Here is a 203,477-nt window from a genome sequence, read left to right as displayed (position 1 = left end):
CAAAGAATTATCCTGGCGGCGATAGTGCGGTGGAACCACCTGAACCATACCGAACTCAGAAGTGAAACGCTGTAATGCCGATGGTAGTGTGGGGCATCCCCATGTGAGAGTAGGGCACCGCCAGGTTACCAAATACTTATCTAAGTTAAATTAAATAAAAACAGAAGAACCCCGTGTCGAAAGATATGGGGTTTTTGTTTTTGGGATTTACTAATTATTTAAAGAAATAATAGTCTAATTTTAGTTTTAATATAACTACTATCTTCATATACGATTTTTTATAAGTTTGTTAAACTAATAAAAATTTATATTTTTCTAATTTAATGAATTATCAAGATCGCATTTCTAATATTTTCTCTGTTAATGGCGAATTAAGTCAAAGTATCAAAGGTTTTAGACCTCGAACTGAGCAGATTGAAATGGCACATGCTGTTGGCGAGTCAATCCAAAATAAATCTTCCCTTGTCATTGAAGCTGGAACGGGTACAGGAAAGACCTTCGCATATCTGGCTCCTGCTCTAGTATTTGGTAAAAAAACAATTATTTCTACAGGATCTAAAAATCTTCAAGATCAGCTTTTTAATCGAGATCTTCCTGCTATTAAAAAAGCCCTTAATTTCACGGGAAAAATTGCGTTGCTAAAAGGTCGAGCAAACTATCTTTGTTTAGAGCGTTTAGATCAAGTTATTGCTCAAGGTGTGCTTGGAGATAAATCCGTTTTATCCGAATTAACTAAAGTATGCAAATGGAATAATAGTACTAAGACAGGTGATTTTACAGAATGTATTGAGCTTGCAGAAGATAGCCCTATTATTCCTCAATTGACGAGTACAGCGGAAGGCTGTTTAGGCACCGATTGTCCTAATTATTCAGAATGTTATGTAGCAAGTGCGCGTAAAAAAGCATTAAATGCTGATTTGGTTGTAGTTAATCATCACTTATTTTTTGCAGATATGGCCGTGAAAGAAAGTGGTTTTGGAGAACTCATTCCGAATGCAGAAGTGATTATTTTTGACGAAGCTCATCAGTTACCAGATATTGCAAGTCAATATTTTGGTCAATCTTTAACATCACGCCAGCTTTTTGATTTGTGTAAGGATATTAATATTGTTTATCGCACAGAACTTAAAGATATGCAGCAGCTTGGCACAACATCTGATACCTTACTGAAAGTGGTACAAGATTTTCGTTTATTACTGGGTAATGGGAGTAATGTTCGAGGAAATTGGCGTGAGCTTTACACGCAAAGTGCGGTGAAAAAATCCTTTGAATTATTACAGGAGAAAATAGATTTTTTAGCTGAGGTCATTAAATTAGCACTTGGTCGTTCCCAAACTTTAGATAGTATTTTTGAGCGTGTTGAGTCCATTAAAATCCAACTTAAACGTTTATCTGAAACAAATATTGTGGGTTATTGTTATTGGTATGAAGGAAATGGTCGCCAGTTTGGTTTGCATATTACGCCATTGACAGTAGCCGATAAATTTGGTGCTCAGCTCGAAGCTAAAGAAGCGGCTTGGATATTCACATCGGCGACATTAGAAGTGGGGGGAACTTTTAATCATTTCTGCCAACGTTTAGGTATTGAAAATGCGACACAAAAAATTTTATATAGTCCCTTTAATTATCCTGAACAATCTTTGCTTTGTGTGCCTCGATATTTGCCGAATACTAATCAAGTGAATACATTAAATTCACTAGGTGAAATGTTATTACCCGTGATTGAAGCAAACAAAGGGCGTTGTTTTGTTCTTTGCACTTCTTATTCAATGATGCGTGGTTTAGCTGAATATTTCCGTGAAAAAAGTCATCTTTCGATTTTATTACAAGGCGAAACCTCAAAAGGCAAATTACTCGAACAATTTATAAAAGAAACGCATAGTGTTTTGGTGGCAACTTCTAGCTTTTGGGAAGGTGTAGATGTACGCGGCGATGCACTTTCTTTAGTCATCATTGATAAGCTTCCCTTTACTGCGCCAGATGAGCCTTTGTTAAAAGCACGTATTGAGGATTGCCGTTTACAAGGTGGAGATCCATTCAATGACATTCAAATTCCTGAAGCGGTGATTACGTTGAAACAAGGCGTTGGGCGTTTAATTCGCGATGTTACAGATCGTGGTGTTGTGATTATTTGTGATAATCGATTAGTGATGCGCAATTATGGCGAAACTTTTTTGAAAAGTTTACCTAACTCAAGTCGTACCCGTGATCTCAACAAAGTGATACAATTCTTACAAAATAAATAAACGAGAATAATAATGCAAAATTTAACTTTATTGGCGTTAGATACTTCAACTGAAGCTTGTTCTGCCGCCTTATTTCATCGTGGTGAGAAAACACATATTAATGAACTTGCTCAACGCACTCACACCAAACGAATTTTACCCATGATTGATGAAATTTTGGCAAATTCGGGTTTACGTTTAAATCAAGTTGATGCCCTTGCCTTTGGGCGTGGTCCGGGGAGTTTTACTGGCGTTCGTGTTGGTGCTGGGATTGCACAAGGTTTAGCATTTGGTGCGGATTTGCCTGTCATTCCTATTTCAAATTTAACCGCAATGGCACAGGCTGCATTTGAATTACATCAAGCAGAAAATGTCGTTGCCGCGATTGATGCGAGAATGAACGAAGTTTATTTTTCTCAATTAGTGAGAGAAAAAGTGCGGTCTGATTTTGGAGAGTTTTTTCAATGGCGAGGAATCATAACTGAACAAGTTTGTTCCCCAGAACAAGCGGTTAATCAGCTTCGAGATCATAGTGCATTTAGAGCCGGAACGGGTTGGGCAGCGTATTCTCAATTTACTGAAAAAAATCTAACAAGCTCAGATATTGTGTTACCTAATGCCTTATATATGCTGGAGCTCGCACGAGTAGAATACTTGCAAAAACGCACAATTTCAGCTTTAGAGATTGAACCGATTTATTTGCGAAACGAGGTTACTTGGAAAAAATTACCAGGACGTGAATAAGTTTAAATAACAGGAGGATAGAAAATGAAAGGCAAAATCACCTTATTTTTTACCGCACTTTGCTTGGGATTGACAGGCTGTATGGCACCGCCGAAAGGATTAGAAGAAGAGCGGTTCTCTATTAATTCCTATCGCGATATTTCACCTCAAGATTTAACCTGTCATTGTAAAACTGTTCGACTTGGCGGGAAAATTGTTCAGGCGACTGTTTTACCAAATCAAACAAAAATTGAAGTGTTAAGTTTGCCGGTGTCATCAATTTCAGGTAAACCATTCGTTGAATTTCAATCGGATGGCCGCTTCATCGTGTATTTCAACGGCTTTGTGGACCCTGAAAATTTAAAAGAGCGTTATATTACTGTAGGTGGGCAATTAATTGGAACAGAGAAAGGCAAGATCGAACAAGCTGATTATACTTATCCTGTTATTCAAGCTAATAAATACCGTATTTGGGCACTCAGTACTACTTATGAGTATCCAACAGATGATTGGGATGAAGACGATGATTGGGGATTTTTTAGATGGAGACATCGCCCTTGGTATGTTCAGCCTGAAATTCGCTATTATTTGAATTAAATGATAAAATCTTAAAGATTTTCCAACAAATTAGGATTAAAAATGGAAAAAATTTGGTTTCAAAATTATCCAGAAGGTTCTGAAAAATTTCTGGATACCTCAAAATATGAATCTATTTTGGATATGTTCGACAAAGCTGTGCGCGAACATCCAGATCGCCCCGCTTACATTAATATGGGGCAAGTACTTACTTTCCGTAAATTAGAAGAGCGCAGCCGTGCATTTGCCGCGTATTTGCAAAATGAATTTAAACTTCAACGTGGTGATCGTGTGGCATTAATGATGCCAAATTTATTGCAATATCCTATCGCACTTTTTGGTATTTTGCGTGCGGGCTTAATTGCAGTAAATGTGAATCCTCTTTATACACCGAGAGAATTAGAGCACCAGTTGCAAGATAGTGGTGCGGTAGCGATTGTCGTGGTATCAAATTTTGCTTCTACCTTGGAAAAAGTCGTTTTCAATACCAATGTCAAACACGTTATTCTTACCCGAATGGGCGATCAACTTTCATTTGGTAAACGTACTTTAGTCAATTTTGTTGTGAAATATGTGAAAAAACTGGTGCCGAAATATAAATTACCGCACGCAGTAACATTCCGTGAGGTATTGAGTATTGGTAAATATCGCCAATATGTTCGCCCAGAAACAGAGCGTGAAGATTTAGCCTTTTTACAATATACCGGTGGCACAACAGGTGTAGCGAAAGGTGCAATGCTGACGCACGGAAATATTATAACCAATGTCTTCCAAGCAAAATGGATTGCAGAACCATTTATTGGTGATCATTCTCGCACTCGTTCTGCCATTTTAGCCTTGCCTCTTTACCACGTATTTGCCTTAACCGTAAACTGCTTATTATTTTTAGAGTTAGGTGTAACGGCGATCTTAATCACCAATCCGAGAGATATTGAGGGATTTGTGAAAGAGTTGAAAAAATACCGTTTTGAGGCGATTACTGGTGTGAATACCTTATTTAATGCTCTATTAAATAATGAAAATTTCAAAGAAGTTGATTTTTCAGCTTTAAAACTTTCTGTAGGTGGCGGTATGGCTATTCAACAGTCTGTAGCAACACGTTGGCACGAATTGACGGGCTGTAATATCATTGAAGGTTATGGAATGACGGAATGTTCGCCATTGATCGCAGCTTGTCCAATTAATGTTGTGAAACATAATGGAACTATTGGTGTGCCAGTGCCAAATACGGATATAAAAATCATTAAAGATGATGGTTCAGATGCAAAAATTGGCGAACCTGGTGAATTATGGGTGAAAGGCGACCAAGTCATGCGAGGTTATTGGCAACGACCAGAAGCAACCAGTGAAGTGTTAAAAGACGGTTGGATGGCAACTGGCGATATTGTCATTATGGATGAATCATATAGCTTACGCATTGTAGATCGTAAAAAAGATATGATTTTGGTTTCTGGCTTTAATGTCTATCCAAATGAAATTGAAGATGTCGTTATGCTGAACTACAAAGTAGCAGAGGCTGTGGCAATTGGTGTTCCTCACGCAGTTTCTGGCGAAACGATAAAAATCTTTGTCGTGAAAAAAGATGATAGTTTAACTCGTGATGAACTTCGCAACCATTGTCGCCAATATCTCACAGGCTACAAAGTGCCAAAAGAAATTGAGTTCCGAGACGAACTGCCAAAAACCAATGTAGGTAAGATTTTACGTCGGGTTTTACGCGATGAAGAAATCGCAAAACGTGCAAAACATTAATATCAAAATGGGATAGCAATATCCCATTTTTGTTTTTTTAAATAAAAAATCACTATGATAAAAGAATGTCAAAATCCACCGCACTTTACGGTTATTACGGATAATACTGCGCTATTAGAAGTTTGTAATTTAGCCCAACAGAAAAGTGCGGTCGCCTTAGATACCGAATTTATGCGAGTTTCTACTTATTTCCCAAAGTTGGGATTAATCCAACTTTATGATGGTGAGCGCGTCTCTTTAATTGATCCTTTAGCGATTACGGATTTTTCGCCTTTTATTGCACTATTAGCCAATCCTAAGGTATTAAAAATCTTACATTCTTGTAGTGAAGATTTATTAGTTTTCTTACAAGAATTTGATCAGCTTCCACGCCCAATGATTGATACGCAAATTATGGCGCGCTTTCTTGGGCTTGGCACATCTGCAGGCTTGGCAAAATTAGCACAACAATACTTAAATGTAGAAATCGATAAAGCTGCAACTCGCACCAATTGGATCAAACGCCCCCTTTCTGATATTCAACTTCAATATGCCGCAGGAGATGTTTGGTATTTGTTGCCGCTTTATCATATTCTTGAAAAAGAGTTAGCTAAAACACCTTGGGAACAAGCAGTAAGAGATGATTGCGAACTTGCTCTTTCTAAAACGCATAAATTACAAGAGCGAGATTCAGAAAAAGCGTATTTAGATATTCCAAATGCTTGGAAATTAAATCCATTAGAATTGTCTCGTTTAAGAATTTTGGCACAATGGCGACAAAACGTGGCAATAGAGCGTGATTTAGCACTTTCTTATATTGTGAAATCAGATAATCTTTGGAAAGTGGCAAAGAATAATCCATGTAATACATCTGAAATGTTGGAAATGGGATTAACTGAAAATGAAGTACGCGTGCGTGGTAAAAAGATTTTACAATTACTTGCTCAAGCTAGACGTGTTTCTTCTAATGACTATCCTAAACCTATTGAACGTATTTCTGAAGATCCTCGTTATAAAAAAACAATTCGATTGTTACAAGAAAAAGTGAATAGCTTAACACCGGAAGGTTTAACCCCTGAAATCGTTGCGAGCAAACGCACTTTGGATGAATTAATTAAATGGGTTTGGAAATATGATTGTTCTCAAGACAAACTCCCCGAGCTGCTGATTGGATGGCGTAAACCTATTGCTGAAAAGTTAGTTGATGTACTTAAGTAGATATAAAAAAGCGTTGAGCAAATAGCTCAACGCTTTTTGTTTTTACTCGTAGAGTTTTTTCACTTGTTCAGGTGTCATCACTCGTTGGTATTTACTAAATTCTTTTGCCATATAGTAAGCACCAAAATTTGTTAAGTGATCTTGATCCCCATACAAGTATTTTCCTTCTGCCATAACACTATCTTTTGGTAAATACTGTTGAGCATCTACCCAATAAACATTAGGAATATCTTTAACTAAATCGTGAATGATTTTGTTACTCGCATCAATATCGCCCATACGATGAATTGGCGTTAAATATTTTTCAAGTCCATAATTTTCTAATAAATAACCACGCAGCGGAGAACGACTTACTGAGCTATTATTAGCAAAAACATATACGGGCTTTTGTATCGCTAGTTGTTTCACTGTTTCTTTAAAACGCGCTTTAAAATCTGGTTCAATGAAAGTTTCGGGTCTAAAGCGAGGTACTGGCTGTCCGCCCATTTTCAAATCATAAAATGCTGAAATAAATATTGCTTTATATTGAGAATCTTTCTGCCATACAGATTGGCAATTAGGATCTAATTGATATTGATCATTCACAATAAAGCTACACTCAAATTTATCTTTGAAAATATCTGCTTTCCATCCTTCTTTATTTCCCACGTAGTTTAGAAAAGCTTCTAAATGTGAAGAATGAGAATCGCCTAGAATAATAACCTTAGCAGGATAATGATTTTCATTAGAAATAGGAGATTCTTGTTCAATATGTTCTTGTTCAACTCGCATTATTTGTCTTTTATAAAGATTAAATCCTAAGAGTAAAAGAGAAGGAATAAAATAAATATAAAGAAAACTTTGTTTAAAGTTTAGTTTTGATTTTCTAATTGGCTGTTCGATTAAATAATAGCTTAGAACTGAAAAAATTATTGTTAATACTGTTACTATAACAATAGATTGATTATTAATTTGTTTTTCGCCCGTTATATAATAAGCCAGCGCAATAAAAATCCAATGATATAAATAAAGGGAATAAGAAATTTTTCCAATAAACACTATCGCTTTATTAGATAAACATAATTTAATGATGTTATTTTGTGATGTAGTATGAATAATTAATGCTGTAAAAATACAAGGGAGAATTAAAGTAACACCTGGAATAAATGCAATATCATTATTCATTAAAAACAAGCAGGAAAATAATAGTAATGTACTTAATATTGCAATAACATTGCTTGCTTGCTTGCTTGCTTGCTTGCTGAAAGATTATGATAAATTGCCAACAAAGATCCTACAAGTAATTCTGGAAATCTTAGGTTAGAGAGATAATAAATATTAGGCTGATGCAATACTTCTTTGTAAAAATTAGCTGGAATAAAAGAGGTGGCAAGTAAAATAAAAAACAAGATTAGCGTTATAATAAATAATACTTTAATTTCTCTAAACTTTTTATAAGCTAAAATTAGGATAAGTGGAAAAATAAGATAGTATTGTTCTTCTACAGCTAGTGACCAAATATGTAACACAGGATTTTCATTTGCGCTTAAATCAAAATAACCTTGTGTTAAACCTAAATAGAAATTAGATAAGAAAGCTGTAGCTAATTCAATGGTTTTTCTTAATTGATTAAAATCATTATAAATGAAAATAGCAGACGCAATGAGAGACACTAATGCCATCACTGTAATAAAAGCAGGATAAATTCGTTTAATACGTCGAGTATAAAATTGTTTAAACGAAAAAGAATTCTGTTGAATTTCTGTGATAATAATACCCGTAATCAGAAAGCCAGAAATAACAAAGAAAATATCAACCCCTAGAAAACCACCAGACAACCAGTTTTCATTAAGGTGATAAATAATGACTGAAATAACAGCAATTGCACGTAGTCCGTCAATTTCTGGACGATATTTAATAGATGACATAATATTCCTTTAATAAAATATAAACCGCACTTTGTTCTATGCGTCAAAAGTGCGGTTATTTTTTGCGTGTTTTTATACGTTGAATCGGAAGTGCATTATATCGCCATCTTGTACGATGTAATCTTTACCTTCTAAACGCCATTTACCCGCTTCTTTTGCACCATTTTCACCGTTGAATTGGATAAAGTCTTCATAAGCGATAACTTCTGCTCGTATAAAGCCTTTTTCAAAGTCGGTGTGGATTACTGCTGCTGCTTTTGGTGCGGTTGCGCCGACTGAAACTGTCCAAGCTCGTACTTCTTTTACGCCAGCAGTGAAATAAGTTTGAAGATTTAAAAGTGCGTAGCCCGCACGAATTACTCGGTTCAATCCCGGTTCTTCAATGCCTAAATCTTGTAAAAACTCGACTTTTTCTTCATCATCAAGTTCTGCAATTTCAGATTCAATCGCCGCACATACTGGAACAACCACTGCACCTTCTTTTGCAGCAATTTCATGAACGCGATCTAAGTATGGATTATTTTCAAAACCATCTTCATTTACGTTTGCGATATACATTGTTGGTTTTAAAGTTAAGAAGTTGTAACTCTTGATTGCTTGCAATTCTTCTTTGTCTAATCCAACTGAGCGAATCATTCCTGCATTTTCAAGCACTGGGAGGATTTTTTCCATAACGGAAAGTTCAAATTTAGCCTCTTTGTCGCCACCTTTAGCACGTTTTTGTAAACGTTGGATCGCTCGTTCACAGCTGTCTAAGTCTGCTAAGGCTAATTCAGTGTTGATAGTTTCAATATCATCAAGTGGGTCAATTTTCCCTGCAACGTGTACAATATCGTCATTTTCAAAGCAACGCACTACGTGACCAATTGCGTCTGTTTCGCGGATGTTTGCTAAGAATTTATTACCCAAGCCCTCGCCTTTGCTAGCACCTGCAACTAAGCCTGCTATGTCCACGAATTCCATTGTGGTAGGTAATACGCGTTCAGGTTTAACGATTTCTGCCAATGCGTCTAAACGCGGATCTGGCATTGGTACGACACCGGTATTTGGTTCAATGGTGCAGAATGGATAGTTTGCGGCTTCAATACCAGCTTTAGTGAGCGCGTTAAAAAGAGTAGATTTGCCGACATTTGGCAATCCCACAATACCACATTTGAATCCCATAATTTTTCCTTATTTTGAGTAAAACGGTTGTAAAACTAACCGCACTTTTAAATTTTGAAACTGTTTAAACGGTTGGTCGCTTTGACCATTCCATCTTTGAAAATCATTTCTACACAATCAGTCGCCTCATCTAGCACTTTTTCAAGTGCATCACGATCTGCCGGTGATGGTTTATTTAAGACATAACCTGCCACTAAATCACGATGGCCAGGATGCCCAATGCCAATACGTAAACGGTAGAAATTATTGTTATTGCCTAATTGAGCCACAATATCTTTTAAGCCGTTATGCCCACCATGTCCACCGCCTTGTTTGAGTTTCGCTGTGCCAGCGGGCAAATCTAGTTCATCGTGAATAACCAAAATTTCTTCGGGTTTAATACGGTAAAAACTTGCTAATGCCCCAACTGCTTTACCGCTTAAATTCATAAAAGTTGTTGGCACTAAAAGTCGCACTTCTTTTCCATTCACTAAAGTGCGGGCAGTTTTTCCGAAGAATTTATTTTCAGGATTTAACAAAACCTTAAAACGGCGCGCCAAGCGTTCAACAAGCCATTCGCCAGCATTGTGGCGTGTATCGGTATATTTATCGCCAGGATTGCCTAAACCAACAATGAGTTTTATTTCTGACATTTTTATTTGATGATGTAAAAAATAGTGGCGTATTGTAGCGAAAAAGCCTTAAATTCTCAATCTATAAGGCGGAAACAAAGGGGTAATTTATTGCGCGTGATTTATCATTAAAAGTCACCGCACTTTTCCGTTATAATGGCTAAAATTTTTTAATGAAGAAGTAAAAATGAATCAGATTAACATTGAAATCGCTTATGCTTTGCCGGAACGTTATTATTTGAAATCTTTTCAAGTTGATGAAGGAATCACCGTGCAAACGGCGATTACGCAATCAGGGATTTTAAGCCAATTTCCAGAGATTGATTTGAGCACAAATAAAATTGGGATTTTCAGTCGTCCAATAAAATTGACTGATGTATTAAAAGAGGGCGATCGTATTGAAATTTATCGCCCATTACTTGCTGATCCGAAAGAAATTCGCCGTAAACGTGCAGCAGAACAAGCTGCAGCCAAAGACAAAGAAAAAGGAGCTTAAAAATGACCGCACTTTCATCTGCTGATTTTTGTTTACCTGAACATATCACGCCAGAAATTTTTCTACGCGATTATTGGCAGAAAAAGCCACTTGTGATTCGTAACGGTTTGCCTGAAATTGTTGGGCAGTTTGAGCCACAAGATATTATTGAACTTGCACAAAATGAAGATGTTACTGCTCGTTTAGTGAAGACATTTTCTGATGATAATTGGAAAGTTTTTTTTAGCCCTTTAAGCGAAAAGGATTTCCAAAAGTTACCAGAAAAATGGTCGGTGTTAGTTCAAAATTTGGAGCAATGGTCGCCTGAATTAGGACAACTTTGGAACAAATTTGGCTTTATTCCTCAGTGGCAACGTGACGATATTATGGTGTCTTACGCACCGAAAGGTGGCTCTGTTGGTAAGCATTATGATGAGTATGATGTATTCTTGGTGCAAGGATATGGTCATCGTCGTTGGCAAGTGGGTAAATGGTGCGATTCAAGTACTGAATTTAAACCCAATCAGCCAATCCGAATTTTTGATGATATGGGCGAATTGGTGATTGATGAAGTGATGAATCCGGGCGACATCCTCTATATTCCAGCCCGTATGGCACATTATGGTGTGGCTGAAGATGATTGTTTAACCTTTTCTTTTGGCTTGCGTTATCCAAATTTAAGCAATTTGATTGATGGGATAAGCAAAGGTTTTTGTCATCAAGATCCTGATTTAAATTTAAGCGAATTTGATTTACCGCTACGTTTAAGCCAATCTGTACAACGTACAGGTAAACTTGCGGATGAAAATATTCAAGCAATGAAGCAGCTTTTATTAGATAAATTGGCTCATTCAGAAGCTTTTGATGCATTGTTTAAGCAAGCCGTAGCAAGTGCGGTGAGTTCTCGTCGTTACGAGTTATTAGTCTCTGATGAAATGTGCGATCTTGATGAAGTGCGGTCAATTTTAGAAGAAGATGGCGCATTCCTTTCTCAAGACAACAATTGTAAATTGCTTTACACCGAAAATCCGTTGCGAATTTATGCGAATGGCGAATGGTTAGATGAACTTAATATAATTGAGAGCGAAGTATTAAAACGCTTATCTGATGGTGAAAGTTTGGATTGGGCATTTCTATCTAATTTAGTAAATGAAACCGAAGATCCTGAAACCTCAATGGATTTACTGTTGGATTCCATTTGTAATTGGGTCGATGATGGTTGGGCGTTAATTGAATAATATGTCAGACAATATTTATTCCGTATCTCAACTCAACTCTGCTGCGCGCCAGATGCTCGAAGGGAATTTTTCACAAATTTGGCTAACGGGGGAAATTTCCAATTTTACGCAACCCGTGTCTGGGCATTGGTATTTAACGCTGAAAGATGAAAATGCACAGGTGCGTTGTGCAATGTTTCGCATGAAGAATTTACGCGTTGCTTTTCGTCCGCAAAATGGAATGCAGGTGCTTGTGCGTGCCAATGTGAGTTTATATGAGCCTCGTGGCGATTATCAACTTATTATTGATTCTATGCACCCTGCAGGCGAGGGTTTGTTGCAACAACAATTTGAAGCATTAAAAATGAAGTTGGCTGCGGAGGGATTGTTTGCTCAAAATCTTAAGAAAAATCTACCGCACTTTAGTAAGGCGGTAGGGATTATTACCTCTTCTACAGGTGCGGCATTGCAGGATATTTTGCATATTTTGGCACGCCGTGATCCAAGTTTAAAAGTTGTTATTTATCCCACTGCGGTTCAAGGCAAAGAGGCGACCGCAGAAATTGTGCAAATGATTGAACTTGCTAATGTGCGACAAGAAGTGGATGTATTAATTGTTGGGCGTGGTGGTGGTTCATTAGAAGATCTTTGGTGTTTTAATGAAGAAGACGTGGCGAGAGCAATTTTTCGTTCAACCTTACCCATTATCAGTGCGGTAGGTCACGAAACAGATGTGACGATTGCCGATTTTGTTGCAGATCTTCGTGCGCCGACCCCTTCTGCTGCGGCTGAGTTAGTTAGTCGTAATCAAGATGAATTATTACAACAACTTCGCCATCAACAGCAACGTTTAGATATGGCATTTGATCGTTTATTTACGCGAAAAAGCCAGCGTTTGAAACAGCTAATTTTACGATTGCAAAATCAACATCCACAGAATCAGTTACGCGCTCAACAAGCGAAAAATGAACAGCTTACGCATCGCTTGCAACTCGCTATGTTGCGTCAGTTTGAAAATACACAACAAAAATTCACCGCACTTTCTTCTCGTTTGAAACAAAATCCATTGCCATATCGAGTGCAACGTCACCAACAACGCTTAGAGCAGTTACAAGTGCGGTTAAATTTTTGCGTAAATCGCCAAGTGACGGAACGTCAAAATAAACTGGCAACGTTATGCGGAAAACTGGATGGCTTAAGCCCGTTGAAAGTCTTGGCAAGAGGTTATTCCATTGCGGAAAACCCGCAAGGTAAAGCCATTGTTAGCGTGAAAGATGTCAATCAAGGGGACTTCATTACAACTCAAGTGGCTGATGGAAAAATTGTGAGTAAGGTTTTGTAAGATGCTTATTTTGTAAAAATGGAGTAAAACATTATCTTACATACTTCTGAAAAAGAATACCGTGATTATTGATAAATTATCACGGTATTTTATTTTGTGACTCACTTCAAACTTTCAACAAAAAGTGGAAACCTTCTATTTTTTTTGTAGCCTTTTAAGCGTATGATTTTGCGCGCAGTTTTGGAGAAAATAGATGTCAGAAATTCAACACTTTAGCCAACAAGATATAGAAATATTGGGTGAGCAAACTTTGTATGAAGGTTTTTTCACACTCAAACGAATTCAATTTAAACATAAGCTTTTTGCAGGTGGTGAAAGCGGTGTGGTAACGCGTGAATTACTTATTAAAGGTGCTGCCTCTGCCGTTATCGCTTATGATCAAAAAGAAGATTCTGTGATTTTAGTTGAGCAAGTTCGTATTGGCGCGGCTTATCATCCTGAATCTAATCGTTCGCCTTGGTTACTCGAATTAATTGCAGGCATGGTGGAAAAAGGTGAAAAGCCGGAAGAGGTTGCTTTGCGTGAGAGTGAAGAAGAAGCGGGAATTCAAGTTAGAAATTTAACGCATTGCTTAAGTGTGTGGGATAGCCCAGGTGGAACGGTGGAGAGAATTCATTTATTTGCCGGTGAGGTTGATAGTTCAAAAGCAAAAGGTATTCACGGTTTGGCTGAAGAAAATGAAGACATTCGAGTACACGTAGTAAAACGTGAACAGGCGTATCAATGGATGTGCGAGGGGAAAATTGACAATGGCATTGCAGTGATCGGGCTGCAGTGGCTTCAATTAAATTATGCTCAGTTACAACAAAGTTGGAAATGTAGTTAGGGGGCATTAATGAAAAATACGTTTGTTTATCAGGCGGAAAAGCCTGTTATTAAATTATTACAAATTACGGATCCCCATTTATTTAAAGATGAACGTGCGGAATTATTGGGGGTAAATACACAAGCAAGTTTTGCTCAAGTATTAAAGGAAATTCAGCAAGAAAATAACGAATTTGATGTGATTCTTGCTACAGGCGATCTGGTGCAGGATAGTAGTGATGAAGGTTACACTCGTTTTGTAGAAATGATGAAACCTTTCAATAAACCTGTGTTTTGGATTCCTGGAAATCACGATTTTCAGCCTAAAATGGCAGAATTTTTAAATCAGCCACCAATGAACGCGGCAAAACATCTTCTATTGGGCGAACATTGGCAAGCCTTATTGTTGGATAGTCAAGTTTATGGTGTACCACACGGACAACTAAGCCAGCATCAACTCGATTTATTAAAAGAAACCTTAGAAAAAAATCCTGAACGCTATACGTTGGTTGTATTACACCATCATTTATTACCAACTAATTCCGCATGGCTTGATCAACATAACCTTCGTAATTCTCACGAATTGGCAGAAGTGCTTGCGCCTTTCACCAATGTGAAAGCTATTTTATATGGGCATATTCATCAAGAAGTAAACAGTGAATGGAATGGTTATCAAGTGATGGCAACACCAGCGACTTGTATTCAATTTAAACCTGATTGCCAGTATTTTTCTCTTGATACGTTACAGCCCGGTTGGCGTGAAATTGATCTACATTCAGATGGTTCAATTCGTACGGAAGTAAAGCGCATTCAGCAAGCGGAATTTTTGCCGAATATGCAAGAAGAAGGGTATTAATCAAACTAAAGTGCGGTGAAAATTCACCGCACTTTTTTCCAGTTAGAAATGGTATGCATCAGTAAATGTGTACCATTTTTTTATGATTTTATTATGCAATCACAACTTGTTCTGCACCGTCTTCAGCGTGTTCAATATGCCCGATTAACCATGCATTCTCACCCGCTTGTTTTAAGATCGCTAATGCGGTCTCGACTTGCTCCTGAGGAAGTGCAATTATCATGCCTACACCACAATTGAAGGTTCGGTACATTTCATATGTGTCGATATTGCCTTTTTCTTGTAACCAATTAAACACGGAAGGCCATTCCCAGCTTTTTTCATCAATTACTGCTTTGGTGTTTTTAGGCAATACGCGCGGAATGTTTTCCCAGAAACCGCCGCCTGTTAAATGTGCAATCGCATGAACATCGGCTTGTTTAATAAGTGCTAACACGGATTTAACATAGATTTTTGTTGGCGCAAGTACATGTTCGCTTAATGGTTTATTATCAAGCAGCTCTGTTGCAGGATTAACGCCTGCAACATCAATCACTTTACGAACTAAAGAATAACCGTTTGAATGTGGGCCACTGGAACCTAACGCAATTAAGGCATCGCCATTTTTTACACGGCTACCATCAATAATTTCAGATTTTTCTACAACGCCTACACAGAACCCAGCTAAATCATAATCGCCTTCATGATACATTCCCGGCATTTCTGCTGTTTCACCACCCACTAATGCACAACCCGATTGCACACAACCATCAGCAATTCCTTTTACAACGTCAGCTGCTACATCAACATCTAGTTTTCCTGTTGCATAATAATCTAAGAAAAACAGTGGTTCAGCACCTTGAACGACTAAATCATTGACACACATAGCGACTAAATCAATGCCAATAGTGTCGTGTTTTTTTAAATCAATGGCTAAGCGTAATTTCGTGCCAACTCCATCAGTGCCAGATACTAAAACAGGTTCTTTATATTTGCTTGGTATCGCACATAAGGCGCCAAATCCACCTAATCCCCCGATCACTTCTGCACGAGTGGTACGTTTCACTTCTGGTTTAATTCGTTCAACTAATGCATTGCCAGCATTAATGTCAACTCCGGCATCTTTATAGCTTAATGATTGTTTGCTCACAGTGTTTTCCTATATCGATAAGTATTGAAAAATAAATTTCGATTTATTTTAACAGCTTAAGCAAACGTTTGCGATTTAAATTTAAGATAAAAAAACCGCACTTTAGAAAAAGTGCGGTCGAGTTTGACATTGTTTTTAACGATTCGCCAGTTCAAAAATCATCGCTTCTGCTTGGCAACTAAAAGTGAAAGAGGCATTTAATTGAACGCCGTTTTCAACTGCCACGATTTCGCTTTTAATTTCGCAAGGATCACTTTCTGTATCGCGCGCTTTCTTCGTTAATCGTTCAAGCGCTGCATTAGCATCTGCTTCTGTGCTATAAACTTGATGTACTTCTACGCTACAGTCAGAGCCATCAATAATCGTGCCTACATCAACACAGCTACAACTTAAGGATTCTTCTGCTTTGCATTTTACGGTCATTTTCTTTTCCTTATATGAATATTTTGGTGCATTTTATCATTTTTCTTTTTCTCCATAAATGACAAAAATTTAACAAAATAGTCCATTAAATGTAAAAAGTTCCCGCTAACTGGTCGGAGTTCTGGTGAGAATAAGGAAATGGGTTTGCGCTCAATGGCATCGAGTTTTAGAATCGGCAAGATTTTTATTTATAACAAAGGTTTCCAAATGAAAAAATTTAATCAATCTGTTTTAGCAACTGCAATGTTATTGGCTGCAGGTGGCACAAATGCGGCAGCGTTCCAATTGGCGGAAGTTTCTACTTCTGGGCTTGGCCGTGCGTATGCGGGTGAAGCGGCGATTGCAGATAATGCATCAGTAGTAGCAACTAACCCGGCTTTGATGAGTTTATTTAAAACTGCACAGTTTTCCACAGGTGGCGTTTATGTTGATTCTAGAATTAATATGAGTGGTGATGTGAAGCTTACTGGTGCAGCTGTGCCGAGTGGAAATCCTGTAAATGGTTCTGCCGCACAACGTCGAGTTGTTCCTGCCGCTTTTGTACCTAATTTGTATTTTACAGTACCTGTGAATGATAAATGGGCAATGGGTGCGGGGATGAATGTGAATTTTGGTTTAAAAAGTGAATATGGCGATCGATATGATGCTGGTTTGTTTGGTGGTACCACAGAACTCACCTCTATTAATTTAAATTTAAGCGGTGCTTATCGTGTGACTGAGGGGTTTAGCGTGGGACTAGGTGCAAATGCTATTTATGCAAAAGCAAAAGTTGATCGTCGTGCTGGTATTCTTAACAAGGTGCCGCTGTTGCAAGGATTGCAGCCTGATACTCAAGTTGTACAATTGCAAGATAAAGCTGCTTGGGGACTTGGCTGGAATGCAGGGGTGATGTATCAATTTAATGAGGGTAACAGAATTGGTTTAGCTTACCATTCTAAAGTTGATATTGATTTTACTGACCGTACAGCGACTAGTGCAGATGCAAGAAAAGTTGGTGAGAAGGGTGGCTTAACTCTTAAATTACCAGATTATGTAGAATTTTCTGGTTTCCATCAATTAACCGACAAATTTGCTGTGCATTATAGTTATAAATACACTCATTGGAGTCGTTTAACAAGATTACACGCTAGCTATGAAGATGGTAAGGAAGCTTTTGATAAAGAATTACAATATAGCAATAACTCTCGTATTGCATTAGGGGCAAGTTATAATCTTGATGAAAAATTGACCTTGCGTGCGGGTATTGCTTACGATCAATCTGCTTCTCGTCATCACCGTAGTGCTGCAATTCCAGATACCGATCGCACTTGGTATAGTTTAGGGGCAACTTATAAATTCACCCCGAATTTATCTATTGATCTCGCCTATGCTTACTTAAAAGGTAAGAAAGTTCACTTTAAAGAGGAAATAACACCTAAGGCGACGGCTGGATTGGTAACAGAAACCGCAAATTATACTTCTCAAGCACATGCAAATCTTTACGGCTTAAACTTAAATTATAGTTTCTAATCCGTTAAAAAATTTAGCATAATAAAGCACACTTCCACACGAGGTGTGCTTTTCTTTTTATAAAACAAGGCGAAAAATGACCGCACTTTATTACACTTATTATCCTTCACCAGTCGGCCGGCTTTTGATTTTATCTGATGGTGAAAGTATTACTCATATTGATTTTGAAAAAGAGCAATATGAGCCTAATCCAAAATGGCACAAGCAAGATGAATTGCCTGTTTTTCAAAAAGTGCGGTTGGCTTTTGAACGATATTTTAATGGGGAAGTTGAGCGGTTTGCAGATATTCCTTTAAAGCCAGAAGGCACAGCGTTTCAACAAGCCATTTGGCAAGCCTTGCGAGAAATTGATTATGGCGAGCTTTCAACTTATGGAGAGCTAGCGTTACGGATTAATAATCCTAAAGCTGTTCGTGCCGTGGGAGGCGCAGTAGGGAGTAACCCGATTAGCATTATTATTCCTTGTCACCGCATTTTAGGTAAAGCTCGTACTTTAACTGGTTTTGGTGGTGGCTTAGAGGCAAAACGTTTTTTATTACAGTTAGAGAAAATTCCCTATATTGATAAAGGCACTGAAAATACTAAGCCTCGCTTTTTTAAGAAATATCACGAATGATTCCACAAAACCTTGAACAATTGCTTTCCCAAGCACAATCAATTGCAGGCTTAACTTTTGGGGAGTTAGCTGATGAACTGCATATCCCTGTCCCACCAGATTTAAAACGTGATAAAGGCTGGGTAGGCATGTTATTAGAGCGTGCTTTAGGCGCAACGGCAGGAAGTAAAGCTGAACAGGATTTTTCTCATTTAGGTGTTGAACTTAAAACGTTACCGATTAATGCTGAGGGTTATCCTCTTGAAACGACCTTTGTGAGCCTTGCCCCATTGGTACAAAATTCAGGGGTTAAATGGGAAAATTCTCACGTTCGTCATAAACTTTCTTGTGTACTTTGGATGCCGATTGAAGGCAGCCGTCATATTCCATTACGTGAACGCCATATTGGCACGCCAATTTTATGGAAGCCAACCGCTGAGCAAGAACGTCAATTAAAACAAGATTGGGAAGAATTGATGGATTTAATTGTACTTGGCAAATTGGAGCAGATTACCGCTCGAATTGGTGAAGTTATGCAACTTCGCCCTAAGGGGGCAAATAGCCGTTCTGTGACAAAAGGCATAGGAAAAAATGGCGAAATTATAGATACCTTGCCTTTAGGTTTTTATCTAAGAAAAGAATTCACCGCTCAAATTTTGAAAGCGTTTTTAGATGTAAAGCCGCTTTAACTTGATTTTAAGACACGTCAAAAACACGGAAAAAACCGACCGCACTTTTTAGCTTGTTGCCATAAAAAATTAAGGGGATTCGATTTCGTTCCCAAGGTGGCACGCTTAATTCTTGCCAGATTTTTTTTATATCTTCTCTTGGGCGTTTTGGATGATGTCTAATTTTGCCCGAATAGCCAAAGCGAATAGAAATAGGCAAGTTCGTTTTTTCTAGCGTCACAGAGTAATCCTGCCAGTAGAAAATCAGGTTTTGTTCATTTTCTTGAACAGTGAGATTGCCTAAATCATCGGGTAAACTTAGCGTGTTTTGTTCTAATTTTAGGGAGCATTTGGTTAGATCAGAAAACGGCTTAGTTAAATATAAACAGTCCTGATAACGTCGAATGACTTTATTTACAAGCTGAAATTGAGGATTTGCCTCTTCTTTTGCAAAAACAACATCATTAATAAGTTGTGTAAGTTGGCGTTTACTTGGCATTTCAAGTTGGTTTTTGGCAAGCCACATACGCAAAAGTGCGGTCTGTTTTGCTGGTGAATATTCGCGAAATTGGAGCAGTTTAAATTGGCTTTTAATTTGACAATGTTCTGCAAAGAATTCGCTCAATAAATCATTAATTAACTGTTGCTGTTCAAAACAATGTTGAGCAGAACGTTGCACGGTTAAATCAAAATGAGCCCAGCGTTCACGTAATTCAGGCAAAATTTCATTGCGCAAGAAATTGCGATCAAATCGATTATCCTCATTACTTTCGTCTGTAATCCAGTTGAGATTTTCTTTTTGCGCATAATCTTCTAACTGTGGGCGAGTAAAGCCTAACAATGGGCGTAAAATTGGCATTCCGAATAATACACTTTGTTGTTGCATGGAGCCCAAGCCTTGTAGCCCACTGCCACGTTTTAACGCTAAGAAAAATGTTTCTGTTTGATCATTTAGATGATGTGCCGTAACCAGTATTTCTTGCGTTTGAAGATGTTTTTTTATGGCTTGATAGCGTGCTTCACGCGCCCCAGCCTCAATGCCATTGGTTTTATCTACTTTTACTCGCTCGATAATCAGCGGAATTTGAAATTGATCGCACAAGTTTTGGCAGTGTTTAGCCCAGCCGTCTGCATTGGGGCTTAAGCCGTGATAGATATGGATTGCTCGTACTGATAAAGGCGGTAAGTGCGGTTGTTTTTGACGAAGTTTTGCAAATAAAGAAAGAAGTACAGTGGAATCCAAACCACCACTCAAGGCAATAAGAAATGCTTGAGCGGTGGTTTGTTTGAGTTGTTTTTCAATGTCTGAAAGTAAGTCCATTAGGCAACTTTTTCAGCTTTATAATTGCTGCTTGGGTTGAGAATTTCAAAACGTGCGGCAATGGTTTGTAATTCGTAAGAACCCAATTCAAAGGTGGTTTTCATTACACCTGCTACTTCGTTATTCATGGCTTCAAAGGCTTCTACATCAGATTTTCCATTGAGTAAATTTGCTAAGAATGTACCCGCGATTAAATCGCCCACGCCCACTGGTTCAAAGTTGAATTGATAAAGCGGACGGCTTAAATGCCAAACACCTTCAGGGGTTGCCATAATAATTTCAAATGTATCAGGATCGTTAATTTTACCCGCACTACCTAAATGTTTAACAAGAACTTTTTTCACGCCTTTGGCAATCAACGCATTCACTGCTTTTAATACATCGTCAAAGGTATTAATTGGAAATTCGGTTAGCTGACGCAATTCGTGTAAGTTTGGCGTCATAATATCTGCCACTGGAATGGCTTTTTCAATAAGTGCTTCGCGAACACCATTGGCAACAACGCAGATTTTTTTCGGATGTGGCATCACTGGGTCACATAAATAAAGTGCATTTGGATTACGCAGTTTGATTTGTTCTAAGGCAAAAAGAATTTGATCAACTTGTTCCGCAGAACCTAAATAACCTGATAACAAAGCATCACATTCTTGTAGTTTTTCAATGTTATCAAGTCCAGTTATAATTTCTCGGATTTGTTCTTGTGGAATGACCATACCTGTCCATTTTCCATATTGCGTGTGATTAGAAAATTGAACGGTATTTAATGCCCATACATCGACGCCTAATAACTGCATTGGAAAAGTCGCGGATTTGTTACCCGCAAAACCATAGACCACGTGGGATTGAATCGAAAGTACGTTTTTCATTGTGTTTTCTCCTTTGTTGTATATTTAGATCAAAAAAGAGCGGCAAAAATCACCGCTCTTTTAGAATGTTAGTTAGCAATAACCGTAAGACATTAAACGTGCATAGCGTCTATTTAATAATTCTTCTTTGCTTAGCCCGTCGAGCTCTGCTAAATCTTCTTTTAAACGAAGTTTTAAGTTTTCAGCCATTTCTAGATAATTACGATGTGCGCCACCTAAAGGTTCTTGCACAATGCTATCGATGAGATTTAATTCTTTTAAACGGCTTGCGGTTAATCCCATTACTTCTGCTGCTGTTGATGCTTTTTCTGCACTTTTCCAAAGAATAGAAGCGCAGCCTTCAGGCGAGATCACAGAATAAGTGGAATACTGCAACATATTCACTTTATCGCCGACGCCAATAGCTAATGCACCGCCCGAACCGCCTTCACCGATAACGGTACAAATAACAGGAACGGTAAGTTGTGCCATTTCGCGTAAGTTACGGGCGATAGCTTCCGCTTGACCACGTTCTTCTGCGCCGATACCAGGATAAGCTCCTGGTGTGTCAATAAATGTGATAATTGGCAATTTAAAACGTTCAGCCATTTCCATTAAACGTAACGCTTTACGATAGCCTTCAGGTGCGGGCATACCAAAATTGCGTTGTACTTTTTCTTTTACGGAACGACCTTTTTGATGACCAATTACCATCACTGGACGACCATCTAAACGTGCAAGACCGCCAACGATCGCTTTATCATTAGCAAATGCGCGATCGCCTGCAAGTTCTTCAAATTCAGTAAAAATATGTTCGATATAATCTAATGTATAAGGGCGATTTGGATGACGCGCCATACGTGAAACTTGCCAAGCATCGAGGTTAGCAAAGGTTTTTTTAGTGAGTTCGTTACTTTTCTTTTGTAAGCGTTTGATTTCATCAGTTAAATCGACTTTATCATCCGATGCTGCACGTAATGCTTCAATTTTTGCTTCTAATTCTGCAATCGGCAATTCAAAATCTAAATATTCTTGGCTCATTTTCTTATCCTAAAAAGACCGTAAAAATTGACCGCACTTTATCAAGAATTAAAGTGTGGCGCAAATGGTTTTCACTGGTTGGGCAAGCTTATAATCGCTCTTTTTTGAAGAGTGATAAGATAAATAAAAACGCTGAACAAATGACAACAGAAGGCCCAGCAGCGGTATCATAAAAGGCTGATAATATTAGCCCAGCTATAATCGACAACATACTGACTACAATTGCCCAGCCCACCATAGATTCTGGCGTTCTCGCAAAGCGACGAGCAGTTGCTGCAGGGATTATTAATAAGGATGTGATTATTAATGCACCGACAAATTTCATGCTCAAGGCAATGGTCAATGCGGTTAATATCATCAAAATAAAACGCATTTTTTTGATATTAATGCCTTCAACTTGCGCGAGTTCTGGCGATACGGTGGTGGAAAGTAAGGATTGCCAAAAGTAAATTAATGTTGAAAGCACAATTATTACGCCAATCCCAATATAAATTAAATCGGTATAATTAATTGCGAGCAAATCCCCAAATAAGTAACTCATCAAATCTACCCGTACATTATGTAGTAATCCTACTGTCACAACCCCGAGAGATAAGCAGCTATGGGCGATAATGCCGAGCAAAGTATCAATGGAAAATTGCGTGTTGCTTTCTAACCACACCATTGCGATAGCAAGAATTAAGGTCAGCACGACAATCGCAATGTAAGGATTGACTTGTAAGAAAATACCTAATGCCACGCCGAGCAAGGCAGAATGAGAAAGTGTGTCACCAAAATAAGCCATTTTCCGCCACACCACAAATACGCCAAGTGGCGCGGTAATAAGTGAAAGCAAAATGCCTGTTAAAAGGGCAGGAAATAAAATCTCAAACATTATTTATCCTTATTTTGGCAATGCACTGCTGATGAATTACAACCGCACACATCGCCGTGCAAGGTGTGATGATGATTATGATGATGAGTATAAAAGCCGACATTTTGTGCGAGCTGATTTCCCCATAAACGCATAAATGTTGGATCATTTGACAGAACATCAGGCGTACCTGCACAGCAAATATGTTGGTTAATACACAATACTTCTTTGCTGTCCGCCATCACAATGTGTAAATCGTGTGATACCATCAATACAGCACAATTTAATTTTTGTTGGGTTTGATGAATTAGCTGATAAAGCTCTGCTTGCCCAGTAATATCTACGCCTTGAGTGGGTTCATCTAGCACAAGTAAATTCGGTTTATTTAAAATTGCACGCGCCAATAATACGCGTTGCATTTCGCCACCAGAAAGTTTTTGCATATTGCTTTTGCGTAAATGTGAAATCGAAAGTTGCTCAAGTGCGGTGGATATTTCTTGTGTTTTAACCCCTTTTTTTAGTGAAAGAAATCGCTCGACCGTAATGGGTAAACTATGGTCCAAATGGATTTTTTGTGGCACATAACCAATACGAACATTTTTACTATAAATGACTTCGCCAGAAGTGGGCGTTTGTAATTTTAATAAGGTTTTTAACAACGTAGATTTGCCACCACCATTTGGCCCCACAATGGTAATAATAGAATTGGGATAGATATTTAAATTAATATCTTGCAGAGCGGTTTTTTGTGCGAAAACCACATTGATATTTTTTAATTGAATGAGCGGTTGTGGGTTTTGCTCGTTGCGAATGGCTGTGATATTCATAAAATCGCCGTGTTTTCAACAATGGTTGGGGAAAATAACGCATTTTTATAGAATTCTCAAGATTTTCTACCCAATGTCGAATATTTAAGCATTTGAATAATGCTTTTTCCATAGGAATGAATTTTCTTTATAATCTGTAGTCTGAATGCTGAAAACTTTTTTATTTTAGGGATGTCAGTGCAACACGTAAAATTAGCTCGAGATAGACGAAAAAAACGCGCGTATATAAAAGTAGGCGTGTTTTTTGTTGCTATTCTGCTTATTTTGACAGGCATTTTACTTACAATAAAAGACAAATCTGAAGAAAATCCCGTTTTCTCCACCGCAGATAATATGGAATATCAAGCGTTAAATACATCGTCAAGTAAAACGCAACAAAATCCCACCACATTTCAATCTGAAGAAAACGCCACCTCTTATGATGATGAGCTACAAGCAAAAGATGACGAAGTTGATGAAATAAAACCACCTGCGGATGACTTCGATACTTTGCCTCAACACGCACAAGATGCGCTCAATGGCGTATTGGATGCTGCCGATCAAGCCATAAAAATTACCGATCAATTTAGCTATACGGTGACCGAAGGGGACACCTTAAAAGATGTTTTGGCTCTGTCTGGCTTGGATGATTTAACAGTACAACAGTTGCTGGCGCTAGATCCTGATTTAGCCCACTTAAAAGCAGGTCAGCAGTTTTATTGGGTTTTAGATAAAAGTGACAACTTAGAATATTTGAATTGGCTGGTATCTGAAAAAGAAGAACGGGTTTATGAACGTGTTGAAGATGGGCAATTTAAACGCCAAGTTATTGAAAAGAAAAGTATTTGGCGAAAAGAAGTATTAAAAGGCGAGATTCAAAATTCTTTAAATAGTAGTTTAAGAGAACAAGGTCTTAATACGCGTCAAATTAGCCAACTTAGTAACACCTTACAATGGCAAGTGAGTTTGAGAAAACTAAAAAAAGGCACTCAATTTGCCATTTTAGTTTCTCGTGAATATTTAGGCGATAAACTTACAGGTCAAGGTAATGTTGAGGCGTTACGTATTTCATCTGGTGGTAAAAATTATTATGCAGTGCAAGCGGCAAATGGTCGTTATTATAATCAGCAAGGAGAAACTTTAGGCAAAGGTTTTGCTCGTTATCCATTGCAGCGACAAGCACGCGTTTCCTCCCCTTTTAATCCAAATCGTCGCCATCCAGTAACAGGACGTGTTCGTCCCCATAAAGGCGTGGATTTCTCTGTTTCTCAAGGCACACCAGTTATTGCACCAGCAGATGGTACAGTTGAAAAGGTCGCTTATCAGGCTGGCGGTGCTGGGCGTTATGTTGTATTGCGTCACGGGCGTGAATATCAAACTGTTTATATGCACTTGAGCAAACCCTTAGTAAAAGCAGGGCAAACAGTTAAAAAAGGCGAACGTATTGCGCTTTCTGGTAACACGGGCATTTCTACGGGGCCGCATTTACATTATGAATTTCATATTAACGGTCGAGCAGTGAATCCTCTTACCGTAAAATTACCGGGTACTAGCAGCGGTATGAGTTCAGCTGAACGTAAACAATTCCTTGTTCGTGTTCGTGAAGCAGAAAAAATGTTAAAACCTTAGCTATATAAAGTGCGGTCAAAAATGGTCGCATTTTTACCTTATGTAAAATAATATTTACACTTTGTTGTAAAGAAATTATCATAGCCATATCTTAATTATTTCCATTCCCTGAATATGACAATTTCTAAATTTGATCCACAAAATCCTTTCGATTGTTTTGTTGTACAAAGTGAAGCGATGAAAAGTGCGGTAGAAAACGCGAAACGTTTTGCTATGTTTGATGTGCCTTTGTTAATTCAAGGCGAAACGGGGAGTGGAAAAGATTTGTTAGCGAAAGCCTGCCATTATCAGAGTTTACGTCGTGATAAAAAATTTATCGCAGTAAATTGTGCTGGGTTGCCTGATGAAGATGCGGAAAGTGAAATGTTTGGTAGAAAAGTTGGCGACAGTGAAACCATTGGTTTTTTTGAATACGCTAATAAAGGGACGGTTTTACTGGATGGTATAGCTGAACTTTCATTGAGTTTACAGGCAAAATTATTGCGTTTTTTAACGGATGGATCTTTCCGTCGAGTAGGCGAAGAAAAGGAACATTATGCAAATGTGCGCGTAATTTGCACATCACAAATTCCACTTCATTTGCTTGTTGAGCAAGGTAAAGTTCGTGCTGATTTATTTCATCGCTTAAATGTTCTTACTCTTAATGTGCCACCATTACGTGATCGCATGGCAGATATTGAGCCGCTGACACAAGGTTTTTTACAGGACATCAGCGAAGAATTAAAAATTGCAAAACCAACTTTCGATAAAGATTTTCTTCTTTATTTGCAGAAATATGATTGGAAAGGGAATGTTCGTGAACTTTATAACACTCTTTATCGTGCCTGCTCTCTGGTACAAGATAATCATTTAACTATCGAAAGTTTAAATCTTGCTCCGTCACAAAGTGCGGTGATTTCTTTGGATGAATTTGAAAATAAAACCTTAGATGAAATCATCGGTTCTTATGAGGCACAAGTTCTAAAATTATTTTATGCAGAATATCCAAGCACGAGAAAATTAGCTCAACGTTTAGGCGTTTCCCATACTGCGATTGCGAATAAATTGAAACAATATGGGATTGGAAAATAATTTTCTATAAATTAGGCATCCTGAGATTGTATTTTAATATCCGCTAATCTAGAAGATTGCTTACATAACTTTAACCACATAATTTTATCAATCTGTACGTCTAATAAGAATTCTCCCTGTTCCGAAATTTGTTCATGGCGTACACAATCAAGTTGATAAAAAGCATGGCGAAGTTTGCCTTCGTGAGGTTGTAAAATTAAAGAAAGAGAAAGTATCTCGTTTTTTAACCGCACTTTAATGGCTTCAAACAATAAATGAATACCCAGATCATCTTGCGCAGAGAGATAGACCGCAACAGGCTGGTTTTCATCATTGTATTCGATATGCGGCGTAACATTTTCCAACAAATCAATTTTGTTATATACCAATAGAACAGGCACTTGTCCTGCACCAATTTCTTCTAGCACATCATTGACTGCATCGATATTTTCTTGTTTTCGTGAATCAGCCGCATCAATCACATGAAGTAATAAGCTAGCTTCTACCGTTTCTTGTAAAGTCGATTTAAAGGCTGAAACAAGATCATGCGGAAGCTGTCGAACAAATCCTACTGTATCCGCTAAAATTGCCGTACCAACATCTTGAATCTGTAATTTTCGTAAAGTTGGATCTAAGGTTGCAAAAAGCTGATCTGCTGCATAAACCTCTGCATTGGTTAAACGATTAAATAAGGTTGATTTCCCTGCATTGGTATAGCCAACAAGTGAAATGGTCGGGATATCTGCCTTTTGGCGTGTTTGGCGATTTTGATTACGCTGTTTCTCCACTTTTGCCAATCGATTTTGTAATTGAGAAATGCGTACTTTAATCAATCGACGATCTGTTTCTAACTGGGTTTCACCCGGCCCACGTAATCCTACTGCCCCTTTTTGTTGATCTAATCCTGTTTTGCGACGAACTAATCGAGTGGATAAGTGTTTTAGTTGCGCAAGTTCAACCTGTAATTTTCCCTCATGAGAACGTGCTCGTTGGGCGAAAATATCTAAAATGACGCCAGTGCGATCGACCACTCGACAATGACACAAACTTTCTAAGTTACGTGTTTGTGCGGGGGTTAATTGATGGTTAAAAAGCACTACATCAGCATTATGTGATTGCACCGCATCTGCAATTTCTTGAGCTTTTCCCTCACCTACAAAATATTTAGCTTGAGGAGTGTTACGGCTTGTAGTGATAGTATCTAATACATCCACATTAGCAGAATCAGCGAGTAGCAAAAACTCTTGTAGATCATCAGTGTTTTTATCTTGCGCAAAGAAAACGTGAACCACGATGGCGGTATCACGCGTTTTTTCAGATTGTTGGGATGAAGAAAGTGCGGTTGAAATTTCCTGAGAATTTTCAACCGCACTTAATAAATATTGATTATCCATTGATGGAGCTGTGATTATTCTGCTTGTGTTTCCACGTTTTCAACGGCTTCAGGTGTTGCTACATGATGGCTGCTATTGTGATGAGAAACAGATCGCGCAGGCACAACGGTTGAAATTGCGTGTTTATATACCATTTGGTTCACAGTGTTTTTTAATAAAATCACGAATTGATCGAATGATTCAATTTGACCTTGAAGTTTGATTCCGTTTACAAGGTAGATTGATACAGGAATGCGTTCGCGACGAAGCGCATTTAAATAAGGATCTTGTAAAGATTGTCCTTTTGCCATTTTGCTATCCTTTGTTGTCGTTATTATGAAATTTTGGTGATAGAAACGAGTTGTCTCCGCGCGCAAGTGTAGCAATAAACACAAATGTTGTCTATTTGCTTTCCCGTAACTTTTGTAAAATTGCTTTCATTTTATGATCTAGTGGTGCATTGAAACGCAGTGTTTCGCCATTTTTAGGGTGCTCAAATCGAATTGAAAAGGCATGCAAGAACAAACGGTTCAATCCTAATTCGCTCATTTGTTTATCAAAATCTTTATCACCGTATTTATCATCTAATGCAATGGGATGTCCGGCATATTGTGTATGTACACGGATTTGATGGGTTCGCCCTGTGACTGGTGAAGCCTTCACGAGCGTAGCATTTGTATAGCGTTCTTCAATGCTAAATCGGGTTTCAGATGGTTTGCCTTGCTCGCTGACACGCACAATGCGCTCTCCGCTGGATAATTCATTTTTCAAAAGCGGTGCTTGAACAACTTTTACATGGGATTGCCATTGTCCACGTACTAACGCTAAATAATCTTTTTGAACGGTTTTTACGCGAAGTTGTTCATGCAAATTACGTAATGCTGAACGTTTTTTAGCAATTAATAAAATGCCTGATGTATCGCGATCCAAACGATGAACCAGTTCTAAAAACCGTGCTTCTGGACGCAATGCTCGCAAGGCTTCAATCACACCAAAATTTAAACCACTCCCGCCATGCACAGCGATTCCTGAAGGTTTATTTAAAACAATCAAACAATTATCTTCAAACAAAATTTGATTTTCAAGTGCGGCGACTTTATTGAGATTTTTTGAAATCGACGCATCGTTTTTTTCAGCCACACGCACTGGCGGAACGCGAACAATATCACCTGTTTGCAGTTTATATTCTGGCTTAATCCGGCCTTTATTTACCCGCACTTCACCTTTACGCACAATACGATAAATTAAACTTTTGGGTACGCCTTTGAGTTTTGCTAATAAATAATTATCGATACGTTGGCCGCTTTCATCTTCACTAATTGTCAACATTTTTACTGATGAATTAATGATTTTTTCGTTTTGTTCTGTCATCTTTTTTCCTTTTGAAAATTGGCGCGAATCATATCACAAAGGCTCTATTAACGTAACTCTATGAGCGTAATATTCACCTTGCTAATTAATCGTTTTCTATGGATAATAGAGCGTCTTTTTGCGTCTAAGAATTTGCGTAAAAAAGGATAAGTTTTGTTGGTGAAAACTCAATGCAGCAATCGGCATAAGACATTGATAATCAACATTTTTCTTGAAATGAATTAGCCGCTTGCAACGCGTGTGGAATATCGCGTTGTTTTATAAAGCAAACGTTTATGCTTAATAACGTTATCAATGCACCCAGCAACATACAGTCGTGAGATTGACTGGCGCGAGAAACACGAGGTCGATAACGAAGCAAAGTGCGGTTTATTTTGAGGTCTTTTAAAATATTTAATAAGAGAATTGACAATGAAAAGAATGTTAATTAATGCGACTCAAAAAGAAGAGTTGCGTGTAGCGCTTGTTGACGGACAGCGCTTATTTGACCTGGATATTGAAAGTCCAGGACATGAGCAAAAAAAAGCGAACATCTACAAAGGGAAAATTACTCGCGTTGAGCCAAGCTTAGAAGCGGCTTTTGTAGATTATGGTGCAGAACGTCATGGTTTTTTGCCATTAAAAGAAATTGCTCGTGAATATTTTCCCGATGATTATGTTTTCCAAGGTCGTCCGAATATTCGCGATATCTTGAGCGAAGGCCAAGAAGTTATCGTTCAAGTTAATAAAGAAGAACGCGGAAACAAAGGCGCAGCCTTAACCACTTTCGTTTCTCTTGCGGGTAGTTATTTGGTCATTATGCCAAATAATCCGCGTGCGGGTGGAATCTCTCGTCGTATCGAAGGGGATGAGCGTACTGAATTAAAAGAGGCATTAAGTTCATTAGATGTGCCTGAAGGCGTGGGGTTGATTGTTCGTACTGCTGGTGTGGGGAAATCTCCAGAAGAGTTGCAGTGGGACTTAAAAGTTTTACTTCACCATTGGGAAGCGATTAAACAAGCCTCTCAAAATCGTCCAGCACCTTTCTTGATTCATCAAGAAAGTGATGTAATTGTTCGTGCTATTCGTGATTATTTGCGCCGTGATATTGGTGAGATCCTTATTGATAGCCCGAAAGTGTTTGAAAAAGCAAAAGAGCATATCAAACTGGTTCGCCCTGATTTCATCAATCGCGTGAAACTTTATCAAGGCGAAGTGCCTCTTTTCAGCCACTATCAGATCGAATCTCAAATCGAGTCAGCATTCCAACGTGAAGTGCGTTTACCTTCTGGCGGTTCAATCGTTATTGATGTAACTGAAGCCTTAACTGCTATTGATATTAACTCCGCGCGTTCTACTCGTGGTGGCGATATTGAAGAAACGGCATTAAATACTAACCTTGAAGCGGCAGATGAAATTGCTCGCCAATTACGTTTGCGTGACTTAGGTGGTTTAGTTGTTATCGATTTCATTGATATGACGCCAGTTCGTCACCAACGTGAAGTAGAAAATCGTATTCGTGATGCCGTTCGTCAAGATCGTGCTCGTATTCAAATTAGCCGCATTTCTCGTTTCGGTTTGTTAGAAATGTCGCGTCAGCGTTTAAGTCCTTCATTAGGTGAGTCTTCACATCACATTTGTCCTCGTTGTCAAGGAACAGGTAAAGTGCGTGATAACGAATCTCTTTCCTTGTCTATCTTGCGTCTAATCGAGGAAGAAGCATTAAAAGAAAACACCAAGCAAGTGCATACGATTGTACCAGTACAAATTGCTTCTTATCTTCTTAACGAAAAACGTAAAGCAATAAGCAATATTGAAAAACGTCACAATGTAGATGTCATTGTTGCGCCAAATGAAGCAATGGAAACACCGCACTTTAGCGTTTTCCGCTTACGCGATGGCGAAGAAGTGAACGAATTGAGCTATAACTTAGCGAAAATTCACTGCGAGAAAGATGAAAGCACCGAGGAATCTCTTGTTTCTCGTAATGTGGAAACAACCGTTGTTGCTGAACAACCTGCAGTTGAAAGTGCGGCAGTGGCTCTTTCTATTTCTGAAGCGGCTCCGACACCAGTTGAGCGTAAATCGAATGAACCGTCTTTGTTGGCAAAAATTATTGCGAAAATTAAAGGTTTATTTGCTTCTGAATCCGAAGAAAATAAACCAAAAAATAACCGCACTTCGCGCAATTCTAATCGTAATCAACGTCGTCCACAGGATCGCCGTACTTCTCGTCGTCCACGTTCTGAAAATAACGAAAGGGAAAGAACCGAAGAGCAAGTTCGTAATATCCGCGAGCGTAATCAACGCCGTCCTCGCCGTAACTTAGTGGAAGAAAGTATCGCTGAAAGTGCGGTAAATTCTACACCGGTTTTTGAGGCTCAGGATGAAAAAACTGAGCAAGTGACTCAACGCCGTCAACGTCGTGATTTACGTAAACGCGTGCGCGTTGAAGATAGTGAGATGGCTGTTGAAAATAACGAAAACATTGTTGAACAAATGCCAGAAGTGGATGTCGTCGAAGTTCAGACCGTTCAAGATGATGAAAAACCAGTTCGTCAAAACCAAGAACGTTCTGAACGTCAAGATCGTCAACGTCGTACCCCACGTCATTTACGAGCAGCGAATAATCAACGTCGTCGCCGTAATCAAGAGCCAAAATCGCCAATGCCATTATTTGCTGCAGTGGCTTCACCTGAATTGGCAAGTGGAAAAGCTTGGGTGGACTATTCAACAGTGAACATTCCGAAAGAAAATAATTTCTTATCTGTGGATGAATTGCTCGAGCAAGAGAAAACTAAAAAAGGTTTTATCACGCCAGCAATGGGGATTGTGGTTGAAGAAAAATCTCTTGAAGTAAAACCAGCATTAGATTTTATTACTCAGCCAGCTAATGAATCTGTACAGAAAAAAGTACAAGAATCTTTAGATCGTTTAAATTCTCATAAACCTCAAGAAACCGTTGAGTCTATTGAAGCAACGATTGCTGTAAATGAGCCTGAAACTGTAAATAAACCAGCCTTTGTTCGTACTTATGAGTTTAATGGACGTTTAGGTACTATTTCTTCAGTTACTCATACAAAAGCAGAGATGACTTTGGCGAAAGCAAGTGATGAAATGCCAGAAGCTTTCCCAATTACTGAATGGCAAGATTCTCGCTATTATTTTTACGGTAAAGGGGCGGCAGGGCATCATTGTGCGATTAGCCATGTATATTCTGAGCCTACCCGAGCAAAATCAGAGTAATCTAAAATAAAAAATTAGAATTGGCGTGATTTTTATTATGTCAATTCTTTTTATTTTTGGGTTGCAGTAAAAATAATCACTTAATAAAAATGAGATGATTTCTGCTTGACGATTTTTCTCAAAAAACGTATTATGCGTGCGCATTAAATCACGGAGGAATGGTCGAGTGGTTGAAGGCACCGGTCTTGAAAACCGGCGAGGGTTTACGCCCTCCTAGGGTTCGAATCCCTATTCCTCCGCCATCAACTTTTAAAAGTTAACTAATTCGAGAGAATTAGTTTTTATTTCTCATCATCTATTTTCCGTATTTTCACGGTTTTCCATTTCTTCTTTAAACACCAAATATTCTTCTAAAAGATCGATTGCCTCTTGGCATTTTTGCTGGCGTTTTTTATAACCTTCCGCAAGTTGAGCATAACGTATTTTTTCATCATTATTTTTTTCTGCTTGCGCTAAATCTTTATGTTGTTGATAAAGCTTATTCAAGCGTTCTAATGCTTCATAGTATTTTTCCAACCGTTCTCTTGGCGGCAATTTATGAATGCTATGTTGAGATTTTTGAATGGTTTGTTTCGTTGTTGTTTGGGGTGCTGTTAGGTGAGTATTCTTGCGAGTTAAAGCTTCCGAAAGAACGGAACATTGGGCGAGTAAACGCTCGGCCAGAAAATTATAGTGATTAAGATTGTTAGATTCTAATGTCTTTATTCTATCTAGCGTTTGATTGATTTCCTTTAGATAAAAGGAAACATTTTGTCCATTTTCACTAAACAAAGTGCGGTCAAATTTGGCGAAGATTTTTTCTTCTCGTTTGGATAAATGAGCTTGATAAAGTTGTTGAACTTTTTGATCTAAGAGCTGGATAAGTTGTTGAATGGCCATAAAAAATCCCCCAATTCGGGGGATTATAATCGTTAAAGGTACATTGCTGCAATCCAGCCAAACGCTAATAATGGAATATTGTAGTGCAGGAAAGTGGGTACAACAGAGTCCCAAATGTGGTCGTGTTTACCATCCATATTTAAACCTGATGTTGGACCTAAGGTGGAGTCAGATGCAGGGGAACCGGCGTCTCCTAATGCAGCCGCAACACCAACGATTGAAACAGTGGCTAATGGTGAGAAACCAAAAGATAAACAAAGTGGCACGTAGATAGAAGCAATGATTGGTACAGTTGAGAATGATGAACCAATTCCCATTGTAATCAACAATCCGACCAGCAACATTAAGAATGCGGCCAAACCTTTACTTTGAATCGCACCATTACTTAAGCTTTGAACTAAATCTGTTACGCCCGTTGTGGCATTAATCACATTAGCAAAACCGGATGCTGCAATCATAACAAATCCAATCATAGCCATTAAACGTAAACCTTGTTGGAAGATATCATTACTTTCTTTCAGTTTGAAAATGCCACATAGTGCGAAAATAATTAAGCCAATTAAACCGCCAATGATAGTTGAACTTGTCACTAATTGTGTTGCGAAGGTCGCTACAATGGCGATTAAACTTGCAGTGATTTGTTTTGGTTTTATGTTTGCGATGTGCGCTTCAATTTCTTTTGTGGTTGGCTCTTGAATAGTTACATCATATTCTCTTGGTTTGCGATAAGTGATGAATATTGCGGTGAGCAACCCTAAAATCATACCAATTACGGGTAATAACATCGCGAGGGATACTTGAGCCACATTTGTTTGTAAACCTAGAGCAGCCCCAGCTTGATTGATATTTTTTACCAAAATACTTTCGATAAAGATTTTACCAAAGCCAACAGGAAGTAACATATAAGTTGCGGTTAAGCCGAATGTAAGTACGCAGGTTACAGCGCGACGGTCTATTTTTAGACGATTAAAAATAGAAAGTAACGGCGGCACGACGATTGGAATAAAAGCAATGTGTACAGGAAGTAAGTTCTGTGAAGAAATGGCGAATAATACCAATACACCAAAAATTAAATATTTAAACCAAGTTAAGTTGCTGGAACTTGGTGTTTTATTCATTTTAGTGATGATCTTATAGGCAATTAAATCGGTAATACCTGATTTAGAAATCGCAATCGCGAACGCACCAAGCATTGCATAGTTCATTGCGACTTCTGCGCCACCACCTAAACCTCCGGTGAAGGTTTCAATTGTTTTGCTTAAACCTAGACCACCACAGAGTCCTGCAGTGAGTGCGGCAATAACTAATGCAATAATCACGTTAATACGTAGCAAACTTAGTGCTAGTAAAACGATAATCGAAATAACAACGGGATTTGTTAACATTGTATTTTTCCTTATGAATTATTAAATGATGAATACTTTACTTTAAAATTTTTGATTGTCGAATAAATAATGATGATGTCGTTGCATTGATGACTCCTGTGTTGTGATAAAACAAAACCCCTCGAAAGTTGCCTTCCGAGGGGTAAGATTTTTATTATCCTGTCAGCTCGGAAGAAATCTTCCAAGCACACCAAAAACCTGAAAGATTATTCAGTTGAATGGTGATGATGGTGACGACGGATAATGTTCATTTTTTATCTCCAAATAAGAATTGCTTTTAAACTACTGGAAAAATAAAACGATTGCAACCACTTTTTTTAGTTTTTTAAAGTGCGGTCTGATTTCCTACTGTTTTTTCTGTTTCATCTATTTGAGAAATATGGGGAAAGCCACCTAAATCTTTTAAATGATTGACCATATAACAGAATAATTCCGCTGTACGTTCGGTGTCGTATAGCGCAGAGTGCGCTTGCTTCCCATCAAACGGGATTTTAGCAGCAAGACAGGCCTTAACGAGAACAGTCTGACCAAACATCAAGCCTGCTAAACTTGCCGTGTCAAACATGCCAAAAGGATGGAAGGGATTACGCTTTACACCGGTACGTTCAGCGGCAGCCATCACAAAACTTTGGTCAAAAGCAGCATTGTGCGCCACAATGATAGAACGTTGGCAATCTGCATCTTTTTGTCCTCTGCGCACCATTTGAAATAACCCCGTGATTGCATCGAGTTCAGACACTGCGCCACGTAATGGATTGTGAATATCAATGCCATTAAATTTCAAGGACTCTGGATTAATATTTGCTCCTTCAAAAGGCTCGATATGAAAATGGCATTTCTGATCAGGATGCAAATAACCGTTTTCATCCATTTTTAATGTGATGGCAGCCAGTTCGAGTAACGCATCTTTTTTTGCATCAAAACCTGCAGTTTCAACATCAATAATGACGGGGAAATAGCCACGAAAGCGATTTTTTAATTGGTTGTGATAAGGGATTTCTTGAGAATCGGACATAATCTATCTCTTAAAAATAAAATAACGTAGGAATCCCTACGTTATTAAAAATACAATAAAAATTGACCGCACTTTAGTTGCCTAAACCAGATTTAGTACTTTTGTTTTCGATAAATTCAATTTTATAACCATCCGGATCTTCAACAAAAGCAATGACGGTTGAGCCACCTTTAACTGGCCCTGCTTCGCGAGTAACGTTACCGCCGCTTGCACGAACGGCTTCACAAGTTGCATAAATATCATCCACGCCGATAGCGATATGTCCATATGCTGTGCCATGTTCATATTTATCTACGCCCCAGTTGTATGTTAATTCAATTTCTGCCGCACTTTCACCATCTTCGTAACCTAAAAAAGCCAGCGTATATTTGTATTCTGGGTTTTCACTGGTGCGTAATAAGCGCATACCTAAAACATCTTGATAGAATTTGATTGAACGATCTAAATCGCCCACGCGTAACATAGTGTGTAAAATTCGCATCGGTTTAATCCTTTTGTGATAAAAAGTGCGGGCATTATGCCACAAAAAAGTTGAATTAAATAAATTTGTTATGAATTATTTAACTGCAATCATTGAGCCAAAATTAAAGCATTGGAACCAAAGTTCTACTTGTGAAAATCCTACGTTGTTTAACCGCACTTTGTGTGTCTCGATAGAATCTGTACGCATTACATTTTCAAGTGCGGTGCGTTTCTGACTCACTTCAAGTTCGCTATAACCATTGGCTCGTTTGAATTGGTGGTGTAAGTCAATGAGTAAATGATCAATTTTAGTATCTTCAAAACGGAATTTTTCTGATAACACGAGCACGCCATTTGGATTTAAACCTTCATAGATTTTAGTAAGCAATGCAATGCGATCTTCAGGCGGTAAAAATTGCAAGGTGAAGTTCAGAATGACCATTGAGGCATTTTTAATTTCAACATGACGAATATCGTCACAGAGAATTTCTACAGGTACTTCACTATGATACGCCGCAATATGTTGGCGACAACGTTCAACCATAGGTTGAGAATTATCGATACCAATAATTTTTACGTTTGGTTGATGAATATTTCGACGAGCGGAAAGTGTGGCAGCCCCTCTTGAGCAACCAAGATCATAAACGTTACTATCAGCGGTGACGAAACGTTCTGCCAGCATTCCGATTGCAGTAATAATGTTGGAATAGCCAGGTACGGAGCGTTGAATCATATCTGGAAAGACTTCGGCAACGTTTTCATCAAAGGTAAAATCACCGAGTTTTTCAATGGGAGCGGAAAAAATAGTATCTTTCATGGTTTACATTGTGTGCGGGATGTGTGTTTTTCAACTTTCCACACCCTACAGATTAGAAAATATTTAAAAAGTGCGGTCATTTTAAGGAAAGTTTTCAAGGGGTCAAATAAATTTCCGTTTAAGATTTAAAAGACGCACCTTTTTCCGTATAATTCTGCAGTATTTTTCCATTTTTATAGAAAGTTAAGGAATTGAATATGATGCGTACACATTATTGCGGAGCATTAAACCGTAACAATATCGGACAAGATGTAACATTAAGCGGTTGGGTCCACCGCCGTCGTGATTTAGGTGGCTTGATTTTTATTGATATGCGCGATCGTGATGGCATTGTGCAAGTTTGTTTTGATCCGAAATATCAAGATGCATTGACAGCAGCTTCAGGCTTACGTAATGAATTTTGTATTCAAATTAAAGGTGAAGTGATCGCGCGTCCTGACAATCAAGTTAATAAAAATATGGCGACGGGTGAAGTGGAAGTGTTAGCGAAAGAATTACGCATCTACAACTCTTCTGACGTTTTACCATTAGACTTCAACCAAAATAACACCGAAGAACAACGTTTAAAATACCGTTATTTAGATTTACGTCGTCCAGAAATGGCACAACGTTTGAAAACCCGTGCAAAAATCACCAGTTTTGTACGTCGTTTTATGGATGACAATGGTTTCCTTGATATTGAAACCCCAATGCTTACCAAAGCAACGCCAGAAGGTGCGCGTGACTATTTAGTGCCAAGTCGTGTACATAAAGGCAAATTCTATGCGTTGCCGCAATCACCACAGCTTTTCAAACAGCTTCTAATGATGTCTGGTTTTGATCGTTATTATCAAATTGTGAAATGTTTCCGTGATGAAGACTTACGTGCAGATCGTCAGCCCGAATTTACCCAAATCGATGTGGAAACCTCTTTCTTAACTGCGCCAGAAGTACGTGAGATCATGGAACGCATGGTACACGGTTTATGGCAAAACATCATTGGTGTGGATTTAGGTAAATTCCCACAGATGACCTGGCAAGAAGCAATGACTCGTTTTGGTTCAGATAAACCAGATTTGCGTAACCCGCTTGAACTAGTCGATGTGGCAGATATCGTTAAAGATGTTGAATTTAAAGTATTTAATGAGCCTGCAAACAATCCAAACGGCCGTGTGGCAGTGATTCGTGTACCAAATGGTACTGAAATCACTCGTAAACAAATTGATGAATATACACAATTTGTTGGTATTTACGGTGCAAAAGGTTTGGCTTGGGCGAAAGTAAATGACATTAATGCTGGCCTTGAAGGCGTACAAAGCCCGATTGCGAAATTCTTAAATGAAGATGTGTGGAAAGCCTTAGCTGCACGCGTAAAAGCTCAAACTGGCGATATCTTATTCTTCGGTGCAGATAAATGGCAAACCACCACTGATGCAATGGGCGCATTACGTTTGAAATTAGGTCGTGATCTTGGCTTAACTCGTTTAGATGAATGGCAACCGCTTTGGGTAATTGATTTCCCTATGTTTGAACGTGATGATGAAGGTAATCTTGCTGCAATGCATCACCCATTCACTTCACCAAAAGATTTTACGCCAGAACAATTAGAAGCTAATCCAACCGATGTGGTAGCAAATGCTTACGATATGGTTATTAATGGCTATGAAGTGGGTGGTGGTTCCGTCCGTATTTTCGATCCAAAAATGCAACAAACGGTATTCCGCATTCTTGGTATCAATGAACAAGAACAACGCGAGAAATTCGGTTTCTTATTGGATGCATTAAAATTCGGTACACCGCCACATGCAGGTTTAGCATTTGGTTTAGACCGTTTAACCATGCTTTTAACAGGCACGGAAAACATTCGTGATGTAATTGCTTTCCCGAAAACTACGGCAGCAGCTTGTTTAATGACCGAAGCACCGAGTTTTGCAAATCCACAGGCGTTGGAAGAGTTGGCAATTTCTGTCGTTAAAGCAGAATAAGTTTGGAATATTAGGAATGAAGTGCGGTCAGATTTGGCCGCATTTTTGTGGAGAAAATGGAATGAAAAGACCAGCTGTTGTTACAGTAGTTAGTTATTATTTTTTGATCAATCTTTTTATGATCTTAACGAATATTTTATTGAATTATTTTTTAGGTTTTACGAATCTAGAATTAGAATCTTTAATTATGATGAACATAGGTGTTATAGTCTCGGCTATTCCAGCTTTATTAATGCTTAACGGTAAGAACAGTGGGCGGATTCTTTATATTTTTTTTGAAATATTTGCCATAGGTTATTCTGTTTATAATGCAAATGGATATCCACCAGCATTAATTGGAAGGGTTGCACCAATAATTTTATTCATTGTTTCTATTATTTTGTTATACCAACCTGCAGTAAATGAATATTTTAGTACTTCAAAAAGTGGTGAAGTTCAAAAATAATCAATCTGTTCTCGTTGTAATTTACACTAAAGATACAAACCGAGTTTTAATGCTCCAACGCCAGGATGATCCTGATTTTTGGCAGTCTGTTACGGGTACCATTGAACGTGGTGAAACACCAAAAAACACAGCAATTCGTGAGCTTTGGGAAGAAGTGCGGTTAGATATTTCGGAAAATTCCACCGCACTTTTTGATTGCAATGAGAGCATAGAATTTGAAATTTTTCCACATTTCCGATATAAATACGCACCGAATGTAACGCATTGCCGTGAACATTGGTTTTTATTGGCAATGGAGCAAGAATTCGAACCAGTATTAAGTGAGCATTTGGCATACCAATGGGTTTCCCCTGAAAAAGCAATCCAAATGACAAAATCTTCCAATAATGCGGAAGCAATTAGAAAATATATTCTTAAAGATAAATAGAAGGAAAACAACATGGCAGGCCATAGTAAGTGGGCTAATATTAAACACCGCAAAGCAGCACAAGATGCACAACGCGGTAAAATTTTTACTAAATTAATTCGTGAACTTGTTACTGCAGCTAAAATTGGTGGTGGTGATGTGAGTGCTAACCCGCGTTTACGTGCAGCAGTAGATAAAGCGCTTAGCAACAATATGACGCGTGATACTATCAATCGCGCTATTGATCGTGGTGTAGGCGGTGGCGATGATACCAATATGGAAACCAAAATCTATGAAGGTTATGGCCCAGGCGGTACAGCGGTTATGGTTGAATGTTTAAGTGATAATGCAAACCGCACCATTTCACAGGTTCGCCCAAGTTTTACCAAATGTGGCGGTAATTTAGGAACAGAAGGCTCTGTGGGTTACTTATTCAGCAAAAAAGGTTTAATCTTAATCGCAGAAGCAGATGAAGATGCGTTAACTGAAGCGGCTATAGAAGCGGGGGCTGACGATATTCAACCACAAGATGATGGTTCATTTGAAATCTATACTGCTTGGGAAGATTTAGGTTCAGTGCGTGATGGCATTGAAGCAGCTGGCTTTAAAGTACAAGAAGCTGAAGTAACGATGATTCCATCAACAACCGTTGATCTTGATATTGAAACTGCACCAAAATTACTTCGTTTAATTGATATGTTGGAAGATTGTGATGACGTACAAAATGTATATCACAATGGTGAAATCAGTGACGAAGTGGCATCTCAACTTTAATAATGCAATAAATGGGTAATTTAATTACCCATTTTTTATAGAAATTATGAGCATTATTTTAGGTATTGACCCCGGCTCTCGCGTAACTGGTTATGGTGTGATTCGTCAAACAGGAAGACATTTAGAATATCTTGGTAGTGGCGCAATTCGTACTCAAGTTGAAGATTTACCAACCCGTTTGAAACGCATTTATGCTGGCGTAACTGAAATCATCACTCAATTTCAACCTGATATGTTTGCGATTGAGCAAGTGTTTATGGCGAAGAATGCGGATTCGGCTTTGAAACTCGGGCAGGCTCGCGGTACGGCGATTGTTGCAGCTGTAAATCATGATTTACCAGTTTTTGAATATGCCGCACGTTTAGTCAAACAAACGGTTGTGGGCATTGGTTCGGCAGATAAAGTGCAAGTGCAAGAAATGGTGACTCGTATTTTGAAGTTATCAGATAAACCTCAAGCCGATGCCGCGGATGCGTTGGCTATCGCGATTACACATGCGCATTCTATTCAACATTCTTTACATATTGCCAATTCTGTGAAAATAACAGAAACGCAAGAAAAAATGACCGCACTTTTAAAGACCAGATATAGCCGAGGACGCTTTAGATTAAAAATTTAACTGGATGTTCGTCCAGTTTTATTTTATTCTATGCGTTAAGTTTTTTATCATTCGGAAGAATTATGATCGGTCGCTTACAAGGCATTCTTTTAGAAAAACAACCTCCAGAAATTTTACTCAATGTGCAAGGCGTAGGCTATGAATTGCTTTTGCCTATGATGAGTTTCTATGATTTACCAGAAATTGGACAAGAAACTACTTTATTCACCCATCTTGTTGTTCGGGAAGATGCTCACTTACTCTTTGGATTTGCCCAGAAAACAGACCGCACTTTATTTCGTGAATTAATTAAAACAAATGGGGTGGGGCCTAAATTAGCCTTAGCGATTTTATCCGCCATGTCGGTCGAACAATTTGCTTATGCGATAGAGAGAGAAGAGCTTTCTAAACTCACCAAAATTCCAGGAGTTGGCAAAAAAACAGCTGAACGTTTGTTAGTTGAGCTCAAAGGTAAATTTAAAGGCGTAAAACAAAGCGATTTCTTTGTAGAAAGTACTCATATTCCGTCAGTTCCATCTATTGAATCGCGTGTAGAAAATTCATCTGATGAAGCTATTTCAGCCTTGATTGCTTTAGGTTATAAACCTTCAGAAGCAGAAAAAATGGTGAAACGAGTTGCTAAGCCAGAATTAACCAGTGAACAAGTTATCCGCGAAGCGTTAAAAGCCGCACTGTAGGTTAGACATGATTGAAGCAGATAGAATTATTAGCGGGCAAGCTAAACTTGATGAAGATGTTATTGACCGCGCTATTCGTCCGAAATTATTAGCAGATTATGTTGGGCAGCCGCAAGTGCGCGAGCAAATGGATATTTTCATCAAGGCAGCCAAACTACGTCAAGATGCCTTGGATCATTTATTGATTTTTGGCCCTCCAGGTTTGGGAAAAACAACACTTGCTAATATTGTGGCAAATGAAATGGGCGTGAATATTCGTACGACATCAGGACCTGTATTGGAAAAAGCGGGAGATTTAGCCGCAATGCTAACCAATCTTGAACCGCATGATGTGTTATTTATTGATGAAATTCATCGACTTTCCCCTGCTATTGAAGAAGTTCTTTATCCAGCAATGGAAGACTATCAATTGGATATTATGATTGGTGAGGGGCCAGCCGCTCGTTCTATTAAATTAGATTTGCCACCTTTTACTTTGGTTGGCGCAACGACTAGAGCTGGCTCGTTGACTTCGCCATTGCGTGATCGTTTTGGTATTGTGCAACGTTTGGAATTTTATTCTGTAGAAGATTTAACATCTATCGTTGCAAGAAGTGCGGGGTGTTTAAATCTTGAATTAGAACAACAAGCCGCTTTCGAGGTGGCTCGTCGTTCACGAGGTACGCCTCGAATTGCAAACCGTTTATTACGACGCGTGCGTGATTATGCAGATGTGCGTAATGGGGGAGTAATTTCGGTAGATGTGGCAAAACAAGCGCTCTCTATGCTGGATGTAGATGATGCCGGTTTTGATTATTTAGATAGAAAATTATTGTCTGCAGTTATTGAACGTTTTGACGGCGGGCCAGTAGGACTGGATAATCTTGCTGCTGCAATCGGTGAAGAACGCGATACCATTGAAGATGTGTTAGAGCCTTATTTGATTCAACAGGGGTTTCTACAAAGAACGCCGCGTGGCCGTATCGCAACATCGCAAACTTATCGCCATTTCGGTCTGCAGAAATTATCAGACTAGATAAATTTAACCACTAAAAAAGCCTTATTGTACTCAATAAGGCTTTTTTAATTACTCACTATAACTTTTCAAGTTACTTAATTTTGCTAAACCCACTTCACAACTTTTTAACTGAGTCGCTAATTCCATTTGAAGAATTTGTTGTTTACTTTGGTTTAACTTATTTTTAATTTTTCCTACCTGTGTATGTGTGCCAGGTTGTTTTTCTGCTTGCGCAATCAAATTCTCTGTTTCTTTAAATAGTTGTTCACATTGTTGTGGCAGAATATTTGATGCTAAAGTAGAGGTTGATACAGTAGAGAAAAGTGCGGTTAAAATAAGGAATGTTTTTTTCATTTTAAGTCCTTGTTTCTCTTTATTATGAAATCTAAAAATTAAACTAGGCAGGAAAATAGCAAAATATACTTAGTATGTCTAGCTTTTGAAGTCATTTATTGTTGTAAATTGTGATAAGGATCACGTGTAACGTATATTTTTGTACAAAAAATAGCAAAATTGATTTATATCAATTAAATTATCTTTAATAAATAATAGGTATTTTATGTCTTATGTCAAAAATGTGATCTAGATATCGTTTTTACTGTTTTTTATCCTTGTATTTAGTAGTAGAATACCCGCCAATTTGGCTTATCTCTATAATAATTGGTGTTTTTTAACTATTTGAGAATGATTATGTAGATAAACCAATTTAAGCTTAGCTGATTGGAGTTGAGTGATTAGGGATTATTTAAGGCTTTGCCTTTTTAATCATCATTGGAACTAATGTTGTTTATACAGAGGAGTTGAGAATGTTGGACGTTGTTGACCTTTCTCGCTTGCAGTTTGCTTTAACTGCGTTGTATCACTTCATTTTCGTGCCGCTGACATTAGGTTTGTCATTCGTCCTTGTGATTATGGAAACCATTTATGTAGCGACAGGCAAAGAAGTTTATAAAGATATGACAAGATTCTGGGGTAAGTTATTTGGTATTAACTTCGCCCTTGGGGTGACCACAGGTATCATTATGGAATTCCAATTCGGTACTAACTGGTCTTATTATTCTCATTATGTAGGTGATATTTTTGGTGCGCCATTAGCGATTGAAGCGTTACTAGCCTTTTTCTTAGAATCAACTTTTGTGGGGTTATTCTTCTTTGGCTGGGATCGTTTAACTAAAGGTAAACACTTACTTGCTACATATTGTGTAGCTTTCGGTTCGAACTTATCTGCAATGTGGATTTTAGTTGCTAATGGTTGGATGCAGTCTCCAGCTGGCTCAGAATTTAATTTTGAGACAGTACGTATGGAAATGACCAGCTTCTTAGATCTTTGGTTAAATCCAGTTGCGCAAAGTAAATTCTTACACACATTAACAGCAGGTTATACAACCGGTGCAATGTTTGTATTAGGTATCAGCGCATTCTATTTATTAAAAGGTCGCGATATTGGTTTTGCTAAACGTTCATTCTCTGTCGCGGCAACATTTGGTTTTATTGCTGCATCAGCTGTATTAATTATGGGTGATGAATCAGGTTATGACATCGGTAAAGCACAACCTGTGAAATTGGCTGCAATGGAAGCTGAGTTTGATACTCATGCAGCTCCAGCACCATTCCATCCAGTCGCAATCCCTAATTCGACAGAAATGAAAAATGATTTTGCGATTGAAATTCCTTATCTTGGTGGTTTAATTGCTACTCGCTCTGTAGATAAAGAAATTACTGGCTTGAAAGATCTTCAATTATTAAATGAAAATCGTGTACGTAACGGTATTCATGCTTATGAATTGTTTACTCAATTAAAGGCTGAGAAAAAAGCAAATGGCCAAGTAAATGAAGAAACAAAAGCACAATTTAATGAAGTTAAAAAAGATCTTGGTTTCGGTTTATTGTTAAAACGCTACACAAATAATATTGTTGATGCGACTGAGGAACAAATTAAACAAGCTGCGCGTGATACTATTCCAAATGTAGGTCCTAACTTCTGGGCTTTCCGTGGTATGTTAGCGGCTGGTGGTTTAATTATCTTATTAGCTTTCGGTGCATTTGTTCAGAATTTACGTAACAAAGTGACTTCTTCTCGCTTATTACTTAAAGCATTGCTTTGGAGTATTCCATTGCCATTCTTAGCGATTGAATTTGGTTGGTTCTTAGCTGAATTTGGTCGTCAACCATGGGCAATTTATGAAGTTTTACCTGTTGGGGTATCGGCGTCTCAGTTAAGTACTGGCGATTTATGGTTCTCTATTGGTTTAATTTGTGCGCTTTATCTTGCGTTCATTATTGTTGAGATGTATTTGATGTTTAAATATGCGCGTTTGGGTCCTAGTGCGTTAAAAACCGGCAAATACTACTTTGAACAATCATCTAAATAAGCAGGAGATGAATTATGATTGATTATGAATTTCTACGTTTTATTTGGTGGGTGTTAGTCGTTGTATTATTGATCGGTTTCTCTGTAACTGATGGATTTGATATGGGCGTGACTGCACTTTTACCTGTAACAGGTAAAAAAGAAGTGGAACGCCGTATTATGATCAACTCTATTGCCCCACATTGGGATGGTAACCAAGTTTGGTTGTTAACTGCAGGCGGCGCAGTATTTGCGGCATGGCCAATTGTATATGCAGTTTCATTCTCAGGTTTCTACATCGCTTTAGTATTGGTTTTAGCTGCGTTATTCTTACGCCCATTGGGTTTTGAATATCGTGCAAAAATTGATAACCCGACTTGGCGTTCTGTTTGGGATTGGGGACTATTCGCAGGTGGTTTTGTTCCATCATTAGTATTTGGTGTGGCTTTTGGTAATTTATTACAAGGTGTTCCATTCCATTTCAACGAATTGACTCAAGTCACTTATACTGGTTCATTCTTTGAATTATTAAATCCATTTGCATTATTGTGTGGTGTTATTAGCTTATCAATGCTTGTAACTCACGGTGCGAACTGGTTACAAATGAAAACAACCGAAGAATTGTGTGATCGCGCTCGCTCAGTGAGCCAAATCGGTGCGATTGTCACTTTAATTGCGTTTGTATTAGCTGGAGCATGGTTATACTTTAAAGAGGGTTATGTAGTAACGAGTGTTGTGGATCACTACGCGCCATCTTCTCCAATGAATAAAGAAGTTGCTGTTGAAACTAGTGCGTGGTTTAGAAATTTCAATGAAATGCCAATTCTTTGGATTTTCCCTGCATTAGCAGTAGTCGCTGCATTATTAAATGCGGCATTTTCTAAAGCTAATCGTTGTGGTTTCGCATTCTTTTTCTCTGCATTAACAATGGCCGGTGTAATTATTACTGCTGCAGTATCTATGTTCCCATTTGTGATGCCTTCAAGCTCACACCCTGAACAGAGTTTGTTAATGTGGGATGCAACTTCAAGTGAATTAACATTAACATTAATGTTGATTTTTGCACTTATCTTTGTGGCTATTTCTTTGGTTTATACCATTTGGTCTTATTCAAAGATGTTTGGTCGCTTAGATGCAAATTTCATTGATGAAAATAAACACTCATTATACTAAGGAGATTAATATGTTATATGTAATTTGGGTAGTGGGTGTGTTATTAGCTATATTTGCCAGTGCAAAATTAACCATTGGCAAAGAAAAAGCAGGCAAATTTGACGAGTAATATGATTCATTCACTCTATCAATTAATTAATAAGGGTTCGTTTCGAACCCTTTCATTTATTTTAGCGCTAGGACTAACAGCCGTATTTTTCTTTAATATTGATAATTTTTCAACGTTGTTACGAAATGATTCTCCTTGGTGGATTTTGATGATCTTTTGGGGATTGATTACGGTTTGGATTCATGGAATCGGATTTGAAATTAAAAGTGTAATTTGGAAACTAATTTTCTTACCTTATATCGCTTATATCATTATATTTATTAGTGCTGTAGAGCATTTTTATTTACGAGGATGATTTTTTTCTTCGGCATATTGCTTATCTAAAAAACAGGTTCTAAAATATCCGACCTATTGCGGTGGGCAAAGCTTAATAATGTCAGAAAAAACCTTCTATCTTCCCGTTCGAGTATATTATGAAGATACTGATGCTGGTGGCGTTGTGTATCATGCTCGTTATTTGCATTTTTTTGAGCGGGCTAGAACAGAATATTTGCGAGCGTTAAATTTTACGCAGCAAACTTTATTACAAGAACAACAACTTGCGTTTGTTGTCAAATCGCTCGCTATTGATTATTGCGTTGCGGCAAAATTGGATGATTTACTCACGGTAGAAACAGATGTCATAGAGATAAAAGGCGCAACAATCCTTTTTGAGCAACGACTTATGCGTGATACGGTGATGTTATCAAAGGCTACAGTCAAGGTAGCCAGTGTTCATCTTGGCAATATGAAACCCGTGGCTCTTCCTAAAGAAGTAAAAGCTGCGTTTTACAACCTAAAATAAACTTTTCGGAGTATGCAATGACTGCAGAATTGAATTTTTTAGATCTTTTTCTAAAAGCAAGTATTGTTGTTCAACTTGTAATTGTGATTTTGATTTCATTCTCAATTATTTCTTGGGCAATTATTATTCAACGTAGCCGAGTTTTAACGGCTGCTTTAAAAGAAGCGAATACTTTTGAAGACCGTTTCTGGTCTGGTGAAGATTTGAATAAGCTATATGAAGGATTATCAAATCGTCGTGATATTTTAACGGGTAGTGAGCAAATTTTCTTTGTTGGTTTCAAAGAGTTTTCTCGCTTGAAACAAGTGAATCCAGATGCGCCTGAGGCGATTATTAAAGGAACTACGCGAGCAATGAATCTTACAATGAATCGTGAAGTTGAAAGTCTTGAAAGTCGCGTCCCATTTTTGGCTACAGTAGCTTCTGTTAGCCCTTATATTGGTTTATTCGGAACCGTTTGGGGTATCATGCACGCATTTATGGCATTAAGTGGTGCTAAACAAGCAACTTTACAAATGGTTGCTCCTGGTATCGCTGAGGCTTTGATTGCTACTGCAATCGGTTTGTTTGCTGCTATTCCGGCTGTAATGGCTTATAACCGTTTAAGTTTACGCGTGAATGCTATCGAACAGAATTACGGTAACTTTATTGATGAATTTACGACGATTTTACATCGCCAAGCTTTCGGCAAAGCACCACACTAAAATATAGAAAAAATACACCGCACTATTTCGTTAAGTGCGGTGAAAAATAAGAGAGATTTGAATTATGGCTCGTCGTCAGCGTAAAGATATTAAATCTGAAATTAATATTGTCCCGTTTTTGGATGTATTGTTAGTGCTTGTGTTGATCTTTATGGCAACAGCACCAATTATTAGCCAAAGCGTACAAGTGGAATTGCCGGATTCTGTGCAAAGTCAAAATGTATCTAATGAAGATAAAGTGCCGGTGATTCTTGAAGTTTCAGGGATTGGACAATATGCGATTTCTATTGGCGGAGAACGTCAAGAAGGGTTAACGGAAGAAATGGTGACACAGTTATCTCGACAAGAATTTGATAAAGATAATAACACACTATTTTTAGTGGGTGGAGCTAAGGAAGTTCCCTATGAAGAAGTGATTAAAGCACTTAATCTGCTCCACCTTGCTGGAATTAAATCTGTTGGTTTAATGACAAACCCAATTTAACTAAGTAGGTAACCGTGCAAAATAATCGACAAAAAAAAGGCGCAAATGCATTTGTTATTTCTATAGTGATGCACCTTGTTTTGTTTGGATTGTTGATTGTCAGCTCTTTCTACCATACAGTTGAAATTATGGGTGGTGGAGAAGGTGATGGTGATGCTATGGGGGCAGTAATGGTCGATACTGGCTCAGCAGCGCAAGAATGGGGTAGAATTCAACAACAGAAAAAAGGGCTAGCGGATAAACAGAAACGTCCAGAACCCGTTGTTGAAGAAAAACCGCTACAACCTAATCAAGAAGAGATTAAGCGTCAACAGGAAGTTCAACGACAAGAAGAGTTAAAACGTCAGCAAGAACAGCAACGTCAGCAAGAAATAAAAAAACAACAAGAGCAAGCTCGTCAAGAAGCGTTGGAAAAACAGAAACAAGCTGAAGAGGCAAAAGCTAAACAAGCGGCTGAAGCTGCAAAATTAAAAGCAGATGCAGAGGCTAAACGTTTAGCTGCAGCAGCAAAACAAGCTGAAGAAGAGGCGAAAGCTAAAGCGGCAGAACTTGCAGCACAAAAAGCAAAACAAGAAGCTGAAGCCAAGGCAAAAGCAGAGGCTAAAGCGAAAGCTGAAGCCGATGCAAAAGCTAAAGCCGCTGCTGACGCTAAGGCAAAAGCTGAAGCCGATGCAAAAGCTAAAGCCGCAGCTGATGCTAAAGCAAAAGCTGATGCAGAGGCGAAAGCTAAGGCTGCTGCAGATGCTAAAGCTAAAGCGGATGCAGCAAAACGAAAAGCGGACCAAGCCAGTTTAGATGATTTCTTAAATGGCGGAGATATTGGTGGCGGTAGTGCATCTAAAGGCGGAAATGCGAATAAAGGTGGAACTCAAGGTAGCGGTGCTGCGCTTGGTTCTGGCGATGGTGGCAAAGTAGGAGATCAATACGCTGGAGTGATTAAGAAAGAGATTCAACGTCGTTTCTTAAAAGATCCAAGTTTTGCAGGAAAAGTTTGTCGTATTAAAATTCAATTAAGTCGAGATGGAACAATCTTGGGATATCAAAAAATTTCAGGCCCTGATGATATTTGTACAGCAGCATTAAGTGCGGTTGCTAGAACGAAAAAAGTTCCAGCTGCGCCATCAGATGAAATTTATGAAAAATATAAATCGCCAATTATTGACTTTGATATTCGATAATTCTTTAGAAAAATTTATTGTTAAATTTTAAAGGTAACAAAATGAAATTATTAAAACGTTTAGTGAGCGTATTAGCGATTGTACTTGCTGTTGCAAGCAATGCATTCGCAGATGATGAAGTTCGCATTGTAATTGATGAAGGGGTTGATGGTGCACGTCCTATAGCTGTTGTGCCGTTTGCCGGATCTGCACCGGAAGATATTAGCAAAATTGTTGCTGATGATTTACGTAACAGTGGTAAATTTAATCCTATTGCTGAGTCTCAGATGCCCCAACGTCCAACTTCAGCAGCTGAAGTAAATCCTGAAGCTTGGTCTAATATTGGCATTGACGCAATTGTGGTCGGACAAGTTGTTCCATCTGGTAATGGTTATAGTATTACTTATCAATTAATTGATACCGTTGGTGCATCAGGTACGCCAGGGGCGGTATTAATGCAAAATAGCTATACAGTGACAAATAAATGGTTACGCTATGGTGCTCATACTGTTAGTGATGAAGTGTTTGAAAAATTAACTGCGATCCGTGGTGCCTTTAGAACTCGTATTGCTTATGTTGTGCAAAAAAATGGCGGTTCACAACCCTATGAAGTGCGTGTTGCAGACTACGATGGCTATAATCAATTTATCGTAAATCGTAGTTCTCAGCCTATTATGTCACCAGCTTGGTCTCCTGATGGTCAACGTTTAGCATATGTATCCTTTGAAAATAAAAAATCACAACTTGTTGTACAAGATTTAAATTCTGGTGCTCGTAAAGTGGTGGCTTCTTTCCCTGGACATAATGGTGCTCCTGCATTCTCTCCGGATGGTTCACGTTTAGCCTTTGCCTCTTCACAGGATGGATCATTAAATATTTATGTGATGAGCTCATACGGCGGAGCTCCAACTCAATTAACTCGTGGTGCAGGTAATAATACAGAACCATCTTGGTCTCCAGACGGTAGCTCAATTTTATTTACATCCGATAGAAGTGGTTCACCACAAGTTTATCGTATGAGTGCAAACGGTGGTGGTGCAACACCGGTTGGTGGTCGCGGTAGTGCACAAATTAGCGCTGATGGCAAAACCCTTGTGATGATTAATGGAAACAATAATGTTGTTAAACAAGATCTTACATCTGGTGCATCAGAAGTACTTAGTACATCTTTCTTAGGCGAAAGTCCAAGTCTTTCACCAAATGGAATTATGATTATTTATAGCTCTACACAAGGCTTAGGAAAGGTGCTACAATTAGTTTCTGCAGATGGTCGCTTCAAAGCGAGCCTTCCAGGAAGTAATGGCCAAGTGAAATTTCCTGCTTGGTCGCCATACTTAACTAAATAAAGAAAACTCATTGAGGAGAAATCTAATGAACAAATTTGTTAAATCATTATTAGTTGCAGGTTCTGTAGCTGCATTAGCTGCTTGTAGTTCATCTAACAACGATGCTGCAGGTAATGGTGCAGGCCAAACTTTTGGCGGATACTCTGTTGCTGATCTTCAACAACGTTATAACACCGTATATTTCGGTTTTGATAAATATGACATCACAGGTGAATACGTTCAAATCTTAGATGCTCACGCAGCATATTTAAATGCAACTCCAGCTGCTAAAGTATTAGTAGAAGGTAACACTGACGAACGCGGTACACCAGAATACAACATCGCGTTAGGTCAACGTCGTGCAGATGCAGTTAAAGGTTATTTAGCTGGTAAAGGTGTTGATGCTGGTAAATTAGGCACAGTATCTTACGGTGAAGAAAAACCTGCAGTATTAGGTCACGATGAAGCTGCATATTCTAAAAACCGTCGTGCAGTGTTAGCGTACTAATTCTTAGTATTTCTAATACTTGAAAAACAGGATCCATTTTTATTGGATCCTGTTTTGTTTTCATCGTTTGTAATTTAATCAATTAGCTTGAAAGAATGAATTTATTCTTTTGATTCTAAAACAAATGCGCTATCATTAATTCATCAACACAGTGGGTCGTTAGCTCAGCCGGTAGAGCAGCGGACTTTTAATCCGTTGGTCGAAGGTTCGAATCCTTCACGACCCACCACTCTCTGATTTAGTTGTCCAGTTGGGTTGTTAGCTCAGTTGGTAGAGCAGCGGACTCTTAATCCGTCGGTCGAGAGTTCGAGCCTCTCACAACCCACCATTCTTATTTTTATTATTCATCTCTAATATTTTAAATTTCTTTAATTTGCTTAAATTCTTGACTATTTTTAGCGGTTATTGTGGTAGAATATCCTTAAATTTTAGTCGGGCATCATTATGTTGGAAAATATTTGTATTGTTTTAATTGAGACTTCGCATAGCGGTAATATTGGTTCTGCTGCTAGAGCAATGAAAACAATGGGATTGACCCAGCTTTGTCTTGTTTCACCAAAATCTGTTGATGAACAATCTTATGCTCTTTCAGCTGGTGCAGAAGATATTGTAAAAAATGCTAGAGTTGTCGATAGTTTTGATGAAGCCGTCGATGATTGCTCTTTGGTGATTGGAACAAGTGCTCGTTTACGTCATTTACAAAGTACCTTGATCGAGCCTCGAGAATGCGCGGAGAAAGTTGTAGCGCATGAAGGCAAGATAGCTATTGTGTTTGGTCGTGAACGCATTGGATTAACGAATGAAGAGTTGTTGAAATGTCATTACCATTTGAATATCCCAGCTAATCCTGATTATTCTTCTTTAAATTTGGCAATGGCGGTACAGTTGGTAAGCTATGAATTGCGCATGGCATTTTTAGCTCAAGATAAGAAGGAAAATTCACTTTCTTTAATAGAACAAAACTATCCAACCGCAGAACAACTCGCTTATTTTTTTGAGTATACTGAGCGTGTATATCAGTCACTAGGATTCATTCAAAATCAAGGTGTTATACATAAATTAAAGCGTTTATATTATCGCGCTCAACTTGAAAAAAATGAATTAAATATTTTAAATGGCATGCTAAGTGCGGTCGAAAAACGAATTGATCTTGATTTAGATTAATTGACTGATTTAGTAGGATATGTAAATATTGCAACATCACTTTTTAGGAACACTTTATGAAACTTACATCGAAAGGTCGTTATGCAGTCACTGCGGTTTTAGATATCGCTTTAAATGCAGAAAAAGGTCCTGTGAGCCTTGCAGATATTTCTGAACGTCAACATATTTCGTTATCTTATTTAGAACAACTTTTTGCTAAATTACGTCGTGATGGATTAGTAAAAAGTGTTCGTGGACCTGGTGGAGGTTATCAGCTAGGTTTACCAAGTGATCAAATTTCAGTGGGAATGATTATTTCAGCGGTAAATGAAAATATTCATGTGACAAAATGTCTTGGTCGTGGAAATTGTCAAAATGGCGTAGAATGTTTAACTCATACATTGTGGGAAGATCTGAGTAATCGCATTGAAAGTTTTCTCAATGAAATTACTTTGGCTGAATTGGTGAGTAAACGTGAGTCAAAACGCCAAACTCATAGCGATTTTGAGAATTTAATTAATTGTTAATCAATAAAGGAAAGTAGTCCGTACAGTGCAAAATGCATTAAAAGTGCGGTCAAATTTAGAATGATTTAGGAGTGAAAAATGAAATTACCTATTTATTTAGACTATGCAGCAACTTGTCCTGTGGATGAGCGTGTTGCAAAAAAAATGATGGAATTTTTAACCATTGACGGTACATTCGGTAACCCAGCTTCTCGCTCGCATAAATTTGGTTGGCAAGCAGAAGAAGCGGTTGATGTGGCTCGTAATCAAATTGCGGATCTTATTGGTGCCGACTCTCGTGAAATTGTGTTTACTTCTGGTGCGACAGAATCAGATAACCTTGCAATTAAGGGTGTTGCGCATTTTTACCAAACTAAAGGCAAGCATATCATCACTTGCAAAACCGAGCATAAAGCCGTTTTAGATACTTGTCGTCAATTAGAGCGTGAAGGTTTTGAAGTGACTTATTTATCACCCGAGTCTGATGGTTTAATTGATTTAGAGAAATTTAAAGCCGCACTTCGTCCCGATACTATTTTAGTTTCAATTATGCATGCCAATAATGAAATTGGCGTGTTGCAAGATATTAAAGCTATTGGTGAGCTTTGTCGTGTAAATAAAACGATTTTCCATGTGGACGCAACTCAAAGTGTGGGCAAGGTTGCGATTAACTTGGAAGAGCTGCCAGTTGATTTATTATCTATGTCTAGCCATAAACTTTATGGACCTAAAGGTATTGGTGCGTTATACGTTCGTCGTAAACCACGTATTCGTTTAGAAGCGATTATTCATGGCGGTGGTCATGAGCGCGGAATGCGTTCAGGTACATTACCTGTCCACCAAATCGTGGGAATGGGCGAGGCTTATCGAATTGCAAAAGAAGAAATGGCAACAGAAATGCCACGTTTAAAAGCTCTTCGTGATCGTTTATATAATGGCTTAAAAGATATTGAAGAAACCTACGTAAATGGCTCAATGGAGCACCGTTTAGATAGTAATTTAAATATTAGCTTTAACTATGTTGAAGGTGAATCTTTAATGATGGCATTGCGTGATATTGCAGTATCTTCTGGTTCTGCTTGTACATCAGCTAGCTTAGAGCCGTCTTATGTATTACGTGCACTTGGTTTAAATGATGAATTGGCACACAGTTCAATTCGTTTCACACTGGGTCGTTACACCACTGAAGAAGAAATTGATTACACCATTAATTTAGTGAAAAGTGCGGTAGAAAAACTTCGTGCATTATCGCCATTATGGGATATGTTTAAAGAAGGCATCGACCTTAGTACAATTGAGTGGTCAGCTCACTAGGATTTAACTGCTATTATTAAATGGCGTTTCTCAAGGATTTAAAAAAGGAAAGTTAAAATGGCTTATAGCGAAAAAGTAATCGATCATTATGAAAATCCACGCAATGTGGGTTCTATGGATAAAAAAGATAGCAATGTTGGTACTGGCATGGTGGGGGCGCCAGCTTGTGGCGATGTAATGCAGTTACAAATTAAAGTAAATGATAACGGCATTATTGAAGATGCAAAATTCAAGACTTATGGTTGTGGTTCTGCTATTGCATCTAGCTCATTAATTACCGAATGGGTGAAAGGTAAATCTTTAGAAGAAGCAGGTGCTATCAAAAATAGCCAAATTGCAGAAGAGTTAGAATTGCCACCAGTGAAAGTACACTGTTCCATTTTAGCAGAAGATGCAATTAAAGCGGCAATTGCTGATTACAAATCCAAAAAAGGCGAATAATATGAAAAAGTGCGGTCGGTTTTGACCGCACTTTTAGTGGTTTTGGGGGATATATGAGTATTACATTAACAGAAAAAGCCGCTCAACGAGTGAAAGCTTTTTTGGATAATCGTGGCAAAGGTATTGGTTTGCGTTTAGGAGTGAAAACATCAGGCTGTTCTGGCTTAGCTTATGTGCTTGAGTTTGTTGATGTCTTAAATGAAGAAGATCAAGTTTTTGAACAACATGGTGTGAATATTATTGTCGATCCAAAAAGCTTAGTTTATCTCAATGGTATTGAGTTGGATTATGTGAAAGAAGGCTTAAATGAAGGCTTCAAATACAATAATCCAAATGTAAAAGAATCTTGTGGCTGTGGTGAAAGTTTCCATGTTTAAGGTAATAATCTGATGTTAAATCCTTTTCAAATTTTTGATTTACCTGTTGATTTTCAGTTAGATGAGAAGGCGCTAAATACACGTTATTTAGAATTACAAAAGGCTCTACATCCTGATAATTTTGTATCAAGTAGTGCGTTAGAACAACGCGTTGCGATGCAAAAATCCACCGAAGTGAATGATGCCTTAAAAACGTTAAAAGACCCAATTTTACGAGCAGAAGCTATCATTGCTCTTAATACGGGTGAACAGTTCGATCTTGAACAAAAAAGTACGCAAGATGTGGCGTTTTTAATGCAACAGTTACAGTGGCGAGAACAACTAGAAGAACTTGAAGATCAGAAAGATGAAGAAGCATTAAATGCTTTTGCAAAAGAAATTAAACAAGAAACTCAGTTATTATTGACCGCACTTTCTGAGAGTCTGACATCCCAACAATGGACGAAAGCATCTCAACAGTGTGATAAATTACGTTTTACCCGTAAACTTTCTGAAGAAATTGAACGTGTAGAAGAACGTCTTTTTGAACTGTAATAGATCTATATCTCAATATCCCTTGATATTATGCAAACTCTCGAACAACTAATATCTCCAGAAAATTCTGCTTGGCCTATACTTTCCCAATGGATTGAAAGTGCACGTAATCATTGTTATGTCATTAAAAAAGATCAATCAAGTGCAGAACGTGAACTTTTTACCATGCAAATGCCAACATCATCACCAATGGGGGCTGTGATTTATGAAACAGGTGGAATTTTAATTCATTATGGTTGGTTGCGTATTTTAGGTTCAGGAAGTTTTAAATTACCGCGTGGATTGATGGATTGGAATTTTAGTAAGTCTTTTAGTCAGTCTGGTGAAAAACCAAAATATTTATTGGTTGCAGATGATGTGATAGGCGGTTACTTTGCATTAAATGGTGGTTCGTTAGGCGATAACCTTGGCAAAATTTATTACTTTTCACCAAAAGATCTCACTTGGCATAATTTAAATTTTACTTATACAGAATTTTTAGCTTGGGCATTGAATGGTGATTTAGAAGCTTTTTATCAAGGTCTATTCTGGCAAAATTGGCAAGATGATGTGAAACAATTGGATGGTAATCAAATTTTTGTATTCTCGCCTGACTTAAGCGAAGAGAGAAAAATAGCGATTGATGAACGTCAAAAACACGAAGTCAATATTGAAACACATTACCAATCAAGCTTTGCAGAAAAAAATAAATTTGATTTGGCGTATTCCGTCGCATAACCAGTAGAAAAATAGCATATGGCATTATTACAAATTGCAGAACCAGGACAAGCTGCTGCACCGCATCAACATCGTTTAGCCGTTGGGATTGATTTGGGAACAACCAATTCTTTGGTTGCATCCGTGCGTAGTGGGCAAGCCGTGATTCTTAATGATGAACAAGAACGCAGCCTTGTGCCGTCAGTTGTTCATTATGGCGTCGCAGAAAAGAAAGTTGGTTTGGAAGCTTTTGAACAAGCCTCACTTGATCCAAAAAATACGGTGATTTCAGTAAAACGTCTAATTGGTCGTAGTCTTGCTGATGTTCAGTCTCGTTATTCTAGTTTGCCTTATGAATTTGTGGCGAGTGAAAATGGATTGCCTTTAATTGTTACGGCACAGGGGCCAAAAAGTCCAATTGAAGTATCTTCAGATATTTTATCGCGTTTAAATCATATTGCAGAACAACGCCTTGGTGGTGAGCTTTCTGGGGTTGTGATTACGGTTCCTGCTTATTTCGATGATGCTCAACGTCAAAGTACTAAGGATGCTGCGCGTTTAGCTGGGCTAAATGTATTACGTTTATTGAATGAGCCTACTGCAGCTGCAGTTGCTTATGGATTGGATAGCGGGCAGGAAGGGATTATTGCAGTTTATGATTTAGGTGGCGGTACATTTGATATTTCAATTTTACGTTTATCAAAAGGTGTCTTTGAAGTTCTAGCCACGGGTGGAGATACTGCGCTAGGTGGTGATGATTTTGACCATTTAATAGCTGATTGGGTCGTTGAACAAACCCAATTAAAACCACAAACCCCAAATCAACAGCGCGAACTGATAACCCTTGCTAGCCAAGCCAAAATTGCTTTAAGTACTGAGAAAAGTGCGGTGATTTCTTGGATGAATTTTTCAGTAGAAATTTCACGGGAACAATTTAATGCGTTGATTCATTCACTTGTAAAACGTTCATTGCTAACTTGTCGCCGAGCTTTGAAAGATGCCAACGTTGAATCTGAAGAAGTACAAGCGGTGGTTATGGTTGGTGGTTCAACTCGAGTGCCATACGTACGAGAACAGGTTGGCGAGTTTTTTGGTAAAACACCACTCACTTCCATTGATCCAGATAAAGTTGTAGCACTTGGTGCCGCAATTCAAGCGGATATTTTAGTCGGTAATAAAACTGACTCTGATATGTTGTTGCTCGATGTCGTGCCGCTTTCTTTAGGCATTGAGACGATGGGGGGATTAGTGGAAAAAATTATTCCTCGTAACACAACAATTCCTGTGGCTCGTGCACAAGAGTTTACTACTTTCAAAGATGGTCAAACAGCAATGACCGTTCATGTTGTACAAGGTGAACGTGAACTAGTTAATGATTGTCGCTCTTTAGGGCGTTTTACTCTACGAGGTATTCCGGCAATGGCTGCGGGGGCCGCTCATATTCGAGTGACTTATCAAGTTGATGCAGATGGTTTATTAAGTGTGACTGCAATGGAAAAATCGACAAAAGTGCAGGCATCAATCCAAATTAAACCTTCTTATGGTTTAACCGATGAAGAAGTGACCGCAATGATAAAATCTTCTTTTGATAATGCGCAAGAGGATTTGCAAGCTCGTGAATTAGCCGAGCAGCGAGTAGAAGCAGATCGAGTGATTGAAAGCGTAATTGTTGCGTTACAAGCAGATGGGGCTGAATTGCTGAGCACAGAAGAATTTCATCATATTGAAAGTGTGTTAAAACAATTAATGGATGTAAAACAAGGTTCAGATCGTGATGCCATCGCGCAAGGAATTAAAGCCTTGGATATTGCTACCCAAGAATTTGCAGCACGTCGAATGAATGTATCGATTAATAAAGCTTTGACTGGCAAAAATTTGTCAGATATTGAAAAACCGTAAAAGTGCGGTCAGATTATTAAATAATTTTGAGGAAAGTGTTATGCCAAAAGTGATTTTTTTACCTAATGAAGAATTTTGTCCCGAAGGTATGGTTGTTGATGCCGCGGCAGGTGATAACTTATTAGAAGTTGCCCACAATGCTGGAGTAGAAATCCATCATGCTTGTGATGGCTCCTGTGCTTGTACAACCTGCCATGTGATTATCCGTGAAGGGTTTGATTCTTTAAATGAAACGAGTGATCAAGAAGAAGATATGCTAGATAAGGCTTGGGGATTAGAAATGGATAGTCGTTTATCTTGCCAATGTGTAGTGGGAGACGAAGATCTTGTGGTAGAAGTTCCGAAATATAACATTAACCATGCCAATGAGGCGGCCCACTAATGAAATGGACTGATGCTCAATTAATTGCAGAAGAACTTTACGATCGTAATCCAGATTTAGATCCAAAAACCGTTCGTTTTACTGATTTACATAAATGGATTTGTGAACTTGAAGATTTTGATGACGATCCTAATAAGTCAAATGAAGCGATTCTTGAGGCTATTTTATTGAAATGGTTGGATGAATTTGAATAATCAGAAATTTGACTGAAAAAATACCCGCACTTTGATGCGGGTATTATTTTTTTAAAGATTGTTTAATTTCATTTTTGCCATTTGTTGTTCTAATTGGCTACCACTTTGTTGTGCTTGTTCAAAGCTGTTTTTAGCCTCAACTTTATCTCCTTTCGCGACTTGGATGTCGCCAGTTAAAATCGCTTTACGAGCATTAAAGCTTTCGCCTTTCACTTGGTTTAAGGTGGTTAAAGCATTGTCTAATTGACCCAATTGAAATTGCACTGCACTGAGACGTAATGCAATAATAGATGTTAATACTTCATCTTGAGATTGGGTTAATGCTTGATTTAAGTTTGCTTCTGCTGCTGCAAAGTCTTGTTTCTCTGTCGCTTTTTTCGCTTCATCTAATAAAGCAAAGACAGCGTATGCAGTTTTGCTGTTAGCTTGCACAAATTGTTCTATATTTGCTTTTTTAGCTTGTTCATCTTGTTGTGCAGAATAGATTAACGCATCATACTGTGCAGAAGCTTGAGCGATTTGTTCTGCTTGGTGCGCTTGCCAATAACGCCATCCAAACATACCACCCACACCTAAGATAAAAGCGACAATAATTGTTTTGCCATTTTCTTTCCACCAGTCTTTCAACTGGTTAATCTCTTGTTCTTCTTCAATGGAATAAGCCATGTTTTTCCCCTTTTAAATTAAAATTGAGTTTGAATATAGTCAATTACATTCACTAAATCTAAGGTTTGCTGATCTGCGCCACCTTGTAAGTGTTTAACAACGACTTGTTTATTTTGTACTTCGCTTTCGCCGATAACTAATGCCAATGTTGCACCAGATTTATCTGCACGTTTAAATTGTTTTTTGAAATTACCGCCAGAGCAGTGCAACATAGTATTTAAGTGCGGTAATTCTGAGCGTACTTTTTCCGCTAATTCAAAAGCGGCTAATATTGCGCCTTCACCTTGATAAACAACATAAATATCCACCGCACTTTTCACAGGAACATTTGGATTAACTTCTTGCACCAACAAGACTAAACGTTCTAATCCCATCGCAAATCCGATGCTCGGTGTTGCGTGTCCGCCAAGTTGTTCCACTAAACCGTCATAACGACCGCCACCACATACAGTACCTTGTGCGCCAAGAGCGGAAGTTACCCATTCAAATACAGTTTTGTTATAATAATCTAAGCCACGAACGAGTTTAGGATTAATTTCATATTGAATTCCCACTGCATCTAATAATGAACATAATTGTTCAAAATGCTCACGGCTTTCATCATCTAGATAATCAAGCAATTTTGGTGCGTTATCTAATACTTTTTGTAATTCTGGATTTTTTGTGTCCAAAATACGAAGTGGATTTTTTACCAAGCGATCTTTTTCTTCATCGCTCATTAAATCTTGATGGTTTTCTAAGAATCCAACCAAAGCTGAACGATAATTTGCGCGTGCTTCTAAAGAGCCAATTGAGTTAAGTTGAAGTGTAACATGTTGATCGATACCTAACGCTTTCCATAAACGATAGGTAAGCATGATTAATTCGGCATCGATTTCTGGATTCGCAATACCGAATACCTCAACACCTGCTTGATGGAATTGACGGTAACGACCTTTTTGTGGACGTTCATGACGGAACATTGGCCCCATATACCATAAGCGTTGTTCATTGTTATAGATCCACCCGTGTTCAATGGCGGCACGCACGCAACCTGCAGTGCCTTCAGGGCGTAAGGTTAATTGTTCATCGTTATCCCAAAATGTGTACATTTCTTTTGAAACAACATCGGTTACTTCGCCGATTGCACGAGCAAATAATGGCGTGCTTTCTACAACTGGCATACGCACTTCGGAATAACCGTAATTGTTTAATATCTGGCGTACTTGCGCTTCAATCCATTGCCATAATGGAGATTCAGTAGGGGAGCAATCGTTCATTCCGCGGATTGCTTGAATAGTTTTAGCCACGAGCTTTCCTTAAATAATTCTGTTTTTTGGATCTTGTTGTGCCACTTTTGCACGAATTTTTGCTTCTAATTGGTTAACAATATCTTCGTTATCGAAGCGTTCTTTTTGGCGTTCTCCATTAAGATAATAACCGCTTTTTTTGTTACCACCGGTTACCCCGAGATCAGATACGAGCGCTTCGCCTGGACCATTTACTACACAGCCGATAATTGATACATCCATTGGTGTAATAATATCTTCAAGGCGTTGCTCTAACGCATTTACTGTACCGATTACATCAAACTCTTGGCGAGAGCAGGTTGGGCACGCAATAAAATTAATGCCACGAGAGCGAATTCGTAAAGATTTAAGAATATCAAAACCTACTTTAATTTCCTCTACGGGATCAGCAGCTAATGATACACGTAATGTGTCGCCAATACCTTCGGCAAGTAACATACCTAAACCTATTGCAGATTTGACCGCACCTGCACGCGCGCCACCCGCCTCTGTAATCCCTAAATGCAATGGTTGCTTGATAGATTTAGCAAGTAAACGATAAGCTTCTACCGCTAAGAAGACATCGGAGGCTTTTACACTCACTTTAAATTGATCGAAGTTAAGACGATCTAGAATTTCTACATGACGTAATGCTGATTCTAATAATGCCTCTGGTGTTGGTTCGCCGTATTTTTCTTGCAGATCTTTTTCTAAAGAGCCTGCGTTTACGCCGATACGAATGGGAATATTTTTGTCACGAGCACAATCAACAACGGCGCGGATGCGATCTTCACGGCCAATATTGCCAGGATTGATACGTAAACAATCCACTCCATATTCTGCGACTTTTAGCGCGATACGATAGTCGAAATGAATATCTGCTACGAGAGGAACATTCACTTGCTGTTTAATTTGTTTAAATGCTTCTGCTGCATCCATTGTTGGAACAGATACGCGAACTATATCTGCACCAACACGTTCTAATGATTTAATTTGAGCAACTGTCGCTTCCACATCAGTGGTGCGAGTATTTGTCATTGATTGTACGGCAATTGGTGCATCACCACCAACTGGTACATTTCCCACATAAATTTTTGTCGATTCACGACGCTTAATGCTTGGTTGAAAAGCTGACATCTTTTTCCTTATTAAGGTTGTGAAAGTTTGAATTTTGCAATGCGGCCATCCACTTTTAGTGGATAATTTTCGCCTTTATAGGTGATCCGTACATTACTTGGTGCGCCAACAATTAATGAAAACTCATCGCCATTAAAAGTTAATACTTCACCTTTTTTGTACTCTTTTTGTGCTAATACTCGGCGATTTTTATCTTTTACGCTGAGCCAGCTCGTATTATTTAAGATTTCTACAATCAAGTCTCCTTTTACAGTCGGTGCTGCTGGAGAAATTGATGGATTTTCTACCGCACTTTGAGTGTCTGAAACTGATTTTTCATCGTTTTTTGTTTGTGGAGCGGCATTTTCTTGTGCTATTTCTGGTAACACATTATTTGTTATTTCTACTGGTTGTGAGACAGCTGCTGTTGTTTCTGGTGCAGTTTTATTACTTTCTTCTGTCGTCACAAGAGCGGTGGCCGGTTGATTATTTTCAGTAGAGGAAACATAGCTTTGTACTAAGTCATCACGTTCTTGGTTATTTTGCTGATAACTTTGCCACCACCAAAGTCCCGTCATGCCAAGGACTAAAATAAGTACAATGATAGATAAACGTCCGACCCAACGAGAGTGCGATGAATATTGATTGACTTCACGAGTTGAACGAGCATTTTTACTCAGATCGTTTTTATCATTTTCTGCAAATGTAATATTTTCCCATACAGAATCAGGTAAGCGTAAGAACTTGGCATAGCTACGCACATAACCTTTTACAAAGATTGCAGGGGTAGATTTTTGAATAAATTCGTTGTTTTCAAGTTGTTGTAATATGGAAGGACGTAGCGCAATTTCTTTGGCGACGTCTTCGAGAGAAAGATTCAAGTTTTCACGTGCTTGGCGAAAAATCTCACCTGGTGAAAGTTCTTGCTCAGTTGTTGGATTCATAAATTCAATCAAATAATATGCGATAAACAAAGGCTAAATTTTAAAGTCCAACGCTTGATTTGGCAATGCTTTATTTGAAGGTATTAAATTTTTCCGCTCGTTTACTATCAGTTTGTCGCAATTTTTGTAATGCTTGTTGATAAATATCCATTTTTTGAGAGGAATAAGCACAAAGAGCCATATTTTCAAATGTATCTGCTTGATGATAATAATTAGGTGAATTCAGCGCGAGTTGAAATTGCTGCTGAGCTTGTTCAAATTGCTTTTGACGACATAAAAATGTGCCAAAATTATTATGTAAGTCTCCCTGTTGATTATTGAGTTTTAAAGCTATTTCATATTCACGATGTGCGTTCTCGATTTCCCCTTGTTGTTGATAATAATGCGCAAGCGCTGAATGCACGAGATAGTAATCTTTATCGTGTTGAAGTGCTTTATCTAAGTTGATTTTGGCTAGTTGAGAATTACCTTGTTGAAGGTAACCGAGTGCGAGTTCTACGCGAGCTTTAGCTGCAGATTGTTGATTGAAATCTTGAATAGTTGATTGGGAAACGCAAGCAGAAAAAATGAAAGGGAAAATAACCGCACTGAGTTGTTTACTTATTGTTTGCATTTTTTCTCCTTTTAACTGGGGAGGAAGAAATATTTAATATGCTTTAATTTGTATGAAAACATAGGGCATGTGAACTTGATTTAATTCACATGCCTAGAATATTAATTAACTTCTGTCACCCCAATATTTTGTCCAAATTGGCGTTTCATTGCCGTACGTTTAGTACGATCGATAACATCTCCAGCTAACTGGCCGCAAGCCGCATCAATGTCATCTCCTCGAGTTTTACGAATGATCACGGTAAAGCCATATTCCATCAAGGTTTTTTGGAAACGATCGATGCGCGTATTCGAGCTTTTTGCATAAGGTGCTTCTGGGAACGGATTCCATGGAATTAAATTAATTTTACAAGGCGTATTTTTTAATACTTCTGCAAGTTGATGAGCATGTTCAACGCCATCATTTATATGATCGAGCATAACATATTCAATCGTCACTTTGCCGTGATTCGCATTTGATACACTCAAATAACGATTTACCGAGTCAATCAACATTTTGATATTATATTTTTTGTTGATTGGCACAATTTCATCACGCAATTCATCGTTTGGGGCATGTAATGAAATAGCCAAAGCTACATCAATCATTTTGCTCAAATTATCTAGTGCTGGCACGACGCCAGAAGTTGATAAAGTGACACGACGTTTTGATAAACCATAGGCAAAATCATCTAACATAATTTCCATTGCAGGAACAACGTTAGCGACATTTAATAAGGGTTCGCCCATTCCCATCATTACCACATTTGTAATTGGTCTAATGCCAGTCACCCCAAAGTTGCCAATAATTTTAGAGGCTCTCCAAACTTGGCCGATAATTTCTGAAACCGTTAAATTGCGATTAAATCCTTGTTGAGCCGTTGAACAGAATGTACAAGCTAAGGCACAGCCAACTTGGGAAGATACACAAAGCGTCGCGCGATCTGCTTCGGGGATATACACGGTTTCAACTTGCTGCTCGCCCACTTGCATTGCCCATTTTATCGTGCCATCGGCTGAACGCTGTTCAACGGCAACTTCTGGGGCTTTAATTTCTGCAACAGCCTTAAGTTTTTCACGTAATTTTTTATTAATGTTTGTCATATTGTCGAAGTTATCTTCGCCAAAATGATAAATCCATTTTACTAACTGATCTGCTCGGAATGGTTTTTCGCCGAGTTCTTTAAAAAATTCGCGCATTTGTTGGCGCGTTAAATCCATTAGATTAATTTTTTTAGCGGGTGCATCTGATTGCACAGACAATAATTCTGACATTTTAGCCTCGTTATTACACATTGTGGCGATAGCGTTGTACTGGTGTTTTTTTATTAAAAACTCACAACGAAAAATTCGCAATTAAAAAATGAACGGCGATTGTACAGATTTGTCATCGCATAATCTAGCGGAATTGAAAAACGATGGAAAATATCACCGCACTTTTTTGCGATCTAGATCGCAAATATTTCCAATTACAGTGTAAAAAGTGCGGTAAAATGTAAGCTTATTTTCTAAGGTGACCAATAATGTTTAAAAAAGCTTTATTTATTTTTTCTTTGTGTCCTTCTTTTGCGGTGGCACAGTCTTATGTTGTGTATGATTTTACGCATAATCGAGTGTTGGAAAGCCATGCGCCTGATAGCGTTCAGCCGATTGCTTCTGTAACAAAATTAATGACGGCGAATGTGTTTCTAGAAAATAATACAAATCCTAATTGCACCATTGCGATAACCAGTGACGATCGTGACTACATTAAAGGTACAAGCACCAAATTACCGATGAATGTTCCGATGGCTTGCAGAGAATTATTAAAGGCGATGCTTGTGCATTCTGATAACTATGCCGCCCATGCACTTTCTCGTGCTGCAGGAATGAGCAGAATACAATTTATTAATAAAATGAATGAAAAAGCTCGTCAATTAGGCATGTATTCTACTCGTTTTCATGATAGTTCAGGTTTATCGAGTAGCAATATCTCTAGTCCTATGGATTTAGTTAAACTTGCTAAACATTCTTTAAATAAACCTGAAATTAGACAACTATCCAATATCAGTGCTACGAATATTCAAGCAGGAAGACATAGCGTATTAATGAAAAATACAAATAAATTAGTGCGTGATGAAATTTTTGATGCGGTGGTAAATAAGACAGGCTATATTCGAGAATCTGGTTATAACCTTGTTTTCATCAATAAACACCCATGTAAAAGTTCCACCATCGGTGTAATTAGTCTCAATAATTCTTCTTCTGCATATCGTTCTAGCTTTACTAAAAACAAATTAGAAAAATACGGTTGTACTGCATTGAATGGAAGAACAATTCGTGATGTAGCGGGAGAAGCTCAATATGAAGATGGATATGATGAAGTGGGCTTTAATACGCTAATTCAGAAATTATCAAAATAATGTTCATAAACATAAAAAATGCGAGATAACAGTTTGTTTTATCTCGCGTTTTTTTAGTAGATTTAAATAGCAATAAGAAGAATGAATCTTGCGCTACTTCTCAGAAGTTTGAGCTTATTGATTAGCCTTATTTGCAGCTTCTTCAGCCTCTTTAGAAAGTTGGATTGAAAGTGCTGAAGCTGCTTTTGATTCTTCAGACAATTTCAGGGCTAACTCTGCAGCAGCATTAGATTCGTCCATTTTTTGTTTAGAAAGTTTTTCAGCCTCTTCACCGCCTTGACTTAACACAGTCTGTGCCTCTTGCTGTTTTTGCATTGCTACTTTTACGGCTTCATTGGCTTGAACGGATTTATCTTGAGCAACTTTAGCAGTGTCAATCGCTTTTTGGGATTTTTCTAGTGCGATCTGTTTGTAGTTTATCGATATTGGTTGTTGAGCAGGTTGCTCTACCGATATTTTAGTTTGTTCAGTTGTTTTAGTTTGCTCTGTCATTTTAGGCTTATCATCACAGGCAGTTAAGACTATTGCTGAACTTAATACTAACCAAAATGCTTTTTTCATGTATTATCCTCAAAAGATGAATTTATAATAGCCGTTGCATTCTAGACTTAATTTTAGAAAAAGTCATTCTAACGACAGAAAAATATTTGTACTTTTGTAGGAGCAAGCAAATTAACAATAAGCATAAAAGATTTTGAAAATTTAGTCTATCACGATGATATAACACTTAAAAACATAGGGAAAATCTATCTCACTTTTTGTTATGCTTTCAAAATCACAATAAATTTAATATTTGATAATTATTTTCATTTGAAAGACGTAATAAAAATAGTATTATTACTAATGATGAATGATTGTTGAGCAGTTGAGCGATTATTCAGGCATCCAACCTCTATTACTTTTTTATAAGGACATATTATGCGAAATTCATTAAAAATTATGACCGCACTTGCACTTGGTTTATTTGCAATGCAGGCTAATGCAAAATTCAAAGTCGTCACCACCTTTACCGTGATTCAAGATATCGCACAAAATGTGGCAGGTAATGCAGCTACAGTGGAATCTATTACCAAACCAGGTGCTGAAATTCATGAATATGAACCTACGCCAAAAGACATTGTAAAAGCGCAATCTGCTGATTTAATTTTATGGAATGGTTTAAATTTGGAACGTTGGTTTGAACGTTTCTTCCAAAATATTAAAGATAAACCAGCCGTGGTGGTGACTGAAGGTATTCAACCATTGTCTATTTATGAAGGTCCGTATAAAGATGCGCCTAACCCACATGCGTGGATGTCGCCATCTAATGCATTAATTTATATTGAAAATATTAAAAATGCATTGGTGAAATACGATCCACAAAATGCAGCTGTGTATGAAAAAAATGCCGCTGACTATGCTCAAAAAATTAAACAACTTGATGAGCCACTTCGTGCAAAATTAGCTCAAATTCCAGAAGAACAGCGCTGGCTTGTGACAAGCGAAGGTGCTTTCAGTTATTTGGCGAAAGATTACAACTTAAAAGAAGGTTATTTGTGGCCAATTAATGCTGAACAACAAGGCACACCACAGCAAGTGCGTAAAGTGATTGATTTAGTTCGTAAAAACAATATTCCTGTTGTGTTTAGTGAAAGTACAATTTCAGCAAAACCAGCACAACAAGTAGCGAAAGAAAGTGGTGCAAAATACGGCGGTGTGTTGTATGTTGATTCACTTTCTGCGAAAAAAGGCCCTGTGCCAACTTATATTGATTTGCTTAACGTCACTGTATCAACCATTGTTAAAGGATTCGGAAAATAATGGACTCTTTCTCGACATCAATTTGGGTTAATGATGTAACTGTTCGTTACAACAATGGACACACTGCTATTCACAATATGACGTTCTCATTAAACAGTGGAACTATTTGTGCATTAGTGGGTGTGAATGGCAGTGGTAAATCCACGTTATTTAAAAGCATAATGGGGCTTGTGAAGCCACAACAAGGTGAAATAAAACTTTGTGATTTACCAATTTCCCAAGCACTGAAACGTAATTTGGTTGCTTATGTTCCACAATCTGAAGAAGTGGACTGGCAATTTCCTGTGTCAGTGTATGATGTCGTGATGATGGGGCGTTATGGGTATATGAATTTCCTTCGTATCCCTAAAGCGATTGATAAACAAAAAGTTCAAGAGGCGATGCAGCGAGTAAACATTGAACATCTTGCGCATCGTCAAATTGGTGAGTTATCTGGCGGGCAGAAAAAACGCGTGTTTTTGGCCCGCGCTTTAGCACAACAAAGTCCAATTATTTTATTGGATGAACCTTTCACTGGCGTTGATGTGAAAACTGAAAATGCCATTATTGATCTTCTTCAACAGCTTCGAGAAGAAGGTCATCTGATTCTTGTCTCAACTCATAACTTAGGTTCTGTTCCTGATTTTTGTGATCAAGTGGTGATGATTAATCGTACGGTGATTGCAGCAGGGAAAACGGAAGATACCTTCAACCAACATAATTTGGAAATTGTGTTTGGTGGGGTATTACGCCATATTAAATTGTTGGGTGAAGATTTGCATAATGATGAAGATAAACGTGCTGTTACCGTCTTGACGGATGATGAAAAAGCCGTTGTATTCTATGGTGAAACTAAACAAGATCCACCGGCACCAACAATAAAGGATTGCCATTTTGAAGACTGTCCTTGTAAAAGTGCGGTAAAAAAAGAGAAGGATTAAGGCATGTTAGCATTATTACTAGAACCTTTCTCCTATGATTATATGCTCAAGGCGATGATCTTGAGCACGGCAGTTGGTGCCATTTGTGCTTTTTTGTCTTCATATTTAATGCTTAAAGGCTGGTCTTTGATTGGCGATGCACTTTCTCATTCTGTTGTGCCTGGTGTCGCGATAGCTTATGCCTTCTCTTTGCCTTATGCCCTTGGTGCATTTTTTGCCGGAATTTTAGCCGCACTTTCCATTCTTTGGATTAAATCCATTTCTAAACTGAAAGAAGATGCCGTTATCGGGTTTATTTTCAGTACTTTCTTTGCATTAGGTCTATTGATCATTTCTTTAAATCCAACAGCAGTAAATGTGCAAAGCATCATTTTAGGCAATATTTTAGGCATTGCTGACGAAGATATTTACCAAGTGGCAATTATCATCGGTGTTTGTTTAGTATTGCTTTTATTATTTTGGAAGGATTTACTGCTGATTTTTTTCGATGAAACTCAAGCAAGAACGGTAGGGCTTTCGCCATTATTTTATAAAATTTTATTTTTTACCTTATTAAGTGCTTGTGTGGTAGCTGCATTGCAAACTGTAGGGGCTATTTTAGTGATTGCGATGGTCATTACCCCAGGTGCGACAGCATATTTACTCACAGATAAATTCAAAACCTTGTCAATCATCGCTATTATTTTAGGGGCAGTGACAAGTTTTGTTGGTGTTTATATTAGCTATTATTTAGATGGTGCCACAGGCGGTGTGATTGTGACATTGCAAACATTATTATTCTTGGCTGCCTTCTTGTTTTCGCCAAAATATGGTTTGCTCACTCGTAATAAAAAGGCGGTAGAAAATGTTTGATTGGATTTTAGAACCGCTACAATTTGAGTTTATGCAAAATGCTTTGTTGACTGCATTTATTGTTTCAATTATTTGTGCGTTACTTTCTTGCTATTTAGTCTTGAAAGGTTGGTCATTAATGGGCGATGCGATTTCCCATGCAGTGTTGCCTGGTATTGTGCTTGCTTATTTGGCGGGAATCCCTTTAGCGATTGGCGCATTTTTTTCAGGCATTTTTTGCTCGCTTGGTGTGGGATATTTAAAAGAAAATAGTCGTATAAAAGAAGATACCGCAATGGGCATTGTATTTTCTGGAATGTTCGCCATTGGTCTTGTTATGTTCACCAAAATTCAAACAGAACAGCATTTAACGCATATTTTGTTTGGTAATGTATTGGGTGTAAGTCATCAAGAGCTTATTCAAAGTGCGGTTATTTCTGCGATAATTTTTTGTATGATTGTCTTTAAACGTAAAGACTTTTTGCTTTATTGTTTTGACCCAAGTCACGCTCGTGTTGCAGGTCTTTCTCCTAAAATTTTACATTATGGCTTATTAATGCTACTTGCTTTAACCATTGTAAGCACGATGCAAGTGGTAGGTGTTATTTTGGTGGTGGCAATGTTAATTGCACCGGGAATTACCGCACTTACGCTCACAAAATCTTTTGATAAAATGTTATGGATTGCTATTGTAAGTTCCATTACATCAAGCCTAATTGGCGTAATATTGAGCTATCATTTTGATGCGTCAACTGGAGCTTGTATTATTCTGCTGCAAGCTGTGTTTTTTGTTATGGCATTAACCTATAGCAAGATTAGAACAAGATAATTTCCCTTCTTTTAAAAACGGTACAATCTCATGGTTTGTGCCGTTTTTATTCAATGAAATATTCTTTTAACTTCCACAAAGTATTTATTTTATGTAAGTCATTCTTTATCTTATTTTCCTCATGATTTTCAAAATCTTCTTTAACTGAATTTTGTGGTATCTCTTATTGAATAGATATATGTGAGGATTTAACGTAGAGAAAAATCGAAATGAATAACTATAAAATAACATTGCATACTTTGTAATATCTATCGGCCTTAAATATTTTAAAAACTTTAGATTTCTTTATTCGATTTTAGAACAAACAAAAAGGCGAACCTTTCGATTCGCCTTCATAGTTTCTAATTATTTAATTAGAAGAATACACGCATACCTACGCCAATAGCTTTGTCTTTAACTTTACTATTTTGTTCGTAATTACCTTGTGCATCATACCCTTTAGTAACTTGGTATTTAGCTTCAACATAGGTCACAACTTGTTTATGAAGTTTATAATCAGCACCTAACAAGAAACCGTGTTGTTTAGTTTTTTCATTATCAACGTCTTTAATTTGCTCATACTTGTAGTTACCATATACACTGGTTAAATCAGTAACTTGATATTGGAAACCTGGAGATACGAAGAAACGTTTTTCTTTCTTAGGTTCGTTAATGAATTTAGTTTTAGCATAACCACCATCTACAGAAAGAGTAAGACCATCAAATTCATAACCAAGACTTGTAAGAACTGCATCTTTATGTTGAGTAGTATAGTTTTCAGTAGTGATTTGAGTTGTAGGTGCGGCACTTGCTGCTGAGCCAGGAACTACTTTAGTAATAGTTTCTGTGCCAGTTTTATAGTTTGTACGTCCAAGTCCTAATTTAGCGATAATTCCATCTTTTTCATAAGATGCACCAACTTGGAAACCATTTTGAAGTTTACCGCTTAATACTTCATTATTTGCATCGCGTTCATTTGCGAACAAGTAATCTGCGCCGATTACTAAACCTTCAATGCCTTTATAAGTATAACGAACAACTGAGTCACCTTCATCTGGAAGATAATCGCTTTTCTCAATGATTCCGTAAGTATAATCTTTAGCTGTGCTTAAAGAATCTGCGAACGTTGCTTGGCGACCGAATGTAACTTCACCACGTTCTTTGTGACCTAAACCAACAAACGCACGTTTAGTACCTAAAGCACCGAAACCATCGCCTTTAGCGCCATTGCCTTGTTTACCATCAAGACGAACTTGTAAATAGCCTAATGCGTAATAGCCGCTATCTAAAGTATGTTTTGCTTTAACTTCTAAACGAGAGCCAGCATTTTTTAAGCCTGAATGAGTGCGTTTGGTATCAGCTTCATTACCTTTCGCATTAGTTTTTTCTAAAATAAGGCGAAGAGAACCACCAATTTCAACTTTAGTTCCTTCGTTATCGTAAACTACTGCTGCGTTCGCTGCTGAAGCTGCGAATGCACCGATGATTAATGCTGCAAGTGTTTTTTTCATAATTTGTATTCCTTATGGTTGTTTACTACCTATAATTGAACTTTTACCTTATACGGTTGTCCAATCGCCTAAATAGACGTTGCGATCATGGCAAATTCTCTTTTTGATGTCAACTCTCCAAAATTTTAATTTTCTTGAAATCTGATCAAGATCACACTTTTTGTATATTTTTGTCTGTTTTTTGTTCTTTTTTTGAGGCGTGAGTATTGCCTATAAATATTTTTAGGTATTGGTGAATGTAATGGTATGTCAGTTTTCTATATTATTCTTCCATGTACCCAATATCTTCCTGTGTTGGGTTTTCTGCCCCTTTTTTAGCTAGTTCATCGCACATTTCATTTTCTCTGTGTCCGGCATGACCTTTCACCCATTGCCAATTAATTTTATGACGTTGGATGGATTCATCTAAGGCTATCCATAAATCTTGGTTTTTTACAGGCTTTCCAGAACTTGCTTTCCAATTATTTTTTTTCCAGTTAAAGATCCATTTTGTTATGCCATTTTTCATATACTGGCTATCACTATAAAGCGTGATCAAGCAAGGTTCTTTTAATGCATTTAATGCCTCAATGACAGCGCGTAATTCCATTCGATTATTGGTGGTTTTAAAATAGCCTTTGGAGAGCATTTTTTCATGCTGTTTATAACGCAATACGGCGCCAATTCCGCCCGCACCGGGATTACCTAGGCAAGATCCATCAGTAAAAATTTCAATCTGTTTTTGCATAACAAAAAGGTTGTTGTGTAGAATAATAAGTATTTTAATGGAAAGAGATAGGTTGAACAAATGATTAATCCCAATCGCCAAATTGTATTAGATACTGAAACTACAGGTATGAATCAGCTTGGCGCGCATTATGAAGGGCACTGTATTATTGAAATTGGTGCAGTTGAATTAATAAATCGTCGTTACACAGGTAATAATTTCCATATTTATATTAAACCAGATCGCCCCGTTGATCCTGATGCGATTAAAGTTCATGGTATTACTGATGAAATGTTAGCGGATAAACCTGAATTCAAAGAGGTTGCCCAAGATTTTTTGGATTATATTAATGGTGCGGAATTGCTTATTCACAATGCACCCTTTGACGTTGGATTTATGGATTATGAATTTCGTAAACTCAACCTTAATGTGAAAACTAACGATATTTGTTTGGTGACAGATACGCTACAAATGGCGCGCCAGATGTATCCTGGAAAACGTAATAATTTGGACGCACTTTGTGATCGTTTAGGTATTGATAATAGCAAACGTACTTTGCACGGTGCGTTACTGGATGCCGAGATCTTGGCGGATGTTTATTTGATGATGACGGGGGGACAAACAAATTTATTCGATGAAGAATCTGTTGAGCCTGAAGTTATTCATGTTGTGCAAGAAAAAGCGGCGGAAGAAATAAAAAGTGCGGTGGATTTTGCGCACAATTTAAAATTACTTCAACCTACTGATGATGAGCTACAAGCGCATTTAGAATTATTAAAGATGATTAATAAAAAAAGTGGAAATAATTGTCTTTGGGATAAACGCTTTGGTAATGATAATGTGCATTAATCGTTTGGAATTTAAGCAGGTAAGTAAAATTTCATAAAAAAAGATTGACGAGATTTATGTTCGTCATTATGATACGCACCACTTAGCGGAGTGGTAGTTCAGCTGGTTAGAATACCTGCCTGTCACGCAGGGGGTCGCGGGTTCGAGTCCCGTCCATTCCGCCAATTTAAAATTAATATCTTATCTCGGAGTGGTAGTTCAGCTGGTTAGAATACCTGCCTGTCACGCAGGGGGTCGCGGGTTCGAGTCCCGTCCATTCCGCCAATTAAGATAAATAAAGATAGCACCTAACGGTGCTTTTTTTGTATCTGAAATTTACTTCATCCTTGACAAAAATAAAGCAAACTTTTAAGATTTGAAGAACTAGGGAGCTGTCACTCCCTAGTATGTTGTCTTATTAGTAAGCGTGCTGGCTCACTAATAATAAAACGACAACAAGGATAATGAGTTTAATCATTTTCTTATCCTCTTCAAACGTTGCGAAAAAGCGCAACACTCGCTTTCAAGCTGGATCCTTGAAAGCGAGATTATTATAACGTTAAGTTATAGACAAATAAACAGTGTTTAGAAAGCCATGGGATTGTATCCGTGGCTTTTTCTTTTCTTTATGAAATCATTTTTTACCAATCCTTTAACTTCCGATATAATGGCCGCCATTTTTGACAAAATAAGAGATTTTTTATGGCAACTCCAGTTGTGGCCCTTGTAGGTCGCCCGAATGTGGGAAAATCCACATTATTTAATCGCCTTACTCGTACAAGAGATGCGTTAGTCGCTGATTTTCCTGGTTTAACTCGTGATCGAAAATACGGCCATGCTCATATTGCTGGTTATGAGTTTATTGTTATTGATACTGGCGGTATTGATGGAACCGAAGAGGGCGTAGAAGAAAAAATGGCAGAGCAATCTTTGCTTGCTATTGATGAAGCCGATATTGTTCTTTTCCTTGTGGATGCTAGAGCGGGTTTAACGGCAGCTGATATTGGTATTGCGAATTACTTACGTCAACGCCAAAACAAAACGACGATTGTGGTGGCAAATAAAACCGATGGTATCGATGCGGATTCTCATTGTGCTGAATTTTATCAATTAGGCTTAGGGGAAATTGAGCAAATTGCTGCCTCACAAGGCCGTGGTGTCACTCAGTTAATGGAACAAGTGCTTGCGCCTTTTGCGGAACAAATGGAAAACTCCGATGAAAATGACCGCACTTCTGAGGAAGAACAAGACGAATGGGAACAAGAATTCGATTTTGATTCAGAAGAAGATACAGCATTGCTTGATGAGGCGTTAGAGGAATCGGAAGAAGAGCAAGATAAAAATATTAAGATTGCCATTGTTGGTCGTCCAAACGTCGGTAAATCCACCTTAACCAATCGTATTTTAGGTGAAGACCGTGTGGTGGTTTACGATATGCCAGGCACGACACGTGATAGTATTTATATTCCAATGGAACGTGATGGGCAGCAATATACGTTGATTGATACAGCTGGTGTGCGTAAGCGTGGTAAAGTGCATTTGGCGGTTGAAAAATTCTCCGTGATTAAAACCTTACAAGCGATTCAAGATGCTAATGTTGTGTTATTGACTATTGACGCGAGAGAGAACATTTCTGATCAGGATTTATCTTTGCTCGGCTTTATTTTAAATGCAGGTCGTTCTTTAGTGATCGTTGTGAATAAATGGGATGGTTTAGATCAAGATGTGAAAGACCGGGTTAAATCTGAGCTTGATCGTCGTTTAGATTTTATTGATTTTGCTCGCGTGCATTTTATTTCAGCCTTGCACGGCAGTGGTGTGGGGAATCTTTTTGATTCGATTAAAGAAGCCTATGCTTGCGCGACTCAAAAAATGACGACTTCGCTTTTAACTCGTATTTTGCAAATGGCAACCGATGAGCATCAACCACCGATGATTGGCGGTCGTCGAATTAAATTAAAATATGCCCATCCAGGTGGTTACAACCCACCGATTATTGTGGTTCACGGTAACCAAATGGATAAACTACCAGATTCTTATAAACGTTATTTGTCTAATTATTATCGTAAGAGTTTGAAAATTATTGGATCACCGATTCGTCTTCTTTTCCAAGAAGGTTCGAACCCATTTGCGGGGCGTAAAAATAAACTTACCCCGAACCAATTACGTAAACGTAAACGTTTGATGAAGTTTATTAAGAAATCGAAAAAATAAAACTAAAGTGCGGTCAAAAATATCATGATTTTTCGACCGCACTTTTTTTAACACCCCTTGCTACCAAGTCTCTTTTTGCCTGACTTAATCTAATGCATTTCGTTTCGATTGACCGTAACGGAGATGAAGATAAACAAAAAGACCAATACCTAACATTGCAAATGCCGCACCGGAAAAACCGATGTTCGCCAGCCCAAGGTGTTGCATGACTTGATTGCCTAATAGCGCGCCCCCCCCGATACCAACATTATATAACCCTGAGTAAATCGCCATTGCCACATCCGTTGCGTCCGGTGCCAATTGTAGTACTCTCGCTTGCAAACCAAGCCCAATGCCCGAAATACCGATTCCCCACACAAATGCCAGTAAGTACATGGAAAAAATATTGTGACTGAATGGCAATAGCAAGATCAGGGAAACCATCAATATCACCATGGATGTTAATAAAAATTTAGTCGGTGAGAGGGGATAGAAGCGGCTGAAGATCAGGCTTCCGGTGATCCCGGAGAAACCAGAAATCAACAAAATGGCGGTGGCGACATCATTACTCATTTCACCAATACGAATGATGAACGGTTCGATGTAACTATAGGCGGTAAAATGTGCCGAAATGATAAATACCGTTAATGCATAAAGTCCCACCAATAATGGACGTTTAAATAAAGAGGGGAGGCTACTGAGCGAGCCTGCATTGCGACTGACCAAGTGTGGTAGGAATCGGTAAAGTAATAAGAGGATGCAAAAGGCAAGAAAGGCAATGATACCAAAGGCTTCGCGCCAACCGAAATATTGCCCGATCACACGCCCTAGCGGCAAGCCAAGCACCATTGCCAAAGCACTGCCCATCGCCAATAATCCAATAGCCTGTGCTTTTTTATCTTTCGGCGCAACGCGCACGGCAAGTGAAGCGGTAATGGACCAAAAGATCGCATGCGTAAAAGCAATACCGATGCGAGAAAGCAGTAATACCCAAAAGTCCCACGCCAACACGGAAAGCACATGGCTTGCTACAAAAACAATCAATAATTTAATGAGTAAACTGCGTCGCTCCAGTTTTGCTGTCATGAGCATAAAAGGCAACGACATGAGCGACACAATCCAAGCATAGAGCGTGATCATCAAGCCGGCTTGTTCCACCGGAATGTGAAAACTGTCGGCAATATCCGACAATAAAGCGACCGGCAAGAACTCTGTGGTATTAAAGACAAATCCAGCAAATGCCAGCAAAATGACGCGGAAAAATTTTAAGCGTCGAACGATTTCTAAAGTCGCCATTATTACTGTCCTAATTTACGTTTAATGAGATGTTTAATTTGATTGCGCAAGTCTTTGTCAAATCGCACTTCATATTGTGGTGAATAGCAATTATCAAAGAAACGAAGCGGTAGAACAAATTCCTGGTATTTTTCGTTATTTGCCCGAAGATTTAAATTCACATCGCATTGCATAGATTGTAAGTTTACTTGACCGTTTCCGTTCCCTAAAAGTGCGGTGGTTTTTAACGATATTTTTTCAATGTCCAGTTGATGCCCATTAAGTTTAAAAAGGCTGGTGGCGTGGTCATATTTTGTGTTTAAGTCGGCTTTCTCTTTCAGTTCCGAATCATTCCAATTGATCGGCAAATACCGTCCTGCCAAGTCTAGCAGATTCAAACCCAATAATTCGCCGTTTTGGGCATCGAAAAAGAATTCGCCGTTAATAATTTGAGAATGGGCAAATTGCACGGCAATTTCCACATCAGCGGAACCCGTCATGGTTTTGGGGAAAGCAAGCCAAGTTAATAGACGTTCGATAGGATAATTTTTAGCGGAAAAAGCGACTGCACTTTGTTCCGGCTCGCTCACATAATCCACGTGCGCGAGGCAAGGTGAATGCGCCGTACAATAAGAATCAATATCCGCAGTGAGATGTTTGGTGTATTGGGATAAATCCAATGTCGTTTTAACAAAGCCTACCTTTTCTTCATTTAAAACAACATGATCAAAATAGGCGACAAGCTTTCTCTCATCACTGCGCTGAACACCGCCCTTCATAAAATGAAAATTAAAAATGCGATTGTTGCCGTACAGTGGTTTTGCTAATTCCACCGCAATTTGACTATCGCCACTCAATGCAATGTTGTCGGTAGTAATATTATCCAAGGAAAAATCAGAAAAACGCATTTGAATAGTTGCCGCGTTTTGTGCATTTTCAGAGAGTTTGAGATTTTGAATGTCGATTTCCTGCAATTTGACATCACCGAACAACAGTGCCGATAAGGGGAACTTGCCTGTCAGTTTTTCAATACTGATTCGGTTATGCCGGACTTTATCGAAGGAAATATAAGGTTGCGGAAGAATACCTAGATTAAACGCGTGAAAGGTAGTTTCATATTGTGCCAACTTGGCGGTCACTGCACTTTCGAGTTTGTTAAGTTGAACATAAAAAAAAGCCAAGATCGCCAACAACACGACCAGCGTCATCAAGGCGATCTTCTTCATTTATTTATCCTCATCGATGCGACTGGCAACCGCGTTCTGTTGATTTTTGTATTTAGCGTCTTTACGGCTGTTATACGGACGTGCCGCCGCACCACTTAACACTTCAAAACTCAAGGCGCCAATCACCATATTCGGACGTAATGCTAATGGTAATTTTCCTGAATTATAAAACTCCAACACGATTTTTCCTTCCCAACCTGGATCAATACGGTGTGCAGTGACGTGCACCATTAAACCTAAGCGAGCTAAAGAAGAACGACCATCTAACCAACCGATAATATTGGCGGGTAATTTTACGGATTCAAGCGTGGTTGCTAACGCTAAAGTACCGGGATGTAAGAAAAATGCTTCCCCCTCTGGAATAATAATTTCATCGCTCATTACCGATTCAAGCTGGGCGGAGACTTCTTCTTTCGGGCCGCTTAGATCAATGAAAGGCGCGGAATGCTCACGAAATACGCGGAAAGAATTACCTAAGCGAACATCAATCGTCGCACCGTTGATTTTGTCATTATTTGGACGAGGAGTTAAAGAAATAATGCCATCATCGAGATAGCGTTCAATATCAGTATCGCAAAGGCGCATAAGATTTCCTATTTTTGATTCAATAAATGAAGGATTTGAGCTTTTAACATATTGATTGCAATACGGTTTTTACCACCGCGAGGAATGACAATATCCGCATATTGTTTAGAGGGCTCAATAAATTGTAAGAACATCGGGCGTACGGTTGCACGATATTGCTCAATAACCGATTGTAGGGAGCGACCACGTTCTTCCATATCACGTTGTAAACGGCGAATAAAACAAATGTCTAATGGCGTGTCCACGAACACGGAAATATCTGCAAGTTGACGAACACGTTCATCAGTAAGCAGTAAAATCCCTTCTAAAATCACAATACGTTTTGGTGTAAATTTTGTGGTTTCACCCGTACGAGTATGCTCAACATAGCTATAAACAGGCACATCAACCGCTTTTCCTGATTTTAAATCTTTTAAATGTTGAATGAGCAAATCGCGATCCATTGAGCTTGGATGGTCGTAATTTGTTTTTATACGTTCGCTCATTTCTAAATGGCTTTGATCTTTGTAGTAACTATCTTCGGCAATAATCCCAATTTCCTGGCAGCCTAATTCATTACAGAGTTCTTTGTGAACGGTAGAAGCGATAGAACTTTTGCCTGATGCGGATGCGCCAGTGATGGCGATGATGATACAAGAATCTGACATAATTGTGTTTTGATGTAAGGGAAATTTCGGCAATTATAAGTAAAAGTGCGGTGAATTTCACGTTTATTTTTTCACTTGACTTTTAAAAACTGTGAACTTCATCACGGTATTATTTCTATTTTTCAAGTAGGATTTAAGCATTCTATCCAATAAGGAGTATTTATTATGAAATTCAACAAAATTTCTCTTTCTGTTTCTGCCGCACTTTTAGCTGCTGGCTTGGCTATTTCTGGTTCTGCTAATGCTAAAGGTCGTTTAGTTGTGTACTGTAGTGCAACCAACATTTTGTGCGAAACCACCACGAAAGCGTTCGGCGAAAAATATGATGTGAAAACATCCTTTATTCGTAATGGTTCAGGCAGTACTTTTGCCAAAGTTGAAGCTGAAAAAAATAATCCTCAAGCAGATGTTTGGTTCGGCGGTACCTTTGACCCTCAAGCTCAAGCTGCAGAATTAGGGTTAATTGAGCCTTATAAATCTAAACACATTGATGAAATTGTGGAACGTTTCCGTGATCCAGCGAAAACGAAAGGTCACTATGTTTCCTCAATCTATATGGGGATCTTAGGTTTTGGTGTGAATACTGAACGTTTGGCAAAATTAGGCATTAAAGAAGTGCCAAAATGCTGGAAAGACCTAACCGATCCACGCTTAAAAGGCGAAGTTCAAATTGCAGACCCTCAAAGTGCGGGTACCGCTTACACAGCATTGGCAACTTTCGTCCAATTATGGGGTGAAAAAGAGGCGTTTGAATACTTAAAAGCCTTGCATCCTAACGTTTCTCAATATACTAAATCGGGTATCACGCCATCACGTAACTCTGCGCGCGGTGAAGCAACAATTGGGGTAGGTTTCTTACATGATTATGCATTAGAAAAACGCAATGGTGCACCATTAGAATTAGTTGTGCCGTGTGAAGGAACGGGTTATGAGTTAGGTGGCGTGAGTATCTTAAAAGGTGCGCGTAATATTGATAATGCAAAATTATTCGTCGATTGGGCTTTATCAAAAGAAGGCCAAGAATTAGCTTGGAAACAAGGGGATTCTTTACAAATCTTAACTAACACGACAGCAGAACAATCACCAACTGCATTTGATCCAAATAAACTTAAATTGATCAATTATGACTTTGAAAAATACGGTGCAACAGAACAACGTAAAGCCTTAATTGAAAAATGGGTACAAGAAGTTAAATTAGCGAAATAGCGCGGAATAAGTGCGGTAAAAAATACTGAAGTTTTTGACCGCACTTTTTGTATTTTTAATGTGATTTCGTTTTCCCTCTAAGAGATTGCAAAATTTTCATTCATAAGGGAGTTATAATCAGATGAAACTATCAAAAATTGCAGTAACCTTGTCTGGTGTGATGCTAAGTGGATTGGTGTTAAGTAATCCATCTTTTGCAAAAGGACGTCTAGTCATTTATTGCAGCGCGCAAAATACGATGTGCGAGCAAGAAGCGATGGCATTTGAGAAAAAATTTGATGTTAAAACAAGTTTTATTCGTGGTGGCACGGGAACCATTTTAGCGAAAATTGATGCTGAAAAAGATAATCCACAGGGCGATGTTTGGTATGGTGGAACGATGGATCCTCATTCTCAAGCAGGGGAAATGGGCTTGTTGGAGCCTTATAAATCATCCAATCTTCCTCAGATCGTAGAAAAATTCCGTGATCCAGCCAAAATGAAAGGGAATTATTCTTCGGCGATTTATTTAGGCGTGTTAGGTTTTGGGGTGAATCCAGAACGTTTGAAAAAATTGAATTTACCTATTCCAAAATGCTGGAAGGATTTAGCTAACCCAATTTACAAAAATGAAATTCAAGCCGCAGATCCACAAAGTTCTGGTACGGGTTACACTCAGCTAGCAACTTATATGCAACTTTGGGGAGAAGACGAGGCGTTTAAATTCTTAAAAGAGTTGAATAAAAATGTATCGCAATATACCAAATCTGGTAATACGGCAACACGTAATACAGCGCGTGGAGAAACGGCAATTGGCATTGGTTTCTTACATGAATATTCTTTAGAAAAAGCGAAAGGCGCGCCAGTAGAATTAGTTGTACCTTGTGAAGGTACTGGCTATGAAATTGGCGGTGTGAGTGTCATTAAAGGTGCTAGAAATTTAGATAATGCGAAACTTTTTGTTGATTGGGCATTATCCAAAGAGGCGCAAGAATTAACTTGGCAAAAAGGTGAGGCGTATTCCATTTTAACCAACACCACCGCACAACAATCGCCTTATGCGTTAGATTTTAAATCTATTAATTTAATTAACTATGATTTTGATAAATACGGTGCGACTGATTTACGTAAACGCTTAATCACAAAATGGGTTGATGAAGTAAAATTAGCCAAATAATGATGTCACTAACGAAGTGATATGTCGCATATCGCTTCGTTTTTTACCTTATGCGAGGTTGTATGAACGCAAAAAAACTTTCCATAATGCATTCTGCTTATTTTTGGATTATTTTATCCTTGTTGGCGTTTGCACTTCTGCCTTCTAATGCACTTGATTACGGTTTGTTTGAAAGTACTTCAGATGAATATTTAGATGCAATGGGCTGGGCTTCTTTCAATTTAACCTGGGCTTGGTTCCTGCCTGTTATTGTGTATGGTGCTTTACCGTTATTTAGATTGCCACAGCAAACCCAAGCAAAAACAGAGCTATTTTTGACCGCACTTTCTGTACTATTTATGTTTATCAGTGCGACAGTGTGTAAAATCAGCATGGGCTATTCTGTGATTGTGTTACTTGTGGGATATACCGCATTAGCAACACTTTCATTGGCAAAACTAAAAGTGATGCAAGGTGATAAATTTATCATCTCTTCTTTACTTTGCATTATTTTGCTTATTTTCTTTTTTATCGTTTATCCAACATTGGCGATTTTCGTTTCAATGTTTTATGACGGCGATACGTTTGCGCCACAACAAGTGATGCGTATTTTAACGCAGAGCTATATTGTTCGCGTAATTACGAATTCTCTTTTCTTATCGGGCTTTGTGGGCGTCGTTTCGACTGTATTTGGTTTAGCCTTTGCGCTTTATACTACGCGTATCGCTCGTAGAACGGCATTTATCGGAAAAATTTTCTCTATTTTGCCAATTGTTACGCCACCATTTGTTGTGGGATTAGGGGTAACTTTAATGCTTGGTCGCTCTGGTTATGTAACAGAATTTTTAAGTACGAATTTTGGTTTCACCAATCATAACTGGTTGTATGGTTTTAATGGGATTGCGATTGCTCAAATTCTCGCATTTGCTCCGATTTCTTTTATGATTTTAGACGGCGCATTGAAATCTGTACACCCGTCTATTGAAGAAGCCTCTTATACGTTACGAGCCAATCGCTATCAAACTTTTTATAACATTATTTTTCCATTGTTACGCCCCGCGTTGGCGAACTCGTTTTTAATTGTATTTATCCAATCACTTGCAGATTTCAGTAACCCATTGGTATTGGGTGGTAGCTTTGATGTGATTGCAACACAGATCTATTTCTATATTGCTGGTTCACAATTAGATTACGCATCAGCAAGTACATTAGGTTCAATATTATTAATTTTCTCTCTAGCGATTTTTATCATTCAATACATTTGGATTGGTAACCGCTCTTATGTCACTGTTTCAGGTAAATCTTATCGTGGTGATGTGCAAGATCTTCCAACTGGTTTGAAATATACCATCGTTGGTATGCTTGGATTCTGGGTAATCTTTAATATGGCGCTTTACGGAAGTATTTTCTACGGAAGCTTCACTGTAAACTGGGGCGTAGATTACACTTTAACCTTAAAAAACTATGCTATGTTATTCGGACAAGGACTGAGCGATGGAGCGTGGCCGTCACTAATCAATACCTTAATCTATGCAGGTATTGCCGCACCATTAACCGCATTCTTTGGATTATTGATTGCGTACATTGTGGTGCGTAAAGATTTCCAAGGTAAAAAATCCCTTGAGTTCTTAACTATGCTTTGTTTTGCCGTGCCGGGTACCGTGGCGGGGGTGTCTTACATTTTAGCCTTCAACAATGCACCACTTTATATTACGGGTACGGGCATTATCGTGATTATTTCAATGGTTATGCGTGACTTACCAATCGGTATGCGAGCAGCGATTGCTGGGTTAGGACAGCTTGATAAATCCCTTGATGAAGCATCGCTTTCTTTAAAAGGGAGTTCGTGGAAAACATTGTGCTTTATCGTATTGCCATTATTAAAACCTGCGTTGCTTTCTGCTTTAGTGACTAGTTTCGTTCGTGCAATGACGACGGTAAGTGCAATTATATTCTTAGTGACTGCAGATACTCGCGTTGCAACAGCTTATATCCTAAATCGCGTTGAAGATGGTGAATACGGTATTGCTATTGCATACGGTTCAATCTTAATTGTTGTCATGATGGCAATTATTTTGTTCTTCGACTGGATTGTAGGCGATACGCGTATCTCTCGTTCTAAAGCGAAAAAAATGAATTAACTCGTTAAGTTGTAGGTAAATATTATGAGTAATAATGATTTCTTAGTATTAAAAAATATCACCAAAGCATTTGGTAAAGCGGTCGTCATTGATAATTTAGATTTAACGATCAAACGTGGCACGATGGTAACATTGTTAGGGCCGTCAGGTTGTGGTAAAACCACCGTATTGCGTTTGGTTGCAGGGTTAGAAAATCCAACATCAGGCCAAATATTTATTGATGGCGAAGACGTAACAAAATCCTCTATTCAGAATCGAGATATTTGTATTGTCTTCCAATCTTACGCGCTTTTCCCGCATATGAGCATTGGCGATAACGTGGGCTACGGCTTAAAAATGCAAGGCATTGGCAAAGAAGAACGTGCTCAACGTGTAAAAGAGGCTTTAGAATTAGTGGATTTAGCGGGCTTTGAAGACCGTTTTGTAGATCAAATTTCTGGTGGGCAACAACAACGTGTCGCATTGGCTCGTGCTTTGGTATTGAAACCAAAAGTCCTATTGTTTGATGAACCATTAAGTAATTTGGATGCAAACTTACGTCGTTCTATGCGTGAAAAAATCCGTGAATTGCAACAACGTTTAGGCATTACCTCGCTTTATGTGACTCACGACCAAACAGAGGCTTTTGCGGTATCTGATGAAGTGATTGTGATGCATAAAGGTAAAATTATGCAAAAAGCGCCAGCGAAAGAACTTTATCTCCGACCAAATTCTTTGTTTTTAGCAAACTTTATGGGTGAATCCAGTATTTTCGATGGAAAATTAGAAAATGGCGTGGTGGATATTAATGGTTACTCTGTACCTTTAAAAGATGCCGCACAGTTTAATTTACCTGATGGTGAATGCTTAGTAGGTATTCGCCCAGAAGCAATTTATCTTGCCGCAGATGGCAGCGATGCTCAACGTTGTGAGATTAAAAGTGCGGTCTATATGGGCAACCATTGGGAAGTCGTCGCAAACTGGGCAGGAAAAGATTTATTGGTGAATTGTAAGCCAGAAGATTTTAATGCCGATTTAAAACAAGCTTATGTCAATTTATCTGATCACGGTATTTTCTTATTGAAGAAAGAGTAGTACAGCGCATAAAAAAAGTGCGGTGAAATTTCACCGCACTTTTGTGATTACAATTAAGGGGAAGGATTTTCCCCTTTTTTATTTCTGTTATTAAATCGCCCAACCGCCTGCATAGAATGCAACGAGTACGATTGCAATAATCACTGTTCCTGCATTTAAGCGTTTAATATCGCCGCTCACGATTCTACCAATGACCAATGCCGCAAAACCTAACATAATGCCTGTTACGATATTGGCGGTAAGCACGATAAATACTGCGCAGATTAATCCGCTCATCGCGCTAACGAAATCATCGAAATCTAATTTGCTTACATTGCTTAACATTAATAAACCAACGTACATTAATGCTGGAGCAGTTGCGTAGCCTGGTACTAAGAAAGCTAATGGTTGGAAGAAAAGCATTAATAGGAATAACACACCAACAACGATAGCAGTAATACCTGTTTTACCGCCTGCAGCTGTTCCTGCTGCTGATTCAATATAAACGGCAGCTGGTGCTGTACCGAATAAGCCTGAGAATAAGCTACTGATTGAGTCTGAAGTTAGGGCTTTACCGCCATTGATAATTTGACCGTCTTTATCAAGTAAGTCTGCTTGACCTGCAACTGCGCGAATAGTGCCCGTTGCATCAAATACTGCGGTCATCACTAAAGCAAATACGACAGGCAAGATTGCGGGTTGTAGTGCGCCCATAAAGTCTAATTGTAAGAAGAGAGAATTTTCACCAAAGGTTGGCATTTTGAAAATCTCTCCGCCAAATTTTACATTTGGATCAAAAATTAAACCTACGATAGTAATAGCAATGATTACCCATAAAATACCGCCTTTAATTTTCATTTTTTCAAGGCCGATAATGAGCGCTAAACCAATTAAGGACATCATTACTGGGAATGAGGTGAAATCGCCTAATTTTACTGGCAAGCCCGCTTGGTTGCTGACGACTAAACCAACGCCGTTTGCGGCAATTAAAAGTAAAAAGAGTCCGATACCAATGCCTGCTCCGTGAGCGATACTGGATGGTAAATTACGCAAGATCCATGCACGGATACCAGTGGCAGAAATTAAGGTAAACACAACCCCCATTAAGAATACTGCGCCTAGCGCAACGGGAATGGCGACCTTTTGACCAATCACTAAGCTAAATGCTGTAAAAGCAGTAAGAGAAATTGCACAACCAATTGCCATTGGTGCATTTGCCCATAAGCCGATTAAGATAGAGCCTAACCCTGCAACTAAACAGGTGGCAATAAAGACAGATTCCGCAGGAAAACCTGCAGCACCTAGCATATTGGGTACCACGATTACAGAATAAACCATTGCTAAGAACGTGGTTAAACCCGCGATAATTTCTTGACGAACAGTTGAACCACGTTGCTTGAGCTCAAATGTTTTTTCTAAAGTTGGCATAGTGTTCCTTAAAGTTGAGTAAAAATTTGAAGTGAATAAGGTGCGCTATTTTACATCATAAAAATGAGAAGTAAACGTTTGCGTGAGTTTTGTTTAGGATAAAGTGCGGTCAAAATTATGAATAGTTATGAAATAATCTATTTGCTGATTTTCTCTACAAATGAGACTGCGAGTCAGCAGAAAAACTGCTATACTTGTCGCGTTTTTTAACTTGATAAAATGAAGGAAACAAAATGGCTGATTTTAATCAAATTTTAACGCCAGGCGATGTAGATGCTGGCATTATCAATGTAGTAAATGAAATTCCAGAAGGTAGCTGCCATAAAATCGAATGGAACCGTAAAGTTGCGGCATTCCAGTTAGATCGTGTTGAGCCAGCAATTTTTGCAAAACCAACTAACTATGGTTTCATTCCACAAACTTTAGATGAAGATGGCGATGAGTTAGATGTGTTATTAATCACTCGTCAACCATTAGCAACAGGCGTATTCCTTGAAGCTAAAGTAATTGGTGTCATGAAATTTGTTGATGATGGCGAAGTGGATGACAAAATCGTTTGTGTTCCTGCAGATGATCGTGATACAGGCAATGCGTACAATTCATTAGCAGATTTACCGGCAAACTTAATTAAACAAATTGAGTTCCATTTCAATAACTATAAAGCGCTTAAGAAACCTGGCTCAACGAAAGTAACGCATTGGGGCGATGTAGAAGAAGCGAAAGAAGTGATTCGTGAGTCTATTAAACGTTGGAATGAGCGTTAATTAATAAACACATTTGATTGTAAAAGTCCCTGATTCTTTGAGTCGGGGATTTTTTTATAGTAAATTTCAGGAATTGAGATAATAAAAAAACACCTTTCGGTGCTTACTTTATTTTTAAGTGGTGGGTCGTGAAGGATTCGAACCTTCGACCAACGGATTAAAAGTCCGCTGCTCTACCGACTGAGCTAACGACCCAATTAGATGATTTTAAAGTAAATTTTAAAATCTTTGAATTGGTGTTTAAATGGTGCCCGAAGCCAGACTTGAACTGGCACGCCTCGAAAGGCGAGGGATTTTAAATACCATAGTTAAACCAGTATAAACAATAACTTATAGCAACATTAATTGCTTGCTCGTGCAAATAAGGGCATATAAAGGTAAATATAAGACAGAACCGCCAGCCAATCGCCAGTAAAATAGAGGGAAAAGTACAAGGGATTTTTTGAAAAACAATCCCTTTTTACTGTGCAGGATTAGAAAGCGGGTTGAATTTGACCGCACTTTCTAAGTGCGAAGGGGCGAAATGTGCATAACGCATTGTCATTTCGATAGTTGAATGTCCGAGGATTTCTTTCAACACTAAAATATTCCCACCGTTCATCATAAAATGGCTGGCGAAAGTATGGCGTAATACGTGGGTTAGTTGCCCTTTGGGTAACTCAATTTCTGCACGCAAAACAGCATTTTCAAAGGATTCGTAAGCATCATTGAATAATCTGCCACGCTTTTTCGGTAGCATATCGAACAATTCTTTACTGATCGGCACAGTGCGGTTTTTCTTTGATTTTGTGTTCGTGAAGGTGATTTTATATGGCATAACTTGTGATTGGGTCAGCGTTTCCGCCTCACTCCAACGTGCACCAGTTGCTAAACAAATTCGCACAATCAAGCCCAAATCAGCATTGCGAGAGTTATCGCACTCAGCTAATAAACGGTAAATATCCCGCTCATATAAAAACGCTAATTCTGTTTCTCGTTCTTTGAACAAGCGCACACCATCAAGGGGATTTTCAGCTGTCCACTTTCGCAATGATTTCAGTTCGTTAAACACTGCTCGCAAGTAGGCGTGTTCACGATTTACTGTGGCTTCTTTCGGGGGCTTGTTTTTGTTCGTGGAAAATTCGCCATCAAGGCGGCGTTTGCGGTAGTCGGCAAAGATTTCAGCGTTAAATTCATTGGCAGGCGGATTGCCTAAGTTCGCACACAAGTTCTTTAGTTTGGCTAAACGTGCCTCACCGTCTGACAACGTTTTACCGTGTAAATCAAACCATTCCTGCACATAAAAACTTAACGCAGGCAAATCGCTTGATTCTAAAACTTGTATGGAATCAACCGCACTTGTCGTTTGTTCTTTGGCTTGATTGTAAAAACGTAGCGCATCGCCTTTAGTTAAAAACCATTTGCGTGATCGCTTGCCGTTTACATAAACTTCCGCAAGCCATTTACCGTTTTTTACGTCTTTACGAACTGCCATAATTAAGAAAATTGCGTCTCAACATCTTGCGAGCCATGTAGAACACGAACGATTGTTATAAAATCAGAAGTGCGTTTAAAAAATATCACATAGCCTTCAACCACATAGCGACGCAGTTCAATATCAATAGAAAAATCATCAAAAACGCTACCTAAATCAAATTCACACAAAAGTGAAAAAGCCCTTTGAAATTTTTCTAAAAATGCAAAAGCGCGATCAAATCCAAAAGATTCCACGCCGTAAGCAAAAATAGCCTCTAAATCTTCTTCTGCTGCAGGGAGTACCTGTAATTGTTTAGCCATGGTAACGTGCTGCAATTTCACGGAAGAAAGCAGGAATATCAGTGACAGCTTTAGGCTCGCCACTGTGTAAGCCTTTATCAATTTCTTTGCGCAAAGTGGCTAACTTCTGCTGGTATTGAAAAGATTTTAGCATCTCATCAAACAAATCATGTTCTGATTTAAAGTGACCCGTTTTCATCAAATCAGCAAATTGTTCTGCTTGTTGAACTGAAAGTGTAAACATTTTTGCTCCTTATTTAGTTTCTTTGCGAACTGCTATTTAAGAATTATTTATCTTTTGCTTGCGTAATTAAATGTACTATCCCCCCAGACTTATCTATTGATACTAATTGATCCGCAGCTACATCAGATAACTTAACTTTTAACAATTCCCCTGGCTTTAAAAATGTGGTTGCATTAACAAACGGAACATCATTAATATATGACGAGATAATATTCAATTTTTGTTCATCTTTTAAATCGTTAGAAATATAGAAAGTTACACCTAATTCAATATTCCCAAGCATAGGTTCTGATTTTTTAAATTTATTCATTCGGTCATTAAAAGATTTTTTAGTTACGAGAACTAACACAGAACCATCTTCTTTGAGACTAGCTATACTTATATCATTCTTAAGACTACTATCTGTCCCCACACTACCAACACTAACAGGAATTTCAAATACTGCAAAAGATTTAAAATTAGATGAATAACATTCTTTGAAATTTGCGTCTTTAAATACTTGTGGAATTTTAGCTTGAGCTTGTAATAATGATTGGGAAGGTTGTCGGCTATCACGGTGATCTTGACAACTTGCAATTTCTACACTTAATTGCGCACCTTCTGTTTTTAGTGGGGTATTTAATAAATCATTCAATGAAATCTTTTTTTCTATTTCTACTTTGCAGCCCATTAAACATAAAACAAATAAAGCAATAGCTAACTTTTTCATGGCACTTTCTCCTATTTAGTGATTTTTCTGAAAATAAAATCAGTAAGTGAATCGATGTTTGGTAAGGTTTGCGCCGCATTGTTTGACATTTTCAAACTCCTCTCGTTTTTGTTTTCTATGCTGTTCTGTTTCGGTGATCTGCTCTGTTACAGAACGGAAAAAATCTTCTTGTAGTAACAAGTTTTCTTTTCTGGTAATAATTTTCTTACTCATCATAGTCTCCTATTGTTTTTTCATCATTATACTATGATTGATTAAACCCTCTCCATCTTCAAAATCACCTTCCCCACCACATCAATATCACTTAATTCACATTCAAAACTGAATTTGCCGCCATCTACACGGATTTTTCCTGCAGGTAGCACAGTGATATAACGGATAAGATGAGAGTTTTCGACGATGACGAAGTATTCGCCATCCACTAAATTGCCGTAATCGCTAGTCGCAAAGTAGGTGTGATTGTCTTCATCAATACGAAACACTTTGTCATAACTTTCACGGTTGTCTAAATTCGGTAAGTAAGGCAAAAGAAAGGGTTTATTTTCCATTATGAAAGATTTTCCGCTTTCTAGCTTTATTGTATGAAAATATTTCAGGTCTTCTGAATTATCAAAAATCGGCTCTTCACCATATGCCAAATATTGCAATCTTGCGCCCGTTTCTATTGCACATCTTACAATTAATTCAGCTGGGAAAAACTCACGTTTAACCCACGTACTAAAAGTGTTTGCGGGTATTCCTAGGTGTTCACCAAAATCTTTTCTTTTTGCAAACCCATATGCTTTTTGAAGGCGATCTATAACTTCTTTTCCGCCGCTAAATCTTTCTATAGTCATGTTTGAGAGAAAATAATCTATTGACAAGTTCATTTGGACGATAAGATAATGAATATCGCAAATGAACCATAACCAATATATACCAATATTTAATAATAAGGAGTTTAAGCAATGAACAGCCAAAATGCAATTTGTATAAATGTACAGATCGCAACCCCTTACGTCACATTAAAGAAATATGCCGAGCTTACTGGGCTTTCGTTAGACAAAGTGCGAGATATGAGAAAGAAAGGCGAACTGCCTATTGCAGATAAAAAAGCGGGAAAAGGTTCAGTGTTAGTGAATTTACTCGCGATTGCCAAACAGGCGGCAAAACAAGAATAAAAAACCGCACAAAAGTGCGGTCACAAAAAACAAGGTTTTTTGAACGTTGGCTATGCCAACGGCTGCGAAGCAGCGAACAATCCTTACAAGGATTGTGAGTAATTTCCAAAAGATTTTAGTTATAAGGGGAAGACAATGACTAAATCATCGACTAAATCATCATTCACGTTTTTCTTTCAAGAATATTGCGAGAAACACAATTTAACCAGCGAAGAAATTCAAGAAAGATTCGCTATTCTTCAGTATCAGGCAGAAGTCGAGCGAGATACAACTCAAGATCATCAGCAGCTTTCGGCGATTTTTGCGAAATGCCGTGAGAACTGCCCACGCAAACAGGCTAATAACGATGAGACAACTTCCCAATATACGGGAGCAGAACATCAAGCAATTCGGGATTTGTTTGCTTCACTGAAGCAATCAGCGCGTGAAGCTCATTCTCTACATCATCAATCACATCAGGGTGACGTGCAAGTCCACGCAAAAGGCAACCAATCACGCGTTCTTGAAGTCCCTGCTGTAACTGAAGTTGATAAAGCTGTGCTTGCATATCTTGAAGCGTTTTTTGCATCTGATCGTTCATCTTCTGAAATCCTTAAATTAAGTCATCGTTTATTCAATTTAGGGCAAGCATACAACAAAACAGGTAAATAAAAAAGCGAGGGCGCGGCAATGTATGTATCTGAAAACGAAAGTGCGGTAGAAAAATGGCATCGTTTAAACGGTGTGCCCATGTCGAAAGCAAGAAATAGCGAAGAAACCTTGCATGAAATGGGCTTGAGTAAATATCCCACTGAACGTGCTTTTAATCATCTTTCCGATGAGCAAAAAGGCATGTTAAAAGCGTTAGCAGATATTGAACCTTTTGAAGATTACATCTCGCCCGATCTGACTGGCGATAAGTTATGGCATTACAACGAAAAAGGCATTGATAAATTAACCAAAGCCTTTCACGCCATGTCAGCACTTCGAACGCCTTTTCCGCGCGCTTTAAGCCGTCGTGATTTTTACAATATCGACCCACACACAAGGGGGAAATAATGGCAACGAAAAACCGAACCATTATCAAAAAATACGCCGATCGCTGGCACAAAGAAGCCTGTCATTTATACGCAAAATGGCTCAACGCAAAACGCCAAGGCGATGAAGAAGCCGCCGATTATTATTTCAGCAAATATATTACGGCGGGAGACAACTGGATCAACTACACCAAATTTGCCCATTAAGGAAAATCTTATGCAAGAACACATTATTGATTTATCTGAACGTTACGCTCTTAAGTTAAACGAAAACCACGTTTACATCCTGTACAAAATTGAACTCAATGAAAACGGCACTTACCAGCGTAAAGGCGGAGCAGTATGTAAGGATTTGCCTTCCTTGGTGGATAAGCTGATTTACTGTGAATTGATGAATGAGAAAGTAGAAACTCTTGAAGATATGCGTAACGTGCTACATGCCATTCACAGTGAAGTAACACGCATCGCTGAAATTCAAGCTACTTATGCGCAGGCATAAACCCTTTTTTATCTATATCTATTAATTTAATTCATACAAAATAAATATTTATGACTAAATTTAATCTAGAGCAAGCATTACAAGGTGCGCCAGTCCGTCTTAACAACGGTTTTAAAGCTTATATTTTTGCGGATGTGAGCTTGCTTGCTATTAACGAACCATACCCACTGATTGGCGGATATGCCTATTCGATCCGTTCATTTTACGACAATCAAGAACATCAACGATTCGAAGAATGCCGTTGGGCAAAAGACGGCAAATGTGATCGTTTAAGCGCATTAGGGTCGATAGCTGGGATGTGGGAAGATTAGCTATGCAATCAATGTGGGAACAACAACGCAACAACAACCTCACTGCCAAAAATGCACACATGGCGGTGGTTGCCTGTGAACGTTATCAAGCCGCAGAAAATGGGCATAAATTTGACCGCACTTTACTGCCTTTTGATGAAAGCCGCTATACGCCACTGCAGCTAGAATTGTTCGCCACTAATCCAGCTGATTTTGAGTTTATCGAACAAAAACTTGAAAACCTACCTCGCCAACGTCAGCGTGAATATTTCCGTAAACTTTATCTTAAAGCCTATCGTTCTGTAAAAGACGATGGCTCGATTGCATTTGCCCTCGGTAATAAACAACGCCGCCACGCCAATGATTATTTACGCGATGTCTTAGATGTGCGCTTACAAAAAGTCTTTTCACAGTACAACGTGAACGTAGATTTTTTGCAAGCGTTCATCAACACCCCGCAATGGTTGCTATCCGTTAAAGATGAAATGCAACAAGCCGTGCAGTTCTCCGCCCTGCCAACACGTGAAGAGCTAGCAAAACACTACAATGAGTTGCATTACAGCGGATTCCGTTTTCAAGTGTTCGGCATCCAACAAAAGCAAAAACAATTACCTTTCTATTTAATCACCGAAAGCAAATTGAAAAAAATGGCGTATGAAATGGCAACGGCATTTATTCGATTTCAATGCGATTGTTCCCACTTTTTAAAAAATGGCATTGAAAACGACAACGAGGGCGACATTCAAGGCTATTTCTATCAGCTCTATAAATGGTGTGGCGAAATTGCTCTTTCTGCGGGTTTCAAAATCCCTCACTGGGAAAAAATCGAAAACGACAAACACATCAAAGCCGAACATATTGACAGCACTTTAATTCGCCTTACGTGCGAAAAATGGTGGTTTAAGCAAATGCGAGACATACAAAAACGTATGGTCGAGCATATCGCCATTGCCTGTGGCGAGGTGCGCGCCAATGCCGCCAGTTATATCTCTAATCAAAGTTTCCAGGAATGGCAACTCCAGCAACGCAAGAATCACGATTACTTGCGTGCGATGATTATTGAAAACATCGACAACCCAGAAGAACAGGTCGAGCTTTTCGATATGTTCTTAAAATCATCCTCTAACCCCGCATTACGTCGTAATGAAATGATGGTGCGTTTGCGTGGTTTGGAAGAATGGGCAGAAGAAAACAACAATGAAGCCTTATTTTTAACTCTCACTGCGCCATCATCATTCCACGCAGGAAACGGCAATAAAAAATGGTCGGGTGTTAATCCACGAGATACGCAAAACTATCTAAACAAAGTATGGCAACAGTTCCGTGCGTTATTGTCGAAACGTAATATTAAATTTTATGGTATGCGTGTGGCAGAGCCGCACAAAGACGGCACACCACACTGGCATGCGCTAGCTTATGTGCCTGCAGAACATAAAGAAGAAGTCATCCGCTTATTTAAACAAAAAGCTCTAGAGTTAGACGGCAATGAAAAAGGCGCAGCAGAACACCGTTGCAAAGTGGAAGAATGCGATAAAACAAAAGGCAGCGCAACGGCTTACATTGCGAAATACATTGCGAAAAATATTGACGGTTTCGCTCTTGCTGGCGAAGTCTCAGACGAAGACCCGACACTAAGCCTACACGACAACGCATTGCGCGTTCGTGCATGGGCGAGCCGTTGGAACATTCGTCAGTTCCAATTCTACGGGGGCGCATCCATTTCTGTTTGGCGTGAATTGCGCCGATTAATCAGCGGGCAAGCCGATGATGAAATTATCAATAAAGCCCAAGCAGCCGCAGGCATCGCGAATGACTATGCGGCATATATGGAAATTCAAGGCGGGGCACTTGCTAAACGTACTGATCAACCCATCAAGCTCGATTATGAAACTAAACCTGCTAATAAATATGGCGAACAACGCAAAGCCATTATTGGTTTAGCGAATAGATTCAGCTTAAAACAAGTCATTTCACGCACCAAAAAATGGCAAATTAAAAAACGCCCACAAGATTTTGCACAACGCACAGAATCTATAGTTGAGCGTAGCTCAACCGCTAACAATAGCGCACGCAGTGCGCCTTGGACTTGTGTCAGTAACTGTAACCGCTCAATTATTGAGCAGAAGATCAAATTACTGACACAATCGATCTGCGCACCCCTTAGCGCACAAAAATTAGACTATTTATTCAAGTATAAACGGCTAACCATAGATAAATATACAGCCATAGAACTCACCGAAAACGATGTGCAGTTAGTGAAACGGAATCAAAACATGATGACGTCGCTTTCCCCTGTGCCAAGAAACCTTCAAAAACTCAAAGATTTTCATAAAAAACAACGTATTCAATAGGAGAAAACGCAAATGAATAAAAGAAAACAGAAACAAATCCGCCGAATCTTAGCGGCAAAACGGGTGGAAAAGTGCGGTCAAATTGATCTGAAAAATTTACAAGCGCAAGTGTGGGATCTTGCTGTGCAATCGCAACAAACCGCAAGTTGGGTAAAAACACAAGGCGAAACTAATCGTCTTATTTGTCGCTATTTTTCAAAAGAAGTCGCACGGCTTGAAAAACAGAATATGCCAAATCGTCTTGAATTAATCCTATTTGCGATTACTGCTGGGGTTATTAGTGGGGTTGTTGGCTTTATTGTACGTATTATTTAAGAGGTAAACATGAAAGAGTTAATAACAAACATTGAACAATGGGCTAAAGATCGTAATTTGATTGAGGGTTCTACACCGCAGAAACAAATGCTAAAACTTATTGAAGAATATGGCGAGCTTACTTCAGGCGTTATTAAAAACAATGCTGAAAAAATAAAAGATAGTATTGGTGATTGTCTTGTTGTTTTATCAGTCCTAAATTCTCAGTTCAAAAAATGTGGAGAAGTTTTTAAATTTGATAAGTATTTAACAGAAATATTATCTCTGGAATTAGATTCTAACCATGGACTTAATAAAGAAGAGGTTATTATTGATGGACTAAGAGCTCTGCATGGTATAGCGAATTTAGAACATCGATTTGGCAGAAGACATGATGATTTTCTCTTTGATTTTCTTCTCGTTCTACGATTTATTGCTGATGAAACCAGTATGAGATTAGAAGAATGTATGCAAGCCGCTTGGGATGAAATCAAAAACCGCAAAGGACGCATGATTAATGGCGTATTTATTAAAGAATCAGACTTATAAGGCAGAAATGATGACTAAATCCAACACCAAAAAATCAGACAAAGACTTATGGGCTACACCTTGGTGGGTTTTCCATTATGCAGAACAATATTTCAACATCAAATTTGATTTAGATGCGTGTGCAATGGAACATAACACTAAAGTGAAAAACTTTATCAGCCCAGAACAAAACACGCTAACAACAGATTGGCAAGGACGTTATTGTTGGATGAATCCGCCTTATAGTAACCCGTTGCCGTTTGTGTTGCGTGCTATCCAGCAAAGCGTGTTACATAACAAAACGGTGGTAATGTTGCTTAATGTGGACGGATCAACAAAATGGTTCGATATGTGTGTGCGTAATGCAAAAGAAATCGTGTATATCACCAATTCTCGTATCCCTTTCATCAACAACGAAACAGGCGAGGAAACAGACCAAAACAACAAACCGCAAATGTTGGTGCTATTTGAGCCAAAAGCACCTTACGGCAGTTTGAAGTCGTCTTATGTGTCGTTGCATACGATGAAAGAATCAAATAATAAAAAATAACCCATATAACTCTAAAAAAACTTGAAAATCAAAAATAATAGAGTTATAATAACTCCATAAATTAATAAGAAAGAGGATAAATGAATAGTGCAAAAATAATTAAACAAATTGAGGATGACGGTTGGTATCTTGTAAATGTTGTCGGTAGTCACCATCAATTCAAGCATCCAACAAAGAAAGGACGAGTTACAGTTCCACATCCCAAAAAGGATTTACCAATAAAAACGGTAAAAACAATATTAAAGCAAGCGGGGATTTAAAATCCCCCTTTATTGAAACTATTTTTGATTATTCAATTTTTTATAATAAGTAAGGAAAGATCATGTTATACCCAATCGGGATAGAAATGGGCGATGAAAATCACGCATACGGTGTGGTTGTGCCTGATGTACCAGGCTGTTTTTCAGCTGGTGATACATTAGAAGAGGCATTCATCAACGCAAAAGAGGCAATAGCCTTCCATATTGAAGGCATGTTAGAAGATGGAGAGGAAATTCCGCAGCCAACATCCTTGCAAGAGCATGCTAAAAAACCAGAGTATGAAGGCTTTACGTTTAGTTTTGTGGATGTAGATTTAACTCACCTAATGGGGAAAGCCGAAAAAATCAATGTAACCTTACCTAGTCTTTTAATTAAACGCATTGATAGCTTTGTAGCAACGCATCCTGAATATAAAAACAGAAGCAACTTTTTGGCGCAGGTGGCCACAAATAAGTTACTCGCAGCATAAAAATAAAAGCCGCTATTTCTAGCGGCTTTTATTCATCTAATATCTTTCTTAAATTGGCTTTTTCTTCTTCTGAAAGTTTTCCTAAAACTAGTTCAAGTAATTTATCTTTGGTTAATTTGCTACTTCGTGTTGTGTGACCAAATTCCATATTCATGACAAATCTGTGACCGCACAGGGGGTTTTTACACGCACAATAATATCTTGTAAATTCACTGTGTATTCGTTCAGATCTTTCGATAACTGATTTCGAATTGCAAACAGTGCAGTAAATATCTGTTATTCTTGCCATTTTCCCCAAAGCCATCACAAAAAATAACTGCAAGTAATTATATCAATGAATGGTTTTTTGTACAGGCTAAAAACAAAGATTTATTTTGCGAAATTTTGTTCGCGGAACTTGATTTTTAATAAATTTTTGATTTCAGGATCTTGATTTATTGTTTCTGCAATAATCTCTTGTAATGGCATCACTTCATCATAGTGATACACTTCACGATATTTCAACGGATCGCCAAGCCCGCCCGTATTTGTTGGGATAATGCCGCTTAAACCTGCAGGGAATCGGTGTGCGGTTAGCACATCTTGTGCAGAGATGTTTTTGATATTCGCAAATTCATCTTTTGTCCCAGTGTCGCCAATCGGAATCACTTTTAACCCGTCAGGATGACCGCCCGCAATATTCACAAACATAGAGCGGAAATTACCCACGCCTTTAGATTCACTGATTTTTTTGGCTATTTCTTCTTCCATTTCTTCGGTTAAATCGGGATCAGTGGAGTACAAAATAAAGCCCATATGTGCCCCGTTGCTGAAATAGCGGCGTCGGAATACAGTCGCATCAGAATTTAGCAATGCCGATTGAATACCGCCTACATAATCGGGCGATCCATAAACTTGTTGCATAGGGTCGTAAAGTTTAATGAAGATAATATCTTTCGCATCATATCGATAGATTTCTTGTGCGGTATCATAAAGCGATTTTTTCATTAAATAGGAATAGCCGCCATCTTTGCGCACGCGCAAATAAAGGCTGGAAAGTGGAACTAAACGTACTACTTGCCCAAACCCATTACGCACTTTTAAAAGCCCCACATCCCCAAACTGAATTAAGTTCAGGCAAAGTGCGCGCATATCCATACGAGATAATGCTTTACCGCCCTCATAGGTTGCACTGACCATATTTGCACGGCTATGTAATATGCCACCGTGTTGTGCGTTTTGATGGGGTAATTTTGCGAGTGCATGGCGATTCACTGGTGGTAAATAGCAATTGTAATTTTCATCAAAGCCTATGCCGACATAATCTAGTGCAGGCGAGGCACTGATTTCATTTAATGAAAAAGTGCGGTCATTAATTGGGGCAATAACAATCCCTTTTTTATTGTCTGTTTTTACATTAGTTTTCATTTAGTACGCTCCATCTGCGACGTTTGCGAGGTTTATCACTTAAGGATTTTTTATTAATGGCGTTACAAATGGCAAAAAACACATCGGCGTGCTGTGTTTTCACAGTGCGTTCAGCCGTGAACGTCATTGTATTACCACTTTTGGTTGATTGGTGCTTAATCATTAAAAAGCTCGGTACAATATCTAATTCGCTTTCGCTCCACTCAATTTGCCCATGCTCAACCAAATCATGTACTTTCAGCACCATACCTGTTTTACTTTCGGGGTTGTAAATAATGGCAGTGGCGGCACGGCGTGCAAATTCTTTTACTAATTCATAAACTCCATAACCGACACCCGTCGCATCGATGCCGATGTAGGTCATATTGTATTTTTCATAAAGGGCGCGTATTTGATTGGCTTGATAGACATAGGAAAGTCCATTCCATTGATAGCGTGCAAGCAGACGATATTTTTCACCAGGTAACGCAGGTGGGGCAATAATCACAAAGCTAGCTCCATCGCCACTGTGTGCGGGGTCGAATCCGCCCCAAACTTCGCGATCACCAAAAGGGCGATCCGCTTTCGGGTTAAAGTCTTTCCATTTCGAAATATCTACACCACATTTTAAAAGTTGATGAACGGTGAAAATAGAATCTGCATCATCAATCCAAACGCACATATAAAGCTGATTGAACGCATATTTGCTATAGCGTTGTTTCAGTTTATCAATATTAAATAACGTATCAGCACCGCCTTTTAGTGCATCTTCAATCGTCACCACATAACGCCACTGACCATCGGGGCAAAGTCGCCCACCGTCACGCAATTCTGCAAAAGTTGGGAATGGCACGTTTTTGCGTTTAGGGTCGCCATCTCGCCAGTTATCTCCACTCCAGAAAGAATAGGATTCATGGAATTTGGAAGAGGGCGTACTGAAATAGGTTTCACGCCATTTTTCATGCGTTGCCATGGCTGATGCCACGTCATTGAATCGCTGAAAGTCGCGAATCCACGCGTATTCATCGCCGTACACGTGGCCGCTATTCCCTTGCGACGTATTTTTGTTGGTCGATAAAAAATGCAGTTCCGCGCCATTGCTTAAAATAATTGGGTTGCCAGTCAGCTCAACACCGAAATATTCCCTCGCCATCTTCACAATGTAATTTTTAAAGATTTCTGCTTGCCGTTTACTGGCGGATAAGAAAATTTGATTGTCACCGCTGAAAATCGCATCTTCCAACGCTTCAAAACTAAAATAATAGGTCGCCCCAATTTGGCGCGATTTCAGAATATTGCGCACATCGTGGTGCTTGTTAGCGCGGATGTGTTTTTGATAATCAAACAACGAATCAATAAACGGCTGGCACATTTCGGGGGTAACGTGGGAAACATCATTTTTAACCCGTTTTTTCTTCTTGCGCTCATCGCCGTCACCACTATCAGCAAAGGCGCGCTCATTGCCAGAAACGTCCGTAGAATTGACCGCACTTTTTGCCGTCACTTTAGCTACCGTTGCGGCACGTTGCTTTTTATACTGAATATCTTTATCGATCAGGGCTTCAAGTTCTTTGATTTCTTGATCGCTTTTATTTTCACGTTCTGTCAGCGTAATAATGCGTAACGCAATTAATTCTTCAATCCCGCTTTCGCTGATTAAATTGCGCCAGTTGTATTTTTCCGCCCAATAGTAAATCGGGCGTGTGCTATTTAAACCTAATTCTTCAGCGATCTCTTTCGGCGTGTATTTTTTTAAATATAAAAACTTTGCCGCATAAATCACTTCGTCATCGTAGCGTTTTGTTTTTCTTTTTCTTAGCTTGGATTCAGTCATTTTTTATCTTGCTGTTGTTTTGTGGATGTATTGTGGCAACAAAAACAGCAAAAATTTAATGGCAAGATTTGGATATCTTCGGATATAGCACGTTATCCGCCTATATCCTACGATATCCAAATTTTGCCCCGTGATTTTGCAAAAAAGATCAGCAAAAATGACCGCACTTACGCAAATAAAGCGCAACACAGGCATTTCTAAAATGAACAAATCAAAACTAAAAACTGATTTTATTTGTATCGCTACATCGGGCTACACCGTGGACGGCCGCCAAATCACCGCCCAAGAGTTGCACGAAATGGCAGAAACCTACGATCCCGAACATTACACTGCGAATTTATGGCCAGAACATCGCCGTTATTTCAATTGTGGCGAAGTGTTAGAAGTGAAAGCAGAAGAACAAGAAAATGGCGAAGTGAAATTGTTCGCTATTATTTCTCCAAACCAACAATTGCTAGATTTTAATCTGGCAGGTCAAAAATTATTTACCAGTGTTGAAATTGCGCAAAATTTCCGAAATTCAGGTAAAGCCTATTTATCTGGTCTAGGGGTAACAGATAGCCCTGCATCAGTAGGTACAACCAAACTTGATTTCTTTAATAATCAAGAAAAGGTGCAGTGCAGTGAATTTATCAAAGTAGATTTTTCCGCAAAAGAAGATGTTGAAGAAGAAAAGGCATTCCGCACCTTAGCGAATGTTTTTAAAAAGTTATTTTCATCTTCTATCCAAACGGAAGAACAACCAATTCCCAATAACAACAATAATAAAGAGGACGATGCAATGAACAATAAACAGTTCGAGCAATTAATTGATGCGGTGAATGGTTTAGGCGCAAAAATTGACAATCATTTTTCAGCCAAAGTAGAAACCAAAGAACCAGAAAACAAACCAGAAGAAAAGAAAGATGAACAACCGCAAAGCGTAACAGCAGAGCAGTTCAATCAACTTTTAACAACGGTTCAGGCGTTGGATAAAAAATTCAACGAATTAAGCCAAGAGCAAACCACTGTGCCAAGCGGTGTACCAACAGTAGAAAGCGAAAATGTGTACAGCGTAAACGGCTATAACATCGACTTATCAAAAGGATTCTAAATAATGAATAAAACAGCTTATTACGCTCTTGCAGCGGCATTGGCTAAACATTTTAATCAGCCAATGGACTCTATTTTACGTGGTGAAAGTTTCTCACTTACAGCACCTGAAGCAGCATTATTGGGCGAAAACATTCAACAGCGTTCTGATTTCTTAAAGCAAATTAATATGGTGCAAGTGTCTAATATTAAAGGTCAAAAACTCTTTGGGGCAACTGAAAAAGGCGTAACAGGACGTAAGCAAGGTGGACGTAATTTAGCCAGTCTAGATCATACTCAAAATGGCTTTGAATTATCAGTCACTGACAGTGGCGTTATTATTCCATGGTCAATGTTTGATTCATTTGCTATTTTCAAAGATCGACTTGTTGAGCTTTATAGCGAATATTTCCAAAACCAAGTTGCATTAGATATTTTACAAATTGGCTGGAACGGTCAAAGCGTAGCGGATAATACAACTAAAGCAGATTTGTCTGATGTGAATAAAGGCTGGTTGAAACTTTTACAAGAACAACGTGCGGCCAACTTTATGACCGAATCTACAGAATCCTCAGGCAAAATTACCATTTTTGGTGATAACGCCGATTACGCGAACCTTGATGATTTAGCCTTTGACTTAAAACAAGGCTTAGATTTCCGTCATCAAAACCGTAATGACTTAGTCTTCCTTGTTGGTGCTGATTTAGTTAGCAAAGAAACTAAACTCATCCAGAAAAAACACGGTTTAACCCCTACCGAAAAAGCCGCATTGGGTTCACATAACTTAATGGGGTCATTCGGTGGAATGAATGCCATTACCCCGCCAAACTTCCCAGCACGTGCTGCAGCAGTGACAACGCTTAAAAACTTAAGTGTGTACACCGAGGCTGAAAGTGTACGTCGCTCTTTACGTAATGATGAAGATCGCGCAGGCTTAATTACATCTTATTACCGCCAAGAAGGCTATGTTGTGGAAGATTTAGGTTTAATGACTGCTATCGACCACACCAAAGTGAAATTAAATGGTGAAGCATAGGAATTAACACTAAATGGGAATGCGAGATTTTCAACGCCAAATGCAGGCATTAGCAGACATTAATCAAGTATCAGAGAGCATTACACAACAAAGTGCGGTTGCGACTCACGGTAATGATTATGCCGTGCTGGAAATTGCCTTACAGAATGACGTAAACGCCGTGCGCGCATTCCCGACACGTGCCGAAAAATTAGACTATAAACGCAACCGATTTTTGCCAAAGTGGTTGCCGTTTGTGAATGAATATTTAGATAAAGGGGCAATTTATCAGAATGATTACTTGGTTTATTGCATTGTGTATTTGTTTGACATTGCTGATTTTGACCGAGCCTTGTCATTGGCTGAAAAAGCAATTGAGCAGAGTCAATCTATGCCGCAAGGGTGGCAAACCACATTGCCAAACTTCGTTGCCGATCAAATCTACAACTGGACAGATAAAACAGCCGCAGCGGGTCAATCCGTGGAGCCATATTTTTCACAAACTTTTAAAAACGTGGCGACGGCGTGGAAGTTGCACGAAATTGTCACGGCGAAGTGGCTCAAATTAGCGGCGGCACTGCTTTTACGCAGTCCACAAGGCAAAGTACAAGCCAGTGGCATTGATGATGCCGAAACACTTGTGCTGGCTATTCAATTATGTAACCGCGCTTTCCAACTCAATCAGAAAGCGGGTGTAAAAAATATAATTGAGCGTTGTGTCATGCGTTTAAACGCATTGGCAAAATCGGGCGATTACGACCCGAACCGTCTTCCCCAAGTGGCGGGCTTGAGTTTGGAACCAAGCCAAATTGATTTTGATCTTGTGATTGAAAAACTCACTGCCCGCCCACTCCAAAACAGCGAGGAAGGCAATGTTTAACGGTAGAACGCAAGATTATGATGACACTGTCATCACCAATAACGGCTTTTGGTCGGATATTTATGTGGAAGAGTTTCAAAAGCAACGGGCCATTCCGTTGCAAATCCCTGTGGAAATGGTGAAAACGGCACTCATTGCCGCTATGCAAGGCGTTAATTTGGATCTTGCCGAGGTTGAAGAAAATCACCGTAAAAGTGCGGTCAATTCTGTGCAAGAAATTTCAACACAGTGGGTTAATGGCGAAAATTACGCCGAAACCTTGTACAAAAAAGCGGTGTTTGCCCGCGCCAAAGCGGAGTTACTCCCAGAATTTAACACTCTTTCAGGGCGTGAAATTCACCAAAACCGTGATTACGTGACCGAGCAAAAAAGCCTATTGGCAGAAGCAACCCACGCTATCCGCACATTGAAAGGTAAAAAACGGGGATCGGTATGGCTGCTGTAAAGAAAATGCGCTATCAGCAACTGACGGAGTTTTTACTCACAAAATTGCCGAAACGTTATCACGGGAATTTTTACAGCTGGATTGAAGACGGCAAATTATTGAATGAAGGGCGACAAGTCACCGAAAACGGCATTGAAGTGTGCCACCTTTCCTATAACGGTGTATTTCACTTTGAGGCTTTGCCATTCAACGAAATTTCCCCCGCTTATCTAATGGCGCATATTCAAGTGTGGGTAAACGAAAACGATCCAATGCGTGATGTATTGGATGAAAGTGAAATCCCATTTGATTTAGACATTATCGACGATAACACGGCAGATTTAATCTTTACTATCGCTTTCCGTGAGCCACTGACGGCAATGAAAGATAGCGAAGGCGAATTAAAAATTGATGATGTGAATTATCGTTTAGATGAAATTGAAGTTTTCACGGCCGAAGAAATTGACGTTGTCGTAAGGGTTGAACATGAACATCCGAATGGGGATTGATAAAGACGACTTAAAGAATTTCTTGAAAGATCTTGAAATCATCAGTTTGCCCGATAAGAAGAAACGTGAAATTTTAATCCGCTCTTTGCAAATGATTAAACGCCAAGCGGTGAAAAGTGCGGCAAACCAACGTAACCCGATGGGCGGAAGTTGGAAGAAAAGAAAAAACGGCACAGCAAAAATGCTACGCCGAATTGCAAAGTTAACCAATAGTAAAGCAGAAAAAGCACAAGGCGCATTGTTTTATAAACAAAAACGAACAGGCGAAATTGCGCAAGAACACCAAGAAGGGATTCCACACTTATTTAAAAAAACGGAATTTACTGGCAAAAATAAAGGCGGCATTGGGTCAGACCCTTGTACCTTGCGCCAAGCAAAGAAATTAAAAGATTTAGGTTATACCGTGGCAAACGGTAAAACAAAAAACGGCAAGGCGAAACGCCGTAAGCCAACATTAAGCGAAATCCGCAGCACCTTATCACGTGCGAAAGCCAGTTTGATTATTCGTAAACTGGAAGAAAAGAACGGTATGAATCCGAGTAGACATTTAACGCAATGGATAATTCCAACGGAAAAACGCTCATTCTTAGATACACGTGAAGAAGAAAACGCCAAGATTATTCTGGCGGAAATTCAAAAATATACTCAAAAACAACAATAAGAGGACAGTAAAGAATGTTCCCATCTGTACAAATTAACGCCCTTAATCAGTTAAGTGGCGAAACCAAGGAAATTGAACGCCACGCATTATTTGTTGGCGTAGGCACCACTAATCAAGGAAAGTTATTGGCATTAACGCCCGATTCTGATTTTGACAAAGTATTTGGCGAAACCGATACCGACTTAAAAAAACAAGTGCGTGCGGCAATGCTTAATGCGGGTCAAAACTGGTTCGCACACGTGTATATCGCACAAGAAGACGGCTATGACTTTGTCGAATGTGTGAAAAAAGCCAATCAAACCGCCTCTTTTGAATATTGTGTCAATACCAGATATTTAGGCGTAGATAAAGCAAGTATTGGTAAATTGCAAGAATGCTATGCAGAACTACTTGCTAAATTCGGTCGTCGTACTTTCTTTATCCAGGCTGTACAAGGTATTAATCATGATCAATCTGACGGTGAAGCATGGGATCAATATGTACAGAAACTTACCACTTTGCAACAAACCATTGTCGCCGACCACGTTTGCTTAGTGCCTTTATTATTCGGCAATGAAGCAGGCGTATTGGCAGGGCGATTGGCAAATCGTGCCGTCACAGTGGCAGACAGCCCTGCACGAGTACAAACAGGCGCGTTAGTGAGCCTAGGCAGTGCCAATAAACCGTTGGATAAAGACGGTAACGAGCTTACTCTTGCGCATTTAAAATCCCTTGAAACAGCACGTTATTCCGTGCCTATGTGGTATCCCGATTATGACGGCTACTACTGGGCGGACGGTCGCACGTTAGATGTAGAAGGGGGCGATTATCAAGTGATTGAGAACGTTCGTGTGGTCGATAAAGTGGCGCGTAAAGTGCGTTTATTAGCGATTGCGAAGATTGCAGATCGATCTTTTAACTCCACAACATCAAGTATGGAATATCACAAAAATTATTTCGCCAAACCGCTTCGTGATATGAGCAAATCCGCAACGATCAACGGCAAGGATTTCCCAGGCGAATGTATGCCACCTAAAGATGATGCCATCACTATTGTGTGGCAAAGCAAAACCAAGGTGACAATTTACATCAAGGTTCGCCCTTACGATTGCCCGAAAGATATTACGGCAAATATTTTCTTAGATTTAGACAGCTTAGGAGAGTAAACAATGGAACGTATTAGCGGAATGAGTTTTGACTTCTATTTATTCGGGTTGCCTATTCACGCTGAATCCATCAGCTTATCTATTACTGATAATAGTGCCGTCGCACAAACACGTGGGATTCCTGATGGTTGGGTCAGCGGTGATGTGGCGGCAGAAGGCGAAATTGAATTAGATGCAAAAAATTTCTCAAAATTATCAGCTGCAGCCGCCGCAGCGGGAAGTTATCGCAGTTTACCTGAAACGGATTTTACTTTCTTTGCACAACGTGGCGGGATTCGCGACAAAGTGGAAACCTTTGGCAATAAGATTCTTTTAACTGATGTGTTAAATATCGATCCGAAGGGCGGTGCAAAAAGTACAAAAAAATTGAAATATTTTGTCACAAGCCCAGATTTCGTGCGTATTAATGGTGTGCCATATTTATCCGATGAAGATACGCGTGATCTTATCGGCTAACCGAGTTTAGGTGCTGGCCGTACTGACGTATAACAATTATAAACAAGCAAGTGCGGTCAGTTTCCTAAATGTTTTAAGGTGATTTTATGAATAGCAAAATAGATAGCACAATTCCGTTTATTGGCTCACTCACTGCGCTTATTTCAGGATATAGCTTGCATGAATGGGCATCATTATTCGGTATTTTGTTTGGCGCGGCATCTGTATGGATCGCTTACCGAAAATACAAAGAAGACGTACAAGCACGCAAAGATGAATTAGCCTACAAAATGTTAGCGGCGAAAATTGAAGCGAAAAAATTAGGGATTAGTGATGAGTAAAAAATTCGGTGCAATGATTTTATGTTCAGCCGCAGCTGTTGCAACTGCTTTTTTTACTCAGCAAAAAAACTTGCCAACGGAACAGCAAAATAAAGTCAGCCCACAAGCCGTTTACATGATTGTGAATTTGGAAGGCTGTGTGCGCAATCCGTACAAATGCCCCGCTGATGTGTGGACGAATGGGGTTGGAAACACACATAACGTGGATAAAAGCAAGATTTTAACCATTGATGAAGTGGCAGCTGATTTACGCCACAACATTAAAGAGGCTGAAAACTGTATCAACGCCGATTTTAACGGCAGAAAAATGAATCAAGGGCAATATGATGCCATGGTGTCTTTAGCCTTTAATGTTGGTTGTACCAATATTAAAGGTTATTACAGTAAAAAGCATCGTATGACATTGCCGACAACGATTTATCGTGCTGCAAAAGTGGAAGATTGGACATTAATGTGTAATCACATTCCTGATTTTAGTAAATCAGGCGGTAGAGTGCTTAAAGGGTTGCAAATGCGACGAGCTAAAGAAAAAGCAATTTGTTTGGGGGAATATGGAATTTAAAGCCTTATTTATCGGTGTATTTTTGATTGTGTTTGTGGGCTGTATTGGTTCCACCTTGCACTATAAAAAGCAAGCAGAAACCACCGCACTTTTACTTAAACAAAGTGAACAAACCATCGAACAAAATAAAGTGATGTTGCAACGGTATGAAACACAAAATGCGGAATTGACCTATCAACTCAACCAAGCAAACAAAAAAGCCGAACAACGCCAGCAACAACTAAAGGACGTGCTAAACAATGCAGAAAACAAAAATTGGACTTATGGCCGCGTGCCTAACGATGTTGCTGGCGTGCTCAACCACCGCACCCAAGCCAAATAATATTCGGTTGATTTGCCCACAAACCACTGAATGCAGAGCATTAAGCGTGAATATTCGTACTAACGGCGATTTAGCAGAGAGTTTAAATAAGGCGTTAGATCGCCTTGATATTTGCACCACAGCGTATGCCTCCATCAACAAGTGCATTACCGATTTTAACAACCAAAACAGAAACCAAAAGGGAAATTAAAAATGGAAAAAACACAAGCGCAATCCTTGTTAGAAAAACTTACTGGAAATCTTAAAGATTCCGTCACATTAAACATTGCAGGCGTTGATTTTACCTTTATTCGAGATAACGCGGCTTACGATCAAATGTTAAATGACATTGAAAGTAACAATAAAGTGACGCCAATCAAAGATTATTTGTTGGCGATTGTTGCGCGCGAACAAAAAGAGGCATTGCTTGAAATTATTCACGTGCCAACACTGGCGGCACAGCTAGCAGCGAAAGTAAATGAAGTGTTTGTGCCAGAAATTCAAATTACCGTAAAAAACTAACTGCGCGTGTGGAAAGTATCGAGCGCAACGGGTTATCTCAAGCCATTGCGCTACGTATGCACTATTTACCACACGCCGATAACAGCGACTACAACTTAGCGCGCGCAATATGGTTACACAAACAGTATTTTGAACAACAGGCAAATGCCGTCGCAAGCGGTATCGCCAAAGTCTTTTAGGGTTTCATTATGTCAGCAGTACAAGGGCTTGAATATATCATCAGCTTAACAGACCAACTTTCAGCGCCGTTGAAAGGTGTCATGAAGTCTATTGATGATTTGGGCAAACGTGGCGCAGACGCGATGAAAAATATCGGCATCGGCGTAGCAGGTATTGTCGGTGCGGGTGTTGCCCTAAAAAGCGCGCTTGATCCTGCTATTGAATTTAGTCGCGCGATCAACGAAGTCAAAGCCGCAGGTATTGGTGCTAGTGGTTTAGAAAAGGTTGAACAATTCGCGCTAGATTTCTCTTCAAGTTTCGGCATTGCATCAAATGAAGTGGTGAACTCAGTCAATGAAATAGCCCGTGCTATTGACGGCTTAACTGATGATGAGCTGATTTCTTTTTCTAAAGGTTCGAACATTCTCGCTAAAGCGACAGGCTCTAGCGTGCAAGAAATGGGATCTTATCTCTCTACTATGTATGGGATTTTCCAACAAGAAGCAGATCGTATGGGCAAGTCTAAATGGGTTGAAATGATGGCTGGTCAAGCTACTTTAACCGCAAACATGTTCAAATCGTCTGGTGAGTCACTTTCCCAAGCATTTACTAATTTAATGTCAACGGGTCAATCAAAAGGCGTTGAGTTGGCTGAGCAATTTGCCGTTTTAGGTAACTTGCAGTCTGTAATGCCAGGGGGAATGTCGGGGACAAAATACGCCGCTTTTTTAAATGGTGTAGGTAAGGCATCTAAAAAACTGGGTTTAGATTTTTTAGATGCGAATAATCGAATGTTACCGATTACCGATATTTTAGCGAAAATCAAAAAATCTTATGGTGACACCATTGATGAAGTTGAGGCTCAACAGCTTGCAAAAGCATTCGGCACAAATGATGCGGTGCAGGTGATTAACTATTTACTGCCAAAAATTGACAGCTTGAAGGATAACATCAAAGAAATTGGTGGGGTGAATAATTTAGATGATGCTGTACGTGTATCCAAAATCACAACAGATTCATGGATGCGTTTTTCTGCCATTTTACAAAATATCAAAATTGCCATTGGCGTTGAAATTCTTAAAAAGATTGAACCGCTCTTTAATCGTATGGCAGATCTAGGGCAAGAGTTTGTTGCGTGGCTAAAAACTTATAAAAATATTGCACGTTGGATTGGTTATGCTGTGGGGGCATTGATAGGCTTTACAGGTTTAACTGCTGCATTGACTTTAATGAGTGGCATTATATCAGCTATTGGTGTGGCGTTCTCTTTTCTTGCAAGTCCTATTATGTTGGTTACTGCAGCAATCGTGGGATTGGGAATTTTTATTTATAAATTCCGTGATGAATTTATGCAATTTATTAGTGGATTTATCCAAGGTTTTAAAGCTGCGGGTGTATCTCTTGACCCATTATTTAATGCGTTTTCTTTAGTGTGGGGAGCATTGCAAAAAATCGGCGCAACTATTGGGCGTATTATTGGCTTATTTGGCGGTGCTTCTGATTCAGCTTATAGTTTTCAACAATTCGGTATTGATCTTGGTTATGCACTGGGCGTTGTGTTTAACACGGTGCTTGATGCAGTTGAATTGGTCGCACAGGCATTTAATTTTGTTGCTGATGTGTTTTCTATTGTGGTGAATAGCATTATAGATGGTTGGCAAGCAGTGCTAACCCTATGGGATAGTACCGCACCGATTGATAGTTTTCTAAAAATTGGTGATGCATTAGGAAACATCTTTTTAAATGCTTTCCAAGGTATTGTGAATGCTTTTGTCAAAATGCTGAATTTTATTATTGAAAAAGCAAACTCATTACCTGGCATTAATATTCCGTTAATTCCAGAGTGGAAAGATAACCCTACCGCACAAGCATTAAGCCCCGCACTCGCTACGGGGGTATCAGACGGTTCAAATTTCAGTTTAAGCGATAGTTTACAACCACAATTAAATTCGATGCCTCAAGGATCTGTGACAAAAACATTGACACAAAACCGCACAGAACAACGCACCGTAAACTATGGTGGCGTCACTATCAATAGTAACAACAGTGAAGAAATTTGGCAGAAATTGCGCAATAAAGAACAGTTGGCGGCAGGGTGATAAATGGAAAAACTTTACCTTGATTTATTGATTACAGGCGAAGACATTACGCTAGATAGCGGCAATCAGCCGTTAATTTGCGATAACCGAATATCTATTGCGCAAGATATTAAACACGCCATTTTAGAAAGTGGATTGGCGACACAACTTATCGCAGAGCGTTCGCGCATTTTACGCCGCGATATTATTTTGCAAATGGTGTTATTGGTTGAAGAAGATGTGCGCTTGATTCCAGGTACCGTTTCCATTAGCGAAGAACGTTTAGGACAGTTATTTATTACCGCTGAAACTTATGAATTTGGGCGACTTGATGAATTGGAGTTACGTTTAAATGAGTGAAAATTTCAAACAAATGTTAACTGAAAGCGGCTTACCCACAGAAGAAACGCAAATCCGTCAAGAATTTGAACGCTTAACCGCAGAAGCAGGATTGATTACTAACACAAGCCGAATGAGTCCATTTTGGCGATTAATCACCGCCATTGCTGTTAAGCCTGTGAAGTGGCTGACAGATCATTTAATTGCTGAAATTCTGCCGAATTTATTTGTAAAAACGGCAAAAGATAGTTGGTTACAAATTCAAGCCTGGGCAGTGGGCTTAGATTTTAAAGCAGCAACAAAAGCAGAAGGTGTCGTGCATTTTACAAAAGAAAGCGATGTAACCGATCTCACCATTAAAGCGGGCACGGTGATTCAGACAGAGCGTATTAATGATGTGATTTTCCGTTTGATTGTCACGCAAGATACCATTATTTCTAAAGGTGTGTTGCGTGCGCCTGTGCCAGTAATCGCAGAGCAGGCTGGCGCAAATTTCAATTTGGCTGCAGGTTATTACCGTATTTTGCCAGAATCTATCGCAGGGGTAAGTGCGGTAGAAAATTTAGAAGATTGGCTCACCTCACCAGGTGCTGACAGAGAAACTAACGACGAATTACGAGAACGCTATCGCACACAATTTTCGAGTGTAGGACAGCACCACATTGACAGCGTTTACAAAGGCATGATCGCCAAAGTTGCCGCCTTATCGGTGGATAGAATTTATTTTAAACACGATGCGCCACGTGGGCCAGGTACGGCAAACGCTTATTTGTTATTAGACACAGGCGTAACCAGTCAGCCGTTTATTGATAAAGTCAATCGACATGTGCGTGATGAGGGTTTTCACGGCCACGGTGACGATTTAATTTGCTACGCCATGCCAGAAACTAAACATAATTTAACGTGCGCCATTTACTTCCAGCCATCTATTTTTGTCGGCGATGTGCGTAAACAAGAAATCGTGCAACAAGTGGAAAATATGATCCGCTGCGCATTTCGCGAAAATAATAATTATGGCGTAACAAGGACTTACCCTTTTAGCCGTTTTAGTTGGTCGAAATTGGGCGAAGAAATTCACGACAACATCAGCGAAATTGCATCTATCGTATGGGGGCAAAGCGACATTCAAAGCGAGTTATCTATTCCTCGCATTCAGCAATTGTCCGTCACAGTGCAAAAGTAAGGGGAGAAAATGAAAATAAAATTGCCCTTCTGGATGGATAAAGGCGAATTAAGCAAAATCGCCGTGCTATTCGGAAAATGGTGGGATTATGTTTTAAGTGCGGTCAAATTTCCCTTCAATATTTTAGATGAAGAACACTGCAGTGAACGCATTTTAAATTTAATCGCCTATCAACGAGACGTAGAACGATTTGAGGGTGAGCCGTTAGAACTCTTCCGTAAGCGCGTGAAATATGCCTTTTTAAATGCGAAAGATGCGGGCAGTAAAGCGGGCTTTATCCGCATTTTTGAACGCTTAGGCATTGGCTACGTAGAAATTGAAGAACGGTTCGATAGGGAAAATTGGGATGTTATCAAAATTCGAATCAGTGATTCACAATTAGCAAAGAAAACAGAATTACTCAATTTAATCATTCGAAAATATGGCCGCACTTGTCGGCGTTATACCTTTGAAGTGATCACTAAAGAAACCGTGAGTATTTATCACGGAGAATTTAACCATGATCACCAAAGTTTTTATGTGAAAGTAAACTGATAATAACAACAATAAGAGGTTTATTTATGGCTAGTTTAATTACGCCACAATTTGAACGCTACGTTGCAGAACAAACTATTGCACGTGGCACAGTACAGTTTGATGAATTTATTTTCGCCAATATTCCAGGGTTAAACGAGAACAATCTTGCACAACATCTTACTATGCCCACATCAGCGCAAATTGTACACCGCCAAGCGGTATCACAAAGTGGCGTGATTAATGAAAATGCCGTTGTGTATTCTGTGACGATTGGTACTGAAGTAGGCGATTTTGATTTCAATTTTATTGGTTTAATTAACAGTTCTAAAAATCTTTTAGCCGTTGCGGTGCAAACGGATACAGTGAAAAAAATCCGTAATAAAAATGCTGTGCAAGGCAACAGTATTACGCGCAATATGCTTTTAGAATTTAGTGGCGCAAAAGCTCTGACGGGCATTAATGTCAATGCGAACACTTGGCAAATTGATTTTACTGTACGCTTACATGGACTTGATGAAAAAATTCGTTTAACCAATCGTGATCTGTATGGCAGAGCAGTATTTTTCGATGATAGTTTTCTGGTTAAACGTAAGACAGGCAATCAATTTACTATTCAACCAGGTGTAGCTTACGTGGAAGGGGTGCGCATGGATTCAACCGCACTTTATAACCTCACAGCAAACAATTTGCCATGTTCAGTTTACGCCGACCTAGTGCATCATTGCACCGTAACGGGCGAATACCAAACCGAAATTAAGTATCTCACGCAATCAAAAGCCGATTATGTGGACACCGCAAACCGCCAACACTATGTGCAAATTTTGGCGGATATTGACAGCCAAGGCAATGTGACAGATCGCCGTTTACTATCGCCGTTTTTAGGCATGAATCCGCTCACATTAGATGACACAACCGAAAACACTAAAGATAAACTGGGTCATACGCATAAATTACCTATCGCAAGTTTAGTTAAAAAGGGGATTGTAAAATTATTTTCAGGCTATGATTCAGATGCTGAAGATATGGCTGCAACCCCGAAAGCCATTAAAGGATTAAAAGCATTAATTGATGCAATTACGCGTAATTTGGGTAATTACATTCCAAATAGTAAAAAGTCGTCTCGCGTAGATAGCAACAGCGCAGATGATGTTGCGACGAGTGCTGCGGTTAAAACGGCTTATGATAAAGGTGTGGACGCCGAAGAGCTTGCCAATACAAAATGGGCAGCAAAATCAGCAACAGAAACAGAGCCAGGTATTTTGCCAATATCGCACAAAACTGACGGCACAGATAAAAACAAATTTGCATCTGAATATGCGGTGGGCGAGGCTGCTAAAAAAGGCTTGCCTTTAGGTGCAGTAGTATCATTTCCGCGTGCGGTAACCAATCCCGTCGGTTTTTTACGTGCTGATGGTTCGACGTTCAACGCCCAAACCTTTCCTGATTTATACCGTACTCTGGGCAACAGCAACAAACTCCCTGATTTAACCCGTAGCGATGTAGGCATGACCGCTTATTTTGCCGTGGATAACATCCCTGTTGGCTGGATTGCGTTTGATGATATTGCCACACAAGTTACCGAGCAACGTTACCCTGAGTTATATCGTCACTTAGTCGGCAAATATGGCTCGATTAATAGTGTGCCTAAAGTAGCAGATAGATTTTTGCGCAATGCGGGTAATGGGCTATCTGTGGGGCAAACGCAAGGCGATGCAATCCGTAATATTACGGGCAAACATTTAGGGATGCACGCAGGAGATATCAATGGGGTATTTTATCGAGGGGATAGATCGGGTGTTTATCATGACGGCGGAACTGGATATAAAGGGTATATTGGCTTTGACGCATCGCGAGTTGTGCCAACCGCAAATGAAAATCGCCCTAAATCATTAATCCTCAAACTATGTATCAAAGCCATTAATAGCCTTGATGATGTGGTGTTTTGGATTAAATCACACGGCGAAGTAACCAATGCAGGTATGCTTGATGCAGGGCGATTAGCACAAGGATTACAAGACAAAGCAGACCGTAATCATACCCATACAGTGAGCCAGATTACGGATTTTAATCAGGCTGCCTCTCAACTTATTGACGCATCAATCACCTATCAACATATAGGGGGATTTGAGGTGAGAAAATATCCTGATGGGACGATGATACAAACCTATGCTGTAAATGTAGGGGAGCATCAACTTACTACAAATAAGCTTAAAACGTTTAACTGGGCGGTAGCATTTGCAAGCACGCCGATGATATGGGTAACTGCTAATGCAACAGATAATCGTAATGGTGCACAAGTCGATCTTGGCGCATTAGTAGGCATCGTTATATCAGATTGTACCCAAGCAACATGCGCATATCGCACAAGTGAGATTTGGGGAAACACCAATCATAATCCAACAATGCAATTTTTCGCAATCGGGAGATGGAAATAATGACAATGTATTTTAAAGACGGCTTTTTTGATGATTCTTATGGTGGTTTTGTACCAGAAGGTGCGGTGGAAATTAGCCAAGATAAATATATTGAGCTACTTAACGGACAAGCGCAAGGTAAACAAATCATTGCAGACAAAACAGGCAACCCTGTATTAATTGCCCCACAACCCAGTGCGGCACATGTGTTAAATCTTGACACACTTACGTGGGACATTTCAGCCGAAAAACAAACCGCACTTTTTGCACAACAAAAAGAAGGTTTACTCAATAAATTAGCGGATAAAGCCGACCAACTTAAAAATAGCTTACTAGCAGGCTATCCACAAACGGAAATCGAAAGTTTTTATCGACAAGAAAAAGAGGCTCTCGCATGGCAAGTCGACCACAACACACCCACACCGATGCTTTCACAAATTGCGCGTGTGCGTGGTGTGCCGCTAGAGGTGTTAATTGAAAAAGTGATTGAAAAATCCGCTCAGTTTGCTGTAGCTATTGGCATCATTATTGGGCAACGTCAGGCGTTTGAAGATCGTTTGGTGGCTTTAAAAACACCCGAGGAATTAACCTCACTTGAACAGGAGATTGAGCAATGGCAATTCCAAACAAATTAAAACGCTATGGCTATCACGTGGTTATTGCCATAGATCAACTGTTTAACGCCTTAACAGGTGGCGCAGCGGATGAAACACTTTCCAGTCGCACTTATCGAGGTGCGATATTAGCAGAAAACCCGAAAAAACGCTGGCGAGTACTATATCGTTTCATCAACGGTATCTTCTTTGATAGCAATCACTGCAAGACAGCTTATGAAAGTGAATTAAATCACAAACAATATCCAGAAGGTTTTAAAACTAATGAATTTTAGGTGATGTTTAATATGTGGAAACAACAAAAACTAAAATTATCCCCACAGGCAAGAACAATATTACAAAACGCACAAAAGGGGATTATTTCCCCTTTTTCGCTATCTGTAAGTGGTACTAAATTAGGTGTGCATAATTGGTCGCACGGTATCAAAGAAAAATCAAATCACTATTTGTCACCCGAAAATGCAGTGAAAGCACTGGCGGCAAAATTGATCGATTATGCCGATCCGAATCGCCCTAAAGGTGTGCAGGATGTCGTGGTCATTATGGTGACAAGTAGCAATATAGATCAGTTTATTGCAGAGTTGGAAAAAGTGCGTGAGCTATTGCCTGAGCCAACATTTAAGCAAGCGCTAGACTATGCGAAATCAAGTAAAGATTTACAAGAAACAAAAATGATAAAAACGCCAACTATGGCAAGTCCATCATTTTCCAATAGTGCCGATATTACGCCAGGTTCCGCCCGCACGATGCAAAGTATTTTACGCAATGCGATATCTGCAGCGGTTGCGGCACAAACTAAAGATCCGATGGCGATGATTGAGGCGTTAAAGGCAGCCAAAAAAGAACGCGACAAAGCCAATAACGAAAAAGTTGAAAAAATGTTGAATACATCGGCGAATGTATATGCATTTTCCGTTTCGGATTATCTCGAAGTGGCGGAAACAAAAATCAAATTGAATGTGCCGACGGCGGGTAATGTATTTACCGCTTGTGTGATGTTTATTGGTACAGATTTAACCAATATTAGAGGAATGTTGCAAAATGCAGAAACGTAATCCCAGTGTACAACTTGCACTAAATGGCACGCCAGTTTATTTAAACAATATTTTAATGTCGGTTTCGGTCAAACGTGAAGAAAAAGACATGAGCGGTCAAAAATCAAGTACCAAAAAATCAGATAAAGGCGTAAAAGCCAAAGAGTTAAGCGTAACGGGGTTTATTCCATACAACAGAAAAGAGTGGCTGACGCAGCTTTTCAATTTAGCTGAAGCAGAAACGGGTAAAGGCGAGCAAACAAAATATCGGGTCTCTTGTACAGTGGCTGAAGCCGTGAATATGCGTGAAGTGCAATTTAGTGGCGAGGTTTCCGCAACAGAACAAAATGGGCAGTTGGGCTGGTCGATTTCCTTTACTTTGCGCGAGGTAAATTCTGTTGCAGAGAAAAAAGACCAACGAAAGAAAAAACCAAAGGTAAAAACGCAAGGCGAGAGCGCGCCAGTAGCAAAAAGTGCGGGTGAAAATTCGGGGAAATCTGGAGAAGAAAAAGAAAGAACGGCAGGTACTGAAAAAGATACAAGTGCAGCAGGACGATTAAATCAAGGTGATATTTTGGGAGCGATTCAAGCTGGAAGTAAAGGAGATTGGAGTAGACACAATGAAAATAATTAAAACTTTTCTTCTTGAAGGAGAAGAGTTGGAGCTTGCCGATGAAATGATTGTTTTGGAACTCAACAACACTGGGCGCGGATTTGTTACTGTTCGTACCGAAAAAGACTGCATCGGAAAAAGTGCTGTTTTTGAGATGGGAGAATATGATCACTATTACAAATGGTTTGATGGTATTGTTGAGCGTGAACAAAGTGCGGAAAACGGCTATAAAAAATTATTTATTCGCGAAAAAGTGGCGGTGTTTGAAAAGCCTTTAAACTGTTCTCACAGACACATAACCTTGCGTGATTTATGCGCGTGGATTACAAGTCAAACAAAAATCCCAGTAAAAGTGCCGCAAGCAGATTATGCGGATACGCCGATTTCGTTATTCACTCATAATGGCAGTGGTTATCAGCTTTTAGCCAATATTGGGCGGCAATATCAAATTCCAGATTATATGTGGCAACAATCGCCAGACGGTTCTTTGTTTGTTGGTTCGCATAAAGATTCACGCTGGGCAGGAAAGAATATTGAGTTTGACGAAAGCATGACATTAACAAGCGGCAGCAATGATATGACAATTCCTATCACCGCCGCTATTCGACCTGGTGCAATCATTAATGGCAATAAAATTCAGAAAGTGGAATTGTCTGGAGATGATTATGTGCTTTCGTGGGAAAATTTAGGCAAAGACGGCAAGCCAGCACAAAAAAGCCCAGAACGCCGACAAATGGAAAAAACGTTCCCAGAATTGGCAGGCGGTTATCATTTGCCGAAATATGCGAAAGTCGTTGGCGTTGCGGATCCATCTAGTGGCGGTGATATTTCTGATCCGTTCCGCCCGAAATATGCCGTCGAGTTGCAACTACTGGACGAAAATGGAAACGAGGATAAAACTGTGCCAGTTTATCCAGCTGTGCCTTTGCCTGTAACAAGTACAGGTTCACAAGGTGGAGATTTTGCCTTTCCTGAAGTGGGCACAATGGTTGAAGTAGGTTTTGCTTATGGGCGAAGCGATCAGCCTTTTGTACGCACTATGTTAGCGCAAGGAAAAACAGTACCGAGTGTTGCACCTGGAGAACAACTCAAACAGCAACGCCCAGAAGTGTATGAGCGCACCGATGCCGCAGGCAATAAGATTCGCGAAACCGATCAGAAGATTACAGATAAATCCTTTGAACGCTACATCGAAACCGACAGCGAAGTAAAACAAATTGGCACGTCAAATGTGACGATTGATTCTGATAAAACAGAAACTATTGGCGGAAATAAAACTGTTAGCGTGTTGGGCAGTATCAATGACACGACTGCAAGTCATCGAACTGTAGGGACAGGTGGTACTCTACAAGAAAAAATAGTCGGATTGGCTCAACGTGTTTCAGACGAAAAGAATAAATTTGTGGCGCCGCTAAGTTATATGGGGTCAGAAGGGCAGAATATTTTTAGACTACTGGAAGACACGATTCAACTATTAGGCGAAGTTGCAAGCACATTGGCAACGCATACGCACAGAGGTTCACCTCCGCCAGATCAAGCAAGTACATTTACCCAGCAGGCAAGCCAAGCAAAAACAATTAAAGGTAAACTCACGCCTATCATTGAGTAACAACCGCAATTCATATCAAACCAAAGCCGCACAATGTTGCGGCTTTTCTTTATGTTTCTAACATGTATGTCGGAGACATCAACCACGGAAAATCTAAGTTATTGTTATAACAAATAAATCTACGTAATAAGCAATATAAAACAATTCCACGGAAATTTTTCACGTAAAAATACAAGGCACGGAAAATCCACTTCCTCCCCCGCCGAATTTGCGTTAAAAATTTGTGTTTTTTCAGTTAGATTTCAAAGTAAAAATTAATCTAATTTATTGAAGTAAAAGAGATCATTAATGCAACCGAATAGAGATCTTAACTGTAAAAATTTCAATCTTTTTCATCATTTTTCACTTAAAATAGATCATTGATAATAAGAATAATAAGATAACCTAATGATTTTTAGATTGTTTTTAAATTTTCCGTGTGAAATATGAGAGTAATTGATTTCAGTTAATTGACTGGCGGTTATCGCCATTGTTTAAAGATAGGTTTAAAAGTAAAGATAAAAACTAGATATTTATAATCGCCACTTTGTCGCCAGTTGAATATTATTGGTGGGTCGTGAAGGATTCGAACCTTCGACCAACGGATTAAAAGTCCGCTGCTCTACCGACTGAGCTAACGACCCAATTAGATGATTTTAAAGTGAATTTTAAAATCTTTGGATTGGTGTTTAAATGGTGCCCGAAGCCAGACTTGAACTGGCACGCCTCGAAAGGCGAGGGATTTTAAATCCCTTGTGTCTACCGATTCCACCACTCGGGCATATAGACAACTAACATTTGCGTATTATGGAGGCGTGTCCCGGAGTCGAACCGAGCTACATGGATTTGCAATCCAGTGCATAACCGCTTTGCTAACACGCCATGAATTGGAGCGGGAAACGAGGCTCGAACTCGCGACCCCGACCTTGGCAAGGTCGTGCTCTACCAACTGAGCTATTCCCGCATTCGCTGTTAGTGGTGCGCATTTTACGGAAATTCAGATAACTGTCAATTACAGATTTAAAAAAATTATCTAACCGTTTAAAAAAAGTTCATTTTGTTCAAATAAATCACAGAAAATGGTGGAAAAATGGAATTTTATGTAATTTTCTAATTTCTACTTTTATCACTTTTTCCTTTGTGCCAAAATGCTAAACGTTTTTTAGCACGTAAAGTGCGGTTGATTTTTTCATTATTTTTAGAGGATGTTATGACACAACAATATGCTATCGATACTTTATTAGCTCAAGCAGGCAATCGCAGTGATGAGCGTACGGGTGCAGTTTCTACACCAATTTTTCTTTCTACTGCTTATGGTCATTATGGTATCGGTGAAAGCACGGGATTTGATTACACGCGTACCAAAAACCCAACTCGTACAGTATTAGAAGAAACGATAGCTAAATTAGAGAATGGAGATCGTGGCTTTGCGTTTTCTTCTGGTATGGCGGCAATTCAAGTTTTGATGACGCTTTTCACTGCACCAGATGAATGGATCGTTTCTAGCGATGTGTATGGTGGTACTTATCGACTATTAGATTTTTCTTATAAAAATAACAATAGTGTAAAACCTGTTTATGTTAATACAGCATCTGCTTCAGAAATTGAGGCGGCAATTACCCCAAATACGAAAGCGATTTTTATTGAAACTCCATCAAATCCTTTAATGGAAGAATGTGATGTAGTTGAAATTGCAAAACTTGCGAAAAAATATAATTTGATGTTGATCGTGGATAATACGTTTTTAACGCCAGCGCTTTCTCGCCCATTAGATTTAGGCGCTGATGTGGTGATTCACAGCGGGACTAAATATATTGCCGGTCATAATGATGCACTTGTCGGGCTGATTGTTGCGAAAGGACAAGAACTTTGTGATCGCATTGCTTATATTCAAAATGGTGCAGGTGCGGTGCTTTCCCCTTTTGATTCTTGGCTGACTATTCGTGGTATGAAAACCCTTTCTTTACGCATGAAACGTCATCAAGAAAATGCACAAGCTATTGCGGAATTTTTAAAAGCTCAACCGCAAGTGGAATCGGTGCTTTATCCGAATAAAGGTGGGATGTTGTCTTTCCGTTTACAAGATGAAGCTTGGGTTAATACGTTCTTAAAATCCATCAAATTGATTACTTTTGCAGAAAGTTTAGGCGGCACAGAAAGTTTTATTACTTATCCAGCTACTCAAACCCATATGGATATTCCAGAATCCGAGCGTGTAGCTCGTGGGATTACTAATACCTTGCTGCGTTTTTCAGTCGGTATTGAAGATGTAGAAGATATTAAAGCAGACTTATTACAGGCTTTTGCAAACTTAAAATAATTGGAGCAAACCATGAAAATTGCAATCTATAGCACTAAAAGCTATGACCGAAAATATATTGAGCTCATTAACGCAAAATATAATTTCGATTTAGAATTTTTTGATTTTATGCTGAACGAGAGCACTGCACGTTTAGCAGAACATTGCGAAGTAGTATGCATTTTCGTGAATGATAATGGTAGCCGAAAAGTATTAGAAAAATTAGCCGCACTTGGCGTGAAAATCGTGGCTTTGCGCTGTGCAGGTTTCAATAATGTTGATTTAAAAGCCGCTCAAGAATTGGGCATTCAAGTTGTACGGGTTCCCGCTTATTCGCCTGAAGCAGTGGCAGAACATACCATTGGTTTGATGATGACACTGAACCGTCGAATTCATCGTGCTTATCAGCGTACCCGAGAAGCGAACTTCTCTCTTGAGGGATTAATTGGGTTCAATATGCACGGACGCACGGTCGGGGTGATCGGAACAGGTAAAATTGGGATTGCAGTGATGCGCATTTTGAAAGGTTTTGGCATGAATATCTTGGCGTACGATCCTTTCAAAAATCCAGTGGTGGAAGATCTTGGTGGACAATATGTTGAATTAGATGAGCTTTATGCTAAATCTCATGTGATTACGCTTCATTGCCCAGCAACGCCAGAAAACTATCATTTATTAAATCGCGAGGCTTTTGCCAAAATGAAAGATGGCGTGATGATCGTTAATACGAGTCGCGGTTCTTTGATTGATACTCAAGCTGCAATTGATGCGTTAAAACAGCGCAAAATCGGGGCGTTAGGTATGGATGTGTATGAGAATGAACGTGATTTGTTCTTTGAAGATAAGTCTAACGAAGTGATTCAAGATGATATTTTCCGCCGTTTATCTTCTTGCCATAATGTATTGCTAACAGGCCACCAAGCATTTTTAACCGAAGAAGCACTAACCAATATTGCGGATGTGACTTTATCAAATGTTTATAAATTGAAATCGGGCAAAGTGTGTGAAAATATTGTTTTGCCGTCTTAGCTTTTGGCAATTAAAACGATTAGTTTACATTTTTTAAAACGGTGTTATTCTGCACCGCACTTGTAAGTTTAAAAAAAGCCCTTATATAGGGATTCCATTCACAAAATAAGGAAAACAAAATGAGCGAAGTATTACACATTAATGACGCAGATTTTGAAAGTGTTGTAGTTAATTCAGATATCCCCGTTTTATTAGACTTTTGGGCACCTTGGTGTGGTCCTTGCAAAATGATTGCACCAGTGTTAGATGAACTTGCACCTGAATTTGCGGGTAAAGTTAAAATCGTGAAAATGAATGTGGATGATAACCAAGCAACGCCAGCACAATTTGGTGTTCGTAGTATCCCAACATTATTATTGATTAAAAATGGTCAAGTTGTTGCAACTCAAGTTGGTGCATTACCAAAAACTCAATTGGCTAACTTCATTAACCAACATATTTAATCGTTGCTTAAAGCTATAAGTAACTTTAGAGCATTGATAAGATTGCCCCTTAATGGGGCAATTTTTTTGTCTAAAATTTTGATGAACGACCTGATGAGAATCAAAGTACTTGCTCAAATTCTATATTTAAAGGAAAGGCTTTGATTATCGTGTTGTAAATAAAACAACAGCGTAATGCGTTTTGTGTGAGTTGTGTGAAGATATCATCGGTTAAATCTGATGAAATAAAAATTTTAATTTTGCCGTCATTAATGACAGGTTGCTCACTATAGCCGAGAACGCCCAGTAAGGTTAAAGGATTGGCGAGGTTGAGCCAAATTTTTCCTTCCATTTCTACAATATCGGCACGTTGTTGAGCAAAATGGGCTTTTACACTGCTCAAAATGCCACCTAAAATAGAAACAGCAAAATAATCTACCGCACTTTTTTGTAACGATTGGTTATCGAAATTGACTTGTGAATAGAGAGAAATGCTGTCATTCGGGGTGAATAATTTAATTTCTTCTCCGCGTAATACGGCTCGATATTTTGCTGTAAAACGTTCACTTTCAGGTACGTTATACATAACGTTCCCTCAATATTGATTTTGCTTCATTTAATACATTAAGTTTGGCTTCAATAATGTCAAAAGCATTTAAAGGGCGGTTAGAAAAAGTGGCAAATCCACAATCTGGATTTAGCCAGATTTGCTCTGGTGGAAGGTAATTTAAGGCTTTTTCTGCGCGCTGAACAATCTGATCTACGGTTTCCACTTCATCAGAACGAGGATTGATGACGCCTAAGCCTAAAATGCATTTTTGTCTTAAGATTTCACTTTCTAATAACGAACTTAATTCTCCCGCTCTTGGCGTAGAAAATTCGAGCATTAAAATATCAGGTAATGCCGATTCAAATAAATCCACTAATGATGTATAAGGCCCTCGCAGTAATACGTTTTCATCTTTGCTCCAGTTGCCACGGCATACATGTAGTGCGGTTTTGATATTTTTATTTCTTGCATACTCAAAGATTTGAGTAATTAAACTTTTCGCAAACTGTAGTTCCGCAGCAAAATCTTGTTTTTCGCTTAACGCCGCACACATAAATGAACGTGTTTGATGATGGCTAAAAATAACTTCTGTCAAAACAGGCTCATCAAATTGAACAACACTTACGCCTAGCTCACATAAATGATCAATTTCTTGCTTTAAGATAGCAACAACATCTTTTGCCATTTCTTCTTTTGATGAATAATGTTGACCTGACACAGGCGAAAGCCACATGGAGCGAGCCATTAAGTAAGGCCCAGGCAAGGTTGCTTTAATTGGCTGCTTAGTTAGATTTTTCAGTAGCAACATTTCATCTGCGACTAAAGATTGTTTGTAGCTGATTTTTCCTACGCAAATAGCATTTTTTATGGAAAGTGCGGGAACATCCAAGGTTTCTAGCATTGACTCAAAAATTTGCTTTTCTTTAATGTGATCGAGCATTTCACTCATGCTCATTAAGGTCGCGCCTTGAATTTTTTGTGCAATAAAAGAAAGGTAATTGTCGCGAAGTAATTCGCCGCTAGTGATGATATCAATGCCAGTGCGTTGTTGAATTTCGACAATTTGCTTCGTTTCTTGAACAACGATTTGCTCAAGCTCTGTAGTGGTTATTTTGCCTAGTGCGTGCTTTTTACGCACCATCAAAAGTGTTTGGCTACGAGGCATTGAGCCTAAAAGGGAAGTTGTGAAAGGTTTCATAGAAAATCCACAATGATGGGCGTTTATCACGCGCCCATCATGACATATTGATCTTAAAAGAATTTTAAATATTCATTGGCAGCTTGTAATTGAGCAAAACCTTTTGTTCTGCCCGCAACCCAACGTTTTAATCCTTCCAAATCCATCATTTCTTTATGTTCTGGATTGTTGTAATCCATTTTGAATAAGGTTTCGGTGAATGCATTGAATTTGGTTTCATCTAATCCCACGCGTCCACTAAAAATACAATGGTCAAATGATGGTGTTTTTGCGAGTACTCGAACTGTTGCAGGATCGAGTGTGCCATCTTTTGTCCAACGTTCAAAATTGAAATCTAACATCCATGTTGCCGAGACTTGACGATCTTTTAATGCATTGGCTGCATCTAATTCACCGCCTACATGATCGCCATGCAAACCAACACCCACATCAAAGCGTTTTTCTACATAATCTTGACCAAATTCCAAGCCATGTTGATGTAAAAACTCGATTGGAATTAACCGCGCTTGTGGGGAATCAATCGCACCAAAAGCTATAGTTTTATTTTTTAAATCTTCAATTGATTGGATAGTTGGATCATTAACAACTAAATAGCTTTGACGATCTTGGTCGGTATCACGCATTGCACCATTTAAGGTTTTCCCCCCACTACGTAAATAACCATCTAGCCAAGCTAGGGGAGAGTTCCACGCGACATCAATTTCATTATTGAGTAACGCATCAACTTGCCCTTTATAGTCTTTGAAATACACGGGCTCAATAGGAAAGCCTTCTTTTTCAAAAAAGTCTGCAATAATTCCCCAAATAACCGTCACTTGTGGGGCGTAGATTACCGCCCCAATTTTTAATTTCTCACTCATTTTTCACCGCACTTTATGGAATTTGTTGACCTGTAATGGCTTTACCTAACCAAATATTTAGCACATCGACACTTGGCGCCATCACTTGGCTTGCTAATGCATCGCGTAAATAGCGTTCCATTGGCCCTATTTTGTTATAAGCCTTGCCACCGCCAATACGCATACCAATTTGTGCAAGAGTAATCGCATTTTCGCTCGCGAGAATTCGGGCGGCTAATAATTTAGCTAATGCATCTGCATCACCTTCTGTGGCTGCACGAGCCGCATCTTGCGTAGCACATATAGCCGCATTCGTATTTGCATAAATTTTAGCTAAGTGAATTTGCACGGTTTCGATTTCTGCTAATGCAGTGCCAGATGTGTATTTACGGTGTGTTGAATGTTTAATTGCCTCAGTAAGCACGGCTTTACATACGCCGCTATAGACAGCAGCCAAGCCACAAATAAAGGCTGGTGCAATGCCTCCAAATACTTGTTCTGCGCCTGCGCCAACTTCGCCAATACGCCAGCTACGATCTAATGGCATATCGGTCATGCGCATAAAGCAAGAAACATTGCTACGCATACCTAAGCCATTCCAGCTATCAGCTTCAAAAGTTAAGCCTTGATTACCAAGTGGAAGCACCCAGTTATCAATAGTTTCACCATTTTCAGAAGGCAAAAGCGCTAAATAATAAGAAGCATAATTGCCCGATGTCACCATGGATTTTAAGCCATTGAATACTGCATGTTCAGCATTAAATTGTGCAGTTGCATCGGTAATATAGAAGTGAGTACCCGTGCCTAATTCACTATAGGCGAGTGCGGCAAAGGTTTGATTTTGAACAATATCAGAAAAGATTTTTTGTTTGAGTTGATCGCTGCCGAATAGATTTAAACAATTCACTGCAACGTTACTCATCATGTAACAGAGACCAGCAGAGGCTGAACTTTCAGCTAACGCCATACAGACTTCAGCGTGTTCTTTTAGGGTTAATCCCATTCCGCCGTATTCTTTTGGAATTAAAAGTGAAAACCAACCAGCTTTACCTAATTCCTTAAATGCCTGAACAGGAAATTCTTTTTTTTGATCGAGTTCGTCGGCGTAAGGCTCAATAAACTGTTCCGCTAACTTTCTCACCTGAGTATAGATTTGCGACATAATATATCCTTATTGTGTGTTGAGAAAAACTTTCTACAAGGCGGATATTATTATGCTCAGTTTCTTTTTTCTAGTATTTAATTCAAAATAATTTCAGTAATGTGACGTGGATCAAGAAAAAATCTGGCAAGCATTTTCCCATGTGACTTTTTTAATCAATTCCGCAGGTTCATTTCTTAAGGCGCAAAGGGCTTTAAAACTTTCCACAATACGCTCTGGTCGATTAGGTTGGCCTTGAAAACCAAATACAGGCATATCTGGACTATCTGTTTCCAACACTAAGGCATCAAGTGGTAGTTTTGCAATCGCTTGACGAGTTTTATTGGCGCGTTCATAAGTGATAGTGCCGCCAACCCCGATTTTATAGCCTAAATCAACAAAGCGTTTTGCTTGATCGTAGCTGCCTGAAAAACCGTGTATCACGCCAAGTTTAGATAATGGAATACGTTTTAAAAAAGTAAAAATTTGATCATGGGTTTTTCGACTGTGAATATTGACGGGTAAATTAAATTGCTTTGCAAAATAAAGTTGGCTTTCAAAAAAATGACTTTGTTTTGCCCAAAGTTCATCAGTAAGCAAATCAGGAATCGCGCGTTCCAAACCAATTTCTGCCACCGCCGTGCAATTTGCATCACGATTTTTTAAGGCTTGTTCTAACAGAATTAAATCATTTTCGGCGTGTTCTTTAATATAAAGAGGATGGAGCCCAAGCCCATAGCGCAAATTATCAGGAAAAAGTGCGGTCATATTTTGGATTGTTTTAAAATCAGCTTCTTTCACCGCCACAATCAGTATTTTTTGCACATCGGCTTGCTTAGCATTATCAATAAGCTGTGACAACGGCTCCCCAGTAAATTGTTGGAGATAATCGAGATGCGTGTGAGTGTCAAAGAAAGGCATGAGCATTTTCCTTTAGGTCGATAAAAATGGCGGAATTCATCCGCCATTCACCATTATTCTACTGAAACTGATGTAATAACCACATCTTCAGTTGGAACATCTTGATGAAAGCCTTTGTTGCCTGTCTTCACTTTTTTGATTTTATCAACAACATCCATACCTTCAACTACTTCACCAAATACTGCATAGCCCCATTCTTGAACGACTTCGCGACCAAACATTTCTTTTGAACGATAATTTAAGAAATCATTGTCTGCCACGTTAATGAAAAATTGTGCTGTCGCTGAATGTGGATCTGAAGTGCGAGCCATTGCAATGGTTCCACGTTTGTTACTTAAACGATTGTTCGCTTCATTTTGGATGGGGGCTTTAGTTGCTTTTTCGCGCATACCGCTTTCCATACCGCCGCCTTGAATCATAAAGCCATCAATAACACGGTGAAAAATTGTGTTATTATAAAAACCGTCTTTGCAGTAATTTAAGAAGTTTTCTGCTGTAACTGGAGCTTTATCAAAATCCAATTTAATTTTAATGTCGCCAAAGTTTGTGTGTAACGTAACCATTTTGTTTTCCTTCTGAAAAATTAAGGGTCGTATTATTCCACAATCGAGGTAAAAGTGCTATAAAAGTGCGATTTGTTTTTATTTCATTTTACGAGCTTAAAAATGCTAAAAATTTTCAATACCTTAACGAGAGAAAAAGAAATCTTTAAACCTATCCACGAAAATAAAGTGGGAATGTATGTTTGTGGCGTCACTGTTTATGATTTATGCCATATCGGTCATGGACGCACTTTTGTGTGTTTTGATGTGATTGCCCGTTATTTACGTTCTTTGGGTTACGATTTAACTTATGTGCGCAATATTACGGACGTAGATGACAAAATTATTAAACGTGCGTTAGAAAACAAAGAAACCTGCGATCAGTTAGTGGATCGCATGGTGCAAGAAATGTATAAAGATTTTGATGCACTTAATGTATTACGCCCTGATTTTGAACCTCGCGCGACCCATCATATTCCAGAAATTATTGAAATTGTGGAAAAATTAATTAAACGCGGACATGCTTATGTTGCGGATAATGGCGATGTGATGTTTGATGTGGAAAGCTTTAAAGAATACGGCAAATTATCTCGTCAAGATCTTGAGCAATTACAAGCTGGTGCACGTATTGAAATCAATGAAATCAAGAAAAATCCAATGGATTTCGTGCTTTGGAAAATGTCGAAAGAAAACGAGCCAAGTTGGTCTTCCCCTTGGGGCTCAGGTCGTCCGGGTTGGCACATTGAATGTTCTGCAATGAACTGCAAACAGCTTGGCGAGCATTTTGATATTCACGGTGGTGGCTCTGATTTAATGTTCCCTCATCACGAAAATGAAATTGCACAATCTTGCTGTGCACATGGCGGCCAATATGTGAATTATTGGATCCATTCTGGCATGATCATGGTGGATAAAGAAAAAATGTCGAAATCCCTAGGCAATTTCTTCACAATTCGTGATGTATTAAATCACTACAATGCAGAGGCGGTACGTTATTTCTTATTAACGGCACATTATCGTAGCCAGCTCAATTACAGTGAAGAAAACTTGAATTTAGCGCAAGGTGCGTTGGAACGTTTATACACGGCTTTACGCGGAACGGATCAAAGTGCGGTTGCTTTTGGCGGAGAAAATTTTGTGGAAGCCTTCCGTGAAGCAATGGATGATGATTTTAATACGCCAAATGCACTTTCTGTTTTATTCGAAATGGCGCGTGAAATTAACAAATTAAAGACAGAAGATGTTGAGAAAGCCAATGGACTTGCCGCGCGTTTGCGTGAATTGGGTGCGATTTTAGGATTACTTCAACAAAAACCAGAGAAATTCTTACAAGCAAGTTCTGACGATGATGAAGTGGCAAAAATTGAAGCACTGATTAAACAACGCAACGAAGCTCGTGCAGCTAAAGATTGGGCTGCTGCGGATGCAGCGCGTAATGAGCTCACCGCTATGGGCATCGTATTAGAAGATGGGGCGAATGGAACAACTTGGCGTAAGCAATAAATTTAAACGTTAAATCAATTCCATTAAAAAGACTAAGTTCAGAATGTAATAGAACTTAGTCTTTTTATTTTTTCATCATTTCTTAATATAGGATTTTAATGTTTGTTCCACTTCATAAATCCAATCTAATTCATGCTGCGTGAAACCCGCTTGAATACGAGCATCGGTATTAATGACACCTTTAAAAATTACAATACGGTATTTGTGTAACAGTTCAGTAAAGCATTTCATCGCATCCAAACCACGTTTTTTAGAAAGGGCGTGATACCAATGATTGCCGATATACACATGGCCAATTTCATCACGCAAAATAATATCCAATATGTTCACTGCGGCAAAATCTTTACGCTGTGCGATTTTTTCTTGCAGAACAGGTGTTGCATCGAGACCCCGCGCTTCTAATACACGAGGAACTAACGCCATTCGTTCCCAAATATCGTGAGCGGTGGCTTGCGCCATTTCCCATAATCCAGCATGAGCTTCAAAATCACCATATTGATAACCCAATGTTTTCAAATGTTCATTGACTAAGGAAAAATGCGTGCTTTCTTCACGAGCGACACGCAGCCAATCTTTCACAAAAGCCAAGCCTTCGCCAAGTTCTTCTTGTGCATTACGCCCGAAGCGCCAAGCCGCATCTAAGCCTAAATTAATCGCATTAAACTCAATATGTGCGATAGCGTGCAATGTGGCAGCATAGCCTTCTTCTGTAGCAAAAGAACGTTTTGGTACATCTTTCGGTGCAACTAAGAGCGGTTTTTCAGGAAAAGCAGCAATATTATCTTGCGGCACGACTTCAGGAAAATCTTCTAATTTAATCAACTGAATTTGTGGCAGAAGATTATCGTAGAGATCATTGACTAAACTGCATTTTTCTTGTGGATTCGCTGTTTTTAGTGCGGTTTCAACTTGTTGCCAAAATTGTGTAATAAGTGCGGTCATTTTTTCTCTCTTATTCGTTAAAACGGATCAAGCCTTCTTGTTGTGTTGTCGCGATTAATTGACCATCTTGCGAGAAAATTTGCCCTCGTGCTAAGCCACGGCCTCTAAAGGCATTATTGCTTTCAATTGCGTGCAAATGCCAGTGATTTAAATCAAACGGACGATGGAACCAAATACTATGATCAATGGTTGCGACTTTCATTCCTTTTTGTAAAAAGCCTTTTTCGTGCGGATGAAGAGCGGTCAAAATACAGTGAAAATCGGAAAAATAAGCCAATAAACATTGCTGAATTTTTATATCAAGCGGTGTTTCACCATTGGTTTTAAACCAAGAATATTGCTCGGCTGGCAATTTTGTCCCATTAAATGGGTTATTCAAATATTTGGTTCTTACCTCAAATGGACGCTCTGCGGCAAATTTTTCATTGAGTGGTTCTGGCAAAGTTTGAGCCACTTTTTGTAGCATTACATTTTCATCCGTAAAGTCTTCAGGCGCGCCAACATTTGGCATCGTATTTTGATGTTCAAAACCTTTTTCCGGCACTTGGAAAGAAGCTGTTACATGACAAATGGTATTTTTATGTTGAATGGCTTTTACGCGTAATGCAGAAAAGTTACGCCCTTCACGCAAGGTTTCCACATCGTAAATAATCGGATATTGGCTGTCTCCTGGAGCAAGAAAATAGGCATGACAAGAATGTAAAATGCGATCTTCTGGCGCCACCTGCATTGCCGCTGATAATGCTTGAGCTACAACTTGCCCACCAAATACTTGACGAAAACCCAAATCTTGGCTTTCACCACGAAAGATTAAATCATCAATTTTTTCAAGTTTAAGAAGATGAATGAGGTTATTGAGAATATTTGACATATTGCTTTCCTTGAGGATAAGAAAAAGTGCGGTTATTTTAGCGGAGATTTTGGGGAATGCCAAAGTTGGAAACAAAAAGCACGCATTAAAAAATGCGTGCTTTTGCTATCGTGTTAATCAAAGGTGTTTAACTCTTCTCTTCACTTCTTCTTGTTTTCCTGCATTAAATGGGCGGGCATCAGGGCTACCTAGATAGCCACATACGCGACGAGTGACAGACACTTTTGTGCTGTCGTGATTGCCACATTTTGGGCAAACAAAACCTTTGCTGGTACATTCAAATTCGCCGGTGAAACCACATTCATAACATTCGTCAATCGGTGTGTTTGTGCCGTAGTAAGGCACGCGATCGTAGCTATAATCCCACACATCTTCCAATGCTTTTAAGTTGTGTTGAATATTTGGATATTCTCCGTAGCAAATAAAACCGCCGCTGGCGAGTGGGGGATATGCCATTTCGAAATCCAGTTTGTCGTAAGGATTCACTTTCTTTTCTACATCTAAGTGGTAACTATTTGTGTAGTAGCCCTTATCCGTGACGCCTTCAATCACGCCAAATTTTTTGGTGTCTAGACGGCAGAATCGGTCGCATAAGTTTTCGCTTGGCGTGGAGTAAAGGCTGAAGGCATAGCCTGTTTCTTTTTGCCAGCGTTTAACTGCCTCGCTAAGGTGGCGAACAATCGCAATGCCTTTTTCGCGTAATTGTTCATCATCAAAAATATGCCCTTTGTTATACAGCGCATTAATGGTTTCGTGAATACCGATATAGCCAAGTGAAATAGAGGCGCGCCCATTTTTGAAAATTTGTGCCACATTTTCATCCGCTTTTAACCGCACTCCGCATGCGCCTTCCATATAAAGAATGGGAGCAACGCGAGCTTTGGTATTCTTAAGGCGGGCAATACGCGTCATTAATGCTTTTTTCGCAATAGCCAAACGTTCATCTAAAGTGCGGTAGAAATCTTCTTCGTTTTTAGACTCCAACGCGATACGCGGTAAATTCAAACTCACCACGCCAAGATTATTACGCCCATCGTGAATTTCGTGGCCGTTTTCTTCGTATGCACCTAAAAAGCTACGGCATCCCATAGGGGCTTTAAAAGAGCCTGTGACTTTGACAACCTGATCGTAATTGAGAATATCTGGATACATACGTTTTGATGCACATTCCAATGCAAGTTGTTTAATATCGTAATTCGGATCGCCTTGAGTTTGGTTCAAGCCTTTTTTAATGGTGAAAACAAGTTTTGGAAAGACTGGCGTTTTATGATTTTTTCCGAGTCCACGAATCCGGTTTTTCAAAATAGCTTGCTGAATTAAACGGGATTGCCAGCTTGTACCTAAACCAAAACCAAAGGTCACAAATGGTGTTTGTCCGTTTGAAGTGTGCAATGTATTTACTTCATATTCTAAAGATTGGAAGGCATCGAAACACTCTTTTTCAATCAATGCTTTTGCATAACCTTCAACATCATGCACATTCCATTCTTGGGCATGTTTGAGGTGTTTTTCGTAACTGATTTGCACATAAGGGGAAAGCACTTCATCAATACGATTAATGGTTGTGCCACCGTAAATATGGCTGGCAACTTGGGCGATAATTTGTGCTGTCACTGCCGTTGCGGTGCCGATAGATTTAGGGGGTTCGATTTCCGCATTGCCCATTTTGAAACCACGAGAAAGCATCCCTTCTAAATCAACTAACATACAGTTAAACATTGGAAAGAACGGCGCGTAATCTAAATCGTGATAATGAATTTCACCTTTTTCGTGAGCCTCTACCACATCGCGTGGAAGAATATGGTGCTTGGCATAATGTTTTGCCACAATTCCAGCGAGCAAATCTCGTTGCGTTGGAATCACTTTCGCGTCTTTATTGGCGTTTTCGTTAAGTAATTCTACGTTGCTTTGTTCAATCAAACCTTCAATTTCTTTTGTTAGCTGGCTACGTTTTTCTCGCGCTAAATCACGATCATGACGATATTCGATATACGCACGAGCAACCTCAGGATAACGACTTGCCATCAATTTATCTTCAACGATTTTTTGAATCTGATTAATATCAATCTCGCCTTGATGATGGGTGAAAATCTCATTTCCTACTTCTTGCCCAATTTGGTGGCAATAAAATTCATCGGAAATATTGACCGCACTTGCGGCTTTTTTAATGGCATTGATAATACGTTGAATCTCAAACTCCGCACGAGAACCATCGCGCTTGATGACCCCAAAGTTACTCATGATATAGCTCCAATATATAGTGTTTTTGAAATGCGGGATGCACTATATATAGATCTAAAAAGATAATCAACACACAATATGTAGTGTTTTTAGGCGTTTTATTGCAAAAGAATTTTGTTAAAGATTGATTTTATTAGAAAAATATCACATTAAGTTGTTGAGAACTTTTCTCAAATATTTTTTGATTTTGTGATCAATATTACAATGTTTACTTTTGGGGTTATAGGTTTTGAGAAAAAATAGTCTATGGTAAAATAGATGAGTATTTAACAGAGGTAAAAATGATGACTGATAAGCTAAATTTAAATGTATTAGACGCTGCATTTTATTCGTTAGAGCAAACCGTAGTACAAATTTCAGACAGAAATTGGTTTGATATGCAACCCTCTATTGTACAAGATACCTTAATTGCAGGTGCAATTCAGAAATTTGAATTTGTTTATGAGTTAAGTTTAAAAATGATGAAACGCCAACTTCAACAAGATGCAATTAATACCGATGACATTGGGGCTTATGGATTTAAGGATATTTTGCGAGAAGCATTGAGATTTGGTTTGATTGAAGATATGTCAAAATGGGTTGCTTATCGTGATATGCGTAATATTACATCACATACGTATGATCAGGAAAAAGCCATGGCTGTTTATGCACAAATTGATGATTTTTTAATAGAAAGTCGCTTCCTATTGGAGCAATTACGTCAGAGAAATCAATATGACTAGTTTTGCACAGTTTGATATAAAATCTGAAGAATTGGCGATTGTGAAAACTATTTTACAACAATTAGTACCTGATTATACCGTGTGGGCTTTCGGTTCTCGTGTAAAGGGAAAAGCAAAAAAATATTCCGATCTTGACCTTGCGATTATCTCTGAGGAACCTTTAGATTTTTTAGCTCGTGACAGATTAAAAGAAGCTTTTTCTGAATCAGATTTACCGTGGCGAGTGGATCTTGTTGATTGGGCTACAACGAGCGAGGATTTTAGGGAAATTATCCGAAAAGTTTATGTTGTTATTCAGGAAAAAGAAAAAACGGCCGAAAAACCGACCGTTCTTTAGACAAAATATAAATTAAGCCGCCACCATTACCATCGCTGGGCGAATGACTCGACCATTTAAGGTGTAGCCTTTTTGCAATACGACGCTAATTTGATTGGTTTCAAAGCCCTCAGCGGGTTGCATTGAAATGGCTTGATGTAAGTCAGGATTAAATGCTTCACCGACAACTCCCACAGCTTCCACGCCAAAACGACCAACGGTTGAAACTAATTCTTTTAAAGTGAGTTCAACACCGTCAAATAAGGCTTTTACACTTTCATCTTCTTTATTTGCTGGAGTGGCTAGGGCACGTTCTAGGTTATCGATAGTATTCAAAATGTCTTTTGAGAATTTTTCCAATGCGAATTTATGTGCTTTTTCTACGTCTTGTTCAGTACGACGACGAAGGTTTTCAATTTCAGCACGAGAGCGAAGTAAAATATCCTGTTCTTTGTTTGCCGCTTCTTCTATTTGAGTTTTTAGCTGCTCTTCAAGTTCTTGCACTCGGGAAATTGCTTCTTCTAAAGGATCAAGTTCTTGAGAAGGCTCTGTTTGTTGTGTTTTTTCCACAACCGCTTCTTCTTTTTCTACTTCTGGGGTTTCAACTTTTTGTTCTTGTTCTGACATTTTTTTCTCCGTAAATACAAAATTCGCCATAGTCGTTAGCTATAGTCTAACAAAAAACTATATAATGACGAAAATGTTAAATTCAAGTGCGGTTTATTTTATGAATAATTTATATCGTTCCTTTAAAACTATTGGGCTTGTAGGAAAACCTAGAAATGACATTAATCTACAAATGCACAAAAATTTGTTTCATTGGTTAACGGAACGCGGCTATCAAGTAATGATGGAAAAAGATGTTGCTGAAAAACTGGGGCTTCCTGCAGAAAATCTTGCAACACTTGAGGAAATTGGTTGCCAAGCACAGTTGGTTATTGTGATTGGTGGGGATGGCAATATGTTGGGGCGTGCTCGCGTATTAGCAAAATATGATATTCCATTGATTGGTATTAACCGCGGTAATTTGGGATTTTTAACAGATATTGACCCGAAAAACGCCTATGCTCAACTAGAAGCTTGTTTAGAACGCGGTGAATTCTTTGTGGAAGAACGTTTTTTATTGGAAGCAAAAATTGAGCGTGCAGGTGAAATTGTATCGACAGGTAATGCAGTGAATGAGGCGGTTATCCACCCTGCAAAAATTGCACATATGATCGATTTTCATGTATATATCAATGATAAGTTTGCTTTTTCGCAACGTTCTGATGGATTAATTGTTTCTACTCCGACAGGTTCTACAGCTTATTCTCTTTCCGCTGGTGGCCCGATTTTGACACCAAACCTTAATGCCATTGCATTAGTGCCAATGTTTCCACATACATTAACTTCTCGTCCTCTTGTTATTGATGGTGATAGCAAAATATCGATTCGTTTTGCTGAACATAATACATCTCAATTGGAGGTGGGCTGTGATAGTCAAATAGCCTTACCTTTTACGCCTGATGACGTGGTGCATATTCAAAAAAGTGAGCATAAACTTCGATTGCTTCATCTAAAAAATTATAATTATTACAATGTATTAAGTACCAAATTAGGTTGGTTGAAATCATTTTGATTTTTATAAAAAGCCTAGTGGAAATGTATCAGTAAAATACTGTGAAAAAATCCTTTACTGTAAATTAAATCAGTTGTAATATGATTGATATACAGTTAAAGGATTTTGCTATGCTTACTCAACTTACTATCAATAATTTTGCGATTGTTCGCCAGCTTGATATCGAATTGGCGAAAGGAATGTCTGTTATTACTGGGGAAACTGGGGCAGGTAAATCTATCGCCATTGATGCTTTAGGTTTATGTTTCGGACAAAGAGTAGAAACCTCAATGGTACGAGAAGGGCAAGAGCGTGCAGAAATTTGTGCAACTTTCCAACTAGAATCGCATAATCCTGCTTATCAATGGTTGAATGAGCAAGAATTGCAAGATTCAGATAATCCCACTGAGTGTATTTTGCGTCGTGTGATTAATGCAGACGGACGTTCTAAAGCTTTTATTAATAGTACTCCTGTATCCGCGTCTCAATTAAAAGAAATTGGTCAATATCTTGTTCATATTAATGGGCAGCACGCTTCCCAATTATTGCTAAAAAATGACTATCAGCTTCAGTTAGTTGATAATTTTGCCGCTCATCCTGAATTACTTGTGAAAATGCGTGAAGATTATCTGGCATGGAAAAATCTTCAAAATCAAGTTAAAACCTTTCAACAAAAAGTGGCAGAAAATGAAGCACGTAAACAACTTTTACAGTATCAAGTGGATGAGTTAGATGAATTTAACCTTCGACCAAATGAATATTTGGAATTAGAAGATGAACAACGTCGTTTATCTAGCAGCGAACAGCTAACCCAACTTTCTCAATCAGCCTTGCAAATTTTAAGTGAAAATGACACGGTAAATATCGATAACTTGCTTTATCGTGCGACACAATATATTGATGAATTAGCTGAACTTGATCCGCAATATGCTGAAGTTCAAAGTATGTTGAATGATGCGTTGATTCAAGTGCAAGAAGCAACCAGTGAAGTGCGAAATTTATCGAGTAATATCGAGCAAGATCCTCAACTTTTACAGGAAATTGAACAGAGAATTAGTCAGGCTTTACAACTTGCTCGTAAACATCAAGTTAAACCTGAAGATCTTGTGGAACATCACAAAAAATTAAAAGCAGAATTAACCGCACTTTTAGATTTTTCTGAAAGTGAAGAGATGTTGATTGAGCAAGAAAAACTCGCATTTGAACAAATGCAATCAACGGCTATAGCATTAACAGCAAGTCGTCAGCAATCTGCAGCTCGCTTAGTGCAAAATGTCACTCACTCGATAAAACAACTTGCAATGGAAAATGCTGAATTTTATGTAGAGTTGAATACGGACTTAGATAAAGTGGGATCAAACGGTTCAGATAATGTGATTTTTACTTTGCGTAGTAATTTAGGTCAACAACCTCAACCGTTAGCTAAAATTGCCTCTGGTGGTGAGCTTTCTCGTATTTCTTTGGCGATTCAAGTTTTAACTTCTGATCAATCGGCTATTCCAACGTTAATTTTCGATGAAGTGGACGTGGGCATTAGCGGAAAAACAGCAAGTGTTGTTGGAAAACTTTTACGTCAATTAAGTGAACGCTGCCAAGTATTATGCGTAACTCACTTACCACAGGTTGCTTGTCATGGCCATCATCAGTTCAATGTAGAAAAATTTACTGTTGATAATAAAACTGAAACACAAATGACCGCACTTTCACAAGCTGAACGTGTACCAGCTTTGGCAAGACTCTTGGGCGGAAGTGAAATTACAGAATTAGCTTTAGCCAATGCTCAGGAAATGTTAGATTTAGTTCATTAAAATGGGATTTAATTGCTATTTTATGAACTAAATAGCTTATCCCAAAATGCTTGAATAAATGACCGCTCTTTGACAAATTCAGTTTTATCTACAACAGGAGATTTACCTATCAAATTCAAATGGTGAATAGCATTGCGTAAATCGACATAACTTTGTTTTAAAGCGTCGCAGTCTGTTTGGCTAATAATTTTAGCCTCTGCCATATCATCGAAAATACGTACGTTGTCTGACCATTTTGTCAGTTGTGGGTTTTGTGGAGCATTGGCAAGCATTAAATATTGAGCAATAAATTCAATATCAGTGATACCACCGCGATCTGTTTTAAGATTAAATTCACCATCTTTTGAATGGGACAAATGCGTGAACATTTTTCCTCGCATCTCCACAACATCTCGCTTTAATTGTTCAAGATCTCGTGATGCAGAAAGTACGTGTTGGCGGATATACTCAAATTTAGCTTTAAGAGATGATTCACCAAAAACAGGGCGAGCACGCACAAGCGCTTGTTTTTCCCATGTCCAAGCTTCATTTAATTGGTAATGGGCAAATGCCGAAAGAGAGCAGCCAATTAAGCCAGCATCGCCAGAAGGGCGTAGGCGCATATCTGCCTCATAAAGTACGCCAGCGGAAGTATTTATGCTGAAAATACTTACAATCTTTTGTGCCAAACGCAGGTAAAATTGATTGCTATCAATCACTTTTTTGCCACCTGTTGTTTGACTTTCTACGGCATCGTACAAAAATACGAGGTCTAAATCGGATTTATAACCGAGTTCAATACCACCCAGTTTTCCATAACCAATAACTAGAAATCCTTTTTCACCATTTTGTAAATGTTCAGGCACACCAAATTTAGACGAAACTTGTTTCCAAGCTAGATTCACAACGACTTCAATAATTGCTTCGGCAAGATAGGTTAAATGATCGCTTACCTTCATCACCGGTAATGCCCCTAAAATATCTGCCGCAGCCACTTTTAATAGGGTTGCTTGTTTAAATTGACGTAAAGCATCAATAAGCTGTTCTTCATCATCAGGTGGTAAACGAAGCAAATATTGGTGTAACTCTGCAGGATATTGGGTAAATGGCAACGGATGGCGTAGCGCTTCTGTATTAAGCAATTCATCTAATAAGATAGGATGGCGGGCCAGTTGCTCTGAAATAAGTTGAGACTGCGCACAAAGTTCAATAACTTGCTGAAGGGCACGAGGATTTTCCAATAATAATTCTAAATAAGTCGTGCGACTCGAAATTTTTTCAATAATGTTCAGAATTCGGGGGAGCAAAGTGCGGTAATTTTCTTGTTCAAAAATGAGTGCAAGTACTGTTGGCATCAAATGACTCAAAACATCACGTCCACGCGAACCAATCACTCTGTGATTTAGGCTGTCTTTGAATTGAGCAAGCTTTTCTAAAACGTCATTAATATTATTTTCTGATACACCACTCTCTAATAATGTTTGTTCAATATCCTCAAAATCTGATTCTAAAAAATCTTGCCATTGGCTATCAGTTTGTGAAGGCTCATCTTGTTCATCACCGATTAATTGAGTAAATACAGCCCGCACTTTTTCTTGTTTTTGTTGCAAAGTGCGGTAAAAATCGTCCCAATTTTCTATTGGATAATGTTTTTCAATGGTTTGATTATTTTCATTTAAACAGGTGAATGTTTTACATGCCTCGACTAAACGAATTTGATCTATTTCATCGGTTGGTAGTGTTTGAGTTTGTTGATCGTTAATGGCTTGTAGAATGTTTTCTACGCGGCGTAAGAAAATATAACTTTCACGTAAATCGTGGAATTGTTGCTCGGTAATTAACCCTAGTTTGGTAATTTCAGGCAAGATCTTTAAGAGTGAATGTTGTTGCAGATTGATTTCTCGCCCGCCTCGAATGAGTTGAAAAACTTGCACGATAAATTCGACTTCACGAATGCCGCCAGCACCCAGTTTAATATTATCTTTCAAACCACGACGGCGTACTTCTCGCTCAATTTTGCCTTTCATTTCGCGTAAAGATTGAATTACACTAAAGTCAATATAGCGACGATACACAAAGGGGCGTAACATTTTTTGCAATTTTGAAACATTGGGATCCTTTGTTTGTACGCCCAATACTCGCCCTTTAATCATTGCATAGCGTTCCCAATCTCGACCTTGATCTTGATAATATTGTTCCATTGCCGCAAAGCTGAGAACAAGCGCACCGCTGTCACCAAATGGGCGCAAGCGCATATCGGTTCGATATACAAAACCATCAGCGGTAAATTCATCTAAGGCAGAAATAAGGCGTTGCCCTAAACGCGTAAAAAATTTTCCATTATCCACAGAACGTCGAGCATTCGTATTCTCAATGGACGTTTCCCCTTGTGATGGATAAGTGAAAATTAAATCAATATCTGAGGAAAAATTTAGTTCAAAGCCGCCTAATTTCCCCATTCCTAGGATATAAAGCTGTTGCGGATTGCCTTGTTCATCCATTGGCGTGCCCATCTCCGCACAGGCTTGATGGTAAAGCCAATCGCGGGCAGAGATAATTAAACTTTCTGCAAGTTGTGAAAGCTGAACAAATATTTCTTCAACAGTCGCAAGATTCAAACTTTGACAAAAACTTAATTTTGCCATTTCAATGTTACGGAATTGGCGTAATGTTTGATAGAGTGAGGTTTCGTCATGTACATTGGCTAACTCTTTATTCAAACGTTCAATATAGGCAGAGCAATCTGCAAAACAGGGCGATTTTTCCCACCATTGTTTCACTAAGTGCGGGTATTTTTGCAAGACTTTTTCCACAAAGTCAGACATTGCTATGGCATAGCCTAATTGATAAATAGGCATTTCAGGATGATTTGAATTTTGTTGAATGGCTTCGTGAATTTTTTCTGGGGAAATGTCTGGAAAAGATTGGCACAGGATTGTGCCAAGAGATTGTAATTTTTGTTCAATGAGGGCAGAAAGTGCGGTCATTTTTTCTAACCTTTTTGATAGGAATTTAAGTGACGTAATACGGTTTCTTTCGCTTTTTGAGGTTGTAAACTATCCAGCCATTGTATTGGTGTTTTCCAACTGCGCAGCCAAGTGAGTTGGCGTTTTGCAAGTTGGCGAGTTGCACAAATACCACGGAAAATCATTTCTTCGTGGTCGTAATCGCCTTGCAAATATTCCCACATTTGACGGTAGCCTACACAGCGAATTGATGGTAGATTAATATTTAAATCGCCACGCGCATAAAGTTTTTCCACTTCTTCTTGAAAGCCCAGTTCAATCATTTTATGAAAGCGTTGTTCTATGCGGTCATGCAAAATATGACGATCTTGCGGAGCAATTGCAAATTGCACAAAATCATAAGGCAAGGCTTCGCCTTTTTCTTCCGTCAGCTCTGTGAGTGATTTCCCTGTGATATAAAAAACCTCTAAAGCACGATTGATTCGTTGAGAATCACTCGGATTAATTCGAGCGGCAGAAATGGGATCGATTTTGGCGAGTTCTGTATGCAATGCTGCCCAACCTTGTTGAGCCGCTTTTTGTTCAAGCTCGGCGCGAATATTTTCATCAGCAGAAGGCAAGGGAGAAAGCCCTTCAATTAATGCTTTGTAATACAGCATCGTGCCGCCCACTAGTAACGGAATTTTGCCTTGTGCGGTAATATCCGCCATTTCGCGTAGCGCATCATCGCGGAAATTCATCGCGGAATAGCTTTCTGATGGATCTAAAATATCAATCAAACGGTGAGGCGCAAGGTAAAGTTCTTCTTTTGATGGTTTCGCTGTGCCAATATCCATTCCCTTATAAATAAGCGCTGAATCCACACTAATCACTTCAACTGGAAGCGAGCTTCGTAGTTGAATAGCTAAATCCGTTTTGCCTGAGGCCGTAGGGCCCATTAAAAAAATTGCGGTTGGTTTCATGAAGAATCTAAATTTCGTCTAATAAAGGCTGCCAATTAACAGGTTTGAGTAATTGGGTGAATGCCGTGCGATTCGTTTGCGTGAGTAAACGTTCTGTATCGCTTAATAAATTGAGTGCGTCCGCTAAAGCGTCAAAGGTTTTACATTCTAATTGTGAGCAAAGTGCGGTTAAAAATGGTGATGAATTTTCATCTCTAGTCAGCATTGCCATCACGCATTTTTGTAGATTTTGTGTGCGTAATACACTTGGCACTTTATTTAAGGTTAAACGTAATTGTGCTTGATTTTCGATAAATTCAAAGCCAATTTTTTTGAAGTCATCTGAATATTGTTGCCATGCTTGAAATTGTGCTTCCGTTAAGCGAAACACGATTGGAATCAACAATGGTTGTTGTTCAATCTGTATTTGTTTTAACGCTAGTTGCCATTGCAAGCGTTGTAATTTTTCCAATGAAAGCAAAAAGAAATCTTGGTTTTGTTGTAATAACAACGCACGATTTTCAATAAGTGAAAGGGCTCGCAGATGTGATGAACACTCAATTATTTCAGTTGAGATGATTTTAGCTGTATCTGAAATATTTTGTTGTGCTGTATTCGATATATCCTTTTGCGCTGTAGGCGGTAACGTGCGTAACAATTCAGCATATAAACGTTGCTCAGTTTTACTCGGTGCATCAGAACGGTAATCTCGATAACCAGTACTTACATGACTTGGCAACACTGGTGTGTTAGAAAAGTGCGGTTGATTTTGCTGTGGTTTTTCATAATATTTTGGCGCAAAGCTATTTTGCCCCGCAGCTGCACGATTAGGACGAATGCTATAATTCGGTTGGGGCTCACGCACTGTATTTTCTTCGTGATTTTCTACCGCATTTTGGTCTGTATGCCAATTAAGCTGTTCTTGATTGTTTAGTGCATGGCTGATGCCTTCGTAAATAAAATCATGAATGAGGCGTTGTTGATGAAAGCGTACTTCATGTTTGGTTGGATGAACATTGACATCTACATCGTGCGGGTTTAAATCAATAAACAACACAAACGAAGGATAAGCATCGGTTGGTAAATATTGAGCATAGGCTTGTCGAATCGCATGGCTGATCACTTTATCTCGAACCATTCGGCCATTAATATAGCAATAACTTAAATCATTTTGAGTTCGGCTAAAATTTGGTGTAGCTACCCAGCCAGATAAGTGCAAATCATCGTGTTTCCACTCAATTCGTAAGGCATTTTTGACAAAATCATCCCCACAAATCGCGGCAACACGTTTTAGTTGTTGATTGATTGCTTCGGCAGGACGGTATTGACGGATAATTTTCCCATTATGAGTCAATGTAAATGCCGTATTGAATTTTGTTAAAGCAATGCGGCGAATGACTTCATCAATATGCGCAAATTCTGTTTTATCTGTGCGCAAAAATTTTCGGCGGGCTGGTGTGTTGAAAAAAAGATTGGCGACTTCAACTGTTGTGCCGACAGGATGTGATGCGGGTTTGATTGTGGTTTCCATATCACGACCTTGCGCATAAACTTGCCACGCTTCAGTTTGCTCTGCTGTGCGAGAGGTGAGCGTTAAGCGCGATACAGAGCTGATACTTGCCAAAGCTTCACCACGAAAACCTAGACTTAAAATCGCCTCGAGATCGTCAAGATCGACTATTTTGCTAGTTGCATGTCGAGCTAACGCTAGGCTTAATTCTTCTTTTGGAATACCACAGCCGTTGTCACGAATGCGGATTAAATTTGCCCCACCATTTTCGATATCGATTTGGATTTTATTTGCACCGGCATCAAGGCTATTTTCCACTAATTCTTTCACCACAGACGCAGGGCGTTCTACTACTTCACCAGCAGCAATTTGATTAGCAAGTTGTGGGGAAAGAATTTTAATTGGCATTTATTTTTCTCTTAATTTAATTTTTTGTCCGCTCAGGGCTTTACCATCTTTTAATTTTGGATTCAGCTTTAAAATTTGGTTGACTGAAATATTGTATTCTCTTGATACAGCATAAATTGTCTGATCTTTTTGAATGACATGGTAAAGCGGAATCTCTTTTTTATCATCCGATTTTTTAGTGGATGAGGTTTCCTCTTTTCTTGTTTTATTTGAGGATTTATTTTTATCCGTTTTATTTTCTGATTTTTCTACTTTTACAGTATTGGTTTTTTCAGTCGTTTTTTCAGTCTTTTTCACCGCACTTTCTTTATTTTTTGATGAATTTACTTTGTCATCTTGTACTTTCTGAGTTTTGCCATTATCTGGAATTTTGATGGTTTCACCAATCCAAAGGGCTTCGCGTTTTAATTTGTTTAACGCCACAATGTTCGCCACTTTGACATCGTATTTATTCGCAAGGCTTCCTAAACTTTCCCCTTTTTTCACAATATGACGAATACCACTGTCTTTTATGTTATTTTCATTTGTATTTTGTTCGGAAGTGCGGTTATTTTTTTCTGAATTTTTTGTGTCATTTTGTTTGATATTTTGAACAAAATCATCATTAACAAAGGGTTTTACTTTTCCACCTCGGAATGCAACCAAGCCTTCATAAATCATATAAGCAATGCGGCGACGATAAGTTTGAGAGTTAAGTTTTTTTTCTTCTTCTGAATTGGAAAGAAATCCCGTTTCTACCAACACAGAAGGAATATCTGGCGAACGTAGAACACCTAGACTTGCATGTTGTGGGGTACTGCGACTTAATGTTGTTACTTTAGCAAAATGGCGCAAAATATGTTCGCCTAACGCATAGCCAGTACGTTGGCTATGACCAAATTGTAAATCAAGCACAGTTTGATCTAGGTATTTATCATTATTATGAGATAGCACTTTTCCTGCGCCACCAAGTAGTTCAGAGCGTTTTTCATCGTCTTCTAACCATTGACCCATTTCATCATTGGCTCGACGGTTTGACAACACCCACACTGATGCACCGCGACGTTCAGGTGATTCAGATGAATCCGCATGAATGGAAATGAGATAATTCGCTTTAAATTTACGTGCGATTTCTGAACGTTCAGGCACGGAGATATAGTAATCGCCGCTGCGCGTTAATACGCCGCGAAAATTTGGATCTTTATCGAGTAAGGCTTTTAACTCTTTTGCAATCGAAAGAGTGACATTTTTTTCATAAATGCCCAAATTTCGGCTGATTGCACCGGGATCTTTCCCCCCATGACCTGGGTCAATCGCAATCGTAATTGGGGCTGCAAAAAGAGAGAAGCTAAACGTTGAGAAAAAAAGAAAAAATAAAATTTTTGTTTTCATAAATAAATTAATTAGAGAATGCTTTTATAATATTTTTACCTAAGTTTGTTTGTGCGATTAATTCAATATTTCGTGCATCATCGTAATAATCAATATTTACTAAAATATCCGCTTCCGGCAATATGCCTTGGCCTTTTTCAGACCATTCAATTAAGCAGATGCTATCCGTATTAAAATAATCTCTAATGCCCATAAATTCGAGCTCTTCAGGATCTGCTAAACGATATAAATCAAAATGATAAATCATTTTGCCTGCAATATTGTATTCTTCAACCAGCGTATAAGTTGGGCTTTTTACATTACCCTGATGACCGATACCTTGCAGCATTCCGCGTGTCAGCGTTGTTTTTCCTGCCCCAAGATCACCGTTAAGATAAACCATAATTGCTTTTTCTGTATGCAATTTTAAAAGAATTTCGGCGAATTTTTTGCCGAAGCGGAGCATAGAAAATTCATCAGGGATATATTGAGTCAAGCTTTCCATAACGGGGCATTAATGAAGAAAAATGTGGGCAGATTCTACCGCACTTTTAAGGTTCATAAAAGTGCGGTGAAATTTCTAGAGATTTAATTTTATCATTTCATGGTCATCAAATTGCTTGACCAAATCTACTAGTGGTTGAGTGTTAGGTAAGACCAAATTCGATGCAATTTCAAACAGCGGCACAATGACAAACTCACGGTTATGCATATCATAATGCGGAATCGTTAAGCGCTCGTTTTGAATGATTTCGTTGTCGTAAAGCAAAATATCCAAATCTAATGTACGCTCACCCCAGCGACGTAAACGTACTCGACCTTGCTCATTTTCAATGCGTTGCAATTCATCCAATAGCACAAGCGGGCTAAGTTCGGTTTTAATTTTTGCAACAGCATTCACATAATCGGGTTGATCTTGTGGGCCGAGCGGTTTGCTTTTATAAAAAGAGCTCGTCGTTACCAAATGCGTGTTTGGTAACTGACTGATCGCTTTAAGCGCAGCATGTAATTGTTCCACTGGTGTGTTTAAATTGCTACCTAGAGCAATATATGCAGTGATCATCTTTTTCCTTATTCAGCTGAGTGCGTTGTTTTACGACGGCGTGGACGATAGTATTTTTTCTTTGGTTTGGGATGTAAGCGTTGTTGCTCGTGTACCAGCTGTTCGCGCTGTTCACCATTGCTGAATTGATATTCGTGCCACCATTTGGCTAATTCAATCGTTTCGCCACCTTCAATTTCTGCACGCATAGCCAGTAAATCAAAGCCTGCACGGAATTTTGGATGTTCCATGGTACGCATTGGTGCTGAGCCAGTACGTTTTAATAATTGCAGCTGTAAGAACCAAATATCACGAATGACCGCAGTATGACGACGTGGTGCAGCCAAAGCGCGACAGAATAAATCTAAAACTTCATTACCCGCTAAAGCATAAGCATCATGATTATTTAAACCACCTTCATTTTTTAAAATTTCCACTTTTTCGCGTAATGGATACCAGAAAAATGCCGCAAATAAGAATGCTGGATTAATACGAAGTTTATCCGCAACACGTTCATCCGTAGAAGTAAGCGCGGTGACGATCATGCGTTCTGCAAAACTATCTTCTTTCTCTGTAAAATATGCGCTTAATGCAGGGAAAAGTTGTTCAAATAAACCATATTGGCGTAATAAACGATAGGTTTTTACCCCTTGTCCCGCCTCCTGCAATAATTTTAAACTTTCGTCAAATAAGCGGGCTGGCGGAATATTTTTTAATAAAGGCGCAAGTTCACGAATTGGCTGTTCGCTTGGTTTTTCAAGGAACATATCAAGTTTTGCCATAAAACGAATTGAGCGTAGCATGCGCACAGGATCTTCTTGATAACGTGTAACAGGATCGCCAATTAAGCGTAGCTTACCCGCTTTGAGATCCTTAATGCCTTCGAAATAATCTCGTAACGTATTATCTTGTGGATTGTAATACAGTGCATTGACCGTAAAATCACGGCGCACTGCATCTTGTTCGATCGTACCGTAAACATTATCGCGCAGTAACATGCCTTCATTGCTCTGTTTCGCTTGATTTTCATTGCGAGCATCACTGTGATTAGCACGGAAAGTGGCGACTTCAATAATATCTCGACCAAACATAATATGTGCTAAGCGGAAACGGCGACCCACTAAACGGCATTGGCGTTGAAAAATATTTTGGATTTGCTCAGGACGGGCGTTTGTTGCAACATCAAAATCTTTTGGTTTTTTACCGAGCAATAAATCGCGGATACATCCACCGACGATATAAGCCTCGAAACCTTGACGTTGCAGTTTTTCCACTACGGTGAGTGCATTACGGCTAAAATCACGCGGTGAAATACCAAATTGAGCCGCTTTAATCACATTTTTATCGTAGCGGTGTGTTTGTTCTGATTTTTTTGCCCGCGCTTTTGGCATTTGACTATTAGAACGCTCAACTCGTTTAGAATGAGCACTTGTTTTGGCAACCTCTTTTGATTTTTTTGTCTTTTTGCCAAACAAATTTTTGATATAAGTAAGAATAATTTACTCCGTTTTTTCTTGGAAATTAATGATTTAGCTCTTTTCTTGTAGGAAAAGTTAAGGGAAAATTTTCCGTATTTTTAAATGCAAAAAAGTGCGGCTAATTTTAACCGCACTTTTGTATTTTTCAATAGAATGAATTAACCAGCGACTTGTTTTTCGCGGATTTCAGCTAACGTTTTGCAATCAATGCAAAGATCTGCTGTTGGTCGTGCTTCTAAACGGCGGATACCGATTTCCTCGCCACAAGAATCGCAGTAACCGAAATCATCGGTATCAAGTTTTTTCAAGGTTGCTTCGATTTTTTTCATTAGTTTACGTTCGCGATCGCGATTACGTAATTCTAGACTAAATTCCTCTTCCTGAGTTGCTCGGTCTGCGGGATCGGGGAAATTGGTTACTTCATCCTGCATATGTGCAACAGTGCGAGAAGCTTCTTCCACGATTTGCTCGTGCCAAGCATTAAGAATTTTTCTGAAATGAAGAATTTGCTCTTCATTCATATATTCTTCATCTTTTTTCATTTGATAAGGCTTAACGCCTGCTAAATCTAGCAAGCTCAATGATGCTCTTGACATCTCTCACTCCTAATACATACAGAATTTAAGCGTGGACTTCACGACTTCCTGTCTTGTTATTTTAGTTTGTTCCTGATTGCTATTTTAGGAACCCAATTTTTGAGGGCGGTATAAATATCAGAAGTTGTTTGTTTTAGCAAGTAAATTTTCCTGAAAAATTTATTTTTACGATATGGATCGCAAAATTTGAGGCAACCGTTTGCATATTTAAATAAAACTAGCCTAGGCTTAGAGAGACTGGAATTAATCTTTTATAAAAATGAAATTAAACTTAATAACTTTAGCTGTCTTGTTAATTGTTGCGGATTTAACGTTGTTATTTCTACCGCAACTGTTGCTATTGCCTTGGCAAGTTGCTCTCGTTATTGCGCTTGTTCTAATTTTTCTTTTTATTTTTTGGCGTAAACATTTCTTAGTTAGCCTTGCTTTTTTTGTTGCCTATCTTGGCTATTTTCATTATTCGGCTTTGAGTTTATTACAACAAGCTCAAAATATTACCGCTCAAAAGCAAGTGGTGACGTTTGAGATCCTAGAAATTTTGCATCAACAGGATTATCAAACACTTATCGCCACAGCAACATTGGCGAATAATTTGCAAGAACAACGAATTTTCTTAAATTGGAAAGCGAAAGAGGAGCCTCAATTATCGGAAATTTGGCAAGCTGAAATTTCCTTACGGCCACTTTCTGCGCGATTAAATTTTGGCGGATTTGATCGGCAACAATGGTATTTTTCAAAGGGGATTACCGCTGTTGGAACGGTAAAAAGTGCGGTGAAAATTGCTGATGTTTCATCATTGCGTGCAGAAAAATTGCAACAAGTAAAGAAGCAAACGGAAGGGTTATCACTACAAGGTTTATTGATCGCGTTAGCTTTTGGCGAACGGGCTTGGTTAGATAAAACCACTTGGTCAATTTACCAACAAACCAATACCGCGCATCTTATTGCCATTTCTGGCTTACATATTGGGTTGGCTATGGCAATTGGATTTTACTTGGCGCGTGCTGTGCAAGTATTTTTCCCCACCCGTTTTATTCATCCTTATTTTCCTTTAGTTTTTGGCGTTTTATTTGCTTTAATTTATGCGTATTTGGCTGGTTTTAGCGTGCCAACTTTTCGTGCCATTTCAGCACTTGTTTTCGTTTTCTTCGTTCAAATAATGAGGCGACATTATTCGCCCGTTCAGCTTTTTATGCTGGTTGTCGGATTCTTGCTTTTATGCGATCCATTAATGCTGCTTTCGGTCAGTTTTTGGCTTTCTTGCGGAGCAGTTGGTTGTTTGATCGTCTGGTATCGTTATGTGCCTTTTTCTCTTTTTCAATGGAAAAATCGCCCCTTTTTACCAAAAGTGCGGTGGATTTTGAGTTTATTTCATTTGCAATTTGGGCTATTGCTCTTTTTTACGCCTTTGCAACTTTTTTTATTTAATGGCTTATCGTTGAGTGGATTTTTAGCCAATCTTATTGCCGTACCACTTTATAGCTTTTTGCTTGTCCCTTTGATTTTATTTGCTGTTTTTACCAACGGCGCAGTTTTTGCTTGGCAACTTGCAAATAAGTTAGCTGAAGGAATCACTTGGTTAATTTCTGTTTTTCAAGGGAATTGGTTTAATGTTTCATTTAATTTAGCGCTGGTTTTAACCGCACTTTGTGCGGGAATTTTTATGTTAATTATTTGGCGTATTTATCGAGAACCAGAGGCTTCATCATCAACTTGGAAAATTAAACGACCAAGATTTTTTACATTGAATCTCAGTAAACCTTTGCTAAAAAATGAACGAATCAACGTTTTGCTATGTTCTTTCGGCATTATTCTTATGTGTTTTACGATTTTGTTGTTCAAGCAACTAAGCAAGCCAATTTGGCAGGTAGATACTTTAGATGTGGGGCAGGGCTTGGCAACGCTGATTGTGAAAAATGGCAAAGGGATTCTTTATGATACAGGCCCAGCATGGCAAGGAGGAAATATGGCTGAATTAGAAATTTTGCCTTATTTACATAGAGAAGGGATTACTTTGGAAAAGTTGATTTTGAGCCACGATGATAACGATCATGCTGGTGGTGCTTCGGTAATTTTAAAGGCGTATCCCAATGTGGAATTTATTACCCCTTCACGAAAAAACTATGGGGAAAATTACCGCACTTTTTGTACTGCTGGACGTGATTGGGATTGGCAAGGGCTACATTTTCAAATACTTTCACCGCATTCTATTGTGGAGAGAGCAGATAATCCCCATTCTTGTGTAATTTTAGTCGATGATGGAAAACATCGAGTTTTGCTGACTGGCGATGCTGAAGCAAAAAATGAACAAATTTTTGCTCGCACTTTAGGCAAAATTGATGTGTTGCAAGTGGGGCATCACGGAAGTAAAACATCGACAAGTGAATACTTACTTTCTCAGGTTCGACCAGATGTGGCGATTATTTCTAGCGGACGTTGGAATCCGTGGAAATTCCCCCATTATTCGGTTATAGAAAGGCTTCAACGCTATAAAAGTGCGGTAGAAAATACCGCTGTTTCAGGGCAAGTGAGGGTAAATTTTTTTCAAGATCGATTAGAAATACAACAAGTACGCACAGAATTTTCCCCTTGGTATGCGCGTGTAATTGGATTATCAAAGGAATAAAAGGTACAATGCGCGCAATTTTTACTATTAGATAGCGATTATGCAAAAACAAAAATTACAAGATCATGACTTTTCTACCCTGCAAACTTTTAAACGTTTGTGGCCAATGATTAAACCTTTTAAAGCGGGTTTAGTGGTGGCTGCTATCGCATTGGTGCTTAATGCTTTGGCAGATTCAGGTCTTATTTATTTATTAAAACCTTTGCTAGATGATGGATTCGGTAAGGCGGATCATTCATTTTTGAAAATGATGGCTGTGGTCGTCGTGGGAATGATTTTTTTGCGTGGGGTCTCTAACTTTATTTCTAATTATTGTTTAGCATGGGTGTCAGGCAAAGTTGTGATGACAATGCGTCGTCGCTTGTTTAAGCATTTGATGTTTATGCCAGTGAGTTTCTTTGATCAAAATTCAACGGGGCGTTTACTTTCTCGGATTACTTATGATTCCCAAATGATTGCTAATTCTTCATCTAGTTCTCTAATTACGATTATACGCGAAGGAGCATATATTATTTCTGTACTTGCGGTGATGTTTTATACCAGTTGGGAATTAACAATTGTGCTTTTTATTATAGGTCCAATCATTGCTATTTTAATTGGTTTGGTATCAAAAATTTTTCGTAGATTAAGTAAGAACTTACAAGATTCAATGGGTGAACTTACGTCTGCTACAGAACAGATGTTAAAAGGTCATAAAGTTGTACTTTCTTTCGGAGGGCAACATGTGGAAGAAGCGCATTTTAATCATGTTAGTAATGATATGCGTCGAAAAAGCATGAAAATGGTGACAGCAGATTCCATTTCTGATCCTGTGGTGCAAATTATTGCATCTCTCGCATTAGCTGCGGTGCTCTATTTAGCTACTACTCCATTGATTGCAGAAGATAATTTGAGTGCAGGCTCATTTACAGTGGTATTTTCTTCAATGTTAGCGATGATGCGTCCGTTAAAATCATTAACTGCGGTGAATGCACAATTTCAAAGTGGAATGGCAGCCTGTCAAACGCTATTTTCCATTTTAGATTTGGAACCAGAAAAAGATAATGGGGCTTATAAAGCTGAACCAGCGAAAGGCGAGTTAGAATTTAAAAATGTAAGCTTTGCATATCAAGGAAAAGAGGAACTTGCATTAAATAATATTTCTTTTAGCGTGCCTGCAGGAAAAACCGTTGCTTTGGTTGGGCGTTCTGGATCGGGCAAATCAACCATTGCTAATTTAGTGACACGTTTTTACGATATTGAGCAAGGCGAGATTTTACTGGATGGCGTAAATATCCAAGATTATCGTTTATCTAATTTACGTGAAAACTGCGCTGTGGTTTCTCAACAAGTCCATTTATTTAACGATACTATTGCGAATAATATTGCTTATGCAGCGCAGGATAAGTATTCTCGCGAAGAAATTATCGCTGCAGCAAAAGCGGCTTATGCTTTAGAGTTTATCGAAAAATTACCACAAGGTTTTGATACGGTAATTGGTGAAAACGGTGCGAGCCTATCTGGTGGGCAACGTCAACGTTTAGCGATTGCTCGCGCTTTATTGCGTAATTCTCCAGTATTAATTTTAGATGAAGCCACATCTGCACTAGATACAGAATCAGAACGAGCAATTCAATCTGCATTAGAGGAATTAAAGAAAGATCGTACTGTTATCGTAATTGCCCATCGTTTATCAACTATTGAAAATGCGGATGAAATTCTTGTGATTGATCATGGAGAAATTCGTGAGCGTGGCAACCATAAAACATTGCTTGAACAAAATGGTGCCTATAAACAGTTACACAGTATGCAGTTTACTGGCTAATTTATTGATTATCGAAAACGCGAGTTGAAAAACTCGCGTTATTTTATCCGCACTTATTAGAAAGGATTTTCTATGCCCTTCTGGTATTCCAATTCCAAACTTATTTGGCTCTTATCGTCTTTTTCTTTATTGTTTTGGTTGATTAGCCAAATTCGTCGCGCCTTATTCTCTTTGGGGCTCAAATCTTCTTATCGCGCACCCAAACCAGTGATAATTGTGGGAAATTTGTCTGTGGGTGGAAATGGCAAAACGCCCGTGGTTGTTTGGCTTGTGGAAGAATTAAAAAAACAAGGTCTGCGTGTAGGTGTGATTTCTCGTGGTTACGGCAGTAAATCTAAAACTTATCCGTTGTTTGTTACTGAAAATACAAATCCAATTGAAGGTGGCGATGAGCCTATATTGATCGCGAAACGCACCAATGCACCAGTAGTGATTTCCCCGAATCGCCAGCAAGCGATTGAATTACTCTTAAGCCAAGCAGAGTGCGATATTATTATTTCTGACGATGGTTTACAGCATTATCAATTACAGCGTGATTTAGAAATTGTGGTAATGGATGCTGAGCGTGCATTGGGAAATGGTTTTGTATTGCCAGCAGGTCCATTGCGTGAATTACCTAGTCGATTAAAATCCGTAGATTTTGTAATCACTAATGGTGGAAAAAATCAGTATTCAGATGTGATTATGCGTCTCGTGCCTCATTTCGCGATTAATTTAAAAACCAATGAAAAACGCCAATTAAAGGAATTTCAATCAGGTGTTGCCATTGCAGGGATTGGCAATCCTCAGCGTTTTTTTACTATGTTAGAAAAGTTAGGGATTCAATTAGAGCGAACTCAAGCATTTCAAGATCATCAACATTTTGAAGCGTCTCAATTAGAAAAACTTTCTGAAAATCAACCGCTCTTTATGACGGAAAAAGATGCCGTAAAATGCCAATCTTTTGCTAAAGATAATTGGTGGTATGTACCTATCGATGCGGAGATTATTGAGGCTGAAAAACAAAGTGAAAATTTACCGCTCTTTTGGGCCAAAATAGACAAACTTGTGGCGCAATACAGAAATGTCTGAAAGGATTAATCCCCAGTTGTTTTGATTGCTTGCCGATAAAGCCGAAATATTAAAGAATAAGGAATAAATTATGTCATTTACCGTGATTATCCCCGCTCGTTTTGCATCAAGTCGTTTACCTGGAAAACCTCTTGCTGATATTGCGGGTAAGCCAATGATTCAACATGTATTTGAGAAAGCATTGCAGTCTGGGGCGAGCCGAGTGATTATTGCCACCGATAATGAAAATGTGGCTGATGTTGCCAAAAGTTTTGGCGCGGAAGTGTGCATGACTTCGGTTCATCATAATTCTGGTACAGAGCGTTTAGCGGAAGTTGTAGAAAAATTAGAGATTCCTGACAATGAAATCATTGTCAATATTCAAGGGGATGAGCCTTTGATTCCTCCCGTTATCGTGCGACAAGTGGCAGATAATTTAGCAAAATTTAATGTAAATATGGCAAGCCTTGCGGTAAAAATTCATGATGCTGAGGAATTATTCAATCCAAATGCAGTGAAAGTATTAACAGATAAAGATGGCTATGTGCTGTATTTTTCCCGTTCGGTTATTCCTTACGATCGCGATCAGTTTATGAATTTACAGAATGTTCAGAAAATACAGCTTGCGGACGCTTACTTACGTCATATTGGCATTTACGCATATCGTGCGGGTTTCGTAAAGCAATATGTGCAATGGGCACCGACTCAACTTGAAAATCTAGAAAAACTGGAGCAGCTTCGAGTGTTATATAACGGCGAACGTATTCACGTAGAACTTGCGAAAGAAGTGCCTGCAGTGGGGGTGGATACCGCCGAAGATTTGGAAAAAGTGCGGGCAATTTTAGCGGCGAATTAAAATGTTTGATGCTAAAAAGTTCTTAGCGGATGTTTCTCACGAACCTGGTGTTTATCGTATGTATGACGATAAAGATCAGGTTATTTATGTTGGGAAAGCAAAGGATCTAAAAAAACGTCTTTCAAGCTATTTTCGTAAAAATCTGAGCAGTAAAAAAACAGAGGCGTTGGTGGCGTCAATTCATCATATTGACACCACGCTAACTTCATCTGAAACGGAAGCTTTACTGCTAGAGCATAATTTCATCAAGCTTTATCAGCCTCGCTATAACGTATTATTGCGTGATGATAAATCCTATCCATTTATTTTATTAACCAAAGAACGTCATCCAAGAATCACTTCCTATCGTGGTTCTAAAAAATTTGCGGGCGAATACTTTGGGCCTTATCCTCACGCGGGAGCTGTGCGTGAAACCTTATCGCTTTTGCAAAAACTTTTCCCTGTTCGCCAATGTGAAAATTCCGTTTATTCTAACCGCTCTCGTCCTTGTTTGCAGTATCAAATTGGGCGTTGTTCCGCACCTTGTGTTCAGGGATATGTTTCTGATGAAGAATATAATCAGCAAGTTGAATTAGCCCGCTTATTTTTACAAGGCAAGGATCAACAGGTGTTAGATTATTTAATCGGTAAAATGGAGCAGGCAAGCAAAAATTTAGATTTTGAACAGGCGGCTCGTTATCGCGATCAGATTCAGGCGGTACGTTCAGTTATTGAAAAACAATTTGTATCCAATGAGCGTTTAGATGATATGGATATTATGTCCATCGCATATCAACATGGTTTAGCCTGCGTACAAGTGATGTTTATTCGTCAAGGAAAAGTGCTAGGCAATCGCAGTTATTTCCCAAAAGTACCCGCCAATACGGATTTATCGGAGCTTACAGAAACTTTTGTGGGACAATTTTATTTACAAGGTCATCAAGGACGAAGTATTCCGAATAGTATTATTGTGGATCGTCAATTAGCTGAAAAATCAGGGCTTGAGCAACTTCTTACTGATCAAGCGGGCAGAAAAGTGACGATTCAAGAAAGTGTAAAAGGCGATAAGAGTAAATACTTACAGCTCGCACAAGTTAATGCTAAAGCGGCTTTAAATGTACAACTTAAACAATCTTCACGAATGTCAGAGCGTTATCAAGCGTTGTGTGAGCTGTTAAATCTTCCTGAAATTAAGCGTATGGAATGTTTCGATATAAGTCACACGATGGGCAATCAAACGGTAGCATCTTGTGTTGTTTTTAATCAAGAAGGTCCACTGAAATCTGATTATCGTCGTTTTAATATTGAAGGCATTACTGGCGGGGATGATTATGCTGCGATGGAACAAGCGTTGCAGAAACGCTATGAGCGTGATTTAGAAGAAGATAAAATTCCCGATATTATTTTTATTGATGGTGGAAAAGGGCAATTAAATCGTGCATTGAATGTGTTCCAACATCTTCAAGTAAAATGGGATAAAAATAGACCGCACTTAATTGGCGTGGCAAAAGGTGTGGATCGTCGAGCAGGGCAGGAAGTACTGATCATTAGCAAACAAGACCGCGAAATTCATTTACCTGATGATAGTTTGGCATTGCATTTGATTCAACACATCCGTGATGAAAGCCATAATCACGCAATAAGCGGACACCGTAAAAAACGTCAAAAAGCCTTTACACAAAGTGGTTTAGAAACCATTGAAGGTGTGGGCGCTAAACGTCGTCAGGCTTTACTGAAATATCTTGGTGGTTTACAAGGTGTGAAAAAGGCGACCTTAGATGAAATAGCCTCTGTGCCTGGAATTTCCCTTAAACTTGCCGAAACGATTTTTGAAACGCTTAAAAACGACTAATCAATCATTTCTCAAATGTAAATAACGATTGCTTTTCATCATAAAGCCATTATGATCCGCACTTTCGGATTTATTTAATTCTATTATAGGAAAAATTATGTTTGAATGGATTACCGATCCTGAAGCGTGGATATCACTTGCGACACTTGCTGCTTTGGAGATCGTTTTAGGGGTCGATAATATTATTTTTATTAGTATCCTAGTTGGGCGTTTACCTGAAAGCCAACGCCAGTCTGGTCGTATTGTTGGACTTGGTTTAGCAATGCTGACAAGAATTTTACTTTTAATGTCACTGGCGTGGATGATGAAGCTTACTACACCGCTATTTACTGTGTTTAATCAAGAAATTTCTGGGCGTGATTTGATTTTATTAATCGGTGGTTTATTCCTGATTGTAAAAAGTTCAGGCGAAATTAAAGAAGCAATCAATCATCAAGACCATCATGAATCGGAAAGAAAAAATAAAGTGAGTTATCTTGGCGTATTAATTCAAATTGCAGTGCTAGATATTGTATTTTCTTTAGATTCCGTGATTACAGCAGTGGGTATGGCAAGCCATCTTCCTGTGATGATTTTGGCGATTATTATTGCCGTTGGTGTGATGATGTTTGCGGCAAAACCAATCGGCGATTTCGTAGATACGCATCCAACGTTGAAAATTCTAGCTTTAGCCTTCTTGGTTTTAGTGGGAATTAGTTTAATTGCAGAAAGTTTAGATATTCACATCCCGAAAGGTTACATCTATTTTGCAATGGGATTCTCTGTTGTGGTCGAAATGATCAATATTCGAATGAGAAGATTGATGAAATAAATTAGAAGTGCGGTCGATAAAAATAATGTTTTTTATGACCGCACTTTTTCTTTTACTTATTGAAATACACTTTTTTTAGTGCCATCTCTAAACCGCGAAATTCAGCTAGACCTTTTAACCGACCAATGGCAGAGTAGCCAGGGTTGGTTTTTTTACGTAAGTCATCCAACATTTGATGCCCATGATCTGGGCGCATTGGGATTAAACGCGTTTCTCCTTGATTTAATCGACGATATTCTTCATTTAATAAAGCTTTTACCACATTAAACATATCTACGTCTCCTTCTAGATGAGCTGCCTCATGGAAGGTTAGTGGATTATCTTCACGTTGAGTAGAACGTAAATGTGCGAAGTAAATACGATCAGCGAATTGTTCTGTCATTTTTACGAGATCATTATCGGAGCGTACGCCATAAGAACCCGTACACATTGTAAAACCATTTGCTGGTAATGGTTGAGTTTCTACAAACCATTGCATATCTTCAATAGTTGAAACTATGCGTGGTAAGCCTAAGATTGGGCGTGGAGGATCATCTGGATGAATCGCCATTTTGATTCCTACTTCTTGGGCAACAGGTACGATTTCATTTAAAAAATAAGCCAAATGCGTACGGAATTTTTCGGGTGAAATATCTTTATAGCGATCTAATTGAGTTTGAAATTCATCAAGAGTATAACCTTCTTCTGCACCAGGTAAGCCCGCAATAATATTACGCGTTAATTGCGCTATATCTTGCTCTGACATCTTGTCATAATAGGTTCTTGCTGCAACTTGTTCTTCTTGATTATAGGTTTTTTCTGCATCAGGACGTTTTAAAATATGAAGTTCAAATGCTGCGAAAGCGATATGATCAAAGCGCAATGCTTTAGAACCATCTGGTAATTCATAAGCGAGATCAGTACGAGTCCAGTCTAAAACAGGCATAAAATTGTAACAAACCGTGTCAATTCCGCATTGAGCAAGATTGCGAAGAGTTTGTTTATAGTTATTAATCCATTTTTGATAATTTCCAGTCTGAGTTTTGATCTCTTCATGAACTGGTACACTTTCCACTACTGACCAGCTTAAACCAGCATTCTCTATTTCAGTTTTGCGTTTTTTAATTTCTTCAATACTCCATATTTCACCGTTAGGAATATGGTGAAGTGCAGTGACTATACCAGTTGCGCCTGCTTGACGAATATCAGATAAAGAAACAGGATCTTTTGGTCCATACCAACGCCATGCTTGTTCCATTTTTAACTCCTATGTTATTACAAGTATTTAGATACCTACAACAACTGGATTTGTATTGAATAGGTATCCATCAAAATGTGGATCTTCTACATCAGATAATTCAAATAATTTTACTTTTACATTTTCTAAGTGTTGCCACATAGCTTTTCTAGCTTCATTAGCATTTTTCTTTTGAATAGCAGATAAAATTGTTTGATGATCTTCTATCCATAAATGATGATAATCATTTTGTAAAATACGAGAATGTAATTGTGCCCACATCGCACTATTAAAGCGATATTGCCACAATTGTTCTTGTAATTTGACTAACACATCATTTTGTGTAATTTCTGCAAGTGCCAAATGAAAATCTTTGTCTGCACTATAGTCATCTTGATTCTGAGTAAGTAATTCTTTCTCTCGATTCAGTATTTGTTTTAAATTTAAAATATCTTTTTTAGTCGCTTGTAACGCTGCAAATTCAGCAATACTACTTTCTAATAGTTGTCTAGCTTGTAAAAGTTCAAATGGACCTACATCTGGTAAATCTGAATGTTCCATATGTATTGATTCGGGGGTTCTTACTACATAAACGCCTGAGCCTTTTTTTACCTCTACTAACTTTTCTACTTCTAACATAACCATTGCTTCTCTAACAATAGTTCTACTTACACCAAATTTTTCAGAAATTTCTCGTTCTGTAGGGAGTTTGTCTCCAATGCTATAAATTCCTTGAGAAATATCTTGTTTTAGCAATTGACCGATTCGGGTATATGTTCTATTTACTATATTTTCCATATTTTTCCTTAAATTGGTATTCCAATTTTTTATTTTTGTGATGTGGTTCACAAAAATAGATATTTGGTATTCCAAAAAGAGTTTTTATGTTTCATAATCATATCATAGTTAAACATAACAAGTAATTTTATTCTGTCAATGGCATATAAGGAGTCTAAAAATGGCGGAGCAAATCAAAGCAATATGCTTAGAAAAACCAAACAATATAGTTGTTAAAGAAGTGCCTTATCCCGAAAAAAGTGATAATGATGTACTTATTCAGGTAGAATCAATGGGGATTTGTGGTTCTGATATTGGTGCATATAGAGGAACTAATCCATTAGTAACTTATCCAAGAATACTTGGGCATGAAATTGTAGGGAGAGTAATTGAAAGTGGAATTGGTATGCCAAGTGGGGTGAGGGTTGGAGACCGAGTAATTGTTGATCCTTATGTTTTTTGTGGTCAATGCTATCCTTGTTCAATTGGTAGAACCAATTGTTGTGAATCATTAAAGGTAATTGGTGTTCATATTGATGGAGGTATGCAAGAGGTAATTAGACATCCCGCTCATCTTTTAACTAAAGTCCCAGATAACCTACCGATTCATCAATTACCTTTAGCTGAACCTTTAACAATAGCTTTACACGCTTTACATAGAACAACTTTAAAATCAGGGGAACACATAGTAATTATTGGAGCTGGTGCAATTGGATTAATGGCTGCATTAGCAGCGGTTCAATATGGAGCAATCCCAATTTTAGTTGATATATTAGAACAACGTCTTGAGTATGCAAAATCCTTGGGAATTGAACATATTGTAAATCCGCATAAGGAGGATGACATTAAAAGAATTAAGGAAATTACAAGTGGTCGTATGGCTGAAGTTGTTATGGAGGCATCTGGAGCTAATATTTCTATCAAAAATACTCTGCATTATGCCTCCTTTGCAGGAAGAATTGCTTTAACAGGATGGCCAAAAACAGAAACTCCATTACCAACAAATTTAATTACCTTTAAAGAATTGAATATTTATGGTTCTAGAACAAGCAAGGGGGAATTTGAGGAGGCATTGGATATGCTTGCTACTAATAAAATCAATGCATCTCATATCATTACTAAGTGTATCAAATTTGAAGAAATTCCTAGTTTTATTTCTGATTTATCTGATCATCCAGAAAATTATTTAAAAATTAATGCAGTTTTCTAAAAAACATAATCAATAAGGAGAAGGTTATGAAGTCAATTAAAGGCTTAGGTAAATTATTACTTGCTTCAAGTATATTGTTTAGTAGCAGTGCATTTGCAAAAACAATTATTAAGTTAGGACATTATAATTCTGATATGCATCCATCACATATTGCATTACAGGAATATTTTAAGAAAACAATTGAAAATGAAACAAATCATAGATATGAGATTAGACTTTATCCTAATAATCAACTTGGCGGTGAAGATCAAATTGTAAATGGATTACGTAATGGCACTATAGAAGCAGGTATTACAGGTTTATTATTGCAAAATGTAGATCCTATTTTTGGAGTTTGGGAATGGCCTTATTTATTTAAGGATAATCAAGAGGCTAAAAAAGTATTGGAATCTCCAATCGCAAATAAAATTGGCCAAAAAATGGAGAAGTATGGAATTAAATTACTTGCCTATGGTATGAATGGATTTCGTGTTATTTCATCTAATAAAAAATTAGAGAAATTTGACGATTTTAAAGGTTTACGTTTAAGAGTTCCGCTGAATTCACTTTTTGTTGATTGGGCTAAAGCAATGAATATAAATCCACAAAGCATGCCGCTCAGTGAAGTTTTTACTGCATTAGAACAAAAGGTAATTGATGGTCAAGAAAATCCGTATATGTTAATTAAAGACTCTGGGTTATATGAAGTACAAAAATATATTATCCAAAGTAACCATATTTTCTCTCCAGGATTATTGCAAATTAGCTTAAAAACTTGGAATAAAATTCCAAAAGAAGATCAAATTATTTTTGAAAAAGCGGCTAAATTGTATCAAGAGAAAGAGTGGGAATTAGCAATTAAAACAGAATTAGAAGTTAAAGATTATCTAGCTAAACATGGAAATGAAATTATCGTACCAAGTGAAGTATTTAAAAATGATATGGTGAATGCATCTAAGGTGCTTTATGATAGTTTTTATAAAAAATATGATTGGGCTAAGGATGTAGTTCAAAAAATTAATGAAGCTAAATAATTAATAAGATCCCCTATGTTCAATTCTATAAATTGCTCATGGGGGATAAAGAAGGAGCTTGTTTTATGAAAATAGCAAAGTATTTAGACAAAGCATTAGAATATCTTTCTATCTTAGCATTAGTTATTATGATTTCTCTCGTGTTTTTTAATTCTGTCTTGAGGTACTTCTTCGATTCTGGAATTGCATTTTCTGAAGAGTTTTCTAGGATTTGTTTTGTATATATGATTTTCTTTGGGATTATCCTTGTTGCCAAGGATAAAGCTCATCTTACTGTTGATATTATTATTTCTTCGTTGCCTGAAAAGTATAGAAAAATAGTCTTAATAGTTGCAAATATATGTGTCCTAATTGCAATGATTTTTATAGCTTATGGTGCATTACAACTGATGTCTTTGACCTATACTCAACAAATGCCAGCTACAGGTATATCTTCATCTTTTTTATATTTAGCTGCTGTTATATCTTCCGTATCTTACTTTTTTATTGTCATGTTTAGCATGATTAAAGATTATAAAGAATCCTCTGATAAATAGGAGCTTATAATGTTACTATTATTTTTGTGTAGTTTATTCTTATTGTTATTTCTTGGTGTACCTGTAGCACTATCAATGCTGTTGAGTGCGAGTATTATGCTATATCATCTTGATATGTTTGATACGCAATTAATTACAGAAAACTTTGTGATGGGAACGAATAATTTTCCTTTGATGGCTATTCCTTTCTTTATGCTTACTGGAGAAATAATGAAGCATGGAGGAATTTCTGAACGAATCATTAATTTTGCAACAAGTATGGTTGGTCATATTAAAGGTGGTTTAGGTTATGTTGCAATCATCTCTGGGTTGATATTTGCAGGGTTATCTGGTTCTGCGGTAGCGGATACGGCCGCATTAGGTGCAATACTAATTCCTATGATGATTTCTAAAAAATATGATGGTGCTCGTTCCACAGGATTAATTTGTGCTGCAGGTATTATTTCAGTTGTTATTCCTCCAAGCATTCCTATGATCATTTATGGTATTACTGCTGGGGCATCTATCACTAAATTATTTATGGGGGGAACTGTACCAGGCTTATTAATGGTCGTTGGATTATGGGTTACTTGGAAAATTTTGTATAGAAATAATGATACAAGTCTAGAAAGAAAACAAACTGGCAAAGAAAGATGGGTTGCTTTTAAAAAAGCATTTTGGCCTTTATTATTACCTATCATTATTATTGTGGGATTAAGAGGAGGAATTTTTACTCCAACAGAAGCTGGAGTTGTTGCTGCAATTTATGCTGGCATAGTAAGTATTGCTTATAAAGGCTTAACATTTTCTAAATTGAAAGACGTCTTCATTGGTACCATCAAAACAACATCAATGGTAATGTTTGTTGCTGCATCAGCAATGATATCTGCTTTTGCGATTACAGTTGCTCAAATTCCAACAGAATTAGTCCAAACGATTAAAGGATTAACTGATAATCCGACAATTTTAATGTTTATTATAATGCTATTTTTATTACTTGTTGGATGTGTAATGGATTTAATTCCTGCGGTATTAATCTTTGTTCCAGTCTTATTACCAGTGTTAAGAGCATATAATATTGATATTGCGTATTTCGGAATCATGATGGTGATTAATTTATCTATAGGATTAATAACACCGCCCGTGGGAACAGTTTTGTATGTAGGCTCAGGGATATCAAAATTAGGGATAGGTGCATTATCCAAAGGAATTGCTCCATTCTTATTTGTTTACGCAATTATTATGATGTTGATCGTATTTTTTCCTGAAATTGTAATTGTTCCAATGAATTGGTTATCTTGATTTATTAGGAAGTTACATCATGAAAAAAATAGCATTTATCGGCGAGTGTATGATTGAGCTCAATGGGAAACCCTTTGCGGAAATGTGGCAAAGTTATGGTGGTGATACCTTAAATTCTGCAACTTATCTTAGCCGAGTAAGTTCATCAAAAGAGATTCAAGTTCATTATGTCTCTGCATTAGGAACTGATAATTTAAGTAAACAAATGCTTAAATATTGGCAAGCTGATGGCATCCAAACAAATTGGGTTTTACAGGATGAACAGCATCAACCAGGTCTTTATCTAATCCAATTAGATGCTCAAGGCGAACGCACGTTCCTTTATTGGCGTAATCAATCTGCAGCACATTATATGGTTCAACATACTGATTTTGCTAAGGTTATTGCAGAACTTCAGCAAGTTGATGTGATTTATTTAAGTGGTATTTCATTAGCAATCTTACCGAAAAATGACCGCACTTTTTTAATTGAACAATTATCTTCTTTAGCTAAAAAAGGCACAGAAATTGTTTTTGATAGTAATTATCGCCCTGCACTTTGGGGTTCATTAGAAGAAACTCAAGATTGTTATTTGCAGCTTTTGCCTAGTGTCAATATAGCTTTGGTGACTTTTGATGATGAACAAGAATTATGGAAAGATAAAACATCTAGGGATACTTTAGAGCGATTACATAAAATTGGTATATCAAAAGTGATTGTGAAGTGCGGTAAGAATGGTGCTATTTTTTCAGATAGGTATTTATCTCGATATGGGCAAGTGATACCTGAACCTATTTTAAATGTAGTGGATACAACCTCTGCTGGTGATTCTTTTAATGCTGGATTTCTGAACGGTTATTTACGAAATAAATCTCTCGAAATTTGTTGTCAGCAAGGCAATCGTATTGCTGGTATCGTCATTCAACATAAAGGTGCGATTATAGATAAAGTCGCAACTTTTCATCTTCAATCTGAATTTAATTAATGGAGTTTACTATGAATATTGCAGCAAACCATAACTTAGAAAATAAGCTAATTGTAATCACGGGGGCTGGCGGAGTGTTATGTTCATTTCTAGCCAAGCAGTTAGCACATACTAAAGCTAATATTGCCCTGTTAGATTTGAATTTCGAGGCAGCAGACAAAGCAGCAAAAGAAATTAACCAATCAGGTGGAAAAGCAAAAGCTTATAAAACTAATGTGTTAGAACTTGAAAATATTAAAGAAGTGCGTGATCAAATAGCTATTGATTTTGGCACTTGTGATATTTTAATTAATGGTGCTGGTGGGAATAATCCAAAAGCGACAACAGATAATGAGTTCCATCAATTTGATTTAAATGAAACGACAAGAACATTCTTTGATTTAGATAAATCTGGTATAGAATTTGTATTTAATCTCAATTACTTAGGTTCATTATTACCAACCCAAGTTTTTGCAAAAGATATGCTTGGTAAACAAGGGGCAAATATTATTAATATTTCCAGTATGAATGCCTTTACACCACTCACAAAGATTCCTGCTTACTCTGGTGCAAAAGCTGCAATCAGTAATTTTACTCAATGGCTTGCTGTATATTTCTCAAAAGTTGGTATTCGTTGTAATGCTATCGCACCAGGGTTTTTAGTTAGTAATCAAAACCGCGCTTTATTATTTGATACTGAAGGAAAACCAACAGATAGAGCAAATAAAATTCTAACTAACACACCAATGGGGCGTTTTGGTGAGCCAGAAGAATTACTAGGTGCATTACTTTTCTTAATAGATGAGCATTATTCTGCTTTTGTCAATGGGGTAGTTTTACCTGTTGATGGTGGTTTTTCAGCGTATAGTGGAGTCTAATAGGAGAAAATTAAAATGTCATACACAACTCAACAAATTATTGAAAAACTTCGTGAACTCAAAATTGTGCCTGTAATTGCTTTGGATAATGCAGAAGATATTTTGCCGCTAGCAGATACGTTGGCTAAAAATGGTTTACCTGTGGCAGAGATTACTTTTCGCTCTGAAGCAGCGGCAGATGCAATTCATTTACTGCGTACTCATCGACCCGATTTTTTGATTGCTGCGGGCACAGTTTTAACTGCGGAACAAGTAGTTTTAGCTAAAAGTAGCGGAGCAGATTTTGTGGTTACTCCGGGGTTAAATCCAAAAATTGTGAAATTATGTCAAGATTTGAATTTTCCAATAACACCGGGGGTGAATAATCCTATGGCAATTGAAACTGCATTAGAAATGGGTATTTCGGCGGTAAAATTTTTCCCTGCGGAGGCTTCAGGCGGAGTGAAAATGATTAAAGCATTGCTCGGTCCTTATGCTCAATTACAGATAATGCCGACTGGTGGTATAGGGCTTCATAACATAAGGGATTATCTCGCTATTCCTAATATTGTTGCTTGTGGAGGCTCTTGGTTTGTGGAGAAAAAATTGATTCAATCCAAAAATTGGGATGAAATTGGACGATTAGTCAGGGAAGTGATTGATATTATTAAATAAATTTATTTCTTTAAAGTGCAAAGTGCGGTCTATGTAGACCGCATTTTTTTCGATTAAGCTTTTTTCAAAAACTCAGATTTCAACATGATTTTGCCGCAATCGACGTTATGATCGCCATTTACTAAGCGGATGTTTTTGAATTTTGTACCTTTTTTCAATACTTCTGATGAACCTTTTAATTTTAAATCTTTAATCAAAAGTACATCATCACCATCCGCAAGCAAATTCCCATTGCTGTCTTTTACGATGAGTTGATCGTCATCTGATTCTTGAATTTCATTATTATCCCATTCATTACCGCAATCAGGGCAAACAAAATTAATTGAATCGTGGTAAACGTATTCACTTTGACATTTTGGGCAATTAGGCATTTGATCCATTGGGTTTTCCTTCTTGATTACATATAATAGGCGCGCGAGTATAGCAAAAAAGATGTCTTTCGCCAAAGCGTGAAAGTGTTTGATAAATTTTTGAGGAAAATGTATGAAAAAACAAATTTTTGTCTTAGTTTGTGGCGTAATGTTTAGTAGTTCAACTTGGGCGCATAATTTGCAATTAGAGCAATCTTTACCATCTGTTAAAGTGAGTGAGTATGGGGAAATTGTACTTGCTGGAAAAGATACCGCGTTTCAACCTTGGGGTTCTGCGGAATTAGCGGGTAAAGTGCGTGTTGTTCATCATTTAGCAGGTAGAACGGCAGCAAAAGAGAAAAATCAGCCAATGATTGATGCGATAAAAGCATCTCATTTTAATCCTGCAAAATACCAAACAACGACCATTATTAATGCAGATGATGCGATTATTGGTACAGGTATATTTGTAAAAAATAGCGCACAAAAAGGCAAACAGGAAAATTCACATAGCCAAGTTGTGCTAGATGATAAAAGTGCGGTAAAAAATGCTTGGGGATTAAATCCTAAAGATAGCGCAATTATCGTGTTAGACAATACGGGGAAAGTAAAATTTGTGAAAGAAGGAAAATTGTCTGATAGCGATATTCAGGCTGTTATTTCACTGGTGAATGGATTGACCAAATAACGTAATACAAAATAAAAATCCCTAAGCCTTTCGACTTAGGGATTTTTTTATTCTGATGGCGGAGGAATAGGGATTCGAACCCTAGGAGGGCGTAAACCCTCGCCGGTTTTCAAGACCGGTGCCTTCAACCACTCGACCATTCCTCCGTGATTGATGCGCGTAGTATAATGAATATTTTATTGATGTAAATAGAAATTTGATGATTTAACTTTAGATGATGATAATTTATTCATTTTGATGAAATTAATTCCATTAATACCATTGACTTTTTTATCCCTAGCCCTTACTTTACTGAAGACTTTTTACTTATTTTACAAGGAGCTTTTATGCAATCACGTCTTATTGTGGATGCTCAACAAGAATCGTTATTCAGCACACATAAAGTGTTGCGTAACACGTATTTTTTACTGGGATTAACAATGGCATTTTCGGCTGTTGTTGCGTTTATTTCAATGAGTCTAAACTTGCCATATCCAAATATTATTGTGTTATTAGTGGGTTTTTATGGCTTACTTTTCTTAACAAATAAATTAGCTGATCGTCCTGCTGGTATTTTGGCGGCCTTTGCTTTCACAGGATTTATGGGATACACCATCGGGCCAATTTTAAATATGTATGTGGCACGTGGCATGGAAGATTTGATTATGCTTGCATTCGCAGGAACTGCTATCGTATTTTTCGCATGTTCCGCTTATGTATTGACTACAAAAAAAGATATGTCATTTTTATCAAGCGCAATGTTTGCATTATTTATTGTGCTATTGCTTGGTATGGTGGCAAGTTTCTTCTTCCAAATTCCTGCGTTATCAGTCGCAATTAGTGCATTATTTGTTGTCTTCTCTACAATGACTATTTTGTATGAAACCAGTAATATTATTCACGGTGGAGAAACAAATTACATTCGCGCAACCGTGAACATCTATGTTTCAATCTACAATTTATTCTTGAGTTTATTAAGATTACTTTCTATCTTTTCAAGTGATGAATAATGATTGAATTTTGACTTTATGACCCCACTATTTAGTGGGGTTATTTTTTGGAATAGGCAATGGAAAAACAAATTTTTGAACATTCAGTTAATGTAGAGGAAGAACAATATCAGCCTAAGCAAGAGTTTCATAATGTGGAAACAAAGTTAGATGAAGCGTTAGACGGAGAGTTACTTGATGCTCAGCTTGAACAGGCATTGAAACCAAAATCAGGTTTTGGAAAAACTTTATTAAAATTTACCGCACTTTTATTTGGTGCAGCGACAGTTGCGCAATCCGTTCAGTGGATTTGGGATAGCTATCAACAGCATCAATGGATTTATCTTGCTTTTGCTTTAGTCAGTTTAATTGTCATTTTATTGGGGATTAAAGAGATTATTGGCGAGTGGCGACGTTTAGTTCGTTTAAAAAAACGTGAGCAATTGCAACAACAAAGTCAGCAGATTTGGTTAGAAAGTGCGGTAAAAAATGGCGATGTTTTTTCTGTTCAGAGCGTAGAAAAAAGTAAAGTTCTTTGCTTAGATATTGCAAAATCGCTACGTTTGGAAAATGACTATCCAACGGTGATTCAATGGCAACGTCAATTAAATGAAGCTTATTCAGCGCAAGAAATTACTCATTTATTTAGTCGTAATGTTTTGTCTACTTTTGATTCGCAAGCTAAAAGATTGATTAGTAAAATGGCCGCTGAATCAGCGGTGATTGTCGCGATTAGTCCACTTGCTGTAGTGGATATGTTTTTTATTGCGTGGAGAAATCTTCGATTAATGAATAAGATTGCTGAGATTTATGGAATTGAATTAGGGTATTTTTCACGTATTCAGTTGTTAAGAATGGTATTGGTCAATATCGCTTTTGCTGGAGCAACCGAAGTAGCACAAGATATTGGAATGGATTGGCTTTCTCAAGATGTGACAGCAAAATTGTCTGCGCGTATCGCTCAAGGAATTGGTGTGGGATTACTCACTGCTAGATTAGGCGTGAAAGCAATGGAACTTTGTCGCCCGTTAGCATTTCAATTAAACGAAAAACCAAAACTGTCACATATTCAACAGGAATTACTTAGTTCGGTAAAAGATATTGTTCTCGGTAAAAACAAAATTTACAAAAAGGAGCAAATCTGATGAAAATCGAGGTTGTTTATCAACATAGCGATTTTATTATTATCAATAAGCCTGAAGGCATTAGTGTTCATAAAGATCAAGAAGAACAAGGCTTAACAGAACTTGTTTCAAAACAACTGAATGTGCCTCAAGTATGGTTAGTTCATCGCTTGGATAAAGTAACGTCGGGGCTATTAATTCTGGCGCTGAATGCTGAAAGTGCGACTGAATTTTCACGACTTTTTTCTGAACATAAAATTCATAAAACTTATTTGGCATTAAGTAAGCAGAAGCCTAAAAAGAAACAAGGATTGATCGTCGGGGATATGAAGAAAGCCCGAGATGGTGCGTGGAAACTTTGTCAAACTAAAGAAAATCCAGCGATTACGCGTTTTGAAAGTGTAAGTTGTGAGCCTAATTTACGTTTATTTATTTTAAAACCACAAACGGGAAAAACGCATCAATTACGTGTTGCGATGAAAAGTTTAGGTAGCCCGATTTTAGGCGATGGGCTTTATGGTAACACTGAAAAAATTGACCGCACTTATTTGCATGCTGCTCAATTGGAATTTGATTATTTGAATGATTTTATTTCGGTAACTTGTTTACCCTCTCAAGGTCAATTTTGGATTAAATCCAGTGTGTTTGAGCAAATTAAGGCTTATCTGGCAAAGCCGTTTTTATCAAAATAGAAATCTCTGTATAATAAAGACAATTTTACTCTTTAATAGGAACAAAAATGAAATTTATCTCTTTTAATATAAATGGTTTACGTGCTCGACCACATCAACTTGAAGCCATTATTGAAAGATATCAGCCAGATGTAATCGGCTTGCAAGAAATTAAAGTCGCTGATGAGGCTTTTCCTTATGAAATTACAGAAAACTTAGGTTATCACGTATTTCATCACGGACAGAAAGGCCACTATGGCGTAGCATTATTGACTAAACAAGAACCTAAAGCGGTTCGTCGAGGTTTTCCAACAGACAATGAAGATGCGCAAAAACGCATTATTATGGCTGATCTTGAAACTGAATTTGGTTTATTGACTGTAATTAATGGCTATTTTCCTCAAGGGGAAAGCCGTGCGCACGAGACTAAATTTCCAGCTAAAGAGAAATTTTATGCAGATCTTCAACAGTATTTAGAAAAAGAACACGATAAATCGAATCCTATTTTAATTATGGGGGATATGAATATTAGCCCAAGTGATTTAGATATTGGTATCGGCGATGAAAATCGTAAGCGTTGGTTACGCACAGGGAAATGTTCTTTCTTACCAGAAGAACGAGCGTGGTATCAACGTTTGTACGATTACGGATTAGAAGATAGTTTCCGTAAGCTTAACCCAACAGCAAATGATAAATTCTCGTGGTTTGATTACCGTTCTAAAGGTTTTGATGATAATCGAGGTTTACGAATTGATCATATTTTAGTAAGTCAAAAATTGGCTGAGCGCTGTGTCGATGTGGGCATTGCATTGGATATTCGAGCAATGGAAAAACCGTCTGATCACGCACCGATTTGGGCTGAATTTAAATAGGAAAGCGAAATGGATATGGCAAATTGGCAGAATTATCGTTCTACTGTGAATGGTATGCCCGCCGTGTTTACCGCAAATATTGAAGATGTTGAAAAATATCACGGTAAAGATCTCGATAAAATAGTGCAATTCACTATTGCTTATAAAGCAGATGATGAAACAGGTTTGCCCTCAGAAGTTGAATACGATAAGTTAATTAATCGTGTATTTAAAATTCTGGCGCAATTAACCGCACTTCCAAATGTATTTTTTGCGGGACATTTTATTTGTAATGCCCAAGCTAAAATGCATTTTTATTGTGAGCATGAAAATCTTGTTGTAGAAACTTTACAACAAATTGATTTTGTTAAAGATATTAATATACAAAAGGATTTAAGTTGGGATACTTATTTTGACTTTTTGCTTGCTTCTCCATTAGAGATTAAATTAAATGCAACGGAAGAGTTACTTGATTTGCTGAAAAATAAAGGTCGTGATTTAAGTGATACGTATCTAGTGGAGCATAGTTTTCATTTTGATGAAGAAGAGAAAATGTTCCCTTTCATGGATGAGCTTAGTTTAGGTGATTATTCTTTCACGACATTACAATATTCCGCACAAGCTATTCAGTTTAATGAAGATGATGAACCTTATTTCTTGGTAAAATTAGAGCAAGAAATTTCATTAGATAATGGTGAGATTTTTGAACAAGTAGAACGTTTTGAAAAACTGGCTGGTCAATTTGCGGGAGAGTATATCGGCTGGGAATGTGATTCTTTGATGGATGCGAACAAGCAGCTGAATTAGTTTTTTTAGATACTCATAATCCATAAAAAAGAGAGATATTTACCTCTCTTTTTTAATGTAATTTAACTTTTCGGCGCATTTTACGCATTAATAAAAACACCCATGGCCATAGTATTCCCGACGCTAAAGCTCCAAAGATTTCTTGCCAGTTAAAAAATGCAGTATGCAGAGAGAATTCGACTAAGAAAATAGCTAATCTGACAATAAACACAAACGCAATTACTAAAAGACTTTGAAACCAAAGCGATAAATTTCTGAGTATGAGATAGTTTTTTGCCACAAAATAAATTGTCACAGAAAGGACTAAAGCATGAATGCCTAATGTGGAACCTAGGATTAAATCCCATACAAGCCCTAATAAAAATGCCCATCCAATACTGACTTTATTTGGAATGGCCAGAACCCAGTAAAGTAAAACGAGAACTAACCAAGCAGGTTTAAATGCCTGAAAACCAAGTGGCCAGGGTGCGAGTTCTAGCACTAATGCCACCACAAAAAAACTCAAAATAGTGAGCCATTGTAAAATAAAGCGAGTTTGCATTAATCTTCTTCCCTATGTTCTTGTTGTTCTGACGGTACAGCTTCTTCATTTTGCGGTGCATCAGTTGGAATTTCAGGTTCAACCGTTGATTTATCCTTATTTTCTTGAAGATTATCGTCTGTTAACGGGGCTTTTTTTACTTTGTAATCAGCTTCATTCGCTTGGCTTTCTAAACGTTTTTGTACTAAATTACGCACTTCTTCTGGAGACATAGATTTTACTTTAGACATATCTAAATTACTTGGCCAAAGCAGCAATACATAGCGTAAGCGTTCAAGGGCGGCGAGAGGTTTGGCTTTGACCGTCGCAAAGTAATTGGAACCATCGCGTGAAACGCTTTGTACAACCGCTACTGGATAGCCTTCAAGGAAACGGCCACCAAGACCAGACGTTACAAGTAAGTCACCTTTTTCGATATCCACAGAACGAGGTACATTATCAAGAGTTAGCTCATCAGTATGCCCAGTTCCACTTGCAATGACGCGAACATCGTTACGTAGAACTTGTACTGGAATAGAATGGGTGACGTCAGTTAAGAGCAGTACTCGGCTGGTGTTCTCGCCCACAGAAATAATTTGACCAATGACGCCTTTTTCATCAATTACAGGCTGACCTACATAAGCACCGTCTTTTTCGCCTTGGTTAATAACAATTTGTTGACGATAAATATCAGTTTCTGCAGTTAAAATTTCCGCAATTTTTTTGTATTCATCGGTACGTAAAGGGGAGTTTAACAATAAACGTAAACGTTGATTCTCGACTTTGAGTTGATCTAGTAAGAGTAAATCTGCATTTTTTTCACGTAATTGTTCGCGTAATACTTTATTTTCGATTTGTAATTTACTGGTATCCACTAAATTATCTGATACCCCATCTAATACTGTACGAGGGCTATTGGCAAGATAATAGAGCCCACCCACAGCAGTTTCCATGGCACTGCGAGCTTTAGTCATTGAATTAGTTTGACCATCAGCTAAGATTAAAGAAAGGGAAGCAGCTACAGCTAATAATAATCGAATGCCAAGCGGGGGGGCTTTACCGAAAATAGGCTTCATTAAGCGTCCTACGTTGAGATAAAAAGATTAAAAGGAAAAGTGCGGTCATTTTAACCGCACTTTTTATTTTTGGTCTAAATTAAATTTCGTCACTAAAAATGTCGCCACCGTGCATATCGATCATTTCTAATGCCTCACCACCACCGCGAGCAACACAGGTTAATGGATCTTCTGCGATAATGACTGGAACGCCAGACTCTTTAGAGAGAAGCGTATCAATATTACGCAATAGTGCACCACCACCAGTTAGCACCATACCTCGTTCAAAAATATCAGCTGCGTGCTCTGGTTGACATTCCTCAAGAGCAGTACGAACAGCGGTTACGATACCATTTAATGGCTGTTGAATAGCTTCTAAAACATCGCGTGAGGTTAAGGTGAATGAACGAGGTGCGCCTTCAGCAAGATTGTGACCATGCACTTCCATTTCTTTAATTTCATCACCTTCTTGAATGTAGGCTGTACCGATTTCTTGTTTGATACGTTCTGCTGTTGGTTCGCCGATAACAGAACCAAAAGTGCGGCGAACATAAGAAATAATTGCTTCATCAAAACGGTCACCACCGATACGAACTGAAGAAGAATATACGATACCGTTTAAGGAAATTACAGCGACTTCAGTTGTACCACCACCGATATCAATTACCATAGAACCAACTGCAGTAGAAACAGGTAATTTAGCACCGATTGCGGCTGCCATTGGCTCTTCAATTAAATATACTTCACGTGCACCAGCCCCGATTGCGGATTCTTTAATTGCACGACGTTCTACTTGTGTTGCACCAGCAGGCACACAGACCAGTACACGAGGGCTTGGACGCATAAAATTACCGCTGTGAACTTGTTTAATAAAGTATTGCAACATTTTTTCTGTAACAAAGAAGTCTGCGATTACACCATCTTTCATTGGGCGAATGGCAGCGATACTTTTTGGCGTACGTCCAAGCATTAATTTTGCTTCTTTACCTACAGCCGCGATGCTTTTTAATGAACCAACGCGATCTTGTCGAATTGCAACAACGGAAGGTTCATTTAATACAATACCTTGACTTTTAACGTAAATTAACGTGTTTGCTGTACCTAAATCGATAGAAAGATCGTTTGAGAAGAGTCCACGAATTTTTTTAAATAACATAATTATTCCATTCTAAAATCAGAGTTAATTTTGTTTGACTGGAAAAGTGAAATTATTTCACAGCCAAGCACGCAAAAAATTGTGCTAAATGTACCAAAAAATGCGTTGAAATTACAGTTGTTTTTCATGTTTTTTACGTTAGTTGCCACTGGCCTTTATCTTGCAGAGTCAGTTGTTGCTGATGTAAAGCTTTCAGCGTTGAACGGTGGCCAACACTGATTAGCGTGGTTTTTGGTAGCTCTTGTTTTAATAGTTGATACATCGCAAATTCTAAACCTTCATCCATACTTGCTGTGGCTTCATCTAAGAAGGCTACGGCAGGTTTGTGTAGAATCAAACGCGCAAATGCTAAACGCTGTTGCTCGCCAAGAGAAAGAATACGCGTCCAGTCTTGTTCTTTATCTAATTGTTCAGCCAAATGTCCTAGTTGCACTTTGTTTAATATTTCTACTGCTTGCGTATGTGAAATATTGTCAGGCTTATTGGGATAAGTTAATGCCGACATCAAATTTCCTTGTGGCACATAGGGTTTTTGCGATAAGAAAAGTTGACTGTTTGTTGGGCAAATCACTTCACCTTCTGCGTAGCTCCAAAGTCCTGCGATTGTTCGTAAAAGTGTCGTTTTCCCTGCACCAGATTTTCCTTGAATGAGTAAACTCGTTCCTTGCGGTAGCGTAATGTTGAGATTTTCTACCAGTGTGTGACCTAATGGATTTTTAACACTTAAGTTTTTGAAAATCACATCTGTTGGATGATTGTGGATCTGTGTTTGTGATTTATTATTTACTTTTTCAATGGCATAACTGAACCCAGTTAAACGATCTAGCGTTGCTTTATAGCTTGCAAAATTATCATAAGTATTGCGGAAGAATGAAAGATTTGCGTGTAACTGACCAAATACTTGCAAGGTTTGCATTAGATCGCCTAGTTTTATTTGTTTTTCAAAGTAACGTCCAACTTGAATTAATAATGGAAAAACAACAGAAACTTGACTTACAACTAAGTTAAATCCTGAAAATTTTAGCGTTCTAAATACTATGACCCACATGTTATGGATGACAGTATTGAATTGTTGATAAAGCTGATTTTTTTCTACTTTTTCACCTGCATAAAAAGCAATGCTTTCAGCATATTCTTTAATGCGAATTAAAGAATAACGATAGTTTGCGTTTAGGCGTTCATTAATAAAATTCAATGAGATTAATGGACGACCGAGCCAAAATGCAATGAAGGTAGTGAAAATGACATAACCAAACACTAAAAATACCATCATATGCGGAATTTCTACACCAAGTACTATCATTGGTCCTGCTAATCCCCATAATAAAATACTGTAAGAAATGATTGAGGTTACCGCATCAATGACGCCTGTGCTTAAAGAAAGGGTGGTTTTTACATAAGATTGCACATCTTGTTGAATACGTTGATCGGGGTTATCTAGGTTTTCTGATAAATACTGTGTTTTGTAATAGGCGCGATGTGCCATCCATTTATCAACAAGCTGTTCGTTAAGCCATTCAATCCAGTTGATGACGAAACGTTGCTCTAAATAATAGCTTACTAATGCTGCTGAAACAGAACTTGCGGCAATGACGCAGAACAAGCCCATTTGCTGCCAAAATACATGTTCATTAAATTCTTGCAATGATGTGTACATATTTTTGTACCACTCAGAATGTACAAGGCTGATACGTACGCTGAGTAATGTCGTCGCAACAATAAGCAGAAAGAATAGGATAGGTTTTATGCTACGTTTAGGTGAAAGATAGCCACCTGCAAACATCCAAAATTGTTTTCCCCATTGGGTAAAACGTACCAAAAGAAAAATGCCAAAACTAAAGACGACTGAGGTGATGGCTAGCGTTTGTAAAATCCAAATAAGAGAAGTAATGGCTTCTTGGCCGTAATCCATAAATATTCCATCCGAGATAAAAGTGCGGTAAAAAATAACCGCACTTTTTGTAAAAGGGTCAAAAATTTTCGGTATTGTAGAGTCTATGCTCAATTTCGCAAGAAAAAATGTGACGAACATATCATTTTTTGAGTTTGGTTAAGGTTTTCAAAAAACAACTTGGATATAATCCGAAGGAGTTAAATTTCATTTTTAAGGGGTCAATATGAGTGATATTGCAATCACGATTAGTCTTCTTGCCCTTGTTGCCGTAATCGGTTTATGGATCGGGCATTGGAAGATCCGTGGGGTTGGGCTTGGTATCGGTGGTGTGCTATTTGGTGGCATCATTGTGGCTCATTTCACTAATCAATATGGCTTGAAACTGGATGCGCATACGCTGCATTTTGTGCAAGAATTTGGTTTAATTTTATTTGTTTATACTATTGGTATTCAGGTTGGACCTGGCTTTTTTTCTTCTTTACGAAAATCTGGTTTAAAGCTAAATGCCTTTGCCATTTTGATTATTGTGCTGGGTTCTGTTGCGGTGGTTCTTGTACATAAAATTGCGGATGTTCCACTTGATATTGCCTTAGGTATTTATTCTGGTGCTGTCACCAATACGCCTGCGTTGGGGGCAGGGCAGCAAATTCTGGCAGAATTAGGGGTGCCTCAAACCACTGTGACTATGGGGATGTCTTATGCGATGGCTTACCCATTCGGAATTTGCGGTATTTTGCTTGCAATGTGGTTAATCCGCTTATTTTTTAAAGTCAAAGTAGACGATGAAGCCGCTCGTTTTAATGCTGAGAGCAGTCAAGATAAAGAAAGTTTACATAATATTTCTTTAAAAGTGACAAACCAAAATCTAGATGGTCTTACGTTAATTCAAATTCCAGGATTTAGTGATGAAGAAGTCGTATGTTCACGTTTAAAACGCGATGATATGGAAATCGTTCCAAAGGCAAGTACTGAGATTCGTACCAACGATATTTTACAACTAGTTGGGGATGATAATTCGCTTGCAAAAATGCGTTTGATTATCGGGCACGAAGTTGATGCACCAACCGTTGCCTATAGTGGCGAAATTCGTTCCGAGCGAGTGGTAGTGACGAACGAAAAAGTCTTAGGTAAAAAGATCCGCACTTTGGGGATTCATCAAAAATATGGCGTGGTGATTTCACGTTTAAATCGTGCAGGTATTGAGCTAGTTCCAACGGGAAATACCACACTGCAATTTGGCGATGTGCTACATATGGTGGGACGCAGTGATGTACTAAATCAAGCCATTTCAGTCATTGGTAATGCACAACAGAAATTACTTCAAGTGCAAATGTTACCAGTGTTTATCGGTATTGGTTTAGGTGTGCTTGTAGGCTCGATTCCATTTTACATTCCAGGTTTCCCTGTCGCATTAAAATTAGGGCTTGCTGGAGGACCATTGGTGGTTGCGTTGATCTTAGCGAGAATTGGCACGATTGGTAAACTTTACTGGTTTATGCCACCTAGTGCTAACTTGGCATTGCGCGAAATAGGGATTGTTCTTTTCTTGGCTGTGGTAGGTTTAAAATCAGGTGGAAGTTTCTTTGATACCTTGTTGAATGGCTCTGGTCTTGAATGGATGGGATATGGTATTTTTATCACCTTTATTCCATTAATGATTACCGGTATTTTGGCTCGCCTATATGGCAAACTGAATTACCTTACAATCTGTGGTTTACTTGCCGGTTCCATGACAGATCCTCCAGCTTTAGCATTTGCTAATGAAATTAAGGAAGATAACGGTGCAGCAGCACTTTCTTATGCAACTGTGTATCCATTGGTGATGTTCTTGCGGATAATGTCACCGCAGTTATTAGCAGTGCTATTGTGGGCAGCATAGCCAAAATAAGTTCAATTTATACAAACAAAAGCGCGGTTAATTTCGCGCTTATTTTTTGCGTGGATTTTGCGCGAGAGAGTATTCAATGATAGAATCTCGCACTTTTATTGCGAAGCGAGAATAAAATGGCACTAGTTGAATTTTTGATGGAAACCTTAGATGGGTTAAAGGGAACAGATATTGTACATTTTGATGTACGTGGAAAATCATCAATTACAGATAATATGATTATTTGCACGGGTACATCAAGCCGTCAAGTTTCTGCAATGGCAGATAATTTAATTATAGAATGTAAAAAAGCAGGTTTTGAAACTTTTGGTGAAGAAGGTAAAGATACTGCAGATTGGATTGTAGTGGATCTTGGTCAAGCAATCGTACATATCATGCAACGTGACGCGCGTGAAATGTATCAATTAGAGAAACTTTGGGCGTAAATTTTAGTAAAGTGCGGTGAAAAATAACCGCACTTTTTAGATAAGGATGACTTGTGAAAATCACGTTAATTGCTGTCGGAACAAAAATGCCTTCTTGGGTTACAACGGGTTTTGAGGAATATCAACGCCGTTTCCCAAAAGATATGCCTTTTGAACTGATTGAAATCCCAGCAGGTAAGCGTGGAAAAAATGCTGATATTAAACGTATTTTAGAACAAGAAGGTAAAGCGATGTTAGCTGCCTGTGGGAAAGGTAAAGTCGTGACATTAGACATTCCAGGTAAACCTTGGACCACACCACAGTTAGCCGAGCAACTAGAAGCGTGGAAAAACGATGGCCGTGATGTATGTTTGTTGATCGGTGGGCCTGAGGGGCTTTCGCCAGAATGCAAAGCTGCCGCAGAGCAAAGTTGGTCGCTTTCTCCCTTGACATTACCTCATCCGCTTGTTCGTGTTGTGGTGGCTGAAAGTTTATATCGAGCGTGGTCCCTCACGACTAATCATCCTTATCACCGAGAATAGTAAATCCTCATTTTTAGTCAGATGAATTTAAAAAGATTCTTCAATACGCCAACTCATGAACCGTTTCGCGATAAAAAAGCGGAGCGTAACCTTTTTGCACGCCGAACTTTAGTGGCTTTTTTGGGGATTTTGCTACTAACAGCGGTGTTATTCACCAATATTTATCAGCTACAGATTGTTAATTTCGATACTTACCAAACGCGTTCTAATGGTAACCGAATTAAATTATTACCTTTACCTCCAACGAGAGGCTTAATCTATGATCGTTACGGAAAATTATTAGCCGAAAATCTTACTTTTTTTGGTTTATATATTGTGCCAGAAAAAACCGAAAATTTAGACCGCACTTTAGATGAATTACGCTACATTGTGGGATTGACGGATAACGATATTGAAAATTTTAAAAAGGAACGTCGTCGCGGAACGCGTTACACGCCTATTTTATTGAAACCGAATTTAACAGAAGAACAAATCGCACGTTTTGCAGTGAGTGGCTATCAATATCCGAGTTTAGATGTGCGTCCTTATTTCAAACGTTATTATTTATATGGTGAAATTATGACTCACATTTTAGGTTATGTGGGCAAAATCAACGATAAAGATGTTGAGCGTTTGAAAAAAGATGAAAAATTTGCCAATTATTCTGGTAGCAACGATATGGGCAAATTGGGGATTGAACGCTATTACGAAGATGAGTTACATGGCACCACAGGTTTTGAAGAAGTAGAAATTAACAATCGTGGTAAAGTTATTCGCAAGTTACGTGAACAACCTTCTGTAGCAGGAAAAAGCATTTATCTTACTATCGATTTAGAGTTGCAGCGTTACATCACAGATCTTTTGGCAGGGCAAAAAGGTGCGATTGTTGTATTGGATCCGAAAGATAGTGGTGTGCTGGCTATGGTATCTACGCCAAGTTATGACAATAATTTGTTTGTTGATGGTATTTCCTCCGAAGATTATAAGCGCTTATTAAATGATCCTGCTCGTCCGCTTTATAGTCGTGCGACCCAAGGTGTGTATCCTCCTGCTTCTACGGTGAAACCTTTTATTTCAGTGGCTGCACAAACTGAAAATGTGATTACTCAAAATACGACGATTTTTGACTCTGGCTATTGGGTATTGCCAAATACGACTAAGCGATTCCGAGATTGGAAAAAGAGCGGTCATGGTTATACAGATTTAAATAAAGCAATTACAGAATCATCCGATACTTATTTTTACCAAGTCGCTCATAGTATGGGCATTGATCGTCTTTCTGATTGGATGAAACGTTTTGGCTTTGGTATGCCAACAGGGATTGAAATTCAAGAAGAAACTGCTGCCAATATGCCAACCAGAGAATGGAAACAAAAACGTTATAAACGCCCTTGGGTGCAAGGCGATACGATTTCGGTTGGGATTGGTCAAGGTTATTGGACGGCAACCCCGTTACAAGTAGCAAAAGCGACGACGATATTGGTCAATAATGGCAAAGTAAATACACCGCATTTGATGAAAGCAATTGAAGTATCTACATTAAAACCTTATGAAGATCCGTTACTTTATCCTGATATTAAAGAAGCTAAGCAAAGCTACTGGGATGCAGCGAAACGCGGTATGTACAATGTTGTTAATGCTGCAAATGGGACTGGGCGAAAAGCCTTTGCAGATGCTAATTATCGTGTTGCAGGAAAATCTGGTACTGCTCAAGTATTTAGTTTAAAAGAAAATGAAAAATACAATGCGGCAGGATTGAAAAAAGAACTACATGATCACGCATGGTTTACCGCATATGCGCCTTATGAAAACCCTAGATTGGTTGTGACAGTTATTTTAGAGAATGCGGGTGGTGGATCAAGTAATGCCGCACCATTAGCGCGTAAAGTGATGGATTACTATTTAAATCAGCGTTTACCACAAGTTGAAAAATATAATGCAACCATTCAGCAAAAAGAAGATTTACCACAAGAGAGCGAGCAAATAAATGAAAGATAAAATCCCTTTCTGGTTGCGCGCATGGCAACGTTTGCATATTGATTTTTGGCTTTTTATCGGCTTAGTTGCAATAACAGCCTATGGCATGCTTGTGCTTTATAGTGCCACTGGTGCGAGTGAAACGATGTTTAACAACCGGATTATTCAGGTTTTTCTTGGATTTACTGTTATGCTCGTCATGGCACAATTTCCACCTAAATTCTATCAACGCATTGCGCCTTATCTTTATCTGATAGGCTTTATCATGTTGATTTTAGTGGATGCTATTGGAACAACCAGTAAAGGTGCACAGCGTTGGCTTGATCTTGGATTTATTCGTTTTCAACCCTCTGAAATTGTAAAGCTTGCGGTGCCATTAATGGTCGCTGTGTATTTAGGTAATCGTCCACTTCCACCTAAATTAAGTGAAACCTTTATTGCGATTGCAATGATTATGATTCCGACTTTACTTGTGGCTATACAACCAGATTTAGGTACATCAATTTTGGTAAGTGCGTCAGGTTTATTTGTAGTATTTTTAGCTGGAATGAGTTGGTGGTTAATTTTGGCAGCAGTGATTGGCTTAGCTGGATTTATTCCGATCATGTGGCTATACCTAATGCACGATTATCAACGCACTCGCGTTCTCACATTATTGGACCCAGAAAAAGATCCTCTCGGTGCCGGCTATCATATTTTACAATCAAAGATTGCGATTGGTTCTGGTGGGCTTTGGGGAAAAGGTTGGATGCAGGGTACGCAATCCCAGCTTGAGTTTTTACCCGAACCTCATACAGATTTTATTTTTGCTGTAATGAGTGAAGAACATGGAATGGTTGGTTTTCTTATTTTGATCTCCATTTACATGTTTATTATTGTACGTGGTTTGATTATTGCCGTGAACGCTCAAACCTCTTTTGGGCGAATTCTTGTTGGTGCAACGACGTTAATTTTCTTTGTTTATGTGTTTGTTAACATAGGCATGGTAAGTGGTATTTTACCTGTAGTGGGGGTACCATTACCTTTATTCAGCTATGGTGGAACGTCTTACGTTGCTATTATGGCTGCTTTTGGCTTGGTGATGTCAGTTCATACACATCAAGTAAAATTTATGAAAGGGAACTAATTTCATTTTTACTTTTCTTAAAAGGGTAAATAAATGAAAATAGTCAACGCTTATGAAATTAAAAACATTATTAAATCTGACCGCACTTGCTTTGTTTGCTATAATTACTAGCTTTTCAGCCTATGCGGACACTCACAAAATGTATGGTATCCAAGGGGATAAACTTTCGATTATAACCAAAGTACCTGCCCCTAGTACTTATTCCGTGAAAGGGCAAACTTATACGACAAAAACTGAAGATGATGCTAAATCCTATACGAAAGAAGGGATGGCAAGTTACTATCATCTCAAATTTAATGGGCGTAGAACTGCAAGTGGTGATGTTTATAATTCAACGCAATTTACTGCAGCACATAAAACATTGCCAATAAATTCTTATGCTTTGGTGACTAATTTACATAACAATCGTAAAGTTATCGTACGTATTAATGATCGTGGGCCTTTTAGTGATAAACGTTTGATTGACCTTTCCCATGCTGCAGCGAAAGAAATAGGATTAATTTCTCGCGGTATGGGGAATGTTAGAATTGAGGCGTTGCATGTTGCTAAAAATGGGCGTTTATCGGGCGCAGCGACAAGAACGCTGGCTAAGCATGCAAAAACTCAAGAAGCAGCTGATCGTTTAGTAAAATCTAATGAATCTTCTAATAAGTCCTTTAAGATGGTAAATGAAAAAAAAGGAAATGAAGTTTATCGTTTGAAAATGCTTGAGGTTACTTCTCGTAGTCAAGCTGATAAGTTAATTACGCAACTCGCATTAGATAATATTCAAGCTGAAGTAAATCGTTCAGGCAATAAATACGAAATTCATATTGGGCCTTTTGATAACGAAACACAAATGTTACGAGTGAGAACCAAATTACAAAAAATGGCAGTAAATAAGCCACTAATTGTTTACACATATAAAAATTAATTGTAGGAATACACTATGTTGAAAAGAACAACAAAAATCGCATTTTTATCAAGTTTTGTGGCACTTAGTGCTTTTTCGGTATCTGCAGAAGATATGCAGTTTGGCGTAACTCCACCACAAATTACTGCTCAAACGTATGTATTGATGGATTACAATTCAGGCGCAATTTTGGCCGCACTTAATCCTGACGAGCGTCAATATCCTGCATCCTTAACTAAAATGATGACAAGTTATGTGGTAGGGAGCGCTTTAAAACAGGGTAAAATTCACAATACCGATATGGTAACCATTGGTGAGAGTGCTTGGGGGCGTAATTTCCCTGATTCATCAAAAATGTTTTTAGATTTAAATACACAAGTATCTGTAGCAGACTTGAATCGTGGTGTGATTGTTGTATCCGGTAATGATGCAACAGTGGCATTGGCTGAACATATCTCCGGCAATGTACCGAACTTTGTAGAAACAATGAACAAATATGTTCAACAATTTGGTTTGAAAAATACAAATTTTACCACGCCACATGGTTTAGACGATCCTAATCAATATTCTTCTGCTCGTGATATGGCGCTTATTGGTGCACATATTATTCGTGATTTACCTGAAGAATATAAAATTTACTCAGAAAAAGATTTTACATTTAATAAAATTAAACAACCCAACCGTAATGGCTTATTATGGGATAAAACCATCAATGTTGATGGAATGAAAACAGGCCATACTAGCCAAGCAGGATATAACCTAGTTGCTTCAGCGGCTACACCAAACAATATGCGTTTAATTTCTGTCGTGATGGGTGTTCCAACTTACAAAGGTCGTGAAGTAGAAAGTAAAAAACTTTTACAATGGGGTTTTGCTAATTTCGAAACATTTAAAACTTTAGAGGCTGGTAAAGAAATTTCAGAGCAACCTGTTTATTACGGTAATAAAGGTAGTGTGAAATTAGGTACGTTACAAGATAGCTTTATCACTGTTCCGAAAGGCAAACAAAATGAGCTTAAAGCTCGATATGAGTTAGAAAGTAAAAACTTACAAGCGCCTTTAGCAAAAGGCCAAGTCGTAGGTAAAGTCATTTATCAATTAGAAGGTAAAGATATTGCAGCGGTAAACTTACAAGTGATGGATGAAGTGGGCGAAGCTAGTATTTTCGGAAAAGCTTGGGATTGGCTCGTGCTCACTGTAAAAGGCTTATTTGCATAAAATATGCCAGAAACTTACCGCACTTTTTTCATTTTTAACTGAGGCATTCGTAATGTGTGGGTGGTCTACCATCCACACATCATTTTTATTATTGGGAAATAATATGACAACAGAAAACGATTACGCAAAACTTAAAGAATTAATGGAATTTCCAGCAAAAATGACATTTAAAGTTGCTGGAATTAATCGCGAGGGGTTAGCGCAAGATCTAATTCAAGTCGTTCAAAAATATATTAAAGGCGATTATATTCCTAAGGAAAAACGGAGTAGTAAAGGTACCTATAATTCGGTTTCAATCGACATTATTGCTGAAAACTTTGAGCAAGTAGAAACACTTTATAAAGAACTTGCTAAAGTTGAAGGCGTAAAAATGGTTATCTAGTATGAACAATTCCCTTATCGTTCGTCAGTTAGGGTTGCAAGATTATCAAGAAATTTGGCATAAAATGCAGAATTTTACAGATAGTCGCACCGCGGAAACGCAAGACGAAATTTGGTTGGTGCAACATCCTCCAGTATTTACCCAAGGGCAAGCAGGTAAACCAGAGCATCTTTTACAACGTAGTGAAATACCTGTGGTGCAGTCGGATCGTGGTGGGCAAATAACCTATCATGCACCCGGTCAGCAAGTGATGTATGTGCTTATTGACATTAAGCGCCATAAAAACTTAAATGTACGTCAATTAGTTACCGCACTTGAACAAACAGTGGTAAAAACTTTAGCTGAATATGGTATTGAAAGTTATCCAAAACCTGATGCACCAGGCGTGTATGTGGATGGAAAAAAGATTTGTTCTCTTGGGCTGCGTATTCGTCGTGGGTGCTCTTTCCACGGGTTGGCATTGAATATCAATATGGATCTTAATCCATTTCATTATATTAATCCATGCGGCTATGCTGGTCTTGAAATGTGTCAATTAGCGGATTTTGTTAATCAAGATGAAGCTAATTGCGATAAGGTTTCACCAAAATTAATTAAACACTTTGCCGAGCTTTTAGGCTATAATGTAACAAATTTGTAATATTTAATGATCAAAAATGCCCTGTTTGGGCATTTTTATTTAGGAACGCTTATGTCAACACCTTTCAAAATGGAACGCGGTGTAAAATATCGCGATGCGGCAAAAACGTCGATTATTCCAGTAAAAAATATTGATCCAAACCAAGAGCTATTGAAAAAGCCTGAATGGATGAAAATTAAACTTCCGGCAAATTCACTTAAAATTGAAAGCATCAAAAATGGAATGCGTCGCCATGGTTTGCATTCCGTGTGTGAAGAAGCATCTTGTCCAAATTTACACGAATGTTTTAATCATGGAACAGCAACTTTTATGATTTTAGGCGCAATTTGTACGCGTCGTTGCCCGTTCTGTGATGTTGCGCATGGGAAACCATTACCGCCCGATCCTGAAGAGCCACAAAAATTAGCTGAAACTATCCAAGATATGAAACTTAAATATGTGGTGATTACATCGGTGGATCGCGATGATTTGCCTGATCGTGGCGCAGGTCATTTTGCCGAATGTGTAAAAGCTGTGCGCGAGCTTAATCCTAACATTAAGATTGAAATTTTAGTACCTGATTTCCGTGGTCGCATTACACAGGCATTGGAAAAATTAAAAGATAATCCGCCAGATGTTTTTAACCATAATTTAGAAAACGTACCGCGCCTATATAAAGAGATTCGTCCTGGAGCAGATTACGAATGGTCACTGACATTATTGCGTGAATTTAAAGAAATGTTCCCGAATATCCCAACTAAATCAGGTTTAATGGTGGGATTAGGAGAAACCAACGAGGAAATTTTACAAGTCATGCAAGATTTACGTGATAATGGTGTGACAATGCTCACGTTGGGGCAATATCTTCAACCTAGCCGCCATCATTTACCTGTTGCGCGTTATGTGCCTCCAAGCGAATTTGATGAATTCCGTGAAAAAGCCAATGCAATGGGCTTTGAACATGCGGCTTGTGGACCATTTGTTCGCTCTTCTTATCACGCTGATTTACAAGCTAGTGGCGGATTAGTGAAATAATTTAAGGGGCTGTACTAGATAACGACTAAAAATCCCATTTAGGTTAGAATAAACCAATGAGAAAAAGTCGCTTAAGTCAGCATAAACAAAATAAACTCATTGAACTGTTTGTCGCAGGTGTCACAGCAAGAACAGCCAGTGAATTGGTTAATGTAAACAAAAATACAGCCGCTTATTACTTTCATCGATTACGCTTACTCATCTATCAAACAAGCCCCCATTTGGAAATGTTTGAAGGCGAGATTGAAGCCGATGAAAGCTATTTCGGCGGTACTCGAAAAGGCAAGCGTGGTCGCGGTGCCGTGGGAAAAGTCGCAGTATTCGGGCTTCTCAAAAGAAATGGCAAGGTTTATACCGTCGTTGTCCCTAATGCGCAATCAGCGACATTATTGCCAATTATCCGAGAGAAAGTTAAGCCTGATAGCATTGTGTACACGGATACCTTTCGTAGTTATGATGTGCTTGATGTCAGTGAATTTAGCCATTTTCGCATCAATCACAGCACGCATTTTGCTGAAAATCACAACCACATAAACGGAATTGAGAATTTTTGGAATCAAGCAAAACGCCACTTACGGAAGTTTAATGGCATTCCCAAAGAGCATTTTGAGCTATATTTAAAGGAATGTGAATGGCGTTTTAACAACAGTGAAATAAAATCTCAAATTTCCATTTTAAAACAATTAGTTAAGGGGATTTAGGTCTAGTTATCTAGTACAGCCCCTAATTTAAAATTGCTCTGAATTAAACCGCACTTTTTGCTTGTCACGAAAGTGCGGTTTATTTTTGATGTTTTTTTTCACCGAATATTTACTAGCCAGAATTATTGCAAGCCTGTAAAATAGCCGACCGTTTTATTCGACTAATTATTTATAACACCTGACGATATTGTAGAAAATGACTCAAAAATTACATATTAAAACTTGGGGCTGCCAGATGAATGAATATGATTCATCTAAAATGGCAGATCTTTTATTAAGTACTCATGGATTAGAACTTACTGAAATTCCTGAAGAAGCAGACGTATTATTATTGAATACCTGTTCTATTCGTGAAAAAGCACAAGAAAAAGTGTTCCACCAACTTGGGCGTTGGAAAGAATTAAAGAAAAATAATCCAAATTTAGTGATTGGTGTAGGTGGCTGTGTGGCTTCTCAAGAAGGTGAACATATTCGTCATCGTGCGCCTTATGTAGATATTATTTTTGGTCCGCAAACTTTGCACCGCCTGCCTGAAATGATTAACCAAATTCGTGGTGGTAAGAGCTCTGTTGTAGATGTAAGTTTCCCTGAAATTGAGAAATTTGATCGCTTACCTGAACCTCGTGCAGAAGGCCCAACGGCATTTGTTTCGATTATGGAAGGCTGTAATAAATACTGTACTTTCTGTGTTGTACCTTATACACGCGGTGAAGAAGTTAGCCGTCCTGTGGATGACATACTATTTGAAATTGCGCAGCTTGCGGATCAAGGTGTGCGTGAGGTTAATCTACTTGGTCAAAACGTGAATGCTTATCGTGGTCCGACACATGATGGTCAAATTTGTAGCTTTGCTGAGTTGCTTCGTCTCGTGGCCTCTATCGATGGTATTGACCGTTTACGTTTTACAACCAGTCATCCAATAGAATTTACGGATGATATTATTGACGTATATAGTGATACGCCTGAATTGGTGAGTTTCTTGCATCTTCCAGTCCAAGCAGGTTCTGACCGTGTATTAACGATGATGAAACGTGGTCATACAGCATTAGAATATAAATCTATTATTCGTAAACTTCGTGCTGTGCGCCCTGATATTCAAATTAGCTCAGACTTTATTGTTGGTTTCCCAGGTGAAACGGCTGAAGATTTTGAGCAAACTATGAATTTGATTGCACAAGTGAACTTTGATATGAGTTTCAGTTTTGTATATTCCGCTCGACCGGGTACACCAGCGGCAGATATGCCAGATGATGTGACGGAAGATGAAAAGAAACAACGTCTTTATGTGTTACAAGAACGTATTAATCAACAAGCCGCACAATTTAGCCGCCGTATGCTTGGCACGGAGCAGCGCGTGTTAGTTGAAGGGCCATCGAAGAAAGACATTATGGAATTAACGGGACGTACTGAAACGAACCGTATTGTCAATTTCCAAGGTTCTCCGGAAATGATTGGTAAATTTGTGGATGTGAAAATCACTGATGTTTATACCAATTCTCTACGTGGTGAAGTGGTGCGCACAGAAGATGAAATGGGATTACGTATTGCGCAATCTCCACAAGAAGTGATGAATCGCACACGTAAAGAAGATGAATTAGGCGTAGGGCGTTACCACGGCTAATTGAAATCTTGAAATATTTAACCGCACTTTGAGAAATTAAAGTGCGGTTATTTTTTAGGGTATATGGTTTAGATTTGCCAATCTATCGGTTTTATTCCGTGGCTTTCCAAATATGAATTTGTTTTGGAAAAATGATGACAGCCAAAGAAACCTCGATGTGCTGAAAGTGGGGAAGGGTGTGGCGCCGTTAAAACAAGGTGACGAGTGCGGTCAATAATTTGCCCTTTTTTTTGTGCGTGACTGCCCCAAAGTAAAAATACGAGTTTTTCACGATGTTCATTAAGCGCTGTAATAACACGATCCGTAAACGTTTCCCAGCCGAAATTAGCATGCGAATGTGCCATACCACGTTCCACAGTAAGGACTGTGTTAAGGAGCAATACCCCTTGTTCTGCCCATTTGACTAAATAACCATGAGATGGCGTTTGGAATCCCGAAATATCTTGTGTAAGTTCTTTATACATATTTAATAGGGAGGGGGGAATAGCGACTTCAGGTTTTACTGAAAAAGCCAATCCATGAGCTTGGTTTGGTCCATGGTAGGGATCCTGACCTAAAATCACCACTTTTACATCTTCAAAAGCGGTATATTTAAATGCATTAAATACATCTTCTTGTGGTGGATAAATCGTTTTCCCGTTTGCTCTTGCAAGATGAACCTGTTGTAGTGCGTGTTGAAAGTAAGGTTGTTCTTTTTCTTTTCCGATAACATCTGTCCAGGTTTTCATTATTTTGATCCTATTAATAAGTTTGCTCTTATTATAAACAAAAAGCTTAAGTCAATAAAAAGTTTAAAAGGTTAAATTAATGTTAAATTATTTTGGGTAAATAGCTATATAAATGAGCAAAGTTTAATTTAGATCAAGTTTGTAAAATTATCCTAAAAAGATAACCTGTTCTTTATCAAAAAAATCCAAAATAATTTGAAATCTTCAAATTATTTGATAAACTTTGTACAGTTTTTATGATTATTCCAATGCCAATTAGGAGGCTATTATGATTAAAGGTATTCAAATTACTCAAGCGGCAAATGACAATTTGCTTAATTCATTCTGGTTATTAGACAGCGAAAAAAATGAAGCGCGTTGCTTATGTGCAAAAGGCGAATTTGCTGAAGACCAAGTTGTTGCTGTTAGCGAATTAGGTCAAATCGAATACCGTGAATTACCGGTAAACGTAGCGCCAACTGTTAAAGTTGAAGGTGGCCAACACTTAAACGTGAACGTATTACGTCGTGAAACTTTAGAAGATGCGGTAAACAATCCAGATAAATATCCACAATTAACTATCCGTGTTTCTGGTTACGCAGTACGTTTCAACTCTTTAACGCCAGAACAACAACGCGACGTGATCACTCGTACTTTCACTGAAAGCCTATAATTTCAGTTTGAATGAAAAAAGAAACCCCGAAGTCATTCGGGGTTTTGTTTTATCTAAAAGGTTAAAAAATTTGACCGCACTTTTCCCTTTCATCCCTAGCGATTTCCGCGCTTTTCAGGTACAATCCGCCAGTTAAATTTAATGATTTTTGAGAAAAACTATCTTTTATGAAGAATATTCGCAACTTTTCTATTATTGCCCATATTGACCACGGTAAATCGACGCTTTCTGACCGTTTGATTCAAACTTGTGGTGGCCTTTCGGATCGTGAAATGGAAGCTCAAGTGTTAGATTCAATGGATCTTGAGCGTGAGCGCGGCATTACCATCAAAGCACAAAGTGTTACTTTAAATTATAAAGCCAAAGATGGCGAAACTTATCAATTAAACTTTATCGATACACCAGGACATGTGGACTTTTCCTATGAGGTATCTCGCTCTCTTGCTGCTTGTGAAGGGGCATTGTTAGTTGTGGATGCAGGACAAGGGGTAGAAGCGCAGACCTTGGCAAACTGTTATACCGCAATCGAAATGGATTTAGAAGTAGTACCGATTTTAAATAAAATCGACTTGCCTGCCGCAGATCCTGAACGCGTAGCTGAAGAAATTGAAGATATCGTGGGAATTGATGCGATGGAAGCTGTACGTTGTTCGGCTAAGACTGGTGTGGGTATCGAAGATGTATTAGAAGAAATCGTTGCGAAAATTCCAGCACCAGAAGGAGACCCAGATGCGCCATTACAAGCGTTGATTATTGACTCTTGGTTCGATAACTATTTAGGCGTGGTGTCATTGGTTCGTATTAAAAATGGTGTATTGCGTAAAGGCGATAAAATCAAAGTAATGTCTACCGGACAGGCTTACAACGTTGATCGTTTAGGGATTTTTACGCCAAAACAAGTGGATACGACCGTATTAAATACCGGCGAAGTGGGTTGGGTTGTTTGTGCAATTAAAGATATTTTAGGTGCACCAGTAGGGGATACCTTAACACATCAGCATAATCCAGCAAGCCATGTGTTGCCAGGCTTTAAGAAAGTAAAACCGCAGGTTTATGCTGGTTTATTCCCAGTTAGCTCAGATGATTATGAAGCATTTCGTGATGCACTGAGTAAATTGAGCTTAAATGATGCTTCACTTTTCTATGAGCCGGAAACTTCAACCGCACTTGGCTTTGGTTTCCGCTGTGGTTTCCTTGGCCTTTTACACATGGAAATCATTCAAGAGCGTCTAGAGCGTGAGTATGATTTAGATCTCATTACTACTGCGCCAACGGTTATTTACGAAGTGCAATTAACGAATGGTGATGTTGTTTACGTCGATAGCCCATCGAAATTGCCTCCACTTAATAATATTGCTGAAATTCGCGAGCCGATTGCAGAATGTAATATGTTAGTGCCGCAAGAATATTTAGGTAATGTCATTACACTTTGCGTGGAAAAACGTGGCGTGCAAACCAATATGGTATATCACGGTAATCAGATTGCGCTGACTTATGAGATTCCAATGGGCGAAGTTGTTTTAGACTTCTTTGACCGTTTAAAATCGACATCCCGTGGTTATGCTTCGTTAGATTACGGTTTCAAACGTTTCCAAGCTGCAGATATGGTTCGCGTGGATATTATGATTAATAGCGAACGAGTAGATGCTTTGGCTTTAATCGTTCATAAAGATAATTCACAATATCGTGGCCGTGAATTGGTTGAAAAAATGCGTGAGTTAATTCCTCGTCAGCAATTTGATATCGCTATTCAAGCCGCGATTGGAAACCACATAATTGCCCGTTCTACGGTGAAACAATTACGTAAGAATGTATTGGCAAAATGTTATGGTGGTGACGTGAGCCGTAAGAAAAAACTCTTACAGAAACAGAAAGAAGGTAAAAAACGTATGAAGTCTTTGGGTAACGTAGAAGTACCACAAGAAGCGTTTTTAGCAATTTTACATGTAGGAAAAGATAAATAAGGAAAATTATGTCAAATTTATTTTTTGTGATTTTACTGGCGGTTGGTTTTGGTGTTTGGAAAGTTTTAGATTATTTTCAATTACCAAACACATTCAGTATTGTATTGCTAATTTTGACCGCACTTTCAGGTGTATTATGGTGCTACCATTATTTTGTGGTAACGCCAAAACGTAATCGTAAAATTGCACGTGCTGAACAGCGTTCAGGCCAAGTATTAACTGATGAAGAAAAAGCAAAAATTGAACCGATTTCCGAAGCCTCTGAGTTTTTATCATCTCTTTTTCCGGTGCTTTCTGTCGTATTCTTAGTCCGCTCTTTTTTATTTGAACCATTTCAAATTCCTTCTGGTTCAATGGAATCAACCTTACGAGTTGGTGACTTTTTGGTCGTGAACAAATATGCTTATGGCGTGAAAGATCCTATTTTCCAAAACACCATTATTGCTGGTAAAAAACCACAACGAGGTGATGTAATTGTGTTTAAAGCACCACAACAAGCTTTAATTCGTACTGGTCTTGGGGCAACACGAGCAGCATTTGCAGAAAATCTAGCGTTAAGCTCAAAAGATAATATGTCTGGTGTCGATTATATTAAGCGTATTATTGGAAAGGGTGGAGATCGCGTAATTTTTGATGCGGAACAAAAAACACTAAAAGTGGTATATGGCAAAGAAGGTAAACCTTGTGAGGTTGATTGCGAAACCAAGGCGTTTGAATATTCACAAAATCCAACAAATCCTGCTTTTCCGAATGAATTAGAATTGACTGAAAAAGGCGACGTAACACATAACGTGTTAATTAGTGAATATCGTCGTTATTCAGGTCCTGAGTTTTTCCCACAAGAAGGTATGCAAACTGCAGAATGGCTTGTGCCAGAAGGGCAGTATTTTGTGATGGGTGATCACCGCGATCACAGCGATGATAGCCGTTTCTGGGGCTTTGTGCCTGAAAAAAATATCGTGGGTAAAGCCACTTATATTTGGATGAGCTTAGAAAAAGAAGCGAATGAATGGCCAACAGGTTTCCGTTTTGATCGTTTCTTTACAGCAATAAAATAAGATGAATCATTTAGATCGACTTGAGCGTAAAATCGGCTATCGTTTTAATGATATTGCGCTCTTAAAGCAAGCACTTACACATCGAAGTGCGGCAACTCAACATAACGAACGCCTAGAATTTCTAGGCGATTCTATTCTTAATTTTACTATCGCTGAGGCGCTTTATCATCAGTTTCCACGTTGTAATGAAGGTGAACTGAGTCGCATGCGTGCTACTTTGGTACGCGAACCCACTTTAGCGATTTTAGCGCGCCAATTTGAATTAGGCAATTATATGTCTCTTGGTTCTGGCGAGCTAAAGAGCGGTGGTTTTCGCCGTGAATCTATTCTTGCCGATTGTGTAGAAGCGATCATAGGCGCAATGTCTTTGGATCAAGGATTGGCTGTGACGACCCAAGTGATACGAAATTGGTATCAACAATTATTGGCAGAAATTAAACCAGGCGATAATCAAAAAGATGCGAAAACTCGTTTACAAGAATATTTACAAGGTAAACATCTGCCATTGCCAACTTATGAAGTAGTCAATATTCAAGGGGAAGCCCATTGCCAAATTTTCACGGTTGAATGCAAAGTGAAAAGTGTGGAGAAAATTGACCGCACTTTTGTGGCAAAAGGATCTAGCCGTCGTAAAGCTGAACAAGCTGCAGCAGAACAAATTTTAAAAGAACTGGACATCAAATGACCGAACAATTCGACAAAACCTATTGTGGCTTTATTGCTATCGTAGGTCGCCCAAATGTGGGTAAATCAACGCTCTTAAATAAAATTTTAGGACAAAAAATTTCAATTACATCACGTAAAGCGCAAACCACGCGTCACCGCATTGTGGGAATTAAAACTGAAGGGGCGTATCAAGAAATCTATGTGGATACTCCGGGACTTCATATTGAAGAGAAGCGTGCGATTAACCGCTTAATGAACCGCGCAGCAAGTAGTGCTATTGGCGATGTTGATTTAATTATTTTTGTCGTAGATGGCACACACTGGAATGCAGATGATGAGATGGTGCTAAACAAATTACGCAATGCAAAGGCACCCGTTGTGTTAGCTATTAACAAAGTAGATAACATCAAAAATAAAGATGATTTATTGCCGTTTATTACAGAACTTAGCAGTAAATTTAATTTTGCTCACATTGTACCAATTTCTGCACAGCGTGGTAATAATGTTCATGAGTTAGAGAAAATTGTACGCCAATCTTTACGCGAAGGTGTGCATCATTTTCCAGAAGATTATGTCACAGACCGTTCGCAACGTTTTATGGCATCGGAAATAATCCGTGAAAAATTAATGCGTTTTACCGGTGAAGAATTACCTTATTCTGTTACGGTTGAAATTGAACAATTTAAAGTGAATGAACGTGGCACTTATGAAATAAATGGCTTAATTCTCGTTGAACGTGAAGGCCAGAAAAAAATGGTAATTGGTGCCAGCGGTCAAAAAATTAAAACTATTGGTATGGAAGCGCGTGCTGATATGGAACGTTTATTTGATAACAAAGTCCATCTTGAACTTTGGGTGAAGGTGAAATCTGGTTGGGCTGACGATGAACGTGCACTGCGTAGTTTAGGATATATGGATGAATAAAGTGCGGTGAAATCCATAAGTAATAAATAGAAAAATCCCCATTATTGCGATGGGGATTTTTTTTGTTTCTAATTTTTCACTGAATACACTTTAAATTTTCCTGTTTGAGCAAGCACTTCGTAATCACCGAAATGTTGTCTAAGTAATTCGGGATAAGGCAAAAATGAATTGGCGACAATGCGTAATTCACCACCTTGATTGAGATGCCATTTCGCTTGAGTGATAAGTTCTTTTACGGCTCGATAGGCGGTATCAATACCATCGTGGAATGGTGGATTGGAAATGATCAAATCAAATTTTCCTTCTATATCAGAAAAGACATCACTGGCGTAAACCTCCCCTTGTAATTGATTTTCCGAAAGTGTTTTACGGGCTGATTCTAACGCCATCGCATGAATATCAGTCATTGTAATTTGTGCGTTAGGAGAGCTTTTTTTGATCATAGATCCTATTACTCCTGCGCCACAGCCAAGATCGAGCACTTTTCCTTTTATTTTATTATCAATGGTTGAAAGTAACAGTTCTGTGCCCGTATCTAATTCCGCTGCACTAAATACCCCAGGTAAACTATATATAGTTAAGTTTTGTAGAGTAGGATGTTGATAGGTTTTCCAGAAATTTTTAAGTTCAAAGTGCGGTTTGTTTTGTAGTGAAAAATGATATAAACCGCAACGACGAGCAGAGTCAATTTTCGCTATTTCACCATAGGGTTCTAATGTTTTTTCTACTGAACGCACGCCACAACGGTTTTCTCCAATAATTAATATTTCTTGGCCAATAGGCGCCTGAGCTAATAGTTGAAGCAGTTGGAAATTGACTTCTTGTTTGTTTTTAGTCCAATAATAAACGATTAAATCCGCTTGATCTTGAAATTCAACGGAAAACTTGACCGCACTTTGCGTTCTTGCATAGTCAAAATAGCAACTCCAAATTTGGATTGATTGGCATTTTGAGGCTAACGTTTGAGGAAAACTATCAGAAATACCGCCAGCAAATAATACCGATTTTCCATCAAAAAATGAAAGATGTCGTTCTAAAACTTGGCTTTCTAGAAAAATCACGCTTTGAATCCTGTGGGTTATTAGTTAAAATTATGCGCTATTTTAGCAAAGATTAATAAAAGAAATTAACACTATTTTTCAAGCAACGTTTTTAAAAATTCACTTATGAATAGACGCGATCTTCTTTTACAAGAACTGGGCATTTCTCAGTGGACATTATACCGCCCAGAGGTGCTACAAGGTTCAGTAGGAATTAGTGTTGCGGAGAATATTCGCTTTATCACTGTTTCTGATGAAAATATAAGTGGTTCGCCTTTGTTGGCTGATGTGCTACTCAGCCTTGATCTTAAAAAAGAAGATTACTTATGTTTGAATTACGATCAAATCCAGCATATCGAATGTAAGCAGCCTATTCGTTACTGGTTACTATCAGAAAATAACGACAAAATTGACCGCACTTTATCATTTTGTATGCAGGCTGAGCAGGTTTATCGCTCGCCAAGTTGGCAACAATTTCAATCTAATCATCAAGCCAAACGAGAGTTGTGGCAACAAATTCAGCAGCCTTAATTATGTCTATTATTTCTAAAATTGAATCCAGTGATTTCGACCGATTGTATGAAATTGAGCAGCAAACACATCTTGTGCCTTGGTCGCTGGGGACATTAAAAAATAATCAAGGGGAGCGTTATCTCAATTTAAAATTAATAGAGAATAATCAGATTATTGGTTTTGCTATTTGCCAAACAGTATTGGATGAAGCGACTTTGTTTAATATTGCTATTTTACCGTCTCATCAAGGTAATGGATTGGGGAAATTATTGTTGAATGAGTTAATCGCTCGGTTGAAAGAAAAAGGCGTACAGACCTTATGGCTAGAAGTTAGAGAGTCTAACCCAGCTCGTTTCTTGTATGAAAAAATAGGTTTTAATGAAGTCGATATTCGAAAAAATTATTATCCGAAACCTAGTGGCGGACGAGAAAATGCCGTAGTAATGGCCTGTTATTTATAGATACAAATGATATAGCCTAGGATGTTTATCCTAGGCTATATTTTTATGCTTCTTCTGCAGGAAAAACAAATGGATTTAATCCGCTGCGTGCGAAACCTTTTTCTTCCATTTCAATATCTAAGAAAATAGAAGCCAAATCGTCGGCTACTGGTTCTACATGAGGATCTTTTTCTTGGAACATGATTTTTAAGTAACTTTCACAGCTACCACAGGTTTCGGCACGAATAAGTGCAAGTTCTTCATCTAACGACCACATTTCGAGTTTGTCATGGCTATTACAATTGGTGCATTGTGCGCGTACTAAATTCCATTCACTTTCACATAAATTACAATGTAAGTAGCGTAAACCTTGTGATGTACCAATTTGCACAATGCTTGCAACAGGCAATGAGCCACAAACAGGGCAGTGATGTAAATTTTCGGCGTTTTCAACTCGGCTATTATGAGGAATTTGTTGAGCTGCTTGTAACCAATAAAGTGAAAGTGCAGCCCAAATAAAGACTGCTTTATCACTGCTGACTAAATTAAATTCTTGAGCTAAGAGCTTATTTGCCATTTTTTCTAATTCGGCAGAGGATGCTTTTTCAAGAAATTCAATTGTTGCGGCGACTTGCTCATTAGCCTTTGGTTTTATCTCATCAAGAATTTCAGTTAAGTATTTACGCCAGATGCTGTTTCTTTTAAAGGTTTTCGCATTTAGTGGCTCGATATCATTTAGCTGTTCAAACTGTTGTGGCGGTAAAGGATTTTTTTCTAACGTGGAAAGTTGACTTTCAACTATGTCTGCAGCAAATAATAAATAATCTGATAGTGGGTGATTTTGTGCTAAGTCTCTTAAACGTTTTGCTCTGCGTTGATAAAGATTTTTAGGATTGGCAAATAATACAGCAGGCGTTTGGAAAGAATTCGCTGCTTGTTTGATTTCTGATTCTGATAAGATTTTGATACTCATGTTCTTTTCTCACTTTCATAATAAAAAGTGCGGTCAATTTTAACCGCACTTTTTTCTTTTTCAAGATTTCAGCTTATTTGCCAAATCCTTTAAATAATACTTTGGTTTTGCCTTTTTTACCTGATTGCTCGTTGAGTAAATCTTTTTCAAGCTCAGGTAAAATTTCTTCGCGATACCATTTCGGGTGGTGTTTCTTCGCCCAACGAACGGTTACCCAACCTTCAATGATTCCTCGAATCGAACCTTTAATCCAGAATGCCATATACATATGCACTAAGATACCAGTGAATAACATAAATGCACTCAAAGAATGGAGCAGAATCGAGAAACGCAATACTGGGATTGAGAAGTAGTGCGAAAAATATTGACGCCACATAATGATGCCAGTCACTAATAACGTTACCATCGCCAAATTTAATGTCCAGAAGAGCATTTTTTGACCAAGGTTATATTTGCCATTATCCGCAACCGCGTGTTCGTTTCCTTTAAGAACTTCAACGACACCTTTTGCCCAGCGAATATCGTTTTTCTCTGGAATATTGTGATCCCAGTACAATAATGCCAAGTAGATGAAGGCAAAGAACATTAAAATCCCAGTAAATGGGTGAATTGCACGCGCAATTTGTGGTGTACCTAAAATTTCTGTTAACCATGCGAAATCAGGGAAGAAAAACGCAACACCAGTGAACATCGTCATAAAAAAGCAAATAACCAACATCCAGTGACTGATACGCGCTGGTGTTCTATGGCGGACGATTCGAGTATCGTTGTTGATCTCAATTTTACTCATTGTTTTCCCCCTTAGATGGTTTTTCTTCTTCAAATTCGTGGTGATGATCTTCCACATCTTCTTCAATATTAGGACCTACAGTTAAGTAGTGAGCGATTTCAGCTAATGCCAAGCCACCCATTGCAACTGCTGCTACTGGTTTCAATACATCTTTCCATAAGGTCACACTTAAATCAATTTGTGGATCTTTTGGAAGACCATTGTAAAGCTCTGGTTTATCAGCGTGATGTAACACATACATTACGTGTGTTCCGCCTACGCCTGGAGGATCGTAAAGTCCTGCATTTTCATAACCACGAGATTTTAATTCAGCAATGCGTTGTTCAGCATACACTTTCATTTCTTCTTTAGAACCGAAACGAATTGCGCCTGTTGGACAAGTTTTCACGCATGCAGGCTCTTGACCTACAGAAACACGATCCACACAAAGAGTACATTTGTACACACGGTTATCATCTGGATTCATACGTGGAATGTTGAATGGACAGCCGGCAATACAATAACCACATCCGATACATTTATCAGATTGAAAATCTACAATACCATTGGCGTATTGAATGATAGCACCTGGTGCAGGACAAGCCTTTAAACAACCTGGCTCTGCGCAGTGCATACAACCATCTTTACGGATTAACCATTCTAAACGATCGTTTTCTTCTACTTCGTTAAAGCGCATCACAGTCCATGCTTTGGCATTTAGATCTACAGGGTTATCGTAAATACCATGACACTGTGCATTTACATCAGAGCGGATGTCATTCCACTCTGAGCAGCCAACTTGGCAAGCTTTACAACCGATACATGTACTGACATCGATTAATTTTGCCACTTCAACTTTATGATCTCGCGCTTGTGGTGCAGGCGTTAAGCCTGAAGTTGCGGAGATTTTAATAACGTCTTGCGTTTGAACGCCTTGAGCAGTTCCAGCCATATTATGCCTCTCCAACTTTTTCAATATTCACCAAGAATGTTTTGTATTCTGGTGTTTGCGTGTTTGCCTCACCCCAAGATGGTGTTAAGGTATTAGTAGAGAATCCACGGTTACCTTTACCATTTAAGGCTTTCATATTCCAGTGAATTGGAAGACCTACATGGTGTACGGTACGTCCATCAATTTCTAGATCTTTAAGACGTTTTGTAACCACGGCAACCGCTTTAATATAGCCACGACGAGAAGTAATTTTTACCATATCGCCTTTTTGGATACCTTTTTCTGCCGCTAATTTTTCACCAATTTCCACAAATTGTTGTGGTTGTGCGATGATATTTAATGCAGATTGTGCAGTCCAACTATGGAAGTGTTCTGTTAATCGGTAAGTTGTTGCCACGAATGGGAACTCTTTATTTGAACCGATAAATTCTTTATCTTCAGGATAAATACGCACAGTTGGATCACTTACCACTGCAGAGTGTAATGGATTTGTATCAATTGGGCTTTCAATCGGCTCATAGTGTTCAGGCATTGGACCATTTGCAACTTTATCAACCGCAAATAAACGACCTACACCTTCAGCAGACATAATAAATGGCCCTGTATCTGAACCTGGTGGCTGTGTACCATAGTCTGCTACATCATGCCAGTTCCAGTTTTTACCGTTCCATTTGATTAATTGGCGGTTTTTATCCCAAGGATTACCATTGATATCTAATGATGCACGGCTATAAAGTACGCGGCGGTTTGCAGGCCATGCAAAGCCCCAACCAATGGTACAGCCTAAACCTGATGGATCTGAGTTATCACGGTTTGCGGTTTGGTTACCTTTTTCAGTCCATTGACCAACATATAACCAGTTACCTGATGTTGTTGTACCATCATCACGTAAATGTGCAAATCCATTGAGTAATTGACCTTTCTTGTACATCAAGTTACCGTTTGGATCATAAAGATCTTCAAGCGCGTAACCATTTAATTCTTTGGCTAATTCTACCGCACTTGGTGAGTGTGGTTGAGCATAATTCCAAGTCATTGCTTCAAATGATTCAATACCGCGACCACCTTCTTTTTGGTAAAGATGATGCATTTCTTCACGAATCATAGAAAGAATTTCAACATCTGGTAATGCTTCACCTGGTTGATCGCAACCTTTCCAGTGCCATTGAGCCCAACGCCCTGAGTTTACAATCGAACCATCTTCTTCAGCAAAACAGGTTGTTGGTAAGCGGAAGACTTCAGTTTGAATTTCTGAAGAATTTACATTGTTTGACTCACCAAAGTTTTTCCAGAATTCGGAAGATTCAGTTTGAAGCGGATCCATCACGATTAAGAATTTTAACTTACTCATTCCTGCAACAGTTTTATTTTTGTTCGGTAATGAGTTTAATACGTTAAAGCCTTGTAAAATCCAACCGTGTAATTTGCCTTCATTCATTAATTTAACGTGAGTAATCGGATCATATAAGCGATCTGCTTTTGGTAAGAAATCGAAACCCCAACCGTTTTCTTTGGTTGCTTTATCACCATAGAAGGTTTTCATCATACTAACAAAGAATTTTGAAGTATGACGATAATAGTTCACTTGGTTTGGAACGATATCCTTTGGTGTAATCGCATTAATGTATTGCTCGTAAGAGGTATCTTTATCGTTTGGTAAACGCATATAACCTGGTAAAGACATTGGCAATAAGCCCATATCTGTTGTACCTTGCACATTGGAGTGTCCACGTAATGCGTTAATACCACCACCAGGCATACCCATATTACCTAAAAGTAATTGGATCATCGCCATTGAGCGAATATTTTGTGTACCGATTGAATGCTCGGTAAAGCCTAACGCATATAGATGCGTCATTGTTTTATTTGGTGCAGAGGTTTTACCAATTTCTTCACAGATTTGTAGGAAAAGTTTTTGTTTTACACCTGTAATGCGTTCAACCATTTCTGGAGTATAACGTGAAACATGCTCTTTTAAGATGTTAATGACACAACGAGGATGTTGTAAGGTCATATCACGTTTAGCGTGTCCGTTCTCATCAAACTGATAGTTCCATTTAGATTTATCGTAGTTACGTTTTTCTTCGTTGTAACCTACAAATAAACCGTCTTCAAATTTGAAACCTTCATCAATTAAGAATGAGGCATTGGTATAGTGTTTAACGTATTCGTGTTGAATTTGGTTTGTTTCCAATAAGTAACGGATGACACCCATTAAAAATGCGATATCAGAACCAGAACGAATTGGCGCATGTAAATCTGCAACAGAGGCTGTGCGGTTAAAGCGTGGATCGATGACGATAAGTTTCGCACCGTTTTTCTTCGCTTCAATTGCCCAACGGAAGCCAACAGGGTGAGCTTCAGCAGGATTACCGCCTTGAACAATGATAAGGTTGGCATTTTTTATATCAACCCAGTTATTTGTCATGGCACCGCGACCAAATGATGGAGCAAGACTTGCTACCGTTGGTCCGTGTCAAGTATTCGCTTGGTTACACATCGGCACTATGCCTAACATTCTCACCCATTTATGAGTAAGAAGTGCCGCTTCATTACTCATAGCAGATGCAGTCATAATACCTGTAGTTGCCCAACGGTTCACAGTTTTGCCACTTGCGTCTTTTTCAACAAAGTTAGCATCACGATCATCTTTCAGTAAGCGAGCAATGCGTCTAATTGCATCTTTCCAAGAAATTCGCTCCCATTTATCAGAACCAGGTGCACGATATTGAGGGTATAAAGAACGGCTTTCACTATTGACATAATCTAGTGCGCCAGCACCTTTTGGGCAAAGAGCTCCACGACTGACTGGATGATCTGGATCGCCTTCAAGGTGAAAGAGTTTTGAACGAGTATTTGTGCCAGTATGGCTGCTTAATGAATCGTAAGGTTTGCCTGTGCTGTATAACAACATACCGCAGCTTACGGCACAATATGTACAAGTGTTACGAGATTCAAATGCGCGTAATAATTTATATTCACGCGGCGCAGCTAATGCATTTGCTGGAGCAAAACCCAACATTGCAGCCGATGTTCCCGCCATACCACCTGCACAGACCTTAAAGAATTTTCTTCTTGAGATCTGCATAATCACTCCTTTCAACAACAAGTTGTTGAGATATTTAGATAGTAATAAATTCGTCTAGTGTAACTAGATAATTTGGTTGATTCCGTTAGAATAACGTTATTCAACATCGCAAATTGGTTCAAAGTAGGCCAATTTATGGGCGCCTAGAATAACGATTTTTTAACGATAAATCTATAATCAAATGGCATTATAATGCAGAAATATTGTGATCTAGATCATGATTTTATAAAAAAATTAACATTTTTTTTACATTTAAGTAATGGGTAGGTAAAGAATGGATTGGCTGATTAAACAAACGATTAACTTTTTTAAAAGAAATAAAAGTGTAGAAAATTCAACCGCACTTTTACAATCAAAAGAAGATTTTCTTGCTGTCGAAATGCCAGTTTCATTAGTTTATAACGGTATTTCTCATGCGGTGATGATGTGTTCACCGAAAGATTTAGAGATGTTTGCTCTAGGGTTTTCTCTCACGGAAGGAATTATTGAAAAACCTTCGGATATTTATGGCATCGATGTTGTGGAAGTTTGCAATGGTATTGAAGTGCAAATCGAACTGTCTAGCCGAAAATTTATGGCATTAAAAGAGCATCGTCGTAATCTTACAGGACGTACTGGGTGTGGCATTTGTGGAACGGAGCAGCTTAATCAAGTGTATAAAAATTTTCCAAAATTAGACCGCACTTTTAAGTTTGATTTGAATTTACTAGATGGCTATTTGTCAGAGCTTCATAAAAATCAACGATTAAGTCAGCAGACAGGTTCGACTCATGCTTGTGGCTTTTTTGATTTAGAAGGTAATATGCTTGCTGTTTTTGAAGATGTGGGGCGTCACGTCGCTCTTGATAAATTACTTGGTTGGCATGCAAAATCAGGTAAGCCTAATGGAATTATTGTTGCTTCGAGTCGTGCAAGTTATGAAATGGTTCAAAAAACTATTTCTTGTGGGGTGGAAATGTTAGTCACGATTTCTGGGGCAACTGATCTTGCCGTGAAAATGGCTGAAGCACATAATTTGACTTTGATTGGTTTTGCAAGAGAAGGTAAAGGGAATATCTATAGTGGATATGAACGAATTAATGGTTGATATCTGAGGTCACTCTATATACATACGAGATATTTTTTTCTATTTATTTATTTGTAATCCAACTAGCCAACGCGATAAAAATTGCAAAGATGCAAAACCAAATTATGTGGAGTTTTGCACTTTTACGATTGATTTCAGCATTATGCAGGCGTCGTTTTTCTAATTGTTGTTTATAAATTTCTAAATCTGCGTGTTTGAAAGAAAAACCACAATTAGGGCAGTTTTCTGCATTTTCACTAATCTTTTTTCTGCATTCAGGGCATCGAGTTAAGGCCATATTTTCTCTATAATCTATAAAATTACTTATTTATTAGTATATTAATTGAATTTGGGGCTGTACTAGATAACTAGACCTAAATCCCCTTAACTAATTGTTTTAAAATGGAAATTTGAGATTTTATTTCACTGTTGTTAAAACGCCATTCACATTCCTTTAAATATAGCTCAAAATGCTCTT

General features: G+C 38.5%; 211 protein-coding genes, 11 tRNA genes, 1 rRNA gene, 2 pseudogenes and 1 other annotated feature. Of the genes and pseudogenes, 143 read left to right on the top strand and 82 right to left on the bottom strand.

Annotated features, from left to right (window positions below; translation table 11 throughout):
* Window positions 1-11: 11 nt before the first annotated feature.
* From rrf to rnd, 6 genes are all read left to right on the top strand, one after another.
* Window positions 12-126, top strand: a 5S ribosomal RNA gene (gene rrf, locus DV434_RS04680).
* A 197-nt stretch (window positions 127-323) separates the two neighbouring features.
* Window positions 324-2,246, top strand: a complete 1,923-nt coding sequence (locus DV434_RS04675; protein WP_118785160.1) for a DNA repair helicase YoaA — start codon at window positions 324-326, stop codon at window positions 2,244-2,246.
* A gap of 12 nt (window positions 2,247-2,258) precedes the next feature.
* Entirely contained in the window at window positions 2,259-2,969 is a 711-nt protein-coding gene (gene tsaB, locus DV434_RS04670) for a tRNA (adenosine(37)-N6)-threonylcarbamoyltransferase complex dimerization subunit type 1 TsaB (RefSeq protein ID WP_118785159.1), read from the top strand.
* A gap of 24 nt (window positions 2,970-2,993) precedes the next feature.
* Window positions 2,994-3,545 carry a Slp family lipoprotein gene (locus DV434_RS04665; protein WP_118785158.1) on the top strand — a complete coding sequence of 184 codons (552 nt, stop codon included), beginning with the start codon at window positions 2,994-2,996 and terminating at the stop codon, window positions 3,543-3,545.
* A 42-nt stretch (window positions 3,546-3,587) separates the two neighbouring features.
* The gene (gene fadD, locus DV434_RS04660) at window positions 3,588-5,276 is read left to right on the top strand and encodes a long-chain-fatty-acid--CoA ligase FadD (RefSeq protein ID WP_118785157.1); all 1,689 of its coding nucleotides are present in this window, start codon (window positions 3,588-3,590) and stop codon (window positions 5,274-5,276) included.
* Window positions 5,277-5,330: 54 nt separating this feature from the next.
* The gene (gene rnd, locus DV434_RS04655) at window positions 5,331-6,473 is read left to right on the top strand and encodes a ribonuclease D (RefSeq protein WP_118785156.1); all 1,143 of its coding nucleotides are present in this window, start codon (window positions 5,331-5,333) and stop codon (window positions 6,471-6,473) included.
* A 42-nt stretch (window positions 6,474-6,515) separates the two neighbouring features.
* Here the strand turns inward: rnd and DV434_RS04650 are convergent.
* From DV434_RS04650 to pth, 3 genes and pseudogenes are all read right to left on the bottom strand, one after another.
* A pseudogene (locus DV434_RS04650) lies at window positions 6,516-8,380 on the bottom strand (acyltransferase family protein).
* A 72-nt stretch (window positions 8,381-8,452) separates the two neighbouring features.
* Window positions 8,453-9,544, bottom strand: coding sequence for a redox-regulated ATPase YchF (ychF, locus tag DV434_RS04645; RefSeq protein ID WP_118785155.1), 1,092 nt, complete (start codon window positions 9,542-9,544; stop codon window positions 8,453-8,455).
* Between the two features lie 47 nt (window positions 9,545-9,591).
* Window positions 9,592-10,176 carry an aminoacyl-tRNA hydrolase gene (gene pth, locus DV434_RS04640; protein ID WP_118785154.1) on the bottom strand — a complete coding sequence of 195 codons (585 nt, stop codon included), beginning with the start codon at window positions 10,174-10,176 and terminating at the stop codon, window positions 9,592-9,594.
* A 166-nt stretch (window positions 10,177-10,342) separates the two neighbouring features.
* On the opposite strand from pth, the gene DV434_RS04635 reads away from it, so the two are divergent.
* The 5 genes from DV434_RS04635 (at window position 10,343) to cpdA (ending at window position 14,849) form a co-directional block, all read left to right on the top strand.
* On the top strand, window positions 10,343-10,651 hold the full coding sequence (locus tag DV434_RS04635; protein ID WP_005639243.1) for an RnfH family protein: 309 nt from the start codon (window positions 10,343-10,345) through the stop codon (window positions 10,649-10,651).
* Window positions 10,652-10,653: 2 nt separating this feature from the next.
* Window positions 10,654-11,868 carry a ribosomal protein uL16 3-hydroxylase gene (locus DV434_RS04630; RefSeq protein WP_118785153.1) on the top strand — a complete coding sequence of 405 codons (1,215 nt, stop codon included), beginning with the start codon at window positions 10,654-10,656 and terminating at the stop codon, window positions 11,866-11,868.
* A gap of 1 nt (window position 11,869) precedes the next feature.
* Window positions 11,870-13,189 carry an exodeoxyribonuclease VII large subunit gene (gene xseA / locus DV434_RS04625; RefSeq protein ID WP_118785152.1) on the top strand — a complete coding sequence of 440 codons (1,320 nt, stop codon included), beginning with the start codon at window positions 11,870-11,872 and terminating at the stop codon, window positions 13,187-13,189.
* A gap of 193 nt (window positions 13,190-13,382) precedes the next feature.
* Window positions 13,383-14,015, top strand: a complete 633-nt coding sequence (gene nudF / locus DV434_RS04620; RefSeq protein ID WP_118785151.1) for an ADP-ribose diphosphatase — start codon at window positions 13,383-13,385, stop codon at window positions 14,013-14,015.
* Between the two features lie 9 nt (window positions 14,016-14,024).
* Window positions 14,025-14,849, top strand: coding sequence for a 3',5'-cyclic-AMP phosphodiesterase (gene cpdA, locus DV434_RS04615; RefSeq protein WP_118785150.1), 825 nt, complete (start codon window positions 14,025-14,027; stop codon window positions 14,847-14,849).
* A 91-nt stretch (window positions 14,850-14,940) separates the two neighbouring features.
* On the opposite strand, the gene purM is transcribed toward cpdA, so the two are convergent.
* Together purM and DV434_RS04605 are read right to left on the bottom strand one after the other, a co-directional pair.
* Complete coding sequence (gene purM, locus DV434_RS04610; RefSeq protein ID WP_118785149.1) at window positions 14,941-15,978, bottom strand: phosphoribosylformylglycinamidine cyclo-ligase; 1,038 nt, start codon at window positions 15,976-15,978, stop codon at window positions 14,941-14,943.
* Between the two features lie 135 nt (window positions 15,979-16,113).
* A complete protein-coding gene (locus tag DV434_RS04605; protein WP_118785148.1) occupies window positions 16,114-16,401 on the bottom strand; it encodes a YfcZ/YiiS family protein in 288 nt (95 codons plus the stop codon).
* A gap of 207 nt (window positions 16,402-16,608) precedes the next feature.
* Here DV434_RS04605 and DV434_RS04600 point away from each other — a divergent pair, with 207 nt between their 5' ends.
* From DV434_RS04600 to mutH, 3 genes are all read left to right on the top strand, one after another.
* Window positions 16,609-17,910: a porin gene (locus DV434_RS04600; protein ID WP_118785170.1), complete on the top strand. Its 1,302-nt coding sequence runs from the start codon at window positions 16,609-16,611 to the stop codon at window positions 17,908-17,910.
* Window positions 17,911-17,986: 76 nt separating this feature from the next.
* Window positions 17,987-18,526 (top strand): methylated-DNA--[protein]-cysteine S-methyltransferase, encoded by a 540-nt coding sequence (locus DV434_RS04595; protein ID WP_192881468.1) that lies wholly within the window; start codon window positions 17,987-17,989, stop codon window positions 18,524-18,526.
* Window positions 18,523-19,194: a DNA mismatch repair endonuclease MutH gene (gene mutH, locus DV434_RS04590; protein ID WP_118785146.1), complete on the top strand. Its 672-nt coding sequence runs from the start codon at window positions 18,523-18,525 to the stop codon at window positions 19,192-19,194. The genes DV434_RS04595 and mutH overlap by 4 nt, the downstream gene beginning before the upstream one ends.
* Window positions 19,195-19,201: 7 nt before the next feature.
* On the opposite strand, the gene tilS is transcribed toward mutH, so the two are convergent.
* From tilS to znuC, 5 genes are all read right to left on the bottom strand, one after another.
* Window positions 19,202-20,494: a tRNA lysidine(34) synthetase TilS gene (tilS, locus tag DV434_RS04585; RefSeq protein ID WP_118785145.1), complete on the bottom strand. Its 1,293-nt coding sequence runs from the start codon at window positions 20,492-20,494 to the stop codon at window positions 19,202-19,204.
* The gene (gene pdxY / locus DV434_RS04580) at window positions 20,494-21,360 is read right to left on the bottom strand and encodes a pyridoxal kinase (RefSeq protein WP_118785144.1); all 867 of its coding nucleotides are present in this window, start codon (window positions 21,358-21,360) and stop codon (window positions 20,494-20,496) included. Before pdxY ends, tilS begins: the two co-directional genes overlap by 1 nt.
* A gap of 72 nt (window positions 21,361-21,432) precedes the next feature.
* Window positions 21,433-22,380: an acetyl-CoA carboxylase carboxyl transferase subunit alpha gene (accA, locus tag DV434_RS04575; protein ID WP_118785143.1), complete on the bottom strand. Its 948-nt coding sequence runs from the start codon at window positions 22,378-22,380 to the stop codon at window positions 21,433-21,435.
* An 88-nt stretch (window positions 22,381-22,468) separates the two neighbouring features.
* Complete coding sequence (gene znuB / locus DV434_RS04570; protein ID WP_118785142.1) at window positions 22,469-23,254, bottom strand: zinc ABC transporter permease subunit ZnuB; 786 nt, start codon at window positions 23,252-23,254, stop codon at window positions 22,469-22,471.
* Entirely contained in the window at window positions 23,254-24,060 is an 807-nt protein-coding gene (gene znuC, locus DV434_RS04565) for a zinc ABC transporter ATP-binding protein ZnuC (protein WP_118785141.1), read from the bottom strand. Before znuC ends, znuB begins: the two co-directional genes overlap by 1 nt.
* Window positions 24,061-24,237: 177 nt before the next feature.
* Here znuC and mepM point away from each other — a divergent pair, with 177 nt between their 5' ends.
* Window positions 24,238-25,668, top strand: coding sequence for a murein DD-endopeptidase MepM (mepM, locus tag DV434_RS04560; protein ID WP_479680710.1), 1,431 nt, complete (start codon window positions 24,238-24,240; stop codon window positions 25,666-25,668).
* Window positions 25,669-25,782: 114 nt separating this feature from the next.
* Window positions 25,783-26,739: a sigma 54-interacting transcriptional regulator gene (locus DV434_RS04555; RefSeq protein ID WP_118785139.1), complete on the top strand. Its 957-nt coding sequence runs from the start codon at window positions 25,783-25,785 to the stop codon at window positions 26,737-26,739.
* Between the two features lie 11 nt (window positions 26,740-26,750).
* Here DV434_RS04555 and hflX read toward each other — a convergent pair whose 3' ends face one another.
* The 4 genes from hflX to DV434_RS10725 form a co-directional block, all read right to left on the bottom strand.
* Window positions 26,751-28,112 carry a ribosome rescue GTPase HflX gene (gene hflX, locus DV434_RS04550; protein WP_118785138.1) on the bottom strand — a complete coding sequence of 454 codons (1,362 nt, stop codon included), beginning with the start codon at window positions 28,110-28,112 and terminating at the stop codon, window positions 26,751-26,753.
* 14 nt (window positions 28,113-28,126) lie between these two features.
* Entirely contained in the window at window positions 28,127-28,402 is a 276-nt protein-coding gene (gene hfq / locus DV434_RS04545) for an RNA chaperone Hfq (protein ID WP_118785137.1), read from the bottom strand.
* Window positions 28,403-28,493: 91 nt separating this feature from the next.
* Window positions 28,494-29,462, bottom strand: coding sequence for a 23S rRNA pseudouridine(955/2504/2580) synthase RluC (rluC, locus tag DV434_RS04540; protein WP_118785136.1), 969 nt, complete (start codon window positions 29,460-29,462; stop codon window positions 28,494-28,496).
* Window positions 29,463-29,661: 199 nt separating this feature from the next.
* Window positions 29,662-29,874 (bottom strand): hypothetical protein, encoded by a 213-nt coding sequence (locus tag DV434_RS10725; protein WP_153063178.1) that lies wholly within the window; start codon window positions 29,872-29,874, stop codon window positions 29,662-29,664.
* On the opposite strand from DV434_RS10725, the gene rne reads away from it, so the two are divergent.
* Window positions 29,874-32,687 carry a ribonuclease E gene (rne, locus tag DV434_RS04535; RefSeq protein WP_118785135.1) on the top strand — a complete coding sequence of 938 codons (2,814 nt, stop codon included), beginning with the start codon at window positions 29,874-29,876 and terminating at the stop codon, window positions 32,685-32,687. The genes DV434_RS10725 and rne overlap by 1 nt on opposite strands.
* A gap of 152 nt (window positions 32,688-32,839) precedes the next feature.
* A tRNA-Ser gene (locus DV434_RS04530) sits at window positions 32,840-32,929 on the top strand.
* A gap of 49 nt (window positions 32,930-32,978) precedes the next feature.
* Here the strand turns inward: DV434_RS04530 and priC are convergent.
* From priC to cmoA, 5 genes are all read right to left on the bottom strand, one after another.
* The gene (priC, locus tag DV434_RS04525) at window positions 32,979-33,566 is read right to left on the bottom strand and encodes a primosomal replication protein PriC (RefSeq protein WP_118785134.1); all 588 of its coding nucleotides are present in this window, start codon (window positions 33,564-33,566) and stop codon (window positions 32,979-32,981) included.
* 32 nt (window positions 33,567-33,598) lie between these two features.
* Complete coding sequence (locus DV434_RS04520) at window positions 33,599-34,951, bottom strand: Na+/H+ antiporter family protein (RefSeq protein WP_114909414.1); 1,353 nt, start codon at window positions 34,949-34,951, stop codon at window positions 33,599-33,601.
* A gap of 109 nt (window positions 34,952-35,060) precedes the next feature.
* Window positions 35,061-35,182, bottom strand: a sequence feature (His leader region).
* A 94-nt stretch (window positions 35,183-35,276) separates the two neighbouring features.
* A complete protein-coding gene (gene rnt, locus DV434_RS04515; RefSeq protein WP_118785133.1) occupies window positions 35,277-35,966 on the bottom strand; it encodes a ribonuclease T in 690 nt (229 codons plus the stop codon).
* A gap of 73 nt (window positions 35,967-36,039) precedes the next feature.
* Complete coding sequence (gene gloA / locus DV434_RS04510; protein ID WP_005628548.1) at window positions 36,040-36,447, bottom strand: lactoylglutathione lyase; 408 nt, start codon at window positions 36,445-36,447, stop codon at window positions 36,040-36,042.
* Between the two features lie 75 nt (window positions 36,448-36,522).
* Entirely contained in the window at window positions 36,523-37,245 is a 723-nt protein-coding gene (gene cmoA / locus DV434_RS04505; RefSeq protein ID WP_118785132.1) for a carboxy-S-adenosyl-L-methionine synthase CmoA, read from the bottom strand.
* A 197-nt stretch (window positions 37,246-37,442) separates the two neighbouring features.
* Here cmoA and aspS point away from each other — a divergent pair, with 197 nt between their 5' ends.
* The 7 genes from aspS to ruvB all read left to right on the top strand — a co-directional run bounded on the left by aspS (window position 37,443) and on the right by ruvB (window position 43,145).
* Complete coding sequence (gene aspS / locus DV434_RS04500) at window positions 37,443-39,209, top strand: aspartate--tRNA ligase (RefSeq protein ID WP_118785131.1); 1,767 nt, start codon at window positions 37,443-37,445, stop codon at window positions 39,207-39,209.
* Window positions 39,210-39,225: 16 nt separating this feature from the next.
* Window positions 39,226-39,654, top strand: a complete 429-nt coding sequence (locus tag DV434_RS04495; RefSeq protein WP_118785130.1) for a hypothetical protein — start codon at window positions 39,226-39,228, stop codon at window positions 39,652-39,654.
* Window positions 39,611-40,081, top strand: coding sequence for a dihydroneopterin triphosphate diphosphatase (nudB, locus tag DV434_RS04490; RefSeq protein ID WP_118785129.1), 471 nt, complete (start codon window positions 39,611-39,613; stop codon window positions 40,079-40,081). The genes DV434_RS04495 and nudB overlap by 44 nt, the downstream gene beginning before the upstream one ends.
* A 12-nt stretch (window positions 40,082-40,093) precedes the next feature.
* A complete protein-coding gene (locus DV434_RS04485; protein ID WP_005645263.1) occupies window positions 40,094-40,834 on the top strand; it encodes a YebC/PmpR family DNA-binding transcriptional regulator in 741 nt (246 codons plus the stop codon).
* Window positions 40,835-40,880: 46 nt separating this feature from the next.
* Window positions 40,881-41,453 carry a crossover junction endodeoxyribonuclease RuvC gene (gene ruvC / locus DV434_RS04480; protein ID WP_118785128.1) on the top strand — a complete coding sequence of 191 codons (573 nt, stop codon included), beginning with the start codon at window positions 40,881-40,883 and terminating at the stop codon, window positions 41,451-41,453.
* A 62-nt stretch (window positions 41,454-41,515) separates the two neighbouring features.
* Window positions 41,516-42,130: a Holliday junction branch migration protein RuvA gene (gene ruvA / locus DV434_RS04475; protein ID WP_118785127.1), complete on the top strand. Its 615-nt coding sequence runs from the start codon at window positions 41,516-41,518 to the stop codon at window positions 42,128-42,130.
* A gap of 7 nt (window positions 42,131-42,137) precedes the next feature.
* Window positions 42,138-43,145, top strand: coding sequence for a Holliday junction branch migration DNA helicase RuvB (gene ruvB, locus DV434_RS04470; RefSeq protein ID WP_009766712.1), 1,008 nt, complete (start codon window positions 42,138-42,140; stop codon window positions 43,143-43,145).
* Window positions 43,146-43,196: 51 nt separating this feature from the next.
* Here ruvB and DV434_RS04465 read toward each other — a convergent pair whose 3' ends face one another.
* Window positions 43,197-43,481 carry a DUF5339 domain-containing protein gene (locus tag DV434_RS04465; RefSeq protein WP_118785126.1) on the bottom strand — a complete coding sequence of 95 codons (285 nt, stop codon included), beginning with the start codon at window positions 43,479-43,481 and terminating at the stop codon, window positions 43,197-43,199.
* 452 nt (window positions 43,482-43,933) lie between these two features.
* Between DV434_RS04465 and DV434_RS04460 the strand changes: the two genes are divergently transcribed.
* The 21 genes from DV434_RS04460 to iscX all read left to right on the top strand — a co-directional run bounded on the left by DV434_RS04460 (window position 43,934) and on the right by iscX (window position 59,207).
* Complete coding sequence (locus DV434_RS04460; RefSeq protein WP_114909404.1) at window positions 43,934-45,499, top strand: cytochrome ubiquinol oxidase subunit I; 1,566 nt, start codon at window positions 43,934-43,936, stop codon at window positions 45,497-45,499.
* A 14-nt stretch (window positions 45,500-45,513) separates the two neighbouring features.
* Window positions 45,514-46,650 carry a cytochrome d ubiquinol oxidase subunit II gene (cydB, locus tag DV434_RS04455; RefSeq protein WP_118785125.1) on the top strand — a complete coding sequence of 379 codons (1,137 nt, stop codon included), beginning with the start codon at window positions 45,514-45,516 and terminating at the stop codon, window positions 46,648-46,650.
* 110 nt (window positions 46,651-46,760) lie between these two features.
* The gene (gene ybgE, locus DV434_RS04450; RefSeq protein ID WP_005630082.1) at window positions 46,761-47,054 is read left to right on the top strand and encodes a cyd operon protein YbgE; all 294 of its coding nucleotides are present in this window, start codon (window positions 46,761-46,763) and stop codon (window positions 47,052-47,054) included.
* 78 nt (window positions 47,055-47,132) lie between these two features.
* Entirely contained in the window at window positions 47,133-47,543 is a 411-nt protein-coding gene (ybgC, locus tag DV434_RS04445; RefSeq protein ID WP_005626975.1) for a tol-pal system-associated acyl-CoA thioesterase, read from the top strand.
* A gap of 17 nt (window positions 47,544-47,560) precedes the next feature.
* Complete coding sequence (tolQ, locus tag DV434_RS04440) at window positions 47,561-48,247, top strand: protein TolQ (protein WP_005626973.1); 687 nt, start codon at window positions 47,561-47,563, stop codon at window positions 48,245-48,247.
* 64 nt (window positions 48,248-48,311) lie between these two features.
* Window positions 48,312-48,731, top strand: a complete 420-nt coding sequence (gene tolR / locus DV434_RS04435; protein ID WP_005634116.1) for a colicin uptake protein TolR — start codon at window positions 48,312-48,314, stop codon at window positions 48,729-48,731.
* Between the two features lie 14 nt (window positions 48,732-48,745).
* A complete protein-coding gene (tolA, locus tag DV434_RS04430; protein WP_118785124.1) occupies window positions 48,746-49,909 on the top strand; it encodes a cell envelope integrity protein TolA in 1,164 nt (387 codons plus the stop codon).
* Window positions 49,910-49,950: 41 nt separating this feature from the next.
* Window positions 49,951-51,234, top strand: a complete 1,284-nt coding sequence (gene tolB / locus DV434_RS04425; protein WP_118785123.1) for a Tol-Pal system beta propeller repeat protein TolB — start codon at window positions 49,951-49,953, stop codon at window positions 51,232-51,234.
* A gap of 25 nt (window positions 51,235-51,259) precedes the next feature.
* Window positions 51,260-51,721, top strand: coding sequence for a peptidoglycan-associated lipoprotein Pal (gene pal, locus DV434_RS04420; protein WP_005630091.1), 462 nt, complete (start codon window positions 51,260-51,262; stop codon window positions 51,719-51,721).
* A 153-nt stretch (window positions 51,722-51,874) separates the two neighbouring features.
* Window positions 51,875-51,950: transfer RNA gene (locus DV434_RS04415), tRNA-Lys, on the top strand.
* A 23-nt stretch (window positions 51,951-51,973) separates the two neighbouring features.
* Window positions 51,974-52,049, top strand: a tRNA-Lys gene (locus tag DV434_RS04410).
* 116 nt (window positions 52,050-52,165) lie between these two features.
* Window positions 52,166-52,885, top strand: coding sequence for a tRNA (cytosine(32)/uridine(32)-2'-O)-methyltransferase TrmJ (gene trmJ / locus DV434_RS04405; protein WP_118785122.1), 720 nt, complete (start codon window positions 52,166-52,168; stop codon window positions 52,883-52,885).
* 56 nt (window positions 52,886-52,941) lie between these two features.
* Window positions 52,942-53,391, top strand: coding sequence for a Fe-S cluster assembly transcriptional regulator IscR (iscR, locus tag DV434_RS04400; RefSeq protein WP_118776285.1), 450 nt, complete (start codon window positions 52,942-52,944; stop codon window positions 53,389-53,391).
* A gap of 78 nt (window positions 53,392-53,469) precedes the next feature.
* A complete protein-coding gene (locus DV434_RS04395; protein WP_118785121.1) occupies window positions 53,470-54,684 on the top strand; it encodes an IscS subfamily cysteine desulfurase in 1,215 nt (404 codons plus the stop codon).
* A gap of 57 nt (window positions 54,685-54,741) precedes the next feature.
* On the top strand, window positions 54,742-55,125 hold the full coding sequence (iscU, locus tag DV434_RS04390) for a Fe-S cluster assembly scaffold IscU (protein ID WP_005626962.1): 384 nt from the start codon (window positions 54,742-54,744) through the stop codon (window positions 55,123-55,125).
* A gap of 53 nt (window positions 55,126-55,178) precedes the next feature.
* On the top strand, window positions 55,179-55,502 hold the full coding sequence (gene iscA, locus DV434_RS04385) for an iron-sulfur cluster assembly protein IscA (protein ID WP_005626961.1): 324 nt from the start codon (window positions 55,179-55,181) through the stop codon (window positions 55,500-55,502).
* 12 nt (window positions 55,503-55,514) lie between these two features.
* The gene (gene hscB, locus DV434_RS04380) at window positions 55,515-56,036 is read left to right on the top strand and encodes a Fe-S protein assembly co-chaperone HscB (RefSeq protein ID WP_118785120.1); all 522 of its coding nucleotides are present in this window, start codon (window positions 55,515-55,517) and stop codon (window positions 56,034-56,036) included.
* A gap of 30 nt (window positions 56,037-56,066) precedes the next feature.
* On the top strand, window positions 56,067-56,753 hold the full coding sequence (locus DV434_RS04375; protein WP_118785119.1) for a DUF2625 domain-containing protein: 687 nt from the start codon (window positions 56,067-56,069) through the stop codon (window positions 56,751-56,753).
* An 18-nt stretch (window positions 56,754-56,771) separates the two neighbouring features.
* Window positions 56,772-58,631 carry a Fe-S protein assembly chaperone HscA gene (gene hscA / locus DV434_RS04370; protein WP_118785118.1) on the top strand — a complete coding sequence of 620 codons (1,860 nt, stop codon included), beginning with the start codon at window positions 56,772-56,774 and terminating at the stop codon, window positions 58,629-58,631.
* A gap of 40 nt (window positions 58,632-58,671) precedes the next feature.
* Window positions 58,672-59,013, top strand: a complete 342-nt coding sequence (gene fdx, locus DV434_RS04365) for an ISC system 2Fe-2S type ferredoxin (RefSeq protein ID WP_118785117.1) — start codon at window positions 58,672-58,674, stop codon at window positions 59,011-59,013.
* On the top strand, window positions 59,013-59,207 hold the full coding sequence (iscX, locus tag DV434_RS04360) for a Fe-S cluster assembly protein IscX (protein WP_005630102.1): 195 nt from the start codon (window positions 59,013-59,015) through the stop codon (window positions 59,205-59,207). The genes fdx and iscX overlap by 1 nt, the downstream gene beginning before the upstream one ends.
* A gap of 51 nt (window positions 59,208-59,258) precedes the next feature.
* Here iscX and DV434_RS04355 read toward each other — a convergent pair whose 3' ends face one another.
* The 6 genes from DV434_RS04355 to rlmN form a co-directional block, all read right to left on the bottom strand.
* On the bottom strand, window positions 59,259-59,873 hold the full coding sequence (locus DV434_RS04355; protein WP_118785116.1) for a YfgM family protein: 615 nt from the start codon (window positions 59,871-59,873) through the stop codon (window positions 59,259-59,261).
* Window positions 59,874-59,890: 17 nt separating this feature from the next.
* Window positions 59,891-61,162: a histidine--tRNA ligase gene (hisS, locus tag DV434_RS04350; protein WP_118785115.1), complete on the bottom strand. Its 1,272-nt coding sequence runs from the start codon at window positions 61,160-61,162 to the stop codon at window positions 59,891-59,893.
* Window positions 61,163-61,171: 9 nt separating this feature from the next.
* Window positions 61,172-62,278 (bottom strand): flavodoxin-dependent (E)-4-hydroxy-3-methylbut-2-enyl-diphosphate synthase, encoded by a 1,107-nt coding sequence (ispG, locus tag DV434_RS04345; RefSeq protein WP_005630108.1) that lies wholly within the window; start codon window positions 62,276-62,278, stop codon window positions 61,172-61,174.
* An 11-nt stretch (window positions 62,279-62,289) separates the two neighbouring features.
* Window positions 62,290-63,201, bottom strand: coding sequence for a RodZ domain-containing protein (locus DV434_RS04340; RefSeq protein ID WP_005630112.1), 912 nt, complete (start codon window positions 63,199-63,201; stop codon window positions 62,290-62,292).
* A gap of 70 nt (window positions 63,202-63,271) precedes the next feature.
* A complete protein-coding gene (gene pilW, locus DV434_RS04335; RefSeq protein WP_118785114.1) occupies window positions 63,272-63,814 on the bottom strand; it encodes a type IV pilus biogenesis/stability protein PilW in 543 nt (180 codons plus the stop codon).
* Between the two features lie 101 nt (window positions 63,815-63,915).
* A complete protein-coding gene (gene rlmN / locus DV434_RS04330; RefSeq protein ID WP_192881467.1) occupies window positions 63,916-65,067 on the bottom strand; it encodes a dual-specificity RNA methyltransferase RlmN in 1,152 nt (383 codons plus the stop codon).
* Between the two features lie 248 nt (window positions 65,068-65,315).
* Here rlmN and DV434_RS04325 point away from each other — a divergent pair, with 248 nt between their 5' ends.
* Complete coding sequence (locus tag DV434_RS04325; RefSeq protein WP_118785112.1) at window positions 65,316-66,194, top strand: D-alanyl-D-alanine carboxypeptidase family protein; 879 nt, start codon at window positions 65,316-65,318, stop codon at window positions 66,192-66,194.
* A gap of 114 nt (window positions 66,195-66,308) precedes the next feature.
* On the opposite strand, the gene DV434_RS04320 is transcribed toward DV434_RS04325, so the two are convergent.
* Window positions 66,309-66,755, bottom strand: coding sequence for a hypothetical protein (locus tag DV434_RS04320; protein WP_118785111.1), 447 nt, complete (start codon window positions 66,753-66,755; stop codon window positions 66,309-66,311).
* A 357-nt stretch (window positions 66,756-67,112) separates the two neighbouring features.
* Between DV434_RS04320 and DV434_RS04315 the strand changes: the two genes are divergently transcribed.
* From DV434_RS04315 to DV434_RS04300, 4 genes are read left to right on the top strand one after another with little or no spacing between them, the layout of a single operon-like run.
* Window positions 67,113-67,994: a metal ABC transporter substrate-binding protein gene (locus DV434_RS04315; RefSeq protein ID WP_111696497.1), complete on the top strand. Its 882-nt coding sequence runs from the start codon at window positions 67,113-67,115 to the stop codon at window positions 67,992-67,994.
* Window positions 67,994-68,914, top strand: coding sequence for an ATP-binding cassette domain-containing protein (locus DV434_RS04310; RefSeq protein ID WP_118785110.1), 921 nt, complete (start codon window positions 67,994-67,996; stop codon window positions 68,912-68,914). Before DV434_RS04315 ends, DV434_RS04310 begins: the two co-directional genes overlap by 1 nt.
* Window positions 68,915-68,917: 3 nt before the next feature.
* Window positions 68,918-69,766: a metal ABC transporter permease gene (locus DV434_RS04305; RefSeq protein WP_118785109.1), complete on the top strand. Its 849-nt coding sequence runs from the start codon at window positions 68,918-68,920 to the stop codon at window positions 69,764-69,766.
* A complete protein-coding gene (locus tag DV434_RS04300) occupies window positions 69,759-70,574 on the top strand; it encodes a metal ABC transporter permease (RefSeq protein ID WP_118811504.1) in 816 nt (271 codons plus the stop codon). Before DV434_RS04305 ends, DV434_RS04300 begins: the two co-directional genes overlap by 8 nt.
* A 353-nt stretch (window positions 70,575-70,927) precedes the next feature.
* On the opposite strand, the gene DV434_RS04295 is transcribed toward DV434_RS04300, so the two are convergent.
* Window positions 70,928-72,064: a porin gene (locus DV434_RS04295; protein ID WP_118811503.1), complete on the bottom strand. Its 1,137-nt coding sequence runs from the start codon at window positions 72,062-72,064 to the stop codon at window positions 70,928-70,930.
* Window positions 72,065-72,326: 262 nt separating this feature from the next.
* The gene (gene rnhA, locus DV434_RS04290) at window positions 72,327-72,791 is read right to left on the bottom strand and encodes a ribonuclease HI (RefSeq protein WP_065245867.1); all 465 of its coding nucleotides are present in this window, start codon (window positions 72,789-72,791) and stop codon (window positions 72,327-72,329) included.
* A gap of 60 nt (window positions 72,792-72,851) precedes the next feature.
* On the opposite strand from rnhA, the gene dnaQ reads away from it, so the two are divergent.
* The 4 genes from dnaQ (at window position 72,852) to der (ending at window position 75,812) form a co-directional block, all read left to right on the top strand.
* Window positions 72,852-73,619, top strand: coding sequence for a DNA polymerase III subunit epsilon (gene dnaQ / locus DV434_RS04285; protein ID WP_118785105.1), 768 nt, complete (start codon window positions 72,852-72,854; stop codon window positions 73,617-73,619).
* A gap of 87 nt (window positions 73,620-73,706) precedes the next feature.
* Window positions 73,707-73,783, top strand: a tRNA-Asp gene (locus tag DV434_RS04280).
* Between the two features lie 23 nt (window positions 73,784-73,806).
* A tRNA-Asp gene (locus DV434_RS04275) sits at window positions 73,807-73,883 on the top strand.
* Between the two features lie 417 nt (window positions 73,884-74,300).
* Window positions 74,301-75,812, top strand: coding sequence for a ribosome biogenesis GTPase Der (gene der, locus DV434_RS04270; protein WP_118785104.1), 1,512 nt, complete (start codon window positions 74,301-74,303; stop codon window positions 75,810-75,812).
* A gap of 84 nt (window positions 75,813-75,896) precedes the next feature.
* On the opposite strand, the gene DV434_RS04265 is transcribed toward der, so the two are convergent.
* Genes DV434_RS04265 through udk form a run of 4 tightly spaced genes read right to left on the bottom strand, consistent with a single transcriptional unit; the run spans window position 75,897 to window position 79,524 of the window.
* Window positions 75,897-77,087, bottom strand: a complete 1,191-nt coding sequence (locus DV434_RS04265; protein ID WP_118785103.1) for a sugar transporter — start codon at window positions 77,085-77,087, stop codon at window positions 75,897-75,899.
* 2 nt (window positions 77,088-77,089) lie between these two features.
* Window positions 77,090-78,292 (bottom strand): AsmA-like C-terminal region-containing protein, encoded by a 1,203-nt coding sequence (locus tag DV434_RS04260; protein WP_118785102.1) that lies wholly within the window; start codon window positions 78,290-78,292, stop codon window positions 77,090-77,092.
* A complete protein-coding gene (dcd, locus tag DV434_RS04255) occupies window positions 78,293-78,877 on the bottom strand; it encodes a dCTP deaminase (protein WP_118785101.1) in 585 nt (194 codons plus the stop codon).
* Window positions 78,878-78,885: 8 nt separating this feature from the next.
* Complete coding sequence (udk, locus tag DV434_RS04250; RefSeq protein WP_192881466.1) at window positions 78,886-79,524, bottom strand: uridine kinase; 639 nt, start codon at window positions 79,522-79,524, stop codon at window positions 78,886-78,888.
* A gap of 165 nt (window positions 79,525-79,689) precedes the next feature.
* Here udk and DV434_RS04245 point away from each other — a divergent pair, with 165 nt between their 5' ends.
* The 4 genes from DV434_RS04245 (at window position 79,690) to fbpC (ending at window position 85,080) form a co-directional block, all read left to right on the top strand.
* Window positions 79,690-80,730 carry an ABC transporter substrate-binding protein gene (locus DV434_RS04245; RefSeq protein ID WP_005630149.1) on the top strand — a complete coding sequence of 347 codons (1,041 nt, stop codon included), beginning with the start codon at window positions 79,690-79,692 and terminating at the stop codon, window positions 80,728-80,730.
* A 121-nt stretch (window positions 80,731-80,851) separates the two neighbouring features.
* On the top strand, window positions 80,852-81,886 hold the full coding sequence (locus tag DV434_RS04240) for an ABC transporter substrate-binding protein (RefSeq protein ID WP_005627956.1): 1,035 nt from the start codon (window positions 80,852-80,854) through the stop codon (window positions 81,884-81,886).
* 62 nt (window positions 81,887-81,948) lie between these two features.
* Window positions 81,949-84,006: an ABC transporter permease gene (locus DV434_RS04235; protein ID WP_192881465.1), complete on the top strand. Its 2,058-nt coding sequence runs from the start codon at window positions 81,949-81,951 to the stop codon at window positions 84,004-84,006.
* A 24-nt stretch (window positions 84,007-84,030) separates the two neighbouring features.
* Entirely contained in the window at window positions 84,031-85,080 is a 1,050-nt protein-coding gene (fbpC, locus tag DV434_RS04230) for a ferric ABC transporter ATP-binding protein (protein ID WP_118785100.1), read from the top strand.
* A 90-nt stretch (window positions 85,081-85,170) separates the two neighbouring features.
* Here the strand turns inward: fbpC and DV434_RS04225 are convergent, their stop codons facing one another.
* The gene (locus tag DV434_RS04225) at window positions 85,171-86,487 is read right to left on the bottom strand and encodes an NCS2 family permease (RefSeq protein ID WP_118785099.1); all 1,317 of its coding nucleotides are present in this window, start codon (window positions 86,485-86,487) and stop codon (window positions 85,171-85,173) included.
* Between the two features lie 233 nt (window positions 86,488-86,720).
* Between DV434_RS04225 and DV434_RS04220 the strand changes: the two genes are divergently transcribed.
* Window positions 86,721-87,251 carry an inorganic diphosphatase gene (locus DV434_RS04220; RefSeq protein ID WP_005630160.1) on the top strand — a complete coding sequence of 177 codons (531 nt, stop codon included), beginning with the start codon at window positions 86,721-86,723 and terminating at the stop codon, window positions 87,249-87,251.
* Window positions 87,252-87,370: 119 nt separating this feature from the next.
* Here DV434_RS04220 and DV434_RS04215 read toward each other — a convergent pair.
* The 7 genes from DV434_RS04215 to DV434_RS04190 form a co-directional block, all read right to left on the bottom strand.
* Window positions 87,371-87,446 (bottom strand) — tRNA-Lys (locus DV434_RS04215).
* 265 nt (window positions 87,447-87,711) lie between these two features.
* Window positions 87,712-88,725 carry a site-specific integrase gene (locus DV434_RS04210; protein ID WP_118785098.1) on the bottom strand — a complete coding sequence of 338 codons (1,014 nt, stop codon included), beginning with the start codon at window positions 88,723-88,725 and terminating at the stop codon, window positions 87,712-87,714.
* A 2-nt stretch (window positions 88,726-88,727) separates the two neighbouring features.
* The gene (locus DV434_RS04205; protein ID WP_118785097.1) at window positions 88,728-89,027 is read right to left on the bottom strand and encodes a type II toxin-antitoxin system RelE/ParE family toxin; all 300 of its coding nucleotides are present in this window, start codon (window positions 89,025-89,027) and stop codon (window positions 88,728-88,730) included.
* Window positions 89,020-89,250 (bottom strand): ribbon-helix-helix domain-containing protein, encoded by a 231-nt coding sequence (locus DV434_RS04200; protein WP_118785096.1) that lies wholly within the window; start codon window positions 89,248-89,250, stop codon window positions 89,020-89,022. Before DV434_RS04200 ends, DV434_RS04205 begins: the two co-directional genes overlap by 8 nt.
* Before the next feature lie 43 nt (window positions 89,251-89,293).
* Window positions 89,294-89,959: a DUF7424 family protein gene (locus DV434_RS04195; protein ID WP_118785095.1), complete on the bottom strand. Its 666-nt coding sequence runs from the start codon at window positions 89,957-89,959 to the stop codon at window positions 89,294-89,296.
* 39 nt (window positions 89,960-89,998) lie between these two features.
* A complete protein-coding gene (locus DV434_RS10775) occupies window positions 89,999-90,172 on the bottom strand; it encodes a hypothetical protein (protein ID WP_192881464.1) in 174 nt (57 codons plus the stop codon).
* Window positions 90,173-90,213: 41 nt separating this feature from the next.
* Window positions 90,214-90,789, bottom strand: coding sequence for a helix-turn-helix domain-containing protein (locus DV434_RS04190; protein ID WP_118785168.1), 576 nt, complete (start codon window positions 90,787-90,789; stop codon window positions 90,214-90,216).
* Window positions 90,790-90,906: 117 nt separating this feature from the next.
* Here DV434_RS04190 and DV434_RS04185 point away from each other — a divergent pair, with 117 nt between their 5' ends.
* The 12 genes from DV434_RS04185 (at window position 90,907) to DV434_RS04130 (ending at window position 97,377) form a co-directional block, all read left to right on the top strand.
* Entirely contained in the window at window positions 90,907-91,119 is a 213-nt protein-coding gene (locus DV434_RS04185) for a DNA-binding protein (protein ID WP_118785094.1), read from the top strand.
* Between the two features lie 135 nt (window positions 91,120-91,254).
* A complete protein-coding gene (locus tag DV434_RS04180; RefSeq protein WP_118785093.1) occupies window positions 91,255-91,770 on the top strand; it encodes a hypothetical protein in 516 nt (171 codons plus the stop codon).
* Between the two features lie 18 nt (window positions 91,771-91,788).
* Window positions 91,789-92,157 carry a hypothetical protein gene (locus tag DV434_RS04175; RefSeq protein WP_118785092.1) on the top strand — a complete coding sequence of 123 codons (369 nt, stop codon included), beginning with the start codon at window positions 91,789-91,791 and terminating at the stop codon, window positions 92,155-92,157.
* Window positions 92,157-92,342 carry a hypothetical protein gene (locus DV434_RS04170; protein ID WP_005642990.1) on the top strand — a complete coding sequence of 62 codons (186 nt, stop codon included), beginning with the start codon at window positions 92,157-92,159 and terminating at the stop codon, window positions 92,340-92,342. The genes DV434_RS04175 and DV434_RS04170 overlap by 1 nt, the downstream gene beginning before the upstream one ends.
* A 10-nt stretch (window positions 92,343-92,352) precedes the next feature.
* Window positions 92,353-92,634, top strand: coding sequence for a hypothetical protein (locus DV434_RS04165; RefSeq protein WP_116972963.1), 282 nt, complete (start codon window positions 92,353-92,355; stop codon window positions 92,632-92,634).
* A 50-nt stretch (window positions 92,635-92,684) separates the two neighbouring features.
* Window positions 92,685-92,945, top strand: a complete 261-nt coding sequence (locus DV434_RS04160) for a hypothetical protein (RefSeq protein WP_118785091.1) — start codon at window positions 92,685-92,687, stop codon at window positions 92,943-92,945.
* Between the two features lie 2 nt (window positions 92,946-92,947).
* On the top strand, window positions 92,948-95,275 hold the full coding sequence (locus DV434_RS04155; protein ID WP_118785090.1) for a replication endonuclease: 2,328 nt from the start codon (window positions 92,948-92,950) through the stop codon (window positions 95,273-95,275).
* Between the two features lie 12 nt (window positions 95,276-95,287).
* On the top strand, window positions 95,288-95,590 hold the full coding sequence (locus tag DV434_RS04150) for a hypothetical protein (protein ID WP_118785089.1): 303 nt from the start codon (window positions 95,288-95,290) through the stop codon (window positions 95,588-95,590).
* A gap of 9 nt (window positions 95,591-95,599) precedes the next feature.
* Window positions 95,600-96,118: a MazG-like family protein gene (locus DV434_RS04145; protein ID WP_118785088.1), complete on the top strand. Its 519-nt coding sequence runs from the start codon at window positions 95,600-95,602 to the stop codon at window positions 96,116-96,118.
* A 10-nt stretch (window positions 96,119-96,128) separates the two neighbouring features.
* Window positions 96,129-96,647, top strand: coding sequence for a phage N-6-adenine-methyltransferase (locus DV434_RS04140; protein ID WP_118785167.1), 519 nt, complete (start codon window positions 96,129-96,131; stop codon window positions 96,645-96,647).
* An 80-nt stretch (window positions 96,648-96,727) separates the two neighbouring features.
* Entirely contained in the window at window positions 96,728-96,907 is a 180-nt protein-coding gene (locus tag DV434_RS04135; RefSeq protein ID WP_118785087.1) for a type II toxin-antitoxin system HicA family toxin, read from the top strand.
* Window positions 96,908-96,969: 62 nt separating this feature from the next.
* Window positions 96,970-97,377 (top strand): type II toxin-antitoxin system HicB family antitoxin, encoded by a 408-nt coding sequence (locus DV434_RS04130; protein WP_118785086.1) that lies wholly within the window; start codon window positions 96,970-96,972, stop codon window positions 97,375-97,377.
* A gap of 28 nt (window positions 97,378-97,405) precedes the next feature.
* On the opposite strand, the gene DV434_RS11060 is transcribed toward DV434_RS04130, so the two are convergent.
* The 3 genes from DV434_RS11060 to DV434_RS04115 form a co-directional block, all read right to left on the bottom strand.
* Window positions 97,406-97,666 (bottom strand): ogr/Delta-like zinc finger family protein, encoded by a 261-nt coding sequence (locus DV434_RS11060; protein ID WP_118785085.1) that lies wholly within the window; start codon window positions 97,664-97,666, stop codon window positions 97,406-97,408.
* An 80-nt stretch (window positions 97,667-97,746) separates the two neighbouring features.
* Window positions 97,747-98,784: a phage portal protein gene (locus DV434_RS04120; RefSeq protein WP_118785084.1), complete on the bottom strand. Its 1,038-nt coding sequence runs from the start codon at window positions 98,782-98,784 to the stop codon at window positions 97,747-97,749.
* Entirely contained in the window at window positions 98,774-100,597 is a 1,824-nt protein-coding gene (locus DV434_RS04115) for a terminase ATPase subunit family protein (protein WP_118785083.1), read from the bottom strand. The genes DV434_RS04120 and DV434_RS04115 overlap by 11 nt, the downstream gene beginning before the upstream one ends.
* A 202-nt stretch (window positions 100,598-100,799) precedes the next feature.
* Between DV434_RS04115 and DV434_RS04110 the strand changes: the two genes are divergently transcribed.
* From DV434_RS04110 to DV434_RS04000, 24 genes are all read left to right on the top strand, one after another.
* Window positions 100,800-101,690 carry a GPO family capsid scaffolding protein gene (locus DV434_RS04110; protein ID WP_118785166.1) on the top strand — a complete coding sequence of 297 codons (891 nt, stop codon included), beginning with the start codon at window positions 100,800-100,802 and terminating at the stop codon, window positions 101,688-101,690.
* Window positions 101,691-101,693: 3 nt separating this feature from the next.
* A complete protein-coding gene (locus DV434_RS04105) occupies window positions 101,694-102,704 on the top strand; it encodes a phage major capsid protein, P2 family (protein WP_118785082.1) in 1,011 nt (336 codons plus the stop codon).
* A 13-nt stretch (window positions 102,705-102,717) separates the two neighbouring features.
* Window positions 102,718-103,563 (top strand): phage terminase small subunit, encoded by an 846-nt coding sequence (locus DV434_RS04100; RefSeq protein WP_118785081.1) that lies wholly within the window; start codon window positions 102,718-102,720, stop codon window positions 103,561-103,563.
* Entirely contained in the window at window positions 103,556-104,008 is a 453-nt protein-coding gene (locus DV434_RS04095; protein ID WP_118785080.1) for a head completion/stabilization protein, read from the top strand. Before DV434_RS04100 ends, DV434_RS04095 begins: the two co-directional genes overlap by 8 nt.
* Window positions 103,996-104,496, top strand: a complete 501-nt coding sequence (locus DV434_RS04090; protein WP_118785079.1) for a phage tail protein — start codon at window positions 103,996-103,998, stop codon at window positions 104,494-104,496. Before DV434_RS04095 ends, DV434_RS04090 begins: the two co-directional genes overlap by 13 nt.
* Entirely contained in the window at window positions 104,474-105,157 is a 684-nt protein-coding gene (locus DV434_RS04085; protein ID WP_118785078.1) for a hypothetical protein, read from the top strand. Before DV434_RS04090 ends, DV434_RS04085 begins: the two co-directional genes overlap by 23 nt.
* A gap of 14 nt (window positions 105,158-105,171) precedes the next feature.
* Window positions 105,172-106,302 (top strand): DUF2586 domain-containing protein, encoded by a 1,131-nt coding sequence (locus DV434_RS04080; RefSeq protein WP_118785077.1) that lies wholly within the window; start codon window positions 105,172-105,174, stop codon window positions 106,300-106,302.
* Window positions 106,303-106,305: 3 nt separating this feature from the next.
* Window positions 106,306-106,758: a DUF2597 family protein gene (locus DV434_RS04075; protein WP_118785076.1), complete on the top strand. Its 453-nt coding sequence runs from the start codon at window positions 106,306-106,308 to the stop codon at window positions 106,756-106,758.
* Between the two features lie 86 nt (window positions 106,759-106,844).
* Entirely contained in the window at window positions 106,845-107,078 is a 234-nt protein-coding gene (locus DV434_RS04070; RefSeq protein WP_118785075.1) for a phage holin family protein, read from the top strand.
* Window positions 107,071-107,640, top strand: coding sequence for a lysozyme (locus DV434_RS04065; protein ID WP_118785074.1), 570 nt, complete (start codon window positions 107,071-107,073; stop codon window positions 107,638-107,640). Before DV434_RS04070 ends, DV434_RS04065 begins: the two co-directional genes overlap by 8 nt.
* A complete protein-coding gene (locus DV434_RS04060; RefSeq protein WP_118785073.1) occupies window positions 107,630-107,962 on the top strand; it encodes a hypothetical protein in 333 nt (110 codons plus the stop codon). Before DV434_RS04065 ends, DV434_RS04060 begins: the two co-directional genes overlap by 11 nt.
* Window positions 107,880-108,152, top strand: coding sequence for an Rz1-like lysis system protein LysC (gene lysC, locus DV434_RS10960; protein ID WP_338142008.1), 273 nt, complete (start codon window positions 107,880-107,882; stop codon window positions 108,150-108,152). The genes DV434_RS04060 and lysC overlap by 83 nt, the downstream gene beginning before the upstream one ends.
* Before the next feature lie 2 nt (window positions 108,153-108,154).
* Entirely contained in the window at window positions 108,155-108,463 is a 309-nt protein-coding gene (locus tag DV434_RS04050; protein WP_048950701.1) for a putative phage tail assembly chaperone, read from the top strand.
* An 8-nt stretch (window positions 108,464-108,471) separates the two neighbouring features.
* Window positions 108,472-108,642 carry a DUF6890 family protein gene (locus DV434_RS10770; protein WP_158523375.1) on the top strand — a complete coding sequence of 57 codons (171 nt, stop codon included), beginning with the start codon at window positions 108,472-108,474 and terminating at the stop codon, window positions 108,640-108,642.
* 9 nt (window positions 108,643-108,651) lie between these two features.
* Window positions 108,652-110,721 carry a phage tail tape measure protein gene (locus DV434_RS04045; protein WP_118785071.1) on the top strand — a complete coding sequence of 690 codons (2,070 nt, stop codon included), beginning with the start codon at window positions 108,652-108,654 and terminating at the stop codon, window positions 110,719-110,721.
* 3 nt (window positions 110,722-110,724) lie between these two features.
* Window positions 110,725-111,060, top strand: a complete 336-nt coding sequence (locus tag DV434_RS04040; protein WP_015979431.1) for a DUF2590 family protein — start codon at window positions 110,725-110,727, stop codon at window positions 111,058-111,060.
* Entirely contained in the window at window positions 111,053-112,222 is a 1,170-nt protein-coding gene (locus DV434_RS04035) for a baseplate J/gp47 family protein (protein ID WP_118785070.1), read from the top strand. The genes DV434_RS04040 and DV434_RS04035 overlap by 8 nt, the downstream gene beginning before the upstream one ends.
* A gap of 9 nt (window positions 112,223-112,231) precedes the next feature.
* Complete coding sequence (locus DV434_RS04030; RefSeq protein WP_015979433.1) at window positions 112,232-112,756, top strand: phage tail protein; 525 nt, start codon at window positions 112,232-112,234, stop codon at window positions 112,754-112,756.
* Between the two features lie 26 nt (window positions 112,757-112,782).
* Complete coding sequence (locus DV434_RS10955; RefSeq protein WP_239992748.1) at window positions 112,783-115,173, top strand: phage tail-collar fiber domain-containing protein; 2,391 nt, start codon at window positions 112,783-112,785, stop codon at window positions 115,171-115,173.
* Window positions 115,173-115,787, top strand: a complete 615-nt coding sequence (locus DV434_RS04020) for a hypothetical protein (protein ID WP_118785069.1) — start codon at window positions 115,173-115,175, stop codon at window positions 115,785-115,787. The genes DV434_RS10955 and DV434_RS04020 overlap by 1 nt, the downstream gene beginning before the upstream one ends.
* The gene (locus tag DV434_RS04015) at window positions 115,766-116,041 is read left to right on the top strand and encodes a DNA helicase UvrD (protein ID WP_118785068.1); all 276 of its coding nucleotides are present in this window, start codon (window positions 115,766-115,768) and stop codon (window positions 116,039-116,041) included. Before DV434_RS04020 ends, DV434_RS04015 begins: the two co-directional genes overlap by 22 nt.
* Before the next feature lie 12 nt (window positions 116,042-116,053).
* The gene (locus DV434_RS04010; RefSeq protein WP_118785067.1) at window positions 116,054-116,821 is read left to right on the top strand and encodes a hypothetical protein; all 768 of its coding nucleotides are present in this window, start codon (window positions 116,054-116,056) and stop codon (window positions 116,819-116,821) included.
* Window positions 116,808-117,434, top strand: coding sequence for a baseplate complex protein (locus tag DV434_RS04005; RefSeq protein WP_118785066.1), 627 nt, complete (start codon window positions 116,808-116,810; stop codon window positions 117,432-117,434). Before DV434_RS04010 ends, DV434_RS04005 begins: the two co-directional genes overlap by 14 nt.
* Window positions 117,421-119,022: a type VI secretion system Vgr family protein gene (locus DV434_RS04000; RefSeq protein WP_118785065.1), complete on the top strand. Its 1,602-nt coding sequence runs from the start codon at window positions 117,421-117,423 to the stop codon at window positions 119,020-119,022. Before DV434_RS04005 ends, DV434_RS04000 begins: the two co-directional genes overlap by 14 nt.
* A 547-nt stretch (window positions 119,023-119,569) precedes the next feature.
* Here DV434_RS04000 and DV434_RS03995 read toward each other — a convergent pair.
* From DV434_RS03995 to DV434_RS03980, 4 genes are all read right to left on the bottom strand, one after another.
* Window positions 119,570-119,645, bottom strand: a tRNA-Lys gene (locus DV434_RS03995).
* A gap of 50 nt (window positions 119,646-119,695) precedes the next feature.
* Window positions 119,696-119,782, bottom strand: a tRNA-Leu gene (locus tag DV434_RS03990).
* 27 nt (window positions 119,783-119,809) lie between these two features.
* Window positions 119,810-119,883 (bottom strand) — tRNA-Cys (locus DV434_RS03985).
* A gap of 6 nt (window positions 119,884-119,889) precedes the next feature.
* Window positions 119,890-119,965, bottom strand: a tRNA-Gly gene (locus tag DV434_RS03980).
* 246 nt (window positions 119,966-120,211) lie between these two features.
* On the opposite strand from DV434_RS03980, the gene DV434_RS03975 reads away from it, so the two are divergent.
* The 3 genes from DV434_RS03975 (at window position 120,212) to trxA (ending at window position 122,772) form a co-directional block, all read left to right on the top strand.
* The gene (locus tag DV434_RS03975; RefSeq protein ID WP_192881463.1) at window positions 120,212-121,321 is read left to right on the top strand and encodes a methionine biosynthesis PLP-dependent protein; all 1,110 of its coding nucleotides are present in this window, start codon (window positions 120,212-120,214) and stop codon (window positions 121,319-121,321) included.
* Between the two features lie 12 nt (window positions 121,322-121,333).
* A complete protein-coding gene (locus DV434_RS03970) occupies window positions 121,334-122,329 on the top strand; it encodes a 2-hydroxyacid dehydrogenase (RefSeq protein ID WP_114909373.1) in 996 nt (331 codons plus the stop codon).
* Window positions 122,330-122,448: 119 nt separating this feature from the next.
* Window positions 122,449-122,772 carry a thioredoxin gene (gene trxA, locus DV434_RS03965; protein WP_005627940.1) on the top strand — a complete coding sequence of 108 codons (324 nt, stop codon included), beginning with the start codon at window positions 122,449-122,451 and terminating at the stop codon, window positions 122,770-122,772.
* Between the two features lie 100 nt (window positions 122,773-122,872).
* Here trxA and DV434_RS03960 read toward each other — a convergent pair whose 3' ends face one another.
* The 6 genes from DV434_RS03960 to DV434_RS03935 all read right to left on the bottom strand — a co-directional run bounded on the left by DV434_RS03960 (window position 122,873) and on the right by DV434_RS03935 (window position 127,963).
* Complete coding sequence (locus tag DV434_RS03960) at window positions 122,873-123,337, bottom strand: peroxiredoxin (protein WP_118775247.1); 465 nt, start codon at window positions 123,335-123,337, stop codon at window positions 122,873-122,875.
* A complete protein-coding gene (locus DV434_RS03955) occupies window positions 123,330-124,499 on the bottom strand; it encodes a cobalamin-independent methionine synthase II family protein (RefSeq protein WP_118785064.1) in 1,170 nt (389 codons plus the stop codon). Before DV434_RS03955 ends, DV434_RS03960 begins: the two co-directional genes overlap by 8 nt.
* Window positions 124,500-124,552: 53 nt before the next feature.
* Window positions 124,553-125,359, bottom strand: a complete 807-nt coding sequence (locus DV434_RS03950) for a phosphate/phosphite/phosphonate ABC transporter substrate-binding protein (protein ID WP_118775245.1) — start codon at window positions 125,357-125,359, stop codon at window positions 124,553-124,555.
* Window positions 125,360-125,372: 13 nt separating this feature from the next.
* Window positions 125,373-126,500: an acyl-CoA dehydrogenase family protein gene (locus DV434_RS03945; protein WP_118811502.1), complete on the bottom strand. Its 1,128-nt coding sequence runs from the start codon at window positions 126,498-126,500 to the stop codon at window positions 125,373-125,375.
* A 111-nt stretch (window positions 126,501-126,611) separates the two neighbouring features.
* Entirely contained in the window at window positions 126,612-127,400 is a 789-nt protein-coding gene (locus DV434_RS03940) for a TatD family hydrolase (RefSeq protein ID WP_118811501.1), read from the bottom strand.
* A 53-nt stretch (window positions 127,401-127,453) separates the two neighbouring features.
* Entirely contained in the window at window positions 127,454-127,963 is a 510-nt protein-coding gene (locus DV434_RS03935; RefSeq protein WP_005634038.1) for a peptidylprolyl isomerase, read from the bottom strand.
* Between the two features lie 102 nt (window positions 127,964-128,065).
* On the opposite strand from DV434_RS03935, the gene cysS reads away from it, so the two are divergent.
* Complete coding sequence (gene cysS, locus DV434_RS03930; RefSeq protein WP_118811500.1) at window positions 128,066-129,445, top strand: cysteine--tRNA ligase; 1,380 nt, start codon at window positions 128,066-128,068, stop codon at window positions 129,443-129,445.
* A gap of 75 nt (window positions 129,446-129,520) precedes the next feature.
* On the opposite strand, the gene DV434_RS03925 is transcribed toward cysS, so the two are convergent.
* The 3 genes from DV434_RS03925 to nrdD form a co-directional block, all read right to left on the bottom strand.
* Window positions 129,521-130,387: a ferritin-like domain-containing protein gene (locus DV434_RS03925; protein ID WP_118811499.1), complete on the bottom strand. Its 867-nt coding sequence runs from the start codon at window positions 130,385-130,387 to the stop codon at window positions 129,521-129,523.
* 10 nt (window positions 130,388-130,397) lie between these two features.
* Window positions 130,398-131,258, bottom strand: coding sequence for an acyl-CoA thioesterase II (gene tesB / locus DV434_RS03920; protein WP_118811498.1), 861 nt, complete (start codon window positions 131,256-131,258; stop codon window positions 130,398-130,400).
* A 117-nt stretch (window positions 131,259-131,375) separates the two neighbouring features.
* Window positions 131,376-133,499, bottom strand: a complete 2,124-nt coding sequence (gene nrdD, locus DV434_RS03915) for an anaerobic ribonucleoside-triphosphate reductase (protein WP_118811497.1) — start codon at window positions 133,497-133,499, stop codon at window positions 131,376-131,378.
* A gap of 281 nt (window positions 133,500-133,780) precedes the next feature.
* On the opposite strand from nrdD, the gene DV434_RS03910 reads away from it, so the two are divergent.
* Window positions 133,781-134,221, top strand: coding sequence for an HI0074 family nucleotidyltransferase substrate-binding subunit (locus DV434_RS03910; RefSeq protein WP_013525427.1), 441 nt, complete (start codon window positions 133,781-133,783; stop codon window positions 134,219-134,221).
* A complete protein-coding gene (locus DV434_RS03905; protein ID WP_118785057.1) occupies window positions 134,214-134,558 on the top strand; it encodes a nucleotidyltransferase family protein in 345 nt (114 codons plus the stop codon). The genes DV434_RS03910 and DV434_RS03905 overlap by 8 nt, the downstream gene beginning before the upstream one ends.
* A gap of 12 nt (window positions 134,559-134,570) precedes the next feature.
* Here DV434_RS03905 and grpE read toward each other — a convergent pair whose 3' ends face one another.
* The gene (gene grpE, locus DV434_RS03900; protein ID WP_153065683.1) at window positions 134,571-135,164 is read right to left on the bottom strand and encodes a nucleotide exchange factor GrpE; all 594 of its coding nucleotides are present in this window, start codon (window positions 135,162-135,164) and stop codon (window positions 134,571-134,573) included.
* Between the two features lie 100 nt (window positions 135,165-135,264).
* Here grpE and DV434_RS03895 point away from each other — a divergent pair, with 100 nt between their 5' ends.
* Both DV434_RS03895 and recN read left to right on the top strand, forming a co-directional pair.
* Window positions 135,265-136,155 (top strand): NAD(+) kinase, encoded by an 891-nt coding sequence (locus DV434_RS03895; RefSeq protein ID WP_118785163.1) that lies wholly within the window; start codon window positions 135,265-135,267, stop codon window positions 136,153-136,155.
* Window positions 136,156-136,265: 110 nt separating this feature from the next.
* Window positions 136,266-137,942: a DNA repair protein RecN gene (gene recN / locus DV434_RS03890; protein WP_118785055.1), complete on the top strand. Its 1,677-nt coding sequence runs from the start codon at window positions 136,266-136,268 to the stop codon at window positions 137,940-137,942.
* 20 nt (window positions 137,943-137,962) lie between these two features.
* Here recN and glnE read toward each other — a convergent pair whose 3' ends face one another.
* From glnE to dksA, 8 genes are all read right to left on the bottom strand, one after another.
* Window positions 137,963-140,908, bottom strand: a complete 2,946-nt coding sequence (glnE, locus tag DV434_RS03885) for a bifunctional [glutamate--ammonia ligase]-adenylyl-L-tyrosine phosphorylase/[glutamate--ammonia-ligase] adenylyltransferase (RefSeq protein ID WP_118811496.1) — start codon at window positions 140,906-140,908, stop codon at window positions 137,963-137,965.
* A gap of 5 nt (window positions 140,909-140,913) precedes the next feature.
* Complete coding sequence (gene miaA, locus DV434_RS03880; RefSeq protein ID WP_118785053.1) at window positions 140,914-141,849, bottom strand: tRNA (adenosine(37)-N6)-dimethylallyltransferase MiaA; 936 nt, start codon at window positions 141,847-141,849, stop codon at window positions 140,914-140,916.
* Window positions 141,850-141,856: 7 nt separating this feature from the next.
* A complete protein-coding gene (gene mutL / locus DV434_RS03875) occupies window positions 141,857-143,746 on the bottom strand; it encodes a DNA mismatch repair endonuclease MutL (RefSeq protein ID WP_118785052.1) in 1,890 nt (629 codons plus the stop codon).
* Entirely contained in the window at window positions 143,747-145,117 is a 1,371-nt protein-coding gene (locus tag DV434_RS03870; RefSeq protein WP_118785051.1) for an N-acetylmuramoyl-L-alanine amidase, read from the bottom strand.
* A gap of 7 nt (window positions 145,118-145,124) precedes the next feature.
* Entirely contained in the window at window positions 145,125-145,601 is a 477-nt protein-coding gene (gene tsaE, locus DV434_RS03865; RefSeq protein ID WP_005635434.1) for a tRNA (adenosine(37)-N6)-threonylcarbamoyltransferase complex ATPase subunit type 1 TsaE, read from the bottom strand.
* A 75-nt stretch (window positions 145,602-145,676) separates the two neighbouring features.
* Window positions 145,677-146,159 carry a 2-amino-4-hydroxy-6-hydroxymethyldihydropteridine diphosphokinase gene (gene folK / locus DV434_RS03860; protein ID WP_118785050.1) on the bottom strand — a complete coding sequence of 161 codons (483 nt, stop codon included), beginning with the start codon at window positions 146,157-146,159 and terminating at the stop codon, window positions 145,677-145,679.
* Between the two features lie 8 nt (window positions 146,160-146,167).
* Window positions 146,168-147,613, bottom strand: a complete 1,446-nt coding sequence (gene pcnB / locus DV434_RS03855; RefSeq protein WP_421800592.1) for a polynucleotide adenylyltransferase PcnB — start codon at window positions 147,611-147,613, stop codon at window positions 146,168-146,170.
* 161 nt (window positions 147,614-147,774) lie between these two features.
* Window positions 147,775-148,212 carry an RNA polymerase-binding protein DksA gene (gene dksA / locus DV434_RS03850; RefSeq protein ID WP_009766772.1) on the bottom strand — a complete coding sequence of 146 codons (438 nt, stop codon included), beginning with the start codon at window positions 148,210-148,212 and terminating at the stop codon, window positions 147,775-147,777.
* A gap of 259 nt (window positions 148,213-148,471) precedes the next feature.
* Here dksA and DV434_RS03845 point away from each other — a divergent pair, with 259 nt between their 5' ends.
* The 6 genes from DV434_RS03845 (at window position 148,472) to DV434_RS03820 (ending at window position 157,190) form a co-directional block, all read left to right on the top strand.
* A complete protein-coding gene (locus DV434_RS03845; RefSeq protein WP_118785049.1) occupies window positions 148,472-150,838 on the top strand; it encodes a DNA internalization-related competence protein ComEC/Rec2 in 2,367 nt (788 codons plus the stop codon).
* A gap of 40 nt (window positions 150,839-150,878) precedes the next feature.
* Complete coding sequence (gene msbA, locus DV434_RS03840; RefSeq protein ID WP_118785048.1) at window positions 150,879-152,642, top strand: lipid A ABC transporter ATP-binding protein/permease MsbA; 1,764 nt, start codon at window positions 150,879-150,881, stop codon at window positions 152,640-152,642.
* A 72-nt stretch (window positions 152,643-152,714) separates the two neighbouring features.
* Window positions 152,715-153,713: a tetraacyldisaccharide 4'-kinase gene (gene lpxK, locus DV434_RS03835; RefSeq protein ID WP_118785047.1), complete on the top strand. Its 999-nt coding sequence runs from the start codon at window positions 152,715-152,717 to the stop codon at window positions 153,711-153,713.
* A gap of 70 nt (window positions 153,714-153,783) precedes the next feature.
* A complete protein-coding gene (kdsB, locus tag DV434_RS03830; protein ID WP_118811495.1) occupies window positions 153,784-154,548 on the top strand; it encodes a 3-deoxy-manno-octulosonate cytidylyltransferase in 765 nt (254 codons plus the stop codon).
* A 1-nt stretch (window position 154,549) separates the two neighbouring features.
* A complete protein-coding gene (gene uvrC, locus DV434_RS03825; protein ID WP_118785045.1) occupies window positions 154,550-156,379 on the top strand; it encodes an excinuclease ABC subunit UvrC in 1,830 nt (609 codons plus the stop codon).
* Window positions 156,380-156,476: 97 nt separating this feature from the next.
* Window positions 156,477-157,190, top strand: coding sequence for a TerC family protein (locus tag DV434_RS03820; RefSeq protein WP_118785044.1), 714 nt, complete (start codon window positions 156,477-156,479; stop codon window positions 157,188-157,190).
* Window positions 157,191-157,242: 52 nt separating this feature from the next.
* Here the strand turns inward: DV434_RS03820 and uxuA are convergent, their stop codons facing one another.
* Both uxuA and DV434_RS03810 read right to left on the bottom strand, forming a co-directional pair.
* The gene (uxuA, locus tag DV434_RS03815) at window positions 157,243-158,427 is read right to left on the bottom strand and encodes a mannonate dehydratase (protein WP_118811494.1); all 1,185 of its coding nucleotides are present in this window, start codon (window positions 158,425-158,427) and stop codon (window positions 157,243-157,245) included.
* A 27-nt stretch (window positions 158,428-158,454) separates the two neighbouring features.
* Window positions 158,455-159,204: a GntR family transcriptional regulator gene (locus DV434_RS03810; RefSeq protein ID WP_005687499.1), complete on the bottom strand. Its 750-nt coding sequence runs from the start codon at window positions 159,202-159,204 to the stop codon at window positions 158,455-158,457.
* Between the two features lie 160 nt (window positions 159,205-159,364).
* Here DV434_RS03810 and DV434_RS03805 point away from each other — a divergent pair, with 160 nt between their 5' ends.
* The 7 genes from DV434_RS03805 to DV434_RS03775 are packed head-to-tail and all read left to right on the top strand — an operon-like array spanning window position 159,365 to window position 165,698.
* Entirely contained in the window at window positions 159,365-160,393 is a 1,029-nt protein-coding gene (locus DV434_RS03805; protein WP_118811493.1) for a zinc-binding dehydrogenase, read from the top strand.
* 26 nt (window positions 160,394-160,419) lie between these two features.
* The gene (locus DV434_RS03800; RefSeq protein WP_118811492.1) at window positions 160,420-161,406 is read left to right on the top strand and encodes a DctP family TRAP transporter solute-binding subunit; all 987 of its coding nucleotides are present in this window, start codon (window positions 160,420-160,422) and stop codon (window positions 161,404-161,406) included.
* 38 nt (window positions 161,407-161,444) lie between these two features.
* Complete coding sequence (locus DV434_RS03795; protein ID WP_081277682.1) at window positions 161,445-161,942, top strand: TRAP transporter small permease; 498 nt, start codon at window positions 161,445-161,447, stop codon at window positions 161,940-161,942.
* Between the two features lie 9 nt (window positions 161,943-161,951).
* Window positions 161,952-163,223, top strand: a complete 1,272-nt coding sequence (locus DV434_RS03790) for a TRAP transporter large permease (protein WP_192882517.1) — start codon at window positions 161,952-161,954, stop codon at window positions 163,221-163,223.
* Window positions 163,224-163,242: 19 nt separating this feature from the next.
* Entirely contained in the window at window positions 163,243-164,187 is a 945-nt protein-coding gene (locus DV434_RS03785; protein ID WP_118811491.1) for a sugar kinase, read from the top strand.
* 11 nt (window positions 164,188-164,198) lie between these two features.
* On the top strand, window positions 164,199-165,044 hold the full coding sequence (locus DV434_RS03780) for an SDR family oxidoreductase (protein WP_005630246.1): 846 nt from the start codon (window positions 164,199-164,201) through the stop codon (window positions 165,042-165,044).
* Window positions 165,045-165,059: 15 nt separating this feature from the next.
* Window positions 165,060-165,698 (top strand): bifunctional 4-hydroxy-2-oxoglutarate aldolase/2-dehydro-3-deoxy-phosphogluconate aldolase, encoded by a 639-nt coding sequence (locus DV434_RS03775; protein ID WP_053466079.1) that lies wholly within the window; start codon window positions 165,060-165,062, stop codon window positions 165,696-165,698.
* A 53-nt stretch (window positions 165,699-165,751) separates the two neighbouring features.
* Here the strand turns inward: DV434_RS03775 and DV434_RS03770 are convergent, their stop codons facing one another.
* A complete protein-coding gene (locus tag DV434_RS03770; protein ID WP_005628024.1) occupies window positions 165,752-166,078 on the bottom strand; it encodes a zinc ribbon domain-containing protein YjdM in 327 nt (108 codons plus the stop codon).
* A 103-nt stretch (window positions 166,079-166,181) separates the two neighbouring features.
* On the opposite strand from DV434_RS03770, the gene DV434_RS03765 reads away from it, so the two are divergent.
* Window positions 166,182-166,736: a YtfJ family protein gene (locus DV434_RS03765; protein WP_118811490.1), complete on the top strand. Its 555-nt coding sequence runs from the start codon at window positions 166,182-166,184 to the stop codon at window positions 166,734-166,736.
* Window positions 166,737-166,792: 56 nt separating this feature from the next.
* Here the strand turns inward: DV434_RS03765 and DV434_RS03760 are convergent.
* A tRNA-Ser gene (locus DV434_RS03760) sits at window positions 166,793-166,882 on the bottom strand.
* Window positions 166,883-167,062: 180 nt separating this feature from the next.
* On the opposite strand from DV434_RS03760, the gene DV434_RS03755 reads away from it, so the two are divergent.
* From DV434_RS03755 to DV434_RS03735, 5 genes are read left to right on the top strand one after another with little or no spacing between them, the layout of a single operon-like run.
* A complete protein-coding gene (locus tag DV434_RS03755; protein WP_118811489.1) occupies window positions 167,063-167,725 on the top strand; it encodes a Bax inhibitor-1/YccA family membrane protein in 663 nt (220 codons plus the stop codon).
* 59 nt (window positions 167,726-167,784) lie between these two features.
* Window positions 167,785-168,849: a YcjF family protein gene (locus DV434_RS03750; RefSeq protein ID WP_118811488.1), complete on the top strand. Its 1,065-nt coding sequence runs from the start codon at window positions 167,785-167,787 to the stop codon at window positions 168,847-168,849.
* Entirely contained in the window at window positions 168,849-169,520 is a 672-nt protein-coding gene (locus DV434_RS03745; RefSeq protein ID WP_118811487.1) for a TIGR01621 family pseudouridine synthase, read from the top strand. Before DV434_RS03750 ends, DV434_RS03745 begins: the two co-directional genes overlap by 1 nt.
* A gap of 47 nt (window positions 169,521-169,567) precedes the next feature.
* Window positions 169,568-170,371 (top strand): exodeoxyribonuclease III, encoded by an 804-nt coding sequence (gene xthA / locus DV434_RS03740; RefSeq protein WP_005637573.1) that lies wholly within the window; start codon window positions 169,568-169,570, stop codon window positions 170,369-170,371.
* A 9-nt stretch (window positions 170,372-170,380) separates the two neighbouring features.
* Entirely contained in the window at window positions 170,381-171,157 is a 777-nt protein-coding gene (locus DV434_RS03735; protein WP_118811486.1) for a TIGR01619 family protein, read from the top strand.
* Between the two features lie 52 nt (window positions 171,158-171,209).
* Here the strand turns inward: DV434_RS03735 and mreD are convergent, their stop codons facing one another.
* The 4 genes from mreD to DV434_RS03715 form a co-directional block, all read right to left on the bottom strand.
* Window positions 171,210-171,698 (bottom strand): rod shape-determining protein MreD, encoded by a 489-nt coding sequence (gene mreD, locus DV434_RS03730; protein WP_118811485.1) that lies wholly within the window; start codon window positions 171,696-171,698, stop codon window positions 171,210-171,212.
* Complete coding sequence (mreC, locus tag DV434_RS03725; protein WP_005629099.1) at window positions 171,698-172,753, bottom strand: rod shape-determining protein MreC; 1,056 nt, start codon at window positions 172,751-172,753, stop codon at window positions 171,698-171,700. The genes mreD and mreC overlap by 1 nt, the downstream gene beginning before the upstream one ends.
* A gap of 79 nt (window positions 172,754-172,832) precedes the next feature.
* Window positions 172,833-173,888: a rod shape-determining protein gene (locus DV434_RS03720; RefSeq protein WP_118775210.1), complete on the bottom strand. Its 1,056-nt coding sequence runs from the start codon at window positions 173,886-173,888 to the stop codon at window positions 172,833-172,835.
* A gap of 133 nt (window positions 173,889-174,021) precedes the next feature.
* Window positions 174,022-175,800, bottom strand: a complete 1,779-nt coding sequence (locus DV434_RS03715; RefSeq protein WP_118811484.1) for an ABC transporter ATP-binding protein/permease — start codon at window positions 175,798-175,800, stop codon at window positions 174,022-174,024.
* Between the two features lie 205 nt (window positions 175,801-176,005).
* Here DV434_RS03715 and DV434_RS03710 point away from each other — a divergent pair, with 205 nt between their 5' ends.
* The 12 genes from DV434_RS03710 to miaB all read left to right on the top strand — a co-directional run bounded on the left by DV434_RS03710 (window position 176,006) and on the right by miaB (window position 188,166).
* Window positions 176,006-177,661, top strand: coding sequence for a putative transporter (locus DV434_RS03710; RefSeq protein WP_118811483.1), 1,656 nt, complete (start codon window positions 176,006-176,008; stop codon window positions 177,659-177,661).
* Window positions 177,662-177,786: 125 nt separating this feature from the next.
* A complete protein-coding gene (gene rsfS, locus DV434_RS03705) occupies window positions 177,787-178,095 on the top strand; it encodes a ribosome silencing factor (protein ID WP_118785025.1) in 309 nt (102 codons plus the stop codon).
* 53 nt (window positions 178,096-178,148) lie between these two features.
* Window positions 178,149-178,616 (top strand): 23S rRNA (pseudouridine(1915)-N(3))-methyltransferase RlmH, encoded by a 468-nt coding sequence (gene rlmH / locus DV434_RS03700; RefSeq protein WP_005649848.1) that lies wholly within the window; start codon window positions 178,149-178,151, stop codon window positions 178,614-178,616.
* 21 nt (window positions 178,617-178,637) lie between these two features.
* Entirely contained in the window at window positions 178,638-180,593 is a 1,956-nt protein-coding gene (gene mrdA, locus DV434_RS03695) for a penicillin-binding protein 2 (protein WP_118811482.1), read from the top strand.
* On the top strand, window positions 180,583-181,698 hold the full coding sequence (gene rodA, locus DV434_RS03690; protein ID WP_118811481.1) for a rod shape-determining protein RodA: 1,116 nt from the start codon (window positions 180,583-180,585) through the stop codon (window positions 181,696-181,698). Before mrdA ends, rodA begins: the two co-directional genes overlap by 11 nt.
* A 52-nt stretch (window positions 181,699-181,750) precedes the next feature.
* Window positions 181,751-182,611, top strand: a complete 861-nt coding sequence (locus tag DV434_RS03685; RefSeq protein WP_118811480.1) for a septal ring lytic transglycosylase RlpA family protein — start codon at window positions 181,751-181,753, stop codon at window positions 182,609-182,611.
* Between the two features lie 15 nt (window positions 182,612-182,626).
* Complete coding sequence (locus tag DV434_RS03680) at window positions 182,627-183,808, top strand: D-alanyl-D-alanine carboxypeptidase family protein (RefSeq protein WP_118811479.1); 1,182 nt, start codon at window positions 182,627-182,629, stop codon at window positions 183,806-183,808.
* A 103-nt stretch (window positions 183,809-183,911) separates the two neighbouring features.
* Complete coding sequence (gene ybeD, locus DV434_RS03675) at window positions 183,912-184,190, top strand: DUF493 family protein YbeD (RefSeq protein ID WP_006995721.1); 279 nt, start codon at window positions 183,912-183,914, stop codon at window positions 184,188-184,190.
* Window position 184,191: 1 nt separating this feature from the next.
* Complete coding sequence (lipB, locus tag DV434_RS03670; protein ID WP_118811478.1) at window positions 184,192-184,830, top strand: lipoyl(octanoyl) transferase LipB; 639 nt, start codon at window positions 184,192-184,194, stop codon at window positions 184,828-184,830.
* A 51-nt stretch (window positions 184,831-184,881) separates the two neighbouring features.
* Window positions 184,882-185,844, top strand: a complete 963-nt coding sequence (gene lipA, locus DV434_RS03665) for a lipoyl synthase (protein ID WP_118811477.1) — start codon at window positions 184,882-184,884, stop codon at window positions 185,842-185,844.
* A gap of 56 nt (window positions 185,845-185,900) precedes the next feature.
* Window positions 185,901-186,545 (top strand): IS1595 family transposase, encoded by a 645-nt coding sequence (locus DV434_RS03660; RefSeq protein WP_118786134.1) that lies wholly within the window; start codon window positions 185,901-185,903, stop codon window positions 186,543-186,545.
* 196 nt (window positions 186,546-186,741) lie between these two features.
* Entirely contained in the window at window positions 186,742-188,166 is a 1,425-nt protein-coding gene (miaB, locus tag DV434_RS03655) for a tRNA (N6-isopentenyl adenosine(37)-C2)-methylthiotransferase MiaB (RefSeq protein ID WP_118811476.1), read from the top strand.
* Window positions 188,167-188,234: 68 nt separating this feature from the next.
* Here miaB and ung read toward each other — a convergent pair whose 3' ends face one another.
* Entirely contained in the window at window positions 188,235-188,894 is a 660-nt protein-coding gene (ung, locus tag DV434_RS03650; RefSeq protein ID WP_118811475.1) for a uracil-DNA glycosylase, read from the bottom strand.
* A gap of 268 nt (window positions 188,895-189,162) precedes the next feature.
* Here ung and grcA point away from each other — a divergent pair, with 268 nt between their 5' ends.
* The 5 genes from grcA to era all read left to right on the top strand — a co-directional run bounded on the left by grcA (window position 189,163) and on the right by era (window position 194,158).
* Window positions 189,163-189,546 carry an autonomous glycyl radical cofactor GrcA gene (gene grcA / locus DV434_RS03645; RefSeq protein WP_005628746.1) on the top strand — a complete coding sequence of 128 codons (384 nt, stop codon included), beginning with the start codon at window positions 189,163-189,165 and terminating at the stop codon, window positions 189,544-189,546.
* 167 nt (window positions 189,547-189,713) lie between these two features.
* Window positions 189,714-191,510: a translation elongation factor 4 gene (gene lepA / locus DV434_RS03640; protein WP_118811474.1), complete on the top strand. Its 1,797-nt coding sequence runs from the start codon at window positions 189,714-189,716 to the stop codon at window positions 191,508-191,510.
* Between the two features lie 8 nt (window positions 191,511-191,518).
* Window positions 191,519-192,568 carry a signal peptidase I gene (gene lepB / locus DV434_RS03635; protein WP_118811473.1) on the top strand — a complete coding sequence of 350 codons (1,050 nt, stop codon included), beginning with the start codon at window positions 191,519-191,521 and terminating at the stop codon, window positions 192,566-192,568.
* Window position 192,569: 1 nt separating this feature from the next.
* A complete protein-coding gene (gene rnc, locus DV434_RS03630) occupies window positions 192,570-193,253 on the top strand; it encodes a ribonuclease III (protein ID WP_118811472.1) in 684 nt (227 codons plus the stop codon).
* Complete coding sequence (era, locus tag DV434_RS03625; protein ID WP_118811471.1) at window positions 193,250-194,158, top strand: GTPase Era; 909 nt, start codon at window positions 193,250-193,252, stop codon at window positions 194,156-194,158. The genes rnc and era overlap by 4 nt, the downstream gene beginning before the upstream one ends.
* 68 nt (window positions 194,159-194,226) lie before the next feature.
* On the opposite strand, the gene rsmC is transcribed toward era, so the two are convergent.
* On the bottom strand, window positions 194,227-195,219 hold the full coding sequence (rsmC, locus tag DV434_RS03620; protein ID WP_118811470.1) for a 16S rRNA (guanine(1207)-N(2))-methyltransferase RsmC: 993 nt from the start codon (window positions 195,217-195,219) through the stop codon (window positions 194,227-194,229).
* Window positions 195,220-195,324: 105 nt separating this feature from the next.
* On the opposite strand from rsmC, the gene holD reads away from it, so the two are divergent.
* A complete protein-coding gene (holD, locus tag DV434_RS03615) occupies window positions 195,325-195,729 on the top strand; it encodes a DNA polymerase III subunit psi (RefSeq protein WP_118785014.1) in 405 nt (134 codons plus the stop codon).
* Window positions 195,730-195,731: 2 nt separating this feature from the next.
* Entirely contained in the window at window positions 195,732-196,172 is a 441-nt protein-coding gene (gene rimI, locus DV434_RS03610; protein WP_118785013.1) for a ribosomal protein S18-alanine N-acetyltransferase, read from the top strand.
* Window positions 196,173-196,215: 43 nt separating this feature from the next.
* Here rimI and fdhE read toward each other — a convergent pair whose 3' ends face one another.
* The 4 genes from fdhE to fdnG form a co-directional block, all read right to left on the bottom strand.
* Window positions 196,216-197,124: a formate dehydrogenase accessory protein FdhE gene (gene fdhE, locus DV434_RS03605; RefSeq protein WP_118785012.1), complete on the bottom strand. Its 909-nt coding sequence runs from the start codon at window positions 197,122-197,124 to the stop codon at window positions 196,216-196,218.
* 73 nt (window positions 197,125-197,197) lie between these two features.
* Complete coding sequence (locus DV434_RS03600) at window positions 197,198-197,914, bottom strand: formate dehydrogenase subunit gamma (protein ID WP_005628717.1); 717 nt, start codon at window positions 197,912-197,914, stop codon at window positions 197,198-197,200.
* Window positions 197,907-198,845: a formate dehydrogenase subunit beta gene (gene fdxH / locus DV434_RS03595; RefSeq protein ID WP_118785011.1), complete on the bottom strand. Its 939-nt coding sequence runs from the start codon at window positions 198,843-198,845 to the stop codon at window positions 197,907-197,909. Before fdxH ends, DV434_RS03600 begins: the two co-directional genes overlap by 8 nt.
* Window position 198,846: 1 nt before the next feature.
* A complete protein-coding gene (fdnG, locus tag DV434_RS03590; RefSeq protein WP_153065682.1) occupies window positions 198,847-201,933 on the bottom strand; it encodes a formate dehydrogenase-N subunit alpha in 3,087 nt (1,028 codons plus the stop codon).
* A gap of 274 nt (window positions 201,934-202,207) precedes the next feature.
* Between fdnG and fdhD the strand changes: the two genes are divergently transcribed.
* Window positions 202,208-203,020: a formate dehydrogenase accessory sulfurtransferase FdhD gene (gene fdhD, locus DV434_RS03580; RefSeq protein ID WP_118811469.1), complete on the top strand. Its 813-nt coding sequence runs from the start codon at window positions 202,208-202,210 to the stop codon at window positions 203,018-203,020.
* A 43-nt stretch (window positions 203,021-203,063) separates the two neighbouring features.
* Here the strand turns inward: fdhD and DV434_RS03575 are convergent, their stop codons facing one another.
* Together DV434_RS03575 and DV434_RS03570 are read right to left on the bottom strand one after the other, a co-directional pair.
* Entirely contained in the window at window positions 203,064-203,297 is a 234-nt protein-coding gene (locus DV434_RS03575) for a zinc ribbon domain-containing protein (RefSeq protein ID WP_118785007.1), read from the bottom strand.
* Window positions 203,298-203,373: 76 nt separating this feature from the next.
* Window positions 203,374-203,477, bottom strand: a pseudogene (locus DV434_RS03570) (IS1595 family transposase); the annotation flags it as partial.

This window comes from Haemophilus haemolyticus, assembly GCF_003493685.1.
Classification (GTDB): Bacteria; Pseudomonadota; Gammaproteobacteria; order Enterobacterales; family Pasteurellaceae; genus Haemophilus; species Haemophilus haemolyticus_O.
This window is presented reverse-complemented; position numbering and strand designations above follow the sequence as displayed.

Bases quoted from the DNA above. Each gene is read 5' to 3' on its own strand.
- DV434_RS04675 (WP_118785160.1), top strand. From the start codon at position 324: ATGAATTATCAAGATCGCATTTCTAATATTTTCTCTGTTAATGGCGAA.
- tsaB (WP_118785159.1), top strand. From the start codon at position 2,259: ATGCAAAATTTAACTTTATTGGCGTTAGATACTTCAACTGAAGCTTGT.
- DV434_RS04665 (WP_118785158.1), top strand. From the start codon at position 2,994: ATGAAAGGCAAAATCACCTTATTTTTTACCGCACTTTGCTTGGGATTG.
- fadD (WP_118785157.1), top strand. From the start codon at position 3,588: ATGGAAAAAATTTGGTTTCAAAATTATCCAGAAGGTTCTGAAAAATTT.
- rnd (WP_118785156.1), top strand. From the start codon at position 5,331: ATGATAAAAGAATGTCAAAATCCACCGCACTTTACGGTTATTACGGAT.
- ychF (WP_118785155.1), bottom strand. From the start codon at position 9,544: ATGGGATTCAAATGTGGTATTGTGGGATTGCCAAATGTCGGCAAATCT.
- pth (WP_118785154.1), bottom strand. From the start codon at position 10,176: ATGTCAGAAATAAAACTCATTGTTGGTTTAGGCAATCCTGGCGATAAA.
- DV434_RS04635 (WP_005639243.1), top strand. From the start codon at position 10,343: ATGAATCAGATTAACATTGAAATCGCTTATGCTTTGCCGGAACGTTAT.
- DV434_RS04630 (WP_118785153.1), top strand. From the start codon at position 10,654: ATGACCGCACTTTCATCTGCTGATTTTTGTTTACCTGAACATATCACG.
- xseA (WP_118785152.1), top strand. From the start codon at position 11,870: ATGTCAGACAATATTTATTCCGTATCTCAACTCAACTCTGCTGCGCGC.
- nudF (WP_118785151.1), top strand. From the start codon at position 13,383: ATGTCAGAAATTCAACACTTTAGCCAACAAGATATAGAAATATTGGGT.
- cpdA (WP_118785150.1), top strand. From the start codon at position 14,025: ATGAAAAATACGTTTGTTTATCAGGCGGAAAAGCCTGTTATTAAATTA.
- DV434_RS04605 (WP_118785148.1), bottom strand. From the start codon at position 16,401: ATGACCGTAAAATGCAAAGCAGAAGAATCCTTAAGTTGTAGCTGTGTT.
- DV434_RS04600 (WP_118785170.1), top strand. From the start codon at position 16,609: ATGAAAAAATTTAATCAATCTGTTTTAGCAACTGCAATGTTATTGGCT.
- DV434_RS04595 (WP_192881468.1), top strand. From the start codon at position 17,987: ATGACCGCACTTTATTACACTTATTATCCTTCACCAGTCGGCCGGCTT.
- mutH (WP_118785146.1), top strand. From the start codon at position 18,523: ATGATTCCACAAAACCTTGAACAATTGCTTTCCCAAGCACAATCAATT.
- tilS (WP_118785145.1), bottom strand. From the start codon at position 20,494: ATGGACTTACTTTCAGACATTGAAAAACAACTCAAACAAACCACCGCT.
- pdxY (WP_118785144.1), bottom strand. From the start codon at position 21,360: ATGAAAAACGTACTTTCGATTCAATCCCACGTGGTCTATGGTTTTGCG.
- accA (WP_118785143.1), bottom strand. From the start codon at position 22,380: ATGAGCCAAGAATATTTAGATTTTGAATTGCCGATTGCAGAATTAGAA.
- znuB (WP_118785142.1), bottom strand. From the start codon at position 23,254: ATGTTTGAGATTTTATTTCCTGCCCTTTTAACAGGCATTTTGCTTTCA.
- znuC (WP_118785141.1), bottom strand. From the start codon at position 24,060: ATGAATATCACAGCCATTCGCAACGAGCAAAACCCACAACCGCTCATT.
- DV434_RS04555 (WP_118785139.1), top strand. From the start codon at position 25,783: ATGACAATTTCTAAATTTGATCCACAAAATCCTTTCGATTGTTTTGTT.
- hflX (WP_118785138.1), bottom strand. From the start codon at position 28,112: ATGGATAATCAATATTTATTAAGTGCGGTTGAAAATTCTCAGGAAATT.
- hfq (WP_118785137.1), bottom strand. From the start codon at position 28,402: ATGGCAAAAGGACAATCTTTACAAGATCCTTATTTAAATGCGCTTCGT.
- rluC (WP_118785136.1), bottom strand. From the start codon at position 29,462: ATGACAGAACAAAACGAAAAAATCATTAATTCATCAGTAAAAATGTTG.
- rne (WP_118785135.1), top strand. From the start codon at position 29,874: ATGAAAAGAATGTTAATTAATGCGACTCAAAAAGAAGAGTTGCGTGTA.
- priC (WP_118785134.1), bottom strand. From the start codon at position 33,566: ATGGCCATTCAACAACTTATCCAGCTCTTAGATCAAAAAGTTCAACAA.
- DV434_RS04520 (WP_114909414.1), bottom strand. From the start codon at position 34,951: ATGTTAACAAATCCCGTTGTTATTTCGATTATCGTTTTACTAGCACTA.
- rnt (WP_118785133.1), bottom strand. From the start codon at position 35,966: ATGTCCGATTCTCAAGAAATCCCTTATCACAACCAATTAAAAAATCGC.
- gloA (WP_005628548.1), bottom strand. From the start codon at position 36,447: ATGCGAATTTTACACACTATGTTACGCGTGGGCGATTTAGATCGTTCA.
- cmoA (WP_118785132.1), bottom strand. From the start codon at position 37,245: ATGAAAGATACTATTTTTTCCGCTCCCATTGAAAAACTCGGTGATTTT.
- aspS (WP_118785131.1), top strand. From the start codon at position 37,443: ATGATGCGTACACATTATTGCGGAGCATTAAACCGTAACAATATCGGA.
- DV434_RS04495 (WP_118785130.1), top strand. From the start codon at position 39,226: ATGAAGTGCGGTCAGATTTGGCCGCATTTTTGTGGAGAAAATGGAATG.
- nudB (WP_118785129.1), top strand. From the start codon at position 39,611: ATGAATATTTTAGTACTTCAAAAAGTGGTGAAGTTCAAAAATAATCAA.
- DV434_RS04485 (WP_005645263.1), top strand. From the start codon at position 40,094: ATGGCAGGCCATAGTAAGTGGGCTAATATTAAACACCGCAAAGCAGCA.
- ruvC (WP_118785128.1), top strand. From the start codon at position 40,881: ATGAGCATTATTTTAGGTATTGACCCCGGCTCTCGCGTAACTGGTTAT.
- ruvA (WP_118785127.1), top strand. From the start codon at position 41,516: ATGATCGGTCGCTTACAAGGCATTCTTTTAGAAAAACAACCTCCAGAA.
- ruvB (WP_009766712.1), top strand. From the start codon at position 42,138: ATGATTGAAGCAGATAGAATTATTAGCGGGCAAGCTAAACTTGATGAA.
- DV434_RS04465 (WP_118785126.1), bottom strand. From the start codon at position 43,481: ATGAAAAAAACATTCCTTATTTTAACCGCACTTTTCTCTACTGTATCA.
- DV434_RS04460 (WP_114909404.1), top strand. From the start codon at position 43,934: ATGTTGGACGTTGTTGACCTTTCTCGCTTGCAGTTTGCTTTAACTGCG.
- cydB (WP_118785125.1), top strand. From the start codon at position 45,514: ATGATTGATTATGAATTTCTACGTTTTATTTGGTGGGTGTTAGTCGTT.
- ybgE (WP_005630082.1), top strand. From the start codon at position 46,761: ATGATTCATTCACTCTATCAATTAATTAATAAGGGTTCGTTTCGAACC.
- ybgC (WP_005626975.1), top strand. From the start codon at position 47,133: ATGTCAGAAAAAACCTTCTATCTTCCCGTTCGAGTATATTATGAAGAT.
- tolQ (WP_005626973.1), top strand. From the start codon at position 47,561: ATGACTGCAGAATTGAATTTTTTAGATCTTTTTCTAAAAGCAAGTATT.
- tolR (WP_005634116.1), top strand. From the start codon at position 48,312: ATGGCTCGTCGTCAGCGTAAAGATATTAAATCTGAAATTAATATTGTC.
- tolB (WP_118785123.1), top strand. From the start codon at position 49,951: ATGAAATTATTAAAACGTTTAGTGAGCGTATTAGCGATTGTACTTGCT.
- pal (WP_005630091.1), top strand. From the start codon at position 51,260: ATGAACAAATTTGTTAAATCATTATTAGTTGCAGGTTCTGTAGCTGCA.
- trmJ (WP_118785122.1), top strand. From the start codon at position 52,166: ATGTTGGAAAATATTTGTATTGTTTTAATTGAGACTTCGCATAGCGGT.
- iscR (WP_118776285.1), top strand. From the start codon at position 52,942: ATGAAACTTACATCGAAAGGTCGTTATGCAGTCACTGCGGTTTTAGAT.
- DV434_RS04395 (WP_118785121.1), top strand. From the start codon at position 53,470: ATGAAATTACCTATTTATTTAGACTATGCAGCAACTTGTCCTGTGGAT.
- iscU (WP_005626962.1), top strand. From the start codon at position 54,742: ATGGCTTATAGCGAAAAAGTAATCGATCATTATGAAAATCCACGCAAT.
- iscA (WP_005626961.1), top strand. From the start codon at position 55,179: ATGAGTATTACATTAACAGAAAAAGCCGCTCAACGAGTGAAAGCTTTT.
- hscB (WP_118785120.1), top strand. From the start codon at position 55,515: ATGTTAAATCCTTTTCAAATTTTTGATTTACCTGTTGATTTTCAGTTA.
- DV434_RS04375 (WP_118785119.1), top strand. From the start codon at position 56,067: ATGCAAACTCTCGAACAACTAATATCTCCAGAAAATTCTGCTTGGCCT.
- hscA (WP_118785118.1), top strand. From the start codon at position 56,772: ATGGCATTATTACAAATTGCAGAACCAGGACAAGCTGCTGCACCGCAT.
- fdx (WP_118785117.1), top strand. From the start codon at position 58,672: ATGCCAAAAGTGATTTTTTTACCTAATGAAGAATTTTGTCCCGAAGGT.
- iscX (WP_005630102.1), top strand. From the start codon at position 59,013: ATGAAATGGACTGATGCTCAATTAATTGCAGAAGAACTTTACGATCGT.
- DV434_RS04355 (WP_118785116.1), bottom strand. From the start codon at position 59,873: ATGGCTTATTCCATTGAAGAAGAACAAGAGATTAACCAGTTGAAAGAC.
- ispG (WP_005630108.1), bottom strand. From the start codon at position 62,278: ATGTCAGCTTTTCAACCAAGCATTAAGCGTCGTGAATCGACAAAAATT.
- DV434_RS04340 (WP_005630112.1), bottom strand. From the start codon at position 63,201: ATGAATCCAACAACTGAGCAAGAACTTTCACCAGGTGAGATTTTTCGC.
- pilW (WP_118785114.1), bottom strand. From the start codon at position 63,814: ATGCAAACAATAAGTAAACAACTCAGTGCGGTTATTTTCCCTTTCATT.
- rlmN (WP_192881467.1), bottom strand. From the start codon at position 65,067: ATGTCAGAATTATTGTCTGTGCAATCAGATGCACCCGCTAAAAAAATT.
- DV434_RS04325 (WP_118785112.1), top strand. From the start codon at position 65,316: ATGTTTAAAAAAGCTTTATTTATTTTTTCTTTGTGTCCTTCTTTTGCG.
- DV434_RS04320 (WP_118785111.1), bottom strand. From the start codon at position 66,755: ATGAAAAAAGCATTTTGGTTAGTATTAAGTTCAGCAATAGTCTTAACT.
- DV434_RS04315 (WP_111696497.1), top strand. From the start codon at position 67,113: ATGCGAAATTCATTAAAAATTATGACCGCACTTGCACTTGGTTTATTT.
- DV434_RS04310 (WP_118785110.1), top strand. From the start codon at position 67,994: ATGGACTCTTTCTCGACATCAATTTGGGTTAATGATGTAACTGTTCGT.
- DV434_RS04305 (WP_118785109.1), top strand. From the start codon at position 68,918: ATGTTAGCATTATTACTAGAACCTTTCTCCTATGATTATATGCTCAAG.
- DV434_RS04300 (WP_118811504.1), top strand. From the start codon at position 69,759: ATGTTTGATTGGATTTTAGAACCGCTACAATTTGAGTTTATGCAAAAT.
- DV434_RS04295 (WP_118811503.1), bottom strand. From the start codon at position 72,064: ATGAAAAAAACACTTGCAGCATTAATCATCGGTGCATTCGCAGCTTCA.
- rnhA (WP_065245867.1), bottom strand. From the start codon at position 72,791: ATGCAAAAACAGATTGAAATTTTTACTGATGGATCTTGCCTAGGTAAT.
- dnaQ (WP_118785105.1), top strand. From the start codon at position 72,852: ATGATTAATCCCAATCGCCAAATTGTATTAGATACTGAAACTACAGGT.
- der (WP_118785104.1), top strand. From the start codon at position 74,301: ATGGCAACTCCAGTTGTGGCCCTTGTAGGTCGCCCGAATGTGGGAAAA.
- DV434_RS04265 (WP_118785103.1), bottom strand. From the start codon at position 77,087: ATGGCGACTTTAGAAATCGTTCGACGCTTAAAATTTTTCCGCGTCATT.
- DV434_RS04260 (WP_118785102.1), bottom strand. From the start codon at position 78,292: ATGAAGAAGATCGCCTTGATGACGCTGGTCGTGTTGTTGGCGATCTTG.
- dcd (WP_118785101.1), bottom strand. From the start codon at position 78,877: ATGCGCCTTTGCGATACTGATATTGAACGCTATCTCGATGATGGCATT.
- udk (WP_192881466.1), bottom strand. From the start codon at position 79,524: ATGTCAGATTCTTGTATCATCATCGCCATCACTGGCGCATCCGCATCA.
- DV434_RS04245 (WP_005630149.1), top strand. From the start codon at position 79,690: ATGAAATTCAACAAAATTTCTCTTTCTGTTTCTGCCGCACTTTTAGCT.
- DV434_RS04240 (WP_005627956.1), top strand. From the start codon at position 80,852: ATGAAACTATCAAAAATTGCAGTAACCTTGTCTGGTGTGATGCTAAGT.
- DV434_RS04235 (WP_192881465.1), top strand. From the start codon at position 81,949: ATGAACGCAAAAAAACTTTCCATAATGCATTCTGCTTATTTTTGGATT.
- fbpC (WP_118785100.1), top strand. From the start codon at position 84,031: ATGAGTAATAATGATTTCTTAGTATTAAAAAATATCACCAAAGCATTT.
- DV434_RS04225 (WP_118785099.1), bottom strand. From the start codon at position 86,487: ATGCCAACTTTAGAAAAAACATTTGAGCTCAAGCAACGTGGTTCAACT.
- DV434_RS04220 (WP_005630160.1), top strand. From the start codon at position 86,721: ATGGCTGATTTTAATCAAATTTTAACGCCAGGCGATGTAGATGCTGGC.
- DV434_RS04210 (WP_118785098.1), bottom strand. From the start codon at position 88,725: ATGGCAGTTCGTAAAGACGTAAAAAACGGTAAATGGCTTGCGGAAGTT.
- DV434_RS04205 (WP_118785097.1), bottom strand. From the start codon at position 89,027: ATGGCTAAACAATTACAGGTACTCCCTGCAGCAGAAGAAGATTTAGAG.
- DV434_RS04200 (WP_118785096.1), bottom strand. From the start codon at position 89,250: ATGTTTACACTTTCAGTTCAACAAGCAGAACAATTTGCTGATTTGATG.
- DV434_RS04195 (WP_118785095.1), bottom strand. From the start codon at position 89,959: ATGAAAAAGTTAGCTATTGCTTTATTTGTTTTATGTTTAATGGGCTGC.
- DV434_RS10775 (WP_192881464.1), bottom strand. From the start codon at position 90,172: ATGAGTAAGAAAATTATTACCAGAAAAGAAAACTTGTTACTACAAGAA.
- DV434_RS04185 (WP_118785094.1), top strand. From the start codon at position 90,907: ATGAACAGCCAAAATGCAATTTGTATAAATGTACAGATCGCAACCCCT.
- DV434_RS04180 (WP_118785093.1), top strand. From the start codon at position 91,255: ATGACTAAATCATCGACTAAATCATCATTCACGTTTTTCTTTCAAGAA.
- DV434_RS04175 (WP_118785092.1), top strand. From the start codon at position 91,789: ATGTATGTATCTGAAAACGAAAGTGCGGTAGAAAAATGGCATCGTTTA.
- DV434_RS04170 (WP_005642990.1), top strand. From the start codon at position 92,157: ATGGCAACGAAAAACCGAACCATTATCAAAAAATACGCCGATCGCTGG.
- DV434_RS04165 (WP_116972963.1), top strand. From the start codon at position 92,353: ATGCAAGAACACATTATTGATTTATCTGAACGTTACGCTCTTAAGTTA.
- DV434_RS04160 (WP_118785091.1), top strand. From the start codon at position 92,685: ATGACTAAATTTAATCTAGAGCAAGCATTACAAGGTGCGCCAGTCCGT.
- DV434_RS04155 (WP_118785090.1), top strand. From the start codon at position 92,948: ATGCAATCAATGTGGGAACAACAACGCAACAACAACCTCACTGCCAAA.
- DV434_RS04150 (WP_118785089.1), top strand. From the start codon at position 95,288: ATGAATAAAAGAAAACAGAAACAAATCCGCCGAATCTTAGCGGCAAAA.
- DV434_RS04145 (WP_118785088.1), top strand. From the start codon at position 95,600: ATGAAAGAGTTAATAACAAACATTGAACAATGGGCTAAAGATCGTAAT.
- DV434_RS04140 (WP_118785167.1), top strand. From the start codon at position 96,129: ATGACTAAATCCAACACCAAAAAATCAGACAAAGACTTATGGGCTACA.
- DV434_RS04135 (WP_118785087.1), top strand. From the start codon at position 96,728: ATGAATAGTGCAAAAATAATTAAACAAATTGAGGATGACGGTTGGTAT.
- DV434_RS04130 (WP_118785086.1), top strand. From the start codon at position 96,970: ATGTTATACCCAATCGGGATAGAAATGGGCGATGAAAATCACGCATAC.
- DV434_RS11060 (WP_118785085.1), bottom strand. From the start codon at position 97,666: ATGGCAAGAATAACAGATATTTACTGCACTGTTTGCAATTCGAAATCA.
- DV434_RS04120 (WP_118785084.1), bottom strand. From the start codon at position 98,784: ATGAAAACTAATGTAAAAACAGACAATAAAAAAGGGATTGTTATTGCC.
- DV434_RS04115 (WP_118785083.1), bottom strand. From the start codon at position 100,597: ATGACTGAATCCAAGCTAAGAAAAAGAAAAACAAAACGCTACGATGAC.
- DV434_RS04110 (WP_118785166.1), top strand. From the start codon at position 100,800: ATGAACAAATCAAAACTAAAAACTGATTTTATTTGTATCGCTACATCG.
- DV434_RS04105 (WP_118785082.1), top strand. From the start codon at position 101,694: ATGAATAAAACAGCTTATTACGCTCTTGCAGCGGCATTGGCTAAACAT.
- DV434_RS04100 (WP_118785081.1), top strand. From the start codon at position 102,718: ATGGGAATGCGAGATTTTCAACGCCAAATGCAGGCATTAGCAGACATT.
- DV434_RS04095 (WP_118785080.1), top strand. From the start codon at position 103,556: ATGTTTAACGGTAGAACGCAAGATTATGATGACACTGTCATCACCAAT.
- DV434_RS04090 (WP_118785079.1), top strand. From the start codon at position 103,996: ATGGCTGCTGTAAAGAAAATGCGCTATCAGCAACTGACGGAGTTTTTA.
- DV434_RS04085 (WP_118785078.1), top strand. From the start codon at position 104,474: ATGAACATCCGAATGGGGATTGATAAAGACGACTTAAAGAATTTCTTG.
- DV434_RS04080 (WP_118785077.1), top strand. From the start codon at position 105,172: ATGTTCCCATCTGTACAAATTAACGCCCTTAATCAGTTAAGTGGCGAA.
- DV434_RS04075 (WP_118785076.1), top strand. From the start codon at position 106,306: ATGGAACGTATTAGCGGAATGAGTTTTGACTTCTATTTATTCGGGTTG.
- DV434_RS04070 (WP_118785075.1), top strand. From the start codon at position 106,845: ATGAATAGCAAAATAGATAGCACAATTCCGTTTATTGGCTCACTCACT.
- DV434_RS04065 (WP_118785074.1), top strand. From the start codon at position 107,071: ATGAGTAAAAAATTCGGTGCAATGATTTTATGTTCAGCCGCAGCTGTT.
- DV434_RS04060 (WP_118785073.1), top strand. From the start codon at position 107,630: ATGGAATTTAAAGCCTTATTTATCGGTGTATTTTTGATTGTGTTTGTG.
- lysC (WP_338142008.1), top strand. From the start codon at position 107,880: ATGCAGAAAACAAAAATTGGACTTATGGCCGCGTGCCTAACGATGTTG.
- DV434_RS04050 (WP_048950701.1), top strand. From the start codon at position 108,155: ATGGAAAAAACACAAGCGCAATCCTTGTTAGAAAAACTTACTGGAAAT.
- DV434_RS04045 (WP_118785071.1), top strand. From the start codon at position 108,652: ATGTCAGCAGTACAAGGGCTTGAATATATCATCAGCTTAACAGACCAA.
- DV434_RS04040 (WP_015979431.1), top strand. From the start codon at position 110,725: ATGGAAAAACTTTACCTTGATTTATTGATTACAGGCGAAGACATTACG.
- DV434_RS04035 (WP_118785070.1), top strand. From the start codon at position 111,053: ATGAGTGAAAATTTCAAACAAATGTTAACTGAAAGCGGCTTACCCACA.
- DV434_RS04030 (WP_015979433.1), top strand. From the start codon at position 112,232: ATGAAAATAAAATTGCCCTTCTGGATGGATAAAGGCGAATTAAGCAAA.
- DV434_RS10955 (WP_239992748.1), top strand. From the start codon at position 112,783: ATGGCTAGTTTAATTACGCCACAATTTGAACGCTACGTTGCAGAACAA.
- DV434_RS04020 (WP_118785069.1), top strand. From the start codon at position 115,173: ATGACAATGTATTTTAAAGACGGCTTTTTTGATGATTCTTATGGTGGT.
- DV434_RS04015 (WP_118785068.1), top strand. From the start codon at position 115,766: ATGGCAATTCCAAACAAATTAAAACGCTATGGCTATCACGTGGTTATT.
- DV434_RS04010 (WP_118785067.1), top strand. From the start codon at position 116,054: ATGTGGAAACAACAAAAACTAAAATTATCCCCACAGGCAAGAACAATA.
- DV434_RS04005 (WP_118785066.1), top strand. From the start codon at position 116,808: ATGCAGAAACGTAATCCCAGTGTACAACTTGCACTAAATGGCACGCCA.
- DV434_RS04000 (WP_118785065.1), top strand. From the start codon at position 117,421: ATGAAAATAATTAAAACTTTTCTTCTTGAAGGAGAAGAGTTGGAGCTT.
- DV434_RS03975 (WP_192881463.1), top strand. From the start codon at position 120,212: ATGACACAACAATATGCTATCGATACTTTATTAGCTCAAGCAGGCAAT.
- DV434_RS03970 (WP_114909373.1), top strand. From the start codon at position 121,334: ATGAAAATTGCAATCTATAGCACTAAAAGCTATGACCGAAAATATATT.
- trxA (WP_005627940.1), top strand. From the start codon at position 122,449: ATGAGCGAAGTATTACACATTAATGACGCAGATTTTGAAAGTGTTGTA.
- DV434_RS03960 (WP_118775247.1), bottom strand. From the start codon at position 123,337: ATGTATAACGTACCTGAAAGTGAACGTTTTACAGCAAAATATCGAGCC.
- DV434_RS03955 (WP_118785064.1), bottom strand. From the start codon at position 124,499: ATGAAACCTTTCACAACTTCCCTTTTAGGCTCAATGCCTCGTAGCCAA.
- DV434_RS03950 (WP_118775245.1), bottom strand. From the start codon at position 125,359: ATGAGTGAGAAATTAAAAATTGGGGCGGTAATCTACGCCCCACAAGTG.
- DV434_RS03945 (WP_118811502.1), bottom strand. From the start codon at position 126,500: ATGTCGCAAATCTATACTCAGGTGAGAAAGTTAGCGGAACAGTTTATT.
- DV434_RS03940 (WP_118811501.1), bottom strand. From the start codon at position 127,400: ATGCCTTTCTTTGACACTCACACGCATCTCGATTATCTCCAACAATTT.
- DV434_RS03935 (WP_005634038.1), bottom strand. From the start codon at position 127,963: ATGGTTACGTTACACACAAACTTTGGCGACATTAAAATTAAATTGGAT.
- cysS (WP_118811500.1), top strand. From the start codon at position 128,066: ATGCTAAAAATTTTCAATACCTTAACGAGAGAAAAAGAAATCTTTAAA.
- DV434_RS03925 (WP_118811499.1), bottom strand. From the start codon at position 130,387: ATGACCGCACTTATTACACAATTTTGGCAACAAGTTGAAACCGCACTA.
- tesB (WP_118811498.1), bottom strand. From the start codon at position 131,258: ATGTCAAATATTCTCAATAACCTCATTCATCTTCTTAAACTTGAAAAA.
- nrdD (WP_118811497.1), bottom strand. From the start codon at position 133,499: ATGAGTAACTTTGGGGTCATCAAGCGCGATGGTTCTCGTGCGGAGTTT.
- DV434_RS03910 (WP_013525427.1), top strand. From the start codon at position 133,781: ATGATGACTGATAAGCTAAATTTAAATGTATTAGACGCTGCATTTTAT.
- DV434_RS03905 (WP_118785057.1), top strand. From the start codon at position 134,214: ATGACTAGTTTTGCACAGTTTGATATAAAATCTGAAGAATTGGCGATT.
- grpE (WP_153065683.1), bottom strand. From the start codon at position 135,164: ATGTCAGAACAAGAACAAAAAGTTGAAACCCCAGAAGTAGAAAAAGAA.
- DV434_RS03895 (WP_118785163.1), top strand. From the start codon at position 135,265: ATGAATAATTTATATCGTTCCTTTAAAACTATTGGGCTTGTAGGAAAA.
- recN (WP_118785055.1), top strand. From the start codon at position 136,266: ATGCTTACTCAACTTACTATCAATAATTTTGCGATTGTTCGCCAGCTT.
- glnE (WP_118811496.1), bottom strand. From the start codon at position 140,908: ATGACCGCACTTTCTGCCCTCATTGAACAAAAATTACAATCTCTTGGC.
- miaA (WP_118785053.1), bottom strand. From the start codon at position 141,849: ATGAAACCAACCGCAATTTTTTTAATGGGCCCTACGGCCTCAGGCAAA.
- mutL (WP_118785052.1), bottom strand. From the start codon at position 143,746: ATGCCAATTAAAATTCTTTCCCCACAACTTGCTAATCAAATTGCTGCT.
- DV434_RS03870 (WP_118785051.1), bottom strand. From the start codon at position 145,117: ATGAAAACAAAAATTTTATTTTTTCTTTTTTTCTCAACGTTTAGCTTC.
- tsaE (WP_005635434.1), bottom strand. From the start codon at position 145,601: ATGGAAAGCTTGACTCAATATATCCCTGATGAATTTTCTATGCTCCGC.
- folK (WP_118785050.1), bottom strand. From the start codon at position 146,159: ATGATCACTGCATATATTGCTCTAGGTAGCAATTTAAACACACCAGTG.
- dksA (WP_009766772.1), bottom strand. From the start codon at position 148,212: ATGTCAAGAGCATCATTGAGCTTGCTAGATTTAGCAGGCGTTAAGCCT.
- DV434_RS03845 (WP_118785049.1), top strand. From the start codon at position 148,472: ATGAAATTAAACTTAATAACTTTAGCTGTCTTGTTAATTGTTGCGGAT.
- msbA (WP_118785048.1), top strand. From the start codon at position 150,879: ATGCAAAAACAAAAATTACAAGATCATGACTTTTCTACCCTGCAAACT.
- lpxK (WP_118785047.1), top strand. From the start codon at position 152,715: ATGCCCTTCTGGTATTCCAATTCCAAACTTATTTGGCTCTTATCGTCT.
- kdsB (WP_118811495.1), top strand. From the start codon at position 153,784: ATGTCATTTACCGTGATTATCCCCGCTCGTTTTGCATCAAGTCGTTTA.
- uvrC (WP_118785045.1), top strand. From the start codon at position 154,550: ATGTTTGATGCTAAAAAGTTCTTAGCGGATGTTTCTCACGAACCTGGT.
- DV434_RS03820 (WP_118785044.1), top strand. From the start codon at position 156,477: ATGTTTGAATGGATTACCGATCCTGAAGCGTGGATATCACTTGCGACA.
- uxuA (WP_118811494.1), bottom strand. From the start codon at position 158,427: ATGGAACAAGCATGGCGTTGGTATGGACCAAAAGATCCTGTTTCTTTA.
- DV434_RS03810 (WP_005687499.1), bottom strand. From the start codon at position 159,204: ATGGAAAATATAGTAAATAGAACATATACCCGAATCGGTCAATTGCTA.
- DV434_RS03805 (WP_118811493.1), top strand. From the start codon at position 159,365: ATGGCGGAGCAAATCAAAGCAATATGCTTAGAAAAACCAAACAATATA.
- DV434_RS03800 (WP_118811492.1), top strand. From the start codon at position 160,420: ATGAAGTCAATTAAAGGCTTAGGTAAATTATTACTTGCTTCAAGTATA.
- DV434_RS03795 (WP_081277682.1), top strand. From the start codon at position 161,445: ATGGGGGATAAAGAAGGAGCTTGTTTTATGAAAATAGCAAAGTATTTA.
- DV434_RS03790 (WP_192882517.1), top strand. From the start codon at position 161,952: ATGTTACTATTATTTTTGTGTAGTTTATTCTTATTGTTATTTCTTGGT.
- DV434_RS03785 (WP_118811491.1), top strand. From the start codon at position 163,243: ATGAAAAAAATAGCATTTATCGGCGAGTGTATGATTGAGCTCAATGGG.
- DV434_RS03780 (WP_005630246.1), top strand. From the start codon at position 164,199: ATGAATATTGCAGCAAACCATAACTTAGAAAATAAGCTAATTGTAATC.
- DV434_RS03775 (WP_053466079.1), top strand. From the start codon at position 165,060: ATGTCATACACAACTCAACAAATTATTGAAAAACTTCGTGAACTCAAA.
- DV434_RS03770 (WP_005628024.1), bottom strand. From the start codon at position 166,078: ATGGATCAAATGCCTAATTGCCCAAAATGTCAAAGTGAATACGTTTAC.
- DV434_RS03765 (WP_118811490.1), top strand. From the start codon at position 166,182: ATGAAAAAACAAATTTTTGTCTTAGTTTGTGGCGTAATGTTTAGTAGT.
- DV434_RS03755 (WP_118811489.1), top strand. From the start codon at position 167,063: ATGCAATCACGTCTTATTGTGGATGCTCAACAAGAATCGTTATTCAGC.
- DV434_RS03750 (WP_118811488.1), top strand. From the start codon at position 167,785: ATGGAAAAACAAATTTTTGAACATTCAGTTAATGTAGAGGAAGAACAA.
- DV434_RS03745 (WP_118811487.1), top strand. From the start codon at position 168,849: ATGAAAATCGAGGTTGTTTATCAACATAGCGATTTTATTATTATCAAT.
- xthA (WP_005637573.1), top strand. From the start codon at position 169,568: ATGAAATTTATCTCTTTTAATATAAATGGTTTACGTGCTCGACCACAT.
- DV434_RS03735 (WP_118811486.1), top strand. From the start codon at position 170,381: ATGGATATGGCAAATTGGCAGAATTATCGTTCTACTGTGAATGGTATG.
- mreD (WP_118811485.1), bottom strand. From the start codon at position 171,698: ATGCAAACTCGCTTTATTTTACAATGGCTCACTATTTTGAGTTTTTTT.
- mreC (WP_005629099.1), bottom strand. From the start codon at position 172,753: ATGAAGCCTATTTTCGGTAAAGCCCCCCCGCTTGGCATTCGATTATTA.
- DV434_RS03720 (WP_118775210.1), bottom strand. From the start codon at position 173,888: ATGTTATTTAAAAAAATTCGTGGACTCTTCTCAAACGATCTTTCTATC.
- DV434_RS03715 (WP_118811484.1), bottom strand. From the start codon at position 175,800: ATGGATTACGGCCAAGAAGCCATTACTTCTCTTATTTGGATTTTACAA.
- DV434_RS03710 (WP_118811483.1), top strand. From the start codon at position 176,006: ATGAGTGATATTGCAATCACGATTAGTCTTCTTGCCCTTGTTGCCGTA.
- rsfS (WP_118785025.1), top strand. From the start codon at position 177,787: ATGGCACTAGTTGAATTTTTGATGGAAACCTTAGATGGGTTAAAGGGA.
- mrdA (WP_118811482.1), top strand. From the start codon at position 178,638: ATGAATTTAAAAAGATTCTTCAATACGCCAACTCATGAACCGTTTCGC.
- rodA (WP_118811481.1), top strand. From the start codon at position 180,583: ATGAAAGATAAAATCCCTTTCTGGTTGCGCGCATGGCAACGTTTGCAT.
- DV434_RS03685 (WP_118811480.1), top strand. From the start codon at position 181,751: ATGAAATTAAAAACATTATTAAATCTGACCGCACTTGCTTTGTTTGCT.
- DV434_RS03680 (WP_118811479.1), top strand. From the start codon at position 182,627: ATGTTGAAAAGAACAACAAAAATCGCATTTTTATCAAGTTTTGTGGCA.
- ybeD (WP_006995721.1), top strand. From the start codon at position 183,912: ATGACAACAGAAAACGATTACGCAAAACTTAAAGAATTAATGGAATTT.
- lipB (WP_118811478.1), top strand. From the start codon at position 184,192: ATGAACAATTCCCTTATCGTTCGTCAGTTAGGGTTGCAAGATTATCAA.
- lipA (WP_118811477.1), top strand. From the start codon at position 184,882: ATGTCAACACCTTTCAAAATGGAACGCGGTGTAAAATATCGCGATGCG.
- DV434_RS03660 (WP_118786134.1), top strand. From the start codon at position 185,901: ATGAGAAAAAGTCGCTTAAGTCAGCATAAACAAAATAAACTCATTGAA.
- miaB (WP_118811476.1), top strand. From the start codon at position 186,742: ATGACTCAAAAATTACATATTAAAACTTGGGGCTGCCAGATGAATGAA.
- ung (WP_118811475.1), bottom strand. From the start codon at position 188,894: ATGAAAACCTGGACAGATGTTATCGGAAAAGAAAAAGAACAACCTTAC.
- grcA (WP_005628746.1), top strand. From the start codon at position 189,163: ATGATTAAAGGTATTCAAATTACTCAAGCGGCAAATGACAATTTGCTT.
- lepA (WP_118811474.1), top strand. From the start codon at position 189,714: ATGAAGAATATTCGCAACTTTTCTATTATTGCCCATATTGACCACGGT.
- lepB (WP_118811473.1), top strand. From the start codon at position 191,519: ATGTCAAATTTATTTTTTGTGATTTTACTGGCGGTTGGTTTTGGTGTT.
- rnc (WP_118811472.1), top strand. From the start codon at position 192,570: ATGAATCATTTAGATCGACTTGAGCGTAAAATCGGCTATCGTTTTAAT.
- era (WP_118811471.1), top strand. From the start codon at position 193,250: ATGACCGAACAATTCGACAAAACCTATTGTGGCTTTATTGCTATCGTA.
- holD (WP_118785014.1), top strand. From the start codon at position 195,325: ATGAATAGACGCGATCTTCTTTTACAAGAACTGGGCATTTCTCAGTGG.
- rimI (WP_118785013.1), top strand. From the start codon at position 195,732: ATGTCTATTATTTCTAAAATTGAATCCAGTGATTTCGACCGATTGTAT.
- fdhE (WP_118785012.1), bottom strand. From the start codon at position 197,124: ATGAGTATCAAAATCTTATCAGAATCAGAAATCAAACAAGCAGCGAAT.
- DV434_RS03600 (WP_005628717.1), bottom strand. From the start codon at position 197,914: ATGAGTAAAATTGAGATCAACAACGATACTCGAATCGTCCGCCATAGA.
- fdxH (WP_118785011.1), bottom strand. From the start codon at position 198,845: ATGGCTGGAACTGCTCAAGGCGTTCAAACGCAAGACGTTATTAAAATC.
- fdhD (WP_118811469.1), top strand. From the start codon at position 202,208: ATGGATTGGCTGATTAAACAAACGATTAACTTTTTTAAAAGAAATAAA.
- DV434_RS03575 (WP_118785007.1), bottom strand. From the start codon at position 203,297: ATGGCCTTAACTCGATGCCCTGAATGCAGAAAAAAGATTAGTGAAAAT.